We start from the raw sequence: 227813 nt of genomic DNA on the forward strand, positions 1-227813 counted from the left end.
CAAGAATAAGCTCCTGCACCTCGCCTTCGCCCAGGCGCTTCACCAGTCTGTCCATGTCGAGGCTGTCGGAATCCATGCGCTCAAGAGGGGCGAGCAGGCCGCCCAGTATCAAATACTGGCCGTGATAAAAGCCGCCTTCGTCCAGTGTGAGCATGCTGTCCCATTCCGTGACAAGGCAAAGCGTGTCGCGGGTGCGCTCCGTATCGGAACAGACGGCGCAGGGGTCAGTGGAAGAAAGCCCGCCGCAGCGCGAGCAGAGGTGCAGATTGTCGCGCAGGTCGTGGATGCCGCGCCCAAGACGCCGTGTTTCGGCTTCCGGCCATTTGAGCAGGGCCATGGCGGCCCGCATGGCGGATTTGGGGCCAAGGCCCGGCAGACGCGAAAGCTGCTCTACCAGGGCCTTGAGCGGTTCGGGAATCCGATCGTGCATGGCTCTAGAAAAGGCCGGGCAGCTTGATGCCGCCGGAGATGGAGCTCATTTCGCGCTCCATGGTTTCGCGGGCGATGCGACCGGCTTCGTTAACGGCAGCCAGAATAAGATCCTGGAGCATTTCAACATCATTGCCTTCAAGGGCTTTGGGATCAATGACCAGCTTGCGCAGTTCCTGCTTGCCGGAAACTTCGGCCTTGACCATGCCGCCGCCGCTGCTGGCTTCGTAGCTGTGCTCGCCCAGTTCCTGCTGAAGCTTGGCGATCTTGCTCTGCATAACCTGCGCCTGGCGCAGAATGTCGTTCATGTTCCGCATGTGTTTCTCCTTGCGTCTGTTGCATGCTTCCGGTTCCGGCGGCGTGGGCCGGGCGGACGCGGAAAGTTTTTTCAGTTGTCAGCGGCCTCAGCGGTTGTCCTGATCCACCGGGCGGCACCCTTTGACCCGTGCGTTCAGCACTTCAAGGCAAGGTTGTAGCTCGGGCCGCTGGCTGAATTCTTCAATAAGTTCTGCCTCTGGGCGATAGGGCCGGGGCGCCACGAGTTCCAGCTGCGTCTGCCCTGCGCCGTAGGCGGCCAGAGCTGCTGTCAGCTCCTCGCGTCCGCGTTCAAGCTGAAATAACTGGGTTTCAGCCTTGGGGGAGAGGCGTAAAATTCCGTCAGCCCATGTGGCGCTCACGCTGCGCAGCAAATGCTGGCGCGGCATGTCGCGCCCGGCGCCTTGCCATGAAGAGCAAAAATCACAAAATGCCGCCCAGTTGCAGGCAGCCTGACCTTCCTGCTTGCCCTGGCCTGGTGTGCCCGCGCCGCCCTGTTTGAAGCCTTGCCCGTCAGCGACGCTTGCGCCGGAGTCGGGCTGGTCAGAATCACTGGGGCCAGTTCCATATTGTCCAGAATCCTCTTGCCCTAAATTTCTGGGGGCAGAATCTTCCTGACGGGGGGACTTCTGGCCTGGACTACCCAGACTTGAGTTGCCCAGACTTGAGTTGCCCAGACTTGAGTTGCCCAGATTTGAGCTGCTCTGGCTTGAGCAACCCTGGTCAGGCCCGCCATAAGCAGGTCTGTTCTGGTCTGGTTGCACTGCACCTGTTTGCGCACCGGGCCGCCAGGGGCGGTGCGTAGGGGCTGCAAAATTCTGGGCCGCGTCAGGCTCGTCGGCTTCCGCATCGTCCGCATCATTGGCGGCGTGCTGGCCCGTGGCGGCATCCCTGGGGCGGGATTGCGCCATCTGCGCGCTTCCGGCGGGCATTTCCGCGCTGTTTTCCACACGTTGCGCAGAGGGGGGCACGGCATGAGCCTGCTGGGTTCCCTGTCCGGCTCCGCCAGCCTGTCCAACGGGGCCGGGCGTGGCTTGCCCAACGGGCAGCAACTGCGGCAGCAGGGCAAGGTTGAGCAAAAGCAGTTCAAGCGCTGCTGCTGGTTCCGGGCTTTGCACTATGCCGCGCTGCGCGTCAAGGGCCATCTGCCATGCCGCGTGCAGATGCGCGGCAGAAAATTGCGGGGCAATGCCCTGCCACAGGGCGGCTTCGTCTGCGGGAAGGCGCAAGCTCGGCACAATGGCCTGACCGCTCTGGCGCAGCAAAAAAAGGTTGCGCAGATTGCCTGCAAGCTCACGCATGAAAAAGCCAATATCCACGCCTTGCTGCAATATCTGGCCGCACAGGTTTGCCACGGCGGTGCAATCCTGCCCTTGCAGGGCGGTAAACAGCTCCGCAAACAGTTCCTGCCCTGCGAGGCCGAGCACCTGCCGGGTGGCTGCAACGGTGAGTTCCTCGCCGCCAAGGGCAAGGGTCTGATCGAGCAGCGACATGCTGTCGCGCACGCTGCCCGCAGCCCTGCGCGCAATAAGCCGCACGGCCCCCTCTTCAAAGGCGGCGTTTTCTTTGCGCAGCACGGCGGTGAGGTGGGCAAAGAGCGCGTCTTCACTCAGGTGGCGAAATACAAAATGCTGGCAGCGGCTCACAATGGTGATGGGGAACTTGTGCGCCTCGGTGGTGGCAAAAATAAAGACCACGCGTTCCGGCGGCTCTTCCAGCGTTTTCAGCAACGCGTTGAAGGCGTTGCGGGTAAGCATGTGGGCTTCGTCAATGATGAATATCTTGTAGCGGCCTTCCATGGGCGCATAGCCGATGGTTTCGCGCAGGGAGCGGGCGTCTTCCACGCTGTTGTTGGAAGCGCCGTCGATCTCGGTCACGTCAACGTGCACGCCCTGGGTGATCTTGCGGCACTGCTCGCACTGGTTGCAGGGTTCCGGCCCTGGTGCATGCTGGCAGTTGAGCGCCTTGGCAAAAATGCGGGCAATGGTGGTTTTGCCCACGCCGCGAGTGCCGCTCAAAAGGTAGGCGGCTGCGGGCCTGTCTTCTGCCGCAGCGCGGGAAAGGACGGCCTTGACCATGTCCTGTCCTGCTACCTGGGCGAAGTTTTGCGGCCTGTATCGTGCGGCGAGGGAAAGATGTTTCATGGCGCTCGTTGCCTTTGAAAGATGACCAACGGGCTGTCGGGCAGTCCCGGATTGCGCTGCGCGCGAACCCGCAGGAAAGGCTGTTACCTGTTGTGTCCGCGCTGCGCCGAATTACGACGCGGGTTGGACTTATTTACTCTTTGGCATCCGGCAGCCCCGCGAGGGCGGAACTGCCGGATGCATATCTCTATAGCGGCGGCATTGCGGCCCGCCGTTTGTCTGCATTAAATTGTAAAGCGGTGCAGCCAGCCTTCGTACTTGGGATTTTCGCCCTTGACGATGGCAAAGTATTCTTTTTGCAGATGCTTGGTCACCGGGCCAGCGTGTCCAACGCCGATCTGGCGGTGGTCAAGCTCGCGGATGGGAGTGATTTCTGCCGCGGTGCCGGTAAAGAACGCTTCATCAGCGATGTAGAATTCATCGCGGGTGAACTGTTGTTCTTCCACGGTGTAGCCGAGGTCTCTGGCAAGCTTCATGACGGAATCGCGCGTGAGGCCGCCCAGAATGGACGTCCAGGGCGTGGTTTTGATCACGCCGTCGCGTACGATAAAGATGTTCTCGCCCGTGGCTTCGGAAACATAGCCGTTGGTGTCGAGCATCACGGCTTCGTCATAGCCGTCTTCCTTGGCCTCCACCTTGGCAAGGATGGAGTTGATGTAGTTGCCGGCGGCCTTGGCCTTGGACATGCTGGTATTCACATGGCTGCGGGCAAAGCTGCTGGTCTTGACGCGGATGCCCTTTTCAAGAGCTTCTGCGCCAAGGTACGCGCCCCACGCCCAGGCGGCGACGATGGTCTGCACCGGGTTGTTGCCGGGGTAGACGCCCATTTCGCCGTGGCCCACAAAAGAAAGGGGGCGCACGTAACCTTCGGGCAGTTTGTTGGCCTTGAGGGTCTCAATACAGGCGGCTACGAGCTGTTCAGCCGTGAAGGGTACTTCCAGGCGCATAATCTTAGCGGAGTTAATTAGGCGCTTGCAGTGGTCTTCCAGACGGAATACGGCAGAAGTGCCGTCGGCGCAGGCGTATGCGCGAATGCCTTCAAATACGGCGCTGCCGTAATGCAAGGCGTGGGTCAGCACATGAACCTGTGCTTGTTCAGAAGGGAGCATTTTTCCGTCAAACCAGATAAACTTTGCGTTCTGCATGGCTTTCCTCCGCAGTAGCCTGCTGTATAAGACGCGGGCGCGCCGGGGCAGTCCCGGCGGTTGCCGCAAGAGCAAAAATCTACTGAAAATGACCGAATATGGCAAGCAATTGCGCCAGTGGGAGAAAGAATATCCACAATTGCGGGCGCATGGAGCAGGCAAAGGGGATGCGCGGTGCGGCAGGGCGGGTAAGGCCGCCTGAAAACTGCCCAATAATAAGGGCTGGCCCTGCGGATGGCGATGCCGTATGTTCAGGGCCAGCAAACAAGTATTATGAGGCCGGAATTATGAGCGAAACATATGTGCTGGGCATTGACGCCGGGGGTACGCATACCGATGCCGTACTGCTTGCCTGCGATGCCGCCGCAGAAGAAATGGTTCCGGACGGGACGGGCGCAGATGGATTTGGCGCCGAAGCGTTGCCCGCCGCCCGGCTGGTGGCCAGCGCCAAGGCGCGCACCCGTCACGACAATCTGCCAGCGTCTGTGCGCGAGGTGCTTGCCGCCCTGGCAAAGGCTGCTCCTGACTGTGATTTTGGCGCTATTTCACGCGTGACGCTTGGGGCGACTTTGGCCGTCAACGCCTTGGTGCAGGATCGTGCAGACCCTGTGGGTCTGGCACTTTCCGCCGGGCCGGGGCTTGACCCGCATCGTTTTGCAATGGGCGCGCATGTCTGCGTTGTCCCTGGCGGGCTGGACCACCGGGGCGTGGAGGTCAGCCCTCTGCGTACAGCCTCCCTGCCTGCCGCTGTCAGGGAATGGGAGTCGGCGGGGGTTGCCGCCGTGGCCTGCGTGGGCAAATTCTCGCCGCGTAATGCCGCGCACGAGCTGGCCATGAGCGAGGCCGTGCGGTCGGCTGCGCCGCAGATGTCCATAACTGTGGGTCACAGGCTTTCGGGGCGGCTCAACTTTCCCCGGCGCATGGCAACCGCCTATTTCAACGCCGCCGTGCAACGCCTGCACAATGAATTTCTGGACGCCGTGGAGGCGGCCCTTGCCGAAGCTGGCATTACAGCCTCAGTGCGTCTGCTCAAGGCGGACGGCGGTGCGGTGCCGCTGACGCTTTCGCGCCGGGAGCCTGTGCAGTCCATACTTTCCGGCCCTGCGGCCAGCGTCATGGGCGTGCTCGCCCTGTGCGGCGGCAGCAAGGCCATGCGGCAGGGCTGCTCACTGCTGCTCGATATGGGCGGCACCACAACAGACATGGCGCTCTTTGTGGACGGCTCCCCGGTGGTGGACAGGGACGGCATGTTGCTTAAAGGGCGGCGCACCCTTGTGCGCGCTCTGGCTTCGGTTTCCATCGGTGTGGGCGGCGATTCGCTGCTTACGGTGGATGCCGCGCCCGACGCTGCGCGTCCGGTTCAGGTCGGCCCCTTGCGTGAAGGCCCGGCCATGGCCTTTGGCGGTTCACGGCCCACTCTGCTGGATGCTCTGAACATATTGAATTCTGCCGCTGGCCCGGCTGACGCGCAGGGCATAAATGGCGGGGATGCCGTGGCGGGTGATGTGGCAGCATCCATTGCGGGCATTGCCGCATTGGCCGCAGAATACGGTCTATCTCCTGAATCTCTGGCCCAAATGGCCGCAGACGATGCCCTTGCGCAGGTGGCTGCCGCAGCTCGTGCCCTGACCGATGGCATCAATGCCCGTCCCATTTACACTCTGGCGGCCCTCAAGGCTGTGCGCGAGGCGCGCCCGCAGCATGTGTGGCTGGTGGGCGGCCCTGCGGCCTGCGTTGCCCGGCGCATGTCCACAGCGCTGAACATGCCCGTGGAAACGCCGCCACACGCGGATGTTGCCAATGCCGTGGGCGCGGCCCTGACCCTGCCCACAGACGCGCTCGAACTCTACGCCGATACCGGACGTTGCGTGCTGACAATCCCGGCCGTTGAATTGACCGAGCGCATCGGCAAGGGCTACAGCCTGAGCGAAGCCCGCCAGCGGGCCAGCGCCCTGCTGCGCGAAAGGTTGGAGGCGGCTGGCATCAGCGGCGCGCGGGTGGAAGTGACCGAGGCCGACATATTTGCCACGCTGGATGACGCAGGTTTTGGGAGCAAGGATATTCGGGTTGTGTGTCAAGTAGTTCCCGGCCTCTCTGCCAAGGTAGGCTAGGTGAGCGGGTGCGCCGTGCGTGTCTTTTTCCTTTCGGCTGTGTCAGCATCGGTTTCCATTTCGGTCGAGTACCGCGCTGTACACTCCCTGCATGAAAACCGAAGCTTCCTTGCCGAAAGAAAAAATCCATCGCACGGCGCACCCGCTCACGAAGACATTCAAAATTTCGGTGGAAAGCAAGTGACACTCCGTGCAGACATGCCCTGTTGGGGAGAGTTTCAAAGAATTGAAGCCCTGTTTATCGTAAGTGACACGAGAAGCGCGGCGGATTGATATGAAAATTCCTCAGGGATACACCATAGAGCAGGCAACGGCAGGTCTTGTGCCCCTGCTGGCGGCCATAGAAGTGGCCGCTGCGGGGATTTTTCCTCCAGGTTCCATACCGGATCACATCCGCTCCGATTTCACGCCTGTGGACAAGCTGCATGAAGCTGTTCAAAACGGCCTTCTCTGGGCGGCCCTTGACCAAGCGGGCAATCCTGTGGGCTATGCCTATGTGCGGTTGATTGACCATGCCGCCCTGCTTGCCCAGATTGACGTGCACCCCGACCACATGCGCAAAGGCATAGGAGCAGCGCTCATTGGGCTGGTTGCAGGGCGCTTGCGGCAGCGCAAACTACCCGCCCTCTATCTGACAACGTTTACCCACGTGCCCTGGAATGCGCCATTTTACGCCCGGTTGGGCTTCACGGCGCTGCATGATGCGGACGTGCCCCAGTTTCTCAAGGATATTCTTGAAGAAGAAAAGCGTTGCGGCCTGACCAACCGCACGGGCATGCGCCTGCCCCTCGCGGGAGAGGGCAACTAAATCTGTTTGCCACGGCAATATGGCTGGCACTTCCAGTCTGAGTCATTCACCTTATTACCACCAGTCAGCTACACCATGCAGATAGTTCTTTTTGAGCCGGAAATTCCCCCCAATACAGGCAATATCGCCCGGCTGTGCGCCGCTACGGATACCACCCTGAACCTCATTGAGCCTCTGGGCTTCAAGCTTGAAGACCGCTACCTCAAGCGCGCGGGGCTGGATTACTGGCCCAACGTGCGGCTGCGCGTCTGGCCCGATTGGGCCGCCTTTGCGGCGCAGGGGCAGCAGGGCGCGCGCCTTGTGCTGACCTCGGCCAAGAAAGGGCAGGTCAGCGCCCCGGCGCACCAGTTTGCCTTTGAACCGGAGGACTGCCTTGTGTTCGGGCCGGAAACGCGCGGTCTGCCGCAGGAAATCCTGGCGCTTTCGCCCCACCGCATCCGTATTCCCATGCTGGAGGGCCGCGTGCGCAGCCTCAATCTTTCCACATCGGCGGGCATTGTGCTGTACATGGCCCTGGCCCGCACCGGTCTCATGGAGGATTGGGCGTGAGTCTGGCGCAGCTATTCCCCTATTCCGTGTGGGAATGCTGGTGGCTTGCCCCTCTGGCCCTGATTTTTGATCTCTGGCTGGGCGACCCTGACCTGCCGTGGCGGCACCCTGTCTGCGCGGTGGGCAAGCTGCTGAACTGGCTGGAAGCCCCGGCGCGGCACTTTATGCGCAAGAACGGGCCGGATGTCGAACGCCAGCGCGGGCGCTTTGCCGGGGCAGTTGCCCTGGCAGTGCTTGTGGGCCTGACGGGCGCGGTTGCTTGGGGGCTGGTTTCCTTGCCGGTGGTTGGTCCGCTGCTGGCCCTGTATCTGGCCTGGGCCGGGCTTGCCCTGGGCAGTTTGCTGCGTACCGGGCAGGAGGTGCTGCGCCGGGTGGAACACTATGACGAGCCGCAAGCGCGCGAAGCGCTTTCGTGGTTGGTCAGCAGGGATACATCCAGCATGGATCGGCCCCTCATGCGCAAAACCCTGGCCGATACGCTTTCTGAAAATCTTACGGACGCCTTTATGGCTCCTTTTTTCTGGCTGCTCGTGGGCGGGCCTGTGGCCATGTGGTGCTACAAGGCCGTGAGCACAACTGATTCCATGTGGGGCTACGTGACGGAAAAGTGGCGCTGGCTGGGCTGGGCCGGGGCGCGCGGCGATGATGCGCTGGCCTACGTTCCTGCCCGCTTGTCGGCCTGCGCGGCCTGCCTTGCGGACAGATGCGCGGCCTTCTGTGAGCATCATCTGCGCTTTTTGCCCGGCAAGATGCGGCCTGTACGCCACTGGCAAGGCCGCTGGCCCGGTTTCCTGGTTGTAGCCCGACAGGCCGTGGGCATGCCAAGCCCCAATTCCGGCTGGTCCATGACGGTCTGCGCATGGCTGTGCGGCGCGCGCATGGGCGGGCCGTCCGTGTACTTTGGCACGCTGACGCCAAAACCCTGGCTCGGGCCGGAGCAGGACGAGGCCGCGCCCTGGGATCGCAAGCGCTTGCTGGCGCTTTGCGAACTCTTGCGCTATAGCGCCTTGTGTGGGGGACTAACGCTCTGGCTGTGCTTCATGGTGGTCAGTCTGCCTAATTTTTGAGGAAGATATGTTGTTAATAGTGCTGGGTGCTGTATGCCTGCTGGTGGGTATTCTGGTTGGGCTTACGGGCGTAGGCGGTATTCTTGTTCCTCCGGGGCTGATCCTGCTGAGCGGGCTTGAGCCGCACGAGGCCATGGGGACGGCGCTGGCATCCTTTTTGCCCATTGGGCTGGTGGGAACCGTCATGTACCGCCGTTTGGGCCATGTGGACTGGTCGCGGGCCACGCCCTTTATGATCGGCGGCCTCGCGGCTCTGCCGGGGGCCGTGCTCAACGCCAGCATCAACGCAAAGCCGCTGGTGATTTTGCTTGCGGGCATCATCCTGTTTGCGGGCTTTTGCGTATTGCGGCCCCCAAAGGCTGGCGGCAGCGTTTTTTGGCAGAGCAGAGCGGGATTTTTTTTCATCGGGGCGAGCACGGGCTTTCTGGCGGGCATGACCGGCGCTGGCGGCCCGGTGCTGACCATACCCTGGATGATAGCCGCCGGGGTTGCCCCCATGACGGCTGTGGGCCTTGCCATGCCGTATCAGGTGGTTACAGCCCTGTTTGGCACCGTGGGCAATATAGCTGACGGGCATGTGGATTTTGCCCTGTTGCCGATAGTATGCATTCTTGAAATCGCTGGTTTTGCATGCGGCGTGGTTCTGGCAAAACGCACGCCAACGGGCATGCTGCGCACCCTCATTGGCGGCGTATGCTGCTTGCTTGGCCTGTTTCTGCTGCTGCGCGAACTGGAGCAGTATTTTTTGAATTGATCGAAATGGATTTTTCCAAAGCAGGCTTGGGCGGGCTTTGGCCGCCACAAGGCGAGTGGCTCAGACGTTGATTGTTTTCCACGGGCAGACCTGATTCGGGCTGCCCCTTTGCCGCAAGGCAAGTGTGCCGTCCGTTGCATTCCCCGAGGGGGGCCGCATGAATATCGCCGCGCTTTTTATCCGCCGCCCTGTGGCCACTGTGCTGATAATGCTGGGCATGCTCTTTTTTGGCGTGTCGGGGTACCGCAACCTGCCTGTAAACCAGTTGCCCACGGTGGATTTTCCCACCATTCAGGTGCAGGCCGAGCTTGCCGGGGCCGACCCGGAAACCATGGCCTCCTCCGTGGCTACGCCGCTGGAAAAAGAATTTTTCACCATTGCGGGCATCGATTCCATTTCATCGGTCAATTCCACAGGCCGCACACGCATCACTATCCAGTTTGCCCTTGACCGCAATATCGATGCCGCGGCTCTGGACGTGCAGTCGGCCATAGGCCTTGCCCAGCGCCGTTTGCCCTCCAACATGACCGTGCCGCCGAGCTTCCGCAAGGTGAACCCCGCCGATCTGCCCATCCTGCAATTGCGCGTATCGTCTGCCACCTTGCCGCTCTATGTGCTCAATGAATACGCGGACACGCTCATCGGCCAGCGCCTTTCCATGGTGGACGGCGTGGCCCAGGTGGTCATTTACGGGCAGAAGCAGTACGCCGTGCGCGTGCAGCTGAATCCGGACGAGCTGGCTACACGCGGCCTTGGCATTGACGAGGTGGCAGAGGCTGTTGCCGCAGCCAACAGCATGCTGCCCACAGGCTCGCTGGAAGGGTCGCACCGGGCTGATTCCATCAAATCTTCGGGCCAGCTTATGAACGCCCGCGCCTTCAGCGACGCGGTGGTGGCCTACCGCAACGGCGCGCCTGTGCGCCTGCGCGATTTGGGCGAAGTGGTGGACAGCTTCAAGCAGGACAAGCAGCTCACCTGGAGCAACGGCGGCGCGCCCAGCATCATGCTGGCCGTGGAGCGCCAGCCCGGCACCAATACCGTGCAGGTGGTGGATTCCATCCGCGCCCTGTTGCCCGCGCTGGAAAAGCAGTTGCCGCCCTCCGCCAAGGTGGAGGTTTTTTACGACCGCTCCGAATCCATCCGCGAATCCGTGGCGGACGTAAAATTCACTCTGGTGCTTACGGTATTTCTGGTGGTGCTGGTCATCTTTATCTTTTTGCGTAACCTGCCCGCCACCATCATTCCCAGCCTTGCTCTGCCCATGTCGGTTATTTCGACCTTTGCCGTCATGTCTGTGCTGGGCTACAGCCTGGACAACCTCTCGCTCATGGCCCTGACCCTTGCCGTGGGTTTTGTGGTGGACGATGCCATCGTCATGCTTGAAAATATCGTGCGGCATCAGGAAATGGGCAAGGACCCGCAGACTGCGGCTTTTGACGGCTCGGCGGAGATCGGCTTCACCATTGTTTCCATGACGCTCTCGCTGGCGGCGGTGTTCATTCCCGTGCTGTTCATGGGCGGCATTGTGGGGCGGCTGTTCCGCGAATTCGCGGTGGTCATCATTGCCGCAATCCTGAGTTCCGGCGTGGTTTCGCTCACGCTCACGCCCATGCTCTGCGCCTATTTTTTGAAGGCGCAGGGGCGGAACATGGCCGGGCACAAGCCTGCCGTGAGCGGGCTGTACGGCGCGCTTGAACGATGTTTTGACAGGCTGGCCGACCTGTACGCCCGTTCGCTGGACGTGGCGCTGCGCCATCGGCGCATCACCCTGCTGGCCTCGTTTGGCCTGTTGGCCCTGACAGTTTGGCTGGGCATGATTATTCCCAAGGGATTTTTGCCCACGGAAGACATGGGCCTGTTGCAGGCAAGCACCGAGGCGGAGCAGGGCGTGTCCTTTGAGGGCATGGTACGGGCGCAGCACAGCCTTGACCCCATGCTGGAATCCTCCGCCCATGTGGCGGCCTACAACTCCATTGTGGGCATTGTGGGCGGCAGCCAGAGCATGAACAACGGCATTCTGCTCATGCGGCTTGCGGAGCACGATAAACGCCCCGGCATTGAGGCCGTGGCCCAGAAGCTGCGCAAGGATCTCAACACATCGCCTTCCATGCGCGTATTTGTGCGTGTGCCGCCCACCATCAGCATTGGCGGCCGTGCGTCCAAGGCTCTGTATCAATACACGCTGTTTGGGCCGGATATGGGCTCGCTTTTTGAAAGCGCCCAGCGCATTGAGGATGCCCTGCGCAAGCTGCCGGAATTACAGGACGTCAACAGCGACCTGCAACTCAAGAATCCTGAGCTGCGCGTGACCATTGACCGCAACCGCGCCGCAGCGCTAGGCGTGACCCCGCAGCAGATAGAACTGGCCCTGCAGTCGGCCTACGGTTCTCGCGAGGTTTCGACAATTTACGCGCCTACGGACGACTATTCGGTCTTTGTGGAATTGCAAAAACCCTTCCAGAAAGATCGCTCGGCCCTTTCGCGGCTCTATGTGCGCTCCAAGGGCGGCGATCTTGTACCGCTGAATACCCTGGCCCAGTTTTCCACCGGGGTTGGCCCCATCGCGGTTAACCACAACGGGCAGTTCCCCTCCGTGACCATCTCGTACAACCTGCGCCCCGGTATTTCGCTCAGTCAGGGCGTGGGCGCGGTGGAGGCGGCGGCGCGCCCGCTGCTGCCCGATACGGTGACCGCAGAATCGCAGGGCACTGCGCAGGCCTTCCAGAGTTCGCTCAAGGGTATGGGCTGGCTGCTTGTGCTGGCCATTGTGGTCATTTATCTTGTGTTGGGCATTTTGTACGAGAGCTTCATCCACCCGTTCACCATTCTTTCCGGCTTGCCATCGGCGGGTTTTGGCGCGCTGGCGACCCTGTGGCTGTTCGGCATGGAGCTTGATCTGTACGGTTTTGTGGGCATCATCATGCTGCTTGGCATTGTAAAGAAAAACGCCATCATGATGCTCGATTTCGCACTGGAAGCGCAGAAGAAGAATCCGTCCCTTGACCCGCTGGCAGCCATTACCCAGGGCTGTCATGTGCGCTTTCGGCCTATCATGATGACCACCGTGGCCGCGCTCATGGGCGCGCTGCCCATTGCCGTGGGCATTGGCGCGGGGGCCGACGCCCGCCGTGCGCTGGGTCTGGCTGTGGTGGGCGGGCTGTGTTTTTCGCAGCTGGTCACGCTCTACATCACGCCAGTGTACTACTATTATATGGAAAAACTCTCCCGCAGGCTGGGACGCCTCTGGGGCGGGCGTTTCAAGCAGAACCGGCAGGAGCCTGCGGAGAAAGGGCAACCCTTTCCTCCTTCGCACTGATCCGGCCCTGGAGAACCTATGAGTATGCAGAATTCCTCTTTTTCATCCATGCCCGCCGATTCCGGCGGAGCGCCTGTTTGCAGGCGCTGCGGCACCTGCTGCCTGCTGGGCGGGCCGACCCTGATGCTGAGCGACGCCGCATTGCTGGTTTCCGGCACCTTGACCCTTGAAGCTCTGGTGTGCCTGCGCGCCGGGGAGTGGGCACGGGACGACGCGCGCAAGGCATTGCGGCCACTGGAAGGGGAACGTATCAAGATTGCCGGGCCCGGCGGCAGGGTGCACCCATGGCGCTGCCGCTATTATCGTGAAGGCGCGGGCTGCGGCATCTATGAACAGCGCCCTGCGCAATGCACGGCCCTGTTCTGCATGGACACCGGACCGCTGGAAATGCTGCTTGCCAAGGCCTCGCACCTTGGGCGCTATGCGGCTCTGAACGCGCTGGCCGACGGGATCCCCGGATTTTCCACCCTGAGTGCTGCCAGCAGGGCATTGCTGCCTGACCTTGTGAGCGCGCATGAAGAGCAGGTTTCTGTGCGGGCGGTGCTTGAACTGGCCGACAGGCTGGGATTTTTTCCGCAGCAGGCGCAAGGCCTGACGGTGGAGCGTTATGCGGAGCAAGGCCCGCTGGAGGGTAGCGAACGGGAAGCCGCCGTGGCGGAACTGGGCGAAGCCGCCCGCTTGGACGCCGCTTTTCGCGACCTTTGCGTGGAGCGCGCAGGCGTCCCCCGCGCCATGTTACCCTTTTTGTTCGGCAGGTCGGTCAAGGATCTGTTGGCAGAGGTAGGCCTCAAGCCTGTTTCGGGCAGTTAGCCCAGCGCGGGCGAGTTGCCTCTGCGTGGCGGCCCTGCCCCTTTTGCGGGCAGAAAGGCGCTGGGCGTTTGCCCTGCCTGCGGTTGACAGAACAGACCTCCGTACCTAACCTTTGATGAAAGTAAAAAAATCACGCCCCCAGGCGGGCAATGAAGGAAGCAACATGCCATTGTGCAGTATTGAAGAGGCCATTGCCGACATCCGGCAGGGCAAAATGATTATTCTGGTAGATGACGAAGGCCGCGAAAACGAAGGCGACCTCACCATGGCAGCCGAGCATGTGACTCCGGAAGCCATCAATTTTATGGCCAAGTTCGGCAGGGGGCTCATCTGCCTGCCTATGGCTCCCGAAATCATCGACCGCTTGCAATTGCCCCTGATGACCCAGCGCAACGGCTCGCGCTTTGGCACCAACTTCACCATTTCCATTGAAGCCCGCGAGGGCGTGACCACGGGCATTTCCGCCGCCGACCGCGCCACGACCATTCTGGCTGCCGTGGCAGACAATGTGCGGCCTGACGACATCGTCACCCCCGGCCATATCTTCCCCCTGCGGGCCAAGGCTGGCGGCGTGCTTTCGCGCGCCGGGCAGACCGAAGGCGGCGTTGACCTTTCCCGTCTGGCCGGGCTCAAGCCTGCGTCTGTCATCTGCGAAATCATGCGCGACGACGGCACCATGGCACGTATGCCCGACCTTGAAATTTTTGCCGAAGAACATGGCCTCAAGATTGCCGCGGTCAAGGATCTCATCCGTTACCGCCTTGACCGGGGTCAGGTTTCCGTGCGCCGCGTGGCGCAGGCCCACCTGCCCACGCGTTTTGGCGAATTCTCGGTCATTGCCTATGAAAGCGAAAATGAACCCGGCACGCATCTGGCTCTTGTGAAGGGCGACCTTTCCACGCCGGAGCCGGTGCTGACGCGCATCCACAGCGAATGCCTCACGGGCGATGCCCTGGGTTCACTGCGTTGCGATTGCGGCGGCCAGTTGGGTGCTGCCCTGCGCCAGATTGAAAAAGAAGGACGCGGCGCGCTGCTCTACATGCGTCAGGAAGGGCGCGGCATCGGCCTCGCCAACAAGATCAAGGCCTACGCCTTGCAGGATGAAGGCTACGACACGGTCGAAGCCAACCGCAAGCTGGGCTTCCCCCCGGATTTGCGCGACTACGGCACTGGCGCGCAGATGCTGGTTGACCTGGGCATCCACAAGATCCGTCTGCTGACCAATAACCCCAAAAAGATTGTGGGGCTTTCCGGCTACGGCATCGAGATTGTGGAGCGGGTATCCATTGAAATGGAAGCCTGCCCGGAGAATGAAAACTATCTGCGTACCAAGAAGGAAAAGATGGCGCACATGCTTTCATGCTCGTGCCTCCATTAGATATGTTGCGCCGCCCCCTTGGGGCGGCGCTTGTCTTTTTGCAGGGATTGAAGCCACAGGCGCGCCGTTGCGCCGCCGTTCTTGAAAAGGTGCAAAACAGGGAGCGACGCTATGGGCTTGGGTGAAATGCTGAAAACCCAGTTGGGTTTGCTGTGGAAGTTTCTCGGATTTTTTCAGCCCCCGGTGCTGCGTTTTTTGCACGCGCTGGTGGTCTGCCTGATAATGGTGCAGGTGCTGACGCAACTTTTTGGCCTTGGCACTGTCCACATGATTCTGGGCCTTGTGTTGTGCGTGCTGGGATTTGGGCTTGTGGCATGTGGGCTTGGCATGCGGGGGCCGCGCCACTACTTTCCCTATCTGTGGGGCGACATGGATCAGCTTGGCAGGGACGTTGCGGCCATACGCAGCGGCAAGCTGATTATCGCGCCGCGCCCCAAGGGGCTTGCCTGTGTTGTGCAGGGGCTTGGCATGGGCGCCTTGAGCATGGCCCTGCTCACGGGTCTGTGGTGGTTCCGCTCGTGGCAGATGGGTGATGTGTCGCACACTGCGGCAAGCCTGCACAGCATCTTTGTATGGCTTTTGATGGCCTATGCCGTTGGGCATGGCGGCATGGCGCTGGGGCATTTTTTCTTTTGGAAGCAGGCCGCGACAAAAAAGCCTCAGGCAAGCTAGCAAAATCTGTCCGTTCGGGCATATCCGCTGGTATCTGCCGTTGACGGCAGCTATTGGCAGCGGTATTTTTTTGTGGCGGCGCGCGCTGCGCCGCCACATCCTCACAATCGCCTGATTCCGGCATGTCTGCCTGGCAATGGGCCGTCCTTTTCACGTCTCCTCTCTGGTTGAGTTTTGCGATCCGTTGGGAGAACACGGAATATCTTTTTTCATGACAGCCGCAGAATTTTTTTTATGTTTTCCTTCCCGTCAGACGGCAGGAAACTTTGTGGGCACTGCGTCTTCACAATACCGCGTATAAGGCTTAACTGTTTAAAACGATTTGAATTGCAATGATGCAGATCGCATTGCCCCGGTATGGGAGCAACGACAGTAGGCAAGCTTTTTGCGAGAATGTCAGACTGTGATACCAAAGTTTTTTGGCTCGTGCCCTTTGCAAACTTGTCAAACAACGCTATACGACTTCATTCTCGTAAAAAAGTTGACCGACTGTTCAAACAACCGTATGGGAATCCAAATCTGTCAGGCCCGCGCAAGGGGCGCGAGGTCTGTGCCTTACCATAAAGACGTTCATGACGGACTTTTAAGGAGGCCTTATGGCAAGCCAGGCGTTGATTAAGGATTTTGAAGACATGATCGGCAAGGAAAACGTGTTCAGTTCCGAAGCCGACCGCATGAGCTATTCGTATGATTCTGCGGTGCTGCCGCCAGTCATGCCTTCTTTGGTGGTGCGCCCCACTACCAAGGAGCAGCTCGGCCAGTGTGTGAAAAAACTGTATGACAACGGTATCCCCATGACCGTGCGCGGCGCGGGAACCAACCTTTCCGGCGGCACCATCCCGGACAAATCTGAAACTGTGGTTATTCTGACCACCGGCCTTAACCGCATCATTGAAATCAATTCTGACGACCTCTACGCTGTGGTGGAACCGGGCGTCATTACTGCTGAATTTGCGGCTACCGTTGCCAAAAAAAATCTTTTTTACCCCCCCGATCCGGGTTCCCAGGCAGTGTCCACCCTTGCGGGCAACATTGCTGAAAACGCTGGCGGCCTGCGCGGTCTCAAGTACGGCGTTACCAAGGATTACCTCATGGGCATCGAATTTTTCGACGCCACGGGCGAAGTGGTCAAATCCGGTTCGCGCACGGTCAAGTGCGTTACCGGTTACAACCTCGCCGGCATGATGGTGCAGTCTGAAGGCACGCTGGGCATTATTTCTGAAGCCATTCTCAAGCTCGTGCCGCCGCCCAAGGCCTCCAAGGCCTTGATGGCAGTGTTCTCTGACGTGCAGGACGCCGCTGACGCCGTGGCTGGCATCATTGCCGCCCACGTTGTGCCCTGTACTCTCGAATTCCTCGACAATAACACCATCGTGCGTGTTGACGACTTCACCAAGGCTGGTCTGCCGCGCGAAGCGGGTGCCATCCTGCTCATCGAAGTGGACGGCCACCCCGCCCAGGTTGCTGACGATGCCGAAGCCGTTGAAAAGGTGCTGAAGGCCAATCACGCCACCGCCGTGCACGTGCCCAAGGACGCAGCCGAAAAGTTCAAGCTGTGGGAAGCCCGTCGCATGGCCCTGCCCGTGCTGGCCCGCGCCCGTCCCACCACCGTGCTTGAAGACGCCACCGTGCCGCGTTCGCAGATCCCTGCCATGGTCAAGGCCGTCAACGACATCGCGGCCAAGTATCGCCTTGAAGTGGGCACCTTTGGTCACGCTGGCGATGGCAACCTGCACCCCACATTCTTGTGCGACAAGCGCGACGCCGACGAATTCAAGCGCGTGGAAGAAGCCATCGACGAAATGTTCGATACGGCTATCAAGCTGAAGGGTACGCTCTCCGGCGAACACGGCATCGGCACCGCCAAGTCCAAGTGGATGGAAAAGGAAACCTCACGCGGCACCATTCTGTTCTCGCAGCGGCTGCGCCGGGCTCTTGACCCCAAGGGACTGCTTAACTCCACCAAGCTGGTGGGCATCTAGGCAGTTCGCTCCGGCATTGCAGAGGCGGGGTCTTTTGGCCCCCGTCTTTTCCGGGGGCTGCCCGCCCAGTGCGGGCGCTACCGGGCAAGAGCTAAAATTCAACCGCTCCAGGAGCGTTTCATGAGTACTATGCACGAACTGGCCCAGCGCCTTATGGCCCTGGACGACAGGATCACTGCCTGCATGAAATGCGGCATGTGCCAGGCCGTGTGCCCCATGTTCGGCGCCACCGGTATGGAAGCTGACGTGGCTCGCGGCAAGCTAGCCCTTATTGACAACCTGGCCCATGAGATGATTCATGACCCTGCGGCTGTGGCCGAAAAACTGGGCCGCTGCCTTTTGTGCGGTTCCTGTCAGGCGTCCTGCCCGCCCGGCGTCCAGATTATGGACGTCTTCATGGAAGCCCGTGAAATCGTAAACGAGTTCATTGGCCTGCACCCGGTCAAGAAGATGATCTTCCGTTCGCTTCTGACCAAGCCTGGCCTCTTCAACTTCGCCATGCGCGTTGGCGCGCCCATGCAGGGCCTTATCTTTGGCTCGAGCAACGACGCGCAGGGTACCGTGTGTGCGCCTCTGCTCAACTTCATGCTGGGCGACCGTCACATCCACCCCCTGGCAAAAACGCCTCTGCACGCCCGCTACGGCGCGCTTGACGAGCCACGCCGCGCTGGCGGGCTCAAGGTGGCGTTCTTCCCCGGTTGCGTGGGCGACAAAATGTACACAGATATGGCAGAAGCCTGCCTGAAGGTGCTGCGTTATCACAACGTGGCCGTGTTCATGCCCAAAAATCTCACCTGCTGTGGTATTCCGGCGCTTTCGTCCGGTGATGCCAAGGGCATGGTGGAGCAGATGCGCGTGAACGTGGAAGCCCTCAAAAACGGCGACTTCGACTATATCCTCAGCCCCTGCGGTTCCTGCACCTCCACGGTCAAGGAACTGTGGCCCCGCTACGCGCACCGTCTGGGTTCTGCCGAAAAGCACAAGATTGAAGAACTGGCCGCCAAGGCCATGGACATCAATGCCTTCCTGGTGGATGTGCTCAAGGTGCAGCCCGCCGAGCAGGCTCAGGAAAACGCCGTCAGCGTGACCTACCACGATTCTTGCCACCTCAAAAAGTCGCTTGGAGTTGTCAGCCAGCCCCGTTCCGTTGTTGCGGCCAACCCGGCCTACAAAATTACGGAAATGGCCGAAGCTGACCGCTGCTGCGGCTGCGGCGGATCGTTCAACCTCTTCCACTACGACTATTCGCGCAAGATCGGCCAGCGCAAGCGCAACAATGTGGTGGCTTCCGGAGCCAAGATTGTGGCCGCCGGCTGCCCTGCCTGCATGATGCAGCTTGAGGACGTGCTTTCGCACAACCATGACTCCGTGCGCGTCAAGCACACTGTGGAGTTGTACGCTGAAAGCCTGAAGTAACATGTGAGCGCGGCGGGGGACTGTGGTTCCTCCGCCGCGTTTATCAACCCGGCGGTTATTCTGCCAGAATGCCCATCTGAAGAAGAGCCGTGGGGGTTTGTTTCGGAAGTTATGGGCGTGTTACGCCGTTCGCAGGAATATGAGCGCAAACAATGGCAGCGGGTGAATCCGGCCCTCTGCACACTACTTTTCGCGGCGAAGCTGCATGGTTCAAGAACCCGGCGTGTTTTGAAAAAGGAGTTGTTTATGACACATCAGGAATTGGTAGAAGCCTTTTCCGCCAAGGCTGCGGCTGTTAACGCCGTAGTGCAGGAAGTGCCCAACATGGCAGCCGCCTTGCAGTATGTTGTGGACGTTTGCGCCAACAAGGCTCCCGCAGAGCTTTTGGCTGACGAACCCGGCACGGAACAAGGCCCCCTTGGCCCCAATAAGGTTCCCACGCGCGTGCAGCGTGTGGTGGCAGCGCCGCAGCTTGGCGACGCCGACTTTGCCGCGCTGGCAGCTGCCTGTGAAGAAAAAGGTTTTCTGTGCATTCGTGAAGGGCTGCGCAACTATCTTGCCGGTATTGACGTGGGCGTCTCCACTGCCGAGCTTGGCGTTGCCGCCAGCGGCACCTGCCTGCTCAATACCGACAGCGAAGACGTGCGCCTTACGGGCATGATCTCGGAAGTTTCCGTGCTGATGCTGCGCAAGTCCACCATCTACCCCGATCTGCCCTCCATAGCCCAGTTGCTGCGCGAGCGCATGAACGAAGGTACTGCCACGTACACCACCCTGGTGACTGGCCCCAGCCGTACCGCCGACATTGAGCGCGTGGCTGCCGTGGGCGTGCATGGGCCGCTGGAACTGCATATCATTCTGCTGGAGGACTAACCCATGCATGACGCCCTCAAGAGCTCATCGGGATATCATAAGGAACTGGACGAAGCCCTGAACGACGAATTTTTGCGTCGCACGCTTGATACCTTTGCCGTGGCCTACCGCGCCAACCGCGAAGCCGTGTTCAAGGAAGTGGACGAGAAAGCGCTGATCAAGCAGATCGCCGACGCCAAGGACTACGCCTGTCAGCACATGGACGAACTGTACGCTCAGTTCAAGGCCGAAGCTGAAAAGCGCGGCGTGCACGTGCACCGTGCCGCCACCGCTGCCGAAGCCAACGACATGATCGTTCGCATCGCCAAAGAAAACAAAGTGAAGAAGGTGGTCAAGTCCAAGTCCATGACCGCCGAAGAAATCGGCCTGAACACCGCGCTGGAAGGCAACGGCCTGATCGTGGACGAAACCGACCTTGGCGAATGGATCATCCAGCTGCGCCACGAAGGTCCTTCGCACATGGTTATGCCCGCCATCCACCTTTCGCGTTATCAGGTGGCGGACGACTTCACCAAGGCCACCGGCGTCAAGCAGGATTCTGACGTGCAGCGTCTGGTCAAGGTGGCCCGCGTGCAGTTGCGCCGCAAGTTCATCGCCGCCGACATGGGCGTGAGCGGCTGTAACTTTGCCGTGGCCGAAAACGGCGCGATCTCCACCGTGACCAACGAAGGCAACGCCCGCATGGTTACGACCCTGCCGCGTGTGCACGTTGCCATTGCCGGTCTGGACAAGCTCGTTGCCAAGCTGGACGATGCCCTGGTGGCCCTTCAGGTGCTGCCCCGCAACGCCACCGCCCAGCGCCTTACCTCCTATGTTACCTGGATGTGCGGCGCAGGCCCCTGCGCGGCCAATGCCGACGATAAAAAGATTCTGCATGTTATCTTCCTCGATAACGGCCGTACCGAAATCGCCAAGGATCCCCTGTTCTCGCAGGTGTTCCGCTGCGTGCGCTGCGGCGCTTGCGCCAACGTCTGCCCCGTGTACCGCCTCGTGGGCGGCCACAAGATGGGCTACATCTACATTGGCGCCATCGGCCTGATCCTTACCTACTTCTTCCACGGCAAGGATCGTGCGCGTATTCTCAGCCAGAACTGCATGGGCTGCGAATCGTGCGCCAATGTGTGCGCTGGCGGCATCGACCTGCCGCGTCTTATCCGCGAAGTGCGCTCGCGCCTCAACGTGGAGCAGGGCGCGCCCATCGAAGCCAACCTGCTTTCCGCTGTGATGAAGAACCGCAAGCTGTTCCACAAGCTGCTCAAGTTCGCCAGCTTCGCCCAGAAGCCCTTCACTCGTGGGGCGCAGTTCCAGCGCCATCTGCCTGCCGTCTTCCTTGGCAAGCACAACTTCAAGGCTCTGCCCGCCATTGCAAACAAGTCCTTCCGCGACCGTTGGCCCGAACTGGCCCCCAAGGTGCAGAACCCCACCTATCGTGTGGCTATCTTCGCTGGCTGCGCCCAGGACTTCATCTACCCCGAAGAACTGGAAGCCTGCGTGAAGATTCTGGCCGCCAAGAACGTGGCCGTGGACTTCCCCATGGAACAGTCCTGCTGCGGCTTGCCCCTCGAAATGATGGGCCAGCGCAAAACCTCCATGGATGTGGCCAAGCAGAACATTGCGGCCTTCCGTGGCGGCAACTACGACTACATCATCACGCTGTGCGCCAGCTGCGCCGGTCATCTTACGCACCACTATCCTGAAATTCTCGACAATGATTTCTCGACTGTGGAAGCTCAGGCCTTTGCGTCCAAGATTATCGACTTCAGCTCCTTTGTGCATGACGTGCTGGGCCTCAAGGCTGAGGACTTCAACAAGTCTGCGCAGAAGGTCACCTACCACGCCGCTTGCCACCTGTGCCGTGGCCTGGGCGTCAAAAAGGCCCCTCGCGAGCTTATTGGCGATGCGGCTGAATACGTGCCTTGCGAGGAAGAAGAAGTGTGTTGCGGCTTTGGCGGCAGCTACTCAGTGAAGTTCCCCGAAATCTCCGCCCAGTTGCTGGACAAGAAGATCGCCAACATGAAGGCCACCGGCGCTGACCGCCTGGTGGTGGACTGCCCCGGCTGCGTCATGCAGATCCGTGGCGGTGCTGAAAAGCAGGGCCTCAAGATCAAGGTCGATCATATTGCCGAGCTTCTGGCTGAAAACCTGAAAAAATAATCCAACGAAACATCTTCCTGCGGATTGAAAGCCAAGGCTCTTCATCCGCAGGAAAGTTGAGGGAAGGTGCGGTTCTCCACTGTGGGGAGGGCCGCACCTATATCTTTTTCAAATTTCCGTGTTGAGCTGCTTGGGAAGATGAGGTTCTGCGCGCCGCACGTTTTGGCCTTTCACGTCCAGCGGCGCCAGGTGGGCATTATCTGCACCGTGCTGGTGATGCTTAATCCTGGAGTGTTTTAGAATGCTGGCGGCATAGCCGCAGCACATATGTTGTAAAGGCCGCTCAGCATTGCTGGGCGGCCTTTGCGCATAGATCGGGCTGGCGTCTGGTGGATTGTCTGGATAACCCTTTGTAGAATTCTGTTCTTCTAATGACTGCGTTGTTTACCTGGGAGTTGCTTCCAGTACCAGTTGCTCACAAGCGTATTGTCACGTGACGCCCACTCACCGCATGATTCAAAATAGTCCAGCACACTCTGCTCCTCGGGGCTGAGTTCAAGCCCGGAGCGTGCCATCTGGCGCATGCGGATAAAGATCACCAGACATTCAAAAAGCGAAAACAGATCGTCAGTCTCCAGGGCATCCTGGTTCAGGTATTTTGTAAATTCCTGATAAAAGGGGTTGTGCTCGTCAACTATGGCATCATAATCCGTGCTGAATTCCTTGAGTGACATAATGCCTGAACGAAAGTGTTTATCGAAGGGGCACTCATGACCCTGTCCTGCTTTGGCACAGAGGCGCTGCATAAGTTCTAAATGATCTGAAAGCGGCATAGCTTGGCTCCTGAGACAAAATGTTCTGCTTGGAGATAGCTTATCTTCTATAAATATTCAAATCAAGCAGGCGAAAAAAAAGCCCGCTCTTGTTCAGGGCAGGCTGTGATTATAAGCAGTGTTAAAAGGCCGAGTTTGAAACTAAAATTATTTAAGCAGTCTACTTATTATGTCCTTTAAACTGTAAAAAAGTTTTTTTGATTTTTTGCTAAAAGTAAAGGTTGCTTTTTGCAATTAGGCTAACGCTGGTTGCGCCGTGGTTGCAGATATTGCGGCTGAAAAAGTAGGCGGTACTGCTTCACTGTAGACAGCCTCTGAGGGGCTGTTACTTCGCCTTCGATAGATAGCGCCTTGTCGGAAAGCCCGAAGGGTTGAAGCTGTCCGGGCGGAACATCCATGTGTGAGAGTCTCTCGCCGCTGACATTGAACACCGGAAGGCTGCTTGAAGAAGAACCAGCCATAAGAACAGCGGTGGCATTGGCCGAAGGCGAGACGTTTTTTCCAGCGGCCGAGCGCTGTGAGGTGGCGTTGAGCAGGCTTGGCATGGAGACTTCGGCCCTGCGCAGCACATCAATAAAGTCGTTGCCGGTGCGCCCAACAAAGGTCACAAGCGAAGAGCCGTCGCCGTACACAAGCAGGCTGACGGGCATGGTGCCGCCGTGTATGCCAAAGTAGGCAGGGCGCGCGCCAGCTGGCATGACCACCCAGCCTTGTTGTTCTGGCAAACCCTGGCTGTCTATGCTCCAGGCGGTTGCAGGGACAAGGGCAGTCAGTAAAAAACAGAACAAATAAAGTGTGTTCCGCATATCATCCTGTTCCGGATAGGGAAATTTGCATGTTACGGTATGATTCTACCGCCATGTCACACCCTTTAGTGAGGCGCGCGGCAATTGTCAAGGAGACTGTGAAGGCGCATGTAATATGCCTTTACAAGCCTATCCGGGGCGGCGCTTTTTGGATTTTGGCGCAGGCGGCGTAGTTGGCTCTGGCGCTGCCTTTTGCGGCTGCGGCGTAAGGTCGGGCGGCGGTGGAATCTGGGGCAGATTCTGGGCATTGCCAAGGTAGTGCAGAAAAAAATCGCCCAGGGATTCCGTCATGCGTCTGTGGATTGCCCCGCGTGTTTCTTCAGTGACCGAGCGGCACAGTTCAGGCAACTCCATGGCCAGAGACTCGGGGCATGGCGCCATGAGCGCGCCCGTGTCGGCCTGCGGCAGGCTCAACCATCGAGGTTTTTTATCCATAAGTTCAAATATGCGCCGCGCATGCAGGGCTGGGTTGTTCAGGCTGTCATTGGGCGCGGCCATAATCAACAGCGGCGGGTAGAACCAGTGGAACGACTGGCGCGAAAACAGCATGCCAAAACCGGGCGCCACCGCCGCGATGGCGTGAATGCGCGTGTCGGCGAGGCTGCGTGTGAGCGGCAGGTTTTTGCACAGCGATTCCATGCGCTCGCGAGCCCAGGTATTGCAATACATGTCGTTTGGAGCTGTGCGCGAGCAATAGCTGGCCCAGCCCTCGCAGTCGGGCAGTGCACCGCCCAGCAACAAAGCCGCCGCGCCGCCAACGCCAAAGCCGATTGCTCCGATGCGCGAAGCGTCAATGCTGGGCTCCACTTCGGGATCATGCAGGAGCAGGTCAATGCTGCCAGAAAGTTCGTGCGCACGGTTTTCAAGCTGCTGCCAGGTCAACAGGTTGTCCATGTTGTCCATGTTGTCGCCAGGGTGATTGGGGGCAGCCACCACAAAGCCCAGCGATGCCAGCCAGGCGGCGGTATCATGGTAGGAAAAACGCGTTCCTGCGGTATCGTGCGAGAGCAGAAGCAGGGGAAAACGCCCGTCCACAGCCTTGCCTGCGCGGGAGGCGGAAATCTCCCACGGAGCATAGTTGAGATCACGCGGCGGGCGAGATGATGGATACCACACATTCACATCCAGGCGCAGGCCTGTTTCCGGCGACCACTGGCCAAGCGTTCTGAAGCCGACCATATAGGTGTCGGCGGCATTGGCGGCAGGAGCGAACAGGAGCAGGGCAAGGACAGCTATGGTGGTGAGTACGCGCATGGCTGTGTTGTGCCACAAGCGGCCTTGGGGTACAAGAGCAGACCGAAGGCGCGCCAATGCGCCCGATGAGGGAGATCAGCCTTTATGGAACTACTGAGCAGCTTTGTCAGTTTTATTCTGCACATAGACGTGCATTTGTTTGAGCTTGCCGATCAGTACGGGCTGTGGCTTTACGCCATACTGTTCGTCATTGTTTTTTGCGAAACAGGCCTTGTGGTAACCCCCTTCCTGCCAGGCGATTCCCTGCTGTTTGCCTCCGGTGTGGTGGCCGGGGCCGGGCTGCTGGGCTATGGCGAAGTGATGGGCGTACTGCTGGCGGCGGGCATACTGGGCGATGCGGTGAATTACTTTATCGGGCGGCATGTGGGCCCGGCCATCTTTTCGCGCGAGAACCGCCTTATCAAAAAGTCCCACCTGCTCAAGGCGCACGGCTTTTACGAGAGGCACGGCGGCAAGGCTATCGTGCTGGCCCGCTTTGTGCCCATTGTGCGTACCTTTGCGCCCTTTGTGGCGGGCATTGCCCTGATGCATCCGCCCACGTTTTTTCTGTTCAACATCACGGGCTGCGTACTCTGGGTGGGCGGGCTGGTTTCCGCCGGGTACTTCCTCGGTAACCTGGAATGGGCGCGGCAGAACTTCAGCCTGATTGTTTACGGCATCATCATTGTTTCCGTGCTACCCGTTGTTATTGAAGTAGCGCGCTCCAAATTTGGGAAGGGTAAGGATTAGGCCCTACAGCACCACACGCAGGCGTCCGCCTTCCATATGCGCCTCCCTGTTGATGCACAGGGGGGCGTCTTCATTATGGTGGGAGACAAAAACCATCTGGACGCCCTGCAAGGCAAGCTGATCCAGCAAATGCAGGTACTGGGCGCGGCTTGGCGCATCCAGGCCGGAGCAGGGTTCATCTAGCAGCAGGATATCCGGCCCGCCCACCAATGCGCGCGCCAGGAACAGGCGGCGCAACTGACCCGTGGACAGATGGCGGATGGATTGCCGCCCAAGCTGCTTCAGCCCCGAGGCGCTTTCATTGGGGAACATCTGGGCCATGCGGCTTGCGGCCTCGGCCCGTTCGGCATCAGAAAAACGGCGGTATACGCCTATGCTGTTGTCAAAACCCGTGCAGACCATATCAAGCGCATTGAGGGAATAGCCGTACAGAGCCTGCGAAAGATCTGACACAAGGCGCACTCCCTTGCGCAGGGCTTCAAGGGTATCTACCTGCCCGCCCTGACCGGGCAGCCAGCGGTCAAATCTGCCCCCGGCAGCAACAAATTCATCCCCAGCCAGCAGGCGCAGCAAAGTGGATTTGCCCGAGCCGTTGGCCCCGGTGATGCGCCAGTTTTCGCCCTGATGCATGCTCCAGCTGATGTCGTGCAGCACTTCCTGCCGATCAATGAATACGGTGACGTTATCCAGATCAAGCATGGCGTGCCCGCCGTTGAGCACGTGCTCCGCAACGCCAGAGGCATTGTCGTTCTGCGGCATCTTCGGCGCTTCTTCGCTGGCCTCAGACGCAGGCGGCGCCGTGAGCAGGCGGCCATTACGCACATAACGGCGGCCAGCGCACCAATCGGGAATATTGGCGGCGCGGTGCGCCGTCATTACAACCGTGCAGCGGCTGGCGTATTCACCGAGGGTCTCAAAGAAAATCTGGCGATAGCGTTCGTCAAGGCCTTCATCGCACTCGTCAAGCAGCAGTAGGGTAGGCGCGCGCAGGAGGGCGCGGCCAAGCAGCAGCAAACGCAGCTGCCCCTGCGAAAATGTGGGTACAGTGCGTTCAAGCAGGCCTTCGGCGTCAAGGCGCGCGGCCATGTCTTCCACAGCCTGCCGCCTGTAGGCCGTGCTGTCGGCATAGACCAGGGGGGTATCTTCAAAGCCTGTAAGCAGCAGGTCGCGGCCTGTGAGATCCCAGGCCTGCCGTTGATAGTTTTCCTGCTGCGCAGGAGAGACAAGGCTTGTCATGCCCCTGCCCGCCAGTGGGGAGTCTTCCGGGCCGTCAGGCCCGTGCCACTGGATGCGCCCGTGGGCGGGCCACAGCTCGCCGCGCATGAGCCGCAGCAGGGTGGACTTGCCCGAGCCATTGGGGCCAATGAGTGCGCAGTGCGCGCCGCGCCGCACCTGCCAGTTGATCTCGTGCAGCACATGCTTCTGGCTGGCGTCGCCGGGCAGGAAAAGACTTACGTCGTCAATGGATACAATAATTTCTGACATACGTGATCCGTGGTGTCAAAGGCATGCGCCGTTTTACAGGGGCAGCACAATCCGCTGGCCCCGATTAAAAATGGTGTACTCGGCAAAGCCGAAGGCGCGCGCGTAGGAGGCCAGCCGGGCAAAGCCGTAGCCCACGTCATCGGTGCCGTGCGCATCCGAGGCAAAACTCACGGGCAAGCCCATTTGCGCGGCCATAAGCATGATGGGCGGTGCGGGGTAAATTTCGCGGCAGGCCTTGCGCAGACCAGCGGAAGATATCTCCATGCTCATGCCCATACGTTGCAGGGCCGCAAGGCCGCGCTGCACCAGCGCCATGCTTTCCGGCTTTGCCAGCCAGATGTGGAACTGCTCCACAGAGAAAATCTTGATGAGGTCAGGGTGCGCGGCAATGTTGAAGAGGCCGGATAGGATCATGCGTTCCCAGGCTTCAAAATAGGCCTGGTACTGCTTGTCGCATTCTTCCTGCGAAAAGGCTTTCCACGGCTCAGCGCCATCGTCAAAGCCCCAGTGACCGATAAAATGCACGCTCCCCAGCAGGTAATCAAAGTCAAAGGCGGCGCAGGAGGCGCGTGTGTAGTCCTCCTGCCCTTCAAGCCAGTCCATTTCCATGCCGAACAAAACGCGGCAGGGGCCATTAAGGTTGGCGGCCTTGAGGGCGCAAACCTCGCGCTCGTAGTCCGGCAGGTGGCGGGTCAGCTGCTCGCGGTATTCGTGGGTGTAGTCAAAGCCCACGGGCCGGGGCGAATGCTCGGTAAAACCCATGTACTCTAGCCCCTTGGCTTGGGCGGCAGCGTACATTTCTGCCGGAGTGTTGCCGCCGTGCGAATACTTGGTGTGCGTGTGCAGGTCTGCGAGAATCATGCTGATCTTCCTGAATATGCCCGGGCCGCGCCCTTGGCCCGCCGGAGAATGACATTCCGGCCCCTGAAAGGGGATGTTGTCGATATAAGAGGGCCTGCCATAGCGGCGCAGGGGGCGGCAGGTCTGGTGCTGGTGTGACCTCTGGTTTGAGTATGACCGCGAACAGCCGGTCTGGCAAGCCGAGGCCACTGGGCAGGCGGAATTGCTGCCTGTTTTTGTCGATGGGCTATGAAAAAAGGGAGCCTCCAGCGGAGGCCCCCCTTTTATCAGATGCCGGGCTGCAATCAGCCTGCGATTCTTTTGACTATTTCCTGTCCGGCCTTGCGCCCCGCGCCCATGGCCAGAATGACCGTGGCTGCGCCGGTGACGATGTCGCCGCCCGCAAAGACGTTGGGAATGGAGGTTTCGCCAGTGGCCTCATCGGCCTCGATGTAGCCCCACTTGTTCAGCTTGAGCTCAGGGGTAGCCTCGAGGAGGATGGGGTTGGAACGAGTGCCCAGAGCCACAATGGCAAGGTCGGTGGGCAGATCGTATTCCGAGCCTTCCACCGGCACTGGCCTGCGGCGGCCAGAAGCATCGGGCTCGCCCAGTTCCATACGCTGCAGGGTTACGGACTGAAGGCGCATTTCCGCATCGCCGTTGAAGCGCAGCGGGGCGGAAAGCATGGCAAACTGCACGCCTTCTTCCTCCGCATGCTCCAGCTCTTCCAGACGGGCGGGCATTTCGGCCCTTGTGCGGCGATAGACCACATGCACGCTTTCCGCGCCCATGCGCAGGGCTGTGCGCGCCGCGTCCATGGCCACGTTGCCCGCGCCGAACACGGTAACGTGCTTGCCGGGGTAGGCCGGAGTGTCCTGCGAGGGGAAGTTGTAGGCGCGGCCAAGGTTGACGCGGGTGAGGTATTCGTTAGCGGAGAACACGCCCACCAGATTTTCGCCGGGAACGCCCAAAAAGACGGGCAGACCAGCGCCAACGCCGATGAAAATGGCATCGTATTCCTTGCGCAGGTCGTCAATATCAATGGTGCGGCCACCCACGGAATTGAGGTGGAAGTCCACACCGGCCTGACGCAGGCCGTTGATTTCCGTGGCTACCACATTCTTGGGCAGACGGAAGGCGGGGATGCCGTAAATAAGCACGCCGCCGGGCTCGTGCAGGGCTTCAAACACATCGACCTTGATGCCTGAGGTGGCGCACACGCCAGCACAGGTCAGGGACGAAGGGCCGGAGCCGATGCAGGCCACCTTTTTGGCTCCCAGGGGCAGGGCGCAGGCATTGGTGCCGGTCACCTGCTCACAGGCTGTGGTGGCGATATACGTGTCTGCCACAAAGCGCTCAAGGCGACCAATGGCCACGGGCTGACCCTTGGCCTTGAGTACGCACTTGCCTTCGCACTGGTGCTCCTGGGGGCACACGCGCCCGCACACGGCGGGGAGGCTGTTGGTGGTCTTGATGATGCGGTAGGCGGCGTCCATGTTGCCTTCGGCAACCTGATGGATAAAGTCGCGGATGGGCACTTCAACAGGGCAGCCCGAGACGCACAGGGGCTTTTTGCACTGAAGGCAGCGGCTGGCCTCGGTCTGAGCCATTTCCTTGGTGTAGCCAAGGGCGACTTCTTCAAAATTGGCGCGGCGCACATTTGCGGGCTGGCAGGGCATGTCCACACGGGGAGCCACGGTCTTTTTGGGTTTGCTATTCTCCATGGCTGACTCTCCGGTATTCTTCAATGGAAATGGTTTCCTGCTCCCGGTAGGCGGCCAGGCGGCGGCGCAGTTCGGGAAAATCCACTTCGTGACCGTCAAATTCGGGGCCGTCCACACAGGCGAACTTGGTTTTGCCGCCCACGGTGACGCGGCAGGCGCCGCACATGCCGATGCCGTCAACCATGATGGGGTTGAGGCTGACCGTGGTCTTGACGCCAAAGGGGCGCGTGGTTTCCGCCACGGCGGCCATCATTGGCACGGGGCCGACCGCCACGACTTCAAACACGTCCTTGTCCTTTTCCAGCCGGTCGCGCAGAAGCTCGGTAACAAGGCCCTTGTGGCCGTAGCTGCCATCGTCCGTGGAAACAAGCAGTTCATCCACAAAGGATTTGAGCTCGTTTTCAAAGAGCAGCAGGTCTTTGCTGCGAGCGCCGATAACGCCCACGACCTTGTTGCCGATGCGGGCATGGCCCTTGGCGATGTGGTGCATGGCGGCAATACCGGTGCCGCCGCCCACGCATACGACCGTGCCGCGTTTTTCAATATGGGTGGGGTGGCCCAGGGGGCCGCAGACGTCAAGAATGGCATCTCCAACGCCGAGCGCTTCAAGCATGGCGGTACTCTTGCCCATAACCAGATACACTATGGTAATGGTGCCGTTTTCCCGGTCAGTATCTGCAATGGTCAGCGGAATGCGCTCGCCCTGTTCGCTCATGCGCAGCATGACGAAGTGGCCGGGGCGCGCTTTCAGCGCGATTTGCGGCGCGTGGAGCACCAGTTTGCTGGTTTTGCCCGGGATCAGGCTTTCCTTGTGCAATATAGGTGTTGGCATAGGTTCTCCTCGTCAGGCATCTGAGTTGCTGCATGGTAGCTGCGATCGAAATTACTTGCAAGTAACAGTTTTATCGTATCTCTTTTACATGACTGATATAATTTGTTCTCCGTTTTTACTTTGCGCTTGCGGGCATGCAATGGGTCTTTTTTTTAGACGTAGCCTAAAGATTTGGCCTAATGTTCCGATAAAAATCTTGACGAGTGGGGAAGGGGAGAAGGTACAAAACCAAACAAGGAGGCGGACGGGGCCAACCCCTTTGCAAGGAAGCAAGTGATCCATTCATGGAGGAATGGTCATGTCGCAACACATCGGTGACGTTTTCCAGTTGGGAGCCTCGCCGCCTGAATCGGCCGATAATCCATCACATAATCGTGATCTGAGGCTGGTTGAGCGGTATCTTGCAGTTCTGGAAGAAAACAAAAAGGCATGCCGCTCAGCTTTGACTGACGCGGATATGGCTTTGGACATGGCGGGTTTTGTGCGGCGGCAGCTGCGCAGACCTGCCCAGATGCCCAGGATGTCTCCGGCCTTGCTGGCCCTGGCTCTTGTGAGGCGCGTTCCTGACGCGCCCGAACAATAAACCGGACGGAATTCTACGTTGAACTCCGGCCCGGATGCAGAACGACCATGCGTTCTCAATGCATCATTAACGCGGCATTGCAGAACACAAACCACTAGCATCACTTTTCCGTGACATGATAGGGGGCATGGCAGTCCGCAATCCATGACGAATTCTCCACTCATAGAGAGGCGGGGGCGTGGGGCCTCTGCCTCTCGCGTTTTATGCGCCGCAAATATCTTCAGTCAGCGATGGCCCGCCTCTCGTGCTGTCGTGCAGCGGCAGCACCGAAAAGTTTGAGCCGGTCGCGGCTTTGCCGCGCCGATAGCGAAATCTTTTCGTGTCTTTAGCCGAGGTTATCCTCGGCGCATTGCGCCTGTAGCGGGGGCGTGGGGCCTCTGCCTCTCGCGTTTTATGCGTCGCAAATATCTTCAGTCAGCGATGGCCCGCCTCTCGTGCTGTCGTGCAGCGGCAGCACCGAAAAGTTTGAGCCGGTCGCGGCTTTTGCCGCGCCGATAGCGAAATCTTTTCGTGCCTTTAGCCGAGGTTATCCTCGGCGCATTGCGCCTGTAGCGGGGGCGTGGGGCCTCTGCCTCTCGCGTTTTATGCGTCGCAAATATCTTCAGTCAGCGATGGCCCGCCTCTCGTGCTGTCGTGCAGCGGCAGCACCGAAAAGATTGAGCCGGTCGCGGCTTTGCCGCGCCGACAGCGGAAGCTTTTCGTGCCTTTAGCCGGTCCTCGGCGCATTGCCGTGGGGCCTCTGCCTCTCGCGTTTTATGCGTCGCAACTATCTTCAGTCAGCGATGGCCCGCCTCTCGTGCTGTTCGTGTCGCGGCTTTTTCGATAGCGAAATCTTTTCGTGTCTTTGGCCGAGGTTATCCTCGGCGCATTGCGCCTGTAGCGGGGGCGTGGGGCCTCTGCCTCTCGCGTTTTATGCGCCGCAAATATCTTCAGTCAGCGATGGCCCGCCTCTCGTGCTGTCGTGCAGCGGCAGCACCGAAAAGTTTGAGCCGGTCGCGGCTTTGCCGCGCCGATAGCGAAATCTTTTCGTGTCTTTGGCCGAGGTTATCCTCGGCGCATTGCGCCTGTAGCGGGGGCGTGGGGCCTCTGCCTCTCGCGTTTTTTATGGCGGCTCTCAGTGTGGCCTCGCCAGAGAGAACGGCCCCTTCCGGGGCCGTTCTGATACGTCGGCAACCGCCCAGAGCGTTCGCCGCATGTGTGCTTGCTGCTAGGGATAGAATCCCGTGGGCTTTTCCGAGAGGTTGATGAGGATGTTTTTTTGCTGGGTGTAATGCTCAAGAATGATCTTGTGCGTTTCACGCCCGATGCCCGACTCCTTGTGCCCGCCAAAGGGCGCGCCGGCCGGGATGCTGTTGTAGGTATTCACCCACATGCGGCCTGTTTCAATGGCGCGGCTTATGCGCATGGCCCTGTTGATGTCGCGCGTCCAGACAGCGCCGCCCAGACCGTAGGGGCTGTCGTTGGCCATGGCCACAACTTCCTCTTCCGTTCTGAACTTGATGATGACCGCCACGGGGCCGAAGATTTCGTCCTGCGCCACACGCATGGTGTTGGTGACGTTGCCGAGCAGGGTAGGACGCATGAAGCAGCCCTTGGCAAGCTCGCCATCCGTGATGCGCTCGCCGCCGCAAAGCACGGTGGCTCCCTCCGCCTTGGCCTGTTCAATGCAAAGCTGAATGGCCTTGAGGTGCGATTCGTAAATCTGCGAACCCATCTGGGTTGCGGGATCCCACGGCAGGCCAACCTTAACGCGGTTGAAGCGTTCCACGGCTTCTGCCACAAACTGGTCGTAAATGTCCTCATGCACAAACACGCGCGACCCGGCGCAGCATACCTGCCCCTGGTTGAACAGAATGCCCATTTGCAGGCCGTCCATGGCCAGATCCCACTGACAATCGGGAAAGTAGATGTTGGCCGATTTGCCGCCCAGCTCAAGGGTGGAGGGGATGAGGCGTTTTGCCGCTGCAAGGCCAACCTGACGGCCAACTTCTGTAGACCCGGTGAAGGCCAGCTTGCGGAAGCCGGGATGCTCGAGCATGAACTGGCCGGAGCGGGAGCCGCGCCCGGTGATGACGTTGAACACGCCCTTTGGCAGCACACCTGCAATAAGCCGCGCCAGCTCCAGCACGGAAAGGGACGTGTGGTTGGAAGGCTTGAACACGGTGCAGCACCCGGCGGCAAGCACGGGGGCCAGCTTCCAGGCAGCCATGAGGAAGGGGAAGTTCCACGGCACAATCTGGCCCACAACGCCTATGGGTTCGCGGAACACCAGGGACATGGTGTTTTCGTCCAGCATGACGGCGGTGCCTTCATCGGCGCGCACCACCCCGGCAAAGTAGCGGAAGTGGTCGGCGGCAAAGGGAACGTCCACATTCATGGTTTCCCGGATGGGCTTGCCGTTGTCCAGGGTTTCCACCATGGCAAGGTGTTCTTTGTTGGCATCAATAATGTCTGCAATTTTCAGCAGCATATTGGCCCGTTCAATGGGGTCGATCTTTTTCCAGCTGTCCCAGGCATTGTTGGCAGCCGCCACAGCTGCGTCCACGTCTTCCTTGGTGGCTTCGGCGCAGGTTGCCAGGCGTTCGCCATTGGCGGGGCAGAACGTTTCAAACGTGCCGCCGTCAGAGGCCTGTTTCCACTGGCCGTCGATGAATAGGGAGTACGAATCCTGAATATCCGGTTTGTTCATGAATCACTCCTTTTTTTTAAACCATGATTGTCTAAAAAGACAATAGGGGAGATATATGGATTGCAAATCCATATTGAATAGTAGATTTTTGTTCATGATGGCATGATTTAATACACATTGTGAAAAAAAATACAATTTAAAATTATATTTATATAATCATGCAACACTATAAAATCTGCTTGTTGCGTAGTAAATAAAGCAATGCAGGCTTATTTTGCAAATGTGTCACGCTATTATTGCGTAGCAGGATGGCTCGATCAAAAAAGATATGGGATTCAGCCAGGATGCGTAAAAGCACACTGCCTGAATCCCATAGTAATGGCGGTATGTCGGAATGAAATCAGCTTTCGGCTGAGCGGTAACCGTGCGAAAAATCGGCGGCGTACAGGCGGGAGGGCGCACCCTCGCGGCTTTCTGCGGGCAGCACAAGAAAAACGGTCTGCCGGGTGAGGTTGTGGCGTGTTATGCACTGGGCCAGCTCGCCCAGCGTTGTCCAGTGCAGCTGCTCCTCGGGCCAGCTGACCATATGGGCGCAAAAAACCTGGGTTTCTGGCGGCAAGCTGCGCGAAAGCTCGTCCTGAAGAGCCTGACCTGACGCTGCGGAAAGGTATACGGCCATGGAGGCCCCATGCTGCGCCAGCAGATGCAGATGTTCGCGCGGCGGCACCGGAGTGCGCCCTTCAAGGCGGCTGATAATGAGGCTCTGGGTTACTTCCGGTACGGTAAAGGTAATGCCCGCCGCAGCCGCAGCCGCACAGGCGGCGGTAACGCCCGGCACCACACGCCAGGGGATGCCGTCCGCATCCAGCAGGGCGGCCTGTTCGCGCAAGGCGCCGTACAAGGAGGGGTCGCCCGTATGCACGCGGGCCACGGAGCGGCCCTCCAGCGCGGTTGCCCGCACCAGCGCATGGCACTGCTCAAGATTCAGTGGGGCGGAATCCACAACCATGGCGTTGGGCGCGGCGCAGGCCACCACCTCGCGCGGTACCAGCGAACCCGCATAGAGCACAAGGGCGGCCTGCTCAATGGCCTTGCGCCCCTTGATGGTCATGAGGTCTGGATCGCCTGGCCCTGCGCCCACAAATGTAACGATGCCGGGCGTAATCCCGGTCTGCTGCGCGTTGTCCATGCTGCTACCTGCCTTCGGGCTGTGCGCCGGACTGGATGGGAGCAGGCGCGGGTTTTTGGGCGGCAAGCAAAAATACGGGGTTCATGGCCGCCAGGTGCACATCGCCGCCAAGGCTCTTGCCCTCAGATGCGCTGATTTGCAGAATTTCCACAGGCCAGCCCATGTCTTCAAAAAAGCGGCGGCACAGGCTGAAACTGTCCAGAAGCACACAACTGACCACCACGCGCCCCCCCACAGGCAGGCGCAGGCATACATGCCCCAAGATGTCATCCCCGTCATCACCGGAAAGGCCGCCGCCTATAAATACCCGTTGCGGATCAGGCAGACCGGGCAGGCATTCGGGGGCTTGCCCGAGGCGTACTTCCACATTGGCCGCGCCAAAGCGGCGGCGGTTTTCCTGAATGCCCATGGCGCGGCCGGCGGAGCGTTCCACCGCGATCACGCGGCCCTCGTGCGCCAGCACGGAAGCTTCAAGAGCCACAGCGCCCGAGCCGGAACCGAGATCCCACACCACATGCCCGGCTTCAATGCGCAGCAGCGCCAGAGCGGCGGCGCGCACGGGCTTTTTGCTTATGAGGCCACGGTCAACCGCAAGCTGGTCGGCGTCAAGCCCAAGATGCGGGCGGCGGGCCGGAGCCATCGGTATCAGCACCATTGTGCAGGCCGGGCCAAATTCGCGCCCAGCGGCATCGGCCATGCTCAGGTGGCTGACGCATTCATCGGCAGCGCCCATGCGTTCAAAAATATGGGCATCAAACCAATCCACCCCACGGTCGAGCAGATGGCGAGCGAGCACATCGGGCGACATGCGCGCATCAGTAAGGATGCAGAGCGGCGCATTCTTGCCGCAGGCCACGTTGAGGGGGCGCAAATCATCTCGACCGTGCAGGGAGAGGCAGATAACCTTGTGCCACGGCAAGGAAAGGCGCGCGCAAGCCTGCTGCAGAGAACTGACAGCGGGCAGCAGGCGCACGGCATCTGCCCCCATGCGGCGCACAAGGGTCGCGCCGATGCCAAAGAGCAGGGGGTCGCCGTCTGCCAGCACAAGCACACGCTCCCCTGCGGCCCGCAACTGGCTGAGCCGGGTGAGCAGCGGTTCCAGCGGCGTGGTCAGGGGCAGCAGCCGCGCCTTGAGAGCGGGGCCTGCTGCGGGTGAGGCATTCTGATCGTCTGCTGTCTGGTCATGTGCGGGCTGACCTTCTGTGGAATGTCCGTCTGCGGCACCCGTTGCTGCCAAGTTTGAGGTGTTGCTGGATTCCAGACTACTGCTGGAAAATTCCTCCAGCAGCATGCGTCCGGCGCAGATCACATCGGCTTGTTCCGCCAGCTGGCGCTGCGCTTCGGCCAGACCTGCCATGCCTCGCGGGCGTGCGCAGTCGAGGCCCATGACCGTGATGGGTTCCGGCGCGACAGTTGTTGGCTCAAAAACAAAGAATGACTGCAACATTTCCGACATGGGCGGCCAGTCATCCTGCTCGGACGTGCCTGCAACGGCGGGGCTGGCGGGCGTGGCTGCGCGAGTTGCGGCAATGGCAGGCGCGCTTTCGGCCTCAGGTGCGGCCTGTGTGGTATTGGCGGCAAGAGTGCTTGTAGCTGCTGTTGCAGCGGATTCGCCCGCCAACTCTGCGGGCGCAGCAGGGGCTTCATCGGCGTTTGCGGGAGTGGAATCTATAAGGAGGGGGTCATCCCTGTCTGATGCGTCCGCATCTGCCGTTTCGGTGTTCGCACTGCCAGAGAAGGGCAGCGCTTTATCCGTGGTAATCGCGGCGTCACAGTGCGGAGAGGCGGGCTCCGCAAAGGCGCAGATATTTGGGGCAGCAGCCGGGTCGTCAGCAGGAAATTTCGGCAAGTTGGCAGCCTGCTCAACAGCCTCGGCAGCGGCCTGCGCAAGGGGCTGACCTGCAGGATGCTCGCAGGGAGTCTCCAGTGGGCCAGCGGCAAGGGCCTCGGCCGGAACTGTGTTGGCTGCGTCATCGTCCCGTGTCTGGGTGTCGGGCGTATGGGTTGGCACGGCAAAGCCGGGCAGTGAGACCTGATGTTTCATAACGCCAATAATTCCCTGCCGTCAGTGTGAAAAAGGTGCAAGCTCACGGGGCGGCCTGCAAAAAGTTGCGCTGTGCGTGCCGCCTGCTGCGCCACCCGCTTGATAGTCTCTGCCCCGGCGCTGTCTGCCAGCAGCAGTTCCAGTGCGTGAGCTGCTGTTACGCACCGGGTGACGGCATCCGCGCAGGCAGCGCCAGCCTCGCTGGCAAGCCGCCCAAGGGCCTGCATGTCCAGCGTGGAATCCTTGGCATGAGTGTACGCATGCCCTTGGGCCAGCTTGACCAGTTTACCAAAAAAACAGCCCCAGATAATGCGCTCAAACTGCATGCTCCCTACAGCTTGCAGGGAGAACTGCGCAAAATCCGCCACCTGCACAAAGCATCGCTCCGGCAGCTCGGGGTAGCGCTCCATAAGCAGCCGTTCAGAGCGCCTTCCCGTGGTCAGGCATGCGCATTGGCAGCCTGTGGCGCGGGCCACGGCAAGTCCCTGCTCAATGGTGGCCTTCCACGCATCATGGCTGAACGGACGCACCGTGCCCTGGGTTCCCAATATGGAAATGCCGCCTTCAATGCCCAATCTGGGGTTGAAGGTCTTGTGCGCCAGCTGCGCGCCAGCAGGCACGCTGACAAATACCGTCAGCCATGTGCGGCACTGGAGGGCAGCGGCATATTCCTGTTCCTGCGCTTGCAGGGCGTAGGTTATCTGCTGGCGTGGTACCGGGTTGACCGCAGCCTGACCAATGGCTACAGGCAGACCGGGCAAGGTGACGCGCCCCACCCCCGGCCCTCCCTTTATAATGATGTGGTCGGGGTATGCAACTGCCGTGTCGGGGTATGCCCCCCCCGCGTTATGGGCGGGCGTATGCCGTACCGCATCCTCGACCTGGTTTGCAGGGCGATGCTTGGGGGGCAGCGCGCTCTCGACCACCGTGGCCGTTATGCGCGCGCCAGACGTGGCGTCAGGGTCATCGCCGCCGTCCTTGATTATGCTGGCGTGGGCAATGGCAATGATGCCCGGTGGAGGCGGATCGGTCAGCCCGCTTGCGGCGCCAGCTTCGGCAGCAGCCCATGCGGCGTCCAGTTCCGGCGCAGGGCCTGTGGCGCAGCTTTCAATGTTCAGGCGCAGCCAGCCCCGAGGCTCAGGCCGGCCATTGCTGCCCTTGCACTGATTGTGCTTGCCCTGACCACCCCCAAAAGGGGGCAGGGGCACCGGGACTGCATCCGGCGCTGTGCCTGTGCGCAACAGTTGCAATGCGGCCAGCGCTGCCCCCGTGGCGGCGCTGCCGGTAGTGAACCCTTCCCGAAGCTTTTCGGCCATGCGTCAGCTCAAAGTGGGGGACAAACTGGATGTCAGGCCGGGAGCCGGATTTGGGGCCAACCCGGGGCGGGCGTCAGGATCGGGCAGCCAGACCTTGCCACGGGCCACAAGCGACACCGGGCCGTCTATGCCAGCCATATCAAGGCCGCCTTCGGCAAACAGCCGCACGTCCAGGGCCGAACCGCCGGGCTGCATGATGGAAAAAGATCGGCGTGTGCCTGCACGCGCAAGGCACAGGGCCAGGGCCAAGGCCCCTGAACCGCAGGCATTCTCAAGAAATGTTGTTCCAGCATCGCGCACATGCACAAGGGGCAGCATGTCCAGCAGGCCCTGGCATTCCCGCCACCAGATGACGCCTGCGGCAGGTTCGGCCTCAAGGCCGTGCTGCTGGCGTAGCTGGGCGGCCACGGCATGGCAGTCATCGGGCAGGGGGTGCGTTGCCCCGCCAAGCAGCAGATGGCAGATGCCCGGCAGGCGAACCAGATGCGCGCCTTTTTCTATAGTAGTAATGGAATATTCAGGGAGGCGCAGCAGGGCCTCCACCTGCCAGAGCGGGGCAGAGCCTCGGGTGCGCAGGCGCACAGGCGTCTGCCAGCCGGAAACCTGGATTTCATCAAAGCGGACAGGGTTTTCTGCGGGGGCAGCAGCTTCGGGCGCTCGCTCGTTGCGAGGGGCAATTCCGTCCAGCATTCCCTGTTCCGGGCCTGAATATTGGGCAGAGTATGCCAGCAAGGCCCCCACAGCGCGGCTGGCATTGACGCAAAATTCACCGCCCGCCATGCGCAGCTTGTGCTGGGGCAGGTTCACAAATCCCGCCTGTTCGCCCCCAAGCATGGAAGAATCCAGCGCCAATGACGCCAGACGCGCCTGTTCTGCCGGGCGCTGGCCAGTGTCGGGGAAAAGCAGGGTGGTGTTGCCCCCGGGGCTCCATTTGGAAAAAGTCAGTGCAGGCATGGAAAATCCTTGGTTCTTGACAAAGTATGCCTCAGCCCCGGCTAGCTGTCCAGCGCTGGCGGCAGAGTGGGGGCAGCCGCCAGATTTTTGCTGACAAAAGGAAATAATCGGATGTACGTTGCAGTTGGACTGTGATGAAAAAGCGAAAGAGTGTTTCCTATTTACAACTTGCGGTTTTTCCTAAACGCGGGTATGTGAAAGGCAGTTGCCGTCTCCAAGGCCTATGGCTGTGAGTGAGCCGGTAACGTGGCGGGCACACCGCGATTTACTGTTGTTGACGGTAATCGACGACACTAACAACGTTTGGGAGGCAGTATGAAATCGTTTCGTCTTCTTGCTCTTGCGGCCGCTCTTGTTCTGAGCTACGCCGTGGCCGCTGCGGCCGCTCCAGCTTGTAACAAGAAAATTGAGAGCTTCGACTTCGTAGTGGACTATTCTGGTTCCATGATGATGAAGAACGACAGGCTCAAGCAGGACAAGATTGTTGTGGCCAAAAATGTGCTTACGCGCATCAACGCCGCTATCCCCGCTCTGAGCTACAATGGTGGCTTGCACACCATTACGCCCAACAGCGCCATCATTTCTCAGGGTCCCTGGGACCGCGCCGCCATGGCTGCGGGCATCAAAAAGCTGCGTAGCGACTTTGATATTTTTGGTCGCATGACCAGCATGGGCACCGGCTTGCAGGCGTATGAACCCTTCATCTCCAGCATGAAGCGCGACGCCGCCCTGATCCTCGTGACCGACGGCGACAACAACCGTGGTACCGACCTCGTGCAGGTTGTGAGCCAGATGTACGCCAGCCAGCGTAACCTGGTTGTGCATGTTATCTCCCTGGCCGACACCCCCAACGGTGAAGCCACCATCAAAAAGCTCGGCGCTCTGAACTCCAACGCCATTGTGGTGCGCGGTGAAGATCTGGCCACCAGCGATGCCGCTGTTGAACGCTTTGTGCTTTCCGTGTTCTGCAAGGACGAAGACGTCATTGTGCTGCGCGGCGTGCACTTCGCTTTCAATTCCTATGCTCTTGACGGCAAGGCCATGGGCATCCTGAACGAAGCCGCCACCCTGATCAAGAACAACCCCAACAAGCGCGTTGTTCTCTCCGGCTGGACCGACTTTGTGGGTTCCGATGCTTACAACATGAAGCTTTCGCAGGAACGCGCCAGCTCCGTGAAGAACTACCTCGTGAAGCAGGGCATCCCCTCCAGCCGCATGACCGCCATTGGCCGCGGCAAGTCCTTCAAGTATGACAACAAGACCGACGAAGGTCGCGCCATGAACCGGCGCACCGAAGTGTCCTTCGAGTAATCTCGGAGCGTCTTCGCGTCAGTCGAATTAAAGCAAAAGCCGGGTGGTGTATGCCGCCCGGCTTTTTATGAGGTGCATGGCACATGCGTAAGATTCTGGCACTCATTCTCACGTTGGGGTTGACCACTGGCGGTTGCGCCTGGTTTGGCGGCTCTTCTTCCACAGATGAAGAAATAAAGCCCGCTCAGCCGCAGGAACAGACCGCAGCCCCCGAACCGGCTCCGGCCCCTGTTGCTCCTGCCAAGGACGCGAAGGGCAAGAAGGGTAAAACCAAGGCCGAAAAACCGGCTGAAGTTAAGCCCGTTGCCACCAAAAAAGGCGCGAAGACCGAAGCCCAGGTCGCCGCCGAGCTCACCATGGTGGGCAACAGGCTGGCTGCCCAGGCTGCCCGCACGGTGATGCCTTCCAAGTCTTCCAGGGAAGTGCGCCAGGACGGCAAGGATTACGTGGGGACCTACATTGATGTGGACTCTTCCAACGTAACCACTGAATTGCGCCCCAGCCCCACTGGTCAGTACGTCGGCTTTATCCGGTATCAGGAAAGGGTAATGGATTGCCGTGGCAAGACCCGTCAGGAAGCGATGTCTACTGCTTCGTGCGAACAGGTCAAGGCCCGCAACATTAACGAGCTGATCCGTTTTGACGGTTCGACCTGGCAGTATTAGCAAAAGTAGTAACGCCGCTCTGGTTGCGCGCTGCCTGGTGCTGCGTTCTGCCGGAGCGGATGTTCCACGACCGGTGATTCGCCGTTCGTGAAGAGATTTCAGCGGGGTTTCGGCCCCGCTTTTGCTTTTTTTGATCGTGAGCGGCGGTGCCACCGTACAGACAGAACTGCACCCGCAGGCTGGCCCTGATACGCAGAATGGACCGGGCTTTTGGCCCTGGCAATACGGTCAGAACAAAATGGGTGAATTGCCCTTGCCAGTGGTGGGAGCGGCAAGAGCCAGATCAGGCGGCATCGCCTTTTAGAAAACCCTCGGGCAGGTGATCGCGAATCCAGCGCGCGCACTGGGCCGGATTTTTACCCTCGGCGGGGCAACGCAGGGTTGCATAATATGTATACAGGGCCTTGCGTTCGTTAAAAATATCCTCGAGCTTTTCGCCGGGGTTCATGGCAATGCCGCGTTCTGGATTGCGGGCGATGCGTTCTTCAATCAGATGAAAGGGCACATCAATATAAACGACAGGCCCAAGCGCAGCCAGATGCCGCATGGCCGCATCGCGGTAGATGACGCTGCCGCCAGTGGCTATGACCGTTCTGTTGGCCTTGATGGCGCAGATTACTTTGCCCTCGGTATCCAGAAAGGCTGCCTTGCCCAATGTGTCGGTGATGTCTTGCAGGCGTGCGCCGTAGGCGGCTTCGATCAGGTGGTCGCTGTCAACAAAAGCCCATCCCAGCTCCTGCGCCAGGGCTGAACCCACAGTGGATTTGCCCGCTCCGGCCATGCCTATGAGGGTTATGCAGGGGGCAGGCATCGAGGGGGCTGCGGTTAAATCCGGCTTGCTGGACATGCGGACTCCTGAATTGCTTGAATGGAAGCGCATGGCCTCTATGCGGTCATGCGGGTGCATACGTAAATTTCTGAAAGTAAATCGGTTAGTGGGAATGTGCCCAAGCCAACGCTGCCTGTCAACGCCGGGCTTTGCCAACCAGCGGCTGACGGTGCGCAGCATTCTGCATTCTGCATTCTCCTCTGCGCCGGAGCTCTTTTTTTTCGCAGGCTAAAGTTTTTTTGCTTCAAGGCCGATAAGCGCAGTAGAGGTGAGTTTTATGCGCAAGACAGTTGGTATGTTATTGCTTGCTTTTTTGGCATTTTCCCTTTGCCGCGCTCCCGTTGCGGCCGCCGTGGAGGCCGTCCCCCTGCCGCCTCAGGTACCTGCTCACACAGCCTCCGGGGCCACCAACCTTACCGATGTGTGGCTGCACAGCGGTGGCGGGCGGCTGTATTGGAACACACTGGTGACGCCCCGGCAGATTGCGCTGGAAGGGGCGCGGTTTGTGGATCCTGCGGCTGTACCGGAGTTGGCCATGACTCCTCAGGTGGACAAAAAAACGCCCGCGCGCCAGGCAAAGCGCAAGGTCAAGGTTTCAAAGGCCGCCCCGCAGCCCGCCACATCTCCGGCACCCAAGGGGGTGGGCAAAACATCTCTTCCGGCGCCTGTCAGCAGCAGCGCCATCCCGCCGCTGAGCAACGCTGCTCCAGCGCAGGCCAAGTCTGGCGCTTCTGCTGCTGGCCCGACCAAAGCGGCCAATGCTGTGCCCGCGCCAAGTTCTGCGCCCATGCCATATTCGTCGGCAGCGGCATCGTCTGTGGGCAGTATTGGTGGTGCTGGTAGCGGGGCTATGCCAGATGTGCCCGCACCACCGGCATTTTCAGCGGATGACGTGCTGCCGAGGGCCAACGCCCGGCCTTAACGCCTTGAGATATCGGGTATCCTGGTTCGTGATGACTGCGCACGCGAACCATGTTTGCCACACGAGCCGCCTGCGCCGCTTTGAAGTATCCGCTAAAAAATGTGTGAAGGCGCTGAGATCAGATTTTTTTTGAGCGTGGCGCGTTTACTCTTGCGGCATGTTTGCAACAAGGGCATTGTAGTCGCGCGTCGTATGGGGAATCTGGCGCTTGACGGAGACCGTGCTGGCGTGTATGTAGCTTCTTCCATATATTTTAACGCCAGGGCAATGCTGCCCTTCCGCGCTTAAAAGCCGGGGGTAGCCCCAAAACCGCTCAGGCCCGGCGTGCCGCATCGCTCCGGTGGTCGGCCCAAGGCCCTGCCGGAAATTTTTTAAGGAGTCTGCCATGAAAAGAACATATCAGCCGAGCAAAATCAGAAGGGCCCGCACTCACGGGTTCCGTACCCGCATGGCCACCCCCAGCGGGCGCGCCATCATCCGTCGTCGCCGCGCCAAGGGCCGTAAGGTTCTGAGCGCCTAGCGGGGCGGGCTTGCCCCGTTCTACATGGGTATTCCCATGAACCAGAATGGTCTGCCGCAGCACCTGCGGATACGCCGTAGGGCGGAATTCGTAGCGTGCTATGAGCGGGGCAGGCGTCTGCATACAGAGCATTTCCTTGTTTTTGTGCTGTCGGGCAATAGTCCCGGTCTAGCTGCGCGCACTGGCATGGCTGTTTCCCGCAAGGTAGGCAATGCTGTTGTGCGCAATCGCGTCAAAAGGCTGCTGAGGGAATTTTATCGCCTGCATCGCAGCGATTTGCCCAAAGAAGCTGACATCGTTACCGTTGCTAAAAAGCATGCCGGAGAGGCTGCGCTGGATTTGGCCAGCGTAGCCGCCGAGCTTTTGCCGCTGATGCGGCGCGTGGTTCGGCGAGAGCCGGGCCGTCCGGCATTGGATGGGCTGCCATGAGTCATTTGCTGCGTAATCTGTGCATATTACCCATACGCGTTTACCAGCTTTGCATCTCGCCAGTGCTTCCCCCCGCCTGTCGGTTTTATCCCACCTGTTCCGCCTATGCCGCAGAGGCCATCATGACCCACGGCATATTCCGGGGCGGCTGGCTTGCGCTCAAGCGTCTTGCCCGCTGCCACCCCTGGGGCGGTTCAGGCTATGATCCTGTTCCACCACCAAGACGTCCCCGTGACGTCCCGCCACTGTCCCAGGAGTGAACGCCCTCATGCAAGACGGAAAAAATCTGATCATCGCCATCCTTTTGTGCCTCGTCGTTATTGTGGGCTGGAGTTACGTGTCCGAGTACATGGGCTGGGTCCGCAAGCCTGATCCGGCCATTGTTGCCCAGCAACAGCAGGAGCAGCAGCAGGCTGCCCAGCAGCAACAGGCCCAGCAGACCGCCGCAACCGCGCAGCAGGCCATGCCCGTATTCACGCCCGCCCCGGGCCGCGACCTCACGGTCAACTCCCCCCTTTATGAAGCCGTTTTTCACACTGGCGGCGGCGCGCTGCGCTCCTTCAAGCTCAAGCAGTATCAGACCGGTCTTGCGGTGGATTCCCCGCTGGTCAACCTTGTTGACCCCAAGACCGCCGCAGTTGCCCCTCTGGGCCTTGTGGTAAACAGTCAGCCCTCGTGGAGCACTGGTCAGTGGTCTGTGGAAGGCAACGAAAACGGCCTGAACATCGGCGCCGGACAGCAGGGCGTGCTGCGCTTTGACGGCGAGGTGGACAGCCTGCGCGTTATCCGCGAAATGACCTTTAGCTCCGATACCTATCTTATCCGCGAAAAAATCCGCGTGGTGAACACCACAGATCAGGCCCGCAGTGTTCGCGTCAGCTACACTGTGGCCGCCGATGCCAGCAATGCCGCAGGCGACCGTTACGATGCCATGCGCCTTGCCTGGGACAACGATGGAAGCCTTGGCGAAGAATCTTCGCCCAAAACGCTTGAAACCACAGGCGCGCAGGTTGCTGGCAAGATTTACTGGGCTGGCACCATGAGCACCTATTTTCTTGCTGCGGTGCTGCCCGGCGACACGAGCAACGTGACCGTCAAGGGCCGCATGCAGCAGAACGTGTTCCGCGCTGCCGTTGAAGAACCTGAAGTGATGCTCGGCCCCGGTCAGGAGCGCGAACTTACGGTTTCTTACTGGGTTGGCCCCAAGGAACGCGCCAAGCTTGCCGCCGTTTCTGACCAGCTTGCCAAGAGTATTGACCTTGGCATGTTCCATGTGATCGCCAAGGGCTTGCTGTGGCTGCTTGAATTTTTCCAGAAGTACGTGAACAACTGGGGCGTGGCCATCATTTTGCTGACGGTTCTCATCAAGGCCCTGTTCTGGCCCCTTACGGCCAAGAGCTACGCCTCCATGGAAAAGATGAAGAAGCTTCAGCCGCACATGGTGGCTATTCGTGAGAAGCACAAGGACAACAAGGAGCTCATGAACAAGGAAGTCATGGCGCTCTACAAGACCTACGGGGTTAACCCGGCCAGCGGCTGTGTGCCCATTCTCATCCAGATGCCCGTGTTCTTTGGCCTGTATCAGGCCCTGCTCACGTCCATCGAGTTGCGTCACGCGCCCTTCATCACCTATCTGCCCGGCACTGACATCATCTGGCTGGCTGACCTTTCGGCTAAAGACCCGTTCTACATCACGCCCGTCGTCATGGGCCTGACCATGTTCATCCAGCAGAAAATGAGCCCCCCGGCCACTGACCCCACCCAGCAGAAGATCATGATGTTCCTGCCGCTGATCTTCACCGCCATGTTCCTGAGCTTCCCCTCGGGCCTCGTGGTGTACTGGCTGGTCAACAACATCCTGTCCATTGCGCAGCAGAGGATGATGGCGAAGAAGTTCTCTACATCCGCAGCGAAGTAGGCCGCCCCGGCGGGTTCGCGTGACACAGCAAGGGGTTCGTATGGAAGGGTTTAAGGAATTCCAGGGAAAGGATCTCGACAGCGCCATAGAAGAAGCCTGCGGCTACTTCAATACAGCGCGTGAAAAGCTCGAGATTGAAATCGTGCAGGACGCCAAGTCCGGCATTTTCGGCATCGTTGGAGCGCGCAAGGCTCAGGTTCGCGCAAGGCGTGTGCAACTGCGCGAGACTGTGGAAAGCATTCTGGGCAGAAAGAACGGCGAGGGGGCTCCGGTCCCTGCGCCGTCTGTCGGGCAGCCCGCATCTGCGAGTGAGAACTCCGGGGCTGTGGAGCAGCGCAAAAACGGCGGCAACCGGCAAGAGCAAGCGCCTACGGCTGCACCTGAGCCGTCAGCATCGGCTGCCCCCAAGACTTCGGGTGCTCCCAACGCTCCCGAGGTTCAGGCCGAAAATGGCCGGGGCGACGGGCGTGACCGCCAGCAGGAGGCCCGCCCTCAGCGTAATCAACAAGACGACAGACGCAACCAGCAGGATGACAGGCGCAACCGGGGCCGCAACCGCAAGCCGCAGTCTCTGGACGCCTTTGAGAGTGAAGAAGATCTGGATGCCGCCGTTAATGGCAATGTGCTGGAAAAACCCGCCGACCGGCCCTTTGATCGCCGGGGCGAGCGTAACGGCAAGCCTGACAGAAATGGGGCCAAGCCTTCCGGCAGAAATTCCAGAAACGACCGGGGCCGTGACCGCACAGGCAGAAATGTGGAAGGCGGAGAAGGCGTGGAGGCGGTCAATCCCGCCGAGACCCCTGCGCGCGAAGCCAGAGGGCGGCGCAATGATTCCCGGCCTGACAGTCAACCTGACAATCGTTCAAGCAACCGTTCCGACACCAGGAACAACGGCAGGGCAGAGGCCCGTTCCGCCCAGCGCGAGAATCACCGCCCAGAGCGCGCACCGCGCCCTGACGCACCTGCGGATGGACTGGAAGATGATTTTGAAGCCGCAGGCGAGGGTTTGCCGGTTACTCCCCTGGAGCAGCTTGACGCCGCAAAACTTGAAGCCCTTGTGGATGAAACCGTGCGCAAGCTCATCCGACCCATTACAGGGGACGGCGTGGGCATCACCGTCAAGATCGGCGGCGGCAGGGTTTATGTGGGCATTGATTGCGATGAAGACTCCGGCCTTCTGATTGGTCGCGAGGGGCAGACCCTTGCCGCCCTGCAATACATGATATCGCGCATTGTATCGCGCGGTATGAATGCAGCCGTGCGTGTGCAGCTTGACGCCGGGGAATACCGCCGCCGTCAGGATGAAAAACTGCGCGAAATGGCTCTGGCTCTTGCAGACAAGGTGCGCCAGAGCGGGCGCTCCTACTCCACAAGGCCGCTTTCTTCGTACCATCGGCGTATTGTGCACGTGTGCCTGCAAGAGGCCGTTGACGTGCAGACCCGCAGTACGGGCGATGGCCCCATGAAGCGCGTGGTCATAATGCGCAGAAAGGGAGAACGCGCCTAGCTTCAGCCTCACTGGCAGATGCGCTAGGCGCGCTCATACCGCAAGCGGGGCCAGCAGGGTCTTGAAGGTGCTTGTTACGTTGCCGGAGAAACAGCCTGACTGGGCGCAGATCTCCGGCAACACGCGTTGGCGAAGCCGCGCAAACATAGGGCAAGATATGGAAACAGCAATGCAGACAGATCGTGGCGATACCATCGCCGCCATTGCAACCCCTCCCGGTGCCGGGGGGATTGGCATAGTGCGCCTTTCCGGCCCTCGGGCCAAGAAAATTCTTGCCCGTATGTTTCTGCCCCTTTCAGCACAGGTGGAAAATTTTCATCCCTGGCTTTTGCACAGGGGCCGCGTGCTGGACTGGAACGGCGAGGCGCTGGATGATGCCCTAGCTGTTTTTATGCCTGGGCCGCGTACCTTCACGGGCGAAGATGTAGCCGAGATTCACAGCCACGGCGGCCCCTTTTTGGTGCAGGCCGTGCTTGAAAGTGCGCTGCGCCATGGGGCGCGGCAGGCTGAGCGCGGTGAGTTTTCGCGCCGCGCCTTTGTCAACGGGCGCATAGATCTGAGCCAGGCCGAAGCCGTGGCCGAGCTTATAGCCGCCCCCTCGCGCGAGGCCCTGCGCTACGGGCTCAACCGCCTGGAAGGCGTTCTTGGTCGGCGCACTGCCGAACTGCGCGAAGAACTGGAAATGCTGCGCGCCCAGATGTGTCTTGCTGTGGATTTTCCTGACGAAGAAGTTGAAGGCATGGAGCCAGCCGCGCTCTGTGAAGTTCTCGACAGGGTCATGCTGGCCGTGCGGCGGCTGCTGGCCGGGAGCAGACGGGCCCAGATCGTGCAGCAGGGCGCCGTGGTGGTGCTGGCTGGCGCGGTGAATGCTGGCAAATCCAGCCTTCTCAATGCGCTGCTAGGGCGCGAGCGCGCCCTTGTGACCGATATCCCCGGCACAACGCGTGATTTTCTGGAAGAAACCTGCAATCTTGACGGCCTGCCAGTGCGTCTGACAGACACAGCAGGCCTGCGGCAGGCTGAAGAAACCGTTGAGCAGCTTGGCGTAACGCGCAGCCGCGAAAAAGTTTCGCAGGCGGACCTTGTTGTGCTTGTGCTTGATGGCGGGCTGCTGGGCGAGGAGGGTGCGGCGGCAGAGGTCTGCCCTGACCCTGCGGCCAGCGAGGTTCTTGACTCTGTGGGCGACACGCCCCTGCTCGTGGTGTGGAACAAATGTGACATTTGCATGCCAAAAGTGTTCCCTCCCCGCTGGATTGGTGCGCGAACCTGTTGCGCAGTGAGCGCACTTTCCGATACATATGTCGAAGAGCTTGCAACCATGTTGCGATCTGTGCTGCTTGGGGGCGGTTCGGATGCCGCGCCGGAAGACGGTCTTGCGCCCAACGCAAGGCAATCCATGGCGCTGGAAAAGGCTTTGAAAGAACTTGAAGGGCTGCGTGCTGATGTTGTTGCAGGGCAGCCTTACGATTGTTGCGCGGTCAGACTTGATATGGCCGCCGCTCATCTGGGGGAAGTGACCGGGCTTTCCAGCCCGGCTGAAGTGCTCAACAGCATATTTGCCCAATTCTGCATTGGTAAGTAACCTATGGATATGGACGTTTTGCGCCGCAGGCTGAGTTGCGAAGAAATCAACGGCATGCCCCTTTTTCATTACGAAGGGCCAGTGCAGGTTATTCGCACCCTGGAGGACTGGAAAAATGCGCTGCCGGATCTGCGATCCGCAGATTTGCTTGGATTTGATACGGAGACACGGCCTTCCTTTCGCAAGGGACGCCGCAATTTTCCGGCTTTGATCCAGCTTGCCACGGCCAATGCCGTGTATCTGGTGCAGTTGGCCTTTTTGCCGTTCGGGCCGCATGTGGTCGAAGTTCTGGCAAATCCCGATCAGGTCAAGGCTGGTGTGGGCATCCGCGACGATATGCGTGATCTTGCCCGCCTGCATGACTTTGAGCCCGCGGGGCTTGTGGATCTTGGCGGAGTGGCCCGTGCGCACAAAATGCCCAGTCAGGGGTTGCGCACCCTTGCGGCTAATTTTTTTGGCTGGCGTATTTCCAAAGGTTCGCAGTGCTCTAACTGGAGCCTCATGGAGCTGACCCCGCGTCAGATTGCCTACGCCGCCACCGATGCCTGGATCGGACGGCTGATTTTTTTGCGCATGTGCGAAATGGGGCTCATTCCCTCCTGTCGCAGCGCGTCCGAGGACGTGCCGTGCAACGATGCCCTGGCAGCGGGGAGCTCCGTGTGAGCGAAAGTGCTTCGCTGTTCTGCTTTCCGCCCCTTGGCCCCAGACTGGTTTTTTTTACGGGCGGCACGGCTCTGCGCGATCTGAGCCGTGAACTGATCCACTACACCCACAATTCCGTTCATCTTGTCACGCCCTTTGATTCCGGTGGCAGTTCTGCTGCTCTGCGCCGCAGCTTTGCCATGCCTGCCGTGGGCGACATCCGTAACCGTTTGCTGGCACTGGCCGACAGCGCGGTTGTGCCCGCCTCGGTAATGGAATTCTGCGCCAGCAGGCTGCCGGAACAGTCGGCGGAATGCAACGATCCGCACGAACTGCGCCAACAGTTGCGCGCCATGGGCAGCGGGGAGCATCCCGCATGGGCGGCGATGCCGCCGCTGTTTGCAGATGCGTTGCGTCTGCATCTCAATTTTTTTCTGCAACGCATGCCCGAAGATTTCGACCCCTTCCGCGCCTGCCTGGGCAATCTGATCCTGGCCGGGGGCTACCTGCACCACAAGCGGGTGTTTGGCCCGGTCATGGCTTTTCTCAGTCGGTTGCTGCAAACGCGCGGCGTGGTACTGCCCATTGTGAGCGAAAGCCTGCATCTGGCGGCAGAGCTGGAAGACGGCTCTCTTGTGGTGGGCCAGCACCGCTTTAAAAATCTCAGCGGAGCAGTGCGGCGGCTGTTCCTCACCGTGCACGAACCAGGCCGGGGATCCGAGCAGGCAGAAAAACTGCAAATCCCTTGCCGCCCGCCTCTTGCCCCGGCCTCGGTGGCTTACCTGCGTTCGGCGGCAGCCATCTGCTATCCCATGGGCAGTTTTTACACCAGCGTGCTTGCCAACTTGTTGCCCCAGAATGTAGGCCGTGCCGTGGCTGCCGTAGAGTGCCCGAAAATTTTTATTCCCAATACCGGAACAGACGTCGAACTGCACGGGCTGACCGTGGCGGGGCAGACAGCCATGATCTTGCGCCATCTGCGTGAAGACGCCCCCGACGCCCCCGCCGAGGCCCTGTTGCAGACCGTGCTGGTTGATGCCCGTAATGGTCGCTACGAGGGCGGGCTTGATGCTGGTGAACGTGACGCCCTCGCCCAACTGGGTGTGCGGCTGGTAGAAAAACACATGGTCTACGAAAATGATCCGCAGCGCCATGTGCCGGAATTAACCGCCAAAGCCCTGCTGGAGCTTGTTCCCGGCAGTTCGGTGACCCTGTGAACAATGAAACTCCCCCCGTGTCTTGCATCGAGGCGCAGCAAGCGACTGCAAAACAGTTTGAAGCTTCCGGTGCAGACATGATCGGCCAGAGGCTGGACTATGCCCTGACCTTGCTGCTGCCGCAGATGGGCCTGCGGGGGCGCAAGCGCAGCATTGAAAGTGGGCAGGTGCTCGTCAATGGGCGCTCCTGCAAGGCAGCGCAACGTTTGCGTAAAGGCGATGTGGTTTCGCTGGCGGATGCGCCGACCGCTGACCAGCAGACCCAGAACGCCGTTGTTGACGCGGTCGATACTGACGCATGCCCTGCAGATGCGAATTTTGAAACTTTGCCCAGGCTTTTGGAGCGGCAGGGCGAGTTCTGCTTTTTTTACAAGCCCGTGGGCTTGCACACTGCCGCATTAACAGGCGGCAACATGCCCAGCCTGGAGAGCATGCTGCCGCAGTTGCTGGCAGGGCAGGGCTGCACTGAGGCTGGCCCTCAAGATGGTGCGGATATGAGTGCGGAGGCTGTGCCCCCTCAGTTGATGCAGCGCCTTGATCACGGCACTTCTGGCATTGTGTGCGCGGCGCTTTCCCCGCAGGCGGCCAAGACTTTCCGATTGGCCGAGGCGGCTGGACGCTGTGAAAAGCGTTATATTGCGCTTTTGGCCGGGCGGCTGGAAGAAAATTTTACCGTGACTTTTGCCCTGCGCACGGACAAGCGCAGCAAAAGCCGCGTGCTTGATCGCGATGCCGGCTGCACACGCTGGACGAATTTTACGCCCCTGCATTATTTTGAAGGGGACGACCTGCCGCAACTCGCCCTCAAAATGGATCCACAGTTCCACCGTGCAGGGCTGACCCTGGCCGGGTGCCGCATCCGGCGTGGCGCGCGCCATCAGATCCGCGCGCATGCCGCCGCTGTGGGGCACCCCCTGTGGAACGATCCCCTCTACGCAGACAAAGATCCCGAAGCTGAAGCTCAAACATCCCACGGCACGTTCTATCTGCACCACGGCTGCCTGCTGCTGCCGGGGACAAACTGCGTCATGCCGCCCCCCTGGTCTTTTTTGCCAGAAGCTGTTGCCCGGCAAGTTTTGGAATGGCTGACATCTGTCGACTGAGCTTTTCTCAGGTTGGTTGTTTTTCCTCAAGTTCACGTAGCAAAGTATTGCGCGCCAGGCAGCGCCGTATTATAGATTGTGCGCTCAATCTATCACGGAATTTTCCCGCGAAAAGTCGCGTCAGCCGCGGAAATGCGCAAAAAAATGACCTCATAACATACCGCTATGATTTGATTTCTTTTTTACTCATTGAAAAGTTTAATTTGACGCCCTGTTTTCTCTTGGCACAAAGTTCTGCCCGGTATAAACGGAAGAGGTCAAACGGGTTGGCGAAGTGATGCTCTGCTCGCCCCCGGAAGCTGCGCGCCCGGGCAATGCCTGCGCAAACAGCTACCATTCGTGGCGCTCCGCGCTTGCAACCAGTTCAAGGAGAAAGGATGTTTCCTGCTCTACTGCCCAAATCCGCTCCGTTTTTTGCCATGCTCAACGAGCAGAACGATCTGCTGCGCCGCATGTCCGCCCTGCTGGTAAACATGCTGGAAGACGTTTCCAACATGGATCACGTGCACAAGGAAATCGCCTTTCTGGAAGAAGAGGCCGACCTGCTGCACAGCAAGATCATCCGGGCGCTTTCCCAGACGTTTATCACGCCCATCGACCGCGAGGACATCCTGCGCATCAACCAGGAACAGGAAGAGTGCATGGACTGCCTGCACAGCCTGAGCACGCGGCTGCATATTTTTGAATTTGCCTCAATCCGTTTTCCCGCCTTGCAGATGGCGCGCACCATCAGCGCCATGCTTGAGCTGACCTATGAGATGCTTGCTGGCCTCGCCAATCGGCGCGACTGCCACAAGACCCGTGCTTTTCGCGGCCTGCGCAGCGAATGCGATATGGTGCTGGCCGTGGGCCTGGCGGAACTGATGGACGAGCATCAGGAGCTGACAAGCAAGGCTCTCATGCGGGTGCTCAAGTGGAGTCAGGCCTATGAGCGCATGAACATCCTGCTTGAGCAGGTCAATGCGCTGGCGGAAACCATTGAAGAAGCGGTGCTGAAAAATGTTTGATATCCCCGTGCTGCTGGCGCTCATTGTGCTGGTAGCCCTGGTGTTCGACTTCACCAATGGCGCGCACGACTGCGCCAATGCCATTGCCACCGTGGTTTCCACCAAGGTGGTGACGCCGCGTTTTGCGGTGGGCGCTGCGGCCCTGCTCAATCTTGGCGGGGCACTGCTTGGTACTGAAGTGGCAAAAACACTGGGCAGCGGCATTGTTTTGCCGCAGGTGGTGGAGGGCAGCCATGTGCTTGTGCTGGCCGCCCTGGTGGGGGCCATCACCTGGAACTGCATAACCTGGTATTTCGGCATCCCCTCATCGTCGTCCCACGCCCTGATTGGCGGGCTTATCGGCGCGGCTGTAGCAGATGCGGGCTTCAGCGCACTGAACGCCAAGGGCATCTGGGACAAGGTGCTGGTGCCCCTTGTGGCCTCGCCTCTGGCTGGCTACGCAATGGGTTTTTGCTGCATGTGGATCATTTACTGGATCTGCGGAAATATACACCGTCGTAAGGTCAATGCCTCGTTCCGGCGTCTGCAGCTGCTGTCAGCCGCGCTTATGGCCACCAGCCACGGCCTCAACGATGCCCAGAAGACCATGGGCATCGTCACCCTGGCCCTGATGATTTTTGGCAAGATTGACACGGTGGAAGTGCCGTTGTGGGTCAAGCTTTCCTGCGCCGGGGCCATGGCTCTTGGCACCGCCGTTGGCGGCTGGAAGATTGTTAAGACAATGGGGCACCGTATTTTCAAGCTGGAGCCGGTGCACGGCTTTGCTGCGGAAAGCTCCGCCGCCCTGGTCATCACCGGCGCATCCCTCATGGGTGCCCCGGTCAGCACCACGCACACCATATCCGCCTGCATTTTTGGTGTGGGGTCTTCCAAAAGGCTTTCAGCAGTGCGCTGGAATGTGGCCGCAAATCTGGTGACCGCATGGGTCCTCACCTTGCCCGCTGCGGCAGGCGTGGGGTTTGTTTCCTACTGGCTGCTGCATTTTATCTGGAACTGATCGGACTTGGCACGCAATGCGTTGGCCCTGCGCCCGCCTTGCGTGAGAGACCATTCAAAAACCCTGTCCCCGCGATCTGCCGGGACAGGGTTTTTTATTTCAGGGTGTACGCGTAGTGCCGTAGGCTTCCATTTGTCTGCCTGATACAGCCAGTGAGCATCAAGTTCTGGTCAGAACAAGAATGTCCGGGGCATGCCGCAATGATTGCGGAGATGGAAGGGCTTGCAGAGGGAGAGAAAATTGCGCGCAAATGGTGCCGTCACGCTGGCAGGATCAAAAGCCGAGCGCAATCAGTGCGCGCTCGCCGGTGTGCGGGCGCGCTGCACATGCAGATATCGCCGGGGGGTGTCGGAGCCGCGCAGGCCTTATCACGCAAGGTGCGCCAGCGGCTGGGCCGCAAGGGCATCCAGTGCAGGTTAGTCGCGGCTGCCTTCGCGTTCTTCCTGGCAGGCACGACACAAGCCAACACCGGGCAGGGCTTCAAGGCGCTTGGCGGGGATGGGGTCACCGCATTCACGGCAGCAGGCTACGCCGTTGATCCATTCCGGGCCGCCGCGATCCACAGCGGCACGGGCCCGCAAGAGGGCTGATTCGCGGTCAAGGCGCTCCAGCTCGGTAGCCTGATCAAAAACGTCCATGAGTACTCCTTGTGTAAAGCAAGCGGCAACCCCGCAGAGCGGGGTTGCCGTAATTTTTGCAGAATATTTTCAGGAAGCCCTATGTAGTGTACAATCGTGCTTCTGTAAAGACCCGGACAGGTCGATTTTTTTAAAAAGTCTTCAAAATGTCTTCAAGCGTGGTCACAAAGCTGTCCAGATCCGCCTGCTCAATGTTCAGGGGCGGCAGGAGGCGCAGGGTGATGCCGTGGCTCAGATTGCATATGAAGCCCCGGCGCAGCAGTTCTTCCCACACATCCTTGCCTGAAACGGTCAGCTCAATACCCAGCATGAGGCCAATGCCGCGCACTTCGCGGATTTTTCCGGGAACGCGCTGTTGGAGCGCGGCCAGCTGGGCCTTCATGTGCTCGCCCAGAGTGCTGGCGCGGTCTGCCAGCTTGTCGCGCAGCATGATTTCAACCGTCTTGGCCGCCACAGCGGAAACAAGCGCGCCGCCGCCAAAGGTGGTGGCGTGGCTGCCTGCCTCAAAGCCCTGCGCGACTTCGTCCGTTGCCAGCATGGCGCCCATGGGCAGGCCGTTGGCGAGCGATTTGGCCATGCTGATGATGTCGGGCGTGAGGCCGCAGGTCTGGAAGGCCCAGAACTTGCCGGTACGGCACAGGCCCGCCTGCACTTCATCGCACATAAAGAGGATGTCGTGCTTGCGGCACAGGGCCTCAACAGCGTGCAGATAGTCTGCGGGCAGGGGCACAATGCCGCCTTCGCCCTGCACCACTTCAACCAGCACAGCGGCGGTGGCGGGGGTGATGGCGGCTTCCATCGCTGCAAGGTCGTTGGCCGGAACCTGCTTGAAGCCCTCGGGCAGGGGGGTAAAGCCATTGCTCAGGCTTTCGCGCCCAGTGGCTGCCAGTGATCCGAGCGTGCGGCCATGAAAGCAGCCCTCAAGGGTGATGATTTCATAGGCATCGCGCTTTTTCACGCTACGCATGTAGCGGCGCGCCAGCTTTATGCAGGCCTCGTTGGCTTCCGCACCGGAGTTGCAGAAAAAGGCCTTGCTGTGGTGGCTCGTTGAGAGCAGCAGCCTCGCCAGTTCAAGCTGTTCTTCCTGATAAAACAGGTTGCTCACGTGCCAGAGCTTGTGCGACTGGGCCTCAAGGGCGGCGCAGATTTCATCATTGCAGTGGCCAAGGGCCGTTACGGCAATGCCCGCCAGCAGATCGACATATTCCTTGCCGTCCACATCCCAGAGTCGCGCGCCCTTGCCTCGCACGATAGCCAGCGGGTAACGGCTGTAGGAACGGCAGAGCAGGCTCTCTTCCCCGGCTTTCACGGCGGCAAAGGCTTGTGACATGGACAAACTCCTTCTCGGTGAACGTATGAATGGTGGAATGGATGAAAGTCGCTGGCGGTTGCCAGCGCAGAGTATCAGCGCCCGGTGTGACCGAAACCGCCGGAACCGCGCTCTGTGGCAGACAGTTCCGTAACTTCACGCCATCGCGGTCGCACAAAGGGCTGAAAAATGAGCTGGGCCACGCGCTCGCCGTTCTGGATGCGGCGCTCCTGGCCGGAGGTGTTCAGAAGGAACACCAGAATTTCCCCGGTATAGTCCGGGTCGATGATGCCGACGCCCTGGGCGACGGTTATGCCGTCGCGCGCGCCAAGGCCGCTGCGCGAGTAAACAAAACCGGCAATGCCAACCGCGCGGGGCTGCACACTGATGCCCGTGCTTACCTTGAGCCTGCCCCCGGCGGGAATAGCCGCTTCGGGCGTATCAAGGCAGGCGCGCAGATCCATGCCTGCCGACTGGCTGGTGGCGGGAGCAAGAAAATCATCCTGCCCCTGGGCATAGAGTTCACGCGCGCCGGGGCGCACAAACGCAATGTCCACGGGGGCCATGCCCTCGTGGAGGTCGTTTGCCTTTTCGGCGGTGTGCTGCTGTGAGTGGTCGTCGCGCATCGGTTGTTACTAGCGCAGCTTTCCGTTGGGGGCAAGAGCCGGATTGGGGCGCAACCCTGTTGACTTGGCATTTTGCTGTGTATACAGAAAATCTATTATCAACACTCAACAGGATTATTGGATGTACACGTACCAGGATTCTGCCCGTTATGCATAGCAGGGGCTATTGCATAACAGCTTGATTGTTTAGGCAATAGCCCTTGCTCCGTCCTGACATTTCATCGGGAGGAAGCATTATGGGCTATAAAAAAGCGACTAAAGTTCTGCCGCAACACTTGTTGCGGGCCGTACAGGAATATGTTGACGGGGAATACCTGTACATTCCCCGCAAGGAAGAAAACAGAAAACACTGGGGAGAAACCGCCCCCAACCGTGCCGTCCGTGCTGCCAGAAACACCGAGATGGCTGCGCGGCGCAAGGCGGGCTGGTCTGTTGCGCAACTGGCGGAACGGTATTTTCTTTCCGAAAAAGCGGTCTACAAAATTCTTGCGGCCTTGAACTGAGGCCAACGGAGACTGGCGGCAGCTGCACAGGATTGTTCCGGCTGTTGTGGTCATGCTCGCAGGAATGTATTTGTTTGCCTTCAGCGCCCTGACGTGTCGGGGCGCTTTTTGTTGGGTAAGAAGCGGGCGGGCTTGCCATCAGACGGGATTTCTTTCAAGCTGCGCGGCAAGGAGAATATATGCAGATTATGTCCATAGCCGTAGTTGGCGGCGGCCTCGCCGGGTGCGAATGCGCCCTGCATCTGGCCCGCGCTGGTCACTCCGTAACCCTGTTTGAACAAAAGCCGGGCCACAGGTCGGCTGCCCATATCAGCGAGCATCTGGCCGAACTTGTATGCTCCAACTCCCTGCGGTCAGATGAACTCACATCCGGCGTGGGCCTGCTCAAGGCCGAAATGCGCGCTCTGGGCAGTGATTTTATGGAACTGGCCGATGCCCACCGCGTACCCGCTGGCAAGGCGCTGGCCGTTGACCGCGAGGCTTTTGCCCGCGCCATGACCGAACGCGTGGCCGCGCAGGCCAATATCACCATGGTGGAACATCAGGTGACATCGCTGGATGACCCGGTGCTCGCGCCCTTTACGGGCGAGGGCGGGGCAGTGGTGCTGGCTGCCGGACCAATGGCCTCAGAGGCGCTTTCCGCCTCGCTGGCAGAAGCTGTGGGCGCAAAGCACTGCTATTTTTATGACGCCATCGCGCCCATTGTGTGGACGCACTCACTTAATATGGATGTGGTGTTCCGTGCCTCCCGCTATGGGCAGGAAAACGGCGAGGCCGATGGTGAGGGCGACTATCTCAACTGCCCCATGAGCCGCGACGAATACGATGTTTTTTATGCGGCCTTGCTGGAAGCGCAAAAAGTTTCTACCCACGAATTTGAGCAGGAAAAGCATTTTGAAGGCTGTATGCCTGTGGAGGCCCTTGCCGAGCGCGGCCCGCGCACCCTGACCTTTGGCCCTCTTAAACCTGTGGGGTTTGTGGACCCGCGTACAGGGCGCAGACCTTGGGCCATTCTGCAACTGCGGGCAGAAAAGGCCAACAGCGAAACCTGCAACCTTGTGGGCTGCCAGACCAAGCTGACCCAGGGCGAGCAGGCCCGCGTGTTCCGGCTGGTGCCGGGTTTGGAAAATGCGGAGTTTGCGCGCTTTGGCAGTATGCACCGCAATACCTATGTGAACGCGCCTGACGTGCTGGCCCCGGATTTGTCGCTGCGTGCGCGGCCCGGCGTGTATCTTGCGGGGCAGATCACAGGGGTGGAGGGCTATGTGGAATCAGCCGCCAGCGGCCTATGGCTGGCCCTGCTGCTCAATGCCCGCGCACGTGGTCTTGAATTGCCGCATCCGCCGGTGGAAAGCGCTCTTGGCGGGCTGCTCAATCATCTGCGCACGCCGGTAAAGCATTTTCAGCCCTCCAACGCGCACTTCGGCCTTGTGCCGGAACTGGGTGAAAGGGCGCGCAAAAAAGATCGCAAGGCCCTGTATTCCGCCCGCGCGCAGGAAACATTCGGCGAATGGCTCGCGGCGCAGCGCGAGGCAGGCGCTATTTAAGGTGCTTGCAGAGGCTCGCGTTTTTTGTAATGATATTTGATGCACGTGGTTGCAATGATTTCTCCGGCTGCACACACGCAGGCACATGGCGCATCTATCAGGGTTTCAGAGATAAATTGCGGCAATGTGTCAAAAAAGTGTTGACGGCGGCATGGGGAGTAGCTATATAACCGCTTGCCTCATGTAGGAGCGTAGCTCAGGTGGCTAGAGCACTTCCTTGACACGGAAGGGGTCAACAGTTCAAGTCTGTTCGTTCCTACCAAATGACTCTTCGGGGATAGTTCCCCTAAACGGCGGAAGGCCTTGGCCCCGCCCATAGCACAGGTCGCTTGATGCGACCCGAAGACCGGATTCGGCGCAGTGGGGAGGTTTACCTCCCCACTTTGTTTTATGTGCCTCCGGGTATTTTTGTAAGGAGCTTTTCATGGAAGTCCGTGTGGAAGGGCAGATGGTGGAAGCCGGTGACTCCGTTGCTTCTGTCCTGCAAAAAGCCTTGAGCGGCAAAAAGTTCAAGGCGGCTGTGGCCGCACGCGCCGATAACGGCGCTCTGCTGGATCTTTCCGCCCCCCTGCCTGCTGGCTGCGTCGAGCTTGCGCCCGTGTACGCCGACTCGCCCGAGGGGCTGCAAATGATCCGCCATTCCACCGCCCACGTCATGGCGGCGGCGGTCAAGCGTCTCTTCCCCACTGCCAAGGTCACTATCGGCCCCTCCATCGACACCGGATTTTACTACGACTTTGACGTGGAAAAGCCCTTTTCCAGCGAAGATTTCCCCGCTATCGAAGCGGAAATGCAGCGTATTGCCGATGCGCGCAAACCCTTCACCTGCAAGGTGCTGCCCAAGGCGGAAGCTGTTGAAGTGTTCCGCAATATGGGCGAAGCTTACAAGGTTGAGCTGATTGAGAGCATCGATGCCGACACGGTGTCGCTCTATACCTGCGGAGATTTCACTGATCTGTGCCGTGGCCCCCACGTGCCGCACACGGGTTTTGCCAAGGCGGCAAAGCTCATGAGCGTGGCCGGGGCCTATTGGCGCGGTGATGAAAAGAACCGCATGCTTTCACGCATTTACGGCACTGCCTTTGCCGACCAGAAAGCTCTGGACGCCTACCTGAAGCAGCTTGAAGAAGCCAAGCGCCGCGACCACCGCAAGCTTGGCCGCGAGTTGAGCCTCTTCACCTTCAAGGAAGATGTGGCCCCCGGCATGGTCTTCTGGTTGCCCAGAGGCATGATGGTGCGTACCATTCTTGAAGACTTCTGGCGGCGCGAGCATCTCAAGCGCGGATACGAAATCGTGCAGGGGCCGCAGTTGCTGCGCGTGGAAACGTGGCAGAAATCCGGCCACTACGACCACTACCGCGAAAATATGTATTTTACGCAGATCGAGGAAGACGCCTACGGCGTCAAGCCCATGAACTGCATCTCGCATATGCTCATTTACGGCAACGAGTTGCACAGCTACCGCGATCTGCCCCAGCGTTATTTTGAACTGGGCGTGGTGCACCGCCACGAAAAGAGCGGCGTGCTGCACGGGTTGTTGCGCGTGCGCCAGTTCACGCAGGACGATGCCCATATTCTGTGCGCGCCCGAGCAGCTTGAGGGTGAAATTCTTGAGGTCATCCATCTTATCCGCGACCTCATGAATCTCTTCGGCTTCCAGTACAAGGTTGCCGTTTCCACCCGGCCCGAGAGCAGCATCGGCACGGACGAAGCGTGGGAGCTTGCCACCAACGCGCTCACCAAGGCTGTGGAAAAGGCCGGACTGCCCTATGAGATTAATGAGGGCGACGGCGCGTTCTACGGCCCCAAAATTGACGTGCGACTGCTTGACTGCATTGGCCGTGAATGGCAATGCTCAACGATACAGGTTGATTTTACCCTGCCGGAGCGTTTTGACCTCACCTATGTGGGGCAGGACGGCGAAAAGCACCGCCCGGTCATGGTGCACCGGGCTATCATGGGGTCGCTTGAGCGGTTCATCGGCATTCTCGTTGAGAACTTTGCCGGTGCACTGCCCACATGGCTTGCGCCCGAGCAGGCCCGTCTGCTTACCGTGACGGAAGCGGGCGATGAAGCCACCCTCAAAATGTGCGAAGAACTCAAGGCGATGGGCATTCGCGCCACCGCCGATACCCGCAACGAGAAACTGGGCTTCAAGGTGCGCGAGGCGCAGCTGGCCAAGGTTCCGTATATTCTGGTGGTGGGGGAAAAAGAAGTGCAGGCGGGCGGCGCCAATGTGCGCCTGCGCAATGGGGACAATATGGGGCTCAAATCCGTAGCGGAAATCGCCGCGCTGATCCGGACGGATGCCGAAGAGCCTTTCAAACAAGGAGGGATGCGCTATAGCTTCGCCTAATATGAGATTCCGTCGCGACATGCCACAGGACGGCGTGCGTCGCAACGAGATGATCCGCGCCCGTGAAGTGCGCGTGATCGCCGCCGATGGCGAGCAGCTTGGAATTCTGCAACGCAACGATGCTATTGACCGGGCCAAAGAAGCCGGCATGGATCTTGTGGAAGTGGCTTCCACTTCTGAACCGCCCGTTTGTCGCATAATGGACTACGGCAAGTTCAAGTACGAACAGCAGAAAAAGAAGCAGGAAGCCAAAAAGCGGCAGGCCGTGGTGCAGATTAAGGAAATCAAGGTTCGTCCCAAAACCGATGACCATGATTACGAAACCAAGGTCCGCCACATCCGCCGTTTTCTTGAAGAGGGTGACCGCTGTAAGATTACGGTGTTTTTCAGGGGCCGCGAAATTGTGCATAAAGATCGCGGCATGGCCATTCTTGAACGGGTTGTGCAAGACCTTGCCGATATCGCCAAGGTGGATCAGGAAGCCCGCGCTGAAGGCCGCACCTTGCAGATGATGCTGGTGCCCAAAAAGCAGTCGTAGGCCGTCTGTGCGGGGGATGTGAATTTCCCCTTGCGTGGTTCGGTGCTTTGGGGCATTATGCCCTTCCCTCGGTGCGCCCGTAAAACGGCGTCCGAGTGTATACGTTTTTAAGGAGTACGCCATGCCCAAGATCAAAACCCGGCGTTCCGCCGCCAAGCGTTTTTCGCAGACCGGCAGCGGCAAGTTCAAGCGTCGCCGCCAGAACCTGCGCCACATTCTGACCAAGAAGGCCGCCAGCCGCAAAATGCGCTTGGGTCAGTCCACCCTGGTGGATCAGACCAATGAAAAGGCTGTGCGCCGGATGCTGCCCAACGGCTAATTTGCTTGTCTTTTTGCTTGCTGACTGCGGCAGCCTACGCGGGCGCGCCTCGGTCACATAGACAGCTATGCTCCGCTTCGGCGCGCCGCTTGGCTTTCTTGTCCGCAAGTAAAAATCCTGCGCAAATTGCAGCGAGAGCTGCAGTGCAAAAGGCAAATTCTGACGGGAAAAGGTAATTCAGCGCGATGCTACGGCATCGGCGGCGCATGCGGAGCCGCGACTGACGTTCAATCCGCGTCTCACATTCGAGAGCCTGAAGTTTTTTACGCTCCCCAACGGGCATTCCTCCGCCTAGTTGGGAGAAGGAGGCAACGCATATGCGTGTGAAGAGAGGTCTTGCAAGTCATCGTCGTCATAAGAAATATTTGAACGCAGCCAAGGGTTTTCGTGGTGGTCGCAGCCGTCTGTACCGCACCGCGCGCGAGGCTGTGGAACGCTCGATGCAGTATTCCTATGTGGGCCGCAAGCTGAGGAAACGCGATTTCCGCACTCTGTGGATTCTCCGCATCAACGCCGGCGCGCGTCTGAGCGGTCTTTCCTACAGCCGTTTCATGCACGGCCTCAAGCTGGCTGGCATTGAACTGAACCGCAAGGTTCTGGCTGACCTTGCCGTGTATCACAAGGACGACTTCGCCAAGATCGTCGATCTGGCCAAGGCCGCTCTGAATTAAGAGCGGTGCTCCCCGCGCCGGAGGGAGACCTCCTGGCAGCGACGCCTGTGTCTTATAGGGCGCAGAGCGGCTTGCGGGAGCGGGGCCTTGCATGGTATAAGGCGCGGGCGGTGCACAAGCGCCGTCCGCGCCTTGATTTTTTTGTATCGCCGGGGATTGCCTGGCGGGCAGGGCGAATTCATGCCGTGAGGATGCGCAGGCCGCAGAAATGGCAGGATGTTCCGCAGGGCAGGGCCGTCTGGCTTGACCGAGAGCGGGTGCCGTCATTTCCGTTTTTCTGCGCCTCCCTTAACAAAAAGCCGCGCCGCGCGGCATTGGGATATCCGCTATGGATCTGATTTCTGCACTGGAAAGCCTGGTTCCCGAACTTGAAAAAGGTCTGGGCCAGGCTTCTTCGTTGGATGCCCTTGAGGCTTTGCGCGTGGATGTTCTGGGCCGCAAGGGCCGCATAGCCCAGATCATGGCCCAGTTGCCCTCGTTGGCCCCGGCAGAGCGCCCCGCCGTGGGCCAGACCGCCAATAGCGTCAAAGAGCGCTGCAACGCCCTGTTTGAAGCCCGCAAGGCCGCTCTTGAGGCCGGGCGAGAGGCCGAAGCGCTGCGCCGTTTCGATCCTTCCGTCCCCGGTCGCGCGCCCTGGCGCGGCAGCCTGCATCCCACCACTCTGGTGACGGAAGAAATCTGCCAGATTTTTCAAAATTTGGGCTTTGACGTGGCTTCCGGCCCGGAAGTGGAAATCGACTACTACAATTTTGAAGCCCTGAACATGCCGCCCGAGCATCCCGCCCGCGACATGCAGGATACCCTGTATGTCACCGAAAAGGTGCTCATGCGCACGCACACCTCGCCCGTGCAGGCCCGCACCATGCTGGCGCGCAAGCCTCCTCTGGCCGTCATTGCCCCCGGCAAGGTGTACCGGCGCGACAGCGACCTCACCCACACCCCCATGTTCCATCAGATCGAAGGCCTCATGGTGGGCGAGGGCATCAGCATGGCCCATCTGCGCGGCACGCTCACAGCCTTTGTGCGCGCGGTCTTTGGAGCTGAAACCCAAGTGCGCTTCCGCCCCAGCTTCTTCCCCTTTACCGAACCTTCGGCAGAAGTGGACATCTCCTGCTGCATGTGCGGCGGCAAGGGCCACATTGGCGATGCGCCCTGCCGCGTGTGCAAAACCACGGGCTGGGTTGAAATCCTTGGTTGCGGCATGGTCGATCCTGCCGTGTTTGAAGCCGTGGGCTATCCTGCGGACGTCAGCGGCTTTGCCTTTGGCATGGGCGTGGAACGCGTGACCATGCTCAAGTACGGCATTGGCGATCTGCGGATGTTTTTTGAAAACGACGTGCGCTTCCTTGGCCAGTTTGCCCGGTAGGACACTATGCCCAGCGTCATGAGCCCCATATCTGGCAGCAATGCCCGCATGCGCGCAGGCCGCCTTACGGCCTTGCCCGTGTGTATTGTATTGCTGGGCCTGTTGGCGGCGGCATCCCTGTTGCCCGGCAGTCCGTGCTGGCTGGCGGCGGATGAAGCTCACGCCGCCTCAGCCTACACCCCGCGTCATTCGGGCATGGATGCGCCGGGTGAACCCAAGCGCATCGAAACCTTGCCCAGCAAGAACGCAGGGCGCACGGCAGAAGGCGGCATGGGCTATACGGACGCTTACGGCAACACCATTGACGACCGCCAGCCGGAAGAAAAACCCGCTCCCAAGCGCCCAAGACCTGGGGCCTACGGTGTGGGCGCGGGCCAGAGCGAGCGCTACGAGCGCCCACTGCCCGATCCGCAAAATCAGACTCCTGCCTGGAGTTTCAAATAACCACGCCAAGGCGCGGAAACAGGACGAACTATGCTGCTCTCACTTTCATGGCTGCGTGAATTTACTCCGTATGAAGGAACGGCTGAGGCGCTGGGCGACCGCCTGACCATGCTCGGCCTTGAGCTGGAAGACATCAGCCGGCCCTACGATGCCATAAGCTCCATTGTGGTGGGGCATGTGGTTTCGTGCGACAATCATCCGGAATCCGACCATCTGCACGTCTGCAAGGTGGACGCCGGGCAGGGCGAGCTGCTTGATATCGTTTGCGGCGCACCCAACGTTGCTGCGGGCCAGAAAGTGCCTGTGGCCCTGGTGGGCACCAAGATGCCCGATGGCATGGTGATCAAAAAGGCCAAGCTGCGCGGCGCGCAATCCTTTGGCATGATCTGCTCCGAGCGCGAACTGGGCCTGACCGAAGACCACACCGGCATCATGGTGCTGCCCGAAAGTTTTGTGGTGGGCAAACCTCTGGTGGAGCAGCTTGAGCTTGACCGCGAAGTGCTGGATATTTCCATCACGCCCAACCGCGCCGACTGCCTTTCAGTGCTTGGCCTTGCGCGTGAAACCGCCCTGGCCTGCAACCTGCCGCTCTCCATCCCCGAGCTGCCGCTGGAGCTGGACTCCGGCGCAGAAGTGCTGGTGCCCATTGATATTGATGACCCCGAGCACTGCTGGCTGTATTCCGGCCGCGTCATCACGGGCGTCAAGATCGGGCCTTCGCCCATGCGCCTGCGTCACCGCCTGCATGCCGTGGGTGTGCGCCCCATTTCCAATATCGTGGACGTGACCAACTATATTCTGTTTGAATACGGTCAGCCCTTGCACTCCTTTGACATGGACAAGCTGGAAGGCGGCCGCATCGTGGTGCGCCGCGCGCAGGAAGGCGATACCTTCACCACCCTTGACGGGCAGGAACGTGCGCTCACCGCAGCCGACCTCTGCATCCGCGACGGCGCTCGCGCCGTGGCTCTTGCTGGCGTTATGGGCGGCCTGAACAGCGAAATTTCCGATACCAGCACCAATGTGTTTCTGGAAAGTGCGGTCTTCAAGCCCGCCACCATCCGCAAAACATCACGCCGTCTGGGTCTCTCGTCCGAAGCATCCTACCGCTTTGAGCGCGGCATCGACCAGCAGCGCACCGTGTGGGCGCTTGACCGCGCCTGCGCCATGATGGCCGCCGTCAGCGGCGGGCGTGTGCAGCGCGGCCTTTCCATCAACGAGCCACGCCCCTTCAAGGCGGCCAGCATTGAATTCCGCCCGGCGCGGGCCGATTCCCTGCTGGGCGTGCAGCTTGGCGCGGACTTTGACGAAAAAGTGCTCACCGGCATGGGCTGCAATGTGGACAAGGGCGAAAGCAGCCCCGTGTGGCGCGTCAGCCAGCCCTCCTGGCGGCCCGACCTCACCCGCGAGGCTGATCTGATCGAAGAAGTGGGCCGCGTGCACGGGCTGGATACCATTGCCCCCGTGTTGCCCGCCATTGCCCGCAACCTCGACCGCGCAGGCGAGCCGGAATCCCGTTACGGATTCTGGTCGCGCCTCAAGCACTGGGGCGCTGGCCTCGGCCTCAACGAGGCCGTGAACTACAGCTTTGTGGGCCACAAGGACATGGATCACCTTGCCATGCCGCGCGAGGGCCGCATTTCCATCATGAACCCGCTCTCGGCGGAGCAGGATGCCCTGCGCACCGCTCTGGCCCCCGGCCTCATGTACGATCTGCGCAACAACCTCGCTCAGGGAGCGCAGGGTCTGCGGCTGTTTGAACTTGCCAATATTTTTGAAGCTGACGCCTCCTCTGAAACCACCGCCCGCGAAACGGGCATGCTGGGCGTGCTCCTGTATGGCGCGCGCTACGACACGGCCTGGCCTCAGGCTGAGGGCGACATGGATTATGCCGACCTCAAGGGCGTGGTGGAAAACCTGTTGCACTATCTGCATCTTGGAGCGCCCATCTATGAACTGGCTCAGGAGCATGCCTTTTTGCTGCCCTGCGTGAATATCTTTGTGGATGGCCGCGCCGTGGGCTTCATGGGCCGGGTCAAACCCGCCATGGCCGATGAATACCACGCCCGCAAGGACGTGTGGCTGGCTGAAATGAACCTCGACATCCTGCGCGAACTGCACGATGCCGCCACGGTGCGCTTTGCGCCCCTGCCGGTGTATCCGCCCGTGCGGCGCGACATTACCGTGACTGCCGGGCCGGGCCTCAAGGTGGCCGACATCACTGCCCACGTGCAGGGGCTCAAGCTGCCTTTGCTGGACGGAGTGACTCTGGTCGACTGTTTTGAACCCAAGACGGAGCAGGGCGGGGAACCCTTGCGCAACCTGACCTTCCGGCTCACGTTCCGCCATGCGGAGCGTACTCTCAAGGATACGGAAGTGGACAAGGAGCGGGAGAAGGTGGCACAGTCGCTTGTAAGCGCTCTGGGCGTAAAGATCTAACACAGTGCGCGCAGGCCCGGCTTTTTCGGGCCTGCGCAATTCCGGCACATTTTCAGAGAGTGTCAGGAGGGGTATGACATGTCGGACCACACGCCCGACAATACCTACCGCATAGGTGAGGTCGCAGAACTGCTCGACCTCAAAACCCATGTGTTGCGCTTCTGGGAAACGGAGTTTCCCCAGTTGGCGCCGCTGCGCACCGGTAAGGGGCAGCGCCTGTACACGGAAGAAAACGTGGCCCTCTTGAGGCGTATCCGGCAGTTGTTGCACGAGCAGGGCATGACCATTGAAGGCGCGCGCCGCGTACTTGCGGGCAGCGCCGTGGTGGATGAAAGCCTGCCCGAACGCGTGGCCGCGGTGCCGGACCCGAATTTTATGCGCATGCTCCAGCGGGAGCTGATCTCGTTACGCCGCCTGCTCAGCGAAAAATAGGCTGCGGCCTGCTGGTGTAAGAATATTTCAGGGAAGGGACGCGGGGGAGGCGACCCTTTCTGTTGGTGGCCCTCCCCCGCAAACACGCTCACCCCGATATAATCATGATCTTATCGCCCTCATTGCTGTCTGCCGATTTTGCCCGTCTGGCCGAAGAGCTTGGCGCCCTTGAGGCCGCCGGAGTCACCTGGCTGCATCTGGACGTGATGGACGGGGCTTTTGTGCCCAACATCACCTTTGGTCCCCCGCTGATAAAGGCTCTACGGTCTGTCAGCGGGCTTTTTTTTGACGTGCACCTCATGGTGAATGATCCGGCCCGCTATATTGCCGACTTCCACAAGGCCGGGGCAGACATGCTGGTCATCCATGCCGAGGCCGACAAGCACCCGCAGCGCACGCTCACGGCCATCCGGGCCATGGGTTGCAAGGCGGGGCTTGCCCTCAACCCCGGCACGGATGTGAATGCTGCACGCTGGCTGGCGGCGGATATGGACATGCTGCTGCTCATGAGCGTGAACCCCGGTTTTTCGGGTCAGGCATTCATCCCCGCCACGTTCGACAAAATCCGCGCCGCCCGGCAGATGCTTGACGCCAACGGCGGGGCAGAGGCGCTCATCCAGATTGACGGCGGCGTATGCCCCGAAAACACGGCCCAACTTGTGGACGCCGGGGCGGAAGTTCTTGTATCCGGCTCGGCCTTTTTTGGCCACAAACCTTACGACAAACGGCTTGCCGCCTTTATGGCTCCGCTTGCGGGCAGAACGCCCCGCCATGCGGAAGATGCCCTGAGACGCCGCGCCGCCAACCATATCACGCAAAAATAGAGGAAAGAGTCATGCCCACCCGCAGACAGTGCGCCAATGCCATCCGCGCCCTTGCCATGGACGCCATTGAAAAAGCCCGCTCCGGCCACCCCGGCGCACCTCTGGGTATGGCCGACATGGCCGAAGCCCTGTGGCGTCATGGTTTCAAGCACAATCCGAGCAACCCCCGCTGGTTTGACCGCGACCGCTTTGTGCTTTCCAACGGCCATGCCTCCATGCTGCTCTACGCCTTGCTGCACCTCACGGGCTATGATCTGCCCATGGAGGAACTGCGCAATTTCCGCCAGTGGGGAGCCAAAACCGCAGGGCACCCCGAATACGAGCCTGATCTGGGTATTGAAATGACCACTGGCCCGCTGGGGCAGGGTATTTCTTCCGCCGTGGGCATGGCGCTGGCCGAAAGCATGCTGGCCGCCCGCTACAACACTCCCGAGCACACGGTTGTGGATCACCACACCTATGTGTTCACGGGCGACGGCTGCCTCATGGAAGGCGTTTCGCACGAAGCCTGCTCGTTGGCTGGCACCTGGGGCCTGGGCAAGCTCATTGCCCTTTATGACTCCAACGGTATTTCCATTGACGGCAAGATTGACGGCTGGTTCAACGAAGACGTGGCGGCCCGCTTCCGCGCTTACCACTGGCAGGTCATCGGTCCCATCAACGGGCATGACGCCGCCTCACTGGACGCCGCCATTGCTGAGGCCAAGGCCGACCACAGCCGTCCCAGCCTGATCATCTGCCGCACCCACATTGGTTTTGGTTCGCCCAAGGCCGATTCCGCCTCCTGCCACGGTTCGCCCCTTGGCGACGATGGCATTGCAGCCACCCGCGCGGCTCTGGGCTGGAACGAAGAACCCTTTACCGTGCCGCAGGATCTGTATTCCGCGTGGGACGCGCGTGAAAAGGGCAAGACTGCCGAGGCCGCCTGGGAGCATACCTATGCCGCCTACGCCAAGGCCAATCCCGAGCTTGCCGCTGAATTTACCCGCCGTATGCGCGGCGAACTGCCCGAAGACTGGGCCGCCATAGCGCGCGGCATGATTGAAGAAGCCGTGAGCAAGGCCGAAACCACGGCAACGCGCGTGGCCTCCAAGAAAACCCTTGAATGCCTCGTGCCCCGACTGCCCGAACTTGTGGGCGGCTCCGCCGACCTCACCGGCTCCGTGGGTACGCTGACCAGCGCCTCCGAGCATATGGACGTGCAGACCCACAAGGGCAACTATGTTTCCTACGGCGTGCGCGAATTCGGCATGAGCGCCATCATGAACGGCTTTGCCCTGCACGGCGGGTTCATCCCCTACGCGGGCACGTTCATGTCCTTTGCCGATCAGGCCAAGAACGCCCTGCGCTTGGCCGCCATCATGGGCATCCGCGCCGTGTGGGTGCTGACGCACGACTCCATCGGCGTGGGCGAAGACGGCCCCACGCACCAGCCTGTGGAACAGCTCGGCATGCTGCGCCTCATGCCCAATTTCAATCTGTGGCGTCCCTGCGACACGGTGGAAACCGCCGTGGCCTGGCGCAGCGCCCTTGAAAGCGTCCATACGCCCACCGGTCTTTCGCTCTCGCGCCAGAACCTGCCTTTCTGCCAGCGCAATGCCGCCCAGGTGGAAGCCATTGCGCGCGGCGGCTATGTGCTGCGCGACTGCGAAGGTACACCCGAGATCATCCTTATCGCCACTGGTTCAGAAGTGTCGCTTGCCCTTGAAGCCGCTGACCAGCTTACCGCAGATGGCCGCAAGGCCCGCGTGGTCTCCATGCCCTGCGCTGAGATTTTTGACGCGCAGGACGCGGCCTACAAGGAAAGCGTACTGCCCCGTGGCGTGCGCGCCCGCATTGCCATTGAAGCCGCCGCTGCGGATTACTGGCGCAAGTACGTGGGCCTGGACGGCGCGGTGGTGGGCATGGAGCGCTTTGGCGCTTCCGCCCCTGCCAAGATCATTTTTGAGCGTCTGGGCTTTACCGTGGCGCATGTGCTGGAAGTGGCGGAAGGCCTTTTCCGGCAGCTTGGGAAGTAACTGGCCGACAGAACGAAGCAAATCCTCTTACAGGGAGAACGCATATGCCCATCAAGAAAATGCAGGATCTGGACCTGACCGGCAAAACCGTTGTGATTCGCGAAGACCTGAACGTGCCCATGAAGGACGGACAGGTATCCAACGACAAGCGCATCCGCGCTTCGCTGCCCACCATTACCACGGCCCTTGAAAAAGGCGCAGGCGTGGTGCTGCTTTCGCATCTGGGCCGCCCTACAGAAGGGCAGTATGAAGAGCAGTTCTCCCTTAAGCCCGTGGCCGCCCGCCTCTCCGAGCTGCTGGGCAAGCCCGTTGCCCTCGTTGCCACGCTGGAAGAAGCCAAGGCGGCTCCCGGCACGGTGACCCTGCTTGAGAACGTGCGTTTTCTCAAGGGCGAGAAAAAGAACGACCCCGCCCTGGCCGCGCAGCTTGCCGCCCTGGGTGATGTATATGTGATGGACGCCTTTGGGGCGGCCCATCGCGCGCATGCCTCCACCGAGGGCGCGGTGCGCGTTGCCAAGGTTGCCTGCGCCGGGCCGTTGCTTCAGGCGGAGCTGGATGCCTTTGCCAAGGTGCTGAACAATCCCGCCCGCCCGCTGGCAGCCATCATCGGCGGTTCCAAGGTGTCCACCAAGCTGGCCCTGCTGGAAAACCTGCTGGAAAAAGTGGATGTGCTCATTGTGGGCGGCGGCATTGCCAATACCTTCCTTGCGGCTGCCGGATACATGGTCGGCAAGTCGCTGTACGAGGAAGATCTGGTGCCGGAGGCCAAGCGCATTATGGAGCAGGCCAAGAACCTGAACAGGGATCTGCCCCTGCCCGTGGATGTTGTGACCGCCGAGGAACTGGCTCCCGGTCAGGCGGCTACAACCCGCGCCGTGGGCGACGTGCCCGCCGACCAGATGATTCTGGACGTTGGCCGCGACACGATCGCGCAGTACAAAAAACTGCTGTCCAAGGTTGCCACCGTGGTGTGGAACGGCCCTGTGGGCGCGTTTGAAACCGATCCCTTTGGCGAAGGCACCAAGGCACTGGCGCACTATCTTGCTGATTCCAAGGCCTTTGTGGTGGTGGGCGGCGGTGATTCCGTGGCTGCGGTGGAAAAGTACGGCCTGTCCGAAAAAATGGGCTATATCTCCACCGGCGGCGGCGCATCGCTGGAACTGCTGGAAGGCAAGGTGCTGCCCTCTGTGGCGGCGCTGGAAGACAGAGGCTAGGGCCTGTGCACTATGGCTCTTTTGCCCTCTGTCTGCGTCAGGAAGCCTTTTTATTTCGGTCGAGTACCGAAGGGAGTACACTCCCTTCATAAAAAGGCTTCCTTCCTTGGCAGAGAACAAAATTGCTCATAGAGTTAACAAACCCTGGTACATGCCGCTTTGCGGCAGCGTCCATAGCTGATTCAGGCCCCCGGATCTCAGGATTCGGGGGCTTTTTGCGTGCCGCTCAGGCGAGGGCGCAGATTTTTAAAAAACGGCAATTGCATGATGAAGTCGCAAAACTGCCGCAGCACCGCGCTGGACGCGGCGGTTTTAAGCACTGTGCGCACCTGCGGCAGGGGTGGCAGGCCGCACGTGCCGTCAAGGATGACAAAGCGTCCGTCCATATCCCAATCGGGGAGGGCGGTTATGCCAAAACCCGCCAGCACCGAACTGCACAGGCTTTCGTACGAGGCGCTCACATAGGCAAAGTCGTAGCTTCTGCCTGCGGCATTGAGGGCTTCCAGCGTGGCGGCGCGCCAGGGGCTGCCCTCGCTGTAGGTGGCCAGCGGCACTGGCGTGGTTGGCGCAAGCTCAATGTGTCCGCCGCTGGCCCAGTGCAGAGGCTGCTGCGCCAATACCTCGAATATGCCCTCGGGCGCGTGGCTGCTGTCAAAGCGGTACTGGTTGATCAGGGCCACATCCAGGCTGCCGTCTGCCAGCATGCGGTCAATATCCGCAGACATGGCCGAAATCACACCGATCTGAAGGTCTGGGTTCAGGGCCAGCAGGCGGGCCACGGCTGCCTGCAATTCCACCGTGCTGAAACTTGGCGGGATACCCACCGTGATGCGCCCCCGCAATTCAGGTTGCCGGGCTGCACGCAAGACCGCGTCAAAGCGCAGCAGAATATCCTCCAGTTCCGGCAAGATGCGTTGCCCCGCCGTGGTGAGGCCAAAGGTGTGCCCGTTGCCACGCTCCACCAGTGTGCAGTTGAGGTGCGCCTCCAGCTTTTTGACTGACTGCGTCACCGCCGACTGGCTGCGGCAGAGCTGCTCCCCGGCTTTCTGAAAGCTGCGGCTGTGGGCCACGGCAATAAATGCCCTCATATGCTCAAGGGTAATGCTGCGCGTGTCTGCCGGGAGTTTCATAACGCTGACCGCCTTAAAATAAGATGAACTGATTTGCTCATGATAAAAATAAATTTTACAAATTATCAAGCCCCCGCCTACTGTAAACGCAATCATATTGCTGCAAGGGGTAGGGGTGAAAAATGGAAAAAACAGCAAGTGTGGAAAGGCCGTTGGAAGCGCACGGGCCAGGATTGGGACACGGAAGCGCGGCAAGCACGGCCCAAAAGCGTCTGAACTGGCGGCACGTGGCTGTGGGCGTATGCTTTAGCGTTATCTGGAGCTCAGCCTTTGTGGCGGGCAAGATTGTGGTGACGGAAATGGGGCCATTCGTAAGCCTGTTTTACCGCTTTGTGGGCACTGTTTTTGTATTGGGCCTATTGTGCGGCAAAAGCCTGTGGGGGCCGCAGGCGGGCAGGGCGATACGGGCGGGGTTTGTGCTCGGCCTGCTGAACAACGTGGCCTATCTTGGGTTGAGCTTCTCTGCCCTGCAACAGGTATCGCCCCCCTGGGTTATTGTGATTGTATCCTGCTCGCCCTTTGTCACTCTTATGCTTGGCGTTGCGCGCGGGCTGGAATCGTTCAGCGCGGCAAAGCTGCTGGGCTTTGGCCTGTCGCTGGCGGGCATTGTGCTCATGGTGGGCGTGGGCAAGCCGGACGGCGGGGCTGTTCAGGGCCTGCTGCTGGCTGCCGGGGCAACAGTGGCTTTTTCCGTAGGTGCGGTGCTCTTTCGCGGCAGATACAGCAACATGCCGCTGCTGCCCGTCAATTTCTGGATGTCTGTCTGCGCCATGCTCTGTTTTGCTCCGGCGGCCATGCAGAGCAGTGTGACGCCTTTGGCGGTTTCCACCCCGGCCCTGCTGGGACTGACCTGGCTTGCGGTGGTGAGCCTGCTGGGCATGGCCCTGTGGCTGCTGCTCATCCGCACGCAGGGGGCATCCACAGCCGCAGCCTACAATATGCTCAATCCCCTGGCCGGGCTGGCGCTTTCGGCACTGTTGCTGGGCGTGCCCATCCTGCCTGCCGATGTGGCGGGTGCTGCCGCTATTGTGGCGGGCCTTGGCGTGGCTTTGGGCGTGCGGTTGCCAAAGCGCTAATTTTTCAATCCGTGACATGCTTGTTTTTTCACAAGCGGCGCGTATGGTGGAACTGAAGGCGTATTTCAGGTTGCGCGCATCCCAAACCAGGAGGAAACTCATGAGCAAATTGCGGATTGCCCAGTATGGTTGCGGAAAGATGTCCAAGTATTCCATGCGATACGTGTACGAAAAAGGCGCGGAAATTGTAGCTGCCTTTGACGTGAACCCCGCAGTGATCGGCCGGGATATCAGTGCCATCATTGGCGGGCCGGAGCGGGGCGTTGTGGTGCACCACGCTGACGAGGCCGACAAGGTACTGGCAGCGCTCAAGCCCGATGCCTGCATCATTACCACCATGAGCCTCATGCGCGATATCGTGGATGCTCTCATGGTCTGCGCCAGAAACGGCGTCAACGCCATCACCACCAACGAGGAAGCCATCTTCCCCATGAATTCTTCGCCCGCCATCACACGCGAGGTGGACGCCATGGCGAAAAAGACGGGCTGCACGGTTTGCGGTTCCGGCTATCAGGATGTGTTCTGGGGCAATCTGATCGCCACCCTGGCCGGGGCCATGCATACCATCAACAAGATCAAGGGCAGCTCTAGCTACAATGTGGAAGACTACGGCATCGCCCTTGCCAAGGTTCACGGCGCTGGGCTTGACCTGCCCGCCTTTGAGAAGGAAATAGCCTCGGCAGACGCCATCTCGCCCGCCGAACGCCAGCAGTTGATCGAGCGCGGCGAGTTTTTGCCCTCCTATATGTGGAACGTCAACGGCTGGCTGGCTGAGCGTCTGGGCCTTACGGTCAAAAGCCAGGTGCAGAAGTGCGTGCCCCAGACCCACAGCGCCGAGTTGCGTTCTGAAACGCTGGGCATGACCATCCCCGTCGGGCACGCCACGGGCATGTCGGCCGTGGTGACCACGGAAACGGCGGAGGGCATCGTCATCGAGAGCGAATGCGTGGGCAAGGTTTACGCGCCTGGCGAGGTTGACCGCAACGACTGGACGCTCATGGGCGAGCCGGATACGCAGGTGGTCATTACCCGTCCCGCCACGGTGGAACTGACCTGCGCCACCATCGTCAACCGCATACCAGACCTTATTAACGCCGCGCCGGGCTACGTGACCACCGACCTTATGCCGGTCAACAGCTACAGGGTAAAGGCGCTGGATCATTACGTGCACAAGTAGTTTCTACATCCCCCCCGGGCCGCCATGTGGCGGCATGTCCGCCGTATCAGCAAAAGCTGGTGCGGCGGATTCTTTATTGTGTTGACATTTTTGCGTGCAGGATTATGCTCATTTGAGCAAAAATAACGAGCAAGGGAGTAGCCATGAAAGTAGCCGTTTCAAGCGAAGGGCCGGGGCTGGAATCGCAGGTTGATCCACGGTTCGGCAGGGCTGGCGGATTCGTGATCGTGGATATGGACACCATGCAGGCAGATTATGTGGACAACGGCGCATCGCAGGCAGCAGCGCAGGGAGCTGGCATCCAGACTGCGGAGCGGCTGGCGGGGCTGGGTGTGCAGGCCGTCATGAGCGGCTACGTGGGGCCCAAGGCTTTTACGGCCCTCAAGGCGGCGGGGCTGGACGTGTATCAGGATATGGACAACCGCAGCGTGGGCGAAGCCGTGCGCTGCCTTGCCGATGGCTCGGCCAGCCCAGCCACGGCTCCCAACAAGTAGGCCCGTATGCGTATTGTGATTGCCAGCGGCAAAGGCGGCGCGGGAAAGACCACCGTGACCGCCTGTCTTGCCGGACACTGGGAACGCGATTTGTTGCTCGTGGACGCGGACGTGGAAGCGCCCAATCTGCACCTTTTGCTGCACCCGAACCTCGCGGAGCCGGAACCGGTATATCTTGAAGTACCGGAACTGGTGGAGGAAAAATGCACGGGCTGCGGCGCATGCCGCCCCATGTGTTCCTACGGGGCCATCGCCATGATGGGTGCAAAGCCAATGTATTTCCAGGATATGTGCCACGGCTGCGGCGGCTGTTTTGAGGTGTGCCCGGAACAGGCGCTGCGCGTGGCGCAGCGGGAACTTGGCGCACTGTTGCAGGGTTCTGTGTCCGCTGGCGGCAAAACGCTGCCCTTCCTCATGGGCCGTACCCGCGTGGGCGAGGCCATGACTCCGCCGCTCCTGCGCGCGCAGGAACGCAAACTGGCAGAACTGCTTGCGGGGCATCCCTCTGACGTACTCATGGACGCTCCCCCCGGCGTGAGCTGCCCGGCAATGACGGCAGCGCGCGGTGCGGATGCCGTCTTACTGGTGGCGGAACCAACCCCCTTTGGCTTTTATGATTTCAAGCTGGCGCACGCAGCCTTTGCGCAGTTGGGGCGGCCCGTTGCCGTGGTGATGAACCGCGTGGGCATGGAAGGCAACGCCGATTGCGAGGATGAACTGCGCGCATGGTGCGCGGGCGCAACACTGCCCATACTGGCAGAACTGCCCTTCCAGCGCGAGGCCGCCCACGCCTATGCCCACGGCTTGCCGCCCACGCAAGCAAAGGGCGCGACCGGGCAGGAATGGCGGCTGCGCTTTGCAGAACTTGCCGGCAAACTGCGGGAGTTTGCCAAGGGGGCCAGCCATGCGTGAGATAGTTGTTATCAGCGGCAAGGGCGGTACGGGAAAAACCACCGTCTGCGCCGCATTTGCCGCACTGGCCCATGCGCAAGGGCAAAAAGCAGTTCTCTGCGACCTGGATGTGGACGTGCCGGACATGCACATTTTGCTGAACCCCCAGGTGCAGCAGGAGGAAGTTTTTATTTCCGGCAATACGGCCCGCATCAATCCTGATCTGTGCACAGCCTGCGGGCGTTGCGCCGAGCTGTGCCGCTTTGATGCGGTGCGGCTTGAAAATGGCCTGTACTGCATAGACGAACTGGGCTGCGAGGGCTGCGGCGTGTGCCACAAACTTTGCCCGGCGCACGCTGTGGAATTTCCCGAACGGCGCTGTGGCGTGTGGTATGTCAGCGACACCCGTTTTGGCCCCTTTGTACATGCGCAGCTTGACCCCGGGCAGGAAAATTCGGGTCGTCTGGTGGCCCTGCTCAAGCGTCAGGCCCGGGACAAGGCAACCAGTATGGGCGCAGACCTTGTGCTGTGCGATGGCTCGCCGGGTGTGGGCTGCCCTGTGATCAGCTCCCTCTCCGGCGCAGCATTGGCCGTGGCCGTGGTAGAGCCAACGCCTTCGGGCCGGCATGACTTTGCCCGTGTGGCGGAGCTGTGCGCGCATTTCCGTATTCCCGTGGCGGTGCTCATCAACAAGGCCGACCTGAACGCGGATGAGGTGGCCCGCATACACGCCCTGGCCGATGAGGGTGGGCATCATGTGGTGGGCGAGCTGCCCTTCAGCCCGCTGGTCACGCAGGCCATGGTGCGGCGGCAGGCCCTGACCGAAGAAATTTCAACCCTTACCAAACCCCTGGCCGAAACTCTGGCAGCAGCCTGGGAGCGCGTGTGCTCTCTGGCATCGCAACCGGGGCGGCAGGGCGACATAAAACACCTGTAAAAGGAAAGCATCATGAGCAAGACTATTCTGGCAATTCCTTCTCAAATGCCCGGCGGCATGGATTCCGGCATGGGTATGCATTTTGGACATTGCGATATTTACACCATCGTGGAACTGGAAAACGGTCAGGTCGCCGCCCAGTCCACCCTTGAATCCATCCCGCACCAGCAGGGCGGGTGCATGGCTCCGGTGCAGTATCTGGCCTCCCACGGCGTCAATGCGCTTCTGGCTGGCGGCATGGGCATGCGCCCCCTCATGGGCTTCAACCAGATGGGCATCAGCGTGTATTTTGCAGGCAACCAGCCCACCGTGGGCATGGCCGTGCAGGCATTTTGCCAGGGCAAACTGACGGAGTTCACCCCCGAGCATACCTGCGGCGGCGGGCATTAAACCGTTATGAAACGCTCCATTCTGTTGCAGACAGGGCGGCCCGCAGTTTTTGCCGCCTTTGTGGATGAGCTTGAGCGGCAGGGCTGCACCGTAACGACAGTTGCCGATGCAGAAGCCTGCAAAAAAAGCGTCCAGGGGCAGGCCCCTGCGCTGGTGGTGCTGGATGCCGCCTCGCAGGAGCAGGCGAAACAGGCTGTCATCGGCATCATGCGTGTGAACGCACTGGTGCATACGGCGGTTGTCAGCGATATGCCGGAAGATGTTTTCCATGACGTCATGGAAGGTCTGGGCATTCTTGCCTCGCTGCCGACTAGGCCCACAGCGGACGATGCGCGCCGCGTGACGCGCCTGCTGACGGAGCTTCAGGCCTGATAGAATGATAGCCGCCATGCGCGGCAGGTTTTACTGTTCCCGCAAACCATTGTCCATACCCTTGGTTTGCACGGCGCCTTGGGCGCGCACTGCCTGCGCGCAAGCAGCCTCCGGCCCACGGGAAGCATGGCCGGGCTTGAACCGGGTTTACCCCTCCCGGTTTTTGCCCGGTCATGCGCAAAACGGCATATGGGCACGGCCACGGCTTGCGCCACTTGCGCGAGGCGTGGCATTGGCTTATTCTCAAATAAAACCATATTACTGGGAAATTATGCCAAGACCTTGCCATTGCAGGCGCGTAAGCGCCCTGCCAAAAAACAGATGTTTCAAGCCCAACGGTATTCCCCTGCATGAACTTGAAGAGGTTGTGCTGTCGCTGGATGGCCTGGAAGCCCTGCGGCTGGCCGACTTTGAAGACCTGAATATGGATGCCGCCGCAGCCCGTATGGGTGTTTCGCGGCATACCTTTGGCAGGCTTTTGCGGCGCGCGCGGCGCAGTGTGGCTCAGGCTCTTGTGCAGGGGCAGGCCCTGCGTATTGAGGGCGGGGTGTGCGCTGTGGATGCAACTGTCGAGGGGGCGGAAAGCGAGGATGCCATGCCGGGCGGACTGGTGGTGGCTGTGCCAAGCATTGCCCCCGGCGGCCCGGATGCTGCGCCCAACGCGCATTTTGGCCGATGTGAGTTCTACACCCTTGCCAGGGTGGAGGACGGAACTATCGGGACGGTCAGCATTCAGCCCAATCCCATGCATCAGGGCGGGGATTGCGCCGGGCCGGTGCAGGCCCTTCTACGTCTTGGAGTTGGCGCACTGCTTGCGGGCGGCATGGGCATGCGGCCCCTGCGGGCTTTGCAGGAGGCAGGTATAGCCGTGTATTACAATGCCAATCTGCCCACCGTGGCCGACTGCCTTAACGCATTTGCTGCGGGCAGGCTTGTGCCTTTCGGCCCTGGGCATCTTTGCCAGAGCGGTTGCGCTTCTGAACGGTAGAGCAGTGCAGGCCGCGGCAAAGACCCGCACTTTTCCGCCCGTTCAGAAAGCGCCCTTGGTGATAACCCAGCGGCAAGCCGCCGGGAACAACGTCAATCTGCTCTAAAACGCGTAAAGAAAGCCCCCGCTCAACGAATACTTGTTGTTGCGTTCAACCATGGGGCTGTCGGTTATTTCCTGTCCCAAAAACTGGCTTTTTCCACTCACAAAAGCGCTCCAGCTTTCTGTAAGGCCGACCCGCAGCGTCAGTTCGGCATAAGGCGAGAGGGCTGATTCCGGCGAGTAGTTGCTCAGGCCGCTGGCTCGGGCCTCGCTCTTGCTCACGCCGTAATAATAGTCGTTGTAGTTCACGTCGGTCCACTGCACGCCAGCCGTGGGGATAAGCGACATATTGGCAAAGCGGATGGGGTAGGAATAGGAGGCATCGGCCATCACGCCCTTATTCACGCCCAGCGCATCGGTGGAAAGGGTGGCTGCCAGCACGCCAAGTTCGGTGCGCAAGCGGTAGTTGATGCCAGCCATTGCCGAGGCATAGCGGTCATCAAGCTTTTTCATGCCCGAGTTGTCGCTCCATGAGGCATAAAAATGCTGCGGCAGATACGAAAGCTGCACGTTGACCTCATGATATTCGTTCTTGAACAGGTGCACACCGCCGCTCAATCCCCGCAAATACAGATACTCGCCTTCATATCCCAGCAAGGGCAGTGCCGTGCCCAGCCTTTCCACGCCCTTGTATTCCGAGGTGGAAACAGTACCGCCAATACCGAGGTTGAATCCCCAGCGATTGCTGTCGCTCTTGCCGTCTTCCGCAATGGCAGAAAAAGCCATTAAAAGAAAAATGGTTAATGTCGCCAAGCACGACAATCCCCGTATTTTCATGAATCCTCCCGTGCAACAAAGGCATTGCACTTTTCATGGAAAATCTGTAATCAATTGATTACTCAAAAATAGCCTCATGAAACCAACTGTGTCAAGTCGCAGCAACTATAGGGGATAGCAATGGCTCCTGAACGTAAACCAGCCACGGGCCCGCAGCGCAAACGCAATGCCGCAGAAACCAGAAATCGTCTTTTGCAGGCGGCACGAAGGCTCTTTGCCAAAGCCAACTACGGCAACGTCGGGATACGGGAAATCGGCGCGGCGGCAGGGGTAAACCCGGCACTCATCAGCCGCTATTTTGGCTCAAAAAGGAATCTTTTTCTTGAAGTGGCGTCCATTCTGAATTCAGAAGGCATTGAGGCCCTGCCTGATGTGCCGCCTATGGAAAAAACCAGTATGGCCATGGGCAGCATTCTCTCTGGCGGAGCGCAGAGCGCATGGGCCACAGATTTTCGCATCACGGCCCTTTCTGCGTTGGATCCTAATGTTTCGGACGTGATGGCAAAAACCTACGACAACATCCGCCAGCACATCATGGAGGTGCTGCCCGGTGAGCAGGCTGCCACGCGGGCAGAGCTGATACTGGCGCAGATCATGGGGGCGTCAATGGTCGTTAATCTGCTGCGCGGAGCGGATTCGCCCCGGATCGACATTGAGTACATGAATAAATTTTATGCAAAGCAACTGGCGGAACTGTTCGCCTGCGAACCTGCGGACTGAAGCTGCGCCAGCTCCGCAATTTTTGATCGCGCGGTGATGCGGCAAAGCGAACTTTACTAGCGCCTGTCGCGGAAGCCTCGTTCTGCTGCTGCGCGTTCGGCAGCATCGGCCAGGGGCGCGGGTACAATGGTCTTGCCTATGGGGCAGAGGGCCAGCGCAGCAAGTTTGACGTGCTGCCACGCAAAAGGAATACCGATTATGGTCACCGCGCACATGACGGCGGAGACCAGATGCCCCATGGCAATCCACACGCCCGCCAGCACAAGCCATACGATGTTGCCCACCGTGCCCCACGGGCCGGTGCCTAGGTCCTGTCTGCCGGTGAGCACATCGCGCGCAACGGGCATTTTGCCGAATGGGAAAAAAGCGAAACTGCCCATGACAAAGCATGCCCTGCCCCAGGGAATGCCAACGATGGAAATAAAGCAGAGCACTCCGTATATCCACCACACAAGGCCCATGACAATGCCGCCGCACAAAAACCAGATGGCGTTTCCAAGGCAACTTATGGCGTCGTTCATGATATCCTCCTGAAGTGGGCCGTGTGGTATTCATGCGGCCATTGAGCGCTGAGTATGTCAACGCAATGCGAAAAAGAAAAGCAGTTTGAAACGAAAGGGCCGCCCGGTGATGCCGGGCGGCCCTTTATAATCTGGGCTAGAGCAGATAAACAGCCAATATGCCCTAGAAGTTGATGATGACCTGTTCCTGGTCGTCATCCTTGGAGCGGCGGGCTATCTCGCCTATGCACCATGCCCGCAGCTTGAAGGCCTGAATGCGGTTGATCGCTTCTTCGGCCTGATCGGCGGGCACCACCAGCACATAGCCGATGCCGCCGTTGAATATTTGCAGAATTTCCGGCCAGCTGAGGTTGCCCGCTTCCTTGAGCCAGTTGAAGACGGGGGCCATCTGCCAGCTGCCAAAATGAATGCGCGCTTCCACCTGTGCGGGCAGTACACGGGGAATATTGTCGTAAAAGCCGCCGCCGGTGATGTGGGCCATGCCCTTGACGTTCATGTCGCGCAGCAGGGAGCGCACCGCTTCCACGTAGATGGTGGTGGGCGTCAGCAGCACATCGCCAACGCTGGCTCCATCCGCGCCGGGGAAGGGATCGGTGAGTGAAAGGCCGCTCTGGTCAAGCACCTTGCGGGCCAGGGAAAAGCCGTTGGAGTGCAGGCCCGAGGAGGCTATGCCGATGATCTTGTCGCCCACCTGAATGCCGGAACCGTCAATGAGCTTGGCATTATCCACAATGCCCACGCAAAAACCGGCAAGGTCATACTCGCCTGGCGCGTACATGTCGGGCATTTCGGCGGTTTCACCGCCAAGCAGGGCGCATCCGGATTGACGGCAACCTTCGGCCACGCCGCCAATGACGGTCTGGGCGGTTTCTACGTCAAGCTTGCCGGTTGCAAAATAGTCAAGAAAAAACAGGGGGTTGGCACCCTGAACCAGAATGTCGTTGACACTCATGGCCACAAGGTCGATGCCCACAGTATCGTGCTTGTTGCAGGCAAAAGCCAGTTTGAGCTTGGTTCCCACGCCATCGGTGGAAGAAACAAGCACAGGTTCGGTCATGCCGTTGAGGTCAGGCCGGAACAGGCCTCCGAAGCCGCCAATATCGGAAATGACGCCTCTGGTCTGCGTGCTCTGAACCATGCTTTTGATGCGTGAAACGAGAGCGTTTCCCGCCTCAATATCAACGCCTGCCTGAGTGTAGGCTTTTGCGCGGTCGCTGGACATCCGTTGCCTCCTTTGAATCTGCGCTACATAACATAGGTTCTTTCAAACCCCAAGCGACTTTTTGAGGCCCTGCCCGCGAGTTTTTTCATAGACCGGCTTGCTCGCCACTGCTAGGATAAAGCCGGAGGGGTAAGGAGCGTGTCATGCGTGGATATGCCGGATTGTATATTTTCTGCGCCGTACTGACTTTCGTTTGTTCCGGCGCGTCCCTTGCTGCGGATGGCGCTGCGGAATACCGCGCGCCTGTCACAGGTGTGAAGCTTGGCCCCGTGCAGCCTGCTCAGCCTGAGCCGCCTGCTGCGCCAGGCCCGCCATCTGTAGAGAAGCCAGCTGCGCCGCAACTGCCTGGCCCGCAGCCAGGGCAATCGGTGGGCCAACCGGTGGCTGGGCCGTCACCCGCTTTGCAGACTGCCGCTTCCGGGCAGCCGACCCCCTGGCCCAATGCAGGAGGCATGGCCCCCTATTCCTCTTTTGGTTCCCTACCGGGGCCTGCGGATGCTCCTGCCCCCGCTCCTGCTCCCACTGCGGCTCCTGTGCCAAATCCTGCGGACGTGCCGCCGCCAGCGCCTGCCCCGGGCTTTGCCCCCGAGTATGCGCCAGGTTATGGGCCTGGCTATGCGCCTTATCCTGCGCCCGCACCCGGCTGGCAGGGACAGGGCGACAGCTTTGTTTCAGGCACAGGGCAGCTCCAGGGTGAAAATTTCAACGACAGGGGCATCGCGACCCAGTATCGGGATCCGCAGACTGGCGACATCGTTACCTCTGTGGTGCCGCCCGCTCCCCCGGATCAGCAGAATTACGGCACTTTTTTTGTGGCTCCGCAGATTTATCCCGATGGCAACCCCTGGGGGCCCAATCCGTATGGCCCCATGCCCAGACCCGGTGGGCCTTCGTGGCCGGGGCAGCAGAACATGCCTTCGGTTATCTGGCAGCCCGCGCCGCAGCCAGACCATAACAGGCATCGCCATGACGACAGGCGGCATGACGACAGACCTTATGATGATCGGCGCTATGACGATCGGCAGTATGATAATCGCCGGTATGATGACCGCCCGCACGATGGCCGTTACGATGGCCCGCGCCGCGAGCAGTATGATTCGCGCGACGGTGGCTACAACGGCCCCAACAGGCCGCGCGACAACAGCCATGACCAGCGGGGAGATGACAGGTATAACCCGCGCCCCGGCAATCAGGGCGATTCACAGTATGACCCGCGCGGCGCCGACAGGGGCCGTGATGGAAGGGAGAGGCGTTGAGCATGCTTGCCGCGCTTTGGGATTCTCAGCCTGACGGCACTGTTGTGTGCCGTCTGTGCGCTCACCGTTGCCGCCTGCGCAAAGGGGCCAAGGGCATTTGCGGGGTGCGCGTCAACATGCGGGGAGAAATGGTTTCTCTGGTCAGCAGGGTCGTTACCGCTGCTGCCATGGATCCCATTGAAAAAAAGCCTCTTTACCATTTTTTGCCCGGCAGCAAGATTTTCTCTGTAGGCAGCGCCGGATGCAACTTTTCCTGCCATTTCTGCCAGAACAACAACATAGCTCACGTGCCGGAAAGCGGCATAGTGCCCGGCAAGCGCGCTGCGCCAGAAGATCTGCTGGCCCACGCTCTGGCCAACCGCGCCCAGACCCTTGCCTTTACCTACAACGAGCCTACGGTTTTTTTTGAGCTGCTTTACGAAACCGCAGGCATGGCGGCCAAGAAAGGCATACGCAGTGTGCTTGTGACCAACGGCTATATGTCCAAGGATTGCCTGGCGGCCCTGAGCCGGTGCATCTGCGCCGCCAATGTGGATCTGAAGTCATTCAGCGAAGCCTTTTACCGCAAATACTGCGGCGGGCATCTTCAGCCCGTACTGGAAAATCTGAAAGCCATCAAAAAGCTTGGCTGGTGGCTTGAGGTCACGACCCTTGTTATTCCCGGTCTTAACGACGGGCAGGCGGAGATGGAAGCGCTGGCAGCCTTTATCCGTGACGAGCTGGGGCCGGATACGCCGTGGCATGTGACGGGGTTTCACGGCGCGCACCTGATGATCGACCATCCGGACACGCCGCTGGCGACACTTGAGGCCTGTTGGCGCATCGGGCGCGAGGCCGGTTTGAATTATGTTTATATAGGAAACACGCGCAGCCCCTTGGGCAGCAATACGTTTTGCCCGGAATGCAATGCGCTGGTTATTGAACGGAACGGATACGACACGCGGGTGCTGGGCGCAGAAGGCAAGTGCCCCAAGTGCGGCGTGCAGATCCCGGGAGTCTGGAAATAATGATTCTTGTGTATACTGGTGACGGTAAAGGAAAAACCAGCGCCTGCGTGGGGCAGACCGTGCGCGCCCTGGGGCAGAATCTGGTTGTGGCCTTTGGGCAGTTCATGAAACGTGATGGGCAGGCGGGCGAGCAGGCCATGCTTGCCAAACTGCTGGGAGAGCGCTTTTTTGCCGGTGGGTTGGGCTTTTTGCGTACCGATGCAGAGCGCCCCGCGCACCGTGAGGCCGCCCTGCGGGTACTCGGCTGGGCTCGCGAGCAGCTCGAGCAGGCAGACATGCTGGTGCTGGATGAAACCCTGTATGCCCTGAGCGCCGGGATACTTGGGCAGCAGGAGCTGGAAGAACTCATGGCGCTGGCACGCGCCAGGGATTGTCATCTCGTGCTGTCTGGCCGCAGTGCGCCAGAATGGCTCGTGGATGCGGCAGACCTTGTGACCTCCATGACCGAAATCAAGCATCCTTGGCGCACGGGCGTCAAAGCCGCTCCGGGCATAGAATTTTAGCCTCTGTGGTTGCCTTTCTGGGTATGTTCGCCAGTATTTGCAAAAGGAATTCGGGTATATGTCTGTGTTGACCATCTATGTGGCCGGGTCTTTCAAGCACAAGCACGGAGTGCGCCTTCTGGGGCGCGAGCTGCGGGGCATGGGCTGCCTCATGCTGGACTGGACAGACAAAGCCGTGCCGCCGTCAGGGCTGACCCCCGCCGAACGGCGCATCTGGATGGACACCGACCGTGACGGCGGCGAGGTCTACGCCTTTTGCCACAATGCCTGCCTGACAGCGGACATGGTCATCTATTACGGCGCGTCAGGCCAGGATGCCGGGGTGGAAGTGGGGCTGGCCGCCGGGGCTGGAGTCCCTGTGCTCGGTATACGCGGCCCGCTGGAAGGGCCGGGCCTGATGCTGCACGGGGCTGTCAGCGGTTGGGTTGACAGCGTGGAAGAAGCGCTGGACGTTGTGGCTGCCTTGCTGGCCTATGCCGATGGCGACTGGAAAGATTTTGAGGTCGAGCCGAACCCGGTGTTGCGCCACATGGGCGAGAAGCTGCGGGAGCGGGCTGATAAAAAATATAATAATTCAGCCGATAGTTAACGCCTTTTTTCAAAACGGGCATCACCGTTTTCCAGCTCTGCTGCGCGCGTCCACCCAAGGTGGGCGTAGAAGCCAGCGGCACGGCTGCTCCCATCTGTTTCGAGCCAGATCATCTCATGCCGGGCAAGTAGAAACGCCTCCACCTTCGCCAGCAGATGCTTGCCCACGCCTTTATTCTCCCACTCCGGGCGCACAAAAGTGCAAAAACGCTGCCATCTTCCGCATCCGCCATGGCAAAGCCCACGGTCACGCCTTCCGCTTCGGCAATCCATGTGCATTCAGCCTCGCTGATAATGCTGCCAATGCTTTCTTCAGTAATGCCCATATGTCTGAGCTGTTCCAGCGACAGGTGATTTTCGCGCACGTTGGTGCGAATGGCAAAGATATCGTTGATGTCAGTGGTAGTGGCTGGCCGGATGGTCATGATTGCACCTGAGCAAGGTTTGGTTGGTTCGCAGTAAGTGGGGGGCCGATGGCGGAAGCGCAGAACCTTGGCGGCATTCTCCATTGCCCCTTTGAGTGGGTGGTTCAGAGATATCAAAATAAGAATTTTGTCATATATCTGCCAGTCCAAAGTTGCAGAATTGATTGCGAATTATTGATATAATGTCAATGACTTCTTTTCTGTTTTCGCCTTTCCGCAAATAGCAAGATATATCAATGAAATTATCGCTGGAGCGTATTGGAATATACACGTAGCCAGGTATGATTGAATTGACAATACCGCGTGGAAAAATCCCCACATGTGATCCTGTTGCGATGGTTGCCAGAGCGGCAACGTATCCATTTGCTCTAAAGCCGATGAGCGGCGTGAATCCTGCATTTTTGCACATGGCCGCCAGGGTGCTGCTGTAAAAGGGAAAGAATTTTTCAGACAGTGTCACAAACTGGTCGTCTTTCAGCTCACCCAGGTTAAGCATCTTTTTTCCTGAAAGCCGATGCGCAGCCGGAATGACCGCAAACAACTCAGCCTTGTGCAGGGTTATCTGTTCAAGACCATCACAGTTATCTGTGTCTGCGCCCCGCGTAATTGAAATATCAATATGATTATTCTTCAACGCTATAAGCTGTCTTTTTGCATTGAATTCATGGAATCTGATGTAATCCATTCTGAAATTCGCGTAACGCAACTGTTCAATAAGGTCGAAAATCATAATGCTTGGACAAAATCCAATGTTTATGACGCATTTTTTATGTGAATTTTTTAAGTCTGATATTGCTTCGTGAATCGATGAAATGATTTTTGTGGCGAGTTTATAGAATTTTTTGCCATCATTTGTGAGAATCATTCCATCTTTTGTTCTTGAAAACAGTGGAGATCCTACAATATTCTCTATTTCTTGCACTATCCTTGTTACTGAGGGCTGAGACAGGTGTAACATGTGCGATGCTTTTGAAATGCTTCGTGCTGATGCAACCATCATCAATGTTTTAAGATGTCTTATTTCCATGATCGTACCTGGTGCATCAAGCGTTTGCCTTTGCAGTTGAGAGTCTGGCTATCAATAAATAAGCATCAAATTAGAAAGTAGAGTATTTTCTCCATTTTTTGGATTAAGAATTTATTCACATATTATTTTATAGTATATAATTATTTTTGCATGACAGTATATATCACTATGGGACTTGAATCAATGTTAGACTCAAATATTTACGGTGTGCATGCGGCATGCAAAAATAATATTTTACTTATCAGTATTGATCATATAGTGCGTTAAAGTAAGAAAAGGTGTTAGGGGATGTATTCTAAAGTGATTGGACGAGAAATAATCCTGTATATACATTATATACTGTTTGAGTGCGATATTGCTAAAATACACACTATTGTCCATGTATAGGCAGCACTTTCATCAATAAAAATGGCAGACTGGAGATTTTGACGTGAGGTCATGCCCTTTTGGGCACTAAAATAACGTGCATCGATGCGGGGTTTAAAATATGCGGTTGTCCACAAAACTTATCTTGTCATTTGCTGGCATGATTATTGTTATTTTGGCGATTTCAACATCATCCATGATCAGTACTTCAAAATTGGATGAAAGTATTGATGATGTTGATAAAGCGTATATTCCTGCTGTGATAGCCGTTGGTGACATGCATTTAAATTTTTGGACAGTGAGAGCAAACCTGACAACTATGCTTCTTGCGCGCGAAGTATCCGCCGCTGCGCGGTATGACTCAATAATCAAAGAGTCCCTGCAAAAAATTGCAGAGGATCAAAAAAAATATATTGAATATACAGCATTGTTTGATGGCGACATAGCTGCCCAGGCAAAAAAGTTGATCCGGCAGATAGATGATATCTCAGAAGGTATGGGAATTATAAGAAGAAATTCAACAAAGCTGGTTGCTGAAGGTAAATTTGACGAGGCGACAGCCCTGTTCTCCGCAGAATACGGTCCCCAGTTTCGCAAGCTTGCCCCTGTCTATGCGGAGCTGGTCAACCTGACGACCAGGAGTTGCAAGGAAAATATGGTTGACGCCATAGCACTTGGCGCAATGGCAAAAAACACCGGTTTGGTGCTCAGCCTGCTTGCAGTCGCCATCAGCATAATAATTACCTATCTGCTGACGCGTAGCGTTATGCGGCAATTAGGCAAAGACCCTGGGCAGCTGAATGCACTGGCCCGCCGCGTTGTTGATGGGGATTATGAGATTGCTGACGGCAGTGCCAGAATTGGCGTCTATGATTCAATTGTATCAATGGTTGAGTCGCTTAAAGCCAACATGGAAAAGGCTCATGATGAGTCGCTGAACGCCCAGAATCAGGCTGCAAAAGCCACAGAGGCCATGCGCAATGCCGAGGAATCCGGCAAGATTGCCCAGTCAAAATCCAGCGCAATGCTGGCGGCGGCAGCGCAACTGGAAGAAGTGGCCCATGCGGTCAGCTCTGCCTCAACGCAGCTTTCTGCCCAGATAGAACAAGCCGACAGGGGCGCAGTGCAAACGGCGCAGCGGCTGGGTGAAGCAGCTACCGCCATGAACGAGATGAATGCCACCGTGCAGGAAGTTGCCAAAAATGCTGGCGCGGCGTCATCCGCATCGGCAGATACCAAGGCGAAGGCCGAGCACGGTGCCACGATTGTGGGCAACTCGCTGGAGAGTATCCAGCTTGTGCACCGCCTCTCGATGGAGCTGAAAGATGACATGGCGCAACTGAATGGGCATGCGCAGGATATTTCACAGATCATGACGGTCATTTCCGACATCGCCGACCAGACCAATCTGCTGGCCCTCAATGCTGCCATCGAAGCGGCGCGGGCAGGCGAGGCCGGGCGCGGTTTTGCCGTGGTGGCGGACGAAGTGCGCAAGCTTGCAGAAAAAACCATGGCTTCAACAACGGATGTTGGGCGGGTGATCCGCTCCATTCAGGAAAGTACCACGAAAAGCCTTGTTTCAATGGATAATGCCGTCGAGCAGGTCAATACTGCTACGGAGAGCGCCAGCCTTTCTGGGCAGGCCCTGAGCGAAATTGTTGTCACCGCTGATGTTACAGCCGATCAGGCCAATGCCATTGCCACGGCCAGTGAAGAACAGTCTGCCGCCAGCGAAGAAATCAATCAGACAATTATTGAAGTTAATGAAATGTCGCGCCAGACAGCCGAAGGAATGGCCGAAGCTGCCAAGGCTGTGAGTGATCTGGCAGTGCAGGCGGGCAAGCTTGCAAGCCTTATTTCTGAAATGCGCACCAGTTAGGCCTGCAAGGATTATTGAAATAACTTTGCCAGAATGCTGAACATTGTTTGTTGCGGGGGCGCTCCGTTAAATGGTGCGGCCCCATTCTGAAAGCAGAAAATTACCCCGCTAGTGAACCCCGCATTTTTTTGCCTTTTTCAGGCCGGTTTTGCCATCCTCCGCAAAGAGGCCACGTTGCTTGTCCGCTTGCGAAAAAGCAGGCAGCGCAACTCCCTCGTTTGCTAGGCTTTGCTGAAATCTTGTCTTCTACATTGAGTGGTGCCAATGGAGTCAGTTCGCCTTTACAGTTTGCTTTCTGGTTTTTCGCAGGCGCTTGGGCTTGTTTGCCAAGAACTGACAGAACACAATCTGCGTGTGGCCTATCTGGCGCAGGTGTTGGCAGAGCATTGCGGCCTGGATCATCAGGAAAGAAAATACCTGCTTATTGCAAGCATGCTGCATGAGATCGGGACTATCCCGCTGAAGGATGGCCTGACCAATTTTGTTTTTGAAAAAGAAGACTACTGCGTGGCTGGCTGGGTTTTTTGCAGAACAGCCAAGCTTCCTGAAGATGTTTGCAACATGGTTCTGCTCAGAAAGACTCCGTGGAAAGAGCTGACACCGCAGGAGGATAACGCCATCAGCGCAAACTGTATTTATTTTGCCGATGCAGTTGATGCTGAAATGCTCGCCCACCCGGATGCGAGCTTCCCCCAGCTGGCGATTGCGATGGAAAAGAAAGCGGGTAATTTTTCTTACATCTGGCGTAATGCCTTTGCTCACATAGCAAAAAACAAAGCCATTGCTGCTGCGTATCAATCATCCGGGGAGATGGATGCGTATTTGAGCAACGAATTTTGTAAAGACATCCTTTCAACCCAAAGTCTCTTGATTTTGTGCGATCTGTTTTCTCAGATTATTGACTCAAAAAGTCCGTTCACCGCAACACATTCACATGGCGTTGCCCATACTGCGCAGGAAATACTCAAGCTGACTGGTCTGGCATCAAGCGAAGATTACCTGACGATCTACATTGCGGGGCTCTTGCACGACATAGGCAAGTTGGCTGTTCCGGTGGATATTCTTGAGAAACCGGGGGCACTTTCTGATCAAGAGCGGCATGAAATAAAGCAGCATGCCGAGATTGGGATACAGCTTCTTGATTCAATCCCCGGTTTTCACTGTGTTTGCGATTGGGCCGGAATGCACCACGAGAGGCTGGATGGAAAAGGGTATCCGTATGGTCTGGGAGCAGCAAAGCTCTCCTTGCCAATGCGCGTTATGGCTGTGGCTGATGTGTTTACCGCTTTGACGGAGAGCCGCCCTTACCGGGGCGGCATGGATCTGACCAGTGTGGTTGCCTGCATGTCGGCCATGGCGGTTAACAAGCAGCTTGATGCGGATATTGTAGCCCTGGTTGTAAAGAATGCGTTGCAGATCAATCAGGTGCGGTCCAGAGCGCAGCGCGATGCGGCTGCAAAATTTCTTGCCATGCGCAAATTGTGCGCCTGGACTAGCGCTTAGGACAGGTTTGTGCAGCAATCTGAACGTAAAATGCTTACCGGCGAAAGAGATTCGTCGGTAAGCATTTATTAAAGGGAAAAGCCAAACTATATGCGCCGTGGCTGTCAGCCACGAGTGCTGGAATTATCAACTTTTTGCAGCGGTCTACGGCAGCTCGCGCGACTCAACATCACCTGAGCCCCCGGAGCTGTTTGCTCCGCTGGAAACCGGGGTGCTGCTTGGGCTGCCGGAAGGTTCCATGCTGCCGTCCATGGGGCTCACGCCTGTGGCATGCTCCGGCTGCATGTTGTCAAGCTGGCCCGCCTTTTGGGGGAACATAAGGTAGCTTGTTACGCCTGTTACTCCAGCAACGCCGCGCGCGGCCTGTATGGCGAGCTGCTTTTCAGCATCATCCCTTACCACGCCGAGCAGCACCACACGTCCGGAGTTCACCTCCGTATCTATACGGGTGGAAGAGAGCCCTTTGGTGGAAATAAGGTCTTTGCGCAGCTTGGTGGCCAGCACAAAGTTGCTGGTGTCGCTGGTGGCGGGGGTGAACCAGTGGGGCGTGACCGAGCGGGGTTTGTAGCGGTTGGCTATGGTCACAGCCTTGCCCTGCATGGTGTCGGGTATTTCTCCCACAAGGAAGACATGCCCGTAAAAACTGTATACCGCAACAGACCAGCCGCCGGAGAAGCTTTCGTCAAGCAGGGCCGTCTTGATTTTGGCAGAGAGTTCCTTGTCGTCCGACATGGTGCCCATCAGGCGCTGGTCGTCATAGATGGAATAGCCGGTGTATGCGCAGCCGTTGAGCAGGGTGACGCAAAGCAGCAGCAGTAGAAGCGCCAGTCGTCTCATGGAATCCTCCTGAAACCCGCGTTGCGGGCGAAGCGTCTTAACGTAGTCGATCAACTCGCCTTTGCGGGCGTGCCATGGAGGCTGCCTGCAAAAGGAGCGGAGTTTTTTATTCTTTTTCGCGGCGGATACGTGCCCCAACGGCGTTCAGCTTGTGCTCGATGCTCTCATAGCCACGGTCGAGGTGGTAGATGCGCCGCACTTCGGTAACGCCCTTGGCCGCAAGACCTGCCAGAACCAAGGACGCGCTGGCACGGAGGTCGGAGGCCATCACCGGCGCGCCGGTGAGCTTCTGCACACCGCGTACCATGGCCGTGTGGCCGGAAACCTTGATCTGCGCGCCCATGCGCATGAGTTCAAGCACGTGCATGAAGCGATTTTCAAAAATGCTTTCTTCCACAACGCTGGCCCCTTCGGCAAGGCACATGAGCGCCATCAGCTGGGCCTGCATGTCTGTGGGAAAGCCGGGGTAGGGCTGGGTTTTCACATCCGTGCCGCGCAAGGGGCCAGCGCAACGCGCCAGAACTCCCTCGGGGGTGTTGGTGATCTCCATGCCCATACTGCGCAGTTTGAGAATGACGGCTTCAAGGTCTTTAAACGGACAGTTGCGCAGCATCAGTTCGCCGCCGGTAATGCCCGCAGCCACGAGGAAGGTTCCCGCCTCGATGCGGTCGGGCATAACGGGGTATTCCCCATCGTGCAGAGAGGTAACGCCCTGAATGCGGATGACAGACGTGCCGTGGCCTTCGATTTTTGCGCCGCAGGCTCGCAAGAAGTTCGCCAGGTCAACAATTTCTGGTTCGCGTGCGGCGTTTTCGAGCATGGTTTCGCCATCTGCCAGAGCTGCGGCCATGAGCAGGTTTTCCGTGCCGCCCACGGTGGGCATGTCAAAGGAAATGTGCGCGCCCTTGAGCTGGCGGCAGCGGCCAATGATATAACCTTCCTCAAGCTGAAAGCTGGCGCCCATCTGCTCCAGTCCCTTGAGGTGCTGGTCTACGGGGCGTGCGCCAATGGCGCAACCGCCGGGCAGGGCTACGCGCGCCTGGCCAATGCGGGCCAGCAACGGGCCAAGGCACAGAACTGAGGCGCGCATGGTGCGCACCAGATCATATGGAGCTTCCGGCAGTAAATTGCCGGGCTGCACCTGTACCCGATGATCGTTGTATTCGCAGGTGCAGCCCAACATGTTCAGGAGCTTGATGGTGGTATGTATATCGCGCAGGTTGGGCACATTGGTGATGGTGACCGGCTCTGACAGCAGAATGCAGGCAAAAAGAATGGGCAGGGCCGCATTTTTGGAGCCGCTGACCTCAATGCCGCCAGTAAGCGGAACGCCGCCTTCAATAACCAGTTTATCCATGGAGTGTCCCCGAAAAAATGTTTGACGCCTGACGTGCCGAAAGCGCCTGAATTGCAGACGCGATATCCATGACTTGCGAGGCTGGCAAATGGCCTGGCTGGCGGGTATTTTGCCGCCAAGCCAAGTAGCGGCTGCCAGTGTAGTTACTTTTCTAGATAAAATCCAGATGAAGCTATGTGGAAAAAATGCTTGCCAAACTAAAATAACCTGCTTATAAGAATTTTCCCGTGGCGGAAGTAGCTCAGTAGGTAGAGCACCTGGTTGTGGCCCAGGTGGCCGTGGGTTCAAGTCCCATCTTTCGCCCCACAATTTTCCCGCGCCGCAACGGCGCGGGTTTTTTTTCGGAGCGTGGCGCAGCCTGGTAGCGCACCTGCTTTGGGAGCAGGGGGTCGAAGGTTCGAATCCTTTCGCTCCGACCATTTATCCAAGATAAAGGGATAGTCAGACGCAAGTCTGGCTATCCCTTTTCTGCGTTGAATGGGGTCGCCAAAAGTGGAAGTTTGCAGAATTTTTTTAAATTCCGGACTATCCGATATAGATTTAAATTTATCGTGAACCATCACCAAGGTTAAAAAAAGTATCAGCGACTCAATGACGTGTGAATATTGGATAATTTGTGCAATTTTTTTGAATGTTAATTGATGTTTTTGTGGTAAATAATGTAAAATTATATTTTCCATGTTAAAGATATCTATGATACTCACGAATCGTAATGCTTAATTGTTTATTTATATGAATTTCATTATGATGTTTTATTAGAAAAAATTTTTATGACCAGCATAAATATTTATTAAAATCCTCCGATCTATTATTGATGAAATCTGCATGGTTTCACGTTGCTGAATATATGTTTTGATGAGCATGACGGAGGTGATGTTATGGGCAAAATTTCTACAATGCAAAAACTTTTTGGTTTGTGTTTGCTGCTCTCGCTATTTCCAGTTGCAATTGGTGGATACGCAGTAACAAGTTTGCAAAAACTTACGTTTGACTTAAATACCCTTTACACTGTTCATATGAAAGGGTTAGATCAAACACGTGCATTAAATATAAAAGTTTTGCGTATTGCACAAGATGAGAAGAATCTAATCATCAGCGACGGCGAACAAGAGATAGAAAAATATTTGCAAATTCTGAATAACGAATACAAAGAGTACGATAGTATTCTACAGGATTTGCCTAACTATTTCGTTACAACACGTGGCTATGAACTGCTTGCAAGCATTAATGCTGCTGCAAAAGAGTGGCGCGCCGCCCATGATCGGGTGGTTGAGCTGGGCAGGAATGTTGACCCGGCCGCCAATAAAGAAGCGCAAAAGCTTTCGTCTACCCTTGGCAATGACAAGCAGCGCGTTCTTGCCCAGACAATCCAGACAACTGTTGACTCCAAAATCAATACTGCCAAACGTCTTAATGATTCCAGTGCGGCCATGTACAAGCAGGCTTTTTGGATTACAGTGGCAGGCATTGCCATGTCGGTGCTTGTAGGGCTGTGCGCAGGGTATTTTCTCGCACGGAATATGCTGCGTCAGCTTGGCGACGAGCCAGCATCGCTTTCTGATCTTGCACTTGATATTGCCGGTGGAAACTTGAACGCGCAGTTTAATCCCCGCCGATCAGAAATTGGCGTGTTTGGGGCCATGAAGCAGATGGTCGCCACACTGAAGTCAAAGATTGCTGAAGCCGATCAAAAAAGCCTCGAGGCCAAGGAAGAATCTGAGCGAGCACAAAAAGCGACGGTGGAAGCTGAAGAAGCCCGAAAGCAAGCTGAACGAGCCAAGGCCGAGGGCATGCTTCAGGCTGCGCAGCAGCTTGAGGGGGTTGTTCAGGTCGTATCCTCTGCTTCAGAAGAACTTTCCACGCAAATTGAACAATCCAGTCGTGGGGCTGGTGAACAGTCTAACCGTGTGCGTGAAACCGCAACCGCCATGGAAGAAATGAACGCCACAGTTCTGGAAGTTGCACGCAATGCTCAACAGGCCGCTGACATTTCTCATCAGGCACGGCAGCAGGCCCAGGAAGGCTCTAAAATTGTCACTGATGCCATTAAAAGTATCGAATCTGTTCACTCCCAATCCATCGCCATTAAGGAAGACATGGACGCTTTGGGCAAGCAGGCAGAAGGCATCGGGCAGATTATGGGTGTGATTGCCGATATTGCTGATCAAACAAACCTGCTGGCTCTGAACGCCGCCATCGAAGCCGCTCGTGCCGGTGATGCCGGGCGTGGTTTTGCTGTGGTTGCCGATGAAGTGCGCAAGCTTGCTGAAAAGACCATGACCGCTACCCAAGAGGTAGGGCAGGCCATCACAGGTATTCAGGAAGGTACGCGCAAGAATATCCACAACGTGGAGCTGACTGGTGTGTCCATTGAAGAAGCCGCAAGGCTTTCAGTCACGTCTGGTGAATCGCTCAAGCAGATTCTGGAATTTGTCAATATGGTCAACGACCAGGTTCAGTCCATTGCAACGGCTAGTGAGCAGCAATCCGCAGCAAGCGAAGAGATCAATCATTCTGTGGAACAGGTAGCAACCATTTCGTCTGAAACTGCTCAAGCAATGGAGCAGGCATCCAGAGCTGTGGCTGACCTTGCGCAGCAGTCCCAAGCATTACAGCGTCTTATTGGTCAGATGAAGAAGGGATAACCCTCTCAGCCCGTGTATTCAAAAGGCCGCTCAGGAATGGGCGGTCTTTTTTGTTTGATGAGCTGTTTCTATTTGGACTTTACGTCACCCGAAGAGGCTCAGTTGCTTGAGGCCCTGCTTCTCTTCAAACGTATTCAGGTATTGAAAAATCTGCTCAGGCTCATGCATAATGCCATGCTGCAAGCAGTAATGGCGGAAAAAGTCCATCAGGTATTTGTTGTTAGGGCTGCTCAATATGTATTGCGTGCCGTAGGTGCGAATATATCTTTCCTTCATTCCTGGAAAGTGCCGATCAAGCTGGTCATAGAAGTATTGTCGGTTTCCCTGGCGAAGCGTCATTCCCATGCCAAAGTTGATGATGCCGCGCACCTTGGCCTCGGCGCAGTACTCCAGAATCCCCGCAATATTTTCTTTTGTATCATTGATGAAGGGGAGTATGGGGCAAAGCCATACCACCGTCGGTATTCCTGCATCGCGCAAGCGGAGCAGAACGTTAAACCGTTCCCTTGTGGTACTTACGTTGGGTTCCAGCTTTTTGCACAACTCTTCATTGTATGTGGTCAGGGTTATCTGAACTACACACTTGGCCTTTTCATGTATTTTTTGAAACAGGTCGATGTCGCGCAATATTCGATCTGACTTTGTGATCACGGTAAAGCCAAAACCATACTCATGTAGCAGCGACAAAGCCTTTCTGACATTTCCGATTTCCATTTCTGCCGGAATGTATGGATCCGTCATGGAGCCTGTGCCAATCATGCACTTTTTGCGTTTGCGCTGAAGGGCGTTATCAAGCAGTTCTATGGCGTTTTCCTTTACTTCTATATCTTCAAATTCATGCTCCATACCATAGCAAGCGCTGCGCGAATCGCAGTAGATACACCCATGCGAACATCCGCGATAGATATTCATGCCGTTTTTAGCGGATAAAATTCCCTTTGCTTTCACAAAATGCATCTGTTTGTTTCCGTCTGACTGCTGTGCAACGAGCTGTTTTTATCTTGACGAGTCGCGCAGTTCTTACCATATGCGCCAGCTATCCCACTGTCGGTTTTTCCTTCGCTGGTGTGGCAGGCCGATCGGCGCAGAGTTCGTCCTTAGGGCTAATCTACCGTCCCGCAGGGCCGTTGCTGAAGGATTTGACAAGCGGGTTTTTTTCATGGCTGTCGCGGGCCTTTGTGGGCGGGCTTTGTTTGTCCATTGGCGTCAGACGAAAAAGTTGCCCGCGCGAGGTGTTCTCGACATACCCCTGAAAAACCGTGCCCGCGCGTTGCGCATTGCCTTTCAAGTCAAGGGCGAGGCCGGTTTCCTGATTGGTGAGAGTGTAAAATTCTCCCTTTGCACTGACCTTCCAACGCTGATTTCTACCGCCGTGCCAAGGGAATATGATGATGGGAACGCCATTGTATTTTTTGCTTTCAGATGAATCCAACACCATTGCCAGCTTGGGCGCAATAACTTTGTAGTAGCCGTTGCCGAGGTGCTCAAAGCGCCATATGCCCGATTGTTCATTCTGCCCAAGCGTAACCTGTTCCATCACGGTCATGCCGCTGGAAACTACTGCCAGATTGCTGTCTGCCATCTGAACAAGATAGTCGCCATCCGCAATTATAGCGGCAAGGGCGGTTTGCGGAAAAATAAGGCACACGGTCAGCAGTATAATCAGCCTGGAGTATGCGGCAATGCCTGAAGCTTTTTTTATGACGTTCAGCGTGTTCTTCATGGGGCCTCATTGCTGGGCAAAGTGCCGTTGTGTGTGGCTGCCGTGACAGGGAAGAAGGGCAAGCGGGCAGATCATATAACCAGCATCGGGTCCTGCAAGTATCGGTATGGTATTTAACCCAGTTTTAATAAACGGGTCTAGCCATTCGTTACAGATGCCCACAACAGCGTGCTGTCTGTGTAGATACCTGCACACATGATTTCTGTAATGCCATAGGCAAATTATCCTAACAATTTTGTTCTGATAAAAAAATAATTTATGCTTTATTATGCGCTGTTGCTGAAAAATGTTTGTCAATTTTTTCTTGAGGTAGTTTATTTACGGCTAAATTTTTTATAGTAAATATGCGAGAATTGTATGATTTCATATTATAAAGAGTAATTGAAAATGGAAGATGTGCAAGTGTTGTATTTGCAAATAGACTGTGCCTTTTGATCGGAGAAATTTTTTTTGGATAGCAGATATTTACATATAAGTTATGTTGCTTAAAATTTTTATGTAATAATTTGTAAAATATTTTAAAAATATTGCTATTTTTTATTAAAATTTAAAAAACTATTAAAAATGTGCTTATTGATAAGCTATATTTTTAGATCACTCCCCTAAACGTATATTTATGATTGCCGAATATATAATAATACCGATTTTTGTGGGGGCGAGTGAATGGTTCACACTTTATGATGCACGCTTAACAAGGAAGGTACGAACATGTCTAAAATTTCAACTATGCAAAAATTGTTTGGGTTAAGTTTGTTGCTTTCATTATTTACGGTTGGCGTCGGGGCATTTAGTGTAAAGGAGTTAAGCAATATATCTGATGATGTTGATGAGCTGTATTCAGTTCATATGCGTGGACTTGATGTTGCGAAGTCGATAAATATCAGCGTGTTGCGTATTGTCCGCGAAGAAAAAAATCTCATCATAAGCACTACGGAAGAAGAAAACAAAAAACAGCTTAAATCTCTTGCGGAAGAGTACACTGTTCTTGATAGCTATCTTAAAGAAATACAAAAATATTTTGTTTCAGCAGAGGGGCAATTGTTCCTTTCAAAGATGTTTGCCGTGATCAAGGAATGGCGGGAAGTTCACAATAGGACGGTTGAGCTGGGAAAAACCACAGACCCTGCCATGAACGCCAAGGCACAAGAGATATCCTTGACCGCAGGCAGAGAAAAAACACGTAATCTTGCAGCAACGATTCAGAATGTTGTTGATACAAAGATTGCTTATGCCCAGAAAGTCAGCCAGCAAAGCAATGCGGATTTTATACTCGCCAGAAATATTACTGTATGCGGAGTTGTGCTGTCCTTGTTGGCGGGGCTTGGTCTGGGCTCCCTGCTTGCCCGAAATATGCTCCGCCAACTTGGCGATGAGCCTGCTTCCCTTGCCAATCTTGCCCTGCGTATTGCTGGCGGCGACCTCAACGCGCAGTTTAATCCCAACCGAAGTGAAGTTGGCGTTTTTGGAGCCATGAAGCAAATGGTTGCAACCCTCAAGGGCAAAATAGCCGAGGCCGATCAAAAGAGCCAGGAAGCCACGGAAGAATCTGAACGCGCCCAGCAGGCCACCCTTGAGGCGGAGGATGCACGGAAGCAGGCCGAGCGCGCCAAGGCCGAGGGCATGTTGCAGGCCGCCCGGCAGCTTGAGGGCGTAGTTGAAATAGTCACCTCTGCATCAGAGGAATTGTCCGCACAGATTGAGCAGTCCAGCCGTGGGGCGGACGAACAGTCGAGCCGTGTTCGCGAAACAGCCACGGCTATGGAAGAAATGAACGCCACCGTGCTTGAGGTGGCAAAAAATGCGCAGCAGGCGGCGGACGTCTCCAGTCAGGCGCAGAAGCAAGCTCTTGAGGGTGCAAAAATAGTCAGTGATGCCGTCAAGGGTATAGAATCTGTGCATAACCAGTCGCTGTCCATCATGGAAGACATGAACGCTCTGGGCCAGCAGGCAGAAGGTATCGGCCAGATCATGAGCGTTATCGCCGATATTGCCGATCAGACAAACCTTTTGGCGCTCAATGCCGCCATTGAAGCCGCCCGCGCCGGTGATGCCGGGCGCGGATTTGCCGTGGTTGCCGATGAAGTGCGCAAGCTTGCTGAAAAAACCATGACCGCGACGCAGGAAGTGGGGCAGGCCATCAGAGGCATTCAGGAAGGCACAAAGAAGAATATTGATAATGTGGATAAGTCTGCAGAATCCATTGAAGAAGCCACAAAACTTTCAATCCGTTCCGGCGAATCGCTGAAGCAGATTCTGGAAAACGTGCACATGGTCAACGATCAGGTTCAGTCCATAGCCACGGCCAGCGAACAGCAGTCGGCTGCCAGTGAGGAGATCAATCATTCGGTGGAGCAGGTTGCCACAATTTCGTCAGAGACCGCGCAGGCCATGGAGCAGGCGGCAAAGGCAGTGGCAGATCTGGCGCAGCAGTCTCAGGTGCTTCAGGGGCTTATCCGCGACATGAAAAGTCAGGGTTAGCCAGGTACTCTGGCAGAAGGCCGCTCAGCTTGCGCGGTCTTCTGCCTCGGCAAGGGATGTGTGGTGCTACATCATTTCATTGAGGCCTTGCAGATGGATTTTTGATCCAGCCACAAGCAGCACATCGCCCGCCTGAACTACCGTGTCAGCCCTGGTTTTTTGCAAAATGGGGGTATCCTGGCTTTTAATGGCGAGGATGATAACATCATGCGATTTGGTCAGGGCAGCTTCCGCCAGGCTTTTGCCCACAAGGGGCGATGTGTCCGAAACCAGAAATTCATCGAGCAGCACTTCATCGTTGGTGTTGCTGCGGTGCATGAAGGATTCAACCAGGGGCCGCTGAATGGCCTGGGCGATGGATTGGCCGCCGATCATGTGCGGCAGTATAACGCGGTTGGCCCCTGCGGTTTTGAGCTTGCTGATGTGGCGGTTATCGCTGGCGCGTGAAACAATGTAGAGATCGGGGTTCATGGACCGGGCAGAGAGCACCACGTATACGTTGGCGGGGTCGTTGGACATGGAAGCCACAAGAGCCTTTGCCCTGTCGAGTCCAACACGCATCATCACGCTGTCTGATGTTGCATCGCCAAGCACAAGAAAATAGCCAGCGCTCTCGATTTCTTCAGCTTTCTTGTCATCGGTTTCAACCACCACCACGTCAACGCCGTCTGCGGCCAGTTCAGCGGCCACTACCCGGCCCACCAAACCGTAACCGCACAAAACGCAATGGCCGGAAAGTGCCGCAATTGCCTTGTCCACTCTGCGCCTCCGCATCATTTGAAAAACGCGCCCTTCTGAAGCCAGTTGCACAAAATAACCAATGAGAAGTGCAAAATAGACTACGCCGGAAATAATAACAGCGCTGGTAAGCAGTTTTCCCTGATCGCTCAAGGGGTGTATTTCGCCGAATCCGATTGTTGAAAGGGTGATAAGTACCATGTAAAAACCGTCAAACAGCGACCAGCCTTCAACATATTTATACCCAAGACTACCAAGTATAAATATAACAAAGAGTACTGTGCCGTTGATCATTAACGGCCAGAATATGCCCATGCGCTGTCTGATGCGCAATAATTTTATGTAGAGCTTCTTTTTCAATAATTGCTCCATTGGTGAGCAGCCAAGCGCATCTTGCTGTGAGCTTGCTGTCGCAAGTGTGCTTACGCCACCTTCGGCAAGCATGTTTGATTTGCTTGTTGTGCTAAGTGATTTACGGGCGAATCCTCCAGAATTCAACAGAATATGGAGTAGATTTGAAATATTTTTGTCTTTTCATGAAAAGCCCCCCAAAGCCCCGTGCAGCATATCTATGGAAAGTTGTGTGGATCGCTTAGTCTACGGATGGAAAATTTATTGCAATGAACTCTTTTGTAGTGATTAATAACGCACAAAAGCAAATGATGATTTTTATCTAATAGATTTAATATGCTGATATTTTTGGCTGTTAGCCAGAAGATTGTTGAAACTTTTTCGAGGGGGATTTTTTTTGACAAATCGGTTTTCTGTAGAATTGGATAGCGAAGTAGTTTGATTTAATATCTATAGGCTTTAATGCTTGTTTGTTTGTGAATAAAAAAGACAATTAAATACGATTTTTGCATGTTACATTTTTGTTTTGAATTGTTTTATATTTATTTACGATAATTATGTTATTAAAAAAAATTAAATTGAATTATATCAGCAGGGAGCAGTAAGCTCTTAAATGACTGATTTTTGATATGATTTCTAGTTTTTATATTATATCTATGTACATTGATGTAATTTTGTGTAATTTATTTCTTTCTTTGCTTGTCATGAAATGTAAAAAGCTGGGAGTTTATTTGTATTATGGCAGCCAGTTGGGGCCATTTTTTATTTTTACAGTAGTAATGTGCGACAAATTGTGGCTGAAGCGCGGTGCCCCCCTAAATATGGATGGGCATATTCTCTAAAAGCTATTTATATTGCCCTCCTTACGCTTCAAGCGCCCTGGTTTGATTGTGATGTCTTTTTTCGTTTATTGGGTTGACACAAATTGCTTTATCGAAATAGTGTTAGTGCTGAATCCTTATAGTTCAAAAGTTTTTTAACTTAATATATCGCGGAGTGAAGATGGACGATTTTTTGAAGGGTGCTTTGGAAATTTCCAAGGCTCAGGCTGGCGTCAGGGTTATGAGCGCGGAAGAAATTACGGCCTTTGTCCAAAAGGTTGCTGGCAGCATCAGGGCTGTTGCCATGGGCGAAGCCGCTGGCGAGCCCGATTTTGATGGGGCTGTTCTTGAAGCCAGAAAATCGATCAAGGAAAAGAGCGTTACCTGCCTTGAGTGTGGTAAGAGCTTCAAGATTTTGACTAAACGTCACTTGGCTACACACGGCCTCTCTACAGAAGAATATCTTGCAAAGTGGGGCTTTAAAAAGGGTACCCCTCTTGCCTGCAAGGCTTTGCAGCGTGAACGCCGCAAAAAAATGAACGACATGAAGCTGTGGGAACGGAGAATGACCGCCAAGAAGTAATTCTGCGGTCTGTCTGTCAGCAGTCTTGTTTTTGCATTCTCCGCCTCATCGGGCAGGGGAAAGAAGCGGCCCACAAGTGGGCCGCTTCTGTTTGGGACACCGGTTAGGCTTTTGCGGGCAGTTTTTGCATTTTTTTTGGGTTTGGCGCATAATTACCAAGGATTGCAGCACACCAAACTGCCGGGTAGCCCCGGAAAAGGGCAAGGGCTTTCATGAGCACAGCAGAAGCGCTGCGCCGCGCCATTTTTTTGGATCGCGACGGCACCCTGAATCACGATACTGGCTATATTCACCGCAAGGAAGACTGGCAGTGGCTGCCGGGTGTGGTTGAAACCCTCAGGCGCTTTCATGCCGTAGGGTATCTGCTTGTGGTGGTGAGCAATCAGTCTGGGCTGGCGCGCGGCATGTTCAGCGAGGACGATCTGCACGCTCTGGAAGCATGGGTTAATGAAGATCTGGCGGCGCACAACGCCGTTATCGATGCGTGGTACTATTGCCCACATCTGCCGGAGGTTACTGGCCCTTGCAACTGCCGCAAACCAGAGCCGGGCCTCATCCTGCAAGCCGCTGCCGATCTGAATATTGATCTTGCGCGCTCCTGGATGATTGGCGATCGTGTGCGCGATATGGAGGCCGGGCTGGCCGCCGGGTGCAGTTGCGTGCTATTGCGCCCCCCGGTGGGCGCGTACGAAGATAACGTACCCGTGCCAGAAGGCGTAAAGGTGGTGCCACATCTGCCTGCCGCCGGGGTGCATATTCTTGCGCCTGAGATGCGGGCGCACAGGCTCTCCCGCCTGCCTGGCGGCTGTGGGGCTCACTGTGGGGGAAAGGACAGCTCCGATAGCTCCTGCCTCCCCGGCAGTGGTGGTTCTGGCTGTGAGGGCGGGGCTGGCAAAGGATAATTTTTATCTACAGGCAGGCCCGAAATTTTAGCCCTACGCACCTGTAGATGCAGCAAGGCCCCTGTCTGACGGAAGCTGCGGTTGGTGCAGTTCTTTCAGATAGAGGCCTTTGCGGAAAATTTTAATGCGTGGGGGAGCGGCGTCAGTGTGGCAGGCAGCCGTGTGCCCGCCTTTGCCGCGCGGCTGACCGCATCAGGTGTATTGCGGCTCGTTTTCCTTGATAATCTGAAAGGCTTTCATGGCCTTGATGGTGCCGGGGAGGCCTTGATACTTGGTCACTCCGGCAACCGTGCAGTTGAGCATGTCTTCGTGATCGGTATCCAGAACGATAATATCGCCCACCTGCATGCGCAGCAACTGGTTGCCCGTGATAGTGGTGCGGCCAAAATGCACCTTCATCTCCACCGGGGTTTCCAGCAGACGTTCTTTAAGACGCGCCACCCATGCGTGGTCAACTTCGAGGCGTTCGGTCTGAAAGCTTGCATGCAGCTTGGAACGAATGGGTTCAATGGTGGCGTAGGGCAGGCAGATGATCATGGAGCCGAGCGCCGTGTCCAGCTCGACTTCAAAGGTGATGACCACCACAACGTCGCTGGGGGGAACAATGGCGGCGAACTGCGGATTGATTTCGCTGCGCACCAGCTCAAGCTTTACGTCATGCACAGGCCGCCACGATTCTTCCATGTTTTCCAGCGCGATTTTGACAATCTTGTCCACCACGGCCTGTTCAATGCGCGTAAATTCGCGGCCCTCAACCTTGGGCTGGGAGCCAGCGCCGCCAAACACGTTTTCCACCAGAGCAAATACCAGACGCGAATCAACAACCATGATGGCATTGCCGCGCAGGGGATCCATTTTGAAAATATTGATGGAGGTGGGCACCGGCAGCGAGCGCATAAACTCGCCGAACTTGGTCATATCAATGGATATGGGGTTCAGCTCCACGCGCTTGCGCACAGAGTTTGAAAGGGCGTTGGTGCAAAGCCGCGAAAACCGGTCGTTAACGATTTCAAGCACGGGCATGCGCCCGCGGATGATGCGATCCTGATTGGCAAGGTCAAAGGACACAATACCGGAATCGTCTTCCTGCGTTTCCGTTTCGTTTTCGATTTCCCCGCCGGAAAGCCCGCGCAGCAGGGCATCAACTTCGTCTTGCGCCAGAACTTTATTCATACCAGCCTCGGAACAGTCGTGAAAATGTGTGTTGCGGCGTGTTTTTCCGCACACGACCACGCAGTTGGAATATGCAAGATAAAGGCCAGTTTGACAAGCAGTACAGCACCTTTTGCCAGATCAGCCGCCGCACGGCAGGGAGTGCGCCATGCTTGCCTTTCCAGGGCCTGTCAGGCAATCTCAAAGGATGTTTGTACGTCTTTTTTCGGCCAGTGACCATGCCTTTGCAGACCCACTCGTGGCTGCTCCAGCCGCGCCAGTTGTAACTATTGCCGCAAGGCCGGGGCAAAGCCTTTCGCAGGCCATCTGGCTTTCTGGGCAGGTGCGCCCTTTGCCCCTGTGCGGCGGGCTTGGGCGTTGCGGGCGCTGCCGCGTGCGTTTTGTGCGCCATGCGCCGCCATGCCTGCCTGCGGAGGAGGACGTTTTTTCCGCCCCGCAACTGGAGGCTGGCTGGCGTCTGGCCTGCCGCCGTCAGGTGCCCGACCCAGAAATGGCTGCGGCGGGGAGCGTTGCAGCGCTTGATCTTGAGTTGCCGCCGGAGAATCTTGTTCTGCCTGCGGGAGCGCAAGCGACAGGGCATTTGCCCGGCCACGGCATAACGCCGCCGGATTTGGCGCTGGCTGTTGATCTTGGCACCACATCCCTCTGCTGGCGGGCGCTTGATATGCAGGGCCGGGCAGTGGCTGAGGGCCGTACGCTCAATCCTCAGGCCGGTGCCGGGGCGGATGTCATGTCGCGCCTTGCCGTGGCACGCGCGCCAGAGGGGCGGGCCGTGCTGGCCGGGCTTGCCCGGCGGCTACTGCTGGGCATCATGGATTCGCTGGCGCAGACGGGCGCGGGGCGGGTGACGCGGTTGTGTCTGGCTGCCAATACGGCCATGACGGATATTTTTCTTGATCGCGATGTGGAGGGTCTGTGCGCAGCGCCGTACAGGCTGACGCACAGCGGCGATGAAACACTTGCGCTGCCGGATTTCCCACCTCTCTATGTACCGCCGCTGCCCGCGCCCTTTGTGGGCGGCGATGTGAGCGCGGGGCTGGCCGCCCTGCTGGAGGCGGAGGTTCCCCGGCCCTTTGTGCTGGCCGACCTTGGCACCAACGGCGAGCTTGCACTGGTAACCGAGACTGGACAGTTGTGGCTGACCAGCGTACCCCTTGGCCCGGCTCTGGAAGGTATTGGGCCTGAATGCGGGCAGCTGGCTGGCCCCGGTGTGGTAACGGGCTTTACGCTCACGCCCCTGGGGCTTGCTGCGCAGTTTTATGAAAGCGCGTCCCCGGATGCAGAAAATGCAGCGGATGCGGCGCATCACCATATGGCGCAGAGTAGTGCTTGCCCGTGCTCTGCATGCCAGAGCGCAAACGCGGGGCAGAACCCTGCGGGGCTTGCGGCAGGGGCTGCGGCTGGCGCTGGAGTTGGATCTGCGGGAGCTGTTGCGCGCGGCATAAGCGCCACAGGATACTTGTCCCTGCTGGCCTTGTTGCTGCGCGCGGGTGTTCTGCGCACCGATGGGCAGTTTGTGGCGAATCCGGTCATGCCGCTGGCGCGCAAGCTGGCTGCCGGGCTGGAGCAGCCCAATCTGGCAGGGGAACCCCCATCATCCGGCCTGCCCCGGTCAGGCGCGCGCCTGCGCCTGCCGCATGGCCTGTGGCTTGCCGCCGCTGATGTGGAGGCCCTGTTGCAGGTCAAGGCTGCCTTTGCTCTGGCCCTGGATGCGCTGCTGCGCGCGGCGGATATTCCCGCCAGCAATGTTGCGGCAGTATGTCTGGCTGGTACGCTGGGCGAATATGTCAGGCCGGACGACCTTGAAACTCTGGGCTTTGTCCCCGCTGTTCTGGCTCCGCGCATCCGCGCTGTGGGCAATAGTGCGCTGGACGGAGCCGCGCTGCTTGCGCTGCACAGCAAAAAAATTCCGCCTCTGGCCCGCATGTGCCGCGAGGCCGTGGTGCTTCCCCTTGTAGACGAACCGAATTTTCACACCGATTATCTGCGCCGTATGCGCTTTGGAGTATAAATGTCCGCGAAAGACGATTCTTTTAACGATTCCGATCGGCGTAGCCGCCGTTCCGGCGAGGGCACCAGCCAGCCCCGCCGCCAGTCCCCGCGCAGACCTGACGACAGGCCCGTGCGGCGCGATGGCGCGGACGGCAGATTTGCTGGACGCGATGACCGTAACTCTGGCCGTCAGGACGACCGCCGGGATAACCGCCGGGACGGGCGTTCCTCTGACCGCCGTGACGACAGGCCCGGCAGCCGACCTGGCGGTCGCCCCAATAGTCGACCCTCCAGGGGGCAGGATGAACGCCGTGATGCCCGGCGTGATGGGAGGCGAGAAGACCCCCGCGACAATCGCCGTGACGACAGGCGTCCCAATGATCGCCCCGCTGATCGGCGTGACGACCGCCGTCAGGATGGACGTTCGCCCAACGCACCCAAGGACCGCTACGGCAGGCCTGCATTCCGGCCTGAGAAGCGCGAGGGCGACAGGGACGTTGCTCCTTCCGGGCAGCGCAACTTCGAGCGCCAGAATCAGCGCCCCACAGCGCGTTCTTTTGAATCGGGGGCATGGCCTGCCGCCAGAGCGCTGTTCCCGCCGCTTTCGGCTGAAACACAGCGCATTCTGGAACTGCTGCCCGAAGCCCTGACCAAGGTATGGCCGCTCAATGCGGGGCACAAGCGCTCATTGCCCGATGACGTGGCCCAACTCTCGCGCCTTCTGACCACAGAGCGTGCCGGGCTGGCGCGTCCGTACTGGAGTTCTCCGGCTTCCATCAGCGCTTATCTGTATTATTTTCTGCCATGGAATCTCGTGCGCCTCACGCGCCTGCTGGCAAGCCTGCCCCTGGCCGACCCCCGCGCGGTGGCTCCGCAGGGTGGCGAGGCTCTGCTGATGGACGTGGGTTCTGGCCCTCTGACCCTGCCGCTGGCTCTCTGGCTGGCAAGGCCTGAATGGCGCAGCGCCCCAGTGCAGGTGCTGGCGCTGGATACCTCGTCGCAGCCGCTTGAACTGGGCAAAACCCTTATGGAAGTTCTGGGCGAACTGACGGGCCAGCCCGTATGGCCCGTGCGCGTTGCCCGTGCACCTCTTGATCAGGTCGTGCGGCAGGCTGCCCCCCTGCTTTCTGGCGGGCGGGCACGTCCGTGGCTGGTCAGCGCGGCCAACGTGCTCAACGAACTGCGTTTTGGCAAAAAGCGTTCACGCGGCGCAAGCGCCATAGAAGATGAGGACGAATTTGATTCGCTGGATGCCGAGGACATGGATATTGACGGCAATCCCGTTGCGGGCGAGGCCGATGGCGAAAAGCCGGAAGGCTGCCGCGAGGATCGGCTCGACAGCTTCCTTGAATCCCTGTCGCCGTTTTTTGACCACGTGGGTTCGCGCGGCGAGGCGGCTGCGGGCAGCCCTGCCCCTGTTGGGCCTTCCCTGCTGTTTGTGGAGCCCGGTACGCGCCTTGGCGGCTCCACCATCATGCGTTTGCGCCAGCTTGCCGTTGACGGCGGGCTGACGGCCCTTGCGCCCTGTACGCATCAGGCTGATTGCCCCCTGCTGCGCGGTCAGGGCGGGCGCACATGGTGCCACTTTACCTTTGGCAGCGAAGGCGCGCCGTTGTGGCTTGAAGACCTGTCGCAAGCTTCGGGCCTTGGCAAAAGCGGCCTGAGCCTCTCCCCCCTGTTGCTTGCCGCCATGCCCGAGGCAGAAGCGCAAACGTCCGGTCCCCTGGCCGCCAGGGTGCTTTCTGCTCCCTTTATGGTGCCGGGGCTGGCGGGCAGGGCACGCTACGCCTGCTCAGGCAAGGGGATACTGCTGCTGGAAAATGCCGAATCTCTGGCCTCTGGTGATGAACTGACTGTTTCCATTGCCGCTGGCGGGCCACGCGACCGCAAAAGCGGCGCCTTGCAGGTGAGCCCTCCGGCGCAGCAGGGGGGAGCCCCCCGGTCTGAGCATCGCCCCGGTGCTGATGAACAAGGGCGCAGGCCCGGGCCATACAACCGGGACAATAGAGAAGGCGGCAGGGATGGAAGCCGTGAGGGCACCCGCGAAGGCAATAAGCCCGCAGGAAAGGGCTATCCAGACCGTCCGTCCCGCGCTCCGCAGGGCGACCGCAGTCAGGGGGATGACCGCAGGGGGCAGGGCGGGCGTCCATCCCGGCCTCATGGCAATGACCGTCCTCAGCGTGACGACCGTTCAGGCCGTGACGACAGGCCGCGCCGCGATGATCGTTCGGGCAGGGATGACCGCCGTGGCCGTGACGACCGTCCGGACCGGAAAGGCCGCCAGGATCGGCAGGGCCAGCCCGACCGTTCAAACCGTTCAGATAGGTCTGACCGTTCGGACAGGCCTGATCGGCCCAATCGGCCCAATCAGCAGGGGCGGCAGGATCGGAACAACCGTCAGGACAGACCGGGCGGGCAGGACAGAAAGGGCCGTGGAGGTTCTTCTGACAACCGCTCTGGCGACCGGCGGCCTGGCGGCAATCGTGCTGGCAAACCTTCTGGCCCGCGTCGCAACAAGCCTTAGGCTATACGGGACTTCGGCACAGATGTTTTTGTCTGTTCCGCATAGCCTTGTTTAGCTGCAAACTTCAGGGGGGGCTTTTGCCTCCCCTTTCCTGTGTATGACGCGCAACCGCTGCGCCCTCCGCAGAATTTTCGGCCCGGAATGCTCATAGGTACCCCTTAAGGTCGCGAGGCATTTTCCACCACCTCCAACCAGGTTGCCCGCGCAATATTTTGCTCAAAAAAACTTGCCCCGCATATCCGCGCCACTGGCTAAAAAATGGGTGCGGAGCTGGAAGCGTCTAAAGTTTTTTGTCGCTATTGATTATTTTTATTATTAATTTATATAAATAATTAAGTATGTTAATGGTAGTATGCGGGTTTTCAGGGACTTTTATTTGCATCTGTTCCGTGTATACTCACCACTTATTATTAAGAACCTAACCCGAGCCGCCATGCTGCGGCTTCTGTTTTGCGGTTAGTTATCTGGAAACTTCGGAGCCGCCTTGGCGGCTGCATACCTTAAATACGAGGCTGTTTTTTCATGCTCACAATGCCCAAGAATTTGCCGCAGCCACAGTTGAAGCCCAATACGGAAGTTGTTCTGCAAAAGCGCTATCTGCGCAAGGATCTGACTGGCAAGCAGGTAGAAACCCCGCGTGATCTTTTCTGGCGGGTGGCATCTTGCATTGCCGCCGAGGAAGCCAAGTACAGCCAGTCCACCTGCAAGGGCGACGTGCTGGCGCGCGATTTTTATGACCTTATGACCAGCTGGAAGTTTTTGCCCAATTCGCCCACGCTCATGAATGCGGGCACTGATCTGGGGCAGCTTTCGGCCTGCTTTGTGCTGCCGGTGGGCGACTCCATTGAAGAAATTTTTGACGCGGTCAAATACGCGGCCATGATCCACAAGTCTGGCGGCGGCACGGGATTTTCCTTTTCGCGCCTGCGCCCCAAGGATAGCCGCGTGGGTTCCACCGGGGGCGTTGCCTCTGGGCCGGTGTCGTTTCTGCGCATCTTCAACACCGCCACAGAGCAGGTGAAGCAGGGCGGCACGAGGCGCGGGGCCAATATGGGCATTCTGCGCGTGGATCACCCTGACATCCTTGAATTTATTCGCGCCAAGGAAAAAGAAGGCGAGTTCAATAACTTCAATCTTTCCGTGGGACTGACAGAAGTCTTCATGCGCGCCGTGGAAAACGATGAGCATTACGACCTCATTGCTCCCAATTCCGGCGAAGTTATCAACCGCCTGCGCGCGCGTGAGATTTTTGAGCTGTTGGTCAAAAAGGCCTGGCAGTCCGGCGATCCGGGTATTGTGTTTCTTGACCGCATCAACCGCGACAATCCCACGCCTGACCAGGGCGAGATAGAATCCACCAACCCTTGCGGCGAGCAGCCCCTGTTGCCCTACGAGGCTTGCAATCTGGGTTCCATCAACCTTTCGTGCTTTTACATTCCAGGTCATAACGATGCGGCTGATCCGGCCCGCGATTGCATTGACTGGGTCGAGCTCAAGCGCGTGGTGCACCTTTCTGTGCGCTTTCTTGACAACGTCATTGATGCCTCGCGTTTCCCGCTGGACAGCATCACAGAAACCGTGCGCAGGAACCGCAAGATCGGCCTTGGCGTCATGGGTTTTGCCGACCTGCTCTACCAGCTTGAAATGGCCTATGATTCGCAGCAGGGCCTTGAGCTTGGCGAGCGCATCATGGCCTTTATTCAGGAGGAGGGGCACAAGGCCTCGGCCCAACTGGCTGTGGAGCGCGGGGCTTTCCCTTCCTACGCTACATCGGTGTACGCCAAAAAGAAGCTTGGCCCCTACCGCAACGCCACGGTAACCACCATTGCGCCCACGGGGACGCTTTCCATCATCGCGGGCTGCTCTTCCGGCGTGGAGCCGCTGTTTGCCCTGTGCTTTACCCGTAATATCCTTGACGGCGAGCGCCTTGTGGAGGTGAATCCCCACTTTGAGGCGGCCCTTGCCGATGCCGGGCTGTTCAGCCACGAGCTCATGGATGCGGTGGTGGCCAAGGGTTCCATTCAGGAAATGGACTACCTGCCCGCCAAGCTGCGCAAGGTCTTTGTCACGGCTATGGATATCGCCCCTGTGTGGCATTTGCGCATGCAGGCGGCCTTTCAGCGCCATACCGACAATGCCGTGTCAAAAACCGTGAACCTGACCAACAGCGCAACGGAACAGGATATTTTTGATATTTACTGGCTGGCCTATCAGGAAGGCTGCAAGGGCGTGACTGTGTACCGTGACGGCTGCAAGAGCATCCAGGTGCTGGCCACGGGCGAAGGGCAAAAGAAAATGGACGGCGAAAGCGGTGCTGAGCCTGCGCAGTCTGGTTCGTCTGGTTCCCAGGTTGGGGCTGGCGTGCGCAAGCGGCCCGACATTGTGTGGGGCTTCACGCAGAAGGTGCCCACCGGGCTTGGCGTGATGTACCTCACCGTCAACGAGGTTGACGGCCAGCCCTTTGAGGTTTTTGCCACCATAGGCAAGTCTGGCCGCTCCATCACGGCCAAGGCCGAGGCCATTGGCCGCCTGGTGTCGCTGGCCTTGCGCTCCGGCGTGCACGTGCGCGATGTTGTGGCCCAGATCAAGGGCATCGGCGGCGAGCACCCCGTGTTTCGCGGCAAGGGGCTGTTGCTTTCCATCCCCGATGCCATCGCCTGGGTGCTGGAAAGGCGCTATCTCAAGGATGAGCACATCGGCGACGTCAACGACCTGCAAGCCCAGAACTGCCCTGAATGCGGCGAACCGCTGGTATTTCAGGAAGGCTGCCTCATCTGCCCCGGCTGCGGTTTTTCGCGTTGCGGGTAATGATTGGAACTGACTGACGGCAAGATATTTTGCGGGGTCTCCTGGCCCAGGCGGGGCAGAGCGGTTTTATAAAAATCCGCGCAGCAGCTCCCGGCGGCTCAAGGCAAGCAGCAAACAGATCAGTAATATCCTTGCGGGGGAGGGCGCTCTTTTGTACAAGAGGCGCTTCCCCGCACTGTTATTTCATAAGCGGTTTACACCATGAAATGGATTACGCATCAGGCCACGGCTGTGGCGGCGGCGCTGGCGCTGCATCTTCCCTGGGAGGGCGTGGCGGCGGCTTGCGCTGGCGCTGTGCTGCCCGATGTGCTGGATCAGCGCATTGCGGGCCTCGCCCCCACCCGCAGGGGCCGCCAAAAAGTGTTCAACGCCATCCACCGGGGCACAACCCACTGGTTCGGCTGGTGGCTGGCGGTTTGCGTGGCGGCTTTTGCCCTGCCGCCTGCCAGCCTTGGTTCCTTGGGGCGCGATGCCCTTCTTGGCCTGGGTTTTGGCGGGCTGAGCCATGTGCTGCTGGATATGCTGACCCCCTCAGGGGTGCCGCTGACGCCTTTTTCGCGCCAGAACAAACTGTCGTTCAAGCTGTGCTCCACAGGGAGCCTCGGTGAATACTGTTTTCTGGCTTGTGTGGCAGGGGCAACGTGGCTGTTCTTTCACGAAGACCTGCTGCGCCTGACCCGCAAACTGGGCCACGGAAGCTGGTTCTGATCCGGCGGGTACACCCGGCGCGGACTCTTTGCACTCACAGGGCGGCATAGATGCTGGTCAAAATATTTCTCACGCCATTGCTTATTCTCATGTGCCTGCTGGTGGCCCGCCGCTGGGGCTCATTTGTGGGCGGCGTCATTGCTGGCTTGCCGCTCATTTCCGGCCCGGTTTCCTTTTTCCTCACGCTGGAGCAGGGCGCGGCTTTTTCTGCCGCAGCCTCATTCAACACCCTGCTTGGGGTGCTGGCCTGCACGATAACAGCGCTTGTCTATCCCTGGCTTGCCGCCTGGGGCCTGCCCTGGTTTGTGGCCCTGCCTGCGGCTCTGTGCGGATTTTTTGGCGGGGGCTGGGCAGTGCTGCACCTGCCGTTCACGCATTTGTGGGCAGTGGCGCTGTCCTCACTTTCTCCGGTGCTGGTACTGACCTGCCTGCCGAGGGTTGTGGCAATGTGCAGGCCCGGCCATGCTATGACGGCCTATGTGCGCGTTCCCATACAGATGGCCTGCGGGGCCGGGCTGGTCTTTGCCGTGACGGAGGCCGCCCATTGGCTTGGCCCCGGCTGGAGCGGCGTACTCATGTTTTTTCCGGTCATGGTCTGCTCCATTGTGCCCTTTGCCCATGCCACGCTGGGGGCTGGGGCCGTGATAAGCATTTTTCGGGGCATTATGGCTGGGTGGTTTGGCTGCATAGCCTTTGCGGTGGTGGTGATGACAGGGGTTGAGCATCTGTCCCTGTGGCTGTGTTACGGCCTTGCATCGGGCGCGGCCCTGCTGGCGAGCGCGTTGGTTTCCCTGCTGGAGCAGCGGTTGCAGCAAAGGCATGCCACTGGCACAGAGGCAAAATCATAGGCCTATGGGCAGCCTGATCAGATGTGATATGGAAGAGGTGCGGCTAAGGATGACGCGCTCTGACTACGGTCGGTTTCAAGAGCGGGCTTGCGCAGCCAATAAATGTTTCAGGGGTGATGGCCCTCCCCCGAACGTTTCAAGCTTGGTTTATCCCGCAGAATCAGGCTGTGCCGCGCCTGCGCCGCAGCCTTTGCAGTACTGGCTCCAGAGCTTCGGGCGCGGTCTGCCATGCAAGGGGCAGAAACAGGGCCGCAAAGGCGCAACTGCCCAGCATCAGCACCACGCAGGCCTTGAGGATGGGGGACAGGGTAAACGAGCGCATGCAGACCTCAGAGACCCACCAGCCCGCAGCCGTGGCGGGCAGACTGCAAAAGATCACCCGCGCCGCAAGCCCGGTCAGGCCCGCAAAGGCCCCGCAGCCGTGGCGGCGAATCCATATGCCCACCAGCCAGAGTACGTAGAGGCTCACGCTCAGGCCCGAAAGGGCCGCGATGGCCCACGCCCCGTTGGGAACAGCCCACCAGTAGTACATGGGTATGCACAGCGCCGTCATGATGCTGCCGGTCACAGCCGGGGTGATGGTGTCGCCGTGGGCGTAGTAGGCCCGCACCAGCACCATGTAGATAATCCAGAAGGGCGTGGAGGCCAGCATGATGCGGGTGAGCGGCAAGGTAGCCAGCGTGTCTGCGAGGCTGAAGCGCCCGCCCTGAAAAATAACGCCAAGGATGGGCCAGCTTGTGGCCGCCATGCAGAACGCGCAAGGAATGATGAGGGCAACGCTGGCCCGCAGGGCCGTGCGCAGGGTGGAGTTGAAGCGCTCGGTGTCGCCCTGCGCCAGCAGCGCCACCAAAAAGGGATAGGACGCCACGGCGGCGGCCTGACCCACCAGCCCCACAGGAACCTGGGTGATGCGTCGCGCGTAGTTGAGCAGGCTCACCGCGCCATCACCCGCCAGACTGCCAAAGACCCGCAAAAATTGCTCGTCCAGCATCATGATGGTTTGCCCCAGCATGAGGGGCAGGGCCGTGAGCAGAAATTTGCCCATGAGCGGGTGCCGCCATTCCATGTGCAGGCGCAGGCCCTGCTGGGCCGCCACCCGCAGGGGCAGTACAAAGGTGCCAAGGGCCGCGCCAAGGGCCACGCCCACGCAATAGCCGGTCATGCCGTCCATGTGGGCCAGCAGGCCTGCGGGAAGAGCGGCCTGCGCAACCTGTGTGCTTGCCAGCCAGGGCAGCAGCAGGCCCACGGCAATGATGGCCCCGTTATAGATCAGCGGGGCCAGCGCCGGAACGCGGAACTGACGCCGCATGAACAGCAGGGCCGTGACGCATGCCCCGCACAAAAAGAAAATTTGGGCGGGCAGGATGATGCGCATAAAAAAGGCCAGCCGTTCCCACTGCTCCGGCCTAAAGCCGGGGGCCACCGCCTGCGCCAGCCAGGGCGCAAGGGCCATGCCGCCAAGGGTCAGCAGGGTGGAGGCAGCCGCCATCCAGCAGAAAACACAGGAAAAAAAGCGCCATGCGTCCGCCTCATCCTCCTGAAACCTGCGGGTCAGCAGGGGGATGATGGTGATGGACATAAAGCCGCCCGCCAGCAGATAATTGATGATGTCCGGCACCACAAAGGCGGCGAAATACATATCGGATTCGCCGCCTGCGCCGAACTGCCACGAAATGATCTTGTCGCGCGCAAGGCCCATAAGGCGCGAAAGAACCGTGCTGGCCGCCAGTATGAGCGCGGCTGCGCCCATACGTTGCTGTGCGGAAAGCAGTGCCATCAGCGGTCCCGCTTTTTGCTGCCGTTGCCCGCGCTGCGCCCGCGCGCGCCAGAACCGGTGCTACCGCCCTTGCCCTGGCCTCCAGCCTTGGGGCCTCGCTTTGGCCCCCCCTCGCTGCGGCGGGCCTTGCCCTTTGCTCCACCCTTGCCCCCGCTCTTGCTGGACTCGTCACCAGGCGAGGTGATCTTCCAGCCGGAGCGCGAACCGCCGGAACGGCTTGTACGTCCCGGTTTTGCGTCGCCCTTGTGAGCAGGCTTGCGGGATGTTTTGCCCCTGCCGCGCCAGTTGCCCTGCGCCGCCTTGGGCAGTTCCAGCGGCATGAGCCGGATTTCAAGCCGCCCCATATTCACTTCCGTCAGCGCGACTTCAAGGCTCTGGCCCATGCGCCACATGACGCCGGAGCGCTGGCCCACAAGGCTCATGGTGCGGGGGTCAAAGTCGTACCAGTCATCCCCGAGGTCATCAATGCGGATCATGCCTTCCACAGGCATGTCGGCCAGTTCCACAAAAATGCCAAAGTCCGTGACCCCGGCCACCATGCCCTTGAAGTGTTCGCCCACGCGGGGCAGCAGGGCAAGGCAGCCCATGCGGCGATCCATCTCGCGTTCGCAGGCCATGGCCGCGCGTTCGCGCCTGTTGATCTGGTCGCTGATGCGCAGCAGCTTCTGCCCTGCGGCCAGCGCGCCCACGCCGATGCCCATGGCTGTTTTGAGCGCCCGGTGGGTCAGCAGGTCCGCATAGCGGCGGATGGGCGAGGTAAAGTGGCAGTAGGCCTGCGAAGCAAGGCCAAAATGTCCTTCGTTGAAAGGCTGATAGCGCGCCTGCGGCATGGCCCGCAGACAGAGGCGGTTGACCAGAAATTCCTGATCCGTGCCCTGCACGCGGGCAAGAATGCCCTGCATGGCTGCGGCTTCCGGCCGGGGCGGCAGGTCTTCCATACCCACGCCCGCGAGGGTGTCAAAAAGGCTTTCCAGCCGTTCCGGGTCGGGCAAGGGATGCACTCGGTAGAGAAAGGGCATGCCCACATCGCCCAGGTGGCGAGCCACGGCCTCGTTGGCCGCGATCATAAATTCCTCAATGAGGCGGTGGGCATCGTGCCGTTGGCGATGCCCGATCCAGACAACGCGTCCGGCTTCGTCCAGGCGGCTGTCTGCCTCGGGCAGGTCAAAATCAAGGCTGCCGCGCTGACGGCGGGCATCACGCAGAGCCGCATACAGGGCAAAGGCCCTTTGCAGCATGGTGATAACTTCTTCACCGCGGGGGTTTTCGCGCAGGGCGGCAAGGGCTGCGGCATCGTTGTCGAGCATGCAGGCCTTGACCTGATCGTAGGTCAGCCGCGCCGCAGAGCGCATGACCACCTGAGCAAAGCGCGGTGTGCCGGGCTTGCCCTGTGCGGAAAAGGGAATTTCCGCCAGCATGGCGAGGCGGTCTTCGTCCGGGCGCAGGCTGCACAGGCCGTTGGAAAGAGCCTCCGGCAACATGGGTTCCACGGATTTGGGGAAATACCAGGAGTTGCCGCGCGAGAGGGCCTCCGCATCCAGCGCTCCGGTGCTGCCGTTGCCGCGGGGGCGCACGTAGTGGCTCACATCGGCAATGGCCACGCGCAGCAGCCAGCCGCCGCCAGGGCGGTCTTCGACCTCCACAGCATCGTCAAAATCACGGGCATCCGCGCCGTCAATGGTCACAAGGGGCAGGCCGCGCACGTCTTCGCGGTCGTGCATGTCTTCAGGCGTGGGGCCACTGGGCAGGTGCTGGGCCTCAGCCAGCACCCCGGCAGGAAAGTCGCGCGGAACCTCGTGGTTGAGCTTGACCAGTTCTTCCTGCACGGCCACATCGTCCTCGCGCCCGTAGTCGCCCACAATGCGGGCTGTCCAAAGGTCGGAGGCAAGGCGCTGCACCGGGGCCAGCAATACCAGAGTGCCAGGCTCGGGGGGCGTTTCGCCAGCAGCCAGCTCCACGCTGAAATTGACGGAGAGACGCGCGTCCGCCGGACGGCAAAAAAGTGTATTCCCTGTGCGGTGGGCGGCATGGGCGGGGATTTCCTTGAGGCCGCGTTCCACGACTTCAACAATGCGTCCTTCGGGGGATGGGCCGCGCGATGCACCGGGGGAGAGCGCCACGCGCACAATATCCTGATGCCAGGCTTCGCCGGTCAGCGCCGCGGGGATATACACATCGCGCGCGCCGGTAAATTCCAGCTGGCTGTCGCGGTTGTTTTCACCCTCGGCAACCGGTCGCATGGGCGTAACAAAGCCCCCGCCGTCGCGCAGCGAACTGAAGCGGCCCGTAATATGTTTGAGGGCTTCTGGGCGTGCCCAAAGGCCGCCCCGCAGCCGCAGCAGGCGGCCCTGTTCGGCCAGTGTTGTCAGAGCGACTTCAAGGTCGCCCTTGGCGCGGCGGGCAAGGCCCAGCACACGCAAAAGGCCGTCCACGCGCATGGGGCGCGTCTGGGCGGAAAAGGCCTCCAGCAGTTCCTCTCGCGAGGGAAAGCCGGGGGTATGGGAGGGAGCGCCTGGCGCTCCGCGTTGGAAATTTTTCTTTTTCATAGGGTTCCGTAGTGCGAAAGAAGGGGGCAAAAGGCATGGCCTTTCGCCCCCGATCGCACAAATTTCAGGCTGCGTTGGCGCAGTACCGCATCACTCGCGGTTGCCGCCGAACAGGCGCAGCATCATGAGGAAAAGGTTGATGAAGTCGAGGTAGAGCGTCAGCGCGCCAAGGATGGCGCCACGGCGCACGGCGGTACCGTCTTCCATGGGGGCGTTTTCGCCGAACCGACGCAGCTTCTGCGTGTCATAGGCGGTCAGGCCGGTGAAGATCAGCACGCCAAGGCAGCTGATGATGAAGTCCATCATGCTGCTCTTGAGGAAGATATTCACCAGCGAGGCAATGACAATGCCGATGAGGCCCATGAACAAAAAGCTGCCCATGGACGTGAGGTCGCGCTTGGTGACGGTGCCGTAGACCGACATGGCAAGGAAGGTGCCGGTGGTTACCAGAAACGCGTTGGCGATGGACGCAATGGGGTACACTACAAAGATGGACGAAAGGGTTGCGCCCGTAACAGCGGAATACAACAGAAACAGACCCGTGGCCGTGCCGCCGGACATTTTGTGAACCGCCGCCGAAAGGGCGATGACAAGACCGAACTGGGCCACCAGCATGAGAATAAGCACAATGGTGTTGCCAAAAATGGCCGCCTGCACGGCAGGCGAACTGGCAACGGCGTAGGCCACGACAGTGGTTACTGCCAGACCGGCCGTCATCCACTGATAGACCTGACGCATGTAAAGGGAAGCAACGCTGGTAGCGGCGCTTTGAGCAACACTGCGGCTGTATGACATTATATCCTCCGAAAAGCAGTTGAAGGCGCTCAGTCCGTTCGGCGGCTACGGCTCCGTGCCGCAGTGCCGTCGGGCGGGCTTGAAGATTGTCTTCTGAGTTCAAGTATAATAACGGCAGCGGCATTTAGCAAGGGCCGGAAGGGGAAAGTTCGGCGCTGGCGGCTGCGTACAGCATGGCTGGAGCTTGTGGAACTCGGGTTGAGGCTGCCCTGGTGCAGTCCGCCTGGCCGCGCTTGCTGCGTGTAAAGCAGCGTGCTACCTTGCGGCCTGCCGGGGTAGACCCGGCACATCATATTGCGAGGAGTAATCCATGAAATCAATTCGTGTTTTTTTTCGTGTAGTTACACTGACTCTTTGCCTCGGTGGCATGCTTGCCCTGGCAGGGCAGGCGCAGGCTGCTGATCCTGATCCGGCTGTGAAGCTTGAAACCAACCTTGGCGACATTGTGGTGCGCCTTGATGCCCGCAAAGCCCCCATCAGCACGGCCAATTTTGTGCAGTACGTCAAATCCGGTTTTTATGACGGCACGGTGTTTCACCGCGTTATCAAGAATTTCATGATCCAGGGCGGCGGCTTTACCCCCGACCTGAAGCAGAAGTCTGCCCGCGCCTCCATCCGTAATGAAGCAGACAACGGCCTCAAGAACAAAAAGTACACCATCGCCATGGCCCGCACCAGCGAGCCGCATTCGGCATCTGCGCAGTTCTTTATCAACACCAAGGATAACGACTTCCTCGACTTCAAGAGCCAGACGCCGCAGGGCTGGGGCTATGCCGTGTTTGGCAAGGTCATCAAGGGGCAGGAAGTGGTAGACAAAATCGCCGCCGTGCAGACCGGCAAGAAGGGCTACTACGACGACGTGCCCATGGAAAGCGTGATTATCAAGAAGGCCGTTATCGTGGAATAAACCGCAAAAGAATGATCATACGGCGGCACTGCCGGCCGTGTGTAGACGGAGGGTTCGTTGAGCCCTCCGTTTTTTTTAGAATTCGGTGGGGTATTTTACATGGTTGGGGGACTTTTAGCAGTTGTCATTATATCACATGCTATTTATATAAAATGCGTTTGATATGAGGTGCAAACAAGAGCAGAATTTTTTGCATGTGGTTTTGCCTCTTTCCTATAGTCAAAAAAATCCCCTAATTTTAGTGGAGTCGCACAATGGAAAACCCAAAACTTTTTATTTCGTATAGTTGGTCAGATGTAGAGCATGAACAGTGGGTTATTGACCTTGCAACTGAGCTGCGTGAATCAGGCGTAGACGTGATTTTAGACAAATGGGATCTTAAAGAAGGGCATGATTCTGTTGTATTTATGGAGAAGATGGTCACTGATCCTGAAATCAAGAAAGTGGCAATTATTTGTGATGAAACCTACGCGGCTAAAGCAGATGGAAGGTTCGGTGGGGTTGGAACAGAAACTCAGATTATTTCTAAAGAGGTTTATGAAAACCAATCTCAAGAGAAGTTTGTAGCTATTGTGTGCGGTAAAGACGAAAATGGTAAAGCGTATCTCCCTACATACTATAAATCTCGAATTTATATAGACCTTAGTGAAGCTGACAGGTATGCGGATAATTTTGAGCGATTACTACGCTGGATTTTTGATAAGCCGCTATATGAAAAGCCAAAAATTGGCAAAAGGCCTCATTTTCTATCAGAAGATAATCAAATCACTCTTGGAACGACAGCAACTTTCAAACGCTGCGTTGATGCAATAAAAAATCATAAATCTCATGCTGCGGGAGCTTTTGATGAATACTGCACAATTTTTGCTGACAATCTAGAACGGATTCGCATATCTAATCCTTCTGGAGAGTTTGACGATGCTGTGGTGAAGAATATTGAAGATTTTTTGCCATACCGCAATGAAATTATTCAGATTTTTGTCATAATTGCGCAGTACAACGATAGCGATGAATATATACAAATTATCCATCGTTTTTTTGAAAAACTTATTCCATACATGAGTAGGCCGCAGAATGTGACACGCTGGAGTGAATGGGATTTTGACAACTATAGATTTATTATTCATGAATTGTTTTTGTATGTGCTTTCTATCATGATTAAATATAATAGATTTGAAAATGCTAATTTTCTTCTGCAACAACAGTATTATGCGGCAATGGATATAGAAAGTGGTTTGAACAAGATGGTCAACTTTACGGTCTTTCGAGGGAATTTATCTTCTCTAACTCGCCGAAATAAAAGATTAAATCTTGGGCGACTTTCTCTTAGGGCCGACTTGCTAAAAGAACGTTGTGTTGGGATAGGAATAGATTTTCGCCAGTTATTACAAGCGGATTTTGTCGCGTTCATGAGAGCTGAAATTGAGAGCCAAGACAGTTACAGGAGGTGGTGGCCAGAAACATTACTTTATGTTGACTATCATAATAGTTCATTTGAAATTTTTGCTCGGGCTATCTCAAAATCTTATTTTGAAAAGGTCAAGGTGCTGCTGGGTATTGATTCAAAGGAAGAACTTGCTCCGCTCTTGGCGAGTTATCAACGTGGAGCACGTCAACTGCCAAGGTGGGACTTTACAGAGTTTAACCCTGCTTCATTGCTTGGGTATGACAATTTGGCGACTCGCCTTTGATTAGGTGTCGTTAGCTACCGTTATTGAAGCTTTTCATTTACAGATTTGAGCTCTCTCGCCGTGGTCAGACTCAGTCTGGCTACGGCTTTTTTCATACATGCTGCCCCAGGCTTTCAGCGATTCCATGATGGGCACAAGCGACACGCCCAACGGCGTGAGCGAATAATCCACGCGCGGCGGCACCGTGCCGTAGACCTTGCGGTGTACAAGGCCGTCTTCTTCCAGTTCGCGCAACTGGCGCACCAGCATGCGCTCGCTGATCTCCGGCAGGGCTCGCCGCAACTGGCTGAAACGGATAACTTCCTGCAATGAAAGAAAATAAATAACCAGCAATTTCCACTTGCCGCCAATGAGCTGCAAGGTCAGTTCAAAATGGCAACGGTAATTGCCCTGTACGGGCGGGCAAATGTCGGGAGTGTCCATACGCTTTCCTGTTCAAAACTATACTATTTGTCAGTACCTGTTATTGGCGTCATTATATGAATTTTTTGTCAGTACTTCAACTTTTGCAGATTAGGCATAGTATGGGTGCAAATCTAGCACTCAGGAGAATCATCATGAAAGTACTGGCCATAAACGGAAGCCCCAGAAAAAACGGCAATACGGCTTTTTTGCTGCATGAGGCCCTTGTGCCCCTGCGCGAGGCTGGTTGGGAGGTGGGAAACTGTACAGTTGGGCGGCAAGAAGATTCAGGGCTGCCGTGGTTGCGAAAAATGTGCGGAACTCAAAAACGGGCGCTGCGTTTTTGACAACGACATGCTCAACGAACTGCTGCAAAAAATGCTGGCAGCGGACGCCATGATCCTGGGTACGCCCTGTTATTTCACGGATATGTCTGCGGAACTGAAGGCACTGGTGGATAGAGCCGGATTTGTGGCCTATGTGAACGGCGGCCTTTTTCAGGGCAAGATTGGCGCGGCAGTAGTGGCTGCGGGGCGCGCCGGAGCCACCCATGCCTATGACAGCATCAACCATATGTTTCTGATGTCCAAGATGCTGGTTCCCGGTTCGACCTACTGGAACGTGGGCTTCGGCCATGCGGAGGGGGATGCGGCAAAGGACGCCTTTGCCCTGGAAAATATGCGGCATCTGGGCAGAGCTATTGACTGGTTGGGCAAGGCCGTGGTTCCACATATGGCGGAATACCCCGCCGCGTAGACGGCAGGCCCAGCGCATGGGCGAGAGGAAATCAGGCGGGCAGGGAAAACTGCTGAGATACGGACTTTGGTGGACTCTACTTGCCCGCCAGGGCGGCAAAGCGGCGCACGGTCAGGTGGCATACTGCCACAGCCAGCGCATCGGAGGTATCCAGCGCCCAGTTGGCGTTTTTGACGTTGAGCAGGCGCTGCACCATAAAGGCCACCTGCTCCTTCTCTGCTCGGCCCGTTCCCACAAGGGATTTTTTGACAAGGGTTGGTTCATAATCGCTGATGGTGAGGCCGTGCGCCGCGCAGGCGGCCACGGCAACGCCCCGCGCCTGACCAAGCTTGAGGGCCGAAGCCGCGTTCTTGGCGGTAAAGACCTGCTCAATGGCGGCTTCTTCCGGCTTGAGGCGGGCCAGAACGCCTGAAAGCTCATGATAGATGCGGGCGAGGCGGTCAGAAAATTCCTTTCCCGCCGAGGCCGTGCGCACCACGCCGCAGTCCACCAGCTGCAACACGCCCGAAACCTCGCGCACCACGCCCCAGCCCGTGCGCTGGGAGCCGGGGTCGATGCCGATGACCGTTACAGACTGCATGGTCTGCTACAGCAAAAATGAGGTAACAATGTAGTCAGCCGCAAGAATCAGCACGCAGGAAATAACCACGGCGGAGGTGGTGGCGTTGCCCACGGCCTCCGGGCCAACGCTGTCGCGCCTCTTGTTGGTGTAATAGCCCTGGCGGCAGCAGATGGTGGTCACAAGCAGGCCAAAGAGCACGGCCTTGATGAAACCGCCGTTCACGTCCGTTGCCGTCACCGAGCTGGTGATGCGGTAAAAATACGCGCCTTCGTTGATGCCCAGCATGAGCACACCCGTGAGATAGCCGCCGATGATGCCGATAACGTCAAATACCGCCGTCAGCAGCGGAAAGGCGATGAGCGAGGCCAGGAGGCGCGGGCTGACCAGATAGCCCATGGAATTGATGTCCATGACGTCCAGTGCGTCAATCTGGTCGGTAATGCGCATGACGCCGATTTCTGCCGTCATGGAAGACCCGGCGCGGCCCGTGAGCATGATGGCCGTGAGCACCGGCCCAAGCTCGCGGATCAGGGTAAGCGACACGGCGGAGCCAAGCATGCCCACGGAGCCGAACTTCACCAGTGTGTAGTAGCCCTGAAGCCCCAGCACCATGCCGCAGAACACGCCGATCAGCATGATAAGAAAGAGCGATTTGGAGCCAATGACATAGAGCTGCTGCATGGTGCGCGGAAAAATCTTGGGGCTGGCAAATATCTGGGCCAGGCCTCCAAACATGAACAGTGCAGTGTTGCCAAGAGCGTCTATGCCGTTCAGGCAGGGGCGGCCTATCCTGCGCAGAAAATCGCCGAAATTTTCGGTTGCGGTCATGGTTTGCCTCACCGCCCTGATTTTTGCGGTTTGCTTGAAACAGGTTTTTGCGAAATCTGAATGGGTACGCCCAGCTTCATGTGGCGCAGGTCTTCACGCAGGTTGAATGCATCGTCTTCCGTTCCGCGAATGCTGACCATAACCAGCACGAGCTTGCCGTTTTTCTGGGTGCGGGTGCGCAGCCCCTTGCCTTCAAGGCGGGTGCGCAGCTTGTCCGCGTCTTCGTCAGATTTGAATGCAGCTACCTGATATACATAATCAAACTGCGGGCCAGTCTTGGCCGGTGCGGGCTTTGCTGCCTGCGCCCCGTTTTGTGCGCTGGCCTGTCCGTTGGCTTGAGCGCCCTGGCCCTGCCCATTCTGGTTGGCGCCGGGCTTGATGCCCCAGGCCGCCAGACTGTTGCCCGAAGGCTGCGCAAAGGGATAGGCCCCCTGCGGGGATTGCTGGCCCTGTTTGCCCTGCGGCGGCTGGGCTGCTGCTTTCTGTCCCTTTTGATCCTGCCCCGGTTTGCCGGGTTGGGGCGCGCCTGCGGGCGTAGCCTGATTTTCCTCAGCGCCGGGGGCCGGATTCTGGGCATCGGCGGTTTCGGCCTGTGCCGCCGGAGCTGCCGCGTCAGGCGCGGGGGTCTCCGGAGCTGGTTTGGCCTTGGGCGCGTCCTTGGAGATCATGCCGGTCATCTGCTCCACGCGCGTTTCAGGGTTTTGCCCGCGCCCGACCATGAATCCCATAAAAAATGACCAGCCCACAGCAACCGAGAGGATTGCGCCCAGCAGGGCAAGCATTGGCCCCGAAAGGCGGATGACAAAGCGGCGCTTCTCGCCAGAAGGTTGGGAAATGGCGGATTTGCGGGGTTTACGTAAGGGGGCGGCCATTCATTATCCTCCGTCGTGCGGTAATCTGCGGGGTTTGGTTTAACCGTTAAGGCGCGTCTTGTCCGGGGCAGGCAGAGCACACGCAAGGCCTCGTCCAAAACGCGCCTTAACGGTAACAGGCACAGAGCAGATTTGTCGCACGCCGAATATTCGACGTTTATGCAAACAGCGGGGATGGTTCTGCGGGAGTGGCCCCACAGGAGCCATCTGGCAGGATCGAACCGACGCTGTTTCCGTTCGAGAGCAGTTCAAAATCCAGTTTATACGAATGTTACATGCTTTCCGGGGCGCTCACGCCAAGCACGTCCAGACCGTTGCGCAGCACCTGACCGATGGAACGCAGGAGGGCAAGACGGGCCAGGGTGCGGGGCGCGTCATCGGCCAGCAGCACCTGATGTTTGGCATAGTAGCTGTGCAGCTGTCCGGCCAGTTCCGTGAGGTAGGTGCTCACGTGGTGGACGCCAAGCGATTTGGCGGCGGAGGCCAGCATGTCTTCAAACGTGGCGGCCTTGCGCAGCAGGGCCATGTCTTCGGGCGTATCCAGCCCGTGCAGCAGCTCCGCATCGGCCTTGGCGGGCAGCACGAAGCCGCGTTCCTCAGCCCGGCGCAGCACGGCGCAGATGCGCGCGTGGGCGTACTGCACATAGTACACCGGGTTGTCGAGGCTGCGCTGCTTGGCAAGCTCAAGGTCAAAGTCCAGCGGGCTGTCGCTCTTGCGCGAAAGAAACATGAAGCGCGCCGCGTCAACGCCCACTTCCTTGATGACATCGGCCAGGGTTTCAAAGGTGCCCGCGCGGGTGGACATGCTCACGGGCTGGCCCTCGCGCAGCAGGTTCACCAGCTGGATGAGCACCACGTCAAAGCTGTCCTGCGTTTTGCCCATGGCCGTGATGGCCGCGCGCATGCGGGGGATGTAGCCGTGGTGATCCGCGCCCCAGATATCAATGAGCCAGTCGTAGCCGCGCTGAAATTTGTCGTGATGGTAGGCGATGTCGGAGGCAAAGTAGGTCAGGCTGCCGTCCGACTTGCGCAGCACGCGGTTTTTGTCGTCGCCCAGATTTTCGGTGGCAAACCAGTAGGCATTGTCTTTCTCATACGTATACCCGGCGGAATCAAGCGCGTCAAAAGCCGCGGCAACGGCCCCGCCTTCCACAAGGGTTTTTTCAGAGAACCAGCGCTGGTGCTCCACGCGGAATTCGTTGAGGTCGTCCTTGATGCCGTTCAGGATGTCGTTCATGGCCTTGTCGTAGCACACGTCCTGGCCTTTGGCGTCGGGCAGTTCCACGAGGGCGGGGTTGGCATCCAGCATTTCGCGGGCGATGTCGATGATATAGTCGCCCTTGTAGTAGTCTTCGGGCCAGGTGACGGGCTTTCCGGCCAGTTCCTTGGCGCGCAGCCACACAGAAAGGCCCAGCAGGCGCATCTGGCGACCGGCATCATTGATGTAGTATTCGGTGTTAACGTCATAACCAGCCACGCGCAGCAGGCGGGCAAGGCTGTCGCCCACGGCAGCGCCGCGCCCGTGGCCCACATGCAGGGGGCCGGTGGGATTGGCGGAAACATATTCCAGCAGCACTTTTTTGCCTGCGCCGCCTGTGCTCTTGCCGTATTCCTTGCCCGCGGCTTCAATGTCCGCCACGGTGGCGCGCCAGAAATCCTGCGTGAAGGTCACGTTGCAGAATCCGGGGCCGGCGGCTTCGGCATGGGACACATCGGGGCAGCGCTCCACAAGCTTCTGGGCGAATTTCTGCGCCAGCTCGCGGGGGTTGGCCTTGGCTTCCTTGGCGAGCAACATGGCGGAGTTGACGGAAAGATCGCCGTGCTTGGGGTCGCGGGGCGGTTCAATAACGGTTTTGACGGGCCAGGCAAGGCCTTCTTCTTCAATAATGGCCTTGAGGGCCGTGCGCAGGGTGTCAATGGCGCGCATAGTGCTGGTGTCCTTTATTGTGCAACGGTTGCGGCTTTACGCCTCGGGCGGCCCGGGGCACTGCCGCCGGGAACCCCGTTTCAGGTCCATGCGCAGGCCGGTTGCGGCAGTACCGCACGGAGACGCATGAAGAAAAAGTTTCAGGCAAGGCGGGGAAGGCCGTCCGCGTGAAAGGCCTTCCTCCGCAAAAATCTATCCTGCAAAGGCCGCCGCTGTTTCGGCGTTGTTAACGAGCTCAATGGCAAGGTCTTCCGCCGTGGCAGTTCCTGCAAGGCAGGGGGCCACCATCTTGCCGAGCACGGCCTTGGGGCCAAGCTCCAGCCAGCGGCGCGCGCCGTCGGCATACTGGTTGCGCACGGTGTCTATCCACTGCACGGAGGATGTCATCTGCACAAGCAGGCTTTCGCGGGCGCTTTCGCCATCTGTCACGGCCTTGCCGTGGGCATTGCAGTATACGGGGAACCTGGGCTTGCTCCACACGGCCTTGCGCAGCAGGGGGGTGAGTTCTTTGTTGGCCTCGGCCATCATGGGACTGTGGAACGCGCCGCTGACCTTGAGTTCAAGGCCACGGCCCCTGCGCTCCTTGGCCTTCTGGCAGGCCAGAGCCACGGCGGCCTTGGCCCCGCTGATAACAAGCTGGCCGGGGGTGTTGTAGTTGGCCACCAGCAACAGTTCGCCGCACTGGGCAACGGTTTCGGCCACAATTTCTTCAATGGCGGGCTGATCCAGCTTGAGCAGAGCGGCCATGCCGCCCTTGCCGTCGGGATCGGCCTCAGCCATGAGGCGGCCACGCAGGGCTGTAAGCTCAAGGGCGCTCTCGGCAGAAAGCACGCCAGCGGCGGCCATGGCGCTGAACTCGCCAAGGCTGTGCCCGGCTGCGCCGCACACGTTGGCGCGCGCGGCAACCGCGCTCCAGAGGTTCAGGTTCACCACTGTGAGGGCGGGCTGGAGGGCGCGGGTGTCGCTCATGGCGGCATCATCGCCTTCCCAGTAAATTTCGCGCAGGGGCAGGCCACTGATGCGCTCGGCCTGCTTCCAGAGGTTCATGGCGTCAGAAGAAGCCTCGGCCAGATCGCGGCCCATGCCCGACTCTTGCGAGCCCTGGCCGGGAAAGAGCAAAACGGCTTGTGTCATGCGGGGTTTATCCTCCAGTGGCGCGCACGTGCGCGCATTGGCGTGGCCTTGCGGCCTTGGGTTCGTTTAGGGTGCGCATTGCGCGCAAGCCCTCTTTTTTACGTTATCGGCGCAGGGCTTGCAAGTCCCGGTCTGCGGGGATATGACAGTGAACCCGGCAGAAACGCCGGAAAGGCCCGCAACGGGCGAACAAGCGTAGGAAAGGATCATGCAGCGACAATCGGTTGACAGAAAGGAATTGGCGCGTCTGGCTGCGGCCTCGGGCGCGGAAGTGCCGCAATCGGCTCTGGAGCCGCTGGCGGAATATCTTGAAATGCTTTGCCAGTGGAACAAGGCCATGAACCTGGTCGGCCCGCACACCTGGCAGGATATGCTTACCCGGCTGGCGTTGGACAGTTTTCATCTGGCCAGCTTTCTGGACAAGCTCAATCTGCCCGAAGCTCCCCTGTGCTGGGATCTTGGCGCGGGCGCAGGCCTGCCGGGCATTCCCCTGCGCATGGCCTGGACGCGCGGCGCATACTATATGATAGAAGTGCGCGAAAAGCGCGCCCTGTTCATCTCCAGTGTACTTTCCCGCCTTCAGTTGCCCTCCACCCATATTTTCAGAGGGCCGGTGGAGCATTTTTTTCAGGGTCAGTATTATAAGGCGGACTGCATTCTGAGCCGCGCCTTCATGCCCTGGCGGCAACTGCTTGACCTCGCCAGCCCCAGGCTGCACGATAACGGAGTGCTGGTCGTGCTGGCGCTCGAGCCAGCCCCCAGCGAGCTGCCAGCGCCCTGGCGTCTGGTGGAGCAGCTCTCTTATGTTGTAGGCGGGCACGGGCGCTGGTTCTGGGCGCTTGCCCCCAGCGCAGGGGCCGAGCGGCTGACCTATGATGCCGCAACGCATCGGGCTGGCTAAAGTACGTATACCTGAATGTTCTGGCGAAAAGCTCTGTGGTGAACCGCGCAGACCTTGTTATGCGCGTGAATGGCCCAAGAGCCGCCGCACAGGACTTTTTGTCGCCATCTGCATGCCAGTATGAACAGGACCATGATCCTTACGGAGAACGCCATGCACCCCGCAGCCCAAGCCTCTGCCAGCGCCGCGCCTGCCGGAAACGATGCAGACGAAACCCGGCGCACTGGGCAGCCGCACCTCGAATCTGAAGAGCTGCCTGCTGCGGAGTCAGCCTGTGCGAAGCAGCCCGCCGCCTCACATGCCGCGCACGGCGGGGTTCTGTTGCCCACTGGCGGCGCAGGGTTGCACAGCGGCAAACGCTCGCTGCCTTCCGGGCGGTATTGGGCACGGGGGCTGTTCTGGGGGCTGGTGACGCTTGCCCTTGCCTTTGCCCTTCGCATGCTGGAATGGCCCTGCTGGCAAAATCCGGAATACCGACTTGGCAACGAGTGGCTTCTGGCCACGCATGATGCCTATACATGGGTGGCCGGGGCGGAAGATTTCGGCCTTGCCGTGGGGCATCCCATGTCTGTGATGCTCAAGGCCATGTCCGACCTTGTGGGCACTTCTCCCGCTGCCGTGGCCTTTTGGTTCCCTGCCTTGCTGGCGAGCTTTGTGGCTGTTATCGCCTTTGCCTGGGTGTGGGCGCTGGGCAGCATTGAAGCTGGCGTTGCCGCAGGCATACTCACATCCATTGCGCCGGGTTTTCTGGCCCGCACCCTGCTGGGATTTTACGATACCGACCTCGTAACCCTGTTCTTTCCCCTGCTCATGACCCTTGCCCCGGCCAGTTGGGCCATGCGCTATATGCTGCTGCCGGGTATGGTACTGCGTCGTCTTTCCATGACTTCCGGCGTGATGAACGTGCGCCGCCTTTTTTCCCGCAATCAGCCCGAGGGCCACTGGACGCCGCGCCTCAAACAGGCGGAGCACATGGGCAATCCCCTGCGCTGGCAATGGGTTGTGCTGCTTGGCTGTTCCGGCGTCGTTTCGTGGTGGACGCAGGAATGGCATTCTGTTTTTCCGTACCTGATCCGCTACAATGTGGCCTTGCTGGCCTTTATGAGCATGGTGATGGCCCCGCGCGGGCGGCGCGCCCTGCTGCTTCTGGGCAGCATGGCCTACGCCCTGCCTACGCTGGCGGGGCCGTGGGGCCTCAGCTTCAGTTTCCTGCTGCTGGCTGCTGGCACAAGGACAGGCTACCGCCTGCGCCGCCTGCTGTGCCGCCCCTGGCTGCTGGCCCTTCTGCTGGCGGGCGTGGGCATTTTGATGCTTCAGGGCGAAATTCTTACGTCCATTGTGAACCACATCAATGCCTATGTGAAACATACGGGTGATGTGAAGAGCACTGGCGGCGGGCTTTCGCTGGAATACCCCTCGGTGGCGCAGTCCATCATTGAAGTGCAGGATCTGGGCATCATCGAGATTTTTCCCTACTTCCATCCCTGGATGGAAGCCGCGGTGCTTGGTCTGCTGGGTTTTGCCCTGGTAGCGATACGCCGCCCAGGTGCGCTCTTTTTGCTGCCGCTGGCAGGGCTGGGTATTCTGAGCGTCAAGATGGGGGGCCGCATGGTCATGTTTGGCGCACCCATCATGGCCATTGGGCTGACCTTGCCCTTTTACTGGCTGCTGCAAAGACTGCTGCGCGTGGATTTGCGCGGCGCTGTGGCGGGTATCCTGACCAGCGGCGTGCTGCTGGCCCTGCTGGTAGCTCCCTTTGCCGATATGATCCCGGCCATGTCGCAGGGGCCAATCATCAACCGCCGCCATGCAGAAGCCCTTTTGCGCGCCAAGGCCATGACCCCGCCCGATGCCATGCTCTGGCTGTGGTGGGATTGGGGCTATGCCGCCAACCACTTTGCCCAGCGGCAGACCATTGCTGATGGAGCGCAGCATGCAGGGCCGTCCCTCTATCTGCCCGCAGCGGTTTTTGCCACAGACAATCCGCGCTTTGCGCGCCAGATCATCCGCTATACGGCCCAGTGCGGCAATGAGCCGGGCAATGTGTTTGAAGGTCTGGACGGTGAAGGCGCGCAGGCCCTTATGGACAAGCTGCGCTCGCCCGAGACCCCGCTCATTGAAACCAAGGGGCGGCTCTATGTGGTGGTGAGCTTTGAAATGCTGCGGCTTGGTTTCTGGATAAGCAATTTCGGCAACTGGAATTTTGTTACCCGTGCGGGCGAAGGCGGGGCGCTTTCCATTGTGCCGCAGGCCCTTGCCTACAAGCTCGATTCGGGCGAGGTGCGGCTTGAGGGCAACAGCAGCGCCATTTATGCCTCGTCCATCAGCGTGTTTGAAGAGACTGGCGTGACGCGTCGCAACTATATTCAGGACTGGTTTGACGCGCATCCCTCGGCAACGCCCGAAGAACAGCACGAATTTCTTTCCAAGCGCCGCAACATCAACTTTTTTTTCAACCGCGTAACGGACGAAAAGCTTGCCATGGATGCGGGTTTGTACAATTCGCTGATGGTGCAGCTTTTGGTGGGCGACCCGCAGGATCCGCGCGTTTCGCCCTATTTCAAGCTGGTGTACGACAACGTGTTCGCCAGAATTTACGAAGTTCTGTAGGTGGTTGCGTTTGCGGGCCGCCGCATGTGCAATCAAGGGCAGTCTAACTGGATGATTTTGCGCCAAGGGCAAGGAAAAAGGTTTTTTTGCGAAAGAAGTGTACTCTTACGGTACATGACTGGAGTAAAAATAACCTTTTGACGCAGCCCGTTGGACAAAAGAAGCAGTTAGAGACAGACATCTAGTGGTGGTACGGAACCTTGCGCAGGATGCATTCCGCCCGGTAAAGCTGCTCAAGCAGAACCACTCTGGCCAGTTCGTGGGGCAGGGTCATGTGCGAAAGGCTGATGCAGCGGCTGGCGCGCTGGCGCACGGCTTCATCCAGCCCCCACGCGCCGCCCACAATAAAGCAGGCTCTGCCTCGGGCGTCGTGATCCATCTGGCGCAGCATATCTGCCAGCTGGGGCGAGGTGAGGTGCTGGCCGTGTTCGTCAAGAACGAGCGCTATGTCCTGCGGGTCGAGGGCCTCAATGATTCGGCGTCCTTCAAGGGCGTTGCGCTGATCTTGCGGCAGGGCGGAATCGCCGTCGCGCACTTCGGTTATGTCCAGCTTGCGCCAGCGGGTGATGCGCGTGGTGTAGTGGGCTGCGGCATCCTTCCAGAACGGCGTTTTCAGTTTGCCCACACTTATGTATTTCAAGGGTTTGCCAGTCATGTCTTCTCATGTTTCGTTAAATATGGCGGATGGCGCGTCTGAATGCAGTATCAGCCCGGATGCCGGGATGGAGCTTGCGGCTGCGGCGCGTTTTTTGCGTAACGGCGGCGTGCTCGTGTTTCCTACGGAGACGTTCTATGGGCTGGGCTGCCTTGCCGCCAACGCGGAAGCCGTGGCAAGGGTGTATCAGTTGAAGCATCGGCCCGTCCACAAACCCTTGCCCCTGCTGGCGGCGCATGCGGCGCAGGTGGATGCCGTGGCGGAACTTGCCGCCATGCCCAAGGGGCTTTTGGCCTTTTGGCCCGGCCCGCTCACGGTTTTGCTGCCCGCGCGCTCCTGTTTGCCCCCGGCACTGGTCAACGGGCAGGGGCTTGCGGCGGTGCGCGTGACGCCGCATCCACTGGCTGCGCAACTGGCGGAGCAGGCAGGCGGCGCGCTTACGGCTAGCAGCGCCAACCTCAGCGGCGGTGCGCCCGTATGCTCTCCAGACAAGCTTGATCCGGCCCTGCTGGAAGCATTGCGCAGCATGACGCAGGGCATACCGTGCCCTGCGGGGTGCGCGGCGCAGGCTGCAAAAGCAGAAGTTTCCCTGCCATTGGCTCTTGGCGGGCCGCTGCCCGCTGGCGGCTTGCCCTCAACCGTGGTGGAGCCGCTGAGCGGCGGGGCTGGCGGGGCAGGGCGGCTGCGGATAGTGCGGGCCGGGGCTGTGAGTGCCACCGCCCTTGAGGCCGCAGGTTTTGCTCTGGTCTGATCTGTCCAGCGTGGCGGTTCAGGCTTCCGCTTCAGATTTTTGTTGCTGCGGCAGGTCATCCTTGACGTCCGCCTCAGTCAGCCTGGTCAGGATTTCATTCAGAAAGCTCACGATACTTTTCACTTCCTCCGACGAACGGCTGCCCATAGCCTTGTCCACCAGCTCGTCCAGCTGCGCGTGAAAACCCAGATGGTGGCTGCTGGCAATTTTGCCCTTTTCCGTCAAAAAAACATTGAGGCGGGTCATTTTAAGCGGATCCTTGGCCTTGTAGGCCAGGCCCTTGCGCTCCAGCCTGCGCAACAGCTCAGAAACGCTGCCCTTGGTAACGCCCAGCAGTTCGGCCAGTCCACCCACATGGATGCCTTCATTGTTGTGGATGGCCATGATTGTGTGGATTTCCGCCAGGTGGATGTCCACATCGGTGCCGAATTTGCTGCACTGGCGCTCAAGCTCATAAAACCGGGTCACTATGCCCAGCAAGGAGATGCTGACCGGCGCGCTGCGCGTAGAGTGGGCGGCAGCATGCCCCAGTGTTTTGACCATGGATTTCTGGATACGCAGTTCAACAGCGGTTTTTTTATGGCAGTCATTTTTCATGGTGTTTTGGTATGGCTTCCATACTTTTTTGTCAATTGTCGCGCGGGGCAGTATTTGACAGCTTGGCGGCATTTGCTCCCAGCGCTTGCGGCGCGGGGCATGCTGGCTTAGTATGCGGCAGTTGCGCGCAATGGCGCGAACCATACGGAGAACGCATGAAACGCCAGGTTATCTGCCCGCATTGCGGCAAGTCGTATTCCAGCTATAAAAATCCCACGCCCACGGCGGATGTGGTTATCTATTCGCCTGATCGCGGGGTGGTCATCATCAGCCGCGCCAACGAACCCGTGGGCTTTGCCCTGCCCGGCGGTTTTATTGAAGAGGGCGAATGCGCGGAAACCGCCGCAGTGCGCGAAATGCGTGAAGAAACCGGGCTGGACGTGGAGCTGACCGGGCTTTTGGGCGTGTATTCCAGGCCTGACCGTGACCCCCGCCAGCACACGCTGACCGTGGCTTTTACAGGCAGGCCGCGCAATCCCGAAGCCTTGTGCGCCGGGGACGATGCGGCCCATGCGGCCTTTTATCCTCTGGATGCACTGCCGCAGCCGCTGGTCTTTGACCATGCGCAGATTCTGGCAGATTTCAAGGCCATGCTGGCTGGTGAGCGTTTGCTTGCCGGCATACAGCCATCATTTGACGCGGTTGCCGGAGCAGCCGGAACCTGCGGGGAAGGGACGCATTCATGAGTTATCGCAATCTTCAGGAATGCGTTGCCGATCTTGAGGCCCATGGTCATCTGGTGCGCATTGACGCCGAGGTCGATCCGCATCTGGAACTGGCCGCCATCCAGCGGCGCGCCTTTCGCGCCAAGGCTCCGGCCCTGCTGTTTACGCGGGTCAAGGGCACGCCCTTTCCCATGCTCTCCAATCTTTTTGGCACGCGTGAGCGCCTGCATTTTATTTTTCGGCGCAGCCTGCCTGCGGTGGAGGCTGTGCTGGGCGCCAAGGCCGACCCCGCAGCAGCCATGAAACATCCCCTACAGTCGCTCAAGGCTGTGCCCGGTCTGCTGAACATGCTGCCGAGTGTGAGCCGGGTGCGCGCGGAGCAGGCGGCGGCAGCGGCCCCGGTGCTGGAATGCCAGTGCAAACTGGCCGACCTGCCCCAGCTTGTCTGCTGGCCCATGGACGGCGGCCCTTTCATTACCCTGCCTTTGGTGTACAGCGAAGACCCCGCCAAGCCCGGTGCGGACGCCTCCAACCTCGGCATGTACCGTGTGCAGCTTGGTGGCAACGAGTACGCGGCGGATGAAGTAGGCCTGCACTACCAGATCCACCGGGGCATAGGAGCGCACCACGCCCGTGCGCTGGAAATGGGCAAACCCCTGCCCGTGCATATTTATGTGGGCGGGCCGCCCAGCCTCACCGTGGCTGCGGTCATGCCCTTGCCCGAAGGGCTTTCTGAACTGCGCTTTGCCGGATTGCTCGGCGGCAGGCGCACAGAGATGGCCGCAGTGCCGGGTCTGCCCCTGCCGGTGCTCGCGCAGGCGGATTTTTGCATCAGCGGGCACGTGCTGCCCCAGTGCAAGCCCGAAGGCCCCTTTGGCGACCATGTGGGTTATTACAGCCTCGCGCATGATTTCCCCGTGCTCAAGGTGGACGCCGTCTATCACCGTAAGGGGGCCATCTGGCCCTTTACCGCCGTGGGCCGCCCGCCGCAGGAAGATACGGTCTTTGGCGACTTTATCCACGAACTCACAGGGCCGCTGGTGCCGCAGGTTTTTCAGGGCGTGTGCGACGTGCATGCCGTGGACGCAGCCGGGGTGCATCCGCTGCTGCTGGCCGTGGGCAGCGAACGTTATACGCCCTATGAAGACGAGCGCCGCCCGCGCGAACTGATCACTGCGGGCCTGCATCTGCTCGGGACCACCCAGACGGCCCTGGCAAAGTATGTTTTTCTTGTGGCGCATGAAGACGCGCCGGGCCTCACCGCCCGCGATGTGCCCGCCTTTTTGCGGCATTTGCTGGAGCGGGCTGATTTTTCGCGCGATCTGCACTTCATCACCCGCAGTACCAATGATACGCTGGACTACACGGGCAGCGCACTTAACGAAGGCTCCAAGCTTGTGTGGGCCTCTGCCGGTAAAAAGCGGCGGGAGCTTGGGTGCGAACTTTCCGGCCCTGCCGCAGACCTGCCGCCTCTGCCGGAGGGCTTTGGCCCGGTACGCGTGTGCGGCCCCGGCCTTGTTGCCATTGGCGGGCCGAGGCATGCCCTTGATCGCAGCCAGCCCGATCCGCAGATGGAAGCGCTTGCGCAGGCTCTGGCCCAATGGCCGGGGCGCGAGGCCTTCCCGCTTGCGATAGTGGCGGACGATGCGGACTTTTGCGCCGCAAATCTGGATAATTTTTTGTGGGTGGCCTTTACCCGGTCAGACCCGGCCACAGACGTGTATGGCGCTCATGCCGCCACACGGGCCAGGCACTGGTCGTGCGAAGCGCCGCTGGTCATCGACGCACGCCTGAAGCCCTTCCATGCCCCCCCACTGGAAGAGGAACCGGCGGTCATACGCAAGGTGGAAGCCCTGGCAGCGCCGGGCGGCCCCTTACATAACTACTTGTAACCTGGGGGAGGCATCGGCATGAAAATCGCCCTATTGCAGTGCAATACCGTTACCGGCGACGTGGCCGGAAATCTGGAACGTATCATCAGCACCGCCCGTCAGGCAGGCGCAGCAGGGGCAAACCTGTGCGTTACGCCGGAGCTGGCGCTTTGCGGCGTGGCCCCCGGCCACTACCTCTGCGCTCAGGGTTTTGCGGCGGGTTGCCTCAAGGCTCTGGATATCATGGCCGCCGAACTCAAGGATGGCCCTTCTGTGCTGGTGGGTGCGCCTGTGCCCAGCGTGTATGCCTCGGGCCTGCTTTCCAACGCGGCAGTGTTGGTTGAAAATGGCGGCTGGCAGGTTATTTCGCGCAAGGTGTATCAAAATCAGGGCCAGAACAGCGTGGCCGAATCCACAGACGAGGACGCCCGCTATTTTGACCGTGGCATTTCGTGCGGCATTGTCACCATGGGCGGCTGGCGCATCGGCGTTGTGCTCTGCGAAGATGCCCAGAGCGAAGACGCTTCGTTCTGGAAAACCCGTTACGCCAGCGGTCATAATCCGCTGATGGAACTGGTGCAGCGCGGCGTGGACGCGCTTGTACACATGGCCGCGGCGCCCTTTAGCGTGGGCGCGCAGGAAACGGACGAACACCTGCTTTCGCACGTGGCGGCCCGGCATCATGTGCATATGTTTTCGGTGAACATGGTGGGCGGCAACGACAGTCGCGTGTATAACGGGCAGAGCCTGGTTTTTGATCCCACAGGGCAGTTGCTTGCCCGGGGCAAAGCCTTTGAGGAAGACGTGCTCGTGGTGGACACTGCGCGCGGGCAGGGTGCTGTTAAAACCCCGGAACCGTTGGCCGCCTGCGTTGAAGAAGATTACTGGCGCGCCCTTGTGCTCGGCACACGGGACTTTGTGCGCAAGTGCGGGGTGGAGAAAGGCATCGTAGCCATTTCCGGAGGCATGGATTCCGCTCTGGTGTGCAGTGTGGCGGTGGAGGCTCTTGGCGCGCAAAACGTCACCGGTGTGCTCCTGCCCTCGCCCCACAGCAGCGAGGGTTCGCTGACGGACGCCGCAAAGCTGGCGGAAAATCTGGGTATCACCACGGTGACCTTGCCCATTGGCCCGCTTATGGATGCTTTTGCCGCCGCGCTCAAGCCCGGCCTTGACCTATTTGAAGAAAAGCCCGGCGACGTGACCTTTGAGAACGTGCAGGCCCGCATACGCGGCACGCTCATCACCTCGCTGGCCAACAGGGCCAACGCCCTTGTGCTCAATACGGGCAACAAGAGCGAGGGGGCCATGGGCTACTGCACCCTTTACGGCGATTCCGTGGGCGCGCTGGCCGTTATCGGTGACCTGACCAAGACCCAGGTGTACGCTGTTGGCCGCTGGTACAACGCCCATCGTGGGGCGGAGATCATCCCCGATGAAATTTTCACCAAGGCTCCTTCTGCGGAGCTGCGCCCCGGTCAGAAAGATTCGGACAGCCTGTTGCCCTATGAAGATCTGGATCCGATTCTTGAAGATCTGTTGCAGCCTGCGGAGGCGGAATCCGGCCCGCTTTCAGCAGCGCACATGGAAGTGCGCGACAAGCTGTTCAGGGCTGAATTCAAGCGCCGTCAGGAGCCGTTGTCGCTTTACATGAGCCGCATGCCCTTTGGCGGCGGCTGGCAGACGCCCGTTGCCGGGCGTTTCAGCTCGCCCAATAAATAGGCTGTATAAAAAAGAAGTATGGAAAAGGGCTGTGCGGCAAAAGAGTTGCCGCATGGTCCATCCCGAAGGGCGGGGTTTTTCCTTGAAGCCCGCAACGCACTGGGGTAAGAGCAGTGTGTTGCACAACGCTGATCTGAGTGGAGGATATCATGGCGGAAGCACCGGAGAAAAATCTGGCTCTGGACATTGTTCGCATTACCGAGGCTGCGGCCCTTGCATCGGCCCGCTGGCTCGGTCGGGGAGACAAGGAAGCCGGTGACGGCGCCGCCGTTGACGCCATGCGCGTCAGCTTCGCCACCCTCAGTATTGATGGCAAGGTCATTATCGGCGAGGGCGAAAAAGACAATGCCCCCATGCTCTTTAACGGCGAAAAGGTGGGCAAGGGCTGCGGCCCCAGCCTTGACGTGGCCGTTGACCCTGTGGAAGGCACCAATCTGCTGGCTTATGGCCGCCCCAATGCCATTTCGGTTGTGGGTGTTGCGCAGAGCGGCAGCATGTTCAACCCCGGCCCCAGCTATTACATGCAGAAGCTGGTGGTGCCCCGCGAGGCCCGCGATGTGGTTGACCTCGATGCGCCGGTAAATGTCAATCTGTCCAACGTGGCCAAGGCCATGGGCAAGAGCGTGCAGGACCTTGTGGTCTTTGTGCTCGACAAGCCCCGTCACGAAAAGCTTATTACGGAAATTCGCCAGGCCGGCGCGCGCATTCAGTTGCAAACCGATGGCGACGTGGCCGGCGCGCTCATGGCTGTTGATCCACGTTCCGAGGTTGATATCATGATGGGTACGGGCGGCACCCCCGAGGGCGTGTTGTCTGCCTGCGCCATCAAGGGCATGGGCGGGCAGATTCTGGCCCGTCTGGACCCCCAGTCGTATGTGGAAAAAGAAGCCATCACTGAAGCGGGCATTGACGTGCGTGAAGTGCTCACTGTGCATGATCTGGTGCGCAGCGACGACTGTTTTTTTGCCGCCACGGGTATTTCCGGCGGTGATTTTTTGAGAGGCGTGCGCTACAGTGCCAAGTACGCCGTTACCCACTCGCTGGTTTTGCGCGGCAAAACCGGCACCCTGCGATATGTGGAGTCTTACCATAATATGGACAGACTCTCGAAATTTAGCGCGGTTCGGTATTGAATGAATAAAATTTCATCTCTCTGCGGTGTTTTTGCGGCATTGGTGCTGGCCCTGCCGCTGGTGGTTGTTGCCCCCGGCATGGCCGAGGCCGCACAGGCTCCTGCTGCCAAGAAAAAGGTGGAGCAGCCTGCCCCAAGTTCCAGCGCAAGCGTTAACGTGTATGAAAAACAGCCCCCGGTGACAGACAAGGAACTGCTGGACTTTCTTGAACTTCTGCCGCAGTTCCGGGCCTGGGCCAAGGGCAATAATGAAGAAGCCCACCCCATCATGCGCAACAACAAGGCGGATTTTCTCTATTCGCCCAATGCCGCGGCCTGGGTGCAGGCGCATAACTGGAACCCGGTGCGCTTTTTCTGCGTCATGGGCCGCATGGCAGCTGCTCTTTCCATTGTGGAAGAAGGCAACGACATGAGCGGCGCGCGCTCCAAGGATATGCCCGAAGTTTCAGAAGGCGAGCTTGCCCTTGCGCGGCGTCACCTTGGCACCATGCTCAAAGCTGGTGGAGATGTGCCGCCCATAAACAAATAGGGCTGCTTTTCAGAGGCCCGCAGTGCGGGCGCAGACAAATGATCGATGAAAGGCTCCGGTTGATTCCGGGGCCTTTTTTATTGGCGGGTAGTTGGTCAGCAACGCTCCTTGTCTGCAAACGGAGGTAAAGCGGCGAAGCTGAGACGTTCTTATACAGGGGTAGCCGCAGGTGCATGCCCTCCCACTGGGGAACGTTCTGAACTGACATATGGCGAAAAAAAGCCCCTCGTGGGAGGGGCCTTGGTATTGTGAGCGCGGTCTGCGCCGAGCTGATCTGTGTTTCTCTGGCTAGTTAGCAGGAGCCTTGGGCGCTTCCTTGGGTTGCTCAGGTTGCGCCGCAGGGGTCTGTTCCGCTGGCGTAACGGGGGCGGACTCTTTGACCACTTCCTTGGCGAGTTCCTTGGCTGCATCGGCAGGCGTCGGCGCAGGCGCTGTTGCTGGGGCTTCAGTCGGAGCAGCCGGAACCGCAGGTGCCATTGTTTGGGGAGCAGACGCTTCCGCAGGCTGCGCGGCGGCAGGGGCAGCCGCAGGTTCCTGCACAGGCGCGGGCTTTTCAGCCGGAGCGGCAGGCGCGGATTCAGGCGCGATTGCCGGGGTGGCGGGTTCAAGTTTGGGGGCCTCGGCAGGTGCTGCGGCGGGAGCTTCTGGCGCAGGAGCCAGGATGGTGCTCAGGCTCTTTACCTGCGCTTCAGGCGTTTTTTCCAGTTGCGGCATGAGCATGAGCGATGCGGGCTGGGCCAGAACAACAGCAATGATTGCGCACAGCACGAGCGAACCGCTGGTGCCGCCGTGTGCGCCACGGCGCACCAGACGGGCAAGCAGTACCGCAGCCACAATGCCTATGCCGCCAAGCACGGGCAGGGCCTTGAGGCCAAGCACGGCGGTGCGCTGGCTTTCGGTAAGCGTAAAGTGGAAGAACTTGCCAAGCCAGTCAAGCGTGTAGCCAAAACCTGCGGCCACCAGGGCCATACTGGCGTGCAGCAGGCACAGGGCCGCGATGATGTAGAACAGTTTGGCTCCGGCAACTGGCAGGCGCAGCAGAGCCTTGCCCAGCAGGAGGGCGGCAAGGCAGGCCGTGCACACGGCAGCTCCTACCATGTCGGCAGCAAAAATGCTCAGCAGGCAGGCGAACACAAGGGCTATCCACAAAAAGGCCATTCCGGCTTTTTCGTTGCGGGAGGCGGCCAGATCAGCCGGGGCTGTGCGCAGCACACGCGCCCAGGAAACACCGCAGATGACGGCCAGCCAGGGCAGCAGGCCCAGAGCCGCAAAGGCCAGAGGCTTCCACCATGTGGCCTTGGTGATGGGCCAGGTCACAAGCTGGGTGCCAAGGTTTTTGAGGTATCCCTCCGGCTGATGCCAGAGCATGACAACAGCAAGCCAGCAACCGACCATGCCCAGCATGAGTACAAAACCCACGAGCCCGTCCGCCTTTTGGGCGCGGCGGAATCCGCAACGCCAGAGCAGAAAGGCCAGGCTGGCAAGCACTGGTAGCAACAGGTTAAAAAGGCCGCCCGTCAGGCCAGCCAAAGCCGCCAATGCAAAACCCAGAGGCAGGGTGATGGTCGTGTCCGGCTGTTGCCAGCCGTGGCAAAGGCAGGCGAGGGAAAGCAGGGTCACGGCTGCGGCCAAAGCTTCCGGCCCGGTAAAGGTGGAGAGCGGCGCAAAGATGGGCGCGCAGAGCAGCAGCATGCCGCCAGCCAGCGCGGCCCGGCGGTCAAGCCCTGCAACGCGGCCAAGAACCCACACAGCCACAAGGCAGATCAGGGTTCCGGTCATCGCGGCCAGGGGAAAGAGCAGATGGGCAAACTGCGGCGCGGCCTTGGCGAGCAGGGCTTCAATGCCGCGCAAAAACCAGAAAAATACGGGCCATTGCGAAAGACCGTCGCCAGCCGGGGCAAGCCACATGCCGCTTTGCGCGGTTTGGGTAAAGGCCAGAATGCCTGCGGCCTCGCGCGGGCAGTACAGGCTGTGTCCCATAAGGGCGGGCCAGGCCTGGGCCAGCATGATGAGCAAGAGGGCAAGCGGCCCAACAACGCTGGCTGCGTCAAAAATATTGTCGGCAAAACCGGGAGCGGCTGACTGAGGAGCGGATTCTGCCGGTTTTGCGGAGGCAGCGGGTTTGCCTTCCTTGCCGGAGTTGCCGAACATCCCCCTGAATCCCTTGGCCGAGATCGTCACCGGGCGGGAAGCCTTGGGGGCTGCGCCTTCGGCCTGAGGTGCGGCGGCTGCGGCGCTCGCAGCGGCCTTGGCCGTGCCCGCAGGTTCGGGAGCCGGTGCAGCTGGCTGGGAAACTGCCTTGGCAGCTTGCGTTTCGGACTGGGCGTGTGCCCCTTCCGCGCTGGTCTGCTGGCCCCCAGACTGACAGGCAGCCTGGTCTTCGGGATTCTGGGCGCTGTTCTGGGTCATGGCATCGCTCCTTCATGCGTTTTCGGCTCGCCAAGCAGGATATGTCGCGCCTGGCGGGCATCGAGGTCAATTTCTACGGCGCGCCCCGTGGGCAGGTTCTGGCCGTTCAGCACATCACGCGCAGGGCCTTGCGCGCCGGCGGGCAGAGGGCAGGCAAGGTGTTGTTTACGGTCTGAAAAATTAGCCGCCAGCAGCCAGTAGCCACCGCCCGGCAAGGAGCTCAGGGTCGCCACGCAGCCTGCAGGGCCGTTCACCACCTGCACGAGGCGGCCAGAGGCAAGCCCGGTGGCGCGTCTGGCCTGCAACAGGCGGGCAATCTGCCTGGCAAAACTTGTTTCCCGGCTCCACTGCATGTCCAGCGGGCCAAAGGCCAATGGGGCGGGGCTTTGCCCGCCGGGCAGGTTTGTGGCACCCCACAGGGGCCCGCTGCCAGCGCTGGACGCGCCCTTGCCCGACCCCTGCGGCAGCCCCAGTGCGCCCGTAATATCCTGCGGGCTTAAAAAAGTCAGACCCGGCAAGCCGATGCGCCAGCCCAGCAGGAGCTGGCAGGCGGATTCCATAGCTTGCGCGTGGTCGGGGCGCACGGCACTGGCAGCGTCAAGCCCAATGGCACGCGCGGCAAGTTCCGCCTGGGTGACGGGCAGACCCGAGGCCTCTGGCGCGCCCTTGGCAAGGGATTGCGCGCGGCGCACAAGAGCCTGACCGTCCGGCAGATCCAGCAGGGGACGCCAGTCAACATATTGCCTGTCCCGCAGTCCACGCGCAAGGCGGCTGTGGTCAACGCCCGCCGCGAGCGAGGCTTTGAGCAGTGCGCCCAGGGGCGCGGCATCGCCGCTCAGCAGGGCATATGCGGCTGCTGCCGGGGTGATGCTGTCGCGGCTGAAATCTACGGCTGTGGCAAGCACCGCCTTGGTCAGCGAAGGTGGCAGCACATCGTCCTGCACGGCCCATCCACCGTAGCGGTGCACCTCGCCCGCCAGGGATTCCAAAGCTTCAAGGCCCGGAACCAGAGCCGAAGGGTCTGTTCTGCCCCCGCTCTGGCCGTCCACCTGCGCGTCAAGCCCCATGAGGGCCTCCAGCCTGATGCCCGCAAGCGTTTGCTGCTGCAAGCCAGTGTGCTGGATAACGGCGGCGGAAAACACCCGTCGAGCCTGACCGGAAGGGTCCTGCCACAGCAGCACGGGCCGCAGGGCATTGCCGCTGTAGCGGTAGACCCAGCGCCTCACCTGACCATCCGCGCCGCGCACTTCGCCGGTGACGGCCCATCCGCCGGGGGTTGCCCAGTCAAGAGTGTCGCGCCGTAACTGATCAGGAACGACTCCACGTTTACGCAATTCCGCCACAGCGTTCTGGCGCAAGGGCAGGCAGTCCCATTCGCCAGCGGTGGCTGGCAAAATATCCCAGTCTTTCTGCGGCACAGACATCATGGCATACAGGCCGTCAAAGCGCGAGGCCCGGCGAGCTTGAAGAATAAAATCTGGCCCCAGTCCTGTGGCGGCGGGGGGCAGTTCGCCGCCCATCTGCATCTGCGTCTGATCAAGCTTTGCAGTCAGCCGCGAAAAATCCTCGCCAGTGCCCAGCGAAGGGTCTGGCCGCAGGGCGGTGACGTTGTCGCCCGCCTCTGATGCGGCGTCAGGCAGTGCGGAAGCCGCATGGGCACTCCAGATGTCGCCCTTTTCGCCCAAGGGAGCCAGGAAAAGCCCGCCAAAGCCCGCTTGCGCCCAAAAAGCGTCCACGCCGGGTTGGGCCAGCGCCCGCAGGGCTGGTTGCCCCGCACCAAGGTTGTGCGGGTTCACGTCAAACCAGTTGGGCGCGGCGGTAAGCAGCAGGGGCACACGCCGTGCCGAGGCGCTGTTGCGCCAGATAAGATCAGTGCCGGAAACCTGCCCTGTCAGCTCCTGGGTGGAGCCGAGCATGGACTGGCGCTCAAGCCATTGCAGATACCCCGGATCCGCGCGCGGCAGCAGAGATGCGTTCCCTGTAGGCTGCTCGCGGCGCAGGGACGTTGCCGTCCCGCTGTGCTTTGTGCAGGCCGCAAGGCACAGGCCGACCACAAGAGCCGCCACAAGCACGGCCAGCAGGGGCAGCCGGGCCGCAAGCCAGGCGGTCAGCGGTACGGGCCGCCGCAGATTCTTTCGCAATGGTTGGGCACGCATGGTTGCGACCGTCAGGCCTTTGCCGCGGTTTCCTCGGCCTTGGCTGTGTTCCACAGCTCGTCCTTTTCATCAAGGGTCAGGGCCGAAAAATCAATGTTCTGCTCGCGGGCGATTTCTTCCATGCGGGCAAAACGTTTGAGGAAGCGCCGGTTGGCGTAGTCCAGCGCTTCGCTGGCCTTGATGCCCTTGCGGCGGCCAAGCTCTGCAATGCTGAACAGCAAATCGCCCAGTTCGTGCTTCTGGGCATCCTGATCGCCGCCAGCGGAGGCGTCCAGCCATTCCAGCCATTCGGCTTCCACCTGCTGTTCCACCTCTTCATCTTCCTGCCAGGTAAAGCCCACGCGGGCCGCTTTGGAATTGATGCGGTAGGCCTTGGCAAGCGGGGGCAGGCTCTCGGGCAGGCTGTCAAACAGGCCCTTGGGCTTTCCTTCGTCATCAGTATGCTCGGCACGCTTGATTTTTTCCCAGGCTTTGAGCTGTTCTTCAAGGCTGTCAAAAACCGTGTTGCTGAACACATGGGGGTGGCGGCGGATCATCTTGGCCCTGTTGTTGTTGAGGGCATCGTCAAGGTTGAACTGCCCCTGCTTTTCGTACAGGCGCGCCACAAAAAGCAGCAAAAAGGCCACATCGCCCAGTTCTTCGCGGATGTCGGCCACATTGCCGGAGCGGATGGCGCTCACAAGCTCATGGCTTTCTTCAATAACGTATTCGGCAAGGCTTTCGGGGGTCTGTTCCTTGTCCCAGGGGCAGCCATCGGGAGCGGTGAGCTTGTCTATGATGAGCTGCAATTCTTCGAGGGCGGTCTTTTCCATGATGGCGTATTTCCTTGGTAATTCTGGCAGTTAAATGCCCAGGCGGGCGGTGAGGTCAGGCGGCAGCCAGCCGTGTACCTGGGTCATGAGCGCGTTGAAGTAGGGCAGTGCGCGCGAATGCTGCATAAAGGGCGCGCCTGCGAAAAATTTTTGCAGAAACAGCAGGGCCAGCGAGCAGAGCAGGACGCCCTTGGCAAGACCAAGCATGCCGCCAGCCAGTTTGTCTGCCCATGACACAAAGGAGAAGGAAAGTATTTTTTGCAGGATGCGCGCAATGATGGCCACCGAAATGATGACCCCCAGAAAAATGAGCACGTATGCCGCAATGATGCGCCATGAGGGATCAGTGATGAGCGTAAGGCGCGGTGCAAGCAGCGGGTGGTAATGGTGCGCGGCCCAGAAGCCGCCCAGCAGCGAAATAAGCCCGGCAACTTCGCCCACAAAACCGTGGATAAAGCCCCGCGTGCCAAAAAATACCAGTATAAGCACTATGATAAGGTCGAAAATATCCTGACCCATGCGTTCTCCGTTGCGGCTGTATTGCCCGCGTGGCGGGCCGTTGCCGGGAAGGCTTTCGCGCCGAGGCCTTTGACCTGCGGCGGGGCAGAGCATAGCAGATGCTGGCCTGCGGCACAACGTGCCTCGGGGGCAGATTGGCCGCAAGCTGTTGGTGTAGTTGCGGTATGGAACATGGATGACCGGGAGGCTGCACGCAGGGGGCGCAGTATCTGCGGGGCGGCGGAGCGTCAAACAGGGCAGGCAAGCTGTTGCGGCAGACGGGGCAGCAGTTGGGCAATACTGCTGTGGCTGCGCAGGGCCAGAATCACGCCGGGGTCCGGCTCTGCAAAAATATGGGGGTAGTCCACCTCGCCGCACTGCGGATGCACGGTAAAGGCCAGTTGCTCCGGGCCGTTTTGCAAGAACTGCGCGTCAACGCCGGGTTTGTTGCCCCGCGCGTCCAACCTCTGCCAGACCTGCCGTTCGCTGATCCATACGGCATTGAGGCCGTGCAGCACCCGGTGGGGATCGTGCTCGTCTTCAAAACCCAGCAACTGGTAGCAGAACCCTGCGGCAATACCGTTGGCGCGCAGCAATGCCGCCAGAAGATGCGCCTTGGCATAACACAGGCCCTGCCCCACATGCAGAACTTCCGATGCGCTGCATGTAACAGCAGTGCCGCCGCAATCCACCGAGTGCGCAATGCTATCGCGCACAAATACAAAAGTTTTTTCAATGAGTTCCATTTCAGATGCGCAGTCTGCGGCAAGGCTGGCGGCCTTGCGCTGCACTGGTGCAGAGCGGAAAGCAATGATTTCCGACTCGCTCATGCAGGCTTGCGGTGCGGGGGACTGTTGGTGCATCATCGCCAAACCCTATCATAGGGGAGTGCGGGGTGCAAAAGGACCAAAGCGTTCAGCCCCACAGCGCATTGTCCTTTGTGCGCAGAACACAACCGTGCAGCATCACAGGGCGGAATAACAGGCCGGGCAGGAGGCATGATGGATACATTGCGGGGCCGTGTGGCGGGCGTGGTGTTGGCGGGGGGGCTTTCTTTACGCATGGGGCGCGACAAGGCGCTGCTGCGGGTCTACGGCTCGGCCAATCCTGATCTGCTGGCCCGTACGCACACGCTGCTTGTCTCCTTGCTGCCGCAGTGCTGGGTGTCGTGCAGGCCGGGCCTTCCCCGAGCCGGGTATGGGTGCATTTTTGATGAAAAAAACGATTGCGGCCCCGTAGCGGGGGTGGTCGCGGCCCTGCGCACGGCGCAGGCGCAGGGATTTTCTGCCGTGCTGGTACTTTCCTGCGACATGCCCTTTATGGATGCGCCCACCTTGCGCAAATTGCTTGCCGCCCGCGATGCAGCCCCGGCAGATACCCTTGCCACGCTCTATATAGATGCGGTTAGCGGCAGACCCGAGGCTCTTTCCGCCGTATACGAAACAGCGGCGCTGCCCTGGTTTGAAGATTCGCTTGCCTTTCACGGCGGCAGGCTCAACAGGGTCGTGCCGCTTGAACGGCAGTGCCGTTTGCCCTATGGCCCGGAAGAAGCCCGTCCATTTTTCAATCTGAACCACCCCGATGACCTGCAAAGGGCGCTGGATATTCTGGACGCTTCCCATTAGTCTCTCTCTACCAGTTCACGGTCATCTAAGTAATCGTGATTATCCGGCGGAAGCATATCTGCCGCCAACCAATATTTGCTACCCGGCGCGGCTGCGCGTCTGCCCGGGCGAGCGGAGAAAACGCGCGTGAAAACACAGCCGCACCAATGACTTTGTTCAGCCCGTTGCGGTGATTTGGAGCAAACATGGATATTGGGGCTTACACGTTTAAGGAATTTCATCGCCTTGCAGAGAATTTTCACGGCTATGCCGCTCCGGGTCTGCTTGTGGGCGGCTATATGGTGGAGCTTGCGAAGCGCCATCTGCCCGAGGGCACGCTGTTTGAGGCCGTGGTCGAATCGGGCAAGTGCCTGCCTGACGCGGTGCAGTTGCTCACCCTGTGCAGTATCGGCAACAACTGGATGAAGATTCACAATCTTGGCCGCTACGCGGTGTCGCTGTTTGACAAGCACACTGGCGAGGGCGTGCGCGTGAGCCTGGATCCGGTAAAAATGGCTGCCTATCCAGAACTCAAGGCTTGGTTCTTTAAGGAAAAGGCTAAAAAAGACCAGGATATTGCCCTGCTGGAATCAGAAATTGAAGCCGCAGGCGACAGCATCTGCAAGGTGGAACCCATCACGGTCAAGCGGCGGTTTATGGGCCACAAGCACATGACACGCATTTTATGCTGCCCCGTGTGCGGCGAGGCCTACCCGGTGGAAGACGGCCCCGTGTGCCGTGGCTGTCAGGGCGAGGCCCCCTATGTGCTGGCGCGGCGCGAGCTTAAGGAAGATTGTCAGGCCCTTGCGGCAGAGCGCCACAAGGCCGCAACGGGCGTTCGTGTTGTGCCTGTGGAAGAAGCCGTGGGCAAAACCGTGGCCCACGACATGACCCGCATTGATCCCGGTCAGTTCAAGGGGCCGGAATTCAAGGCCGGGCAGCGCATTTCTGTGGGCGATATCTGCCGCTTGCAGCAGATGGGCCGCTTCCATGTGGCCATTACAGATGATGATGCCCCAGTCAGCGCGCAGGTCTCCCCTGATGATCCCCGTGCCTTGGTGCATGAAAACGAAGTTGCGGAAATTTTTGCGCGCCGCATGGCTGGCGAAGGCATTACCTACGAACTGCCGCCCCATGAAGGCAAAATTGACTTCAAGGCTGCCTGTAACGGACTTTTCTGCGTGGATGTGGAGCGCATGACGCGGTTCAATCTGGTGCCCGAGGTCATGGTGGCCTCGCGTCAGGATGGAACCCTGGTCAAGCAGGGCGGCCCGCTTTGCGGCACCCGCGCCATCCCGCTCCACATTACGCGCGAGCGGCTTGGCCAGGCGCTGGAAGCGCTGGAAGGCGGGCCTCTGTTCCGTGTGTTGCCCCTGCGCAAGGCCCGCGTGGGCATTCTTGTGACCGGAACCGAAGTTTTTCAGGGGATTATTGAAGACAAGTTCATCCCTGTCATCACCGCCAAGGTCAGCATGCTGGACTGCACCGTGGTGCGTACCGACATTGTGCCGGACGACAAAGCCATGATGCAGGCCTCCGTGGCCGCCATGCGCGAGGCCGGGGCCGATCTGCTGATCACCACGGGCGGGCTTTCGGTTGACCCGGACGATGTGACCCGCCAGGCCCTTGTGGAAGCAGGTCTGACAGACGTGCTGCACGGCGTGCCCATCCTTCCCGGCACCATGAGCCTCATGGGCCGCATCCCTGGCCCGCAGGGCGATATGCAGGTGCTGGGCGTGCCCGCCTGCGCCCTGTATTTTAAAACAACCTTCCTTGATCTGGTGCTGCCGCGCATGCTGGCAGGCCGTGGCCTGACCCGCGCCGAGGCTGCCCGCATGGGTGAGGGCGGGTACTGCCTGGCATGCCACACCTGCACCTATCCCAAGTGTTGGTTCGGTAAATAATTTGCATCTTGTGCAAAGGCGGACACGCCTTTTTGCGGAGGCTCCGAAATTTTTTTCGGGGCCTCCTTTTTTTGTCGCCATCAGCTGCACATGCAGAGAGTGGAGCCATGACCCAGTTTGTTGACGTAGCTGAAAATGGCGGATACTTAATAGACCGACCGTCGGTCTATTGATGAAGAGAGGGAGCATATGCGCATCATTAAAGAACATGGCGAGCGCAGGGCGGAAATTGTTGACGCCGCAGAAACCCTGTTCGCGTCAAACGGCTACGCCCGCACTAGCATCAGTGACATTCTTGCAGCCCTGAATATCGCCAAGGGCACGTTTTATCATTACTTTGCCTCAAAAGAGGCACTTATGGACGCCGTTATTGAGCGGTACATTGATGCGGAAATGGCTGTGGCGCATGCTATTGCGGACGAGCCGCAGATGTCGGCTCACGAAAAAATGTTTCGCATTCTCACAGATGCGGGGCGAGACAACGAGCGCGGTGACCGCCTGGAAAAAGCAGCCAGTGCCGTGGGTAATGCGGATATGCACCAGCGCACCATGGCATCCATTGTCCTGCGGCTTTCGCCAATTTTGGAGGGTGTTGTCCGGCAGGGAATGCGCGAGGGCACGTTCAAAACTGCATACCCTAAGGAATGCATGGAGATTTTGCTTGCCGCGTCAGAATTTATTCTGCACGGGTCGGCATTTGCGTGGAGTAGCGCCGAGCGTCTGCAAAAGGCCAGGGCTCTTGCCTGGATGGCAGAAAAAGCCCTTGGCGTGGAAGAAGGCCGATTCAGCTATCTTTATAAACGGTACGAAGGGGATGGAGCCTGCTGTGATCAATGCTGAAACATGGATGGCAGACCTCTTGCCGCAATTGCAGCAAACCTTTGGCGCGCGCCTGCAATACATTGGGCTGCAGGGCAGCTACCGCCGGGGCGAGGCCACTGAAGCCAGCGATATTGATGTGGTTGTGCTGCTGGATGTTGTTGCCCTGGATGATCTTGATGTTTACCGGGCCATTGTCCGCGCCATGCCGGAGGGGCAAAAAGCCTGCGGCTTTATTGGCGGTACTGGGGATTTATTCCATTGGCCGCGTCATGAGCTTTTTGCATTCCAGAAGGACACAGAAGACTGGTTTGGCAAGCTGGAGGATTTCCTCCCCGCTATTACGGATAAAGACGCTGCGGACGGCGCAAAAATCGGTGCAGCCGGACTTGTTCATCTTCTTACGCACACGTATCTGTATGCAGATGCGGAGACCAGACCCCTTGTTTTGAAAGATGCCTATAAAGCAGCTTTTTTTGTCATGCTGGTGCGGCGCTACCTGGCTTCCGGCGTGTTCTGCCGCAGCAAAAAAGAACTGCTGACGAGTCTTGACGGCACGGAGAGAGATATCATTGCGGCCGGGCTTGACCTCCCCCTCTGGCTCGCTGCCCACAGCGAAAGGCAAGGTTATGACCTGCTGCTCCGCTGGTGCAAAGAAGTTTTGCAAGGGCGCAGCCTTTGAGCTTCGGCCTGAATTGGCACGCTTTTTTATGACGGCTTTTTGTAAACCACCTGGCTGATGCAGGTGGTTTTTTATGTGATAGACTATCTGGTGACTGGAGAAAACGTAATTTTTCAAGAAAAAAGTATAATTATTTCAGTGATAGCGAAGGAAAAGATATCGCCCAATTTATGCTGTTTGTGTGTACAATTCTATCAATTATAGTGTTCCATCACACTGAAATGGCATGCAAAATTCTACTATTGGGAAAATGGTCACAAACAGGGTCGGTTCCCTTTAAAAAATTGTAAGTATCTTGCGATATCACGTTTTTTCAACTATGGTGAAAACAAATCTCCATCTTGTTAGTTGACGCAGTTCAGAGGCGTCTTGTTCAACGCAGGAGTTCTGACCTTGCGTTGCGTGATTGGCCTAAAAAAGGAGTGTCATCATGAAAAGCACCCGGAGGAGCTTCCTCAAGGGCGTCGGTGCAGGAGTTCTCTGCCTCACATTGGGGCAGCTGGGCTTCGACCTGGGCGAGGCCCAGGCTTACGCCGTAAAACTCAAGATAGAAGGCGCAAAGGAAGTCATCAGCGTCTGCCCCTTCTGTTCGGTCTGCTGTCAGGTCATAGCCTATGTGCGTGACGGCAAGCTCGTTTCCACAGAGGGCGACCCGGACTTTCCCGTCAACGAAGGCGCGCTCTGCGCCAAGGGCGCGGCGCTCTTCAGCATGTACACCAATGACCACCGCCTGAAAAAGCCGCTTTACCGCGCGCCCAACAGCGATCACTGGGTGGAAAAAGACTGGGACTGGACCCTGGCCCAGATCGCCCGCCGGGTCAAAGACACCCGCGACAAAGACTTTATTCTCAAGAATGCCAAGGGGCAGACGGTCAACCGTCTTGATTCCATCTTCTGGATGGGAACCTCGCACGCCTCCAACGAAGAATGCGCTGTCATTCACCAAGCAATACGCGGCCTGGGTGTTGTCCATATGGACCACCAGGCACGGGTCTGACACAGCCCCACTGTTGCGGCTCTGGCAGAGTCGTTCGGACGCGGTGCTATGACGAACCACTGGATCGATATCAAGAATAGCGATGCAGTGCTTATTATCGGCAGCAATGCCGCTGAACATCATCCTGTCGCCTTTAAGTGGGTCATGCGGGCCAAGGACAACGGGGCCGTGCTTATGCACGTTGACCCCAAGTTCTCGCGCACGTCTGCCCGTTGCGACTTCCACGTGCCTCTGCGCTCGGGTACGGATATTCCCTTCCTGGGTGGTATGCTCAACTACATTCTGGAAAACAAGCTGTACTTTAAGGACTACGTTGAAAAGTACACTAACGCCGCCTTTGTGGTGGGCAAGGACTACGCTTTCAACGACGGCCTTTTCAGCGGTTATGATCCTGCCACGCGCACATATGACAAAAAGACGTGGGCGTTGGAAATGGGGCCTGACGGCAAGCCTGTGGTCGATCCCACCTTCCAGAACGAGCGCTGCGTCATCAACATGATGCGCCAGCACTATTCCCGCTACACGCTTAAAAACGTTTCTGACGTTACGGGCGTTTCGCAGGAAAATCTGCTCAAGGTCTACAAGGCCTTCTGCGCCACTGGCGGCCCCGACAAGGCTGGCACCATCATGTACGCTCTGGGCTGGACACAGCACACCGTGGGCGTGCAGAACATCCGCCTCTCTTCGCTGATCCAGCTCCTGCTGGGCAATATCGGCGTGGCTGGCGGCGGCATCAACGCCCTGCGCGGCGAGCCCAATGTACAGGGTTCCACTGACCATGCCCTGCTGTACAACAACCTGCCTGGCTACCACGGCACCCCTCGCGCCCCGTGGCAGACCCTGGCCGACTACAACAAGGCCAACACCCCTGTCACCAAGCTGCCCAACAGCGCCAACTGGTGGAGCAACCGGCCCAAGTATATCGCCAGCCTGCTCAAGGGCTGGTTTGGCGATGAAGCCACGCCTGAAAACGACTTCTGCTATGACCTGCTGGCCAAGCTGGAGCCGAATGAAGACTGCTCGTACATGTATGCCATGGATAGACTCTATCAGGGCAAGATGCGCGGCGGGTTCATTTTTGGCGTGAACCCCATGAACAGCTTCCCCAATACCAACAAGATGCGCGCCGCTCTGGACAAGCTGGACTGGCTCGTGTGCTCGGAACTGCACAATTCGGAAACCACGGACAACTGGAAGCGCCCCGGTGTGGACCCCAAGGCCTGCAAGACCGAAGTGTTCCTTTTGCCTTCGGCTCACCGTATTGAAAAGGAAGGCACAATCAGCAACAGCGGCCGCTGGTTGCAGTGGTTCGATCAGGGCGTCACGCCCGGCGGCGAAGCACGCAACTTTGCGGACATCGTTGTGCCCCTGTTCAACCAGATCCGCGATCTGTACAAGACCGAAGGCGGTGTGCTGCCCGAGCCCATCCTCAAGATGAACTGGCCGGACAAGTACGATGCTGCCGAGTGGGCGCGGCGCATCAACGGCTTCTTCTGGGCTGATGCCAAGGTGGGCGACAAGCAGTACAAGCGCGGTCAACTTGTTCCTACATTTGGCGCGCTGAAAGATGATGGATCAACGTCTTCACTCAACTGGATATACACAGGCAGCTGGACGGAAGAAGAAGGCAACAAGTCCAAACGCCGCAATACCAGCCAGACGCCCATGCAGGCCAACATCGGCCTGTTCCCCAACTGGTCGTGGTGCTGGCCGGTGAACCGTCGCATCCTGTATAACCGTGCTTCTGTGGATGTGAACGGCAAGCCGTTCAATCCCAAGAAGGCCGTTATTGAATGGGACGGAACCAAGTGGGTGGGCGACGTGCCCGACGGCCCCTGGCCGCCCATGGCCAATGAGGGCGGCAAGCTGCCCTTCATCATGGTGAAGGACGGTCACTCCCAGTTCTTCGGCCCCGGCCCCGCCGATGGCCCCTTCCCCGAACACTACGAACCCGCGGAAACGCCTCTGGCCAGCCATCCGTTCTCAAGGCAGTTGAGCAGCCCGGTGTACAAGTTCCATACCTCTGATATGGACAAGATCGCCGCACCGGCTGACCCCAACTACCCCTATGTGCTGACCACCTACAGCCTCACCGAACACTGGTGCGGCGGCGGCGAAACGCGCAATGTGCCCAACCTGCTCGAAACCGAGCCACAGCTCTATGTGGAAATGAGCCCAGAGCTGGCCAAGGAAAAGGGCATCAAGAACGGCGATGGCGTCCTTCTTGAAAGCATTCGCGGTATCTGCGAGGCCATCGCCATGGTGACGGTGCGCATTCGTCCCTTTACGGTTATGGGCAGAACGATCCACCTTGTGGGTATGCCTTTTGCCTTTGGCTGGACAACGCCCAAGTGCGGCGACTCCACCAACAGGCTGACCGTTGGTGCGTATGACCCCAACACCACCATTCCTGAATCCAAGGCCTGCTGCGTCAATCTGCGTAAGGCCGACAAGCTGACCGAAATAGGCTAACGAGCCGGGCGCGCTCCTTGATGGAGCGCGCCCGCCAAGGAGCATTGCTATGCCGAAGACTTTTTTGATCGACACCACTCGGTGCACGGCATGCCGGGGCTGCCAGTTGGCCTGTAAGGAATGGCATGACCTGCCTGCCAATGAGACCAAGCAGCGCGGCACTCATCAGAATCCGCCGGATCTGAACCCCAACAACCTCAAGATTGTTCGTTTTCGCGAGCGTATGAAGCCTGACGGCACCGTCGTGTGGAACTTCTTCCCCGACCAGTGCCGCCACTGCCTTACGCCTATTTGCAAGGAAGTGGCCGACATGGCCGTGCCCGGCGCCATCATCAAGGATCCCAAAACGGGCATGGTGATAGCCACGGACAAAAGCGCCAAGCTGAGCCCCGAGGATGCGCAGGCCGTTATTGACGCCTGCCCTTACAACATCCCCCGGCTGGATCCCAAGACCAAATGTCTGACCAAGTGCGACATGTGCATTGACCGCGTCACTGCGGGCATGCTGCCCATCTGCGTCAAGACGTGCCCCACGGGCACCATGGCTTTTGGCGAAAGGGAAGAAATCCTGCCCATGGCCAAAAAGCGGCTTGAGATTGTCAAAAAGACCTTCCCCAAGGCTTTTCTGGCTGATGTAGAGGACGTGAGCGTCATCTACCTGCTGGCCGAAGAAAAAGAACACTACTACGAATACGCGGCCTTCATGTAAGGCCTTATCCCCTCTACCCCCGCAGGCGTATGGCTGCGGGGGTAGAAAAGCACTGCGGGGGCTTGGCAAATCCTTCGCTTTGGTTCACCATCAGGGTACAATACCAGCAAGCACGTTTGCCTTGTTGCGGCGCGAACTTTGCTGGAGCGGCCCCTGGTTTTTTGCCTCAACCGGTTGACGCAGGCTCGCTTTGAAATGCGCGGGCAGCTCCAAGAGCAGGTGTTTGCCAAGGCAGTGTAACGGTCTGTCAGCCCGGTGCCTGATCGGTACGCGGAAATGGCAGCACCCCATGCATTTGCGTTGCGAAATGCCGGAATGAGCATTTTGAAAACATTGGGAGCAGACATTCTCAGTGTTGCATAGTTTGGGAAATTAGCCGGGAGTATCCCTCGGCATACGGAGTATCAATGGCTGTTAAAAGGCAAACCGTTGCCCAAACCCTTGAAGAAGTTATCTCGTGGCGCCCGGTATTGGCCCCTGTGCTGCGGTCGTTTGAACCGCTGCTCACCGCTCAGGAAGAGCTTGGTGACGCTGTGGCCGAAAGCCTGAAAAAAGAGGGCTTGTCTCTGCCGCAGGCTGAGCCGCAGCGAATGGAGCAGGGTGTTTCAATACTTGCCGGAGCTCCCTTTGCAGGCGTGGCCCCAGCGGTGCGTATTTGCGCAGAAAAGCTGCTGCCCATGTTGTGCCGCATGGACGCCGTAGTTCCCCACAAGGCCAAGCTCACGGATTTTTTTCTGAAATCTGACGGAGCTGAAGACCAACGAGCAGAAGAGCTGGTTTGCGCCGCTGCCTCGGGCGACAGGGATGCCCTGGCGGCTCTGGCTGAAAAAATTGGCCTTGACCCCTTGGTGCTGGACTTTGTGACGGGGTTCATCGTTGCGCCGATTTTGCGCGGCATGACCGCCCAGGCCGTAGCCGCAGACGGCGACACCCCCTGGGAAGCCGGCGATGTATGGCGGCAGGGCTATTGCCCTGTGTGCGGCGCACTGCCTACCATCGGCTGGATGGATAAACCCAGCATTGATGAAAAAAATGCTTTTCTTGCGGGCGGCGGAGGTAAAAAACACCTGCACTGCGGCGTGTGCGGAGCGGACTGGAAATTCCGGCGTGGCGCATGCCCTGCATGCGGCGAGGAAGGCAGCGGAGTTATGGAACTGCTGCGTGAAAGCGGCACTGCTCACGGTGAGCGGCTGGATTGGTGCACCAAGTGCAAGTCTTACTGCCCGGCGGTGGATCTGCGCGAACGCGAGTTTGTTCCCAACCTGGATGCGCTGGCGCTTGGTATGCTGCATCTGGACATGGTGGCGGCACGTAAAAAGTTGAAACCAGTCAGGCCGTCATTCTGGAACATGTTTTAGCGGCAGCTAGGGGCAAACCCGAAAGGCGTTTTTTGAAGCTGCCTTTACTGCAAAATTTATTGCTGGCAGGCTGACTGTCTGCGGATTGCTGAGTCGGTTTGTTGAACCGTTTAAATGCTCCTGATGTAGCAGTCTTTAATTATTGCACATGCAGGCATTATTAGGGTAGAACAACCGCTGCGGAGAGAGTGGTGTTGATGGCGGTTTTTCAGCCGCCTGTGGTGCGCCGGGGCCTGCTCCTGCGCTTTACGAACCCAGTAGGAGGAATAGCTGATGAAATATGTGACCTTGTTGCTGCTTGCGTTGAGCCTCGCGTGGGTTGGCGAAGCGCAGGCGCGTGATATCAAGGAAATGTCGCAGGTCATTAAAAAGCCTATTGAAATTCCTGGTGGAACATCCCCGCGCATGAGCGTCATGTTCCCCCACACGGCGCATAAAGGCATCAACTGTATGCACTGCCACCACGAAGTGGGCAGCGACAGCCGCTACGTAGCCTGTACCGAATGCCACGCCACCCCTGGTGCGCGCGAACGTGACCCCATGAGCATGTTCATGGCCTTCCACTCCAAGAATGGCGACCGCTCCTGCTACGGCTGCCACTCGCAGAAGGCTCAGGAAAATCCCGCCAAGTACGGCGCCAAGTTCAAGGGATGCCGTCCCTGCCACATGGCCGCCAGCGCCCGCGAAGCCGCTAAGCAAAAGTAAGCTCACTCCCGCCACAGGTATTATCTGTACTGCATAAAGGCCCCTTTCGGGGCCTTTTGCGTTGCAAAACAAACCAATCCAGGAGTGCTAGGTGCACTTGCAGGTCCGCCAAGCTGGGCATCCTCTCCCATGCGAATCTTCTTCAGGGTCTCATCGCGCCAATGGTGGCCGCTTCCGGCTGAACCCTGTTGGGCCTGAATAAACAGTAAAGAACTGCAACGTGGCATTGGGCGCAAAAAAAGGGCGTTTTGCAACGCCCTCATTCAATAGCCGAAAAGATTTTAACAAGATATCCGTCTAGAGGCCCAACTGGGAAAGCATGTCGTCAATAGCGCCCTGCGAAGCTCCGGTCTTGTCAGGCCCTTTGAGTTCGCTACGGCCCTGATTGAATTCCTTGACCGCCTGACGTGCTTCATCCTGCAATTCCTGAACGTTCTTGCTGGGGTCTTTTTCAGCCGCGTCCAGAATAAGGCCCGTGGAAACATAGAGTTCCACCACCATTGCCTCAATCTGGTTCAGGGCAGAAACGACCTTTTTAATGCGCTGGCCTGTGATGTCCTGAAAGCTCAGGGCGGTCAGCACTGACGTGAGGTCATCGCCAAGGAGCTTGTTGTTTGCTTCCAGCTCGGCAATGGGGGCCGCATCCGCGCCGCCGCTAAGCAATCCTGCCAGATGCGCCGTATTCTGTTCTTGAAGATCCAGATGCCGCTCCACAATTTCCATAATGGTCATGGTGGCGCTTTCCGTATCTTTCAGCACTTCATCCAGCTGGCTTGATGCTTCCAGAAATAGCGCATCTGGATTTGGGGGGGGCAGGGGCTGGCCCTTGGAGGCAGTGGAGATGCGCTCAAAAATCTCTCTCAGACCCTGACGCATTTCCGTGCTGATCTGCTTGTAAACTGCGGCTTCGGGCTTTTCGTCGCTCATGCCCGTCCCCTTTGCGCGCGGCGCGGTTTAATTTGTGTGTTTGAACCTTTGAAGGTGAATGGTCAAAGGTAAAAAATGCAGTAAAAAACTCCGCCGCGCGAGGGCGCGGCGGAGCCGGGATACTTACTTGTTGGTCTTCAGAAACGTCTTGGCCCGCGCAGCTTCTGGCGAGTTGGGATATTTCTTGATCAGCTCTTCCAGGCGGGTTTTGGCAGCCGCAGACTGATTGAGCTTGCTGAAGCTGATGCCCTGCTTGAGGTACGCGCCAGGCGCGCTGGAAGAAGAAGGATACTTTTTGATAACAGCATCGTACGCCAGGGCCGCATCCGCAAACTGGTTGCGCTGGAAATAGCACTCGGCCAGATAATACTGGGCCTCGGGAGCCTGGCTGTGGTCTTTGTAGTTTTTCAGAAAGTCATTGAAAGAACGCTGCGCCTCATCGTACTTGCGGGACTGGTAGGCGTTAACGCCAGCGTCAAAAAGCGCCAGCGAGATGTCCTTTTGGGGAGCCTGAACCTGCGGCTCGGGCTGGGGGCTGGGCTGGCCCCAGGTGCTGGAGCTGGGGTTGATGACGGGCTGTGGGTGTGCCGCAGCTGCGCCCTGATCGCCAGCGGCGGAGGCCGCAGCGTAGCCCACGGAACCAGCGGCCATGCCGCCTGCCGCTGCCTGCCCGTAAGAAGGCTGCCCATAACCCGGCTGGCTGAATGCAGGCGCTGCCTGGGGCGCCGCTTGAGGAGCAGCCTGGGGTGCCGCCTGCGCAAAGGGGGCTGCACCGCTGCCGCCGCTGGTCATGGGGTCGCCAAGGTTCAGGTTCAGCGCCATGCTGCGCTCCACCTGACGCAGAGCTTCATCGTGCGTTCTCACACGGCCCACCAGGGCCTTGGCACCGCCTGCGTTTTGCAGATCGTCAATCTGGCCCTTGAGCGTGTTGACTTCCTGCCTCAGCGTCTGAATCTGGCTCCAGGCATCAGCCTGAGCAGGCTGCAACTGGCGCAATTGCACGTCTTGCTGTTGCACCTGCTGTTCCAGTGAGATGCTGCCATTACCGCTGCTGGTGCTGCCGCCCATGCAGCCGCTCAAAGGCAGCGCCGCGCAAGCCAGAGTCAGGATGTACATAGTACGGAGTGTGCGCATAGTACCCTCTTTCAATTTTGCACTTTTCCCAGAACTTTTTTTCGTCCGGTGAAAATATAGATGATTCCCCCCACACATGGCAGAAAAACTACCAGCACAAGCCACAGGGCGCGCTGTTGCGGGGTTTCAAACTCATGTCCCCATATGTGCAGAATGCTCCACAATGTCGGGATCATGGGGAACATTACCACAAGCACATGCCACCAATGAAAAATCATGCGGTTCCTCCCTTGCCGGGGGTTGGTTTGCCGCCTTTGTCGCTGGCGACAGCCTGGGGCTTGCGCCAGAGAATCAGGCAGGCCAGCACCGCGCCCACAAATATGGCCGAGTCGGCTATATTGAAGGCTGGCCAGTGCCAGTCGCCCCAATAGACATCCAAAAAGTCCACCACGGCGCGAAAGCGCACACGGTCAACCAGATTGCCAAGTGCACCGCCCATCACAAGCCCAAGGGCCGCGAACAGCCAGGGGTCTTCATCCGAGCTGCGCACCAGCATGACAATGGCCCACACAGCCACAACCGTGGCCGCGAGAAAAAGCCAGAACTGCCACTCAATGTCAGACCGATTTAAAAAGCCAAAGGCCGCGCCGCGATTGCGGATGTTGACCAGATCAAACAGCCCGGCAATGACCGTGATGGGCCTGTGCTCGGGTATGAACTGCATGACAGCCCACTTGCTCACCTGATCGAAAACAAGGGCGACAATGGCCGCTATGCCGAGTATGCGATAACGCCTTGGCATTCCTGTTACGCTTCCATGGCCTTGATAACGGCGGTGCAGCGGGGGCAGAGCGTGGGATGCTCCACATCGGTGCCAAGTTCCGTGCTGTAAATCCAGCAACGTTCGCACTTTTCGCCGTGAGCCTTTTCCACGCCGATGGCAAGCCCGGCGATTTCTTCATCGCAGTACGCGCCTTGCGGTGCGCTTTCAAGGGGCTGCATGGCGATTTGCGAAACAATGCAGAAGGCGCGCAGGTCAGTGTTCAGGCCCTCAAGGCGCTGGCGCAGTTCGTCTGCCACAAAGAGGGTCACGCGCGTGTCGAGTGAGTGGCCGATAACGCCATCGCGCCGCATGGGCTCAATGGCCTTGGTTACCGCCCCGCGCACGGCGGCGAGCACGTTCCAGTCGTCGCGCGTGCCTTCGTCAAGCATAAGCGGGGCAGATTCAATGGGCTGAAGGGCAAATACCGTGGGTTCCGAACCGCGCAGGCCTTCGGGCAGGTGCGCAAAGATTTCTTCCGCAGTGAAGGAGAGCACCGGGGCCATGTCGCGCAGCAACAGGCCAAGGATGTGCCACAGGGCGGTCTGGGCCGAGCGGCGTTCCGCGCTGGCGGGGCCGGAGGCGTAGAGACGGTCTTTCAGCACGTCCAGATACATGGACGAAAGGTCGGTCACGCAGTAGTTGTGCAGGGTGTGGTAGACCTTGTGGAAGTCAAAATCCATATAGGCCTGCTGCACACGGTCGTGCACCCGGGCCGCAGCGTCAATGGCAAAGCGGTCAAGCGGCATCAACTCGTTCAGTGGCAGCAGATCGTCCTTGCCGAGGCCTTCAAGGTTGCCAAGGATGAAGCGGCAGGTGTTGCGGATGCGGCGGTAGGCATCCACAAGGCGGCCAAGAATTTCATCGGAAATGCGTATGTCCTCGCGGTATTCCACCGAGGAAACCCACAGGCGCACGATTTCTGCACCGAATTTTTCAATGAGTTCTTGCGGTGCGATGACGTTGCCGATGGACTTGGACATCTTGCGTCCTTCGCCGTCCACCACATAGCCGTGCGTGAGCACAGCCTTGTAGGGGGCGCGCTGGCGCGTGCCTTCGCTGACCAGCAGGGAACTGTGGAACCAGCCGCGGTGCTGATCCGAACCTTCAAGGTACAGATCGGCGGGGTAGGCAAGCTCGGGCCGCTGTTCCAGCACAGCGGCAAAGCTGGTGCCGGAGTCAAACCACACGTCAAGGATGTCTGTTTCGCGCTTCCAGTGGTTGCCGCCGCAGTGCGGGCAGGCAAGGCCTTCCGGCACGATTTCCGAAAGTTCGGCCTCGTACCAGTAGTCGCAGCCAGTGGGGTGCTTGGCAAAGCGGTCGCAAATTTCGCGCATCCAGTTGGGGTCGTTCCAGGCTTCGCCGCAGTCTTCGCAGAGCAGGGCCATGATGGGCACGCCCCACTGACGCTGGCGCGAGATGCACCAGTCAGGCCGGAATTCGATCATGTTGTGGATGCGTTCGCGGCCCCAGGCGGGGATCCAGCGCACCTGCTCGTCAATGGCCTTGAGCGCGCGGCCACGCAGGTCGTTCTTTTCCATGCTGATGAACCACTGGGTGGTAGCGCGGAAAATAACCGGCTGTTTGCAGCGCCAGCAGTGCGGGTAGGAGTGCTTGATCTTGGCCTGGCGCAGCAATGCACCGACTTCTTCAAGCTTTTCGATAACCTTGGGGTTGGCTTCAAAAACATTCAACCCGGCAAAAAACTGCACCGTGGGCAAAAAGCGCCCGGCATCGTCCATGGGCGAATAGATTTCGAGGCCGTATTTGAGGCCCACTTCGTAGTCTTCGCGGCCATGACCGGGGGCGGTGTGTACGCAGCCCGTGCCAGCCTCAAGGGTGACGTGCTGGCCCAGGATGATGGGCGACACGCGGTCGTAGAAGGGGTGGCGGGCCTTGAGGCCTTCAAGCTGTTCGCCGGTGGCGCGGCCAAGGATTTTGGGTTCGCTCCAGCCGAACTGCTCCGCGCAGGAGGCGAGCAGTTCTTCGGCCAGCACGTACTGCGCGCCGTCCACTTCCACGAGAACATAGGTGAACTCGGGGTGCAGACACACGGCCATGTTGTCCGGCAGCGTCCAGGGGGTGGTGGTCCAGATGACCACAAAAGCATGGGCGGGATCGGCAGCGGAGAATACCTTTTTCAGGCCATCGTCCTGCAAGGGAAAGCGCACAAAGATGGAAGGGGACGTGTGGTCGTAGTACTCCACCTCTGCCTCTGCAAGGGCCGTATGGCACGAGCAGCACCAGTAGATGGGCTTTTTGGAGCGCATGACGCCGCCCGTTTCCACAAAGTTGGCAAGCTCGCGGGCCGTGGCGGCCTCATAGGTGGGCCGCATGCTCATGTAGGGATCTTCCCAGTTGCCCAGCACGCCGAGCCGACGAAATTCCTTGCGCTGCACGTCAATCCACTTGGAGGCGTAGTCGCGGCAGAGCTTGCGCACCACATGGGCGGGCAGGGTCTTTTTCTTTTCTTTCAGTTCCTGCTCGACCTTGTGCTCAATGGGCAGACCGTGACAGTCCCAGCCCGGCACATAGCGCGAGGCAAAACCAGCCATGTTGCGCGATTTAACAATAATGTCCTTGAGAATCTTGTTCAGGGCCGTGCCCATGTGGATGTGGCCGTTGGCATAGGGAGGGCCGTCGTGCAGCACGTAGGTTCCCTTGCTGCCGGAAGCTTCAACCATTGCTTCGTAGCTGTTAATGGCATCCCATTTTTTCAGGGTTTCCGGCTCACGCTGGGCCAGGTTGGCTTTCATGGGAAAGGCGGTCTGAGGCAAGTTCAATGTTTTCTTATAATCGCTCATGCTGGCTCCCGGCACAGTTCAACTCAAGGACTTGGCAATATAGTACGGTGAAAAAATCGCTCTACTGTGGGCAAAGAGCGGGGCAAAGTCAAGAAGAGCAGGGCACTGCGTGCCTGCTGGCGTGGCCTGTATGTGCGCAGGCTGAGCATGAAAATGTTTGGCAGATCGCGCTGATACTGTGTAGCTGCATGGCAACCCGCCTTGCAAAATGTGCCTCTTCATGAACGAAAAAGCTGGCTCATGCTCGTGGAGCACCAACAAAAAGGGCGTTTCAGACGCGTTGCGCGCAATAGTGAAACGCCCGGGATATTCTGTTCCGCAGCAATGACCGCACAGTTATGCGGACTAGGCCGTCAGAAGTTTGCCGGAGCGCCATCCATGGCCTGGGCCAGTTCGCGCAGGGCCGACAGACTGTCTTCAGCTTCTTGCTGCGTCATGGTGTGAAGGGCAAAACCGGCGTGTACGATCACATAATCGCCGACCTTGGGTTCTTCGGGCAGCAGCATGATGGAAGCGGTGAGAAAGGTGGAGCTTTCGCCCACGCGCACGCGGGCCATGCCCTCTCCCTGGAGTTCTTCAATTCTGGCTGGTATGGCAAGACACATATTGGGTACCTCTTGAAAGGCAGATAATCACTGAATGCCCGGTTGCAAGGCCGCGACTGTTCCGCAGATTTTCAGCTTATCAGCGCGGCAAGCTTCACGCAAGGTGCCTTGATGCAGTGGCGGCAGGGCACGCAACGGGCGGAGCTGTTCGGATCTGTGCAGTATCTATGGCTGCCTGCCTGTTGCGCACCCACTGCCAAAGCCGTCAGGGTATGGCGTGCTCTTATGAGCGTGATGCACGCAACCGTTTCCTTCATTCCCCAAGTTCCCTGTACATAGCCTCGGCATTCTGTATGGCGCGGTATGCCCCCTGATGCAGCGGATAGTCCCACGAGCCGCTCCGCAGTTCGATGCGGCCGCCAAAGCCGACCTTGAACTGGTGCAACCCGTTGAAGGGGTGGGTGGCATTAGGCGTGGGCGAAACAGCCCCCATTTCGTAACTGCGGCAGCCTAGTTGCCGCGCAATGCGTATGCCTGTCCAGTGCATAAGGCTGGAAGCCATGTAGTTGCGCTTGATATTGCCCGATGCCCCGTACAGAAAGTTGGCGTGTTGCCCTGAGATGCCGATTATAGCGCCGGAAAGGATATCGCGCCCGTGCCGGGCCAGCAAGAATACAATATCTGCTCCATCCTTTGCGCCGAAATTGCATCGGAACATGGCCGAGAACTGCTTGCAGCTGCATGGGGCAAAGCCGTTTCTTCTGGCTGTCTGTTCGTACAGGCCGTAAAAATCAGCAAGGTTGCTGCTGTCCGCTTTCTCCACAGTCACGCCCTTGCGTCGGGCCAGGCCGATATTGTAGCGGGTTTTGGGCTTCATTCTGCCAAGGATGTCGTCTTCGCTGCCGTCAAGATCCACCACCAGCGAACTGGCCACAGTCATGTCTGCGGAAGCCTTTTTGAAGTTCCAGAATCGGGTGCCCATGTTCATACGCATTTCGCGTATGCGCGCTTCAGGAAAGGCGCACCATCCCTGCTCCTGCATTTCGTCCGCATACAGGGATTTCCACGGCAGGTCGTAGCGGATAAAGGCCACGTCCGGTTCAAGCCGGTCTGCCAGGGCAACGGAGAGGTCTTCCAGATACTGTCCGTATGAATCCTCTGAAGGCGCATACTCCGGCCCCTGCGGCACAAGAGCCATCTTGTGCCCGCAATGGTCTTTTATCAGCACCAGCACGTCGCCCCAGGTTTTTGTAGAATGAATGTCAAAAGCCAGGGGGGCCATGCCCATATGCGATTTGACCTGCGCCCAATAGGGAGTCTGAAACAGTATGTCTGTCGGATTCAGTTCGTTAGTCGCCTTGGCGATCACATCCACCATGATACCTCCTCGCATAGGTGGGGAATAATGTTGTTCCGTTCCCGCTGGATCGGCAACGGGTGTTGGAATGAGCTTACAGGTCGTAGTGCCCGGCGCGTTCCGGCTGGTCTTCCACTTCCTGCACCACGAGGTGCAGGGTTCCGCCGTTGGGGTTGGGCCAGCGGATGTCATCACCCTCGGAAAGCCCCAGCAGCGCGCTGCCCACAGGCGCCAGAATGGAAATGGAATCTTCGCTGGCGTCTGATTTGCCGGGGTACACAAGCTTCAGGCGGCGCTCTGTGCCAGAAGGCAGCATGGCAAAACGTACGGTGGAGTTCATGGTCACCACTGAGGGCGGCACTTCTTCTGGGGCCACAACATTTGCGCGGTAGAGCTCTTCTTCCAGAGCCTTGCGCCCAGGGAAGCCGTCGGCGGGCAGGGTCTCCAGCAGGGTTTCCAGCCGCGCTGCATCCTTGCTCGTGATGGTAATGTTAGGATATTCTTGCATATTTACCTCCTGTGCGCTGCGTAAGGCAGCGCGCGTTGCATAAAAAAAGAGGGCGTAACCGATACGCCCTCTTTTTTGTGAATTGTAGTTAAGCGGGCGTTATCAGGTTGCAAAAAAAACGCGAAGTTTTGTCACTTCGCTGGAAATGTTTTTTGCAAAAGAAACGCAGAAACGCATTGTATTGTCCTGGTCTAAAAAAACGTTTGAATACAGAAAAAATTGCAGCTATCCTTTATACGGAAAGCTTGCCGCCACGATTGCGCAATTTGTATCAGCTTAGCCTAACAGTTGGCCTGCGTATGTGCAAGCACAAAAGCAAAACTTCGTTTTAGGTGTGAAATTATCAATTAATATAGTGTGCATGAATTTTTCGGGCAGAGGTTGCCGCAACCAGCAGAGCAAAAAACAAGGGCGGAGCCTTGCGGTTCCGCCCTTGTGATTCCGTACCCCGAGCAGGCTAGTGCTTGGAGTTGTTGTTACGTTCTTTCTTTTCGGGGAACAGGACGAAGTTCCAGTACAGCACATAAAGGGGCAGTACCACAAACATCATCACATAAGCCCAGCTCTTCGTGAAGAGAAAATACTGATAGAAAGTATTGAATTCCATGGGATTCTCCTCCTACGCGCGGCTTAGTGCTCGCCCTTGAAGTCTGGGTGTTCGTACAGCACCGGCATGTTGTAGACGATAAAGCGGTAGACCGTGACAATCATGGTCACCACAAACATGGAGATGCAGATTTCCCAGATGCTGGGGAAGTAGCGTTCCGCCGACGGCAAGTTGTAGTTGAAGGCGATCATGGAAACGTTGAAGCGGTTCAGCACGATGCCCAGCACCGTGTTGGTCGCGCCAATGCGGCACAGGGTCAGATTGCGGTCACGCGCGCCCTTGGCGTAGATCAGGGCGGGCATCAGCACAAAGCCCAGCATTTCCACCAGCCACCAGGCCCCGTAACCCGTGAAGAGGTAGGGGAAGTTGGCTTGCACAAGCATGTCGATAAGCTTGAGCATGAAGTAGGCAAAGAGAATGAACGAAGCCGCCCGGGCAAAGCTGAAGGTTACGTCGTCAGCTTCACGCAGGTGGGTTTTGTCCATGTAGTGGTGCACGCCACGGTGGGCCAGCATGCCTTCAAAGATAACCATGGACGCGCCAGCGGCCATGGAACTCACAAAGAAGAACATGGGCATGAAGGGCGAGTACCACAGGGGGAAGACCTTGCCGGGGGAGATCAGGTAGAGCGAACCCAGCGAGGACTGGTGCAGGGTGGACAGGGTCACGCCGAAGATGGTCAACGGAATGGTGCACTTGACCACGATCTTGCGGATCTTGATGAGCCAGGGGTAGCGGCAGGACATCCATTCCAGCGGGGCCACCGAAAATTCGATGAGCAGCACGGAAACGTAGGTCGCCACGCACAGGCCCACTTCAAACAGAACGGACGTGGTGCCGGGGAAGAAGAACATGAAGGGCAGACGCAGCGGATGGCCCAGATCGTACAGCAGGGCGATAACCACGAAGGCGTAGCCCAAAAAGGCTGTGGTGATGGCCGGACGCACCGCCGAGTGGAAGTGTTTCATGCCCATGATGTAGCAGGCGACAGTGGTAAAATAGCCGCCCGCTGCAAGGCACACGCCGCACAGAAGGTCAAAGCCGATCCACATGCCCCAGGGCTGCACATCGCTGAGGTTGGTGACGGAACCGATGCCCACGGTAAAGCGGATAACGGTGATAACAAAGCCCACGGCCAGAATGATGGCAGAAATGATGTTGCCGGGGGTGGGCGTCAGGAATTCGCTGATATTGAACAGCTTGTCCCTGGTGGGAATAACTATGCTGTGGTGTGCCATTTATTTATCCTCCCCGTGCTCCTTGCAGCACTCCGCTTCCCGAGCCTTCAAGGCGTCGGTCATTGCGCGGCGGGCTGTGTCGGCAGCGCCCGGACCCTGGGTTTCCTCAATCTTGCGCACTGCTGCGTCAACGGCTGCGGCCAGATCGTCCTTGGTCTCCTTGACGTGTGCGTCCTTCTCCGCCTTGAAGATGGCGTCGCGGCGTTTGGTCATGGCGTAAGCACCGCCAAACAGCACAGGCCAGAAGGCCACGATCATGGGCACGGTACCCAGCGCGCCGTAGGTCAACTCGCCCATGGGCTGCGAGCCCAGGTTTTTGTCGAGCCCAAGCTGCTTGAGTTCGCTGGTGTCGGCGTGAGGATCATGGGCCTTGGCGTCCTTGGCGACTGCGGGAGCAGCCACGGCGGGAGAAAGCACCATCCACGCGGTACCGCCGGCATCGTGTTCGCCGTAAACGTAGTTCACGTACTTGCCGGGATTTTCAGTGATCCGCGAGCGGGCAATCCTGATCAGGTCGCTGCGGCGGCCAAAGGTCAGGGCGTCCATGGGGCAGGCTTCCACGCAACCGGGCAGCTTGCCTTCCTTGAGGCGGGGTTCGCAGAAGGTGCACTTCTGCACCAGAGGATCGAACGCCTCGTCGTACTGGAAGCCCGGCACATAGAAGGGGCAGGCAACCATGCAATACCGGCAGCCTACGCACTGCGAACCATCGTAGGCCACGCTGCCATCGGGCAGCTTCTGGAAACATTTGGCAAAACAGGCAGAGGCGCAGGCCGGGTCGTTGCAGTGGAAGCACTGCAACTTGCGGAACACGTCCTTGCCGTTGACGTTGTACTTGTTAACCACTGTCCACTCATAGGCCGAGGTGCGGCGCTTGGTGGCAGTCACCGAAAGGTCGGTGAAGGGTTTTTTGGGCTTGGGCAGGTGGTTCACCGCGTTGCAGGCTTCTTCGCAACGGCGGCAGCCGATGCAGCGCGTGGTGTCATGCAGCACGCCGTAGCTGTCTGCATAGTAGGGGAAGGTGTGTACCCCGGCATTGGCCACCTTGGCAGTGCCCAATGCCGAAACCACGCCCGCGCTTCCCATGATGGCCAGGAATTTTCTGCGATTCATATGCGTTTCTCCGTGCAGTTGGCGCCCTACGGGCGGGCCTTATGACAAGTGGTGCAGTCGGTGTTCTTAGGACGACCCACGTTCATACCCTGGTGGCAACCCATGCACTGGAGGTGATAGGCAGCCTTTAGGCTCGGACGGTTGGGATTGGCGGGGTCGATTTCCTTGGTGTGACAACTGCCGCACTTGGGAGGCGTAGCCGAAAGCGGGCTTCTGTGGTGGCACGTGGCGCACAGAGTCTCGGGCTTGTTGTGGAAAGCTTCGGCCAGCTTGTCGCCCTTGATGCGTTCCATAAGGGAGGCCATATGGCGGCGGTGCGTGAAGTTGCTGGGCTCGTACTTGTCGGCCAGCGCATCAATGCTCACCTTGTAGGGACCCTGCATGGCGGTAAGGGGCTGCACGGGCTTGTGGTTCAGCACGGTTTCAGCGGCCAGGGCTTCGTTCTGGTCGGGGGGCAGTTTGCCCTTGATGCCCTGCTGCATCTGCTCCGGCGTCATGGAAGACGTAACATTGTGGCAGGTGGCGCACCATGCCTGGTCGCGCTTGGGTGTCACAATGGCGTGGCAGCCCGCGCATTCGCGCCGTTCTTTGGTTTGCTGTTCATGACAGCTCACGCAGCTCACAGGGGTGTTTCCCTTGGCGCGTTTGGCGATATTGGTGGCATGCATGGCGCGGTCAAGCGTCACGAAATTGCCTTCCGCCTTGCCTTCTGTAGTGTGGCAGGTGCTACAGGCCACAGGATCGCCGGTGTGGTGACATGTTTCGCAGTTTGCAATCTTTTTCTCATGAGCGAGATGATTGAAAACAGCGGGTTTCATGGCCGCGCCCTTGGGATTGGGCTTGGCGCTTACCGGAAACATGACAATGGCCGACGGCGCGCCGCTGTCTGTCGGCTCCAAAGCTGCGGCCGTGGCCGATCCAGCTCCGAGCGCCGTCAGACACGCCGCGCCCGCCAGGGCCAGAGCCGCCAGCAAAAGCAGTGATGTGCCGTTCCTCATGTGCTTGTCCTTTTGCAATCAGACATTACCCCAACGCCCGCCGCATACATTGCAGCGGGTTCCTCCGTACCCCCGATCCCTACGGGGGTGAACACGCAGATATTGCAACGGTATCCCAGCATGCAAGACACGTCAAGGAGGGGCCGTTGTTGTAATTGCTTCTTATGCCTTGGGAACAGGGAGCTTGGGATATTTTTCGCTAAAAAGAGCGTTCTATTGATTGTTCACGCAACCTACAGAAAACACAGATCGTTTGCGAAAAAACATTCGTATCGTGTGATTTTGGCCGAGCAAGGGCGTTCAGCAGAGCACGGAAGAGGCGAATATCTGTGCACCGGCAAACAGTTCAAGATGTTTTTGCGTAATGTTCAGCGCATCAGAGACGTGTCCGGCGCCGGAAAAGCCATAAATAACAGTGAGCAGACGCCGGGGCGAAGAGGTGTCCGGCCCGTCCTCGGCAATCATGGCCCGGCGGGAATCACTGCAAGGGCAGCCGAACGCGCCCTGATCATCCGCCAGAAGAGGCATGCGGCAGAGGTCGAGTTCGTCCTTGCCAATGCCCGCATAGGATTCGCCTTCTCGCCCCGCGCGCAGCACGATATTGCCGCTCAGGCGGGCAAGATCGTAGGTGCCAAGCGAAAAGCCCGTTTCAAGCGAAACCAGATTGTTGGCATCCACTGCGGAGTTTATGCGGTACAGATCCTTGCCCTGCCGCACGCGGCGGTAGAGCGCCTCGGAGGAAATGCGCACCCGGCCCGGATCGCGTCCAAAAGCCTTGAATGCCTGGCGCGAGGCACCTATTTGCGGCATGTCGGCAAGCTCCGTGTGTTCAAGACGTTGGCGCAAACCGGGCAGCACATTCTGGCCGAAAAATTGCCATAGTCGCGGTTCTTCGGCTCGAACAGGAGCAGACCAGAAAACACAGCCGAGGGCGGTATCCGGCCAGAGTGAACGTAAATGAGGATCAATGGAAATGGCGGGCATGAGCATATCCACGGGTACTCCCTGCAATGGCTTGAAACAGCAATAATAGTTCCAGGTGGGCCTTGGCAAGCAAAGCATCCAACACCAAAATTTTAGCTGGTGCGCGCCTTTTGCCAGAAGCGGCAGGCGGCCTCCACCACTGCGGCGGGATCGTCCGGCGGCAGCCATTGGGCCTCGGGCCGGGCGCGAAACCACGTGAGTTGCCGCTTGGCATAGGCCCGGGTGTTGCGCAGCCAGAGGAAGCGGCAGTCCTCAAGCGAAAGACGGCCCAGCAAGTGCGCCAGCGCTTCGGCACAGCCAATGCCTGACCAGCCCGGCGCGGCAGGGGCGGCGCAATGGCGCATGGCCGCGCGGGCCTCGTCCAGCGCACCGCCCGCAAGCATGAGGTCAAGGCGGCGGGCCAGCCGTGGCTCAAGCCATGCAAGGGGCGCGTCCAGGGTCAGCAGGGGGCCGACGCAGAGCGGCGTACTCATGGAATTGCTGTGCCACCACGTAAAGGGCCGCCCCGTGCTTTGGTATACCTCCAGCGCGCGGATGATGCGCTGCCGGTCGTTGGGGTGGATTTTGGCGGCATAGGCGGGGTCGGTCTGCGCCAGTTCGGCATGCAGGGAGGGTGCTCCTTGCGCGTCCACGCGGGCGGTGATCGCAGCGGTGAGTTGCGGGTCAACAGGTGGAATTTCCGCCATGCCCCGCAGCAAGGCCTGAAAGTACAGCCCCGTGCCGCCCACCAGCAGGGGCGTTTTGCCCCGTGCAAGGATTTCGCGCACCTTGTCCACGGCGGCCTCTGCCCAGCGGCCTGCGCTGATCTTTTTTTCGGTAGGCAAAAAACCGTACAGGTGGTGAGGGCAGCAGGCGCGTTCTTCCGGCGAGGGCTGGGCCGTAATCAAGGGGAAATCGGCATAGACCTGGCGCGAGTCCGCGTTGATCACTTCGCCGTCAAGAGCTGCGGCCATGGCAAGCGCCGCCGCCGTTTTGCCCGAGCCGGTAGGCCCGGCCAGGCAGATAACCGGCAGCGGCGCAGAAGTCGTTTCAGGCATGATCACTTAACGCGGAAGCCGCCAAAAGGCGGTGCAAGACAGGGCGTACCCTGACGTACTTCACCTTTGCGGTATTTATCCATAAGGGCCGTGCGCACGTTTTCAGGCACGAGGCCCTTGATGTCCGCGCCGTGGCTGGCGGCTGCCTTGACGATGGTGGAACTGATGAACAGCCACTGGTAGTCGGTCATCAAAAAGACCGTCTGGATGCGGCGTTGCAGGCGGCGGTTCATGAGCGCCAGCTGGAATTCGTACTCAAAGTCCGAGGCGGCGCGCAGCCCGCGCAGCAGGGCGCAGGCCCCGCGTTGGGCAGCGTATTCCACCGTGAGGCCGGAGAAAGGCTCCACCACGGCGCGCGGCTCATCCTTAAGCGCCTCCCGGGCCATTTCCACACGTTCTTCATGGCTGAACAGGGGGAATTTGGGCGTGTTGTCCGCCACGGCCACAACAATTTGGTCAAATACTTCGCAGCCGCGCCGGATAAGGCTAAGGTGCCCATTGGTCAGCGGATCGAAGGTGCCGGGGTAGAGTGCTATTCTCATGGCAGTGTCCAGATGCATATGCGTGTCTGACCGAACAGGCGTTCGGCCTCAAGAGTCCATTCTGCGGGCAGGTTTACCCGTGCGTCTTTTTCAATTTCAGCCGTTACAAAGGCCCCTGGCGCGAGCCAGCGGCGAGTGGCCAGCAGCTTGAGGGCCGGATTGGCAAGATTTTTGCGGTAAGGCGGATCCATAAAAATAAGCGAATACGGCTCCGCAGGGGGAGTTTTGAGCACACGCAGCACATCGTCGCTCACAATGCGGGCCTCATTTTCCACCCCCAGGGCGGTGATGTTGTCCTTGAGGCAGCGCACGGCCTGGGGGGCCATTTCCACCATCAGGGCGTGTTCCGCGCCCCGGCTGATGGCTTCAAAGGTCAGGCTGCCGCTACCCGCAAAGAGGTCTAGCACCCGCGCGCTGTACCAGTCCATGCCGCGCGCGGCGAGCATGGAAAAAAGCGCCTCGCGCGTTTTGCCCATGGCGGGGCGATAGCCCTCGCCTTCAACAGTCTTAAGGTTGCGTCCGCCAAGACGCCCCGAAATAATCCGCATGACGGCCTACATGCGTGAGAGCAGGCGAGTGAGGGCGTAATCCATCTTTTCCATGGCCTCCTGCAGCTCGGTTTGTTCCACCCACGGGCGGTTTTCAACATCGGCCATCTTGCCTTTGAACATGCCCCATTTGCGTTCCACTTCGTCCGTGAGGAACGTCCAGTTGACGCGGGGATGGGCCTGGGTTTCGTGCTGCACGGTTTCGGTGAGCTGCGGCCCTTCAAGCACCATTTCTTCAAGATAGGTGGCAATAAAGGGGCGCTTGGCGAATTTTTGCTCAATGAGTCCGGCCAGCACGCTCTGGGCCTTTGTCTCGCCGTGGGTCAGCACCACCTGCGCGCCGTTGCCGGTCAGGGGTTTGAGCCATTCAATCAGCTGGCTTTGCCCGGCGTGGCCGGAAAATCCGTTGATGGTGAAAATGCGGGCGGCAACTTCAATATCTTCGCCAAAAAGCGTGATTTTTTTGGCTTTTTCCACCAGCTTGCGGCCCGGCGTGCCCACGCCCTGATAGCCCACAAAAACAATGCTTGCGCCGGGCTTCCAGATATTGTGGCGCAGGTGATGGCGTACACGGCCCGCGTTGCACATGCCGCTGGCCGAAATGACGATGGCAGGGCCCTTGTAGTCATTGATGGCCTGAGATTCGGCGGCGGAAAGCGTGTAGCGCAGGTTGGGCAGCGAGAAGGGATCATCCCCGCCGTTGAGCATTTTGAGGGCTTCATCGTCAAAAAGCTCACGGTTGCGCTCAAAAACTTCTGTGGCGCGGATGGCCAGGGGGCTGTCCACAAATACGGGCATATCCGTCGGCAGTTTGTTCTGCTTGGTGAGCATGTGCAGGCAATAGAGCACTTCCTGCGTACGCTCCACGGCAAATGCCGGAATAATTACCTTTTCGCCCTTGCCGTAGCTGTAGGCAATGGCTTCGCCCAGTTCGTCCACGCTGAGGTTTTCATCCTTGTGGTCACGGTCGCCGTAGGTGGATTCCATGAACACGTAATCGGCCTTGGGCGGGGTTTCTGGGCTGCGTACAATGAGCGACTGCGGGCGGCCAATGTCGCCCGAAAAAATGAGACTGGTGGTTTTGCCGTCTTCATCGGCTTCAAGGCGCAACGAGCCGGAACCAAGGATATGGCCAGCATCATAATAGGTTACGCGAATGCCCGGTGCAGGTTCAAACACCTTGTGGTAATCAACAGTTTGAAAAAGAGTGGTCGTTTTTTGGGCGTCCTCAACATTGTACAGGGCCGTGGGGGGATTTTTAAGCCCGCGCCGCTGGTATTTGCGCGCTTCCCACAGGGCTTCCATTTCCTGGATGTGGGCGCTGTCCTGCAACATGAGGTCCAGCAGTTCGCTGGTGGCCTTGGTGCAGAAAATGGGGCCGGCAAAACCCTCCTTGACCATCTTGGGCAGCAGGCCGGAGTGGTCAATGTGGGCGTGGGTGACAAGAATAAAGTCAATGGCGGTGGGCTGATAAAGTTCCGCTTCGCGGTTGCGGGCTTCTATGGCCTTGTTGCCCTGGTGCATGCCGCAGTCAATGCAAAAGCGCTTGCCAGCTGCCTCAACCATATAACACGAACCGGTCACGGTTTGCGCCGCACCCAGAAATTGTACTTTCATCTGTTCCTCCACTGAGGGTTGGCGGCCTGAAAGGCCGCAAGCCCCTTGCTGCCCGAGATACAAGGCGGAAAAGACGCAAGGAGACTTTTTTCCATAGCCGCAAGCGTGCCCCAGCGTCAAGCAAGGGCTCAGCCGACAATGTTCCCGCATTGCCTTTGGCCGAAGGCCCACATATACTGAAAGTTACTGGCCCGTGCGGCGTCTTTTGCGCGCAGGTCTCCCCCCATACTTCAAGAAGTACAAGGAGCATTCATGCCTGAACTGCAACAGAACATGATTGACGATCTCTCTTCCGTCACCACAGAATCCTGGCGCACCTTCCGCATTATGGCGGAAATGGTGGAGGCGCTTGATGCGCTCAACGCGCTCAAGGTCAAGTGCATATCCCTTTTTGGTTCTGCCCGGTGCACACTCGATTCGCAGGAATATAAAGATGCTGAAAAAATTTCACGTCTGTTGGCACAAGCGGGTTTTGGCATTATCAGCGGCGGCGGCCCCGGCATTATGGAAGCCGCCAACAAAGGGGCGTATGATGCAGGCGGCGTATCCGTTGGCCTGCACATCCAGTTGCCGCACGAGCAGGGCTGCAACCAGTATGTAAAAACACGCTGCAATTTCCGTTACTTTTTCATCCGTAAGTTTATGTTTGTCAAATATGCCATGGCCTACGTGGTCATGCCCGGCGGTATGGGAACGATAGATGAACTTTCCGAGGCTTTTGTGCTGGCCCAGACCGGGCGCACCCGGCCTTTCCCCATCATTCTGTACGATTCGAGCTACTGGAGCGGCCTGCTGGAATGGATGCGCAAGACCATGTCGGCGCGGGGCTTCATCAAGGAGGGCGAAATCGACAAGCTCATTACAGTTTGCGACACGCCTGAAGAAGTGGTTACCCAACTGTGCAAGGTAGTCGTTATTTAGCCGCCCGCATGAATGCGGGTAGTGTTGACGCGCGGGCCTTTTCTCCTGCCGGGCCGTTAACGCCGCCCCCGCCGGGTCATACCTGGCAGGGGCTGATGCGGCTGGCTCTGGAAAAGGCCCGCGCCAGCGGCGCAGCGGGCGAAGTGCCCGTGGGCGCGCTTGTGGTGGCCCCGGATGGCCGCATCCTTGCCTGTTGCGGCAATGCGCCCATCGGCGGCAATGATCCCACCGCCCATGCCGAGGTGCTGGCGCTGCGGGCCGCCGGTGCTGCGCTTGGCAACTACAGGCTCAACCAGTGTGTGCTGGTGGTGACGCTTGAACCCTGCGCCATGTGCGCCGCCGCCATAATCCATGCGCGCATTGCGGGGCTTGTGTACGGCGCAGCCGACCCTCTGGCCGGAGCTGTTGTTTCCCGCGCCGAATATTTTGACGCCCAGTGCGCCAATCACAGGGTATGGCACATGGGCGGCGTGCTTTCCGAGGAATGCGCCTCCTTGCTGCACGACTTTTTTGGCCAGAGGCGCGAGTAGGCTGGCATGTCGAAATGAAGCCGCGGCGGGGTCTGAGTCCTGCATCCGCCGCACAACCTGCCACAGGAGCAGTATGCTCGAACTGACAGTATTTATGAGCGGCGCGCTGGTCATGGTGCTTGAAATGGTCGGCGCGCGGGTATTGGCCCCGCATGTGGGAACATCTGCCGTAGTGTGGACAAGCCTTATAGGCGTGGTGCTGGCCTGCCTTGCCTTGGGTGCATGGGCGGGAGGACGGATGGCCGACAAGACCCTTTCCCGGCGGGGGTTGGCCCTGGCTCTGGCCGGGGCAGGCCTTGGCAGCGGGCTGACGGCCTTGTGCCATGAGGCCATCGGCCAATGGGTGACGGCTGCCGTGGGTAACCTGTATGCGGCGGCGGTTCTGGCGGCGGTGTGCATTTTTGCCCTGCCCGCCTTTTTTTTCGGCATGGTGACGCCTTATGCCATACGCCTGCGCATCGAGAGCGTGGATTCCTCAGGTGCTACCGTGGGCAGGCTGTACGCCCTTTCCACTGCGGGCAGTATTGTGGGGACCTTTCTGGGCGGCTTTATCCTCATATCATTTTTGGGCAGCACAAGTATTTTATGGAGTGTGGCTGCGGCCATGCTTGGGCTTTCGCTGTGCAACGGCGGGGGACAGGTGCGTTTGCGCGTTGTGCTGCTGGCTGTTTGCGGGCTTATGGCTGTGGTGGCGGCAAACTATGGTCGCTGGCAGGATGGCAGGGCCATGAGCCATCTGGTGGAAAGCCCCTATAACAGCATCCGCATTTTTGAAGGGGTAGACTGGGCGCAGAACGGCAGGCCCGTGCGCCTTATGGCTACTGACCCCGGTTACAGCCAGTCGGGCATGTATCTGGACGCCCCCAATGAGCTGTATTTTCGGTACACCCAGTTTTACGCGCTGGGGCCGCATTTTACGCCCCATGCGAGCCGGGTGCTCATGCTGGGCGGCGGCGGGTATTCTGTTCCCAAGTGGCTGCTTGCCGATAATTCCCCTCTGGCAAAGCCCGAAGCCGCGCGTGTGACCGTGGTGGAGCTTGACCCGGCCATGACGGAAACCGCCCGGCGCTGGTTTTCTCTGCGCGACGATCCCCGTCTGACAGTGCGCCACGAGGACGCCAGGGCTTTTCTGAACCGTCAGCGCGATCAGTATGACTTGGTGTTTGTGGATGTTTTCAACTCGCACTACGCCGTGCCTTTCCAGATGGGAACACGCGAGGCCGCGGCTGCCCTGCGGCGGGCGGTGGCCCCTGGCGGGGTTGTGCTCATGAACGTTATTTCCGCTGTGGAAGGGCCGGATGGCCGCCTGTTTCAGGGGATTTTCAACGCGTTGCGCCAGTCCTTTGCCGAGGTGCAGGTGTATTGCGCTGGCGGCGAAGCACCCGAGAAGCTGCAAAACCTGATGGTTGCGGCCTTTCCCGAACAACGGCCCGACAGCACCGCGGGCGCGCTGCCATCCCTTGCGGCGGCAGGCACAGAAAATGCCCCGTCAGGCGGCTTGCGCCTTGCCGACATGCTGGCAAGCAGGTACACGGGTACAGACCCTTTTGCCACCCCGGCACTTACGGATGATTTTGCCCCGGTGGAACGCTACACGCTGGTTTTGTTGCGTCAGTAAACGCACAGGCGGCAACGCTTGCAGAGGGCGGAGGAAAAAGCTATTCTGATGCCCTAACGTGAGGGAGGCACATATGGACAATAATGTTGTCAAACCCGTCAATCCCAATGACCTCGTGCTGGATATCGTTGGGAGAAAGTATGTGAGCGGCAGTTCTCTGACCACGGCAGAAGAACTGATGGCTCTTTCCGCATCTGCTGGCGAGATGGCCAAAAATTATGGCCCCGGCCCCGCCGAAATGGTGTTGAAGAAGCCGGAACTGCCGGAAAACGTCAAAGGGATACTGGTCGAACACGCCGGGTAAGTTTTCTGCCAAAAGCGCTGTTGCCTACCGTTGCTGGATGGCCGCAAGGCCCGGAAGGCAGCGCTTGGCCCTTGCTTGCTGTTACTACGTTACTAATGCCTACTTGGGGGGCTTTTTTTGAACGAAACAATTGATGATCTCACAGTGCAGTTTGAGGAAAACGGTCAGGTTATCGTTAACGAACTGGACAAGGTTGTGCTGAGCAAGGGCGCGTGGACCACCATTCTTTTTCGCTATCAGCAGTGGCAACCGGAAAAAGACTGTTTTGGCCCGGACATGTATGTTATCCGGCGCTACAAAAAGGCGGGTGGTGAATACCGCCAGCAGTCCAAATTCAATATTTCCAGTGCGGATCAGGCCCGCAAGATTGTTGACGCCCTGAGTTCCTGGATCAATTAGATAAAGCCTCGGCGGAGCGGGCAGTTGCAGCTTTTGCAAGTACACTCCCGTGTTTGACCGGGCAAATGCATACCTCCTGCGCGTGAACGTTTCGCATTGTAGCTTGCAGGATATTTAACCAGCTTGCATCTGGCAAAGGCCGACTCCCTTTGGAGTGTCGGCCTTTTTTTGTGGAGCAGGGCTGAGGTTGGCAGCACAAAAGCTCATAAAAAGCTTTTGTGCTGCCATGCGCAGGAAGCGCCCCGGTTTATCAGGGCGCTTCGCGCAGGAGGAGGGAAGGGGATACGCCCATGTGGCAGCATCGGCGTATCCGCAGCTGTGGCTGCGGAGGCAATGGTTGCGGCGTAGTTGCGGCCTATCCGCTACCATTATGTATGTTGAAACATACCGGGAGGGGCGTTAGCTTTGCGTTAAGGATTATCGGTGGTCTGCTGTTGCAGACGCATGTTGGCTGGCGGGCTGGCAATGCACTGTAAAAACACCCTGCCGGGCTTTGCTGAAAAAATCGGATTGCTGAATGGACATAGCGGTACCGAATTTTAGCGGGTATTTCATATCCAAAAAATACAGTATACCCGCATTTCGTACTAAACAAAATTGAGAAAGCTGAAGTTTGGCAAAAAACACTGTGAACAGGTAGGGAAATGCGGTGCCGCCAGCGGGCAGGCTCAGTTTTTTGCTTGAAAAAAATAATATCTGTTGACATTGAAAATGCCCCAAATTATGTTTGGGCAATCACTGATTGGGTATAGTAAATTTTTTTGCAGAGGCTTTACATGGGTAAGGCTCCAAGCGGAAAGTCTACCTCCCGTAATCTCTGGAGTCCTTATGGCTACTTCTATCTACGTCGGCAATCTGCCCTGGTCCGCCACTCAGGAAAGCGTTGAATCCCTGTTCAACCCCTACGGCGAAGTTCTTTCCGTGAAGCTCGTTTCCGACCGCGAAACCGGCCGCGCCCGTGGCTTTGGCTTTGTGGAAATGGAAGACGCCGACGCCATCAACGCCATTGCTGCTCTTGACGGCAAGGAATTTGACGGCCGCGCCCTTCGCATCAACAAGGCTGAGCCCAAAAAGCCCGCCCCCCGTCGCTGGTAGTCGACCAAATTCGCTTGATATGGAAGGCCGCGAGAAATCGCGGCCTTCTTTTTGTCTTAAAAGCAGCCGAATGAATATGGCTTGTTTGCCGGGCTGGTGCGCACAACAAAAGGGCGGCTTGGGATCAATGCCAAGGAACAACGGCCTGCCTGGGTCAGCCATCAGAACGGCTCATGCGGTAGCCAATGCCCACATGGGTGCGGATGCAATCACATTGCGGCGATGCGGCCTCCAGTTTTTTGCGCAAGGTTGCCATGAACACGCGCAATGAAGGAAGGGACTGCGGCAGGGCACTGCCCCACACGGCCTGCAAGATTGTTTTGTGCGTAAGCACCTTGCCCACATTGTTTGCCAGCAGGCACAGCAGTTTGTATTCCATGGGCGCAAGATGCACCTGTTGCCCGGCAACGCTCACGCACCCTGCGGCAAAATCAATATGCAGGTCGCCATTCTCAAAGCTGCTTTCGCTGCGGCCCATGTGCCCGCGTTCATACCGAACGCGGCGCAGGGCGGCGCGCAGCCGGGCCAGCAATTCATCAACGCTGAAAGGTTTGGTAAGGTAGTCGTCCGCGCCTGCGTCCAACGCGGCGACCTTGTCGTCATCTTCGGTGCGGGCGCTCAGCACAATAATGGGCAGCATGGACCATTGGCGCACCGCCCGGATGATATCTACCCCGTCCATATCCGGCAGGCCCAGATCAAGCAGTATGACGTCAGGATTGGCCCGCGAAGCCTCTGCAAGGGCCTCGCGCCCGGTGGCGGCGGTCAGAGAGGATATGCCGTGGCTCTCAAGCGTGGTGGTCATAAGCGCGCGGATGACCTTGTCGTCTTCCACCACAAGAATACGCTCTGGGACTCCGTTGGCGTTCTGCGCTGGGGGAGTAGCTGCTGGCGAATATAGCGGCATGGATGCTCCTTCTGTCAGGCCGGGAGGGTAAAATCTTCGGTTTCGCGTGGCAAAGTCATGGAAAAAACCGAGCCCTGCGGCGTGTTGTCAAATACCTCAATACTTCCGCCGTGGGCCTGCACAATGCTGCGGCACAAGGCCAGCCCAAGCCCCATCCCTCTGCGGCCATCGCCATTTTTTATGGCTGCGGAGTGGAACATGTCAAAAATGCGGCCCTGTTCCTCTTTTGAAATCCCCGGGCCGTTGTCGGCAACTTCCAGCCTGACCCACGGCCCGTCAGCCCTCGCCCGTATGCGGATGGCTGTTCCCTCTGGCGTATGTTTGACGGCATTGTCCAGCAGATTGACCAGCACCTGCACCATGAGCCGGGCGTCCATGCGGGCCATGAGCATGCCTTCGGGCATTTCCGCGCGCAGATCGTGGTGTGCTGCTCGGCGGCTGGTGATCTGTACGGCCTCGGCGATGACATCTTCAAGCAGCTCCGGTTCAAGGCGAAGGGTAAAATCCTGCTGCTCAAGCCGGGTGAGGGCCAGCAGGTTTTCCACCATGCCCACAAGATAGCGGGCTTCCTCTTCAATGGAAGAGGCAAGGGCCGCATTGCGTTCCGGCGAGCCGGATCCGCCCTGCCCGGCGAGGATGGCGGCATTGCCGCAGATGCCGGTGAGCGGCGTGCGCAGATCGTGCGAGATGGAGCGCAGCACATCGGCGCGCAGTTTTTCCTGCTGCGCACGTACGGCAATACTGGCGTTGGCCTTCGTGAGTCGTTCTTTTTCCAGAGCCAGCGCGCATTCCCCTGCCAGGGCCAGAACAAGGTTTTTGCTGTTGGCATCGGCAAGCGGAGCCGTGCGCCCCGGCAGAACATGTAGCTCGGCCACGGCGAGCACGGCAGACTGGCTGCTGATGGGGATAAAGCTGTGCCGCGATCCGGGCAGGGAGTCTGTTCCCGCGCCGGCAGGGCGGTTATTTTTGGCAACCCACTGGGCAACGCCCAGTTCGTCTTTTGGCGTGTCCCTGTTATCTCGCGATGCCGCGCGTGAGCTGGCAGAACCCTGCATTTTGTCAGCCCGGTAGGAAAAAACGGGCCGGGTTTCAAGCAGCCCTTGCCGCACGGAATAGAGCGTTGTTTCGCACCCCAGCAGGGTGCCGAGCTGGCGGGCAGTTTCCAGCAGGATGGCTGGTTCGTCCTTGGCCTTTTGCAGGCGGCGGCTGTTGCCCAGCAGCAGTTCCGTATGCAGCGCCCGCACCGTGCTTTGCCGCGCCTGCATACGTGCCCGCCCCGTGATGGCGCTGGTGGCGGCAGAAACCAGCAGCATTGCGCAAAAAAGCCCCACATAGTCCGTATCGTAAACCGTAAAGCTGAAACGCGGCTCAACAAACAGAAAATCGAAGAGGCCCACCCCGGCCACGGAAGACGCCACACCGTACCACGGCCCGGTGGTGAGGATGGAAACGCCCAGCACTCCCAGCATATACAGGCCCGCAATGCCGCCATTGGGCATGCCCAGCGAGAACATGAGCAGACCTGCAACGCTGCACACGGCCATGATCGCAGCAGTGGCGCACCATTGCCGCCACGAGCGGGGGGCTGTGCCCCGCAAGGCTCTGAGCGCCGCAAACAAAGGCCCGGCATGTTCGGGTGCTCTGCCCACGGGCACGGCATCGGGGATGATGTAGGTTTCCATCTCCGGCGCAAGTTCGGCAAGGCGCTCCACCAGCGTTTTGCTTTTGCGGAACAGCCACCCGCTGGCCGGGGAGCGCCCCACCACAATCTTGCTTACCCCGCTCATGCGCGCGTATTCCGCTATCTGGGCGGGAACGTCCTCACCGTGCAGGGTCACGATAACCGCGCCCAGGTCTTCCGCCAGTTTCAGGTTGTCGTGCAGGGTGTCGCGGCTTTTGGCGTCACTGCGGCGCGGCGCAGTGTTTTGCACAAAAAGGGCGGTGAAATCAGCACGAAAGGCCTCCACCATGCGCGCGGCGGTGCGGATAACCCGCGCATTGCTGGGCGCGCCTGAAAGGCAGATGAGAATGTGCTCCTTGATCTGCCGCCCTGTTTCCTGCCCTCCGCCAGCGGCGGATGCCCGCCGGTTGACGCGGTCGGCCATGCGGCGCAGGGCAATCTCCCGCAGGGCAATGAGGTTGGCTGGCAGAAAAAAGTGTCCCAGCGCCCGTTGCGCCTGCGCCTCGGCGTATATTTTGCCTTCGCGAAGGCGGGATACAAGTTCATCTGGCTCCAGATCGACCAGTTCCACCTGATCTGCACCGTCAAAAACGCTGTCGGGTATGCGCTCGCGTACCACCACTCCGGTCATGGCGGCTACCACATCGTTAAGGCTTTCCAGATGTTGCACGTTAACCGTGGTCCATACGGATATGCCCGCCTGGAGCAGCTCCTCCACATCCTGAAAACGCTTGAGGTTGCGGCAGCCCTGCGCATTGGAGTGGGCCAGCTCATCCACAAGGGCGATTTCCGGCTTGCGAGCCAGCACGGCATCCACATCCAGCTCGTTGAGCGTGATGGTCCTGTGCTCGATCCGCAGGGGCGGCACGGCCTCCAGACCCGGCAGCAGGGCCGCTGTCTCCGGCCTTGGATGCGGCTCCACATAGCCCACAACAATGCTGTGCCCCTGCTCCTGAGCGGCGTGGGCCGCCCGCAGCATGGAATATGTTTTGCCCACGCCAGCCGCATAGCCGAAAAATATCTTGAGCAATCCTCTGGGCGATGGGCGCACGATTGCGCCCGCCTCGCCAGCGAGGGGCTTGCCGCCCGGAGCCACCTGTTGCAACTGGGCCAGCAGGGCATCGGGGGATGGACGTTTGTAGCTGTCTGTCATGGTTGTTCTCAGGTTCGTATACCGCGCGGCATTCAGCGGGGAGCAGCGGCCGATGCCACTGAAGCAGTGCGTCCGTTGGGCAGCAGGCCTTCCAGCGCCAGATTGACTTCAAGCACGTTGACCCGCGCCTCGCCCAGCAGACCCAGAGTGCGGCCCTGCGTATACATGGCGATGGTGCGGCGCACTTCCGCAGCCGTAAAACCTGTGGCGCGGGCCAGCCGCTCCACCTGAAATTCTGCTGCGGCTGGCGAAATATGTGGATCAAGCCCGCTGCCTGATTCCGTGAGCATATCCACAGGAATGGGCTGGCCGGATTTTTCCGGATGCGCCAGCCGGATGCGTGCCGCGCGCTCCTGCAACGTTGTAGCGTATGCGGCAGTGGCAGGGCTTTTGTTGCTTGGACCGGCGTAGAGCAGGGGCTTGCCGTTGTCGGTATAGGTGTCGGTATCTGCACTCACGGGGCGACCCCACAGGTGGTTGGCTGCTGTAAAGGGCTGGCCTAGCAAAGAGCTGTAGTGCCTGCCCTTGGCTGTAATGATACTGCCTTCAGCCTGAAAGGGAAACAGCGCCTTGCCCGCAAGGGTGAGCGCGCCGGTATAGGCGCAGGTGAGGGCCGTCATGATGCACAGAAAAACCAGAGAGCGGCGCAGCAATGTTGTGATGGACATGATGTTTCTCCTCAGGCCAGCCCAAGGCCGACCAGGCAGAGGTCAATAAGTTTGATGGCGGCAAAGGGAGCCGCAAGCCCGCCGAGGCCGTAAATAAAGAGGTTGCGGCGCAACAGCAGCTCAGAGCTTTCCTCCCTGTAGGGCACGCCGCGCAGGGCCAGCGGAATGAGGGCCACAATGATGAGGGCATTGTATATGGTGGCCGCCAGTATGGCGCTTTGCGGGCTGTGCAGACCCATGATGTTCAGTGCGGCAAGGCCGGGGTACAGCCCCATGAACAGGGCCGGAATGATGGCAAAGTATTTTGCCGCGTCGTTGGCAAGGGAAAAGGTGGTGAGGCTGCCGCGCGTCATGAGCAGCTGCTTGCCGATGCGCACGATATCCAGCAGTTTGGTGGGCGAGGAATCCAGATCAACCATGTTGCCCGCTTCCTTGGCGGCCTGCGTGCCCGTGTTCATGGCAACCGCCACGTCCGCCTGCGCCAGAGCCGGGGCGTCATTGGTGCCGTCGCCCGTCATGGCGACCAGATGTCCCTTGGCCTGATATTCCCTGATCAGGTTCAGCTTGGTCTCCGGCGTGGCCTCGGCCAGAAAGTCATCCACCCCGGCTTCGGCGGCAATGGCGGCGGCAGTGAGCGGATTGTCGCCCGTGATCATGACGGTCTTGATGCCCATGCGGCGGAGCTCGCCGAATTTTTCACGCACGCCGTCCTTGATGACATCCTTGAGGTGGATCACGCCAAGCACTGCGGCATCGCGGGCAACCACCAGCGGCGTGCCGCCCTGGCGGGCAATGCCCTGCACCACTTCATCGCACTGGGTGCTCAAACGCCCGCCAAGCTGCTCCGCAAAAGCGCGCACGGCGTCTGCCGCGCCTTTGCGTATGGAGGAACCCCGCGCGTCAACACCGCTCATGCGGGTATGCGCGGAAAAGGGAACAAAGACTGTATCATTTTCAGGAGATGTTGTGCCGTTCTGCGGGAACAGGCTGTTTGCCAGTTGTACAATGCTGCGGCCCTCGGGGGTTTCGTCCGCAAGCGAGGCAAGGCGGGCGGCCTCCGCCAGTTCCGGTTCGGTGTGTCCGTCCACAGGTATAAAGCTGACGGCCAGCCGGTTGCCAAGGGTTATGGTGCCTGTCTTGTCGAGCAGGAGCACGTCAACATCGCCAGCAGCTTCAATGGCGCGTCCACTCATGGCAAGCACGTTGGCCTGATTGAGGCGGCTCATGCCCGCAATACCTATGGATGAAAGCAGCGCGCCGATGGTGGTGGGGGCCAGGCAGACAAAGAGCGCCACCAGCGAGGTAACATCCGCCGGGTTTGCCGCATGGTTCTGATCTGCCGCAAAGCGGGCAAAGCACCACAGTGTGCCCGTGACCAGCAGAAAAATGACCGTAAGCGCCACCAGCAGGATGTTCAGGGCGATCTCATTGGGGGTTTTCTGGCGGGCGGCCCCTTCGACCATGGCGATCATTTTGTCCAGAAAGCTGCGGCCAACCTCGCTGGTAACGCGCAACACCAGCCAGTCGGAAAGCACCGTGGTGCCGCCGGTAACGGCGCTGCGGTCGCCGCCGCTCTCGCGTATGACAGGGGCGGATTCGCCTGTGATGGCGCTTTCGTCCACAGAGGCGGCCCCTTCTACCACATCGCCGTCGGCGGGGATCATCTCGCCTGCCAGCACAAGCACGTAGTCGCTGGGTTTCAGCTCCGTGGACGAAGTTATGACAAAGGCCTCGTGCTGTGCAGGATCCGGCAGCTTACGGGCGTCAACGCTCTTGCGCGATTTGCGCAAGCTGTCGGCCTGGGCCTTGCCCCGGCCTTCGGCGATGGCTTCCGCAAAGTTGGCAAAGAGCACCGTGAACCAGAGTATGGCGGCAATGGCACAGGCAAATGCGCTTTGGTTTGCAACGGCGGGCATCAATCCCCACGCCCCTGCCAGCGCAAGGCCAGTGGTCATGATGGCGGAAAGATATACGGTGAACATAACAAAATTGCGCGCCTGAATGTGCGGGGCCAGCTTGATGAACGAGTCGCCAAGGGCCCGGCGGAGCATCCGGCTGTTGCGTGGGGCATGTGCAGTTTTGGCTGACATGGCTGTATCCTCTATTATTGAGCGCTAATTAGCGCGTCATTTGCAGGTGTTCGGCCACGGGGCCGAGAGCCAGAGCGGGGAAGAAGCTCAGTGCGCCCACCAGCAGCACCACAAATATGAGCAGAAAAACAAACATGCCGTTGCTGGTGGAGAGCGTGCCGGAGCTTGCAGCCACGGTTTTTTTGCCCGCCATACTTGCTGCGGCGGCAAGTATGGCAGCCACGGGCACAAAGCGCCCGGCAAGCATAAGCGCGCTCAGCAGTACATTCAGAAATGGAGTGTTGGCGTTCAGCCCGGCAAAAGCCGAGCCATTGTTTGCCCCGGCAGAAGTGGCGGCATAGAGCAGCTCGCTGAAGCCGTGGGGCAGGGCGTTGTTCAGGCTTTCCACAACTTGCGGAACAAGACTCATCAGACCAGCCCCGATCAGGATGACGACTGGTGTGGTCAGGCAGACCACAACGGCCATCTTCATTTCAAAGGGTTCCACTTTTTTGCCCAGATATTCTGGGGTGCGGCCCACCATCAGGCCAGCCATGAAAACGGTCAGCAGCACAAATGCCAGCATGCCGTAGAGGCCGCTGCCAACACCACCAAAGACCACTTCGCCCAACTGCATGAGCACCATGGGAACCATCCCCCCCAACGGCGTGAGGCTGTCGTGCATGGCGTTGACCGAGCCGTTGGAAGCGGCAGTGGTGGCAGCGGCCCAGATGGCGCTGCCTGTTATGCCAAAGCGCGCTTCCTTGCCTTCCATGTTGCCTCCGGCCTGAGCCAGCAGGCCGCTGCTGGCGGCAAGGTCTGTCTGCCCGGTCTGGGCCAGTTGCGGAGTGGCGCTCTGTTCGGCCCAGGCGGTGAAGCCGATGGCGGCGGCAAGCAGCAGGGTCATGGCGATGAATATGGCTACGCCCTGACGCATGTCCTTGATCTGCCTGCCAAAGGTGAAGCACAGCCCTGCGGGAATGAGCAGCAGGGCCAGCATTTCCAGCATATCTGCGAGGGGGGTAGGGTTCTCGTGTGGGTGGGCGGAATTGACGCCGTTGTAGCCGCCGCCGTTGGTGCCAAGCTGCTTGGGCGCAATCTGTGAGGCCTGCGGCCCCATGGGAACCATCTGCTCCGTAACGGTGGTCCCGTTTTCGGTTGTAAGCGGTTCAAGCAGGGCAACAGTTTTGTAAGGGGAAAAATTCTGCGGCACACCCTGCCAGATGAGCAGCAGCGAAAGCGCAAGGGAGAGCGGCACAAGAATGTACAAGGTGGCGCGGGTGGCGTCCGCCCAGAAGTTGCCAAGGCCTGAAACGGCTGGCGTGGCGGAAGTATCTGGCACGCCGGATGTTTCTGGTTTTCGTGCGCGCAGGCCACGGATAAAGGCGAACAGCACCGCAATGCCCACAGCGGCGGAAACAAAGTTCTGCACTGTAAGCCCTGCCATCTGGGCCAGATAGCCCATGGCGTTTTCGCCCGAATAGGCTTGCCAGTTGGTATTGGTGACAAAGCTCACCGCCGTGTTCAACGCCAGATCCCAGCTTGTACCCGCTATGCCCTGCGGATTCAGGGGCAGGCTGCCCTGCGCCATAAGCAGCAGCATAAGTGCCGCAATGCTCACGGCACTGAAAGCAAGCACGCAGCCGAGGTAACGCTTCCAGCCCATCTGTTCTGCCGGGTTGATGCCCATGACGCGGTACAGGCCGCGCTCGCAGGGGCCCAGCATTTTTTGCAGCCAGAACGGCTCTCCGTCCATGACCTTGCCCATGTAAATGCCCAGCGGCCATGCCAGCAGGGCGAGCAGTATGATGTACAGCAGGCATTGCTCGATCATGTTTTCCATAACGTCCTCCTGTGGGGTTTAAACCTTGCCCACGGGAACACGGTATGAAAAAGCGCATAAAATGGGTGTTAAACTTGGGGCGGGAGTATAAAATTTGTATTAAGGCCGATGTGGTTTCCGCGTCAGCCACACTTGACATTGTTCAATTGGTGTTGAATGATTGTCCAATGGAAACAAAAAAAGCCACACAAGTGTTTGAAGCCCTTACGTCCGAGGCGCGCCTTTGCATTTTTCGCTTGCTGGTCAAGCATGCTCCTGACGGGCTGGTGGCGGGGGAGCTTTCCCGCCTGGCGGATATCCCCAAGACCAACCTTTCCTTTCATCTGAAAACTCTTGTTCACAGCGGGCTTGCCAGCGTGGAGCGGGAGGGGCGCAATACGCGCTACAGGGCAAATATTCCTCTGATGCTTGAAACCATATCTTATCTGACTGCCGAGTGCTGCTCTGGCCATCCCGAGCAGTGCAGGACGTATCGCCGTGAGAGTTGTGTGGATGCGGTGTTTCTGCCCGACTGCTGCGGGGGCAAAACCTCTGACCCGGAGAGCGGCCATGAGTGATGCTGAAAAAACTGCACACAAGGAACAGGTGCGCGAAACAGTGCGCGCCGGATACGCGGCTATTGCCAGTGGCCAGAGCGCCTGCTGCTGCGGCTCGTGCAATACCCATGACCCTGCACGGCTGGCGCAGGCCATAGGCTATTCGGCTGAAGACCTCGCCAGGCTGCCGGAAGGGGCAAACATGGGGCTTTCGTGCGGCAATCCTGTGGCCATAGCAGCCTTGCGGGAAGGCCAGACCGTGCTTGACCTTGGCAGCGGCGGCGGCTTTGACGCGTTTCAGGCTGGTGAAAGGGTAAAGGCGGGCGGACGTGTCATCGGTGTGGACATGACGCCGGAAATGATCGCCAAGGCCCGCAAAAATACTGATTTTTATCAGCAGCGCACGGGGCTTGCCAATGTGGAGTTCCGCCTTGGCGAAATCGAACATCTGCCCGTGCCGGATGCTTGCGTTGATGTGGTTCTTTCCAATTGCGTCATCAACCTTTCGCCAGACAAGGCGCAGGTGTGGCGCGAAGTTTTTCGCGTATTGAAGCCCGGCGGCAAGGTGTCTGTTTCAGATCTTGCGCTGCTGAAGATGTTGCCGGATACAGTTCGGGAAATGGCGGCAGCGCTGGTGGGGTGCGTGGCCGGTGCCGTGTTGGTGAGCGAAACCAGAGGCATGCTTGAAGAAGCGGGCTTTTCTTCCATAGAACTCACGCCAAAGCCCGACTACGTGCGGAACATGCAGAACTGGAACGACCCGCTGTACAGGCAGATTGCCGAGGCACTGCCCAAGGGCGAGGAAATGGCAGATTATATCGTCAGCCTTTCTATTGAAGCCAGAAAGTAGAGGTAGGTATGAACATCCTTTTTTTGTGCACGGGCAATTCCTGCCGCTCAATCATTGCCGAGGCGCTTTTCCGCTCCATGGCCCCAGCGGGGGTAACAGCCCAGAGCGCTGGCAGCAAGCCTGCGGGCCATGTGCATCCCCGCGCTCTTGAGGCGCTGGCCGAGGCCGGAATTTCTGCCCAAGGCCTTGCCAGCAAGTCATGGGATGATCTGCCGGAAAAACCCTCGGCGGTCATAACCCTGTGCGCCGATGCGGCGGGTGAAGCCTGCCCCGTGTACTTCGGCTCAGTAATACGCAGCCACTGGGGCATGCCCGATCCAGCCAAGGTGCAGGGCGATGAAGCCACCATCAGGGCCGCCTTTGACGAAACGCTGTCGGTGCTGCGCAGGCGTATCACGGCTCTGGTGCATGCGCTTGCCGCACAGCCGGGCATGGACGCCAACGCTCTGAAAAACATTCTTGACGGCATTGCCGCGCACTAAGGGGCGCAAATTATGAGTCAGTCAACATTGCAGCGGCTTTCATTCCTCGACAGATTCCTGACCCTGTGGATTTTTCTCGCCATGTTCGCGGGCGTGGGGCTTGGCTGGGCTGCGCCGGGTGTAAAGAACGTCATCAACTTTTTTCAGGTTGGCACCACCAACATTCCCATTGCCATCGGCCTTATCCTGATGATGTATCCGCCGCTGGCGAAAGTGAAATACGAGCAGCTTGGCCATGTGTTTCGCAATAAAAAGGTCTTGCTGCTTTCGCTGGTGCAAAACTGGGTGATCGGCCCAGTTCTTATGTTTCTGCTGGCGATAGCCTTTCTTTCCGGCAACAACAGCTACATGGTGGGGCTCATACTGATCGGCCTTGCGCGGTGCATTGCCATGGTCATTGTGTGGAACGACCTTGCCGGAGGCGACAGGGAATATTGCGCGGGGCTTGTGGCCTTTAACGCCATATTTCAGGTGCTGTTTTTCTCTGTTTACGCCTATGTGTTCATCACGGTGCTGCCCGGTTGGCTCGGCCTTTCGGGGGCGGTTGTGGATGTGAGTATGGGGCAGATTGCCGAAAGCGTGTTCATTTACCTTGGCATCCCCTTTATTGGGGGCATTGTGTCCCGCTTCTACGGACTCAAGGTCAAGGGGGAGGACTGGTACGAGAATGTTTTTATTCCGCGTATCAGCCCATGGACGTTGCGGGCGTTGCTGTTCACCATTGTTGTGATGTTCTCCCTCAAGGGCGAGTACATTGTGCAGCTGCCCATGGATGTGGTGAAGGTTGCCATCCCCCTGCTGGTTTACTTTCTCATTATGTTTTTGCTGTCGTTCTACCTTTCGTGGCGGGCAGGGGCGAACTACGAGCAGTCGGCAACGTTGTCGTTTACCGCTGCGTCCAACAACTTTGAGCTTGCCATTGCCGTAGCCATTGCCGTGTTCGGTCTCAATTCCGGCGAGGCCTTTGTGGCGGTTATCGGCCCATTGGTGGAAGTTCCGGTGCTGATCGCCCTTGTGAATGTGGCACTGTATATTCGCCGCAGGTATTTTGTCGGACGGGAAACAGTCTGACCGGCCTTGCCCGGGAATTTCTACTGATCTGGCGGGTCGAAGCCAAGCCTGTAAATAAAGTAGGCCGCCTAAAAGGCGGCCTACTTCGTTCAATGCGTATTGCTAATCATCGCTTGATGCGTTCAGGCAGGTTGAAAATAATGGTCAGACCCTTGGGGAGAGGTTCAGGAGGCGGGAGCCGCACTCCGCTCCTCTGGGTTCGCACTATGGCGTTCTGGGCGGAGTTGTCAAAATACTTGTTTCCAGAGCTTTTTATAAGCTTGTATGCTACAATTTCTCCGTCTGGCGAGACATTCACATCTATTGTGCAAGCCATGGTTTCATCCTTTGGTGATGAAAATGCCCAATACTGGCGCACAGTCTCCATAAAACTGTGTATATAATTTTCCATTGGCGACATTTTTCTAGTTATTGCAATAGAATATTCCTCTATTGGCGTATATTCAAGATGTTGATTTGAATTTTTTGTGCAGGAACATATAAGCAGTAGAGTTAAGGCAATAAGGAATAAGAGCTTTTTATTATGCGCACGCATTTGAATTTTTCCATAAACCAGGGTTACAAAGAAATTATTTGCCAAGGAACACACATCCCTCTTTATCAGCCTATGCCTCTCGCTCATTTTTCGATAGCCCCCGCAATAGCCCAAGCTTGTTGGGCGTTTCATGCATCCCCTTAACTTTACAGAAAAATAGACGCTGTCGCACATCGCAGGCATCTACGCGTTATGCGCAATAAAATACTTAGTTAGTAGGTATTAAATGATATATGTCCATTTTTATTGACATAATTAGTGCAGTTAAAAATTAGCTGTGGTAGTACGCAAATAATACCATCTTACTATGATATCGGCGCGCAATGATTGTGGCTGGTCGTAGTAGGGAAACCTTTTTATGGCGCACTGCTATATATTTTATTTTGGGGTTAATTGCATGAAAAAATTGCTTATTCTTGGTGCTGGCGCTGGCGGAACCATGATCGCCACGAAAATGAGAAAGCTCTTGAGTGAAAGAGAATGGGAAATAACGCTGATTGACCGGGATCCCGTCCATCACTATCAGCCCGGTTGGCTCCTGATTCCGTTCGGGGTTGATACGCCGCAGGGTTGCGTTCGTCCCAAAAAGGATTTTATCAGCCGCGGAGTTAACTTCGTGATTGATACGATCACCGCTGTTGATCCTATTCAGCGCAAGGTCGAATGCAAAAACAGCACGCACACCTATGACTGGATTGTTGTTGCCTCTGGCGCGAGGATCGCTCCTGATGAAGTGCCCGGTCTTCTGGACGACTGGGGCGGCAAAATCCACAACTTCTACACCCATGACGGCGCTGCGGCGCTTGGCAACAAGCTGAAGCACTTCAAGAAGGGTCGTCTTGTTCTCCATATTTGCGAAACCCCCATCAAGTGCCCGGTTGCGCCTCTGGAATTTGTGTACATGGCCGACTGGTATCTGCAAAAAATGGGCGTGCGCAAAGATGTGGAAATTGAGCTTGTCACGCCGCTTACGGGTGCTTTTACCAAGCCTGTGGCCAACAACATCCTTGGCGCGCTGTGCGAACAGAAGGGCATCAAGGTCACCACAAACTGGACTGTGGACAGCGTGGAAGCCGACCGCGCCGTGATCGCTTCCGTCACGGGCGATGAAATCCCCTACGACCTGCTGGTGAGCATTCCCCCGAACCTTGGGCAGGAATTCCTTATTGAATCTGAAGTCTCCGACGTGACCGGCTTTATTGATACGGACAAGGAACTGCTGAAGTCCAAGAAGTTCGAGAACATGTATATCATCGGCGACGCAACAAACGTCCCCGCGTCAAAAGCCGGGTCTGTGGCCCACTTTGAAGCGGACGTGATCGCCCAGAACCTGATGGCCGACATTGAAGGCACCGACAACTATTACAGGTTTGACGGCCATACCAACTGCTTTATCGTCACAGGCTTTGAAAAAGCCTCGCTGATCGACTTCAGCTACGCTGTGGAACCCCTGCCGGGCATGTTCCCGCTGCCTGGCGTTGGCCCCTTTGAGCTGCTGGGCGAAAGCCACATCAACTATTGGGGTAAGCTCATGTTCAAGTGGGTGTATTACAACCTCATGCTGAAAGGTCATGAGCTCCCGTTTGAACCCAATATGTATCTTGCAGGGAAAGATACCTCCTTGCTGAGAAGCAAGTAGACCGGAGGGATCATATGACACCTGAAGATAAAATTCTTGAGCGGCTGGAAGCCATTGAAGGAAGGCTCAGCGACCTTCAAGCGAGCAAGGAAAGCAGCAGCATGCTGCTGAGCGAGCTGACGCCCATTGGTAACCATGCCTTTCGCCTTATTGTTGAAGAGATGGAAACCCTCAACGGCAGGGTTACGCTTGACGACATTCTGGATCTGGGCCGAAAGGGTTTGCTGACTGTTCCCAGGCTTACGTGGCTGCTCGACCAGCTCGAGAACGCCACCGACCTGTGGAAGATTCTGCACCCTGCGTTTGCGCCGACTTTTCCGCACATTATCGAAAAGATGGGCGAGTGGGAAAAGGATGGCGTGTTTGAAAAGATGTCTGCATTCAAAAACGCCGGCGGCAACCTGCTTGGCTCCATGAGCCCGGAAGACATTGCCAAAACAGGCGAAGGCCTGGCCTTTTTGATCAGCCAGTTGCAGCGCCTTGCCGACCCCGACCTGCAAGCCAAGATCACGAACCTGATCGGCATGCTGGGCGAGATCGACACGGCCAACGTGAAGCCCACGGGCGTCTTTGGCCTTATTGGGGCGCTTGGCAGCGCGGAAGGCAAACAGACTCTGGGACTGCTTGCCGAACTGATAAAAGTAGCAGGAAAGTTCACGGGCCAGAACGCGTCCAAATAACCGAGAGGTTATCTGAACGCGTTCCCCGGAACTGTTCGTTTATAAATGCAAACGTCCGCCGAAGTTGTGCAACTCCGGCGGACGTTTGCGTGAACTGTTCTTGGCGTGTCACCTCAAACAAAATTAAAATAATTTACTTCAACAATACTTTTCGCCTGAGTGACCCCGCTTCATGTTTTGATGTCACCTGCCATTTGAAAGCCAAGTTATGCGCAAAGTGGTATGGGATTCACAGCGAGCAGTATAGATGCGTAAAAAAGGCATAGCTGACAGCGGCTGTGCAACCTGCTATTGTCGCCCCAAGAAAAATTATGCGTAATCATCTGACCCGCCAACAACTCGAAGGCCTGACCCTGTGCTGGGAACAGTGGGAGGCCGAGGCCGCAACACGCACGCAAAAAACCATGCGTGCGCGTCTGCACCTGATTTTTTTGCTGATGCGCTACGGCGGCTTGCGGCTGGGCGAAGTGCTGGCGCTGGAGCTTCGTTCCTCCATAGACACCGTCACTGGCATGCTGCGCGTTTCTGGCTCCAACGCGCGCGAAATTCTGCTGCCAGTGAGCGCCATGCGCAACATCCGGCGCATTCTTGGTCTGCCGCAGGCGGCGGAGCCTGATTTTTTGCAGTTTGACCAGAGCTTTCTGCGCAAGAAATTTTACGCAGTGGGCAGCTTGATGGGCCTGCCTTCTGCCTGCGTTGGGCCTCGCGCCATACGTTATTCGCGCGGGCTTGAATTGCTGGAACTGCATGTGCCCGTGCCGTTGGTACTCAAATTTCTTGGGCAGCAGGATGCTGACCAACTGCTGGCCTTTCTGAACTTTTCTGACGGCGAGGTGCGCAAACTGCTGACCACGCAGGCTCAAGGAAAAGACACCTCGGCAAGCGCCTGCCACGGCGGCGAGGCCGATGACGGAACCAATCTTTTTTGGGGCATTGTTACCCGCATATTTACCGGCATGCGCAAGGTGTATGTGGAGATAACCACTTTTTCTGATTTCAGGCTCGCGGCGGCCTGCACACCGGAAGAAGCCGCCCTGCATGAAGTGCACGAAAATCAGGTGCTGAGCGTGCGGGTAGACCCAGAGCGCATAGTTTTAAGCCCTGAAAAATCGTCCATGAGTCTTGCCAACTGCGTCAAGGGCGTGGTGGACAGTCTGCACTCTGACATGGTGGAAACCTTTGTCTGCGTTGGCTTGCCAGACGGCACAACCCTGCGGGCCACGGTAGACACCTGCACGCTGGACAACATGCATCTGCGTGACGGCAAAAAGGTGTATGCCCATTTTGCCTCCAGCGCCGTTCGGCTGGTGGCCGAGTAGTTTTTTCAGATATTGCTGCGGCCCGTATGAAGCTGGTTTGTTGCCTCCCTGTTTTGGCCTTCTTTTGCAATCTTTTATGTCCCGCTTTTTCATGATAGCGTGATTAAAGTCGCGCTGAACAGAGTTGGTCTATTAAGATTACCTCTTCAAAAGGAGTCTGATCCATGTTCCGTTTACCCCGTTTTCTGCTCCTGGCTTGCGCTGCGGGCTACATGGCCTGCGCCGCGCCAGTTCTGGCCGCCGATACTCTCATGATGGCAACCACCACCAGCACGCAGGATTCCGGCCTGCTCGAATATCTGGAGCCTGTCTTCAAGCAGGAAACCGGCATTGAGCTTAAGTGGGTTGCCGTGGGCACCGGCAAAGCCCTTGAAATCGCCAAAAATTGCGATGCCGACGTGCTGCTGGTGCATGCGCCTTCGGCTGAGCTTGAATTCGTCAAGGCCGGGCATGGCGTGGACCGCCGTCAGGTCATGTACAATGACTTTGTGATCGTTGGCCCCGTGGCTGACCCCGCTGGCGTGAAAGGGCAGACCACTGCCGAGGCGCTGAAGCGTATTCTGGATACCAAGTCGGGCTTTGTGAGCCGTGGCGACCAGTCCGGCACGCACAAGGCGGAGCAGAAGTTGTGGCAGCAGAGCAATATTGTGCCTGACAAGGATCCCAAATATTTTTCTGCGGGGCAGGGCATGATCTCTACCCTGAACATGGCTGCAGAAAAGCAGGCCTACGCCCTCACAGACCGTGGAACCTGGATCACCTTTGCCGACAAGATGGGCGATAAAAATCCGCTGGCTATCGTGGTTGAAGGCGACAAGGCCCTGTTCAACCAGTACAGCGTCATCACGGTCAATCCCGCCCAGTGCCCCAAGGTCAAGACCGATCTGGCCAAGAAGTTTGAAGACTGGTGGGTTGCCCCGGCCACCCAGCAGAAGATCGCCGGGTACATGCTCAAGGGGAAACAGCTTTTCTTCCCCAATGCCAACAAGTAGCGCACCCCGGTAGCGCAGGCATGTAACACGCATTCGCCCGAGGCCAGTGGTGTGCCCCGGCTTCGGGCGAATGCTGTTTTGACCAGCAACGAGCGGCAGCAATGGATTATCTCATCAACGGCTTCAGCAGTGCCTTGTATCTGCTCACGCATATGGATGCGGCCACGCTTTCGGCCATTTACGCAACCATTGCGTCTACCTGCTACGCCATGGCGGCAGCCTTGCTGCTGGGGGTGCCGCTGGGTTTTCTGCTTGGGCATTGCTCCTTTCCCGGCAAAAGGGCGCTGCGGCTGATTTCAGATACCTTGCTGGCCTTTCCCACAGTGCTGATCGGCCTGCTGGTCTACGCCTTTATCACCGCGCGCGGCCCCCTTGGCGAATACGGTCTGCTGTTTACGCTTCCGGGTATGGCCATCGGGCAGGCGGTACTGGCCCTGCCCATAGTGATTTCGTGGACAGCACAGGCGCTTGAAGACCTTGATCCCCGCTGCCGCGAAACCCTGCTTACGCTGGGTGCCAACGGCAGGCAGCTTGCCATGTACGCGCTGTGGGAGTGCCGTTACGCCGTGGGCATGGTGTGCGTTACGGCCTTTGGTCGCGTCATTACAGAAGTGGGCGTGGCCATGATGCTTGGGGGCAACATCCGTTATGCCACCCGCACCATGACAACGGCCATTGCCCTTGAAACCAGCAAGGGCGATTTTGCCCAGGGTATTGCCCTTGGCCTTGTGCTGCTGCTCATGGCCTTTGTGGTCAATCTGGCGCTTGCATTTTTCAGGCGCAGAGGGCGGGCATGAGCGCCAATTTGTATGAAGCCCGCAACCTTGTGCAGCGCTACAATGGGCGAGAGGCGCTCAGTGTGCAGTATCTTTCTATTGAAGAGGGTGAGGCCGTATTCCTCACCGGCCCCAATGGCTGCGGCAAATCGACCCTGTTGCGGCTGCTGGCCTTTCTGGAGCACCCGGCTGCTGGCGAGCTGCGCTATGCCGGTGGTGCGGAAGGGCGCAAGGAGGCAACCCTGCTTTTGCAGGATCCCTACCTGTTGCACATGAGCGTTTTCAACAATGTGGTGCTTGGGCTGAAGTTCCGCAACCAGACGGCTGACCTGCGGCAGACTTTTGAACGCTGCATGCAGGCCGCAGGTTTTGGCGATCCCTGGAATTTTGCGGATCGCGGCCCGCGCGAACTCTCTGGCGGAGAACGCCAGCGGGTTGCCCTGGCATCGCGCCTGGCCCTGCGGCCCAGAGTGCTGCTGCTCGATGAACCAACAGCCAATGTGGATGCCGCAAGCGCACGGGCTATTGCCCTGGCAGTAAGGAACAGCACGGCAGAAGGCATGACTGTTGTCTGCGCCACACATGATCCGGCTCTTTTGCGCGCCCTTGATGCAAGGGAAATCAAACTTGGCGCAGCGTGGGACATGGACGCCCGCGTTTCGTCATCATAGATCCTGCCTGCATTATCCCGGTTCCCGCTTACAGCATTTCCCCTTATTCCTCCGTATTGCACAAAAACTCCCCTTTCCTCCCCAACTTTTCCTCTTGCGGGAGAAAAGCGAGACGTTTTTTTTGCCCGCTTGCACTTTTTTTTCTCGCAATGGTATCGAAGGATAAACACAAACAGGCGTAGATGCGCCTTGTTTAAGGAGGCTCCATGTTCCGTTTTTTGCGCGTCAATATGGCAACCAAGACCTGTGTTTTTGAAGAAATCCCTCAAGAATACGCTGGCCTTGGCGGCCGTGCGTTGACTTCTACCATCGTTGCGCGTGAGGTGCCGCCCACCTGTACGCCCATTGGCCCCCACAACAAGCTTGTTTTTGCTCCCGGCCTGCTGGGCGCCACCAATAGCCCCAACGCCAACCGTATTTCCGTGGGCTGCAAAAGCCCGCTGACCGAAGGCATCAAGGAATCCAACGCGGGCGGTCAGCCCGGCGGTCACTTGGCCCGTTTGGGCATTCTGGCTGTTATTGTGGAAGACATGGCCAAGGAAGGCGAGTGGTGGCAGCTTGAAGTGAGCAAGGACCACGCCAAGCTGATTCCCGCCGAAGTGGCCGGAATGAACAACTTTGATGCCGTGGCCAAGCTGGTGGAAAAGTACGGCAAGGATTGCAGCTACATCACCATTGGCCGTGCGGGCGAATTCAAGCTCACTGCGGCTTCCATTGCCTGCACCGACCGAGAACTGCGCCCCATGCGCCATGCCGGGCGCGGCGGCGTTGGAGCGGTAATGGGTTCCAAGGGCCTCAAGGCCATCATTGTGAATCCCGAAGGCGGCAAGAGCCAGCCTCTGGCAGACGAAAAGGCTTTTCGTGAGGCTTCCAAGCGCTTCGCCACGGCGCTTTCCGAACACCCCATCACCAGCAAGGGGCTTGCCGAATACGGCACCGCCGTGCTCGTCAACATCCTGCACGAGGCGGGCGGCCTGCCCACCGCCAACTTTACTGTTGGGCAGTTTGACAAGCATGAGGCTGTTTCGGGCGAACTTTTGAACCAGCTCACCAAGGAACGCGGCGGCGAGGGCATAGTTGCCCACGGCTGCATGAGCGGCTGCATGATCCGTTGCAGCGGCATTTTGCCCGACAAAAAGGGCAAGTTCCAGAGCAAGTGGCCCGAATACGAAACCCTCTGGTGTTTCGGCCCCCACTCCGGCATTGGCGACCTTGATGCCATCTCCAAGTACGACTACATGTGCGATGATATCGGCGTTGACACCATCGACGTGGGCGTTGCCGTGGGCGTTGCCATGGCTGGCGGAGGTATCCCCTACGGAGATACCAAGGCTGTGCTTGATGTCATGAACGGCATCAGCGAGGGCTCTCCGCTTGGTCGTATTGTTGGTTGCGGCGCGGCCACCACGGGCCGGGTGTTTGGCGTGCGGCGCGTGCCTGCGGTCAAGGGCCAGAGCCTGCCCGCATATGATCCCCGTGCGGTCAAGGGCCAGGGCGTCACCTACGCCACCTCGCCCATGGGCGCGGACCACACCGCCGGTTACGCGGTGACGGCCAACATCCTTAACTGCGGCGGTACGGTTGACCCCCTTAAGAAGGACGGTCAGATCGAGCTTTCACGCAATCTCCAGGTGGCTACCGCCTCTGTGGATTCCGTGGGCCTGTGCCTGTTCACGGCATTTGCCATCCTTGACGTGCCGGATGCCTTGCCCGCCATTGTGGACATGCTCAATGCCAAGTTTGGCTGGAAGCTCACCGGCGATGACGTTGTGACGTTGGGCCAGCGCATTCTTTCCACAGAAATCGACTTCAACCGCCGCGCGGGTATCACCCAGGCTGCGGACGTGCTGCCCGATTTCTTCACTGACGAAAAGCTGCCCCCGCACAACACCACTTTCGACATCACCCACGAAGAACTCAAGACGGTCTTCAACTGGATTGAGGAAAAGAAGTAGGGTCGCCCTTATTGGTCTCCGCTCCGGCTGGCTCGGAGCGGAGACCCGAAATTTTGTTTTACGGCGGTGCCATAGCGCGCCCCGGCTGGCTTGACTGTTTTCGGACAGGGCGGGCATAACTGGACAAGATCTCATGAGGTCAAGGAGCGTCCATGAAACTGACCGTTAAGCTGAGCACCACCCTGCGTGACTACGTGCCGGACTACGTGCCGGAAACAGGCCTGCAGGTGGAAATGCCGGAAGGAAGCACTGTGGCCCAGTTGGCGCAACATCTGGGTTTGCCGCCGCAAGACATAAAAATTGTCATGGTCAACGGACGCCAGCAGAAGGTGAGCGATCCCATGCGCGACGGAGACCGTATTGCCTATTTTCCGGCTGTCGGAGGAGGCTAGGCCCGTTGACCATGACAATATCTGATCTGCATCAGTTCTTCCGCCCCTATATCCGGGCAAGATACCCCACAAAATCTGCTGGCGACGCGCAGGAAACACTGTTCGTGAGCCTTGAGGGCTTGCGCCTTTGGGCTGCGTCCCAGGCTCTGACGTTACGTGCTGCCATGATTTATCTGTTGGGGCAGAACATCTGGCCGGAGCGCTTTCGCCGGAATTTCGGGCTGGTCACAGCGGAGGAAATGACGCGGCTGCTGCAAAGCCGTGCCCTAGTGCTGGGCTGCGGCGGTCTGGGGGGACATGTGGCCGAGCTGCTGGCCCGCTCCGGCGTGGGCAGGATCCGGCTGGTGGATAACGATGTGTTTGACGAGAGCAATCTCAACCGCCAACGATTCTGCTCCGAGCGTATGCTGGGGCAGCGCAAGGTCTGCGTAGTGCGCAATGCCCTGGCGGATATTGCCAGCCACGTGGAAACAGAAGCTCTTGGATTAGTAGCAGATGCGGACAATCTGCCCGATCTTGTGGCTGGTATGGACGTGGCTCTGGACTGTCTGGACAACATCAGCGCCAAAACAGCTCTGGAGCGGGCAGCCCTTGCTGCTGGCGTGCCCTTTGTTCACGGTTCCGTACTGCGCGAAGAAGGCTTTTGCTACGCCAACTCAGGCCCGCAGGCGCGTCTTGAGGAGCTTTACCCGCAGGGGCAGAGCAACAGCGAGCTTGAGCATGCAAGGCGCGAAGGCGTTGGGGCGCTGGCCCCGGCTTCGGTTGCCTGCCTCATGGCAAAGCTGGCTCTGCGGGCCATTTTGAGCCGCACCGCCAGCAGCGCGCTGTTCCACCTTGACCTCTCCGTGCCGGAAATGGAGCGTTTTGACTGGGCGGGCAAGACCTAGCCGTTCATTCCATTTTCTTCCTATTTTCCGGAGTATTCCCAGATAATCTGCCCGGTTTTTTCCGTGCCGTAACCGCCCATGCCCTCCACTGTCTGGTGGAATGCTTCGCTGCGGATAACATCCAGCAGGGCCTGAACCGCATCCCCATCAAAAAAACGCCGGGGAATGACCAGATCATATTCCTCAACACCAATGGGCGTGAATGGCAGGCCCAGCGCGTTGGCTGCCGCCCGCACGGCAAGCCCGGCATCCACCCGGCCGGAAAGCACAGCCGCAGCGACGTTCATGTGGGTATATTCCTCGTCGCGGTAGCCGTTGATGCTTGTGGGCGCGATGCCAAGGCAACTCAGGCGGTAATCAAGCAGCACGCGGGTTCCGCTGCCGCGCTGGCGGTTGATGAAGCGTACCCCCGGCTTGGCGAGGTCTTCAATGCTGTTGATGCCAAGGGGGTTGCCGGGCGCGGTCAGAATTCCCTGTTCCCTGTCCACCAGACGCAGTAGCACGGTGGGCTCTTCCAGATTATCCTCAATGGCCTTGCGGTTGTACACTCCGCTTGCCGGGTCGAGCAGATGGCTGCCCGCCAGATGGCATTGCCCGCGCTTGAGCGCCATGATGCCGCCCAGCGAACCCACATGGGCCGAGGTGAGCCGGTACTGCGGATGCGCCTTGCGCAGCATGCTGTCCAGCAGGTCAAGCGTGTTGTCGTGACTGCCGATGGCAAGCAGTGCGCCCGCAAGGGCCGTGGCGGGGCGCAGCAGTTCAACTGTAACGGGTTCCCCGGCATTGCAGCCTTCGCTGTCGCGTGGAATGCGAATGATGCCGTCGGCCCGGCTGAGGCTGGTTATGGTGCCCGCGCCGCGCGGCAGGGGCACGGCCACAACCGTATCACCCACGCAGCCCAGTTTGACCCGCAGTCTTTCTTCCATGCCGGGGCGCGAGGGCAGGGGATTGCAGGGAACCGCAGTGATCTTCTGCCGTTCGCTCATGGCTCGTTTCTGCCACAGGGCCAGCAAGGGCAGAACAAATTCTTCCATGGATATGCCAGCAGAAACCGGATACCCCGGCACACCCACCACGGGCTTGCCGTTGACCACCGCCAGCACCGTGGGTTTGCCCGGCATGACTGAAATGCCGTGCGTCACCACAGTGCCCATCTGCCCGAGCACATGGGCCGTAAAGTCGTGGCTGCCAGCCGAAGACCCGGCGTTGAGAATGACCATATCGGCAGTTGCAATGGCGCTGGCAATGGCGGCCCGTATGGCTTCAGGATCGTCAGGAACCACAGGCAGGGTGGCGGCTTCGCCCCCGGCCTCCGTGATCATGGCCGAAAAAATCAGTGAATTGAATTCGGGCAGCACACGGCCTGCGCGCAGGTCCTCCTCACGCGCATCCACCAGCGGCACAATTTCCGACCCGCTGGGGATGATGGAAACGCGGGGGCGGCGGAATACTGGTACTTCAAGCGCGCCGCCAGCCGCCAGCGCGCCAAGGTCGTAGGGGCCAATGCACGTGCCGGGCGGCAGGATGATCTCTGTAGCCACCATGTCTTCACCCATTTTGCGCACGTGCTGCCAGGGGAAGGCGGCCTTTTCAATGACGGCCCACTGCGATTCGCCCTGAGAATCCTTTTCGGTCTCGGTATTGATGTTCTCCATCATGACTACGGCATTGCAGCCCTGCGGCAAGGGGTGGCCGGTATTGATCCAGTGGGCCTGCTCGCCGATTTTGAGGCGCAAGGGGGTGCGGGCAGAGGCGGTGAATGTATCCTCCGCATGTACGGCGATGCCGTCCATTGCCGCGCCGTGAAATGCCGGGGATGAGCGCAGGGCAGCCACGGGCCTGCTGAGCACGCGGCGCAGGGCCTGCGCCAGAGGGATGCGTTCTTCGCCAAGGGCGAAGGCTTTGGCGTCAAGGCATGAAAACCAGTTGGCGCGGGCTTCTTCCGGGGGCAGCAGGGTCAGATAGGTGTTGCGCTTCAAGATAATTCTCCCAGCAATAGTGCCAGACGCATACTGGTCTAGCGAAAAAGTTCCACCATTACGGTGTCGCCCGCATCGTAGCCTTCGCGATTTTCAGGGCAGACCATGAGGCCGTCTGCCGCAGCAATGCCTGAAATAAGGCCCGATGCGCCCATGATGGGTTCCGCCTCGTACAGCGGTTGCAGGGTTTGGCTTGACTGCGTTTGCGTGGGGGGCTGGCTGGGCAGGGGGCGCAGTTTCACGCGCAGATAGTCGCGCCTGCCCTGTGCAGAAGCAACAGACCGTGCAAGCACTGCGGGAACCTGCGGTTGTTTTGCGGAATCGGCACGCCCCTGCAGATGCTCCAGCAAGGGAGCAAGAAATACGCGGGCGCAGACAAGCGCGCTGGCGACATGACCGGGCAGGCCCACAAGGCAGACTGTGCGCCCGTTTACTATGGCTTTGGCCAGAATAAAGGGTTTGCCGGGGCTGATGGCAACTCCGTGCACAAGTAACTGAGCCTGAGGCAGGGACTCAAAAATCTCCACGGTGTGATCGCGCATGCCCGCAGAGGAGCCGCCGGAAACCACCACCACGTCATGCATCTCTGCAAGTTGGGTTACGGCTGTTTTGAGCTTGGCGGCGTCATCGTTGACAATCCCGGCTCTCACGGCCTGCGCGCCAGCCTCGCGGCAGAGGGCTGCAATGCTGTGGGCGTTGATGTCGCGGATTTTGCCCGGCGGCGGAGTCGCGGAACTGGGGACAACCTCGTCGCCCGTGGAGAGCACGGCAACCAGCGGTTTGCGGCGCACCTCCACCTCCACCACGCCAAAAGCCGCCAGCAGGCCAATATCCTGTGGGCGCAGGCGGTGCCCGGCTTGCAGCAGCAAAGACCCTGCGGTTGCGTCATCATCGCGAAAAATAACATTGTCGCCCGGAGCCTGACTGCGGGTAATCTCAATGAGGTTGCCTCCCGCAGGGCGGGAGTATTCAACCATCACCACGCAATCCGCACCCTGTGGCAGCATGCCCCCGGTGAGAATGCGCGCGGCCTGTCCTTCTTCGAGCTTGATATCCGGCACTTCGCCCATGCGGCAGTCGGCCACGCATTCCACCAGAGCGGGGTTGCCCTCCTGCGCGCCAAAAACATCGCGGGCGCGGCAGGCAAAACCATCAACGGTGGAGCGGTCAAATCCCGGCAGGTCTTCTGTTGCCGAAAAGCATTGGGCAAGTCCGCGACCAAGGGCATCGTCCAGCTGGACGCGCTCTTCACCCAAAAGGGGAAAGGCCCGAATATGCTCAAGCACCGATTCAACTGATTGCAATGTCAAAAAAGGCTTCACCCGGCCCTCCGGTTCATGTGCGCGACGGTATGAAATCTATGGTAATACTGGCGCAAACGGGGGTAAAGGGCAATACGATTTGCGCAAGGGATGGTAAGTGCGCAGAAGCGGTCTGTGGATGGTCATCAATCATTCCGTGATTGATTGGTCTCCCTCGCTTGCGCGGCAGGAGAGATGGTTAGGGAAATGGCACTTTGTTTTGGTGGATCAGACCAAGACCAGGGGCAGGAAATAAATGCTCAGTCATTGTTTGCCGTCATCTCGGCTTAGAGCGTGAATGCCTGGAATATCGGGGCATGGGCAACATGCCCGCCAAGTGCATTAAATATTTCACTGACGGCCGCATCAGCCTGTAGCTTTGCAGTATCTAAAACAAGGTGCTCTCTGTCCCAAGGCTCATATTTTCGGTTAACTACACTTTGCCAATCGGGCAGAACAAGGCCGGGAATGTCTGGCGACCGGCCTTCGACCCTTTCCCTATGTTGCTCCGTATCCGAGCAGATGATTTCAACTTTCAGATAATCAACGCCCTCTTGAACAGCGACATCCCGCCATGCGTCACGGGTAATTCGTAATGGATTCACTGAGTCTGCCACAACCGAAAGCCCTAGACGTAGATTGTCCGCAGCCAAAGCGTAGCCGGTAATATACCCAGCTGGACCTAAATCCCACTGACTTTTTGCCAACCCGGAACGAACAAACGCCAGTTCCAAACTGTCTATGCGTATGTATGCGGCGGAAAGTTTTTGAGCGACCTTGCGCGCTATTGTAGTTTTGCCTGTTCCCGGCAGACCGCAGAATATCAACAGCATTTTTTGTCCTTGTCGTTGAAGTGCCTGGGCGCTACCCAGGCAAATGCGTTATTCACGGGCAAGTGACGCAGTATTCACTTCAAGCAACGCCCGCTTTTTTGTGGGGGCAGTTTCCACAAAACGCAAAGTCCGCCGAAGTTGTGCAACTTCGGCGGACTTTGTCTGAACAGTTCTTGGTGGGCCCACCAGGACTTGAACCTGGGACGGGCCGGTTATGAGCCGGAGGCTCTACCAACTGAGCTATAGGCCCCAAGGAGGGGAAATATAGCTGCAAGGCTGGCTTCGGTCAAGTGCGTGTATTGGGTGGTTTTTGGCGTGCAGCTCCGGCACGTCGCCAAACCAGCCCCTACTACATGGCGTTGCCTGCTTCCAACAAGGAAATCTGCTCGTCCATGGCCTTTTTCAGCGGGGCGGGCAGGCCCATGATGTCCACGTTCAAAAAGCCCCGCACAATGGTGGCGGCGGCTTCGTCTTCGTCCAGACCGCGCGCCATGAGGTATTCAATTTCCTCCTGCGCGATCTTGCCCACCGCGGCCTCGTGCGAAAGCTCCACGCCGTCCTGGTTGCTGTCCAGCTCGGGGATGGCGTGCATGCGCCCGCCGCCAAGAATCAGCCCCTTGCATTCAAGGTGCCCCTTGGCGGGAGCGGCGGAAGCGCCGATAAAGCCCCGGTTGATGACCGTGCCGCCCGTGGTGACAACGCGCGAGATGATTTCGCCGCGCGTATCGGGGGCCGCAAGGTCGATGCGGTTGCCGCAGTCCACATAGGAGCCTGTGGGGGCCACCACAACAGAGTTGAAGCGGGCCACTGCTCCGGCTCCAGCCAGAGTCATGGTGGGGTACATTTGCAGGTCGCCCACAGGCTTGAGCAGAATGTAGTTGTTCTGGAACTCGCCCCCGGCTTCCACAATCCCGGCAGAACGGGGGCGCACCGTCGTGCTGCTGCCCCAGTTGTGAATCATGGTAAAGGTCAGCTTGCCGCCTTTTTCCACATAATACTCGGTGACGCCCAGATGGGCGGCATCGTTGGCATCGTGCGCAGTGGCGCAACCGCCAAGAATGTGCAGCTCGGCGCCTTCTTCAACAATCACGATATTGTGGATGCTCTGGCCCGCGCCGTGCCCCTTGATGAACATGCAGGACTGCACGGGCTGGGCGATTTTGACGCCCTTGCGCGCCCGCACAAAGTAGCCGCCGTTGCAGTGCTCCTGCGCCATGCGCGTGAACTCGTCCTTTTCAGGATTCAGCAGCTTCCAGTAATACTGGGGCAGGCCGTCGAACTTTTTCAGCGCCGTGCGGATGTCCATGAGGTCGAGCCCCTCATGGCGCGTTTCGCAGTGCACGCCCGCGTGGTTGAGCTGCATGAACGCGCCGCTGGCGGTGCTGTCGTTCACATCGATGCCAGCCAGCACCAGACGTTCCTGATCTTCGCGGGGCAGGGCTGCGAGGTTTTCAATGGGTGCGGCGTTTTCGCCGCCGCTGAACTGAAAGCGGGAAAGATTGACAGAACTCATTTAAGGGGCGCCTCCGCAATTTTGCCAAGCATGTCGCCGGTGAGGCAGCGCAGACATTCCTGATAGCCATGGGTAGCGATGTGATCCAGAATTTCGCGGGGCCGCGCCTCGCAGCACAGCTTGCCCTGATACATGACCTGCCCGCGGTGGGCATTGACGTATTCGAGAATATGGCCGGTGTGGGTGATGATAAGACCGCTGGTGGAGCGCACCTTTTCACGCTGCCGCAGCGTGGCGCAACATCGGTCGGGCGTGCCGTCAAGCAGGTAGCGCACGGTTTTGCCCACAAGCGCCATGTTTTCAAGGTCAACGCCGGATTCCGGCTCGTCAAAGAGCAGCAGATCGGGCTTTTGGGCCATGAGTTGCAGCAGTTCGGAGCGCTTGATTTCGCCGCCGGAAAAGCCCGCGTTCACATCGCGCTTGAGAAAATGGTCAAAATGCACCTTGCGGGCCATGTCTTCTATATCCATCTTGCGCCCGCGCCCGCACAGTTCCACCAGCTTGCCCGTGGGCAGGCCATGAATGGTGGGGGGCCGCTGAAACGACATACCGATGCCAAGGCGCGCACGCTCGTACATGGGCGCGTGGGTAATGTCTGTGCCTTTGTAGATAATCTGGCCCTGCGTAACCTCATACCCCGCAAAGCCCATGAGGGTCATGAGCAGGGTGGTTTTGCCGGAGCCGTTGGGGCCAAAAAGAATGAATGTTTCGCCTGGACAGATGTGCAGATCAATGCCCTTGAGCACGGGCGTGCCCTTGACCGAAACGTGCAGGTCACGGATTTCAAGCATCTTCTTCTCCGGTTTCGCCCAGATACTCCAGCACATCGTAATGCACGTGATCCAGAATATGGGTCAGCCTGGAGACGCATTCCTCGCCCACGGCGCTGCCAATCAGGCTGACAATAAAGTTCGCGCGCTTGGAATTGACCAGCGCTTCATAGCCAGGATCAGCGGAATACGGAATGGCCCGAATGGAATCGCTGAATTCCTGGAGTTTTGCTTCATCGAGATATTTGATGGGCTGGGGCTCGTTGTCGAGATAGGCGATGCCGTCCCGCAGCTCCAGCATGATCGGTTTGCCACGCAGATAAGCGATGCACACTTCCATGGTAATCCCCTTGGTTTTGTGATGCCGCATAGTGGCAAACTTGCCACCCCCTGTCCAGAGATGCGGCGCATTCAGCTGCCTGTCTTTATTGGAGCGTGGCGAGGTGTAGCGGCGCTGTTCAAATGCTGGCGCGCCTTTGCCGGATATGCGGCATATGTCAGATATGGTAAAAATGTACAGGCAAGATCACGCTACACTGCACGGCAGCAGGGTTTAGTTCCCCACTGCCGCGCAGCAGTGCCTGACGGGCAAGAATTATCTGTGCCGGGGCGTCATGCTGAACCCTCAGGCAAGGCCAAACCTCAGCGCGGCATAGCCTACCACCTTGCGGGTATCGCCCGATGCCGTGGCTGAAGTGTCGTACAGGCACAGTTCCGCCCACGGTTCGCCCAGGGCGCGGGCGGCAAACAGGGCCAGGGCCATGGGGGCCGCCCCGCACATGGTGATTTTTTCACGCTGCACCATGGTGAGCAGACCTTCCGGGTCGCAGGCCAGCGCCTGCGAAAGGGCGAAGGCGTCCTTGCGCATGGTGGTTTCTTGGTCTTCGTAATGGTTCATGTCGGAGCTGACGATGATGCCGATCCGTTCGCCCTTGCTTTCGTACTGGCGGATGACCTCCGCCAGCGCAAGCCCCGCATCCTGCAGGGCCTTGTGCTGCATGGTGCCCACGCACACAGGGGTGATGCGGCGGGTCGCGCCGGGCGTTCCCTGCGGCGGCATGCATTGCAGAAAAGGCAGCAGGACTTCTATGGAATGCTCGCCAAGGTGCGAGTGCAGGTCAGGCGTAAAACCGCCCTTGCCGCACAGGCTGGCGGCCAGTTCCGCATCCACGTCAACACTGCCCAGCGGGGTACGCCACGTGCCATCCGGCCACACGCCGAGGGGCGCGCCTCTGCCCGTGTGGTTGGGGCAGAGCAGCACGAGCCGCTCCGGCAGGCTGGCTCCGGCTGTCGTTTTGTTCCAGGGGCTCATGAGCGCGGCCCCAAGCACCTTACCGCAGTATACATAGCCAGCATGGGGAAGCATAAGGCCGCACAGGCTTGCGGACGCCTTGCGCTTTGCGTCAATGGGCGCAGTTGCCGACAAGGCTTTTCCAGCCGTGAGGTATGACCTGATTTCCTTTTGCAGCTCACCGGGCGAAGCGGGATAGAAACGCCCGGCTGCGACTGGTTCACGTTCGGGCATGAGTACTCCTCGCTGGCGCGTCAGTTCAGCCCGCCCAGCAGGGCATAGTGGGTTTCCATGTATTCCTGAAGGCCCTCGCGGCTGCCTTCCCGGCCAATGCCGCTGAATTTCACGCCGCCAAAGGGTGTTTCGGCAGCAGCAAGGCCCGCATCATTAAAGCCAGCCATGCCGTACTGCAATTTGTTGAACAGCCGCCAGATGCGCGGCATGTCGCGCGTGCAGATATATGAGGCCAGGCCGAATTCCGTATCATTGGCAAGGGAAATGGCTTCTTCCTCATCGTCAAAAGTCATGAGGGCGGCCACCGGGCCGAATATTTCCTCGCGGAAAATGCGCATCTGCGGGTTCAGGCCCAACAACAGGGTCGGCTCGTAAAAATTGCCGCCAAGGCTGTGGGGCTTGCCGCCAAACAGCAGTTGCGCGCCTTTTTTCACGGCGTCCTTTACCAGAGCATCCGTGTGGGCCACTGCATCGGCATTGATAAGCGGCCCCATGTCGGTTTCCGGCTTGAGGCCGTCGCCCACGCGCAGGGCGCTGATGTGATCGAGCAGATTGGTGGCGAAGGTCTCCATCACCCCGCTCTGCACCAGAAAACGGTTGGCGCATATGCAGGTTTGCCCGGCATTGCGGAATTTGCAGGCCATGGCCATTGTCACGGCCTTGTCCATGTCCGCATCGTCAAACACAATAAAGGGCGCGTTGCCGCCAAGCTCCATGGAAATGCGCTTGAGCGTAGGCCCGCACTGGGTTGCCAGTTGCAGCCCCACCGCCGTTGAGCCGGTAAAACTGAGCTTGCGCACCAGCGGGTTGGAGGTGATCTCGTTGCCGATGCGCCGCGCGCTGCCCGTAACAACGTTGAAAACACCGGCTGGGATGCCCACCCTCACGGCCAGTTCCGCCATTGCCAGCGCGCTGTAAGGCGTGGCGCTGGCAGGTTTGACCACCATGGTGCAGCCTGCCGCCAGCGCAGGGGCCACCTTGCGCGGGATCATGGACATGGGGAAGTTCCACGGCGTGATGGCCGCAGCCACGCCCACAGGGGCATGACGGGTGAGGGCCTGCACCCCGTGGCGGTATACGGGCGTGACCTCGCCGCTGAAGCGGCGGGCTTCTTCCGCAAACCAGGGAAAGTACGATGCACCCTGAAGGATCTCTGCTCTGGCCTCGGCCAGGGGCTTGCCTTCTTCAAGGGTAAGCAGGCGGGCCAGATCTTCAATGTTATCGGCAATGGCGCGTTCCCAGGCGTGGAGTAGAGCGCCCCGTTCCAGAGGAGTTCTTGCGCTCCAGACAGCAAAGGCAGCCTGCGCGGCCTCAATGGCCTCGCGGGTTTCGGCCTCGCCGCAGTTGGGCACGGTGCCCAACTGTTTGCCGTTGGCGGGATTAATGACTTCAATAACGCTTTTGTCGGCCGCATCGCGCCAGTGCCCGTTGATGAGGCACTGGCTGCGGAACAGCTCCTGATCATGCAGAATACGGTACATAAAACCCCCCGTCATGAGCCCCGCAGGGCATCAGAACAGCTGCATGCCGTCTATCCAGTGGTGCTTGACCCTGCCGCGCAGGGTCTGACCCAGAAATGGCGTGTTGCAGCTTTTGGAATAGAGGTTTTCCGGCCCGGGAACCCATGTTTCGTCCGGGTCAAGCAGGAAGAAATCTGCTGGATCGCCGGGGGTAAAGCCGTTGCAGGGCAGGTTGAAAATTTCTGCCGGGCGGCGGCTCCACAGCCGGTGCACATCGGCCTCTGTCAGCACGCCTTCGGCCACCAGCCCCCAGGTGAGGCTGACAGCCAGATCAAGCCCGGTAAAGCCGCACATGGCATCGTCCAGGGTGCCTTCTTTTTCGTGGGCGGCGTGGGGGGCGTGGTCTGTGGCGAGTATGTCGATGGTGCCGTTTTTCACGGCGCGGCGCAAGGCCTCGCGGTCTGCGGCGGTGCGTAGGGGCGGGCTGACCTTGGCCTGGGTGTTGTAGCCCTCAAGGGCGGTTTCATCCAGCAGCAGATAGTGGGGGCAGGTTTCGGCAGTCACCTTGACGCCGCGCGCCTTGCCCCAGGCGATACAGTCAACGGTCAGCGCTGCGGAAACATGGGCAATATGTACGGGTACGCCAAGGTATTCGGCCAGCATGATGTCGCGCATGGCCTGATTGGCCTCGCCAGCGGCGGGCTGTCCTTTGACGCCGAGCAGACCGCTGGTCACGCCTTCGTGCATGCGCCAGCCCTTAGCCAGTTGCGGGTCCTCGCAGTGGTCTATGAGCACCAGATCAAGGTCTGCGCCGTATTCCATGATGCGCCGCACAAGCTCCGCATTTTCCAGCGGGCGGCCATCGTTGGAAACAGCCACGCAGCCTGCTTCCTTGAGTTCCGCGAGGGGGGCCATTTCCTCGCCCTTGAGGCCCACGGTGGCGGCGGCAATGGGGTGGAGGCGCGGGCCGTTGGGATGGCTCTTGCGCGCGCTGTCGAGCATGGCGCGCGTGATGCTGGCCGTGTCGTTGACAGGCTTGGTGTTGGCCATGCACATCACTGCGCCAAAGCCGCCCCGAGCCGCGGCCTCGAGGCCGGAGGCTATATCTTCCTTGTATTCAAAGCCCGGTTCGCGCAGGTGCACGTGGGCGTCGATGCAACTTGGCATGAGCACAAGGCCGTGGGCGTCAAAAACTTCGCGGCTGTCGTAGGTATGGTGACCTGCCGGGGTCATGGTGACAATTTTGCCGTGCCGTACCAGCAGGTCTACCGGGGCTTCAAGGTGGCGTGCGTTCTTTATCAAGAGGCTCATGCGCGTACTCCATCGTTGCGCGTGGCCAGCAGATAGAGCACGGCCATGCGCGTGGCGACGCCTGCGGCCACCTGATTCAGCACCAGGCTCGCGGGGGCGTCTGCTATGTCATTGGAAATCTCAAGCCCACGGTTCATGGGGCCGGGATGCAAAACCTTGGCTTCGGGCGCGGCAAGGGCCATCTGGCTGGAGCCAAGGCAGAAACGGCGGGAATATTCCGCAAGGTCGGGCAAAAGGCCCGCCTGCTGGCGCTCAAGTTGCAGGCGCAGACACATGACGGCGTCCACATCGCGCACGGCTTTGTCCAGCTCCGTGTAGATTTCCACGGGCCAGTGATCCACACCGGCAGGCAGCAGGGTGCGCGGGGCGCACAGGCGCACCTTGACGCCCAGCATGGTGAGCAAATGCATGTTTGACCGGGCCACGCGGCTGTGGGCAATGTCGCCCAGAATCAGCAGGGTACGCCCGGCAAAGCGGTTTTGCCATGCCTGCCGCAGGCTGTAGCAGTCAAGCAGGGCCTGCGTGGGGTGGGCATGCCAGCCGTCGCCTCCGTTGACAATGCCGCAGGGCAGCAGCTCCGCAAGAAAGCGCGCCGCGCCGCTGCTGGGGTGGCGGATGACAATGACATCCGGCCCCATGGCCTGAAGGGTGAGCCCCGTATCTTTGAGGCTTTCGCCCTTGTTCAGGCTTGAGCCTGATTTTGCCAGGGAATAGGTGTCGGCGGAAAGGCGTTTGCCCGCCACGTCAAAGGACGTCTTGGTGCGGGTGCTGTTTTCCACGAAAAACAGCACAACGGTCTTGCCCTTGAGGGTTGGCACCTTCTTGACCGGACGGCTGTTGATTTCCTGAAAGCTGGCGGCCAGGTCCAGCAGGTGCATGGTGTCTTCCGCGCTCAGTTGGGTGACGTCCAGCAGGTCTTTGTGGGGCCAGTGGTAGCGATTGTCGGTATTCATGACGTTGCGTGGTAAAAAGGTCAAAAAAAATCCCCGTTGCTATACAACGGGGGAATACGAAAAACGCCTGCAAATGCGAAAAAAATCAGGGAGGCCGGGGGCGCTGTGCTTGCCCTGCCATAGGAAATTGCGCAAACGGGCGTTGGTCTTCATAAGTAGCAAATGTAGGCGCGCTTGGACGCTTTGTAAAGCAAAAAGTCGGTTGACGCTTGCAGGGGCATTGTCTAGTTGTAGGGCGTACCGCGCACCAACGCAGACGTTTTTTGCGGCGCGGCTGTAAGTATCTTCAGCGAGGAGAACCACATGCTTGTGTCTCTTGTGGCCTACGTCTTGTGCGGGGCTGTGGCCGGTGTTCTGGCCGGGCTTCTGGGTGTTGGCGGCGGTATTGTTCTGGTGCCCCTGATGGTTGCCATTTTCCCCACAGTGGGAGTTCCCCCCCAGTATGTGCAGCAGATGGCGCTCGGCACTTCGCTTGCCAGCATCATGATCACCTCCATCTCCAGCGCGCGGGCGCATAATGCCCGCGGCGCCGTGCACTGGGATATTTTCAAGGCCATTACCCCCGGCATCCTTGTGGGTACGTTCTTCGGTGGTCTTGTTGCTACCCATATGCCCACCATGTTCCTGAAGATATTTTTTATCTGCTTTATCCTTTTTGTGTCGGCGCAGATGCTCTCCAACTACCGGCCCCCGGCCAGCCGTGATCTGCCCGGCAAGATGGGAACCGCCGGCGTGGGCGGCGTCATCGGCCTCGTGTCGAGCTTTGTGGGTATCGGCGGCGGTACGCTTTCCGTGCCGTTCATGACCTTTTGCAATGTGCCGCTGCACCATGCCGTGGGCACCTCCGCCGCCATTGGTTTTCCCATTGCCGTGGCAGGAACGCTGGGCTTTATTGTGGGCGGCTGGGGCAGGCCCGATCTACCCGCCATGTCGCTTGGCTTTGTGAACCTGTGGGCGCTGCTGGGTATTGCCACAGCCAGCTTTATGACCGCTCCGCTTGGAGCAAAGCTTTCGCATGCGTTGCCTGCGGCCAAGCTCAAGAAAGGTTTTGCCTGTTTTTTGATCCTTGTGGCCTTGAAGATGATCTGGGGCCTGGTGTAACGTAGACCCATGAAGCTTCAGTCGTACAACAAGGCTCTGGCCGAATCGGTGGTCTGGAACCTGCTCTGGCTTACGCTGGGGTCGGTTCTTATGGCCATATGCATTCAGAGCGTGGCCGCGCCCCATGGCTTCCTTTCCGGGGGAGTCATGGGCGTGGGCCTGCTGGTCAATTACTGGACAGGCACGCTCACGCCGCTGGTCTGGTATGCCCTGCTGTGCGTTCCTGTGTATGCTTTGGGCTGGTTTGGCGTGGGCAAACGATTTTTGCTCTACACGGCCTACGGAACCCTTTGCACCACGTTGTTCAGTTTTTTCATCACCTTTGAAATCCCCATTACCAACGAAGTGTACGCCACCGTGGTGGGCGGGGTGCTGCACGGTGCAGCCTGCGGCATCATGCTGCGCACCCTTGGCAGCAGCGGCGGTACGGATGTGGTCGCCGTGCTGCTCAAGGAACGCTGGAGCGTGCCCATCGGGCAATTCAATTTTCTGTTCAATTCCCTGCTGTTTCTTACGGCGGCCTCGCACATGGCGCTGGATCTTATTGTTGCTTCCATGCTGATGATGTTCATTTCGGCCAGTACGCTGGAGTATGTGCTGGGCCTGTTCAACCGGCGCAAGCTCGTTATGATCATTTCTGACCACGGTGAAGAAATCAGCGAGGCCATTTTGGTGACAGAGCGCTTTGGCGCTACGCTTGTACGCGGCAAGGGGGCCTACTCCGGCTCCGACCGCGAAATCCTGCTCACCGTCACCAACAATGTGGCGCTCAAGCGGCTGGAGAATCTGGTGTTCAGCATTGATCCGCGCGCCCTGTTCATTGTGGAAAACACGTTCTATGTGTCGGGCGGGCAGTTTGCCCGCAGAAGCCGTTGACGGCGGAGGCCCCATGAACCCGGAAGCCACGGAATCTCCTGAATCTGACGAGCCGTCGGAGGCCTTGCTGGCCATCAGGGCCAAGAGCATTCTGACCCTTGGAGGCGAAGGCCCTGCACGGGCCGCCCGCCTTTTTGCCCCGCTGAAAAAGATCGACAACGGCGTGCTGCTGGTGCGCGGCGGGCTGGTGGAGGATGTTCTGCCGTGGTCGCAGGCCAAACTGCCCGCAGGTGCGCTGGTGCGCGATGTGGGCGCGGTCTGCCTTGCCCCTGCCTGCGTCAACGCGCACACGCATCTGGAACTTTCGCATCTGGCGGAGAAAACCCGCTGGGGGCGCGGCTTTACCGCATGGCTGCAAAGCCTTATTCCCCTGTTGGGCGCTGCCCCGCAGGCGGATGCCGTGGAAAGCGCCTGCGCCGCACTGGCCCTGTATGGCACGCTGTATGTGGGCAACATCACTGGCTCCCTGCCCGGCGGCACGGCTCTGGTCGATGCGGCCTGCAATGAGGCGGGGCTGACCGTAAGCCATTTTTGCGAATGGTTTGGCTTTGGCGCGCCCTTTGCCGATGGTGAACGCCCCTGGCCGCCGCGCTGCCGTCAGGCTCTTGCCGATGATCCCTTTCTCATGGCCCGTTGCGCTCCCGGCGGGCATGCCCTGTATTCCACCGGGCCGGAAATCCTCAGCGCCGCGCGGCAGGACTGCTCCCGCATGGGACGCGTGTTTTCCTTCCACCTTGCGGAATCGCCCGAAGAAACCCAGTTGCTCACATCGGGCAGCGGGCCTTTGCGCGATCTGTACGCCGGGGTTGTGCTGCCGCCAGATTGGTCTGCGCCGGGTCTGCGCCCGCTGGCTTATGCGGTGAAGCTGGGCCTGCTCGGCCCCGGTACTCTGGCCGTGCACGGCGTGCAGCTTGACGCGCAGGAAGTCGAGGTCCTGGCAGCCAGCGGCGCGGCCCTGTGCCTTTGCCCTCGCTCAAACCGCAATCTTGGCGTAGGGGTGCCGCCTGTGCGCGAGCTTATGGAAAGCGGCGCGCTGCTGTGCCTTGGCACGGACGGGCTGACCTCCAACCGCGATCTGGATGTGCGCAAAGAGGCGGTGTGGCTGCGCGAAGCAATGGACGTGCCGCCGGAAGCTCTGGTGCGCATGCTGACGATTAACGGCGCTGCCGCCCTGAATCTTCTGGGCTGCGGGGCAGGGCGGCTGGAAAAGGGCGGGCCTGCGGATTTTTGTGTGCTGCCAGAAAACCTGACCTACTAGCCATCCACGAGCCAACAGCGTTTTCTGAGGATCGCAAATAGCTGTCACGCCTCTGAAGGCAGCTATAAATACCTTGAAATTATTCTCGATTATCTGTGTTTGTGTTTGGCGCATAAAGTCCTTGTCAGGGTAATTTGTTGCTGGCAGTATTCGCCCAGCAGACTGACGCCGTTACGGCATGTATCGCCAGCCTGCCGGTTGCGCCGCCAGGGGGTATTTGCGGCTTATCCGGGTTTGGGGATGCCGATCGCGTTATTTACTGCAAGCGGCTTGCCGCTTTTTCTTAACCTGCGCCAAGAAGGACAACATGACCGAGGAAGTTTTGGATTGGAAGGAAGCCATTGCCAGGGTGCTCAACAAGCGCGACATGTACGTCAAGCTGCTTGCCAAGTTTATTGAAACGGAGCGCGACACCCCGTCAAAGGTAGCTCAGGCCCTGAAGAGCGGCAACATGGAAGAAGCCCGCAACCTTGTGCACAGCACCAAGGGAGCAGCCGCCAACCTGGGGGCCAAGGCGCTGGCCGCCGCTGCGCTTGAGCTTGAAATGGCCGTCAAGGCCGGGGCAGATACCGACCGCGCCATGAACCATTTTTCCTCCGCGCACATGGACACGCTTGTGACCATGCACGCCTTTATGACGCAGTAGGCTGGCTTTGCTGAAAAAGTCGTGCCCCTCCGCCGGAATGTCCGGCAGAGGGGCTTTTTTTATGGGCGGCAGACATGCGCGGGCCAGCGGGGACGGGCGCAGGCTGCAAGGGGTCAGTTCCGGCCCAGTTTCAGGCGGGGACTTCCTGCATAGCTTGATGCGGTAAGAAACACTGGGGGGCGGGATGGAAGTTCTTTTACAAAAGGCCCCACTCCGCAGCATAGCTCAATGATTGATAGTCTGCCCACCGCCCTAGGGGCAGAAGCATTCGTGCGTTTCGTCCATGAACTGCTCAAGCTTTGCCACAGCCTTGCGCAGTTCGTTTTCAACCTGCTGGTGTTTCTCCGGCGTGTCGCGAAAGGCTGGCAGGGAGACGCTCATGGCGCAATCCACGCGCCCGGCAAAGGTAACAGGCACAGCATAGCAATGCAGCTGCGGGTTGATTTCGCCAATATCTCGGGCAATGGCCCCCTGTCGTACCCCTTGCAGTTCTTCCAGAAAAGCGTCCATGTCAAAAGGCTCGGTGCAGAGCTCCCCGGCAAAAAGGGCAACCACTTCCTCCCTTTTGCACTGGCTGAGCAGCGCCTTGCCCAGCGCCGTTTTGCGGGCGGGCATGCGCGAACCAACGCGGGAAATGATCTGGATAGGCTCGCGAGAATCCACCTTGGCTATGTACAGCACCTCGGTATGGGAGAGGATGCCCAGCTGGCAGATTTCGGCGCAGGCGTCCACCACCTGTCGCATGCAGGCCTGCGCCTGTGCCATAAGGGGGTCTTGCGTGCGAAAACCCTCTGAAAACAGATACAGGCCCCGGCCCAGTTCATACCGGCCCGAGAGTTTGTCTCTGCGAACAAAATCATGCCGTTGCAGTGTTTCAAGAATGGGCGAGATCGTCCCCTTGCTGCTGCCGATGCACAGGGAAAGCTGAGTAAGCGTGAGGCCGTGTTCTGCATCAGCCAGGGCTTCAAGAAGTGAAATGACCCGCTGGGTCGGCATGTGGACGGTTGGTTTATGTTGGTCTTGCATGACCAGTGTTTTGCACGGAAAAGCAATTTTTTCAAGAAAGGGTCAGGGGGATACTTGACGCAGATTGTTTGTCCGGATAGTTTGTATTTACGTATTGAGTTCGTATATGCAAACAAGTGGCTGCAATCCTGAAAAGAGGGTGACCAAATGGGAACAACGGGTGCTCTGATTATTCTTGGCGTAACGATCGTCGGCATTGTGGTGCTGTGCGTGCGTTACAGGGTTCATGCATTTTTGGCGTTGATGGCCGCTTGCGCCTTTTTGGGGATTGCCAGCGGCATGCCCCTGGGTGCCATTGGCTCGTCCATTGAAAAGGGCATGGGCAATACCCTGGGCTTTCTGGCCCCCATCCTCGCGCTGGGCGCGTTCATGGGCAAAATGCTCGAGGTTTCGGGCGGCGCACAGCGGCTCGCCAAATCGCTTATTGGCGTTTTTGGTCAGACCAAGGCCTATTGGGCCATGCTCATCATCGGCTATATCTGCGGCATCCCCGTGTTTGCCCAGGTGGGCATGGTGCTCTTGATGCCCCTGGCCTTCTCCATTTCCAAGGAATCCAAGCTTTCCATCCTGCTGGTGGCGCTTTCCCTCTACACTGGCCTGCTGGTTGTGCACTGCGTTGTGCCGCCGCATCCCGCAGCCATGGCCATTGCCAAAGAACTGAACGCCGATGTGGGCAAGGTGATTCTTTACGGCCTCATCCTGGTGGTGCCCGGCGCCATCATCGGCGGCCCCATCTTTGCCAAGTACATCAGCAAGCGCATCATTGTGCCGCTGCCTGAAGGGGCTGTTACCACCGTCATCAGCAAGGATGGCCGTGATCTGCCCAACTTTGTCGGAACCCTGCTGCTGACCCTGCTGCCGCTGATCCTCATGATCGGCAAGACCGTGGTGGAATTTTCTTCCAGCAAGGATGCAGCCTACATGCCCCTGGTAGAATTTTTGGGCCATCCTGTGATCGCCCTGTTCATTTCCGCCGTGGCTTCCCTGATCTTCCTCGGCGTGAAGCGGGGCTTCAGCTCCATTGAACTGAGCGGTTTCTGCGACAAATCCCTCTTGCCCATGGTTTCCATCCTGCTGGTCATTGGCGCTGCGGGCAGCTTCAACAAGGTCATCATGGATTCCGGCATGGGCAACGTTCTCAAGGACGTACTGGTCACGCTCAATATGCACCCGGTCATCATGGCCTGGCTCATTGCGTCCATCATGCGCTTTGCATTGGGCAGCGCCACCGTCGCCATGATGACGGCTGCGGGCTTTATCAGCCCCGTGCTGGCCGTGCATCCTGTTGACCCTGCGCTCATGTGCATTTCCATCGGCGCTGGGGCCATCGGCTGGTCGCACGTTACGGACTCCGGCTTCTGGTTCTTCCGCGAATTTTTGAACATGTCGGTCAAAGACATGTATATGTCCTTCACCTTGTCCGGCTGCATTGTGTCGATCATTACGGCTATATTCTGCTACCTGGCATCGTTTGTTATCTAACTGAGCTATACGGAGATTATGATGAAATATATAACGCCCACACTTACCGCGCTGAAAAGCAAAACAGAAATCGACGTGCAGTCGTGCCTCAAGCACTACGACTTTCTTATCAATGCCGGTATTGACGGCGCGGCCATATTCGGCAGTTCCGGTGAATTTCCGCATCTTTCTGTTGAGGAACGCAAGAGCCTGATTTCTGCGGCCATCAAGCATATCGACCGCCGCATGCAGGTGCTGATCGGCACTGGCGACATGCGGGTTGAAGAATGCGTAGCCATGTCCAACTTTGCTTTTGAGCAGGGCGCGGACGGCGTGATGGTGGTGGGGCCGTGGTATTTTGCCCTCACCGATGCGGATGTGATGAGCTACTTCGGCGCTGTGGCGGAGCAGGTGCGCGGCAAGGTGTACATCTATAACTACCCCGACCGCACCGGGTACAGCATTTCGCCCAGCGTGGTGCTTGAACTCGCGCGCCGCTATCCCAACATTGTGGGCATCAAGGACACCATCCCCGACATGGCGCACACGGTGGAGCTTATCCAGACCGTCAAGGGCAACATCCCCTCGTTTGAAGTGCTGAGCGGCTTTGACCATAACTTTGCGTCAAACGTTCTGGCTGGCGGCGATGGCTGCATTGCGGCTGTGTCCAACGTGCGGCCCGACCTGTGCGTGGCCTGGCGCGATGCCATGAAGGCCCGTGATTTTGACGGCACCATGAAGTATCAGCAGTTGTTCAACCGCATTGTGGGCGTGTACGGATTCTCCTCGCCCTTCATGGCGGCCATGAAAGGCCTGCTTGTGGATGCGGGCATTTTTGCCTCTACCACGGTTGCGTCCCCCTATCAGGAGGCAACCTCTGCCCAGATGTTTGCCGTGCGGGAATTCATGCGCGGCTTTTAGGGCACTTCCTGCGTGAAATGCCCCAGATGGAGCAATCGGCGTTGGTTACGCTGACGCCGTCTCGGTTTCAGGTGTTCTGTAAGGATGCAAAGGGCGGCCTTCCCTCTGGCCGCCCGCTGAAACCGGCAACTTCTCAACAAAGAGAGTATGCTATGTCCATTGCAGATATTTACGCCAATCCGCAGAACGATGTATATGATGTAAAGACCCACGCTTCCGGCCCCAAGGGTGCGCTGCCGCTCACTGGCGACATGCTGCGCGAGCTGCCCTGCGGCGATATTTTCGGCATGACCCTGGATGCGGGTATGGGCTGGAAGCCCGAAGATATTCTTGGCCCCAACGTGCTGATCATCAGCACCCTTGGGGGCAAGCGCAACGATGACGGCACCCCTGACGCCCTGGGCCTGCACGTGGGCCACTGGGAGCTGGGTTTGCAGATTTCCGCCGCCAGCAAGGAGATCAAACAGCAGAAGGGTGTACCTTTTGCCTCATACGTGACCGACCCCTGCGACGGACGCACTCAGGGCACAACCGGTATGTATGATTCCCTTCCCTTCCGTAACGATGCGGCCATGGTTTTCCGCAGGCAGATCCGTTCCCTGCCCACAGTTGGCGCTGTTATCGGCGTTGCCAGCTGCGACAAGGGCCTGCCCGCAACCATGATGGCCCTGGCCTCCATGCACGACCTGCCCTGCGTACTCGTGCCCGGCGGTTCGACCCTGCCCCCCACCGACGGCGAAGACCTCGGCAAGGTGCAGACCATCGGCGCGCGTTATTCCAACAACGAGCTGAGCCTTGAGGACGCAGCCCGCCTTGGCTGCCGCGCCTGCGGTTCAGCCGGTGGCGGCTGCCAGTTCCTTGGCACGGCCGGAACCTCGCAGGTTGTGGCCGAAGGCCTTGGTCTGGCCCTGCCGCACACGGCCCTTGCCCCCTCTGGCGAACCCGTGTGGGTGGAAGTGGGCCGTCAGTCGGCCAAGGCCGTGATGGGCCTGCTGAAAAAAGGCATCACCATCAAGGATATCATCACCGACAAGGCCATTGAAAACGCCATGATGGTGCATGCGGCCTTTGGCGGGTCCACCAACCTGCTGCTGCATCTGCCCGCCATTGCCCATGCGGGCGGTTGTCACCGTCCCACGGTGGAAGACTGGGCGCGCGTGAACAGCAAGGCCCCCCGTCTGGTCAGCGTGCTGCCCAACGGCCCTGTGTATCATCCCACTGTCCGCGCCTTTATGGCGGGCGGCGTGCCGGAAGTCATGCTGCATCTGCGCGATCTCGGCCTGCTGCACCTGGACGCCCTCACTGTCACCGGTCACACCGTGGGCGAAAACCTTGAATGGTGGGAAAAGAGCGAACGCCGCGCCCACTTCCGCCGCATGCTCAAGGAACTGGACAACGTGGAGCCGGACGATGTGATCATGTCGCCCGCCCGCGCCAAGGAGCGCGGCCTGACCTCCACCATTACCTTCCCCGTGGGCAACATTGCGCCCGAGGGTTCGGTCATCAAGTCCACGGCCATTGACCCCTCGGTTATCGATGCTGACGGAGTGTATCGTCACACGGCGGCCATCAAGGTTTTCACCGCCGAGCCTGACGCCATCAAGGCCATCAAGGCCGGAAAAATCGAAAAGGGCGATATGCTGGTAGTTATCGGCGGCGGCCCCTGCGGCACCGGTATGGAAGAAACCTATCAGCTTACCTCGGCGCTCAAGCACCTGTCGTATGGCAAGTATGTGTGCCTGCTGACGGACGCGCGTTTCTCCGGCGTCTCCACCGGCGCGTGCGTGGGCCATATCGGGCCGGAAGCACTGGTGGGCGGCCCTGTTTCCAAACTGCGCGACGGCGATATTGTGGAAATGGTCGTGGACTGCAACAAGCTGGAAGGCCGTGTCAACTTTATCGGCACTGACCCGCAGCACCCCCTCACGCCCGAGGAAGGCGCCAAGGTGCTTGCCGGGCGCGAAACGCACCCCGGCCTCAAGCCCGCGCCCGCCCTGCCTGACGACACCCGCCTGTGGGCGGCCTTGCAGGCCGTGAGCGGCGGCACCTGGGGCGGCAGCGTGTATGATGTGGACAAGATTGTTACAGTGCTCGAGGCTGGCAAAAAAGCCCTGGGCATGTAGCAGCCCCATAGAGCCTTGATAATGAAAAGGGCCGCTCCGTGATCCGGGGCGGCCCTTTGGCATATACAAATAAAAAAAGGCTATGCGCCCGAAACCTGTAGCACAAAGCGGCGCACGTTACGTATTTCTTCGCACAGGGCGGGGTAGTCGAAGCGGGTAAAGCGCCCGTCCTGATACAGCACCTCGCCGCCCACCATGGTCATGCGGGTTTCCATGCCCGTGGCCGCGTACACAAGGTGCGACACTTCATTATACATGGGTTGCAGGTTTGGTTCGCTGAGGTCAAGGGCCACGCAGTCGGCTGCCTTGCCAGGGGCCAGCGAGCCAAGGCGCTCATCGTGCATGGCGGCAGCGCCGCCGAGGGTCGCCATATCCAGAACCTGCCCCGCAGGCAGCAGGGTAGGGTCAAGGCCTGTGAGCTTGTGCAGCAGGGCGGCACGGCCCATTTCAGAAAACATGTTCAGCCGGTTGTTGCTGGCAGCGCCATCTGTGCCAAGGCCCACGTGCATGCCACGCGCCAGCATGGCCGTCACAGGAGCAGCACCTGAGGCCAGCTTCATATTGGACGAAGGATTGTGGGCCACCACGGCCTTTTGCCGGGCCAGCAGGTCAAGCTCCGCCGAGGTCACATCCACCACATGGGCAAGGGTGCAAGGCACGTCAAGCAGGCCGAGGCTGCGGCAGTATTCCGTTGGCCTCTTTTCCTGGGCAGACAGGCATATCTGCGTTTCTGACGGGGTTTCCGCCAGATGAATGTGCAGGGGCAGGGCAAGCTCCTGCGCGAGGTCGCGGCAGGCGGTCAGGATTTCCGGTGTGGTGGTGTAGACGCTGTGCGGGTTCACGGCCACACGCAGGCGGTCGTGATTGCGATATTTTTCCGCTAGAGCGCGGGTGGCGTCAAGCGCAGCCTCCGGCCCCGGAAAGGCCGCAGAGGGAAAGGCAAAAACCGCTTCGCCGCCCAGACAGCGCAGGCCTGCCGTGTCGGCGGCCTCAAAGACCGACTCTTCAAAAAGGTACATGTCCACACAGGCAGTGGTGCCCGTGCGCAGCATTTCCGCGTAGCCAAGCAGGCTGCCCAGGCGCACCATTTCCGGCGTCAGTTTTTGCTCCACGGGGAAGATACGCTGGTTCAGCCAGTCCATGAGCGGCATGTCATCGGCAAGGCCGCGCAGAAAGGTCATGGCCGCATGGGTGTGGGCGTTGACGAGGCCCGGCAGAACGAGCATGTTTTCAAGGTGCAGAGTGTTGGCGGACTGCCAGTTCTGGACAATCTCGGCGGTGGGTCCGACTGCGGCAATCAGTCCCTTGTCGATGGCCAGAGAGGCCTTTTCTATAACGCGGCGCTGCGCGTCTTGTGTGACGATGCAGGCGGCATGGAGCAATGTGTCGCAGTGGTGCATGGTTTCTCCGCAGACAGGTTGGCGTAATATCTCTATTAATGACGCGATATTTCAGGTGTAGCTCCCTGGCTCGCGCTTGGCAAGATCCCTTGCCGCACCGGGTGGAACGACGGTGAACAGCATGCGTTGTCTGGTTTTGCACGGCCTTGCGGGAAGCCCTTTTGAGGTGCGCCCTGTGGCCGATGCCCTTGAAGCTGCGGGGCATGTTGCCGAGTGCCCGGTGCTGCCGGGGCATGCCGCCTTGGAAAAGGAATATCTGGCAAGCTCCTACGCGCAGTGGCTTGACTGTGCCCGCGCAGCCTATCTTGACCAGTGCGCAGACGGCCCCGCGCTGCTGGCGGGGTACTCGCTGGGCGGGTTGCTGGCTCTGGATATTGCCGTAGAGGCCGCCGAGGGGCAGCTTCCGGCCCCGGCGGGCCTGCTCCTGCTGGCAACGCCGCTTTTCTTGTGGCGCTTGCATCCCCTTTTTCTTGCCGACTGGCGCATGCCCCTGCTGCCCCTGTGGAGCCGCTTGCAGCCTGTGCGGCGGGTGCCGCCACGGTCTGCGGCGAGCAGGGCCGTTGCCCCCTGGCAAGGGCACGAAACCCTGTGTTCGTACCGCCACTTGCAGCAATTGGCGCTGGCGCAAAAAAGGGTGCGGGCGGCTCTTGGCGGGATATCTGTGCCGCTGTGCGCCGTGCAGCTGTATAGTGATGGCGTATGCCCGCCTTTCAATTCCAGTTTTTTGGTTGAACAGTGCGGCGCGGCTGATGTGAGGCTGCATCTTTTGCGGGTAACAAGCCCCCACGGCGGGCATTTGCCAACAACGCACGTGGAAAGCCGCGAGCGCGTGGCCGCCATTGCCGTGGCCTTTGCCAGCGAAGTGGCGGCGGGAAAGGCTTGCAAGATTGCGCCGCAGCGTATATAGAAATTCGCTGGCATTGCCCGAAAATCGGGTGAGGGCAACGTTTTGCCCTTGCTGATGTCGGGCGGTACTTTTTAATGCTATACCCACACCCTATGGAGGTGCGTTTTGTTTGAATCCTTAGCTTATGCCATGGGCACTCCCCAGGCCGGGGCGGCCCCCGCCAGCGGACAGGAAATGCTGATGCAGTTTCTGCCCCTCATCGTCATGTTTGTCATTTTCTGGTTCCTGCTCATCCGTCCCCAGCAGAAGCGGGCCAAGGTTCACAAGCAGATGCTGGCTGAACTCAAGCGCGGCGACCACGTTATGACCTCAAGCGGTCTGCTTGGCCGTATTCTTGAGATCGACGATGAACAGGTGCTTCTTGAGAGCGGCGAAGCCAAGGTGCGCGTTTCGCGCGGCTCCATCGGCGGCGTTGTGCCTGTCAAGGGCGGCAAGGACACCAAGGAAGAAAAGTAGCAGGTCGCTTTTGCGGCTTGTGTCTGCCTCTGCCAGGCGGGCAAAGTGCATGGCCCATGAGCTGGACTGGCGCTCGCCGGATCGGCTCAAGGGCTTTTGCCTCTTGACGTGCCCGGATTTTCGGGTCTTCGGAGTTTCCGGCTTTGTCGGTAGCCCTGCGGCTGTCCCTCATGGGGATAGCCGCGCGGTTGCGGCAAAGCTTAATCTGTTGTGTGGAAGGTGAACGATGGGTCTGCTCTGGCGCTTGTCCATAGCCATCATGGTTTTTGTGTTGTCCCTTGTTTACGCGCTCCCCAGCGTTCCCTACCTGGGAACAGCTCTTGAGCGCGTTCTGCCGTCGAGCAAAATCAATCTCGGCCTTGACCTCAAGGGCGGCATCCATCTGACGCTTGGCGTTGACGTTGCCAAGGCCGTGAGCAATTCGCTGGCCCTGACCGGGCAGGATTTGCGCCGCGTGGCCGAAGATGAAAAGATTGTTGTGCTGCGCCCCCGCGTGGTGGGCGGCACCGCTCTTGAATTTGTGCTGCCGCGCGCAGAAAACGAACCGCAGTTCCGCGAGCTGCTGGCCCGTCACTTTCCGCAGTTGAGCGTGGGCGAACCCCAGGCTGGCGAAGCGGGCCAGTTGCGCTATGTGGCTCGTTTTAGTCCGGCGGAAGTCAAGCGCATTGAAGATCTTTCGCTTGATCAGGCCCTGCGCACCATCCGCAACCGTATTGACCAGTTTGGCGTGGCCGAACCCGATATCCGCAAGCAGGCTGGCAACCGCATTCAGGTGCAGTTGCCGGGTATTTCTGACCCGCGCCGCGCCGTGCAGGTTATCGGCCAGACCGCTCACCTCGAGTTCCATCTGGTGCGCGAGGATGTTGACCCCGGCAAGGCTGTGCTGCCCCCTGGCGTGATCGCGCTGCCCATGCTGGAGAAGAACCCCGGCCAGCAGCAGAAAGAAACGCTCATCGCTGTTGAAAAAGACGCCATGCTCACCGGCGAAGACGTGTCGGACGCCCGGCCCGCCTTTGACAACATGAACCAGTCGTACGTCACTCTGAATTTTAATGCCCGCGGCGCGCGTATCTTTGAACGCGTGACTGGTGAAAGCGTGGGCCGCCGCATGGCTATTGTGCTTGACGGCAAGGTGTATTCCGCACCTTCCATCCGCGAGCGCATCGGCGGTGGCAAGGCCAGCATCTCGGGCAGCTTCACCACTGCCGAAGCTCAGGATCTTGCCATTGTGCTGCGCGCAGGTTCATTGCCCGCGCCCGTCTCCGTGCTTGAAGAGCGCACGGTCGGCCCCTCGCTGGGTCAGGAAGCCATCGACAGCGGCCTTCATGCCGCCATGGTTGGCGCAGTGGGCGTGGTGCTGTTCATCGGCATCTACTACGGTTTGAGCGGCCTCATCGCCGACGTCATGCTCTGCTTTACCATGCTCATTGTTATGGCGGGCATGGGCGCTTTTGGCGCAACCCTGACGCTGCCGGGCATAGCAGGTATCGTTTTGACAATCGGTATGGCGGTTGACGCCAACGTGCTGATCTACGAGCGCATACGCGAGGAAATACGGCTGGGCCTCACCCCACTTGCCGCTGTGCGCGCGGGTTTTGACCGCGCGGCCATTTCCATTACAGACTCCAACCTCACGTCCATCATCGTGACCGTCATCCTGTACCAGTTCGGCACCGGGCCCATCCGTGGCTTTGCCGTAACGCTTGGATTGGGCATCGTGGCCTCCATGTTTACGGCCATCTTTGTATCGCGGGCTATCTTTGAGGAGTGGGCGCGGCATTGCGGCCCCAAGGGCATCAGCATCTAGAGCATTTCCACTTTGAAATACTTGCTTAACGGCGAAGCAAGTTCGCCTTGCAAGCATTTCGTGGCGCGGATTTTCTTTTCAAAATCCGCGCAGAGCAGACAAACATTTTAATGCTACTCTGCTCTAGCGCGCCGGGAGGCAATTATGGGTTTCGCATTTATCAGACACGACACCAAGTTTGATTTTATTGGCCTGCGCCATTGGGCATACGGTATCTCGGCCTTGCTGATTCTGGTGGGCATTATCTCCACCATGTGGGGCAACGGCCTCAAGATGGGCATCGACTTCGCGGGCGGCGTTATTGTTCAGATCCAGTTTCAGCAGCCGGTGAAGGATGAAGCATTAAAGAAAAGTATTGAAGTTCCCGCACTGCCGGGCATCACCACCCAGAAGTTCGGCGATGGCGACAGGGACTATCTGCTGCGTTTTTCCAATTCGGAAAACAGTGACGCAACGCAGGTTCGTACAGCTGTTGTGGATTCTCTGGCAGCTGCCTTCCCGGACAACAAGGCTGAGATCCAGCGTCTGGAAGTGGTCGGCCCCAAGGTTGGCGCAGACTTGACCAACAAGGCGCTGAGCGCACTTTTTTACGCAGTTTTGCTCATTGCCGTGTATATCTCCGGCCGGTTCGAACAACGCTGGATGGCTGGCGCGGCCATGGCTGCGGCCTTGTGGGGCGGCACCTATCTTGTCGGCCTTACCGGGCTTGGCATGGGCTGGCTTGTGCTCATCTCGCTTGCCATCACCCTTGTGGTGTGCTTTGTGCTGCGGCTCAACTTTGCGCTCGGCGCTGTTGTGGGCCTGCTCCACGACGTGGGCATCACTCTGGGCCTGCTCTCGCTCATGAAGGTTGAGGTTGACCTCAACGTTATGGCGGCCCTGCTGACCCTCGTGGGCTACTCGCTCAACGATACCATCATCGTTTATGACCGCCTGCGCGAAAACTTGCGCGCTGCGCCCGAGCTGAGCATGGCTGATCTGATTAACCGCAGCGTTAACCAGACCCTTTCGCGCACCATCCTCACCAGCGGCACGACCTTTTTGGCAACGCTTTCCCTGTTCCTTGTGGGCGGCGGCGTTATCCATGATTTCGCGTTGACGGTGCTTATTGGCGTGGTTGTGGGTACGCTCTCTTCCATCTACGTGTCTTCTGCAGTGCTGCTGGCACTTGGCGATACGGATTTTTATGTTGCCCTTGTGCAGCAAAAAGGACGATACGAGCGCCCTGGCGAACACGGCGTTGTGTAGCCTTTGTTGCAAAGCGCAGAGCTGCTTTGCCTGAAAGATCAATGAAAACCCTCGGTTGCCAGAGCAGCCGGGGGTTTTGTTTTTCAGCCATAGGGATTGTACCGCTGTGCATCGGTAATGAAAAAAGGCATGCTGTGGGCATGCCTTTTTTACAAGTCAGCCGATAAGGAAAACAGAAGCAAAAGCGTCAGGCATCGTGAATTTCCTGCTTGATGACGGCCTCGGCCTTGATACGGTCAAGCAGTTCTGCAAAGGTGGCTTTAACGTGCTCGCGTATGTCGCCCGCCACCACAAGGAAGAGCAGGTCATCGCCCGGCTTGAGAAGACCTTCTTCGGCATGGGCAACGATGGCAAAAATTCCCGGCTGTTTTTCCATCTCGCGGCAGATGGCGTCCATTTTAGCAGTGTCGTGCGAAACTTGCACGGCGGTAACCGGGGCATGATCCCCGCGCGACCATGCGCGCACAACACCGTTGTGCACCAGCATCATACCCACGTGGTCGGCGAAGCCGGGGCGGGCTTTGAGTTCCTGAAGAGTTTTGTTAATATCCATAAAAACCGCCTTGGTTTTATTGGCTAGATCAACACCGTTCAGTTTAGGCTACAACATGGCAGCCTTTGTATAAAGGACTTTATTCATGGCGCATTTATCGCAGTTACTCTCACGCCTGCCGGGCAATATTGATGTGCGCATGAGCACCATGGGCCATGTGGTGTGGGTGAGCTGGCACGACAGGCTCGCCCCCGCCGTAGGCCAGACGCTGCTGAATTATGGCGGCATGCTGGTGGGCGAAGAAGCGGAGCAGTCAATCTGGTTCTTCTTTACTGACGACGTATTTCTGGCTCTGGCCCGGCTAATGGTGTGGGGCAATTTTAACGAACTGCCCGTTGCTATTGAGCTGTTCCCGGGGCGGTTGCAGTTCGGGCGCAAGCGCGAGGTCAACTTGCTGCTAGACGGCGCCTTGCAGGCCCAGCAGATCGTTGTGACCGATGCCCTTGAAATCTGGATACATCCCAAGAGCCGCGAGGGTAAAAAAGGCCTTCCTGGCATTACCTTTGAGCGCCGTTCCGGGCGGCAGGGCATGGCGGGCGTGGACTGGGCTTCCATGACGGTTGACGTGCGCATGCCCTACGCCTCCACCCAGTCGTGGTTTGCCGTGCTGCACCCCTTGGGCAGCCCGCTCGACAAGGCCTATCAGGTCGGCTGGACGTCCATGTTCAAGCGGCTTGAAGTCCTGCTGCAAAAGCACAAGATCAAATCCATCGTGGACAATACGTTCATGATGATTGCCATAGACAACCTGCAGATGCTGCGCACCTTCATGCGCGACTATCTGCACAGCTTTGACAAGGAAAAAAACGAAGCTGCGGGCTACTGGCCCTGCGTAAGCGTGGTTGCCGACTGCAACAACCTGAATTTCAATGCTGATCTGCCCAAGAAGATAGGCTTGCAGTGGGATAATCTCATGCCGGATTTCCCCTACCTGAGCTATCGCAATGCCTATCTGCTGGGCGAGGGATTTACTGTTCGCGATCTGCGCTTTACCGGCGAGCAGATGGCCATGGACAGCTGGTGCAACGTGATGCTGGACGAAAACAGCCTCAGCGGCAGGTCTATTGCGCTGCTGATGCCAAGCCGCCTTACATCGCCCAGCCCTTCTGGTATGGGCTGCGTTTATTGCGGTATTCACAGCCACGATTCGTCAGAATGCCCCACGCGTTTTGGGCCAGCCTCCAATAGTCAGGAAGTATGGGAAAACATCGGGCAGCTGGATCTTGAAGCCATCAATGAAGGGTTCCGCAGCATAGAAATGACGCTGACGGAAAAAGGGGCAGGCGGCTACGGGGCAGTGCTTGGCGGCGAAGACGATGCCGCTTTGGTACTGCGCGCCGTGCTTGAAATCAATTCTGCCTGCCAGTTGCGCAACGTGCCGAGGCACTGGCTTTACCGCATGCGTGAGCCAGAGCCCCACGAGGCCGTGCCCTCCAAGGATGACAGCCCCGCCTGGGATCTGCTGGACAAGCTCATAGCCACATCTCCGTCTGAAATGTCGGAGATGGAAAAGAAGATAAGCCAGGCAATTTCCCGGCATCAGCGCGACCCGCGTCTGCACATGGTGCAGGCTTTTGCGCACATTGAGCGCAACGATTATCCCCGTGCTGAAGCTGCCTTCCGCAATGCGGCGGTGCTTACGCCATCGCCCGCCTTACAGGCCTGGACAGAATTTTTTCTTGCACGTCTGGCGGAAGAACAAGGGCAGTTTTCTCAGGCCATAGAACAGTATTCACAAATTTGGCGCGTCATGCCCCAGTGGCGCGAGGTCAAGTACCGCGAAATTGTTTGTCAGGTAAAAATGGGTTTTTGCGAGCCTGTGCTGGATCAGCTTATAACGCTCATTCGCGAGGAACCGGCGTACTTCAACAGGGTTCTCATAGATCCGGCCCTTGAGCGCGGCCGCCTGCTGATCCTATCAGCCCTGTATGACCTGTGGACAGAGGCCAAAAAATGCGCGGACGCCGACCGGGTTCGCGTCAACGAGATCAGTGGCCGCATCAATGCCTGGTTTGCGCCGGAACATCCTGTGCAGCTGCAACTTGGCGAAAAGGTGCGTGAACTGGAAAACCTTGCCAATATCAACAACTACCTTGCCTACCTCAAGGTCGTGGCAGAGCGGCCCAAC

Annotated in this window: 202 protein-coding genes, 4 tRNA genes and 1 pseudogene (2 of these 207 only partly in view); 120 read left to right on the plus strand and 87 right to left on the minus strand. The window is 58.8% G+C overall.

Features of this window, described 5'->3' with window-relative positions:
• The 4 genes from recR to ACUZ9P_RS06595 all read right to left on the minus strand — a co-directional run.
• Positions 1–430 carry the 5' portion of a recombination mediator RecR gene (gene recR / locus ACUZ9P_RS06580; protein ID WP_449249114.1) on the minus strand. The gene continues 182 nt to the left of window position 1, outside the view, so 430 of the gene's 612 nt are visible here — the first part of the coding sequence; the start codon lies at positions 428–430; its stop codon lies off the left edge, out of view.
• A gap of 4 nt (positions 431–434) precedes the next feature.
• Positions 435–746: a YbaB/EbfC family nucleoid-associated protein gene (locus ACUZ9P_RS06585; protein WP_298995431.1), complete on the minus strand. Its 312-nt coding sequence runs from the start codon at positions 744–746 to the stop codon at positions 435–437.
• Between the two features lie 87 nt (positions 747–833).
• A complete protein-coding gene (dnaX, locus tag ACUZ9P_RS06590; protein WP_449249115.1) occupies positions 834–2888 on the minus strand; it encodes a DNA polymerase III subunit gamma/tau in 2055 nt (684 codons plus the stop codon).
• Positions 2889–3112: 224 nt separating this feature from the next.
• Positions 3113–4033: a branched-chain amino acid transaminase gene (locus tag ACUZ9P_RS06595; RefSeq protein ID WP_324835066.1), complete on the minus strand. Its 921-nt coding sequence runs from the start codon at positions 4031–4033 to the stop codon at positions 3113–3115.
• A 287-nt stretch (positions 4034–4320) separates the two neighbouring features.
• On the opposite strand from ACUZ9P_RS06595, the gene ACUZ9P_RS06600 reads away from it, so the two are divergent.
• The 13 genes from ACUZ9P_RS06600 to ldhH all read left to right on the plus strand — a co-directional run bounded on the left by ACUZ9P_RS06600 (position 4321) and on the right by ldhH (position 21923).
• The gene (locus ACUZ9P_RS06600; protein ID WP_449249116.1) at positions 4321–6144 is read left to right on the plus strand and encodes a hydantoinase/oxoprolinase family protein; all 1824 of its coding nucleotides are present in this window, start codon (positions 4321–4323) and stop codon (positions 6142–6144) included.
• A gap of 274 nt (positions 6145–6418) precedes the next feature.
• On the plus strand, positions 6419–6952 hold the full coding sequence (locus tag ACUZ9P_RS06605; RefSeq protein WP_449249117.1) for a GNAT family N-acetyltransferase: 534 nt from the start codon (positions 6419–6421) through the stop codon (positions 6950–6952).
• A 75-nt stretch (positions 6953–7027) separates the two neighbouring features.
• Positions 7028–7501, plus strand: a complete 474-nt coding sequence (locus ACUZ9P_RS06610) for a tRNA (cytidine(34)-2'-O)-methyltransferase (RefSeq protein ID WP_022657741.1) — start codon at positions 7028–7030, stop codon at positions 7499–7501.
• Entirely contained in the window at positions 7498–8568 is a 1071-nt protein-coding gene (locus ACUZ9P_RS06615; protein ID WP_449249118.1) for a CobD/CbiB family cobalamin biosynthesis protein, read from the plus strand. The genes ACUZ9P_RS06610 and ACUZ9P_RS06615 overlap by 4 nt, the downstream gene beginning before the upstream one ends.
• Before the next feature lie 7 nt (positions 8569–8575).
• Positions 8576–9322: a sulfite exporter TauE/SafE family protein gene (locus tag ACUZ9P_RS06620; protein ID WP_449249119.1), complete on the plus strand. Its 747-nt coding sequence runs from the start codon at positions 8576–8578 to the stop codon at positions 9320–9322.
• Between the two features lie 157 nt (positions 9323–9479).
• A complete protein-coding gene (locus ACUZ9P_RS06625) occupies positions 9480–12638 on the plus strand; it encodes an efflux RND transporter permease subunit (protein ID WP_449249120.1) in 3159 nt (1052 codons plus the stop codon).
• An 18-nt stretch (positions 12639–12656) separates the two neighbouring features.
• Positions 12657–13448, plus strand: a complete 792-nt coding sequence (locus ACUZ9P_RS06630; RefSeq protein ID WP_449249121.1) for a YkgJ family cysteine cluster protein — start codon at positions 12657–12659, stop codon at positions 13446–13448.
• Between the two features lie 163 nt (positions 13449–13611).
• Positions 13612–14826, plus strand: coding sequence for a bifunctional 3,4-dihydroxy-2-butanone-4-phosphate synthase/GTP cyclohydrolase II (locus tag ACUZ9P_RS06635; RefSeq protein ID WP_449249122.1), 1215 nt, complete (start codon positions 13612–13614; stop codon positions 14824–14826).
• Between the two features lie 111 nt (positions 14827–14937).
• Positions 14938–15498, plus strand: a complete 561-nt coding sequence (locus tag ACUZ9P_RS06640; RefSeq protein WP_449249123.1) for a cytochrome b/b6 domain-containing protein — start codon at positions 14938–14940, stop codon at positions 15496–15498.
• Between the two features lie 596 nt (positions 15499–16094).
• Positions 16095–17480, plus strand: coding sequence for an FAD-binding oxidoreductase (locus ACUZ9P_RS06645; protein ID WP_022657748.1), 1386 nt, complete (start codon positions 16095–16097; stop codon positions 17478–17480).
• Between the two features lie 120 nt (positions 17481–17600).
• Positions 17601–18896 carry a (Fe-S)-binding protein gene (locus ACUZ9P_RS06650; RefSeq protein ID WP_209818642.1) on the plus strand — a complete coding sequence of 432 codons (1296 nt, stop codon included), beginning with the start codon at positions 17601–17603 and terminating at the stop codon, positions 18894–18896.
• Positions 18897–19142: 246 nt separating this feature from the next.
• A complete protein-coding gene (locus tag ACUZ9P_RS06655) occupies positions 19143–19769 on the plus strand; it encodes a LutC/YkgG family protein (RefSeq protein WP_298995468.1) in 627 nt (208 codons plus the stop codon).
• A gap of 3 nt (positions 19770–19772) precedes the next feature.
• A complete protein-coding gene (ldhH, locus tag ACUZ9P_RS06660) occupies positions 19773–21923 on the plus strand; it encodes an L-lactate dehydrogenase (quinone) large subunit LdhH (RefSeq protein ID WP_449249124.1) in 2151 nt (716 codons plus the stop codon).
• 368 nt (positions 21924–22291) lie between these two features.
• Here the strand turns inward: ldhH and ACUZ9P_RS06665 are convergent, their stop codons facing one another.
• From ACUZ9P_RS06665 to ACUZ9P_RS06675, 3 genes are all read right to left on the minus strand, one after another.
• Complete coding sequence (locus tag ACUZ9P_RS06665) at positions 22292–22696, minus strand: hypothetical protein (protein ID WP_449249125.1); 405 nt, start codon at positions 22694–22696, stop codon at positions 22292–22294.
• Positions 22697–22935: 239 nt separating this feature from the next.
• The gene (locus ACUZ9P_RS06670) at positions 22936–23502 is read right to left on the minus strand and encodes a hypothetical protein (protein WP_449249126.1); all 567 of its coding nucleotides are present in this window, start codon (positions 23500–23502) and stop codon (positions 22936–22938) included.
• A gap of 129 nt (positions 23503–23631) precedes the next feature.
• Positions 23632–24756, minus strand: a complete 1125-nt coding sequence (locus ACUZ9P_RS06675; RefSeq protein WP_449249127.1) for an alpha/beta hydrolase family protein — start codon at positions 24754–24756, stop codon at positions 23632–23634.
• An 84-nt stretch (positions 24757–24840) separates the two neighbouring features.
• Here ACUZ9P_RS06675 and ACUZ9P_RS06680 point away from each other — a divergent pair, with 84 nt between their 5' ends.
• Positions 24841–25485 (plus strand): DedA family protein, encoded by a 645-nt coding sequence (locus ACUZ9P_RS06680; protein WP_449249128.1) that lies wholly within the window; start codon positions 24841–24843, stop codon positions 25483–25485.
• 3 nt (positions 25486–25488) lie between these two features.
• On the opposite strand, the gene ACUZ9P_RS06685 is transcribed toward ACUZ9P_RS06680, so the two are convergent.
• From ACUZ9P_RS06685 to ACUZ9P_RS06700, 4 genes are all read right to left on the minus strand, one after another.
• Complete coding sequence (locus tag ACUZ9P_RS06685; protein WP_449249129.1) at positions 25489–26970, minus strand: ATP-binding cassette domain-containing protein; 1482 nt, start codon at positions 26968–26970, stop codon at positions 25489–25491.
• Between the two features lie 33 nt (positions 26971–27003).
• Positions 27004–27831 (minus strand): histidinol-phosphatase, encoded by an 828-nt coding sequence (locus ACUZ9P_RS06690; protein ID WP_449249130.1) that lies wholly within the window; start codon positions 27829–27831, stop codon positions 27004–27006.
• A gap of 284 nt (positions 27832–28115) precedes the next feature.
• Positions 28116–29534 carry an NADPH-dependent glutamate synthase gene (gltA, locus tag ACUZ9P_RS06695; protein WP_449249131.1) on the minus strand — a complete coding sequence of 473 codons (1419 nt, stop codon included), beginning with the start codon at positions 29532–29534 and terminating at the stop codon, positions 28116–28118.
• Positions 29524–30366 carry a sulfide/dihydroorotate dehydrogenase-like FAD/NAD-binding protein gene (locus ACUZ9P_RS06700; protein WP_449249132.1) on the minus strand — a complete coding sequence of 281 codons (843 nt, stop codon included), beginning with the start codon at positions 30364–30366 and terminating at the stop codon, positions 29524–29526. The genes gltA and ACUZ9P_RS06700 overlap by 11 nt, the downstream gene beginning before the upstream one ends.
• 298 nt (positions 30367–30664) lie before the next feature.
• Between ACUZ9P_RS06700 and ACUZ9P_RS06705 the strand changes: the two genes are divergently transcribed.
• Entirely contained in the window at positions 30665–30949 is a 285-nt protein-coding gene (locus ACUZ9P_RS06705) for a hypothetical protein (protein ID WP_449249133.1), read from the plus strand.
• 1207 nt (positions 30950–32156) lie between these two features.
• On the opposite strand, the gene ACUZ9P_RS06710 is transcribed toward ACUZ9P_RS06705, so the two are convergent.
• The 5 genes from ACUZ9P_RS06710 to ACUZ9P_RS06730 form a co-directional block, all read right to left on the minus strand.
• Positions 32157–33638, minus strand: coding sequence for an aldehyde dehydrogenase family protein (locus ACUZ9P_RS06710; RefSeq protein WP_449249134.1), 1482 nt, complete (start codon positions 33636–33638; stop codon positions 32157–32159).
• A gap of 340 nt (positions 33639–33978) precedes the next feature.
• Entirely contained in the window at positions 33979–34767 is a 789-nt protein-coding gene (cobM, locus tag ACUZ9P_RS06715) for a precorrin-4 C(11)-methyltransferase (protein ID WP_449249135.1), read from the minus strand.
• 4 nt (positions 34768–34771) lie between these two features.
• Positions 34772–36811: a precorrin-6y C5,15-methyltransferase (decarboxylating) subunit CbiE gene (gene cbiE, locus ACUZ9P_RS06720; RefSeq protein ID WP_449249136.1), complete on the minus strand. Its 2040-nt coding sequence runs from the start codon at positions 36809–36811 to the stop codon at positions 34772–34774.
• Complete coding sequence (cbiD, locus tag ACUZ9P_RS06725) at positions 36808–38127, minus strand: cobalt-precorrin-5B (C(1))-methyltransferase CbiD (protein WP_449249137.1); 1320 nt, start codon at positions 38125–38127, stop codon at positions 36808–36810. Before cbiD ends, cbiE begins: the two co-directional genes overlap by 4 nt.
• Positions 38128–38130: 3 nt before the next feature.
• Positions 38131–39081, minus strand: a complete 951-nt coding sequence (locus tag ACUZ9P_RS06730) for a hypothetical protein (RefSeq protein ID WP_449249138.1) — start codon at positions 39079–39081, stop codon at positions 38131–38133.
• A 315-nt stretch (positions 39082–39396) separates the two neighbouring features.
• Here ACUZ9P_RS06730 and ACUZ9P_RS06735 point away from each other — a divergent pair, with 315 nt between their 5' ends.
• Both ACUZ9P_RS06735 and ACUZ9P_RS06740 read left to right on the plus strand, forming a co-directional pair.
• Positions 39397–40392, plus strand: coding sequence for an OmpA family protein (locus ACUZ9P_RS06735; RefSeq protein WP_449249139.1), 996 nt, complete (start codon positions 39397–39399; stop codon positions 40390–40392).
• A gap of 83 nt (positions 40393–40475) precedes the next feature.
• Positions 40476–41057 carry a translation initiation factor 2 gene (locus ACUZ9P_RS06740; protein WP_298992136.1) on the plus strand — a complete coding sequence of 194 codons (582 nt, stop codon included), beginning with the start codon at positions 40476–40478 and terminating at the stop codon, positions 41055–41057.
• A gap of 283 nt (positions 41058–41340) precedes the next feature.
• Here the strand turns inward: ACUZ9P_RS06740 and thrB are convergent, their stop codons facing one another.
• Positions 41341–41904 carry a homoserine kinase gene (thrB, locus tag ACUZ9P_RS06745; protein ID WP_449249140.1) on the minus strand — a complete coding sequence of 188 codons (564 nt, stop codon included), beginning with the start codon at positions 41902–41904 and terminating at the stop codon, positions 41341–41343.
• Between the two features lie 259 nt (positions 41905–42163).
• Between thrB and ACUZ9P_RS06750 the strand changes: the two genes are divergently transcribed.
• The 12 genes from ACUZ9P_RS06750 to ACUZ9P_RS06805 all read left to right on the plus strand — a co-directional run bounded on the left by ACUZ9P_RS06750 (position 42164) and on the right by ACUZ9P_RS06805 (position 53730).
• Positions 42164–42808 (plus strand): hypothetical protein, encoded by a 645-nt coding sequence (locus ACUZ9P_RS06750; protein WP_449249141.1) that lies wholly within the window; start codon positions 42164–42166, stop codon positions 42806–42808.
• Between the two features lie 385 nt (positions 42809–43193).
• Positions 43194–43328, plus strand: a complete 135-nt coding sequence (rpmH, locus tag ACUZ9P_RS06755; RefSeq protein ID WP_022657771.1) for a 50S ribosomal protein L34 — start codon at positions 43194–43196, stop codon at positions 43326–43328.
• Positions 43329–43364: 36 nt separating this feature from the next.
• Positions 43365–43757 carry a ribonuclease P protein component gene (gene rnpA, locus ACUZ9P_RS06760; protein WP_022657772.1) on the plus strand — a complete coding sequence of 131 codons (393 nt, stop codon included), beginning with the start codon at positions 43365–43367 and terminating at the stop codon, positions 43755–43757.
• A complete protein-coding gene (gene yidD / locus ACUZ9P_RS06765) occupies positions 43754–44017 on the plus strand; it encodes a membrane protein insertion efficiency factor YidD (protein WP_136400527.1) in 264 nt (87 codons plus the stop codon). The genes rnpA and yidD overlap by 4 nt, the downstream gene beginning before the upstream one ends.
• Positions 44018–44025: 8 nt before the next feature.
• On the plus strand, positions 44026–45675 hold the full coding sequence (yidC, locus tag ACUZ9P_RS06770; protein WP_298992126.1) for a membrane protein insertase YidC: 1650 nt from the start codon (positions 44026–44028) through the stop codon (positions 45673–45675).
• Positions 45676–45715: 40 nt separating this feature from the next.
• A complete protein-coding gene (locus ACUZ9P_RS06775) occupies positions 45716–47182 on the plus strand; it encodes a R3H domain-containing nucleic acid-binding protein (protein ID WP_449249142.1) in 1467 nt (488 codons plus the stop codon).
• A 169-nt stretch (positions 47183–47351) separates the two neighbouring features.
• Positions 47352–48764 carry a tRNA uridine-5-carboxymethylaminomethyl(34) synthesis GTPase MnmE gene (gene mnmE, locus ACUZ9P_RS06780; RefSeq protein ID WP_298992121.1) on the plus strand — a complete coding sequence of 471 codons (1413 nt, stop codon included), beginning with the start codon at positions 47352–47354 and terminating at the stop codon, positions 48762–48764.
• Between the two features lie 3 nt (positions 48765–48767).
• Complete coding sequence (locus ACUZ9P_RS06785) at positions 48768–49427, plus strand: 3'-5' exonuclease (protein ID WP_449249143.1); 660 nt, start codon at positions 48768–48770, stop codon at positions 49425–49427.
• Positions 49424–50623, plus strand: a complete 1200-nt coding sequence (locus tag ACUZ9P_RS06790) for a GAK system CofD-like protein (RefSeq protein ID WP_298992116.1) — start codon at positions 49424–49426, stop codon at positions 50621–50623. Before ACUZ9P_RS06785 ends, ACUZ9P_RS06790 begins: the two co-directional genes overlap by 4 nt.
• Complete coding sequence (locus ACUZ9P_RS06795; protein WP_449249144.1) at positions 50620–51726, plus strand: pseudouridine synthase; 1107 nt, start codon at positions 50620–50622, stop codon at positions 51724–51726. Before ACUZ9P_RS06790 ends, ACUZ9P_RS06795 begins: the two co-directional genes overlap by 4 nt.
• A gap of 377 nt (positions 51727–52103) precedes the next feature.
• Positions 52104–52733: a DUF47 domain-containing protein gene (locus ACUZ9P_RS06800; protein ID WP_022657780.1), complete on the plus strand. Its 630-nt coding sequence runs from the start codon at positions 52104–52106 to the stop codon at positions 52731–52733.
• Positions 52726–53730, plus strand: coding sequence for an inorganic phosphate transporter (locus ACUZ9P_RS06805; protein ID WP_022657781.1), 1005 nt, complete (start codon positions 52726–52728; stop codon positions 53728–53730). Before ACUZ9P_RS06800 ends, ACUZ9P_RS06805 begins: the two co-directional genes overlap by 8 nt.
• A 416-nt stretch (positions 53731–54146) precedes the next feature.
• Here ACUZ9P_RS06805 and ACUZ9P_RS06810 read toward each other — a convergent pair whose 3' ends face one another.
• The 3 genes from ACUZ9P_RS06810 to dut form a co-directional block, all read right to left on the minus strand.
• Positions 54147–54368 (minus strand): TraR/DksA family transcriptional regulator, encoded by a 222-nt coding sequence (locus ACUZ9P_RS06810; RefSeq protein WP_022657782.1) that lies wholly within the window; start codon positions 54366–54368, stop codon positions 54147–54149.
• Positions 54369–54498: 130 nt separating this feature from the next.
• Positions 54499–55698, minus strand: a complete 1200-nt coding sequence (locus tag ACUZ9P_RS06815) for an acetylornithine/succinylornithine family transaminase (RefSeq protein WP_449249145.1) — start codon at positions 55696–55698, stop codon at positions 54499–54501.
• A 74-nt stretch (positions 55699–55772) separates the two neighbouring features.
• Complete coding sequence (gene dut, locus ACUZ9P_RS06820; protein ID WP_449250240.1) at positions 55773–56243, minus strand: dUTP diphosphatase; 471 nt, start codon at positions 56241–56243, stop codon at positions 55773–55775.
• 296 nt (positions 56244–56539) lie between these two features.
• Between dut and ACUZ9P_RS06825 the strand changes: the two genes are divergently transcribed.
• The 14 genes from ACUZ9P_RS06825 to ACUZ9P_RS06890 all read left to right on the plus strand — a co-directional run bounded on the left by ACUZ9P_RS06825 (position 56540) and on the right by ACUZ9P_RS06890 (position 70974).
• Positions 56540–56806, plus strand: coding sequence for a CD3324 family protein (locus ACUZ9P_RS06825; protein ID WP_449249146.1), 267 nt, complete (start codon positions 56540–56542; stop codon positions 56804–56806).
• Between the two features lie 179 nt (positions 56807–56985).
• Positions 56986–58353 carry a methylenetetrahydrofolate--tRNA-(uracil(54)-C(5))-methyltransferase (FADH(2)-oxidizing) TrmFO gene (gene trmFO, locus ACUZ9P_RS06830; protein ID WP_449249147.1) on the plus strand — a complete coding sequence of 456 codons (1368 nt, stop codon included), beginning with the start codon at positions 56986–56988 and terminating at the stop codon, positions 58351–58353.
• 185 nt (positions 58354–58538) lie between these two features.
• Positions 58539–58615: transfer RNA gene (locus tag ACUZ9P_RS06835), tRNA-Val, on the plus strand.
• A gap of 162 nt (positions 58616–58777) precedes the next feature.
• Positions 58778–60709, plus strand: coding sequence for a threonine--tRNA ligase (gene thrS / locus ACUZ9P_RS06840; protein ID WP_449249148.1), 1932 nt, complete (start codon positions 58778–58780; stop codon positions 60707–60709).
• Between the two features lies 1 nt (position 60710).
• Positions 60711–61247, plus strand: coding sequence for a translation initiation factor IF-3 (gene infC / locus ACUZ9P_RS06845; protein ID WP_022657788.1), 537 nt, complete (start codon positions 60711–60713; stop codon positions 61245–61247).
• Between the two features lie 121 nt (positions 61248–61368).
• Positions 61369–61566: a 50S ribosomal protein L35 gene (gene rpmI, locus ACUZ9P_RS06850; protein ID WP_022657789.1), complete on the plus strand. Its 198-nt coding sequence runs from the start codon at positions 61369–61371 to the stop codon at positions 61564–61566.
• Positions 61567–61883: 317 nt separating this feature from the next.
• On the plus strand, positions 61884–62237 hold the full coding sequence (gene rplT / locus ACUZ9P_RS06855; RefSeq protein WP_022657790.1) for a 50S ribosomal protein L20: 354 nt from the start codon (positions 61884–61886) through the stop codon (positions 62235–62237).
• A 328-nt stretch (positions 62238–62565) separates the two neighbouring features.
• Positions 62566–63603 carry a phenylalanine--tRNA ligase subunit alpha gene (pheS, locus tag ACUZ9P_RS06860; protein WP_298992093.1) on the plus strand — a complete coding sequence of 346 codons (1038 nt, stop codon included), beginning with the start codon at positions 62566–62568 and terminating at the stop codon, positions 63601–63603.
• 6 nt (positions 63604–63609) lie between these two features.
• Entirely contained in the window at positions 63610–64047 is a 438-nt protein-coding gene (locus tag ACUZ9P_RS06865) for a translation initiation factor IF-2 (RefSeq protein WP_449249149.1), read from the plus strand.
• Positions 64048–64077: 30 nt separating this feature from the next.
• On the plus strand, positions 64078–66486 hold the full coding sequence (gene pheT, locus ACUZ9P_RS06870) for a phenylalanine--tRNA ligase subunit beta (RefSeq protein ID WP_449249150.1): 2409 nt from the start codon (positions 64078–64080) through the stop codon (positions 66484–66486).
• A gap of 78 nt (positions 66487–66564) precedes the next feature.
• Positions 66565–66918 (plus strand): MerR family transcriptional regulator, encoded by a 354-nt coding sequence (locus tag ACUZ9P_RS06875; protein ID WP_449249151.1) that lies wholly within the window; start codon positions 66565–66567, stop codon positions 66916–66918.
• A gap of 104 nt (positions 66919–67022) precedes the next feature.
• Positions 67023–67742, plus strand: coding sequence for a ribulose-phosphate 3-epimerase (rpe, locus tag ACUZ9P_RS06880; RefSeq protein WP_298992082.1), 720 nt, complete (start codon positions 67023–67025; stop codon positions 67740–67742).
• A gap of 11 nt (positions 67743–67753) precedes the next feature.
• Positions 67754–69760, plus strand: coding sequence for a transketolase (gene tkt / locus ACUZ9P_RS06885; protein ID WP_449249152.1), 2007 nt, complete (start codon positions 67754–67756; stop codon positions 69758–69760).
• Between the two features lie 44 nt (positions 69761–69804).
• Positions 69805–70974 (plus strand): phosphoglycerate kinase, encoded by a 1170-nt coding sequence (locus ACUZ9P_RS06890; RefSeq protein WP_449249153.1) that lies wholly within the window; start codon positions 69805–69807, stop codon positions 70972–70974.
• A gap of 197 nt (positions 70975–71171) precedes the next feature.
• Here ACUZ9P_RS06890 and ACUZ9P_RS06895 read toward each other — a convergent pair whose 3' ends face one another.
• A complete protein-coding gene (locus tag ACUZ9P_RS06895) occupies positions 71172–72104 on the minus strand; it encodes a LysR family transcriptional regulator (RefSeq protein WP_449249154.1) in 933 nt (310 codons plus the stop codon).
• A gap of 122 nt (positions 72105–72226) precedes the next feature.
• Here ACUZ9P_RS06895 and ACUZ9P_RS06900 point away from each other — a divergent pair, with 122 nt between their 5' ends.
• From ACUZ9P_RS06900 to ACUZ9P_RS06935, 8 genes are all read left to right on the plus strand, one after another.
• Positions 72227–73180: a DMT family transporter gene (locus tag ACUZ9P_RS06900; protein ID WP_449249155.1), complete on the plus strand. Its 954-nt coding sequence runs from the start codon at positions 72227–72229 to the stop codon at positions 73178–73180.
• Between the two features lie 100 nt (positions 73181–73280).
• Complete coding sequence (locus ACUZ9P_RS06905) at positions 73281–74357, plus strand: NAD(P)H-dependent amine dehydrogenase family protein (protein WP_449249156.1); 1077 nt, start codon at positions 73281–73283, stop codon at positions 74355–74357.
• A 143-nt stretch (positions 74358–74500) separates the two neighbouring features.
• Positions 74501–74851, plus strand: coding sequence for a NifB/NifX family molybdenum-iron cluster-binding protein (locus tag ACUZ9P_RS06910; protein ID WP_449249157.1), 351 nt, complete (start codon positions 74501–74503; stop codon positions 74849–74851).
• 6 nt (positions 74852–74857) lie between these two features.
• Positions 74858–75763, plus strand: coding sequence for a nucleotide-binding protein (locus tag ACUZ9P_RS06915; protein ID WP_449249158.1), 906 nt, complete (start codon positions 74858–74860; stop codon positions 75761–75763).
• On the plus strand, positions 75756–76679 hold the full coding sequence (locus tag ACUZ9P_RS06920) for an ATP-binding protein (RefSeq protein ID WP_449249159.1): 924 nt from the start codon (positions 75756–75758) through the stop codon (positions 76677–76679). Before ACUZ9P_RS06915 ends, ACUZ9P_RS06920 begins: the two co-directional genes overlap by 8 nt.
• A gap of 12 nt (positions 76680–76691) precedes the next feature.
• Entirely contained in the window at positions 76692–77069 is a 378-nt protein-coding gene (locus ACUZ9P_RS06925; protein ID WP_192112333.1) for a NifB/NifX family molybdenum-iron cluster-binding protein, read from the plus strand.
• A gap of 6 nt (positions 77070–77075) precedes the next feature.
• Positions 77076–77441 carry a response regulator receiver protein gene (locus tag ACUZ9P_RS06930; protein WP_449249160.1) on the plus strand — a complete coding sequence of 122 codons (366 nt, stop codon included), beginning with the start codon at positions 77076–77078 and terminating at the stop codon, positions 77439–77441.
• 271 nt (positions 77442–77712) lie between these two features.
• Positions 77713–78429, plus strand: coding sequence for a DUF134 domain-containing protein (locus ACUZ9P_RS06935; RefSeq protein WP_449249161.1), 717 nt, complete (start codon positions 77713–77715; stop codon positions 78427–78429).
• A gap of 102 nt (positions 78430–78531) precedes the next feature.
• On the opposite strand, the gene ACUZ9P_RS06940 is transcribed toward ACUZ9P_RS06935, so the two are convergent.
• Positions 78532–79308, minus strand: a complete 777-nt coding sequence (locus tag ACUZ9P_RS06940; protein WP_298992035.1) for a MipA/OmpV family protein — start codon at positions 79306–79308, stop codon at positions 78532–78534.
• A 120-nt stretch (positions 79309–79428) separates the two neighbouring features.
• Between ACUZ9P_RS06940 and ACUZ9P_RS06945 the strand changes: the two genes are divergently transcribed.
• Positions 79429–80028 (plus strand): TetR/AcrR family transcriptional regulator, encoded by a 600-nt coding sequence (locus ACUZ9P_RS06945; protein WP_449249162.1) that lies wholly within the window; start codon positions 79429–79431, stop codon positions 80026–80028.
• 56 nt (positions 80029–80084) lie between these two features.
• Here ACUZ9P_RS06945 and ACUZ9P_RS06950 read toward each other — a convergent pair whose 3' ends face one another.
• Positions 80085–80549 (minus strand): YccF domain-containing protein, encoded by a 465-nt coding sequence (locus ACUZ9P_RS06950; protein WP_449249163.1) that lies wholly within the window; start codon positions 80547–80549, stop codon positions 80085–80087.
• 163 nt (positions 80550–80712) lie between these two features.
• Positions 80713–81771 (minus strand): phosphoribosylformylglycinamidine cyclo-ligase, encoded by a 1059-nt coding sequence (gene purM, locus ACUZ9P_RS06955; protein ID WP_449249164.1) that lies wholly within the window; start codon positions 81769–81771, stop codon positions 80713–80715.
• A 143-nt stretch (positions 81772–81914) separates the two neighbouring features.
• On the opposite strand from purM, the gene ACUZ9P_RS06960 reads away from it, so the two are divergent.
• From ACUZ9P_RS06960 to ACUZ9P_RS06975, 4 genes are read left to right on the plus strand one after another with little or no spacing between them, the layout of a single operon-like run.
• On the plus strand, positions 81915–83027 hold the full coding sequence (locus ACUZ9P_RS06960) for a hypothetical protein (RefSeq protein ID WP_449249165.1): 1113 nt from the start codon (positions 81915–81917) through the stop codon (positions 83025–83027).
• Between the two features lie 2 nt (positions 83028–83029).
• On the plus strand, positions 83030–84034 hold the full coding sequence (gene amrS, locus ACUZ9P_RS06965) for an AmmeMemoRadiSam system radical SAM enzyme (RefSeq protein WP_449249166.1): 1005 nt from the start codon (positions 83030–83032) through the stop codon (positions 84032–84034).
• The gene (locus tag ACUZ9P_RS06970) at positions 84034–84537 is read left to right on the plus strand and encodes a cob(I)yrinic acid a,c-diamide adenosyltransferase (protein WP_449249167.1); all 504 of its coding nucleotides are present in this window, start codon (positions 84034–84036) and stop codon (positions 84535–84537) included. Before amrS ends, ACUZ9P_RS06970 begins: the two co-directional genes overlap by 1 nt.
• A 58-nt stretch (positions 84538–84595) precedes the next feature.
• Positions 84596–85126 carry a translation initiation factor 2 gene (locus tag ACUZ9P_RS06975; RefSeq protein WP_449249168.1) on the plus strand — a complete coding sequence of 177 codons (531 nt, stop codon included), beginning with the start codon at positions 84596–84598 and terminating at the stop codon, positions 85124–85126.
• On the opposite strand, the gene ACUZ9P_RS06980 is transcribed toward ACUZ9P_RS06975, so the two are convergent.
• The 3 genes from ACUZ9P_RS06980 to ACUZ9P_RS06990 form a co-directional block, all read right to left on the minus strand.
• Positions 85123–85320 carry a GNAT family N-acetyltransferase gene (locus tag ACUZ9P_RS06980; protein WP_449250241.1) on the minus strand — a complete coding sequence of 66 codons (198 nt, stop codon included), beginning with the start codon at positions 85318–85320 and terminating at the stop codon, positions 85123–85125. The two genes, ACUZ9P_RS06975 and ACUZ9P_RS06980, sit on opposite strands and share 4 nt — an antisense overlap.
• A complete protein-coding gene (locus ACUZ9P_RS06985; protein ID WP_449250264.1) occupies positions 85236–85550 on the minus strand; it encodes a hypothetical protein in 315 nt (104 codons plus the stop codon). Before ACUZ9P_RS06985 ends, ACUZ9P_RS06980 begins: the two co-directional genes overlap by 85 nt.
• A gap of 130 nt (positions 85551–85680) precedes the next feature.
• Positions 85681–86577, minus strand: coding sequence for a LysR substrate-binding domain-containing protein (locus ACUZ9P_RS06990; RefSeq protein WP_449249169.1), 897 nt, complete (start codon positions 86575–86577; stop codon positions 85681–85683).
• A gap of 487 nt (positions 86578–87064) precedes the next feature.
• On the opposite strand from ACUZ9P_RS06990, the gene ACUZ9P_RS06995 reads away from it, so the two are divergent.
• Positions 87065–88822, plus strand: a complete 1758-nt coding sequence (locus ACUZ9P_RS06995) for a methyl-accepting chemotaxis protein (protein WP_449249170.1) — start codon at positions 87065–87067, stop codon at positions 88820–88822.
• A 264-nt stretch (positions 88823–89086) separates the two neighbouring features.
• Positions 89087–90325, plus strand: coding sequence for an HD domain-containing phosphohydrolase (locus ACUZ9P_RS07000; protein ID WP_449249171.1), 1239 nt, complete (start codon positions 89087–89089; stop codon positions 90323–90325).
• 144 nt (positions 90326–90469) lie between these two features.
• Here the strand turns inward: ACUZ9P_RS07000 and ACUZ9P_RS07005 are convergent, their stop codons facing one another.
• Together ACUZ9P_RS07005 and murA are read right to left on the minus strand one after the other, a co-directional pair.
• Positions 90470–91162: a BON domain-containing protein gene (locus ACUZ9P_RS07005; RefSeq protein ID WP_449249172.1), complete on the minus strand. Its 693-nt coding sequence runs from the start codon at positions 91160–91162 to the stop codon at positions 90470–90472.
• 106 nt (positions 91163–91268) lie between these two features.
• On the minus strand, positions 91269–92519 hold the full coding sequence (murA, locus tag ACUZ9P_RS07010; RefSeq protein ID WP_449249173.1) for a UDP-N-acetylglucosamine 1-carboxyvinyltransferase: 1251 nt from the start codon (positions 92517–92519) through the stop codon (positions 91269–91271).
• A 230-nt stretch (positions 92520–92749) separates the two neighbouring features.
• On the opposite strand from murA, the gene ACUZ9P_RS07015 reads away from it, so the two are divergent.
• The 3 genes from ACUZ9P_RS07015 to ACUZ9P_RS07025 all read left to right on the plus strand — a co-directional run bounded on the left by ACUZ9P_RS07015 (position 92750) and on the right by ACUZ9P_RS07025 (position 95164).
• Positions 92750–92825 (plus strand) — tRNA-His (locus tag ACUZ9P_RS07015).
• Between the two features lie 36 nt (positions 92826–92861).
• Positions 92862–92938, plus strand: a tRNA-Pro gene (locus ACUZ9P_RS07020).
• 459 nt (positions 92939–93397) lie between these two features.
• On the plus strand, positions 93398–95164 hold the full coding sequence (locus tag ACUZ9P_RS07025; protein WP_449249174.1) for a methyl-accepting chemotaxis protein: 1767 nt from the start codon (positions 93398–93400) through the stop codon (positions 95162–95164).
• Between the two features lie 84 nt (positions 95165–95248).
• On the opposite strand, the gene ACUZ9P_RS07030 is transcribed toward ACUZ9P_RS07025, so the two are convergent.
• Both ACUZ9P_RS07030 and ACUZ9P_RS07035 read right to left on the minus strand, forming a co-directional pair.
• On the minus strand, positions 95249–96121 hold the full coding sequence (locus tag ACUZ9P_RS07030; RefSeq protein ID WP_449249175.1) for a radical SAM protein: 873 nt from the start codon (positions 96119–96121) through the stop codon (positions 95249–95251).
• 151 nt (positions 96122–96272) lie between these two features.
• A complete protein-coding gene (locus tag ACUZ9P_RS07035; protein ID WP_449249176.1) occupies positions 96273–96887 on the minus strand; it encodes an RICIN domain-containing protein in 615 nt (204 codons plus the stop codon).
• A gap of 726 nt (positions 96888–97613) precedes the next feature.
• Here ACUZ9P_RS07035 and ACUZ9P_RS07040 point away from each other — a divergent pair.
• A complete protein-coding gene (locus ACUZ9P_RS07040) occupies positions 97614–99365 on the plus strand; it encodes a HAMP domain-containing methyl-accepting chemotaxis protein (protein ID WP_449250242.1) in 1752 nt (583 codons plus the stop codon).
• 66 nt (positions 99366–99431) lie between these two features.
• Here the strand turns inward: ACUZ9P_RS07040 and ACUZ9P_RS07045 are convergent, their stop codons facing one another.
• Both ACUZ9P_RS07045 and ACUZ9P_RS07050 read right to left on the minus strand, forming a co-directional pair.
• The gene (locus ACUZ9P_RS07045; RefSeq protein ID WP_449250243.1) at positions 99432–100124 is read right to left on the minus strand and encodes a potassium channel family protein; all 693 of its coding nucleotides are present in this window, start codon (positions 100122–100124) and stop codon (positions 99432–99434) included.
• Positions 100125–100175: 51 nt separating this feature from the next.
• Positions 100176–100547 (minus strand): annotated as a pseudogene (locus ACUZ9P_RS07050) (potassium channel family protein); the annotation flags it as partial.
• A 909-nt stretch (positions 100548–101456) separates the two neighbouring features.
• On the opposite strand from ACUZ9P_RS07050, the gene ACUZ9P_RS07055 reads away from it, so the two are divergent.
• Together ACUZ9P_RS07055 and gmhB are read left to right on the plus strand one after the other, a co-directional pair.
• On the plus strand, positions 101457–101858 hold the full coding sequence (locus ACUZ9P_RS07055; RefSeq protein WP_449249177.1) for a MucR family transcriptional regulator: 402 nt from the start codon (positions 101457–101459) through the stop codon (positions 101856–101858).
• Positions 101859–102070: 212 nt separating this feature from the next.
• On the plus strand, positions 102071–102760 hold the full coding sequence (gmhB, locus tag ACUZ9P_RS07060) for a D-glycero-beta-D-manno-heptose 1,7-bisphosphate 7-phosphatase (protein ID WP_449249178.1): 690 nt from the start codon (positions 102071–102073) through the stop codon (positions 102758–102760).
• Between the two features lie 192 nt (positions 102761–102952).
• Here gmhB and fliM read toward each other — a convergent pair whose 3' ends face one another.
• Positions 102953–103933: a flagellar motor switch protein FliM gene (gene fliM, locus ACUZ9P_RS07065; protein WP_022657872.1), complete on the minus strand. Its 981-nt coding sequence runs from the start codon at positions 103931–103933 to the stop codon at positions 102953–102955.
• Between the two features lie 148 nt (positions 103934–104081).
• Between fliM and ACUZ9P_RS07070 the strand changes: the two genes are divergently transcribed.
• From ACUZ9P_RS07070 to ACUZ9P_RS07090, 5 genes are all read left to right on the plus strand, one after another.
• On the plus strand, positions 104082–105944 hold the full coding sequence (locus tag ACUZ9P_RS07070) for an ASKHA domain-containing protein (RefSeq protein ID WP_449249179.1): 1863 nt from the start codon (positions 104082–104084) through the stop codon (positions 105942–105944).
• Complete coding sequence (locus ACUZ9P_RS07075) at positions 105945–108449, plus strand: small ribosomal subunit Rsm22 family protein (protein ID WP_449249180.1); 2505 nt, start codon at positions 105945–105947, stop codon at positions 108447–108449.
• A gap of 522 nt (positions 108450–108971) precedes the next feature.
• Positions 108972–111257: a vitamin B12-dependent ribonucleotide reductase gene (locus tag ACUZ9P_RS07080; protein ID WP_449249181.1), complete on the plus strand. Its 2286-nt coding sequence runs from the start codon at positions 108972–108974 to the stop codon at positions 111255–111257.
• 201 nt (positions 111258–111458) lie between these two features.
• Positions 111459–111965, plus strand: coding sequence for a metal-dependent hydrolase (locus tag ACUZ9P_RS07085; RefSeq protein ID WP_449249182.1), 507 nt, complete (start codon positions 111459–111461; stop codon positions 111963–111965).
• Positions 111966–112015: 50 nt separating this feature from the next.
• On the plus strand, positions 112016–112813 hold the full coding sequence (locus tag ACUZ9P_RS07090; protein WP_449249183.1) for a hypothetical protein: 798 nt from the start codon (positions 112016–112018) through the stop codon (positions 112811–112813).
• A gap of 160 nt (positions 112814–112973) precedes the next feature.
• On the opposite strand, the gene murJ is transcribed toward ACUZ9P_RS07090, so the two are convergent.
• The 3 genes from murJ to ACUZ9P_RS07105 form a co-directional block, all read right to left on the minus strand.
• Entirely contained in the window at positions 112974–114590 is a 1617-nt protein-coding gene (murJ, locus tag ACUZ9P_RS07095; protein WP_449249184.1) for a murein biosynthesis integral membrane protein MurJ, read from the minus strand.
• Positions 114590–117136 (minus strand): ribonuclease R, encoded by a 2547-nt coding sequence (gene rnr, locus ACUZ9P_RS07100; protein WP_449249185.1) that lies wholly within the window; start codon positions 117134–117136, stop codon positions 114590–114592. Before rnr ends, murJ begins: the two co-directional genes overlap by 1 nt.
• Positions 117137–117226: 90 nt before the next feature.
• Positions 117227–117931, minus strand: coding sequence for a Bax inhibitor-1/YccA family protein (locus ACUZ9P_RS07105; RefSeq protein WP_022657880.1), 705 nt, complete (start codon positions 117929–117931; stop codon positions 117227–117229).
• Positions 117932–118241: 310 nt separating this feature from the next.
• Between ACUZ9P_RS07105 and ACUZ9P_RS07110 the strand changes: the two genes are divergently transcribed.
• A complete protein-coding gene (locus ACUZ9P_RS07110) occupies positions 118242–118838 on the plus strand; it encodes a peptidylprolyl isomerase (RefSeq protein ID WP_449249186.1) in 597 nt (198 codons plus the stop codon).
• Positions 118839–119092: 254 nt separating this feature from the next.
• Positions 119093–120529, plus strand: a complete 1437-nt coding sequence (locus ACUZ9P_RS07115; protein ID WP_449249187.1) for a TIR domain-containing protein — start codon at positions 119093–119095, stop codon at positions 120527–120529.
• Between the two features lie 33 nt (positions 120530–120562).
• On the opposite strand, the gene ACUZ9P_RS07120 is transcribed toward ACUZ9P_RS07115, so the two are convergent.
• On the minus strand, positions 120563–120952 hold the full coding sequence (locus tag ACUZ9P_RS07120; RefSeq protein ID WP_449249188.1) for a winged helix-turn-helix transcriptional regulator: 390 nt from the start codon (positions 120950–120952) through the stop codon (positions 120563–120565).
• Positions 120953–121086: 134 nt separating this feature from the next.
• Here ACUZ9P_RS07120 and ACUZ9P_RS07125 point away from each other — a divergent pair, with 134 nt between their 5' ends.
• A complete protein-coding gene (locus ACUZ9P_RS07125) occupies positions 121087–121278 on the plus strand; it encodes an NAD(P)H-dependent oxidoreductase (protein WP_449250244.1) in 192 nt (63 codons plus the stop codon).
• Positions 121202–121687: a flavodoxin family protein gene (locus ACUZ9P_RS07130; RefSeq protein ID WP_449249189.1), complete on the plus strand. Its 486-nt coding sequence runs from the start codon at positions 121202–121204 to the stop codon at positions 121685–121687. The genes ACUZ9P_RS07125 and ACUZ9P_RS07130 overlap by 77 nt, the downstream gene beginning before the upstream one ends.
• Before the next feature lie 76 nt (positions 121688–121763).
• On the opposite strand, the gene ruvC is transcribed toward ACUZ9P_RS07130, so the two are convergent.
• From ruvC to ACUZ9P_RS07155, 5 genes are all read right to left on the minus strand, one after another.
• On the minus strand, positions 121764–122267 hold the full coding sequence (gene ruvC / locus ACUZ9P_RS07135) for a crossover junction endodeoxyribonuclease RuvC (protein ID WP_022657884.1): 504 nt from the start codon (positions 122265–122267) through the stop codon (positions 121764–121766).
• A gap of 6 nt (positions 122268–122273) precedes the next feature.
• Entirely contained in the window at positions 122274–123077 is an 804-nt protein-coding gene (locus ACUZ9P_RS07140) for an MlaE family ABC transporter permease (protein WP_449249190.1), read from the minus strand.
• A gap of 8 nt (positions 123078–123085) precedes the next feature.
• Positions 123086–123949, minus strand: coding sequence for an SPOR domain-containing protein (locus ACUZ9P_RS07145; RefSeq protein WP_449249191.1), 864 nt, complete (start codon positions 123947–123949; stop codon positions 123086–123088).
• A 271-nt stretch (positions 123950–124220) separates the two neighbouring features.
• A complete protein-coding gene (argS, locus tag ACUZ9P_RS07150; RefSeq protein ID WP_449249192.1) occupies positions 124221–125876 on the minus strand; it encodes an arginine--tRNA ligase in 1656 nt (551 codons plus the stop codon).
• Positions 125877–126068: 192 nt separating this feature from the next.
• Positions 126069–127010, minus strand: coding sequence for an ACP S-malonyltransferase (locus ACUZ9P_RS07155; protein WP_449249193.1), 942 nt, complete (start codon positions 127008–127010; stop codon positions 126069–126071).
• 205 nt (positions 127011–127215) lie between these two features.
• Here ACUZ9P_RS07155 and ACUZ9P_RS07160 point away from each other — a divergent pair, with 205 nt between their 5' ends.
• A complete protein-coding gene (locus ACUZ9P_RS07160) occupies positions 127216–127911 on the plus strand; it encodes a 16S rRNA (guanine(527)-N(7))-methyltransferase RsmG (RefSeq protein WP_449250245.1) in 696 nt (231 codons plus the stop codon).
• 120 nt (positions 127912–128031) lie between these two features.
• Positions 128032–130521 carry an STT3 domain-containing protein gene (locus ACUZ9P_RS07165; protein WP_449249194.1) on the plus strand — a complete coding sequence of 830 codons (2490 nt, stop codon included), beginning with the start codon at positions 128032–128034 and terminating at the stop codon, positions 130519–130521.
• A 181-nt stretch (positions 130522–130702) separates the two neighbouring features.
• Here ACUZ9P_RS07165 and ACUZ9P_RS07170 read toward each other — a convergent pair whose 3' ends face one another.
• Positions 130703–131176, minus strand: a complete 474-nt coding sequence (locus ACUZ9P_RS07170; protein ID WP_298991924.1) for a 23S rRNA (pseudouridine(1915)-N(3))-methyltransferase RlmH — start codon at positions 131174–131176, stop codon at positions 130703–130705.
• On the opposite strand from ACUZ9P_RS07170, the gene ACUZ9P_RS07175 reads away from it, so the two are divergent.
• Complete coding sequence (locus tag ACUZ9P_RS07175; protein ID WP_449249196.1) at positions 131175–131927, plus strand: L-threonylcarbamoyladenylate synthase; 753 nt, start codon at positions 131175–131177, stop codon at positions 131925–131927. The two genes, ACUZ9P_RS07170 and ACUZ9P_RS07175, sit on opposite strands and share 2 nt — an antisense overlap.
• Before the next feature lie 18 nt (positions 131928–131945).
• Here ACUZ9P_RS07175 and ACUZ9P_RS07180 read toward each other — a convergent pair whose 3' ends face one another.
• On the minus strand, positions 131946–132524 hold the full coding sequence (locus ACUZ9P_RS07180) for a MarR family winged helix-turn-helix transcriptional regulator (protein WP_449249197.1): 579 nt from the start codon (positions 132522–132524) through the stop codon (positions 131946–131948).
• Between the two features lie 155 nt (positions 132525–132679).
• Here ACUZ9P_RS07180 and ACUZ9P_RS07185 point away from each other — a divergent pair, with 155 nt between their 5' ends.
• From ACUZ9P_RS07185 to ACUZ9P_RS07205, 5 genes are all read left to right on the plus strand, one after another.
• On the plus strand, positions 132680–133210 hold the full coding sequence (locus ACUZ9P_RS07185; RefSeq protein ID WP_449249198.1) for an NUDIX domain-containing protein: 531 nt from the start codon (positions 132680–132682) through the stop codon (positions 133208–133210).
• Positions 133207–135081 (plus strand): UbiD family decarboxylase, encoded by a 1875-nt coding sequence (locus tag ACUZ9P_RS07190; RefSeq protein WP_449249199.1) that lies wholly within the window; start codon positions 133207–133209, stop codon positions 135079–135081. The genes ACUZ9P_RS07185 and ACUZ9P_RS07190 overlap by 4 nt, the downstream gene beginning before the upstream one ends.
• 18 nt (positions 135082–135099) lie before the next feature.
• Entirely contained in the window at positions 135100–136779 is a 1680-nt protein-coding gene (locus ACUZ9P_RS07195; protein ID WP_449249200.1) for an NAD+ synthase, read from the plus strand.
• Between the two features lie 149 nt (positions 136780–136928).
• Complete coding sequence (gene glpX, locus ACUZ9P_RS07200) at positions 136929–137912, plus strand: class II fructose-bisphosphatase (protein WP_449249201.1); 984 nt, start codon at positions 136929–136931, stop codon at positions 137910–137912.
• A complete protein-coding gene (locus ACUZ9P_RS07205; RefSeq protein WP_449249202.1) occupies positions 137913–138440 on the plus strand; it encodes a serine/threonine protein phosphatase in 528 nt (175 codons plus the stop codon).
• A gap of 288 nt (positions 138441–138728) precedes the next feature.
• Here ACUZ9P_RS07205 and ACUZ9P_RS07210 read toward each other — a convergent pair whose 3' ends face one another.
• The 5 genes from ACUZ9P_RS07210 to ACUZ9P_RS07230 all read right to left on the minus strand — a co-directional run bounded on the left by ACUZ9P_RS07210 (position 138729) and on the right by ACUZ9P_RS07230 (position 145145).
• Complete coding sequence (locus ACUZ9P_RS07210; protein ID WP_449249203.1) at positions 138729–140849, minus strand: ArnT family glycosyltransferase; 2121 nt, start codon at positions 140847–140849, stop codon at positions 138729–138731.
• On the minus strand, positions 140846–143005 hold the full coding sequence (locus ACUZ9P_RS07215; RefSeq protein WP_449249204.1) for a hypothetical protein: 2160 nt from the start codon (positions 143003–143005) through the stop codon (positions 140846–140848). Before ACUZ9P_RS07215 ends, ACUZ9P_RS07210 begins: the two co-directional genes overlap by 4 nt.
• 11 nt (positions 143006–143016) lie before the next feature.
• Entirely contained in the window at positions 143017–143817 is an 801-nt protein-coding gene (gene mazG / locus ACUZ9P_RS07220) for a nucleoside triphosphate pyrophosphohydrolase (RefSeq protein ID WP_324836126.1), read from the minus strand.
• 30 nt (positions 143818–143847) lie between these two features.
• Entirely contained in the window at positions 143848–144336 is a 489-nt protein-coding gene (locus tag ACUZ9P_RS07225) for a CvpA family protein (protein ID WP_291444004.1), read from the minus strand.
• Between the two features lie 227 nt (positions 144337–144563).
• Positions 144564–145145, minus strand: a complete 582-nt coding sequence (locus ACUZ9P_RS07230) for a transglutaminase domain-containing protein (protein ID WP_449249205.1) — start codon at positions 145143–145145, stop codon at positions 144564–144566.
• Between the two features lie 171 nt (positions 145146–145316).
• Here ACUZ9P_RS07230 and mobA point away from each other — a divergent pair, with 171 nt between their 5' ends.
• The 8 genes from mobA to ACUZ9P_RS07270 all read left to right on the plus strand — a co-directional run bounded on the left by mobA (position 145317) and on the right by ACUZ9P_RS07270 (position 155565).
• Positions 145317–145940 (plus strand): molybdenum cofactor guanylyltransferase, encoded by a 624-nt coding sequence (gene mobA / locus ACUZ9P_RS07235; protein WP_449249206.1) that lies wholly within the window; start codon positions 145317–145319, stop codon positions 145938–145940.
• A 185-nt stretch (positions 145941–146125) separates the two neighbouring features.
• Positions 146126–147823 carry an FmdE family protein gene (locus ACUZ9P_RS07240; protein WP_449249207.1) on the plus strand — a complete coding sequence of 566 codons (1698 nt, stop codon included), beginning with the start codon at positions 146126–146128 and terminating at the stop codon, positions 147821–147823.
• Positions 147824–148012: 189 nt separating this feature from the next.
• Positions 148013–148663 (plus strand): TetR/AcrR family transcriptional regulator, encoded by a 651-nt coding sequence (locus tag ACUZ9P_RS07245; RefSeq protein ID WP_449249208.1) that lies wholly within the window; start codon positions 148013–148015, stop codon positions 148661–148663.
• Positions 148650–149324: a nucleotidyltransferase domain-containing protein gene (locus tag ACUZ9P_RS07250; RefSeq protein WP_449249209.1), complete on the plus strand. Its 675-nt coding sequence runs from the start codon at positions 148650–148652 to the stop codon at positions 149322–149324. The genes ACUZ9P_RS07245 and ACUZ9P_RS07250 overlap by 14 nt, the downstream gene beginning before the upstream one ends.
• Before the next feature lie 430 nt (positions 149325–149754).
• Positions 149755–152793 (plus strand): formate dehydrogenase-N subunit alpha, encoded by a 3039-nt coding sequence (gene fdnG / locus ACUZ9P_RS07255; protein WP_449249210.1) that lies wholly within the window; start codon positions 149755–149757, stop codon positions 152791–152793.
• Between the two features lie 49 nt (positions 152794–152842).
• Positions 152843–153502, plus strand: a complete 660-nt coding sequence (locus tag ACUZ9P_RS07260) for a 4Fe-4S dicluster domain-containing protein (RefSeq protein WP_449249211.1) — start codon at positions 152843–152845, stop codon at positions 153500–153502.
• A gap of 407 nt (positions 153503–153909) precedes the next feature.
• Positions 153910–154860 carry a formate dehydrogenase accessory protein FdhE gene (locus tag ACUZ9P_RS07265; protein ID WP_449249212.1) on the plus strand — a complete coding sequence of 317 codons (951 nt, stop codon included), beginning with the start codon at positions 153910–153912 and terminating at the stop codon, positions 154858–154860.
• A 273-nt stretch (positions 154861–155133) separates the two neighbouring features.
• A complete protein-coding gene (locus tag ACUZ9P_RS07270; protein ID WP_449249213.1) occupies positions 155134–155565 on the plus strand; it encodes a cytochrome c3 family protein in 432 nt (143 codons plus the stop codon).
• Positions 155566–155862: 297 nt separating this feature from the next.
• Here the strand turns inward: ACUZ9P_RS07270 and ACUZ9P_RS07275 are convergent, their stop codons facing one another.
• The 17 genes from ACUZ9P_RS07275 to ACUZ9P_RS07355 all read right to left on the minus strand — a co-directional run bounded on the left by ACUZ9P_RS07275 (position 155863) and on the right by ACUZ9P_RS07355 (position 172284).
• A complete protein-coding gene (locus tag ACUZ9P_RS07275; protein ID WP_449249214.1) occupies positions 155863–156492 on the minus strand; it encodes a protein phosphatase CheZ in 630 nt (209 codons plus the stop codon).
• Positions 156493–156615: 123 nt separating this feature from the next.
• Positions 156616–157626, minus strand: a complete 1011-nt coding sequence (ybgF, locus tag ACUZ9P_RS07280) for a tol-pal system protein YbgF (RefSeq protein WP_298992563.1) — start codon at positions 157624–157626, stop codon at positions 156616–156618.
• An 11-nt stretch (positions 157627–157637) separates the two neighbouring features.
• A complete protein-coding gene (locus ACUZ9P_RS07285) occupies positions 157638–157844 on the minus strand; it encodes a PLDc N-terminal domain-containing protein (protein WP_022657916.1) in 207 nt (68 codons plus the stop codon).
• Positions 157841–158368 (minus strand): signal peptidase II, encoded by a 528-nt coding sequence (gene lspA / locus ACUZ9P_RS07290; protein ID WP_449249215.1) that lies wholly within the window; start codon positions 158366–158368, stop codon positions 157841–157843. The genes ACUZ9P_RS07285 and lspA overlap by 4 nt, the downstream gene beginning before the upstream one ends.
• A gap of 5 nt (positions 158369–158373) precedes the next feature.
• Positions 158374–161190 (minus strand): isoleucine--tRNA ligase, encoded by a 2817-nt coding sequence (gene ileS / locus ACUZ9P_RS07295; protein WP_449249216.1) that lies wholly within the window; start codon positions 161188–161190, stop codon positions 158374–158376.
• Positions 161191–161543: 353 nt separating this feature from the next.
• Positions 161544–161795, minus strand: coding sequence for a HypC/HybG/HupF family hydrogenase formation chaperone (locus ACUZ9P_RS07300; protein WP_449249217.1), 252 nt, complete (start codon positions 161793–161795; stop codon positions 161544–161546).
• A 253-nt stretch (positions 161796–162048) separates the two neighbouring features.
• The gene (locus tag ACUZ9P_RS07305) at positions 162049–163113 is read right to left on the minus strand and encodes a lipid II:glycine glycyltransferase FemX (protein WP_449249218.1); all 1065 of its coding nucleotides are present in this window, start codon (positions 163111–163113) and stop codon (positions 162049–162051) included.
• Between the two features lie 73 nt (positions 163114–163186).
• Entirely contained in the window at positions 163187–163600 is a 414-nt protein-coding gene (gene rnk, locus ACUZ9P_RS07310; RefSeq protein ID WP_298992574.1) for a nucleoside diphosphate kinase regulator, read from the minus strand.
• A gap of 457 nt (positions 163601–164057) precedes the next feature.
• Positions 164058–164207, minus strand: a complete 150-nt coding sequence (locus tag ACUZ9P_RS07315; protein ID WP_022657922.1) for a hypothetical protein — start codon at positions 164205–164207, stop codon at positions 164058–164060.
• Between the two features lie 23 nt (positions 164208–164230).
• The gene (hmcC, locus tag ACUZ9P_RS07320; protein ID WP_298992576.1) at positions 164231–165445 is read right to left on the minus strand and encodes a sulfate respiration complex protein HmcC; all 1215 of its coding nucleotides are present in this window, start codon (positions 165443–165445) and stop codon (positions 164231–164233) included.
• Positions 165446–166558 carry a 4Fe-4S dicluster domain-containing protein gene (locus ACUZ9P_RS07325; RefSeq protein ID WP_449249219.1) on the minus strand — a complete coding sequence of 371 codons (1113 nt, stop codon included), beginning with the start codon at positions 166556–166558 and terminating at the stop codon, positions 165446–165448. It abuts the gene before it with no gap.
• Between the two features lie 26 nt (positions 166559–166584).
• A complete protein-coding gene (locus tag ACUZ9P_RS07330; RefSeq protein WP_449249220.1) occupies positions 166585–167556 on the minus strand; it encodes a nine-heme cytochrome c in 972 nt (323 codons plus the stop codon).
• Between the two features lie 300 nt (positions 167557–167856).
• A complete protein-coding gene (locus ACUZ9P_RS07335; protein ID WP_449250246.1) occupies positions 167857–168546 on the minus strand; it encodes a B3/B4 domain-containing protein in 690 nt (229 codons plus the stop codon).
• Positions 168547–168632: 86 nt separating this feature from the next.
• Positions 168633–169577 carry a tRNA (adenosine(37)-N6)-dimethylallyltransferase MiaA gene (miaA, locus tag ACUZ9P_RS07340; RefSeq protein ID WP_449249221.1) on the minus strand — a complete coding sequence of 315 codons (945 nt, stop codon included), beginning with the start codon at positions 169575–169577 and terminating at the stop codon, positions 168633–168635.
• 2 nt (positions 169578–169579) lie between these two features.
• Positions 169580–170137, minus strand: a complete 558-nt coding sequence (gene coaD / locus ACUZ9P_RS07345; protein ID WP_374042275.1) for a pantetheine-phosphate adenylyltransferase — start codon at positions 170135–170137, stop codon at positions 169580–169582.
• Positions 170116–170667: a 16S rRNA (guanine(966)-N(2))-methyltransferase RsmD gene (gene rsmD, locus ACUZ9P_RS07350; RefSeq protein WP_449249222.1), complete on the minus strand. Its 552-nt coding sequence runs from the start codon at positions 170665–170667 to the stop codon at positions 170116–170118. The genes coaD and rsmD overlap by 22 nt, the downstream gene beginning before the upstream one ends.
• A 6-nt stretch (positions 170668–170673) precedes the next feature.
• Positions 170674–172284 carry an MBL fold metallo-hydrolase RNA specificity domain-containing protein gene (locus ACUZ9P_RS07355; RefSeq protein WP_298992588.1) on the minus strand — a complete coding sequence of 537 codons (1611 nt, stop codon included), beginning with the start codon at positions 172282–172284 and terminating at the stop codon, positions 170674–170676.
• 252 nt (positions 172285–172536) lie between these two features.
• Here ACUZ9P_RS07355 and ACUZ9P_RS07360 point away from each other — a divergent pair, with 252 nt between their 5' ends.
• From ACUZ9P_RS07360 to ACUZ9P_RS07385, 6 genes are all read left to right on the plus strand, one after another.
• Entirely contained in the window at positions 172537–173205 is a 669-nt protein-coding gene (locus ACUZ9P_RS07360; protein WP_449249223.1) for an LOG family protein, read from the plus strand.
• An 8-nt stretch (positions 173206–173213) separates the two neighbouring features.
• The gene (gene tadA, locus ACUZ9P_RS07365) at positions 173214–173735 is read left to right on the plus strand and encodes a tRNA adenosine(34) deaminase TadA (protein ID WP_449249224.1); all 522 of its coding nucleotides are present in this window, start codon (positions 173214–173216) and stop codon (positions 173733–173735) included.
• Positions 173736–173808: 73 nt separating this feature from the next.
• Positions 173809–175353: a fused MFS/spermidine synthase gene (locus ACUZ9P_RS07370; protein WP_449249225.1), complete on the plus strand. Its 1545-nt coding sequence runs from the start codon at positions 173809–173811 to the stop codon at positions 175351–175353.
• A gap of 73 nt (positions 175354–175426) precedes the next feature.
• Positions 175427–175657, plus strand: coding sequence for a hypothetical protein (locus ACUZ9P_RS07375; RefSeq protein ID WP_449249226.1), 231 nt, complete (start codon positions 175427–175429; stop codon positions 175655–175657).
• 117 nt (positions 175658–175774) lie between these two features.
• Positions 175775–176056 carry a hypothetical protein gene (locus tag ACUZ9P_RS07380; RefSeq protein ID WP_027180673.1) on the plus strand — a complete coding sequence of 94 codons (282 nt, stop codon included), beginning with the start codon at positions 175775–175777 and terminating at the stop codon, positions 176054–176056.
• 828 nt (positions 176057–176884) lie between these two features.
• Positions 176885–177151 (plus strand): RNA recognition motif domain-containing protein, encoded by a 267-nt coding sequence (locus ACUZ9P_RS07385; protein WP_308587958.1) that lies wholly within the window; start codon positions 176885–176887, stop codon positions 177149–177151.
• Between the two features lie 154 nt (positions 177152–177305).
• Here the strand turns inward: ACUZ9P_RS07385 and ACUZ9P_RS07390 are convergent, their stop codons facing one another.
• Genes ACUZ9P_RS07390 through kdpA form a run of 5 tightly spaced genes read right to left on the minus strand, consistent with a single transcriptional unit; the run spans position 177306 to position 185472 of the window.
• Positions 177306–178058: a response regulator gene (locus ACUZ9P_RS07390; protein WP_449249227.1), complete on the minus strand. Its 753-nt coding sequence runs from the start codon at positions 178056–178058 to the stop codon at positions 177306–177308.
• Between the two features lie 14 nt (positions 178059–178072).
• Positions 178073–180892 (minus strand): ATP-binding protein, encoded by a 2820-nt coding sequence (locus ACUZ9P_RS07395; protein ID WP_449249228.1) that lies wholly within the window; start codon positions 180890–180892, stop codon positions 178073–178075.
• Between the two features lie 32 nt (positions 180893–180924).
• Complete coding sequence (locus tag ACUZ9P_RS07400) at positions 180925–181560, minus strand: potassium-transporting ATPase subunit C (RefSeq protein ID WP_449249229.1); 636 nt, start codon at positions 181558–181560, stop codon at positions 180925–180927.
• A gap of 11 nt (positions 181561–181571) precedes the next feature.
• Positions 181572–183650 carry a potassium-transporting ATPase subunit KdpB gene (gene kdpB / locus ACUZ9P_RS07405; protein ID WP_449249230.1) on the minus strand — a complete coding sequence of 693 codons (2079 nt, stop codon included), beginning with the start codon at positions 183648–183650 and terminating at the stop codon, positions 181572–181574.
• A gap of 28 nt (positions 183651–183678) precedes the next feature.
• Positions 183679–185472, minus strand: a complete 1794-nt coding sequence (gene kdpA / locus ACUZ9P_RS07410) for a potassium-transporting ATPase subunit KdpA (protein WP_449249231.1) — start codon at positions 185470–185472, stop codon at positions 183679–183681.
• 167 nt (positions 185473–185639) lie between these two features.
• Here kdpA and ACUZ9P_RS07415 point away from each other — a divergent pair, with 167 nt between their 5' ends.
• From ACUZ9P_RS07415 to arsB, 4 genes are read left to right on the plus strand one after another with little or no spacing between them, the layout of a single operon-like run.
• Positions 185640–186029, plus strand: coding sequence for an ArsR/SmtB family transcription factor (locus ACUZ9P_RS07415; RefSeq protein WP_449249232.1), 390 nt, complete (start codon positions 185640–185642; stop codon positions 186027–186029).
• Positions 186022–186858, plus strand: a complete 837-nt coding sequence (arsM, locus tag ACUZ9P_RS07420) for an arsenite methyltransferase (protein WP_449249233.1) — start codon at positions 186022–186024, stop codon at positions 186856–186858. Before ACUZ9P_RS07415 ends, arsM begins: the two co-directional genes overlap by 8 nt.
• Positions 186859–186866: 8 nt before the next feature.
• Positions 186867–187340, plus strand: a complete 474-nt coding sequence (locus tag ACUZ9P_RS07425) for an arsenate reductase ArsC (RefSeq protein WP_449249234.1) — start codon at positions 186867–186869, stop codon at positions 187338–187340.
• A gap of 12 nt (positions 187341–187352) precedes the next feature.
• A complete protein-coding gene (arsB, locus tag ACUZ9P_RS07430) occupies positions 187353–188411 on the plus strand; it encodes an ACR3 family arsenite efflux transporter (RefSeq protein ID WP_449249235.1) in 1059 nt (352 codons plus the stop codon).
• A 106-nt stretch (positions 188412–188517) separates the two neighbouring features.
• Here arsB and ACUZ9P_RS07435 read toward each other — a convergent pair whose 3' ends face one another.
• Entirely contained in the window at positions 188518–189078 is a 561-nt protein-coding gene (locus ACUZ9P_RS07435; protein WP_449249236.1) for an energy transducer TonB, read from the minus strand.
• Positions 189079–189343: 265 nt separating this feature from the next.
• Here ACUZ9P_RS07435 and sqr point away from each other — a divergent pair, with 265 nt between their 5' ends.
• The 9 genes from sqr to ACUZ9P_RS07480 all read left to right on the plus strand — a co-directional run bounded on the left by sqr (position 189344) and on the right by ACUZ9P_RS07480 (position 198257).
• Entirely contained in the window at positions 189344–190585 is a 1242-nt protein-coding gene (gene sqr, locus ACUZ9P_RS07440; RefSeq protein ID WP_027180675.1) for a type III sulfide quinone reductase, selenoprotein subtype, read from the plus strand.
• 14 nt (positions 190586–190599) lie between these two features.
• Positions 190600–191265, plus strand: a complete 666-nt coding sequence (locus tag ACUZ9P_RS07445; protein ID WP_298995688.1) for a DUF1641 domain-containing protein — start codon at positions 190600–190602, stop codon at positions 191263–191265.
• A gap of 311 nt (positions 191266–191576) precedes the next feature.
• Positions 191577–192584: a TOBE domain-containing protein gene (locus tag ACUZ9P_RS07450; RefSeq protein WP_449249237.1), complete on the plus strand. Its 1008-nt coding sequence runs from the start codon at positions 191577–191579 to the stop codon at positions 192582–192584.
• Between the two features lie 164 nt (positions 192585–192748).
• Complete coding sequence (locus ACUZ9P_RS07455) at positions 192749–193576, plus strand: substrate-binding domain-containing protein (protein ID WP_449249238.1); 828 nt, start codon at positions 192749–192751, stop codon at positions 193574–193576.
• A 101-nt stretch (positions 193577–193677) separates the two neighbouring features.
• Entirely contained in the window at positions 193678–194373 is a 696-nt protein-coding gene (locus ACUZ9P_RS07460) for an ABC transporter permease (protein ID WP_298995697.1), read from the plus strand.
• Complete coding sequence (locus ACUZ9P_RS07465; protein WP_449249239.1) at positions 194370–195023, plus strand: ABC transporter ATP-binding protein; 654 nt, start codon at positions 194370–194372, stop codon at positions 195021–195023. Before ACUZ9P_RS07460 ends, ACUZ9P_RS07465 begins: the two co-directional genes overlap by 4 nt.
• A 206-nt stretch (positions 195024–195229) precedes the next feature.
• Complete coding sequence (locus ACUZ9P_RS07470) at positions 195230–196978, plus strand: aldehyde ferredoxin oxidoreductase C-terminal domain-containing protein (protein WP_449249240.1); 1749 nt, start codon at positions 195230–195232, stop codon at positions 196976–196978.
• Positions 196979–197130: 152 nt separating this feature from the next.
• The gene (locus tag ACUZ9P_RS07475; RefSeq protein WP_449249241.1) at positions 197131–197370 is read left to right on the plus strand and encodes a MoaD/ThiS family protein; all 240 of its coding nucleotides are present in this window, start codon (positions 197131–197133) and stop codon (positions 197368–197370) included.
• Positions 197371–197381: 11 nt separating this feature from the next.
• Positions 197382–198257 (plus strand): HesA/MoeB/ThiF family protein, encoded by an 876-nt coding sequence (locus tag ACUZ9P_RS07480; protein ID WP_449249242.1) that lies wholly within the window; start codon positions 197382–197384, stop codon positions 198255–198257.
• Between the two features lie 20 nt (positions 198258–198277).
• On the opposite strand, the gene ACUZ9P_RS07485 is transcribed toward ACUZ9P_RS07480, so the two are convergent.
• The 11 genes from ACUZ9P_RS07485 to ACUZ9P_RS07535 form a co-directional block, all read right to left on the minus strand.
• A complete protein-coding gene (locus ACUZ9P_RS07485; protein WP_449249243.1) occupies positions 198278–200236 on the minus strand; it encodes a molybdopterin biosynthesis protein in 1959 nt (652 codons plus the stop codon).
• Positions 200237–200274: 38 nt separating this feature from the next.
• A complete protein-coding gene (locus tag ACUZ9P_RS07490; RefSeq protein WP_449249244.1) occupies positions 200275–201558 on the minus strand; it encodes a molybdopterin molybdotransferase MoeA in 1284 nt (427 codons plus the stop codon).
• A 266-nt stretch (positions 201559–201824) separates the two neighbouring features.
• Positions 201825–202370: an AAA family ATPase gene (locus tag ACUZ9P_RS07495; RefSeq protein WP_449249245.1), complete on the minus strand. Its 546-nt coding sequence runs from the start codon at positions 202368–202370 to the stop codon at positions 201825–201827.
• Positions 202371–202544: 174 nt separating this feature from the next.
• Positions 202545–202620 (minus strand) — tRNA-Ile (locus ACUZ9P_RS07500).
• A gap of 99 nt (positions 202621–202719) precedes the next feature.
• The gene (locus ACUZ9P_RS07505) at positions 202720–203883 is read right to left on the minus strand and encodes a SufB/SufD family protein (RefSeq protein WP_298995713.1); all 1164 of its coding nucleotides are present in this window, start codon (positions 203881–203883) and stop codon (positions 202720–202722) included.
• A complete protein-coding gene (locus tag ACUZ9P_RS07510) occupies positions 203880–204674 on the minus strand; it encodes an ABC transporter ATP-binding protein (protein WP_449249246.1) in 795 nt (264 codons plus the stop codon). Before ACUZ9P_RS07510 ends, ACUZ9P_RS07505 begins: the two co-directional genes overlap by 4 nt.
• Positions 204667–204993 (minus strand): hypothetical protein, encoded by a 327-nt coding sequence (locus ACUZ9P_RS07515; RefSeq protein ID WP_022657962.1) that lies wholly within the window; start codon positions 204991–204993, stop codon positions 204667–204669. The genes ACUZ9P_RS07510 and ACUZ9P_RS07515 overlap by 8 nt, the downstream gene beginning before the upstream one ends.
• A gap of 285 nt (positions 204994–205278) precedes the next feature.
• Positions 205279–206178, minus strand: a complete 900-nt coding sequence (amrB, locus tag ACUZ9P_RS07520; RefSeq protein ID WP_209818791.1) for an AmmeMemoRadiSam system protein B — start codon at positions 206176–206178, stop codon at positions 205279–205281.
• Positions 206179–206198: 20 nt separating this feature from the next.
• Entirely contained in the window at positions 206199–207659 is a 1461-nt protein-coding gene (locus ACUZ9P_RS07525) for an NAD-dependent succinate-semialdehyde dehydrogenase (protein WP_449249247.1), read from the minus strand.
• Between the two features lie 30 nt (positions 207660–207689).
• Positions 207690–208949, minus strand: a complete 1260-nt coding sequence (locus tag ACUZ9P_RS07530) for a dihydroorotase (protein WP_209818795.1) — start codon at positions 208947–208949, stop codon at positions 207690–207692.
• A complete protein-coding gene (locus ACUZ9P_RS07535) occupies positions 208946–209902 on the minus strand; it encodes an aspartate carbamoyltransferase catalytic subunit (RefSeq protein ID WP_449249248.1) in 957 nt (318 codons plus the stop codon). Before ACUZ9P_RS07535 ends, ACUZ9P_RS07530 begins: the two co-directional genes overlap by 4 nt.
• A gap of 303 nt (positions 209903–210205) precedes the next feature.
• Here ACUZ9P_RS07535 and ACUZ9P_RS07540 point away from each other — a divergent pair, with 303 nt between their 5' ends.
• The 4 genes from ACUZ9P_RS07540 to ACUZ9P_RS07555 all read left to right on the plus strand — a co-directional run bounded on the left by ACUZ9P_RS07540 (position 210206) and on the right by ACUZ9P_RS07555 (position 213783).
• The gene (locus ACUZ9P_RS07540) at positions 210206–211003 is read left to right on the plus strand and encodes a sulfite exporter TauE/SafE family protein (protein WP_209818796.1); all 798 of its coding nucleotides are present in this window, start codon (positions 210206–210208) and stop codon (positions 211001–211003) included.
• Between the two features lie 9 nt (positions 211004–211012).
• A complete protein-coding gene (locus ACUZ9P_RS07545; RefSeq protein ID WP_298995725.1) occupies positions 211013–211879 on the plus strand; it encodes a YitT family protein in 867 nt (288 codons plus the stop codon).
• Between the two features lie 13 nt (positions 211880–211892).
• On the plus strand, positions 211893–213137 hold the full coding sequence (locus ACUZ9P_RS07550; protein WP_449249249.1) for an amidohydrolase family protein: 1245 nt from the start codon (positions 211893–211895) through the stop codon (positions 213135–213137).
• Between the two features lie 307 nt (positions 213138–213444).
• Positions 213445–213783, plus strand: coding sequence for an Hpt domain-containing protein (locus ACUZ9P_RS07555; RefSeq protein ID WP_298995729.1), 339 nt, complete (start codon positions 213445–213447; stop codon positions 213781–213783).
• Between the two features lie 252 nt (positions 213784–214035).
• On the opposite strand, the gene ACUZ9P_RS07560 is transcribed toward ACUZ9P_RS07555, so the two are convergent.
• Complete coding sequence (locus ACUZ9P_RS07560) at positions 214036–214809, minus strand: IclR family transcriptional regulator (protein WP_298995731.1); 774 nt, start codon at positions 214807–214809, stop codon at positions 214036–214038.
• Between the two features lie 147 nt (positions 214810–214956).
• Here ACUZ9P_RS07560 and ACUZ9P_RS07565 point away from each other — a divergent pair, with 147 nt between their 5' ends.
• The 3 genes from ACUZ9P_RS07565 to ACUZ9P_RS07575 all read left to right on the plus strand — a co-directional run bounded on the left by ACUZ9P_RS07565 (position 214957) and on the right by ACUZ9P_RS07575 (position 219314).
• A complete protein-coding gene (locus ACUZ9P_RS07565; protein WP_449249250.1) occupies positions 214957–216291 on the plus strand; it encodes a GntT/GntP/DsdX family permease in 1335 nt (444 codons plus the stop codon).
• 21 nt (positions 216292–216312) lie between these two features.
• Entirely contained in the window at positions 216313–217191 is an 879-nt protein-coding gene (locus tag ACUZ9P_RS07570; RefSeq protein ID WP_449249251.1) for a dihydrodipicolinate synthase family protein, read from the plus strand.
• Between the two features lie 152 nt (positions 217192–217343).
• Entirely contained in the window at positions 217344–219314 is a 1971-nt protein-coding gene (locus ACUZ9P_RS07575) for a YjhG/YagF family D-xylonate dehydratase (protein ID WP_449249252.1), read from the plus strand.
• 80 nt (positions 219315–219394) lie between these two features.
• Here ACUZ9P_RS07575 and ACUZ9P_RS07580 read toward each other — a convergent pair whose 3' ends face one another.
• Complete coding sequence (locus tag ACUZ9P_RS07580; RefSeq protein ID WP_449249253.1) at positions 219395–220714, minus strand: amidohydrolase family protein; 1320 nt, start codon at positions 220712–220714, stop codon at positions 219395–219397.
• A gap of 121 nt (positions 220715–220835) precedes the next feature.
• Between ACUZ9P_RS07580 and ACUZ9P_RS07585 the strand changes: the two genes are divergently transcribed.
• The 4 genes from ACUZ9P_RS07585 to secF all read left to right on the plus strand — a co-directional run bounded on the left by ACUZ9P_RS07585 (position 220836) and on the right by secF (position 225132).
• A complete protein-coding gene (locus ACUZ9P_RS07585; RefSeq protein ID WP_449249254.1) occupies positions 220836–221621 on the plus strand; it encodes an alpha/beta hydrolase in 786 nt (261 codons plus the stop codon).
• A 105-nt stretch (positions 221622–221726) separates the two neighbouring features.
• Positions 221727–222077 carry a preprotein translocase subunit YajC gene (yajC, locus tag ACUZ9P_RS07590; RefSeq protein WP_374042273.1) on the plus strand — a complete coding sequence of 117 codons (351 nt, stop codon included), beginning with the start codon at positions 221727–221729 and terminating at the stop codon, positions 222075–222077.
• A 226-nt stretch (positions 222078–222303) separates the two neighbouring features.
• Positions 222304–223884, plus strand: a complete 1581-nt coding sequence (gene secD, locus ACUZ9P_RS07595) for a protein translocase subunit SecD (RefSeq protein WP_298995743.1) — start codon at positions 222304–222306, stop codon at positions 223882–223884.
• Between the two features lie 144 nt (positions 223885–224028).
• Positions 224029–225132 (plus strand): protein translocase subunit SecF, encoded by a 1104-nt coding sequence (gene secF, locus ACUZ9P_RS07600; RefSeq protein ID WP_449249255.1) that lies wholly within the window; start codon positions 224029–224031, stop codon positions 225130–225132.
• A 187-nt stretch (positions 225133–225319) separates the two neighbouring features.
• On the opposite strand, the gene ACUZ9P_RS07605 is transcribed toward secF, so the two are convergent.
• Entirely contained in the window at positions 225320–225685 is a 366-nt protein-coding gene (locus ACUZ9P_RS07605; protein ID WP_298995747.1) for a molybdenum cofactor biosynthesis protein MoaE, read from the minus strand.
• Positions 225686–225770: 85 nt separating this feature from the next.
• Between ACUZ9P_RS07605 and ACUZ9P_RS07610 the strand changes: the two genes are divergently transcribed.
• On the plus strand, positions 225771–227813 hold the 5' portion of the coding sequence (locus ACUZ9P_RS07610) for a tetratricopeptide repeat protein (protein WP_449249256.1). The gene runs 681 nt beyond the window's last position; only the first 2043 of its 2724 coding nucleotides appear in the window; its start codon is at positions 225771–225773; the stop codon falls past the right edge of the window.

This window comes from Desulfovibrio intestinivivus (assembly GCF_053570665.1).

What these genes read in the sequence shown, in the direction of transcription:
- ACUZ9P_RS06630 (WP_449249121.1), top strand. Translation starts at nt 12,657, where the DNA reads ATGAGTATGCAGAATTCCTCTTTTTCATCCATGCCCGCCGATTCCGGC.
- ACUZ9P_RS07495 (WP_449249245.1), bottom strand. Translation starts at nt 202,370, where the DNA reads ATGCTGTTGATATTCTGCGGTCTGCCGGGAACAGGCAAAACTACAATA.
- rpmI (WP_022657789.1), top strand. Translation starts at nt 61,369, where the DNA reads ATGCCCAAGATCAAAACCCGGCGTTCCGCCGCCAAGCGTTTTTCGCAG.
- ACUZ9P_RS07470 (WP_449249240.1), top strand. Translation starts at nt 195,230, where the DNA reads ATGTTCCGTTTTTTGCGCGTCAATATGGCAACCAAGACCTGTGTTTTT.
- ACUZ9P_RS06910 (WP_449249157.1), top strand. Translation starts at nt 74,501, where the DNA reads ATGAAAGTAGCCGTTTCAAGCGAAGGGCCGGGGCTGGAATCGCAGGTT.
- ACUZ9P_RS07355 (WP_298992588.1), bottom strand. Translation starts at nt 172,284, where the DNA reads ATGAAAGTACAATTTCTGGGTGCGGCGCAAACCGTGACCGGTTCGTGT.
- ACUZ9P_RS07210 (WP_449249203.1), bottom strand. Translation starts at nt 140,849, where the DNA reads ATGACCCAGAACAGCGCCCAGAATCCCGAAGACCAGGCTGCCTGTCAG.
- ACUZ9P_RS06675 (WP_449249127.1), bottom strand. Translation starts at nt 24,756, where the DNA reads ATGCGCGTACTCACCACCATAGCTGTCCTTGCCCTGCTCCTGTTCGCT.
- ACUZ9P_RS07555 (WP_298995729.1), top strand. Translation starts at nt 213,445, where the DNA reads ATGACCGAGGAAGTTTTGGATTGGAAGGAAGCCATTGCCAGGGTGCTC.
- ACUZ9P_RS07395 (WP_449249228.1), bottom strand. Translation starts at nt 180,892, where the DNA reads ATGACAGACAGCTACAAACGTCCATCCCCCGATGCCCTGCTGGCCCAG.
- ACUZ9P_RS06975 (WP_449249168.1), top strand. Translation starts at nt 84,596, where the DNA reads ATGTCTGTGTTGACCATCTATGTGGCCGGGTCTTTCAAGCACAAGCAC.
- ACUZ9P_RS07455 (WP_449249238.1), top strand. Translation starts at nt 192,749, where the DNA reads ATGTTCCGTTTACCCCGTTTTCTGCTCCTGGCTTGCGCTGCGGGCTAC.
- ACUZ9P_RS06605 (WP_449249117.1), top strand. Translation starts at nt 6,419, where the DNA reads ATGAAAATTCCTCAGGGATACACCATAGAGCAGGCAACGGCAGGTCTT.
- ACUZ9P_RS07215 (WP_449249204.1), bottom strand. Translation starts at nt 143,005, where the DNA reads ATGCGTGCCCAACCATTGCGAAAGAATCTGCGGCGGCCCGTACCGCTG.
- ACUZ9P_RS07005 (WP_449249172.1), bottom strand. Translation starts at nt 91,162, where the DNA reads ATGAGACGACTGGCGCTTCTACTGCTGCTGCTTTGCGTCACCCTGCTC.
- tkt (WP_449249152.1), top strand. Translation starts at nt 67,754, where the DNA reads ATGCCCACCCGCAGACAGTGCGCCAATGCCATCCGCGCCCTTGCCATG.
- ACUZ9P_RS07275 (WP_449249214.1), bottom strand. Translation starts at nt 156,492, where the DNA reads ATGAGCGACGAAAAGCCCGAAGCCGCAGTTTACAAGCAGATCAGCACG.
- ACUZ9P_RS07165 (WP_449249194.1), top strand. Translation starts at nt 128,032, where the DNA reads ATGAACAGGACCATGATCCTTACGGAGAACGCCATGCACCCCGCAGCC.
- amrS (WP_449249166.1), top strand. Translation starts at nt 83,030, where the DNA reads ATGCTTGCCGCGCTTTGGGATTCTCAGCCTGACGGCACTGTTGTGTGC.
- cbiE (WP_449249136.1), bottom strand. Translation starts at nt 36,811, where the DNA reads ATGAAACATCAGGTCTCACTGCCCGGCTTTGCCGTGCCAACCCATACG.
- ACUZ9P_RS07225 (WP_291444004.1), bottom strand. Translation starts at nt 144,336, where the DNA reads ATGGGTCAGGATATTTTCGACCTTATCATAGTGCTTATACTGGTATTT.
- mazG (WP_324836126.1), bottom strand. Translation starts at nt 143,817, where the DNA reads ATGGAAAAGACCGCCCTCGAAGAATTGCAGCTCATCATAGACAAGCTC.
- ACUZ9P_RS07170 (WP_298991924.1), bottom strand. Translation starts at nt 131,176, where the DNA reads ATGACTGGCAAACCCTTGAAATACATAAGTGTGGGCAAACTGAAAACG.
- ACUZ9P_RS06650 (WP_209818642.1), top strand. Translation starts at nt 17,601, where the DNA reads ATGAGTACTATGCACGAACTGGCCCAGCGCCTTATGGCCCTGGACGAC.
- murA (WP_449249173.1), bottom strand. Translation starts at nt 92,519, where the DNA reads ATGGATAAACTGGTTATTGAAGGCGGCGTTCCGCTTACTGGCGGCATT.
- ACUZ9P_RS07605 (WP_298995747.1), bottom strand. Translation starts at nt 225,685, where the DNA reads ATGGATATTAACAAAACTCTTCAGGAACTCAAAGCCCGCCCCGGCTTC.
- purM (WP_449249164.1), bottom strand. Translation starts at nt 81,771, where the DNA reads ATGTCCAGCGACCGCGCAAAAGCCTACACTCAGGCAGGCGTTGATATT.
- ACUZ9P_RS06800 (WP_022657780.1), top strand. Translation starts at nt 52,104, where the DNA reads ATGTTTCCTGCTCTACTGCCCAAATCCGCTCCGTTTTTTGCCATGCTC.
- ACUZ9P_RS07325 (WP_449249219.1), bottom strand. Translation starts at nt 166,558, where the DNA reads ATGAATCGCAGAAAATTCCTGGCCATCATGGGAAGCGCGGGCGTGGTT.
- ACUZ9P_RS07465 (WP_449249239.1), top strand. Translation starts at nt 194,370, where the DNA reads ATGAGCGCCAATTTGTATGAAGCCCGCAACCTTGTGCAGCGCTACAAT.
- ACUZ9P_RS06960 (WP_449249165.1), top strand. Translation starts at nt 81,915, where the DNA reads ATGCGTGGATATGCCGGATTGTATATTTTCTGCGCCGTACTGACTTTC.
- ACUZ9P_RS07450 (WP_449249237.1), top strand. Translation starts at nt 191,577, where the DNA reads ATGCGTAATCATCTGACCCGCCAACAACTCGAAGGCCTGACCCTGTGC.
- amrB (WP_209818791.1), bottom strand. Translation starts at nt 206,178, where the DNA reads ATGCCCGAACGTGAACCAGTCGCAGCCGGGCGTTTCTATCCCGCTTCG.
- ACUZ9P_RS06640 (WP_449249123.1), top strand. Translation starts at nt 14,938, where the DNA reads ATGGGCTTGGGTGAAATGCTGAAAACCCAGTTGGGTTTGCTGTGGAAG.
- ACUZ9P_RS07075 (WP_449249180.1), top strand. Translation starts at nt 105,945, where the DNA reads ATGTCCGCGAAAGACGATTCTTTTAACGATTCCGATCGGCGTAGCCGC.
- ACUZ9P_RS07205 (WP_449249202.1), top strand. Translation starts at nt 137,913, where the DNA reads ATGAATAAAATTTCATCTCTCTGCGGTGTTTTTGCGGCATTGGTGCTG.
- kdpB (WP_449249230.1), bottom strand. Translation starts at nt 183,650, where the DNA reads ATGTCAGCCAAAACTGCACATGCCCCACGCAACAGCCGGATGCTCCGC.
- ACUZ9P_RS06895 (WP_449249154.1), bottom strand. Translation starts at nt 72,104, where the DNA reads ATGAAACTCCCGGCAGACACGCGCAGCATTACCCTTGAGCATATGAGG.
- ACUZ9P_RS07565 (WP_449249250.1), top strand. Translation starts at nt 214,957, where the DNA reads ATGGGAACAACGGGTGCTCTGATTATTCTTGGCGTAACGATCGTCGGC.
- ACUZ9P_RS06875 (WP_449249151.1), top strand. Translation starts at nt 66,565, where the DNA reads ATGTCGGACCACACGCCCGACAATACCTACCGCATAGGTGAGGTCGCA.
- miaA (WP_449249221.1), bottom strand. Translation starts at nt 169,577, where the DNA reads ATGCCTGAAACGACTTCTGCGCCGCTGCCGGTTATCTGCCTGGCCGGG.
- argS (WP_449249192.1), bottom strand. Translation starts at nt 125,876, where the DNA reads ATGCGCGCCATTGACACCCTGCGCACGGCCCTCAAGGCCATTATTGAA.
- ACUZ9P_RS06990 (WP_449249169.1), bottom strand. Translation starts at nt 86,577, where the DNA reads ATGGAAATAAGACATCTTAAAACATTGATGATGGTTGCATCAGCACGA.
- coaD (WP_374042275.1), bottom strand. Translation starts at nt 170,137, where the DNA reads ATGCATCTGGACACTGCCATGAGAATAGCACTCTACCCCGGCACCTTC.
- ACUZ9P_RS06985 (WP_449250264.1), bottom strand. Translation starts at nt 85,550, where the DNA reads ATGACCATCCGGCCAGCCACTACCACTGACATCAACGATATCTTTGCC.
- ACUZ9P_RS06655 (WP_298995468.1), top strand. Translation starts at nt 19,143, where the DNA reads ATGACACATCAGGAATTGGTAGAAGCCTTTTCCGCCAAGGCTGCGGCT.
- ACUZ9P_RS07115 (WP_449249187.1), top strand. Translation starts at nt 119,093, where the DNA reads ATGGAAAACCCAAAACTTTTTATTTCGTATAGTTGGTCAGATGTAGAG.
- ACUZ9P_RS06810 (WP_022657782.1), bottom strand. Translation starts at nt 54,368, where the DNA reads ATGGACGTTTTTGATCAGGCTACCGAGCTGGAGCGCCTTGACCGCGAA.
- ACUZ9P_RS07245 (WP_449249208.1), top strand. Translation starts at nt 148,013, where the DNA reads ATGCGCATCATTAAAGAACATGGCGAGCGCAGGGCGGAAATTGTTGAC.
- kdpA (WP_449249231.1), bottom strand. Translation starts at nt 185,472, where the DNA reads ATGGAAAACATGATCGAGCAATGCCTGCTGTACATCATACTGCTCGCC.
- ACUZ9P_RS07265 (WP_449249212.1), top strand. Translation starts at nt 153,910, where the DNA reads ATGGCTGTTAAAAGGCAAACCGTTGCCCAAACCCTTGAAGAAGTTATC.
- ACUZ9P_RS07540 (WP_209818796.1), top strand. Translation starts at nt 210,206, where the DNA reads ATGCTTGTGTCTCTTGTGGCCTACGTCTTGTGCGGGGCTGTGGCCGGT.
- ACUZ9P_RS06825 (WP_449249146.1), top strand. Translation starts at nt 56,540, where the DNA reads ATGGGCTATAAAAAAGCGACTAAAGTTCTGCCGCAACACTTGTTGCGG.
- rplT (WP_022657790.1), top strand. Translation starts at nt 61,884, where the DNA reads ATGCGTGTGAAGAGAGGTCTTGCAAGTCATCGTCGTCATAAGAAATAT.
- ACUZ9P_RS06610 (WP_022657741.1), top strand. Translation starts at nt 7,028, where the DNA reads ATGCAGATAGTTCTTTTTGAGCCGGAAATTCCCCCCAATACAGGCAAT.
- yidD (WP_136400527.1), top strand. Translation starts at nt 43,754, where the DNA reads ATGAGTCATTTGCTGCGTAATCTGTGCATATTACCCATACGCGTTTAC.
- trmFO (WP_449249147.1), top strand. Translation starts at nt 56,986, where the DNA reads ATGCAGATTATGTCCATAGCCGTAGTTGGCGGCGGCCTCGCCGGGTGC.
- ruvC (WP_022657884.1), bottom strand. Translation starts at nt 122,267, where the DNA reads ATGCAGTCTGTAACGGTCATCGGCATCGACCCCGGCTCCCAGCGCACG.
- arsM (WP_449249233.1), top strand. Translation starts at nt 186,022, where the DNA reads ATGAGTGATGCTGAAAAAACTGCACACAAGGAACAGGTGCGCGAAACA.
- ACUZ9P_RS07580 (WP_449249253.1), bottom strand. Translation starts at nt 220,714, where the DNA reads ATGCACCACTGCGACACATTGCTCCATGCCGCCTGCATCGTCACACAA.
- ACUZ9P_RS06665 (WP_449249125.1), bottom strand. Translation starts at nt 22,696, where the DNA reads ATGCCGCTTTCAGATCATTTAGAACTTATGCAGCGCCTCTGTGCCAAA.
- rpmH (WP_022657771.1), top strand. Translation starts at nt 43,194, where the DNA reads ATGAAAAGAACATATCAGCCGAGCAAAATCAGAAGGGCCCGCACTCAC.
- ACUZ9P_RS07385 (WP_308587958.1), top strand. Translation starts at nt 176,885, where the DNA reads ATGGCTACTTCTATCTACGTCGGCAATCTGCCCTGGTCCGCCACTCAG.
- ACUZ9P_RS06930 (WP_449249160.1), top strand. Translation starts at nt 77,076, where the DNA reads ATGAAACGCTCCATTCTGTTGCAGACAGGGCGGCCCGCAGTTTTTGCC.
- ACUZ9P_RS06625 (WP_449249120.1), top strand. Translation starts at nt 9,480, where the DNA reads ATGAATATCGCCGCGCTTTTTATCCGCCGCCCTGTGGCCACTGTGCTG.
- ACUZ9P_RS07505 (WP_298995713.1), bottom strand. Translation starts at nt 203,883, where the DNA reads ATGAGTTCTGTCAATCTTTCCCGCTTTCAGTTCAGCGGCGGCGAAAAC.
- ACUZ9P_RS07530 (WP_209818795.1), bottom strand. Translation starts at nt 208,949, where the DNA reads ATGAGCCTCTTGATAAAGAACGCACGCCACCTTGAAGCCCCGGTAGAC.
- ACUZ9P_RS07030 (WP_449249175.1), bottom strand. Translation starts at nt 96,121, where the DNA reads ATGCATTTTGTGAAAGCAAAGGGAATTTTATCCGCTAAAAACGGCATG.
- ACUZ9P_RS06740 (WP_298992136.1), top strand. Translation starts at nt 40,476, where the DNA reads ATGCGTAAGATTCTGGCACTCATTCTCACGTTGGGGTTGACCACTGGC.
- ACUZ9P_RS06705 (WP_449249133.1), top strand. Translation starts at nt 30,665, where the DNA reads ATGTCGCAACACATCGGTGACGTTTTCCAGTTGGGAGCCTCGCCGCCT.
- ACUZ9P_RS07515 (WP_022657962.1), bottom strand. Translation starts at nt 204,993, where the DNA reads ATGGAAGTGTGCATCGCTTATCTGCGTGGCAAACCGATCATGCTGGAG.
- sqr (WP_027180675.1), top strand. Translation starts at nt 189,344, where the DNA reads ATGAAAAAATTGCTTATTCTTGGTGCTGGCGCTGGCGGAACCATGATC.
- ACUZ9P_RS07445 (WP_298995688.1), top strand. Translation starts at nt 190,600, where the DNA reads ATGACACCTGAAGATAAAATTCTTGAGCGGCTGGAAGCCATTGAAGGA.
- ACUZ9P_RS06940 (WP_298992035.1), bottom strand. Translation starts at nt 79,308, where the DNA reads ATGAAAATACGGGGATTGTCGTGCTTGGCGACATTAACCATTTTTCTT.
- dnaX (WP_449249115.1), bottom strand. Translation starts at nt 2,888, where the DNA reads ATGAAACATCTTTCCCTCGCCGCACGATACAGGCCGCAAAACTTCGCC.
- lspA (WP_449249215.1), bottom strand. Translation starts at nt 158,368, where the DNA reads ATGCCAAGGCGTTATCGCATACTCGGCATAGCGGCCATTGTCGCCCTT.
- ACUZ9P_RS07330 (WP_449249220.1), bottom strand. Translation starts at nt 167,556, where the DNA reads ATGAGGAACGGCACATCACTGCTTTTGCTGGCGGCTCTGGCCCTGGCG.
- ACUZ9P_RS07105 (WP_022657880.1), bottom strand. Translation starts at nt 117,931, where the DNA reads ATGTCATACAGCCGCAGTGTTGCTCAAAGCGCCGCTACCAGCGTTGCT.
- ACUZ9P_RS07435 (WP_449249236.1), bottom strand. Translation starts at nt 189,078, where the DNA reads ATGAAACGCCCAACAAGCTTGGGCTATTGCGGGGGCTATCGAAAAATG.
- secF (WP_449249255.1), top strand. Translation starts at nt 224,029, where the DNA reads ATGGGTTTCGCATTTATCAGACACGACACCAAGTTTGATTTTATTGGC.
- ACUZ9P_RS06865 (WP_449249149.1), top strand. Translation starts at nt 63,610, where the DNA reads ATGCCCAGCGTCATGAGCCCCATATCTGGCAGCAATGCCCGCATGCGC.
- ACUZ9P_RS06945 (WP_449249162.1), top strand. Translation starts at nt 79,429, where the DNA reads ATGGCTCCTGAACGTAAACCAGCCACGGGCCCGCAGCGCAAACGCAAT.
- ACUZ9P_RS07550 (WP_449249249.1), top strand. Translation starts at nt 211,893, where the DNA reads ATGAACCCGGAAGCCACGGAATCTCCTGAATCTGACGAGCCGTCGGAG.
- ACUZ9P_RS07285 (WP_022657916.1), bottom strand. Translation starts at nt 157,844, where the DNA reads ATGATTTTTCATTGGTGGCATGTGCTTGTGGTAATGTTCCCCATGATC.
- ACUZ9P_RS07425 (WP_449249234.1), top strand. Translation starts at nt 186,867, where the DNA reads ATGAACATCCTTTTTTTGTGCACGGGCAATTCCTGCCGCTCAATCATT.
- ACUZ9P_RS07125 (WP_449250244.1), top strand. Translation starts at nt 121,087, where the DNA reads ATGAAAGTACTGGCCATAAACGGAAGCCCCAGAAAAAACGGCAATACG.
- ACUZ9P_RS07145 (WP_449249191.1), bottom strand. Translation starts at nt 123,949, where the DNA reads ATGGCCGCCCCCTTACGTAAACCCCGCAAATCCGCCATTTCCCAACCT.
- ACUZ9P_RS06645 (WP_022657748.1), top strand. Translation starts at nt 16,095, where the DNA reads ATGGCAAGCCAGGCGTTGATTAAGGATTTTGAAGACATGATCGGCAAG.
- ACUZ9P_RS06635 (WP_449249122.1), top strand. Translation starts at nt 13,612, where the DNA reads ATGCCATTGTGCAGTATTGAAGAGGCCATTGCCGACATCCGGCAGGGC.
- arsB (WP_449249235.1), top strand. Translation starts at nt 187,353, where the DNA reads ATGAGTCAGTCAACATTGCAGCGGCTTTCATTCCTCGACAGATTCCTG.
- ACUZ9P_RS06690 (WP_449249130.1), bottom strand. Translation starts at nt 27,831, where the DNA reads ATGATTCTCGCAGACCTGCACACGCACACCAAGTATTCGCACGGCGGC.
- secD (WP_298995743.1), top strand. Translation starts at nt 222,304, where the DNA reads ATGGGTCTGCTCTGGCGCTTGTCCATAGCCATCATGGTTTTTGTGTTG.
- ACUZ9P_RS07260 (WP_449249211.1), top strand. Translation starts at nt 152,843, where the DNA reads ATGCCGAAGACTTTTTTGATCGACACCACTCGGTGCACGGCATGCCGG.
- hmcC (WP_298992576.1), bottom strand. Translation starts at nt 165,445, where the DNA reads ATGGCACACCACAGCATAGTTATTCCCACCAGGGACAAGCTGTTCAAT.
- ACUZ9P_RS07040 (WP_449250242.1), top strand. Translation starts at nt 97,614, where the DNA reads ATGCAAAAATTGTTTGGGTTAAGTTTGTTGCTTTCATTATTTACGGTT.
- ACUZ9P_RS07035 (WP_449249176.1), bottom strand. Translation starts at nt 96,887, where the DNA reads ATGAAGAACACGCTGAACGTCATAAAAAAAGCTTCAGGCATTGCCGCA.
- cbiD (WP_449249137.1), bottom strand. Translation starts at nt 38,127, where the DNA reads ATGGCCGAAAAGCTTCGGGAAGGGTTCACTACCGGCAGCGCCGCCACG.
- ACUZ9P_RS06935 (WP_449249161.1), top strand. Translation starts at nt 77,713, where the DNA reads ATGCCAAGACCTTGCCATTGCAGGCGCGTAAGCGCCCTGCCAAAAAAC.
- ACUZ9P_RS07175 (WP_449249196.1), top strand. Translation starts at nt 131,175, where the DNA reads ATGTCTTCTCATGTTTCGTTAAATATGGCGGATGGCGCGTCTGAATGC.
- ACUZ9P_RS07475 (WP_449249241.1), top strand. Translation starts at nt 197,131, where the DNA reads ATGAAACTGACCGTTAAGCTGAGCACCACCCTGCGTGACTACGTGCCG.
- ybgF (WP_298992563.1), bottom strand. Translation starts at nt 157,626, where the DNA reads ATGCGCACACTCCGTACTATGTACATCCTGACTCTGGCTTGCGCGGCG.
- ACUZ9P_RS07510 (WP_449249246.1), bottom strand. Translation starts at nt 204,674, where the DNA reads ATGCTTGAAATCCGTGACCTGCACGTTTCGGTCAAGGGCACGCCCGTG.
- pheS (WP_298992093.1), top strand. Translation starts at nt 62,566, where the DNA reads ATGGATCTGATTTCTGCACTGGAAAGCCTGGTTCCCGAACTTGAAAAA.
- fliM (WP_022657872.1), bottom strand. Translation starts at nt 103,933, where the DNA reads ATGAATAAAGTTCTGGCGCAAGACGAAGTTGATGCCCTGCTGCGCGGG.
- ldhH (WP_449249124.1), top strand. Translation starts at nt 19,773, where the DNA reads ATGCATGACGCCCTCAAGAGCTCATCGGGATATCATAAGGAACTGGAC.
- ACUZ9P_RS07415 (WP_449249232.1), top strand. Translation starts at nt 185,640, where the DNA reads ATGGAAACAAAAAAAGCCACACAAGTGTTTGAAGCCCTTACGTCCGAG.
- mobA (WP_449249206.1), top strand. Translation starts at nt 145,317, where the DNA reads ATGGATACATTGCGGGGCCGTGTGGCGGGCGTGGTGTTGGCGGGGGGG.
- ACUZ9P_RS07230 (WP_449249205.1), bottom strand. Translation starts at nt 145,145, where the DNA reads ATGAGCGAGTCGGAAATCATTGCTTTCCGCTCTGCACCAGTGCAGCGC.
- ACUZ9P_RS06600 (WP_449249116.1), top strand. Translation starts at nt 4,321, where the DNA reads ATGAGCGAAACATATGTGCTGGGCATTGACGCCGGGGGTACGCATACC.
- ACUZ9P_RS06730 (WP_449249138.1), bottom strand. Translation starts at nt 39,081, where the DNA reads ATGCCTGCACTGACTTTTTCCAAATGGAGCCCCGGGGGCAACACCACC.
- ACUZ9P_RS07585 (WP_449249254.1), top strand. Translation starts at nt 220,836, where the DNA reads ATGCGTTGTCTGGTTTTGCACGGCCTTGCGGGAAGCCCTTTTGAGGTG.
- ACUZ9P_RS06925 (WP_192112333.1), top strand. Translation starts at nt 76,692, where the DNA reads ATGAGCAAGACTATTCTGGCAATTCCTTCTCAAATGCCCGGCGGCATG.
- ACUZ9P_RS06595 (WP_324835066.1), bottom strand. Translation starts at nt 4,033, where the DNA reads ATGCAGAACGCAAAGTTTATCTGGTTTGACGGAAAAATGCTCCCTTCT.
- ACUZ9P_RS07360 (WP_449249223.1), top strand. Translation starts at nt 172,537, where the DNA reads ATGCCTGAACTGCAACAGAACATGATTGACGATCTCTCTTCCGTCACC.
- ileS (WP_449249216.1), bottom strand. Translation starts at nt 161,190, where the DNA reads ATGAGCGATTATAAGAAAACATTGAACTTGCCTCAGACCGCCTTTCCC.
- ACUZ9P_RS06905 (WP_449249156.1), top strand. Translation starts at nt 73,281, where the DNA reads ATGAGCAAATTGCGGATTGCCCAGTATGGTTGCGGAAAGATGTCCAAG.
- thrS (WP_449249148.1), top strand. Translation starts at nt 58,778, where the DNA reads ATGGAAGTCCGTGTGGAAGGGCAGATGGTGGAAGCCGGTGACTCCGTT.
- rnk (WP_298992574.1), bottom strand. Translation starts at nt 163,600, where the DNA reads ATGCAAGAATATCCTAACATTACCATCACGAGCAAGGATGCAGCGCGG.
- ACUZ9P_RS07400 (WP_449249229.1), bottom strand. Translation starts at nt 181,560, where the DNA reads ATGTCCATCACAACATTGCTGCGCCGCTCTCTGGTTTTTCTGTGCATC.
- ACUZ9P_RS06915 (WP_449249158.1), top strand. Translation starts at nt 74,858, where the DNA reads ATGCGTATTGTGATTGCCAGCGGCAAAGGCGGCGCGGGAAAGACCACC.
- ACUZ9P_RS07300 (WP_449249217.1), bottom strand. Translation starts at nt 161,795, where the DNA reads ATGTGTCTTGCCATACCAGCCAGAATTGAAGAACTCCAGGGAGAGGGC.
- ACUZ9P_RS06750 (WP_449249141.1), top strand. Translation starts at nt 42,164, where the DNA reads ATGCGCAAGACAGTTGGTATGTTATTGCTTGCTTTTTTGGCATTTTCC.
- ACUZ9P_RS07390 (WP_449249227.1), bottom strand. Translation starts at nt 178,058, where the DNA reads ATGCCGCTATATTCGCCAGCAGCTACTCCCCCAGCGCAGAACGCCAAC.
- ACUZ9P_RS07525 (WP_449249247.1), bottom strand. Translation starts at nt 207,659, where the DNA reads ATGTACCGTATTCTGCATGATCAGGAGCTGTTCCGCAGCCAGTGCCTC.
- ACUZ9P_RS06815 (WP_449249145.1), bottom strand. Translation starts at nt 55,698, where the DNA reads ATGTCACAAGCCTTTGCCGCCGTGAAAGCCGGGGAAGAGAGCCTGCTC.
- yidC (WP_298992126.1), top strand. Translation starts at nt 44,026, where the DNA reads ATGCAAGACGGAAAAAATCTGATCATCGCCATCCTTTTGTGCCTCGTC.
- ACUZ9P_RS07545 (WP_298995725.1), top strand. Translation starts at nt 211,013, where the DNA reads ATGAAGCTTCAGTCGTACAACAAGGCTCTGGCCGAATCGGTGGTCTGG.
- ACUZ9P_RS07070 (WP_449249179.1), top strand. Translation starts at nt 104,082, where the DNA reads ATGCTTGCCTTTCCAGGGCCTGTCAGGCAATCTCAAAGGATGTTTGTA.
- ACUZ9P_RS06670 (WP_449249126.1), bottom strand. Translation starts at nt 23,502, where the DNA reads ATGCGGAACACACTTTATTTGTTCTGTTTTTTACTGACTGCCCTTGTC.
- ACUZ9P_RS07120 (WP_449249188.1), bottom strand. Translation starts at nt 120,952, where the DNA reads ATGGACACTCCCGACATTTGCCCGCCCGTACAGGGCAATTACCGTTGC.
- rsmD (WP_449249222.1), bottom strand. Translation starts at nt 170,667, where the DNA reads ATGCGGATTATTTCGGGGCGTCTTGGCGGACGCAACCTTAAGACTGTT.
- gmhB (WP_449249178.1), top strand. Translation starts at nt 102,071, where the DNA reads ATGAGCACAGCAGAAGCGCTGCGCCGCGCCATTTTTTTGGATCGCGAC.
- ACUZ9P_RS06805 (WP_022657781.1), top strand. Translation starts at nt 52,726, where the DNA reads ATGTTTGATATCCCCGTGCTGCTGGCGCTCATTGTGCTGGTAGCCCTG.
- ACUZ9P_RS07185 (WP_449249198.1), top strand. Translation starts at nt 132,680, where the DNA reads ATGAAACGCCAGGTTATCTGCCCGCATTGCGGCAAGTCGTATTCCAGC.
- ACUZ9P_RS06950 (WP_449249163.1), bottom strand. Translation starts at nt 80,549, where the DNA reads ATGAACGACGCCATAAGTTGCCTTGGAAACGCCATCTGGTTTTTGTGC.
- tadA (WP_449249224.1), top strand. Translation starts at nt 173,214, where the DNA reads ATGAATGCGGGTAGTGTTGACGCGCGGGCCTTTTCTCCTGCCGGGCCG.
- ACUZ9P_RS07375 (WP_449249226.1), top strand. Translation starts at nt 175,427, where the DNA reads ATGGACAATAATGTTGTCAAACCCGTCAATCCCAATGACCTCGTGCTG.
- ACUZ9P_RS07570 (WP_449249251.1), top strand. Translation starts at nt 216,313, where the DNA reads ATGAAATATATAACGCCCACACTTACCGCGCTGAAAAGCAAAACAGAA.
- ACUZ9P_RS06710 (WP_449249134.1), bottom strand. Translation starts at nt 33,638, where the DNA reads ATGAACAAACCGGATATTCAGGATTCGTACTCCCTATTCATCGACGGC.
- ACUZ9P_RS07335 (WP_449250246.1), bottom strand. Translation starts at nt 168,546, where the DNA reads ATGCTCATGCCCGCCATTTCCATTGATCCTCATTTACGTTCACTCTGG.
- infC (WP_022657788.1), top strand. Translation starts at nt 60,711, where the DNA reads ATGAGATTCCGTCGCGACATGCCACAGGACGGCGTGCGTCGCAACGAG.
- thrB (WP_449249140.1), bottom strand. Translation starts at nt 41,904, where the DNA reads ATGTCCAGCAAGCCGGATTTAACCGCAGCCCCCTCGATGCCTGCCCCC.
- ACUZ9P_RS07305 (WP_449249218.1), bottom strand. Translation starts at nt 163,113, where the DNA reads ATGGTGGATGTGATCGCCAAGGCGACTAACGAACTGAATCCGACAGAC.
- rnpA (WP_022657772.1), top strand. Translation starts at nt 43,365, where the DNA reads ATGAACCAGAATGGTCTGCCGCAGCACCTGCGGATACGCCGTAGGGCG.
- ACUZ9P_RS06680 (WP_449249128.1), top strand. Translation starts at nt 24,841, where the DNA reads ATGGAACTACTGAGCAGCTTTGTCAGTTTTATTCTGCACATAGACGTG.
- ACUZ9P_RS07190 (WP_449249199.1), top strand. Translation starts at nt 133,207, where the DNA reads ATGAGTTATCGCAATCTTCAGGAATGCGTTGCCGATCTTGAGGCCCAT.
- dut (WP_449250240.1), bottom strand. Translation starts at nt 56,243, where the DNA reads ATGGCCCCCGTGGACATTGCGTTTGTGCGCCCCGGCGCGCGTGAACTC.
- ACUZ9P_RS07085 (WP_449249182.1), top strand. Translation starts at nt 111,459, where the DNA reads ATGAAATGGATTACGCATCAGGCCACGGCTGTGGCGGCGGCGCTGGCG.
- ACUZ9P_RS06735 (WP_449249139.1), top strand. Translation starts at nt 39,397, where the DNA reads ATGAAATCGTTTCGTCTTCTTGCTCTTGCGGCCGCTCTTGTTCTGAGC.
- ACUZ9P_RS07025 (WP_449249174.1), top strand. Translation starts at nt 93,398, where the DNA reads ATGGGCAAAATTTCTACAATGCAAAAACTTTTTGGTTTGTGTTTGCTG.
- ACUZ9P_RS07180 (WP_449249197.1), bottom strand. Translation starts at nt 132,524, where the DNA reads ATGAAAAATGACTGCCATAAAAAAACCGCTGTTGAACTGCGTATCCAG.
- ACUZ9P_RS07270 (WP_449249213.1), top strand. Translation starts at nt 155,134, where the DNA reads ATGAAATATGTGACCTTGTTGCTGCTTGCGTTGAGCCTCGCGTGGGTT.
- ACUZ9P_RS06920 (WP_449249159.1), top strand. Translation starts at nt 75,756, where the DNA reads ATGCGTGAGATAGTTGTTATCAGCGGCAAGGGCGGTACGGGAAAAACC.
- ACUZ9P_RS06685 (WP_449249129.1), bottom strand. Translation starts at nt 26,970, where the DNA reads ATGTCAGAAATTATTGTATCCATTGACGACGTAAGTCTTTTCCTGCCC.
- ACUZ9P_RS06785 (WP_449249143.1), top strand. Translation starts at nt 48,768, where the DNA reads ATGGATATGGACGTTTTGCGCCGCAGGCTGAGTTGCGAAGAAATCAAC.
- ACUZ9P_RS07155 (WP_449249193.1), bottom strand. Translation starts at nt 127,010, where the DNA reads ATGACACAAGCCGTTTTGCTCTTTCCCGGCCAGGGCTCGCAAGAGTCG.
- ACUZ9P_RS07110 (WP_449249186.1), top strand. Translation starts at nt 118,242, where the DNA reads ATGAAATCAATTCGTGTTTTTTTTCGTGTAGTTACACTGACTCTTTGC.
- ACUZ9P_RS07315 (WP_022657922.1), bottom strand. Translation starts at nt 164,207, where the DNA reads ATGGAATTCAATACTTTCTATCAGTATTTTCTCTTCACGAAGAGCTGG.
- cobM (WP_449249135.1), bottom strand. Translation starts at nt 34,767, where the DNA reads ATGGACAACGCGCAGCAGACCGGGATTACGCCCGGCATCGTTACATTT.
- ACUZ9P_RS06620 (WP_449249119.1), top strand. Translation starts at nt 8,576, where the DNA reads ATGTTGTTAATAGTGCTGGGTGCTGTATGCCTGCTGGTGGGTATTCTG.
- rpe (WP_298992082.1), top strand. Translation starts at nt 67,023, where the DNA reads ATGATCTTATCGCCCTCATTGCTGTCTGCCGATTTTGCCCGTCTGGCC.
- ACUZ9P_RS07460 (WP_298995697.1), top strand. Translation starts at nt 193,678, where the DNA reads ATGGATTATCTCATCAACGGCTTCAGCAGTGCCTTGTATCTGCTCACG.
- murJ (WP_449249184.1), bottom strand. Translation starts at nt 114,590, where the DNA reads ATGGCACTGCTTTCCGCACAGCAACGTATGGGCGCAGCCGCGCTCATA.
- ACUZ9P_RS06890 (WP_449249153.1), top strand. Translation starts at nt 69,805, where the DNA reads ATGCCCATCAAGAAAATGCAGGATCTGGACCTGACCGGCAAAACCGTT.
- pheT (WP_449249150.1), top strand. Translation starts at nt 64,078, where the DNA reads ATGCTGCTCTCACTTTCATGGCTGCGTGAATTTACTCCGTATGAAGGA.
- rnr (WP_449249185.1), bottom strand. Translation starts at nt 117,136, where the DNA reads ATGAAAAAGAAAAATTTCCAACGCGGAGCGCCAGGCGCTCCCTCCCAT.
- ACUZ9P_RS07140 (WP_449249190.1), bottom strand. Translation starts at nt 123,077, where the DNA reads ATGACCGCAACCGAAAATTTCGGCGATTTTCTGCGCAGGATAGGCCGC.
- mnmE (WP_298992121.1), top strand. Translation starts at nt 47,352, where the DNA reads ATGCAGACAGATCGTGGCGATACCATCGCCGCCATTGCAACCCCTCCC.
- ACUZ9P_RS07370 (WP_449249225.1), top strand. Translation starts at nt 173,809, where the DNA reads ATGCTCGAACTGACAGTATTTATGAGCGGCGCGCTGGTCATGGTGCTT.
- ACUZ9P_RS07560 (WP_298995731.1), bottom strand. Translation starts at nt 214,809, where the DNA reads ATGCAAGACCAACATAAACCAACCGTCCACATGCCGACCCAGCGGGTC.
- gltA (WP_449249131.1), bottom strand. Translation starts at nt 29,534, where the DNA reads ATGGAGAATAGCAAACCCAAAAAGACCGTGGCTCCCCGTGTGGACATG.
- ACUZ9P_RS07000 (WP_449249171.1), top strand. Translation starts at nt 89,087, where the DNA reads ATGGAGTCAGTTCGCCTTTACAGTTTGCTTTCTGGTTTTTCGCAGGCG.
- ACUZ9P_RS07195 (WP_449249200.1), top strand. Translation starts at nt 135,100, where the DNA reads ATGAAAATCGCCCTATTGCAGTGCAATACCGTTACCGGCGACGTGGCC.
- ACUZ9P_RS07535 (WP_449249248.1), bottom strand. Translation starts at nt 209,902, where the DNA reads ATGAATACCGACAATCGCTACCACTGGCCCCACAAAGACCTGCTGGAC.
- ACUZ9P_RS07575 (WP_449249252.1), top strand. Translation starts at nt 217,344, where the DNA reads ATGTCCATTGCAGATATTTACGCCAATCCGCAGAACGATGTATATGAT.
- ACUZ9P_RS07055 (WP_449249177.1), top strand. Translation starts at nt 101,457, where the DNA reads ATGGACGATTTTTTGAAGGGTGCTTTGGAAATTTCCAAGGCTCAGGCT.
- ACUZ9P_RS06970 (WP_449249167.1), top strand. Translation starts at nt 84,034, where the DNA reads ATGATTCTTGTGTATACTGGTGACGGTAAAGGAAAAACCAGCGCCTGC.
- ACUZ9P_RS06995 (WP_449249170.1), top strand. Translation starts at nt 87,065, where the DNA reads ATGCGGTTGTCCACAAAACTTATCTTGTCATTTGCTGGCATGATTATT.
- ACUZ9P_RS06585 (WP_298995431.1), bottom strand. Translation starts at nt 746, where the DNA reads ATGCGGAACATGAACGACATTCTGCGCCAGGCGCAGGTTATGCAGAGC.
- glpX (WP_449249201.1), top strand. Translation starts at nt 136,929, where the DNA reads ATGGCGGAAGCACCGGAGAAAAATCTGGCTCTGGACATTGTTCGCATT.
- ACUZ9P_RS07480 (WP_449249242.1), top strand. Translation starts at nt 197,382, where the DNA reads ATGACAATATCTGATCTGCATCAGTTCTTCCGCCCCTATATCCGGGCA.
- ACUZ9P_RS06700 (WP_449249132.1), bottom strand. Translation starts at nt 30,366, where the DNA reads ATGCCAACACCTATATTGCACAAGGAAAGCCTGATCCCGGGCAAAACC.
- ACUZ9P_RS06775 (WP_449249142.1), top strand. Translation starts at nt 45,716, where the DNA reads ATGGAAGGGTTTAAGGAATTCCAGGGAAAGGATCTCGACAGCGCCATA.
- ACUZ9P_RS07240 (WP_449249207.1), top strand. Translation starts at nt 146,126, where the DNA reads ATGGATATTGGGGCTTACACGTTTAAGGAATTTCATCGCCTTGCAGAG.
- ACUZ9P_RS06900 (WP_449249155.1), top strand. Translation starts at nt 72,227, where the DNA reads ATGGAAAAAACAGCAAGTGTGGAAAGGCCGTTGGAAGCGCACGGGCCA.
- ACUZ9P_RS07090 (WP_449249183.1), top strand. Translation starts at nt 112,016, where the DNA reads ATGCTGGTCAAAATATTTCTCACGCCATTGCTTATTCTCATGTGCCTG.
- ACUZ9P_RS07080 (WP_449249181.1), top strand. Translation starts at nt 108,972, where the DNA reads ATGCTCACAATGCCCAAGAATTTGCCGCAGCCACAGTTGAAGCCCAAT.